Origin of the sequence: Cohnella herbarum, from assembly GCF_012849095.1 — a bacterium.
Lineage (GTDB): Bacteria > Bacillota > Bacilli > Paenibacillales > Paenibacillaceae > Cohnella > Cohnella herbarum.
Genome location: NZ_CP051680.1, coordinates 3,114,046 through 3,310,000, shown reverse-complemented (window position 1 = coordinate 3,310,000; position 195,955 = coordinate 3,114,046). Strand labels below are relative to the sequence as shown.

The window sequence follows — 195,955 nt, the reverse complement described above, 5'->3', positions numbered from 1 at the left end:
CGTGGGAATCCGGCAGGACCATCTGCCAAGGCTAAATACTACCTGGCGACCGATAGTGAAGCAGTACCGTGAGGGAAAGGTGAAAAGCACCGCGGGAGCGGAGTGAAAAAGAACCTGAAACCGTGCGCTTACAAGAAGTCAGAGCCCGATCTAGGGGTGATGGCGTGCCTTTTGTAGAATGAACCGGCGAGTTACGTTCACGTGCAAGGTTAAGCTGATGAGGCGGAGCCGAAGGGAAACCGAGTCTGAATAGGGCGCCTAAGTACGTGGTCGTAGACCCGAAACCGTGTGATCTACCCCTGTGCAGGGTGAAGGTGAGGTAACACTCACTGGAGGCCCGAACTCGTGAGCGTTGAAAAGCTCTGGGATGACGTGGGGGTAGGGGAGAAATTCCAATCGAACTCGGAGATAGCTGGTTCTCCCCGAAATAGCTTTAGGGCTAGCCTCGAGGTTTAGCATCATGGAGGTAGAGCACTGATTGGGTGCGGGGCCCGCCAAGGGTTACCAAGTCCAGTCAAACTCCGAATGCCATGTATGTATACTCGGGAGTCAGACGGCGAGTGCTAAGATCCGTCGTCAAGAGGGAAAGAGCCCAGATCATCAGCTAAGGTCCCCAAGTGTGTGTTAAGTGGGAAAGGATGTGGAGTTGCGAAGACAACCAGGATGTTGGCTTAGAAGCAGCCACCATTTAAAGAGTGCGTAATAGCTCACTGGTCGAGTGACTCTGCGCCGAAAATGTAACGGGGCTAAACACACCACCGAAGCTATGGCAGACGCGCGCAAGCGCGCTTGGGTAGGGGAGCGTTGTATACGGGTTGAAGTCGTACCGGAAGGAACGGTGGACTGTATACAAGTGAGAATGCCGGTATGAGTAACGAAAAGACAGGTGAGAATCCTGTCCGCCGAAAGCCTAAGGGTTCCTGGGGTAGGTTCGTCCGCCCAGGGTAAGTCGGGACCTAACGCGAGGCCGAAAGGCGTAGTGGATGGACAACAGGTTGAAATTCCTGTACCACCGTAATCCGTTATGAGCAATGGGGGGACGCAGGAGGAGAACGACGCGAGCTGATGGAATAGCTCGTCCAAGCAGTAAGAGGTGTGTGTAGGCAAATCCGCACACTGTAACCTCAAGCTGTGATGGGGAGGGAAAATCATAGTACCGAAGGTCATGTACCCACGCTGCCAAGAAAAGCCTCTAGCCAGGAGAAGGTGCCCGTACCGCAAACCGACACAGGTGGGCGAGATGAGAATTCTAAGGCGCGCGGAAGAACTCTCGTTAAGGAACTCGGCAAAATGACCCCGTAACTTCGGGAGAAGGGGTGCCCCGGTAGTGTGAATAGCACGAGGGGGCCGCAGTGAAGAGGCCCAAGCGACTGTTTAGCAAAAACACAGGTCTGTGCGAAGCCGTAAGGCGAAGTATACGGGCTGACGCCTGCCCGGTGCTGGAAGGTTAAGAGGAGTGGTTAGGGGCAACCCGAAGCTATGAATTGAAGCCCCAGTAAACGGCGGCCGTAACTATAACGGTCCTAAGGTAGCGAAATTCCTTGTCAGGTAAATTCTGACCCGCACGAATGGCGTAACGACTTGGGCGCTGTCTCAACGAGAGATCCGGTGAAATTTTAGTACCTGTGAAGATGCAGGTTACCCGCGACGTGACGGAAAGACCCCATGGAGCTTTACTGTAGCTTGATATTGAACTTTGGTACGGTCTGTACAGGATAGGTGGGAGCCTATGAAGCAGGAGCGCAAGCTTCTGTGGAGGCGCCGTTGGGATACCACCCTGATCGTATCGGAGTTCTAACCTACTACCGTTAACCGGTAGAGGGACCGTGTCAGGCGGACAGTTTGACTGGGGCGGTCGCCTCCTAAAAAGTAACGGAGGCGCTCTAAGGTTCCCTCAGCGCGGTTGGAAATCGCGCGCAGAGTGCAAAGGCATAAGGGAGCTTGACTGCGAGACCTACAAGTCGAGCAGGGACGAAAGTCGGACTTAGTGATCCGGTGGTACCGAATGGAAGGGCCATCGCTCAACGGATAAAAGCTACCCTGGGGATAACAGGCTTATCTCCCCCAAGAGTCCACATCGACGGGGAGGTTTGGCACCTCGATGTCGGCTCATCGCATCCTGGGGCTGAAGTAGGTCCCAAGGGTTGGGCTGTTCGCCCATTAAAGCGGTACGCGAGCTGGGTTCAGAACGTCGTGAGACAGTTCGGTCCCTATCTGTCGCGGGCGTAGGAAATTTGAGAGGGGCTGTCCTTAGTACGAGAGGACCGGGATGGACGCACCGCTGGTGTACCAGTTGTTCCGCCAGGAGCACCGCTGGGTAGCCAAGTGCGGAAGGGATAAGCGCTGAAAGCATCTAAGCGCGAAGCCTGCCTCAAGATGAGATTTCCCAATTCGTAAGACCCCTGGAAGAACACCAGGTTGATAGGCTCGGGGTGGAAGCGCAGCAATGTGTGGAGCTGACGGGTACTAATCGGTCGAGGGCTTATCCTACACGAACTCGTGCGACTTTAGTCGTCACGAATGATGCTAGCAAGACAAATGATACTCACCTTCTTCTGACCGCTTTACTTCGCATCCAGTTTTCAAGGCGCAAGCCTTGAGTTTAAGATCCGGTCTGGTAATAATGGCGGAGGGGTTCCACGCGTACCCATCCCGAACACGACCGTTAAGCCCTCCAGCGCCAATGGTACTTGGACCGCAGGGTCCTGGGAGAGTAGGACGTTGCCAGGCTGGATCACATGATTTACTTACGCTTACATTCCCTGATAGCTCAGTTGGTAGAGCACTCGACTGTTAATCGAGTTGTCACAGGTTCGAGTCCTGTTCGGGGAGCCATATGGAGAGGTGTCCGAGTTTGGTCGAAGGAGCACGATTGGAAATCGTGTAGGCGTCTAAAGCGTCTCGAGGGTTCGAATCCCTCTCTCTCCGCCACTATTTTACCGGTGTAAGCATGGCCCCTTGGTCAAGCGGTTAAGACACCTCCCTTTCACGGAGGTAACAGGGGTTCGAATCCCCTAGGGGTCACCAATCTTCAAAAAGAATTACCATAAATTGAGGGTTGCATTACATAGGCGATATGAGTTATGATAATAAATGTCGCTTCAAGAAAGCAATCATTAATTAACGACGCGGGGTGGAGCAGCCCGGTAGCTCGTCGGGCTCATAACCCGAAGGCCGCAGGTTCAAATCCTGCCCCCGCAACCAAATGAATTACCCTCGGCTCAACACCGAGTTACTATCGTGGAGCTGTGGTGTAGTGGCCTAACATGCCTGCCTGTCACGCAGGAGACCGCGGGTTCGAATCCCGTCAGCTCCGCCATCTTTACACTAAGTTCGGCTCGATAGCTCAGCTGGTAGAGCAGAGGACTGAAAATCCTCGTGTCGGCGGTTCGATTCCGTCTCGAGCCACCATTACACAACTTAAAAACACGCGCCGACTTAGCTCAACTGGTAGAGCAACTGACTTGTAATCAGTAGGTTGGGGGTTCAAGTCCTCTAGTCGGCACCATTTCTTTTCAGCTAATCATGGAGGATTAGCGAAGTGGCCAAACGCGGGAGACTGTAAATCTCTTCCTTCGGGTTCGGTGGTTCAAATCCATCATCCTCCACCAGTTTTCTACTCTATGTAGGGGCATAGTTTAAGGGTAGAACAGCGGTCTCCAAAACCGTTAGTGTGGGTTCAATTCCTGCTGCCCCTGCCAATAAGATTCAAATTACGATCATGGCGGTCGTGGCGAAGTGGTTAACGCATCGGTTTGTGGATCCGACATTCGGGGGTTCAATTCCCCTCGTCCGCCCCATTTTTACAACAAAGAGGTTTTTGTTGGGGATTAGCCAAGCGGTAAGGCAACGGACTTTGACTCCGTCATCCAAGGTTCGAATCCTTGATCCCCAGCCACTTTCACTCCAAAAAGTGAAGCTAAGCGTTGGAGCATATACCGATTACTTTTCGGGGGCCCCGATAGCCTAATATGCGGAAATAGCTCAGTGGTAGAGCATCTCGTTGCCAACGAGAAGGTCGCGGGTTCGAGCCCCGTTTTCCGCTCCATCTAAAATCTTGACTGTGGCGCCATAGCCAAGTGGTAAGGCAGAGCTCTGCAAAAGCTTTACCCCCAGTTCGAGTCTGGGTGGCGCCTCCAAAAACCTTTAACTTGCGCCCTTAGCTCAGCTGGATAGAGCGTTTGACTACGAATCAAAAGGCCAGGAGTTCGAATCTCTTAGGGCGCGCCAGTAAGAAAACTGAATAAGCCGGTGTGGCGGAATGGCAGACGCGACGGACTCAAAATCCGTTTCTCGCAAGGGAGTGGGGGTTCAAGTCCCTTCACCGGCACCACTAACGAATGTCAAAACCTTAAGGTTAATCGCCTTAAGGTTTTTTTTGCTTTCGCAGAGGGATGACTTTGTGCGTAAAGTTAGAAGAGCACAGTTCCATTTGTACAAGAAACGAATAGCGAATATACATTGAGACAGGTTGAGCCCTAAGCTACAATAAAAGTCGAGTTAATTGATAATGATTATCATTTTCTTCAATAGCTCTATACACTACATTTTTAGAGGACAAAGGGGATGGAATACAGCATGGCAAGTACAAAATTTAAGTTCACGGTAGGGATGGTCGCAATGCTAGCTGCGGCGATCGGATTGGCAGGATGCGGATCCAATGATAACTCTTCGGCAAATGAAGCAAGTGCGCCGCCATCCGAAAGTCAGGCGACTACGACCGCTCAACAGCCTGAGACCGGATCGGAAACTGTTCGTAAAGTGACGGATGAGTTCGGAGAAATCGAAATTCCGGTGAACCCGCAAAGGGTCGCAGGAATTTACTTAGAGGATTATTTGACGGCGCTTGGAGTAGAACCGATCGTGCAGTGGTATCATCCAAGCTGGGGGAAACAGGATTATCTAGGCTTGGATATGCCTCAGTTCGACATCACCGGCAGTATGGAAGCGATGGTGGCGGCCGATCCCGATCTGATTATCGTTGACGGAGGAGTAGACGCGGCGAAATACGAACAGTATTCTAAAGTAGCTCCCACCTATCGCATTCCGGAACAGTATCTCGGTGATTCGACGGAAGTCCTTAAGCAGGTTGCGGATGTATTGGGAATTCCGGAGAAGGCAGAAACCAAGCTGAGTGAGTACAATCAGAAAATCAGCGATGCGAAAGCGAAGTTCCAATCGACAATAGGGAAAGAGACTGTTGCCGTAGTGCGATTAAACATCGGGGACAAAACGCTTGCCTTGTTCGGTACTAAGAATAGATTCACAGGGTTCATCTATAACCAGCTTGGACTCACGCCACATCCGATGACAGTGATGGAAGATTTTCAAAAAGTCCTATCGGAGGAAGCGATACCGGAACTCGATGCGGATCACATTATCATTTTCCCATCCAACGGAGCCTGGGACTCTAAGGAGAACCAGGAAGCGGTCAAATTGCTGGATAGCCCGTTATGGAAATCGCTGCCGGCCGTTAAGAACAATCACGTCTATTCGTACGATCGTTCTCATTGGCAATCCGGAGCGATCATCGCGAATGAAATGAAGATCGATGATCTGTTAAAGAGCCTGGCTCCATAATAGAAAGCGTAGGAATGAAGAAAGCTTAGCAACCAAAACGTTGGTTGTCGAGCTTTCCTTTTTTGTATATAATTTAATTGATAATAATTCTCACTTAGGGAAGATGAATATGATGGAACGCCTTGAGCAATCGGAGATTGGAAATGTCTTATATTATGGACTGACGAGCATTGATGTCCACTCTTCAACGGAGGAGTGGGGGCCTCGAAACGTCAATGAATATACGATGCTTGTCGTGAAGGAAGGTAACGGAAGCTTAGCTTGTGAAAGCATTATGTCAAAGCTGGAGCGAGGCAAATGCTTCGTATTTCCGCCTGGCAGTCCTATCGAGATTAAGGTCTCCGATGTCGGGATAAGCTTGTATCGGCTTACCTTTGATAAAATGATCATAGCAGCTACCGTTACCGGAGCGAAAGACGCGTTGGAGACTTCAGGATTTCCTTGTAAGGGGGAGTTGCTGTGCTCTCCGTTCTCAGATTGCTTAGATTACCTTGAGGGGATATACCGCAACCGTACCGCCCTAGATGAAATGAAGGTATTGGAACGGCATATTCGATTCCAGCAACTGCTGCTCTTTCTTTTACAACAAAATCTTACTCCTAACAAGGAATGGAACGTGAGGCAATCAGTCGAGCAAACGATCGAGCAAATGAAACGTTATTACCACGATCCGTGGACGGTGGAGCGACTATCCGAATTGGCTAATGTCCCTAGGTGGCAGTATACGCGTTTGTTTAAGGGAATGACGGGAAAAATACCGCTCCAGTATTTGAACGAGGTGAGGATCGATAGAGCGAAGCAGTTGCTGCTCGTAACGAATGATCCGATGTTCGATATCGCACAGAATGTCGGCTTTGGCGATGAGTACTATTTTAATCGTCGATTCAAGCAAGCGGTCGGCGTCTCTCCAGGCATCTATAGACGTAACAATCGTGAAAATATCCAGGTGTGGGCACCTTTTCTTGAAGATTATTTGGTCGCACTAGGAGTAACGCCTGCGATGCAATGCTCCCATGCCAACTGGGGGAAACAGGAATATCTCGGATTAAACGAGGTACCGACATTTGATATCGAGACCGAGGATGTCGAAGCCCTTTCCGGCGTCAAACCGGATTTTATCATGATGGAAGAGAGTTTCGAGCGGTGGATCCCGTTTGATCGGTTAAACCGTTTAGCGCCGACCTTTAAAGTAACCCATTCGGGAGAGGATTGGAGAACGACGCTGCGAACGGTAGCCGATCTGTTGGGGAAGATGGATAAGGTCAAAGAAATCATCGGCGAATACGAGCATAAAGCGAACGAGGCCAAGAAAATACTAAAGAGTTCGATTCAAGGGCAGACGGTTGCCTGCCTTCGCGTATCCGATGCCGGTGTTTACTTATACTCGGGTGCGGATCACGGTTACACGGGGCCGGTATTGTACAAGGATCTTGGACTGACGCCTCCGGAACTCGTTACGCAACTAACGAGTCAGGATAGAAGGGTTCCGTTAACGCCCGAGCAGTTGGTTAGGCTTGATGCCGATCATGTGGTCATAACCTTCGATAGGCTTTCGGAACGGGGAAGTCGATCAGCGATCGACGTGATTCATTGGCAAATGCTTCCGGCAGTCCGGAATCAACGAGTATACGAGGTTGATTTCTTAGCATGGATGAATTACGGAGTGCTTTCCCATAACCGGAAAATCGATGATCTGCTGAAGATATTTGCTTGATCGGGACAATATAGCAGCATTAAGCCGAAGCTCTCAAAGGGGATGGAACCTTGAGAGCTTCTTTGTCATATCCGTGCTTGAACCGAACGGGAATATTCGGATGGCGTCTGTCCCGTCACATGCTTAAACTGGCGCGAAAAACTATGGATGCTAGCATATTTAAGCATTTCCGCGATCTCGGTAAAGTTATGCCGGCATTCGCGAATGAGGTTTTTGGCTTTTTCGATTTTGAGGTTTTTATAGTACTTCATGACGCTTTGACCGGTTTTCTGCTTGAACAGGCGTACAAGGAACGATTTGCTGATATAAAGGTGTTCGCACATCTGCTCTAGCGTAAGATCGCCCGTTATATGTTCATCCATATAGGCGATCAGCTTGCCGGTCACGTCATTCTCGCTGCGTTCCTTTGCGGCCGTAGAGAGCCGGTTCCCTCCGGTATCCGCATATCCCTGAGAAATGATGCTCATAAGGAACAGCTCCAGATAAAGCCTGATATATTGCTCGGCTCCAAACGCGACGTCGGTTCTGCGGACCAATCGGTTGTACCTTGGGTCATCGAAAGGAGGCTCGAACGCTTGAAAGCCGTATTTGAGGACGGACGCGAGCAGATTGCGATCTCCGTTGCCGAGATGGAATGTTTTGTTCTCGAAAAAACGCATGGCCGGACTTCGGCATTCGAAAGTGATAACGATCACGTTAGGGGCGATTCGATTGTTGGCCCATAGGCTGTGATGCTCGTTCGGTTGATGGAAAATAATATCGCCTTGCTTCAGCACGTATCCGTTATGGTCGGCGGTCACTTCGATTTCTCCCGCATCCACGTACACCAGTTCCCAGAAATCATGCTGTTCGCCCGCGAATATATAATCTTTGGCAAATTCAAAATAGTGCAGGGTGATCAGATGAGATACCTCTATCTCCAACTTCAGCTTGGTTTTCGTAAAATCCATATCGGAAGTCCTCCGCGGTAATGAATCGGATGCATTGCGAGCCGTCGCTATAGGTTTCGCGAACCTTGGCATGAACTCCTGCCTTCATATCGGCGTTCATGCTTGAAAATGATAAATAGTCGGGCATTTTCAACAAATCTTAGAACGCGTACCGGATCTTATAATAGAGTTGCAATTCTATTCGAAGATAGCGGGGGACGAACGATGAAGAAGGGCATTAACGCATGGTCATTTCCGGCCGGAATGGGAACCAAGGATTGCATTCGCCTTGCCAAGTCCGCCGGGTTCGAAGGAATAGAGCTTGCTCTGGCAGAGGATGGGGAGCTAAGCCTCGATAGCGGAAAGGCCGAAGTTACGGAGCTAAGAGCATTCGCCGACGATACGGGCATCGAACTGACGAGCTTAGCGTCCGGTTTGTACTGGACTTATTCCCTGACCAGCAACAGCGTGTCTACGAGAAGTAAAGCCTTGGACATCGGCCGTAAACAATTGGAGACCGCGGCTCAGCTTGGCGTGGATACGATTTTGCTTATTCCGGGCGCGGTAGGCGTCGATTTTATACCCGGGTCCGAGGTCGTCCCTTATGACGTCGCTTATGAACGGGCGCAAGTAGCCGTTACGCAATTGGCAACGACGGCTGCCGAATACAAAGTCAATATCGGGATAGAGAACGTATGGAATAAATTTCTTATATCGCCTTTGGAGATGAGAAGGTTCATCGACGAAATCGGATCGCCATGGGTAGGCTCCTATTTGGATATCGGCAATACGTTATTAACCGGATACCCGGAACACTGGATCTCGATTCTCGGAGAACGGATCAAGAAGGTGCATTTCAAGGATTACCGGAGGCAAGCAGGCGGGTTGCACGGTTTCGTCGATTTGTTGGCGGGCGACGTGGACTACCCTTCGGTCGTTGCGGCGTTAACGGCGGCAGGATACGACGACTACGTCATTGCGGAGATGATTCCTAATTATACCCATCATACGGAGCAAATCATCTATAACACATCGTCTTCGATGGATCGCATATTGGGGAGGGAGACAGCAAGATGATCAAGATCGGGTTAATCGGCACGGGATTCATGGGCAAGATGCATGCCGCTTGTTACGAGGCGTTGGAAGGCAAGGCGGACTTCCAGGTTACGGCGGTCGCGGACGACAATGTCGAGAACGCTACGATGATTGCCAAGAAATTCGGGGCGAAGGTATACGCGTCCGGGGAGCAATTAATCAGCGAGGCGGATGTGAACACGATCGATATCTGCCTGCCGACGTTCCTCCATACGAAACACGCATTGCAAGCGTTGGATCGCGGTTACGACGTCTTCATCGAAAAACCGGTTTGTCTGGAAGAGTCCGAGGCGGTGCAACTGCTCGAAGCGAAGAAGAAATCGTCGGGCAAAGTGATGGTCGGACACTGCATCCGGTTCTGGCCGGAGTACGAGTACTTGAAAAAGATCAAGGACGAAGGAACATACGGGGCGATGATTTCCGGCGTCTTCAAGAGAGTTAGCCCGCGGCCGACGTGGGGATGGAACGATTGGCTGCTGGACGGTAAACGCAGCGGATCGGCGGCGCTCGACCTGCATATCCACGACGTAGATTACGTTCGTTATTTGCTCGGCGAACCGGAGTCGACGTCGAGCACGGCGGTGAACAACGGCGGTTATGCGGATCATATTTTCAGCACTTACAAGTTCGGGCAGACGGTCGTCTCCTTGGAAGGAAGCTGGGGCTACCCGGAAGGCTTCCCGTTCGAGATGTCCTACCGCGTCAAGTTCGAGCAAGCGACGGTCGCTTTTACTCCGAACGGCTTGGACGTGTATACGGAAGCGGGAGAGCACATCCGGCCCGAGCTGGCCGGGGACGCGCCGCAAGGCGGTGCCTCGTCGGACGTGGGCGGGAATGTATCATCTCTCGGCGGCTATTATAACGAGTTGCTCTACTTCCTGCGATGCTTGCAGGAAGGCAAGGAGATAACGGTTTCTACGCTCGAAGAGGGGATAGCATCGTTCAGGCTTGCGAGAAGAGAAATCGCTAACTCTCTCCGATAATCGAGGTTAGTGTATCGTCCCAGGTTAAAGTTGATAGAACAAGCGCCGTACGGCATAAGCCGAACGGCGCTTGTTTCGTTAGAAACTTCGATAATGGACAAGCACGTTCGAATGAGGGACCAGTTCCGCCTCATAAACGTCTTCGCCTACGCAGGAGATTGCGACGTCGGAACTCCGTGGATCGATCGAGCTGCGGAAGCGCAGCAAACCTTTGCCCTCCGGCACGGTCAGCTTGATTACGTTCGCATCGGCATAGACCGCAATTTCGCCGGACGGAGTCGGCACGGAGCCCTCGATCCAGTCCAATCCTCCAAGCGACGGTTCCAAGATATAGGCCGCGTAACCGGGTTCGGTCGGGCGAACGCCCAATACGTATTTGCCCAGCAGGTAGAGCGGGCTGGCTCCCCAGGAGTGGCAAAGGCTCTTGCCGAACGGTCTGCCATACATGGCGTAATGCTCCGATCCGCTCTGGGAAGGATCGAACGTTTCCCAGAACGAGGTCGCCCCGAGGTCGAGCATGCCTCCCCAATAACTTTTGATTTCTTCCACGACGCGAGACGTTTCTCCGATCCCGCACAACGCAGCCAGTTCGTAAAATCTCATGTAAGGAGTTACGATCCGCTGGACTTCATCGTTTAACATAACGTTACGGATAACCGATTCCGTTTGGGTTTCATTCAAGTAGCCATAGCTAAGCGCGAACATATTCGCGTATTTCGTCACTTTCTCGTCCAAAACGCCCTCGCGCCTGCCGTGCACGAGTCCTCCTGCATCGGGATCCCAGAACGCTTGGATGATCTTCTCCCGAAGCTCGCGGCTCTTGACGAGCAAGGCGGAAGCCTTCTTCGCGTCGTCGAATCGTTCCGCGAAGCCGGCTACGATCTCTAGACTTCGGCAATAGAGCACCTGCTCGAAACAGACCTCGCCCCGGTTGTTCATCTCCGCCCAATCGACGAATACCCAATCGTCGGGCTGGCCTTCAAAGAATCCCGAATCGTTCTCGCGCCCCGCGCAGAACTCGAGCAGAGATAGCGCCTTCGGATAGTGGTCGCGAACGAACTCCGTATCTCCCGAGTAGTCGTAATAATCTTGCAGAGAGAGAATCCAATAGAAGCTGTAATCGAGAATATGATTGATATGCGTTTCTACTGGATCTTTTCCTCGAAGCGCGATCAGAGTCCGGCGGCAAACGGCGTTGTCGAAGAAAGAGTAGTAGTTCATCAGGAAACTTTGGCAGGCGTCGCCGGACCAAACCCACCGGTCTCGTTTAATGCCATCGAGAAAAAATTCCCGCGTCGTCAAATGCAAGGTGTAGAGGGAGATATTCCAGATTTCATTGATCCGATCGTCCGAGCATCGGAATTTTCCCTTGTATTCCACGGGCAAATATTCATAGAGGGCAGATACGTCCTCGACTTGGATGCCCTCCTCGCAGACGACCTGAACGTATCGAAACGCCCGGGATGAAGGATGCGTGTAAGTCATCAGCTTCGGATCGTCCCCCAAAGAAGTTTCGTCGAGTTGGATCAGATCGTAAGTTTCGCAAGCTTCGACGGAGAGAGCCTCTTCTCTCGATTCGCCATAGAACAGACCGATTTGGCCTTGGCCGCGAATGCCGTGCAGTCTCACGTATCCGAAAGTCTCTTTGCCGAAATCGATGAGCGTGGAAGACTTATCGAGAAGGGTTGCGGCAGTCGGAACGATCGGCTCGACAGCTAACTTGTGGCTGGATGGAGGTCGCATCGGATCTTGGAAATTCAGAGAAGCGGCAGTAACGATGCGGTGATTGTTCGCGGTCACTTTCCATTCGCTGTCCGAGACGAAGGATTGCCCTTGCAGGAAAATAGCGGGGCAAACGACTTCCGCGACAACGGATACCGCAAGCAGGGATTTGCCGGCCGGAACCGTGAACTTACTCGGATTACCGTATACATAACGGTCGTTAATCGCGATATTGTAACGACCTTCAACGTAAAGATTTACTTGTTCTTCCTGTTCTAGGTCTATCCATCTGTAGAATTTAACGTTGCCGTAATGCGTATCCAGACGCCAGAAAGGCGGAACGATAGACAACCGTTCGTCCCGCCTTAGACTGACCTCGCGATGCAACCATAACTCGTAATCTCCGGGATAAACGATCCATGAGGCTTCCATTCGCGTTCCTCCAACTGCGTTAAAAGTAGGTTTACGATTTTCTAACCGATGCCGTACCTCCCTCGAAACGAACGAATTCCTTAATGCTGCAGGTGCGTTTACCCGAACCGCGGCTATTTATAATGTCGACTAGCAACGTAACGGTCGTGGCTTTCTCGGATTCGTGCACGTAATAAGTCGTCAACTGGGGAACGCTCACCCTTACGAGTTCGGTGAAACCCGAGCCGACCAGGCTGATGTCGTTCGGAACGGATACGCCGGTGCTTTGCAATCGTTGCAGGACGCCGAATTGAATGATCGTATTCGCGCAGAAAGCGGCCGAGTATTCCAGTTTCAGCATCTCGGCCCTCTTGCAGAGCTCGTAGCCGTTCTCGTCGTTGCTTATCTGAATGAGCGATCGGTCGAGGGAAATACCGGCGGCTTCGTGCGCTTCGAGGAAGCCTTCCAACGATAGTTGGTGAATTTTGTAATCCAAGCTTCCCGTAAACAAAGCAATGCGTTCATGCCCTAGCGACATGAGGTAACGCGTAGCGTCATAGGCTAGCTTCTTATCGTCGAACATCACGTAATTCAAATCTTCGAGATCATCGTACAAGGGAAAACCGTATAGCACGTATGGAGTGTCGTATTCCCGAAGGATTTGGATCAAATGCCCGTCCACGTCTCCGGAAACGATACATCCGTCGATCTCTTTGCTTTCCAGAGCTTTCCGCAGCCTGCTCATGGAATCCGGAGCTTTCGTTACGTTCATGAAGATCAAGCCGTAACCGTAGCGGCTTGCAGCCCGTTCGATCACTTGCAGATCGCTGATATAACGAGGGTCGTCCGCATCACGGTCATAGAGGACGAAACACAGCTTGGGAGAAGTCTCTACGTCGCGATAACCGAGTTCTTTGGCCGCTTGCAAGATTTTGTTGCGCGTCTCGCCCGAGATCGTGCTGCTTGGGGTATTGTTCAGTACGAGGGAAACGGCAGTGCGCGATATGCCGAGGTGCTCAGCGATCTCCTTTTTCGTAACCATTCAGTTGTTCTCCTTCATTCTTCCAGCAAATATAACGATGGTTATATTATAGCTAAATCGAGTGCATTCAGTCAAATTTTATGTAATTTATGGGCATATAGATGTCTATTTTATATATGTATGCGATTTCATTTGAGGTTTAAAAGAGTTTAAAATGACATTGACACTCAAATATAACGTGCGTTATGATTGCCCTGTAAACGAGCTCGACTCGATATAGACAGAGGGGGGTGACAATCAACGTTGTGCGTCAACTAACGGCAATAATCGTAGGCGCAGGGGCGAGAGGCAGATTCGTCTATGGCTCCTACGCGAAAAAGTACCCCGAACAATTCAAAATCGTCGCGGTCGCCGAACCGAACGAGGAACGAAGAAGTCTTGCGGCAACGGAGCACGGGCTTTCGAACGACCGTTTGTTCTCAAGCTGGGAGGAAGTGCTCTCCAATCACCGGATCGCGGATATCGCAGTCATCTCAACTCAGGATCGAATGCATTACGAGCCCACATTAAAAGCTTTGGCATTGGGATACGACGTGCTTCTGGAAAAGCCGATGTCGCCTTTCCCCGAAGAAGTAATCGCTATGGCTCGGGCATCTCAAACGTATAACCGATTGCTTACGGTCAGTCATGTTCTCCGTTACACGCCTTTCTGGTCCAAGATCAAGGAAACGATCGCAAGCGGCGAAATCGGCCGAATCGTCTCCATTCAGTTAAGCGAGAACGTCGGTTATTACCACATGGCGCATAGTTTCGTTCGCGGGAATTGGAATAAGGCGGAGGAGACGAGTCCGATGATTCTGCAGAAGTCGTGCCATGATATGGATATTTTATCTTGGCTGATCGATAGGCGCTGTCTGAATGTGAATTCTTACGGATCATTGCTTCATTTTCGCCCGGAGAATGCGCCTTCCGGCTCGACGTATCGCTGCACGGACGGTTGCGCGGTCGAAAGGGAATGTCCTTACTCGGCACGCAGAATCTATGAAGAAGATTCATCGCATGAATGGTCGCGTTTTATTACGAACGAACTAACGCCGGCAGGAATCGAACAGGCCTTGCTAGAGGGTCCGTTCGGACGTTGCGTCTACCGTTGCGACAATAACGTCGTCGATCATCAAGTAGTGAACATGGAATTCGAGGGCGGGACTACGGCTTCGTTCACGATGTCCGGTTTCACGCACGATATTTCCCGCACCGTTCAGATTATGGGGACGTTAGGGGAAATCAGAGGGTACATGGAGAAAAACGAGATTAAGTTATACCCGTTCGGAAAAGAGGTTGTCGAAGTGCCGTTAGCGGTTGAAGAAGGCGGGCACGGAGGCGGAGACGAAGGATTGGTCAGGGAATTTCTCAAAGAAGTTCGAAGAGAGAACAGCGGCGGCGGGCAAGGATTGACGTCGGCGGAAGCATCCGTGCAAAGCCATTTGATGGCGTTCGCGGCGGAGCGGTCTAGGCTGGAAGGCGGACATTCCGTATCGATAACGAGCATTAACGATCAGAGCATTTGTTCCGTTGGCAGTTGAGCTGAGGTTGTCGCAGCTTCATATAGCATCAACTGGATGAAACCTATTGGGGGGTCTACAGCAATGAAAAAGGTTAACGCATTATTGCTTTCTCTGGTTATGGTAGTCGTTCTGTTAGCGGGATGCGGGGGCAACAACAACGAACCGCAAAGCTCTTCATCGGCTTCCGGATCGAGCACGGCACCTTCGGCGAGCGCTTCCGGCGCTACGGGCTCCGAGAGCGAAGGGGACGTCTATCCGGAAAACGGTTTGTCCAAAAGCGAGAAGGTAACTCTCAAGATGGGTTATTGGGAAAGCGGATCGGGCCGCGCGTGGATGGATCTAGCGGTCAAAAAATTCATCGAGAAATATCCTAACGTAGATTTCGATATTACATCGTCCCCTACGCTCGAGACGATCCTCGAACCGAAAATCGCCGCGGGCGACGATGAGGACATGTTCGATCTGTTCATTCCTCGATTTTCCGGTGCCGGCCAACATGAGAGATTGGTCATCGCCGGAAAAATGGAACCGCTCGACGATTTGTGGAATCGCGAACTTCCGGGGGAAGCGGGCAAAACGTTAAAATCCGTCATCTCTAACGATGCTTACGATTCTGCCGTGAAACTCGGTTATACGGCCAGTTTACCGGTAGCCGGGTACACTGCGGGTCTGTTCTTCGATCAGAAGCTGTTCGACGAGAAGGGCTGGAACAAAAGCCCGGGAACGTGGGACGAGTTCGTTGCATTGCTGGATCAGATTAAAGCCGACGGCGTCATTCCGATCACTTTCCCGGGCGTATATGCCGGATATTTGACGGATTACGTATTCAACATTCTGCAATTCGACTTGGCCAAGGCAAACGGAAGCTTCGATACTTACATCAAGAACTTCCGCAGTTATACGGGGCCGCAATTGACGACGCCGGAAAATAAAGAAGCGTGGAACCGGATGTACGAATTCGGCAAGAAGGGCTACTTCCCATCGGGCGTAGCCGCGTTGAACCATACGCAATCGCAAATGCAAGTGTTGCAGCATAAGGCCGCGCTCGTTTCGACGGGAGATTGGGTGGGCAACGAAATGAAAGACGCCACGCCTGAAGGTTTCACTTGGGGATTCATGGCCGTTCCCGCAACGAACGACGCAGACCAGACGATCTTCGTCAATTCCGGAGTTTCCGATATCGGCTTTATGATCTGGAAAAACAAGCCCGATCTCAACAAGAAATGGGCCAAAGAATTCGTGATGAGCTTGTACGATTTCGAAATTCAGACAGCGGTCGCGTCGGAAGCGGGAGCTTATCCCGCGCGTCTCGATTTCGGCGACGATCCTGCCCGTACCGCGAAGCTTCAGCCTACTCAGGCGGCCGTCATGGATTACGCGACGAAACATAACGTGCAGTACATTTCCTATCGCCGCGAATTCGGTTTGATCAGTCAGGAGAGCGGTACGGCAGATAAAATGCTGAGCGAATTGATCACGGCCGTGGCTACGGGCAAAAAAGATCCGGCTCCCGTATTGGAAGAAGCGGAGAAGCTGAAGCAAGCCGCGATCGAGAAAGATCGTCCCAAACCGTAAGCCATAGTCAAACTTGCGCGAATATCGCGCGGGAGCAGTTCGGGAGGAAGCGATTCCTCCCGATCGTTTGATTTTATCCGGAAAGGGGATGACATGCTTTGAACGCCGGTCATGCACAAGCTTCGCGAAAGACGCCGGGATCTGGCAAAGCCGCAAGGCAAAAAGCGATCTTCTTGATCATTGCGATCGCTCCGTCTTTGCTCGGTTACTTCTTGTTTACCTTATATCCGAACGTTATGTCCGTTTATTATTCTTTATTGCAGTGGGACGGATTAACGGACGCCAAGTTCGTCGGTTTGGATAACTACGCGTATTTGATCAAGGATCATTTCGTCTTGCGAGCGTTAGTCCACAATGTGGTCTATATCGTTGCCGTACCCGCGCTTACCGTCCTTATCTCGTTGCTGCTCGCCTACCTATTGAACAATAAATCGTACAAAGAAAATGCTTTTTACAAAATCGTCTATTTTTTCACGAACGTGCTCTCGACCGTTGTCGTTGCCTTGTTATGGTCGTTCATATTCGACGGATCTTTCGGTCTGTTGAACGGGTTTCTCGAGTTATTCGGCCTGAACATGAACGATTTCTACTGGCTTGGGGATACGAGAACGGCGATCTGGGCTTTGGTCATTCCGATGGTGTGGGGGGGAGTGGGTCTCTACGTCGTTATCTTCATCAACGCGATGGGAGCGATTCCGAAATCGCTTTACGAAGCGGCTCATTTGGAAGGCGCCCGTCCTATGGAAATTCTATTCGGGATCACGATTCCGCTAATCCGCAACGTGATCCGGGTGTGCGTCGTATTCGTCGTGCTCGGTACGTTAAAAGGGTTTGAAATCATCATGATCTTGACGAACGGCGGGCCGGAAGGTTCCACGGACGTTGTCGGTCTTTACATGTTCAATCTGGCCTTCGGCAAAGAAGCGCACAGCTACGGCTACGCTTCCGCGATCGGCATGTTCCTGTTCGTGATCTTGGTCGGAGCAAAGCTGATCATCGACAAAGTCTATCCGGAGAAAGACGTAGAGTTCTAACCAAAGAAAGGAGGCTATTCCGAATGGCGGAGCGGAGAACGTTGGCGGACGGAATATGGAGACTGGTCCTGCTCCTGTGGGCACTATCGATTTTGTTTCCGGTCGCGTGGATTTTCTATCAATCGGTCCGAACGAACGCCGATTTTTTCCAGGATATTTGGGCGCTGCCCTCGGCAATGAATTGGAGCAACTATACGAAAGCTTGGAACGGATATGCCATCGGCAAATCTTTGCTTAACACGGTCTATTACGTGGGCGTAGGGCTGGTGCTGGGCACGTTCCTTACGACGCTTAACGCATATGCCTTGACCCGCATGACGTTCAAAGGGCGCAAGTTGATCTGGGGACTCATTATGCTGTCGTTGTTCCTTCCGGGGATTAACGCGCTCGTACCTCAGTATGTGTTGATGAAGTCCTTGGATCTTACGAATAGCCTTACGGGGCTGATCATTTTGGATAGTTTCGGGGAGAACGTGTTTTTCTTGATGCTGCTCGGCGGGTTCATGTCCTCATTGCCTAAGGATCTGGAAGAGAGCGCGCACATAGACGGGGCGACTCTATTCCAGACGTTCTGGAAAATCATCGTGCCGCTGTCCACGCCGGGAATCGTGACGGTGGCGATCTTCAAGTTCCTGGGCTTGTACAATAACTTCCTCGCGCCTTTTATTTACTTGTCGGATCCGGCGAAATACACGATCGGGGTCAACATGTACCAGGCGAACATGAAGATGCAATACACGTCGGATTGGGTGACGATGTTCGCGGGCGTCATGATCGTCATGGTTCCTTCGATCTTATTTTACGTCCTGTTCCAGAGAAGGATCATGGAAGGCGCGACGATGGGAGCGATGAAGGGATGAGCGCGGGCGGCATGAAAGTGTATTTTCAGGGCGAGACCGGCGAAAAGGACAAAGGTATCGCACTCTTGTGCGACATGCTCGGCTTGCGTCTTACGGATGGCGATGGTATTAAAGTCGCGCTGAAAAAGTCGGAAGCAACCGGGCTTACCGTGTCGTTCGACGGCGCCGAAGCCGAGATCGCTTACTTCGGCGACCACCATTTGTTTCGGGCGATCGGACTGTTAGCTGAATCCATCGGCGCGGGCGACGAGTCGTTCGAGATCCGGGAAGAACCGCAATTCGATACGATCGGGTTCATGCTCGATTGCTCCCGGAATGCCGTACCTCAAGTCGATAGCGTAAAACGTTTACTGCGATACATGGCCTTGATCGGCATGAACGCGCTCATGCTCTACACCGAAGATACTTATACGGTCGAAGCCGAGCCGTATTTCGGCTATATGCGCGGGAGATATACGCCGGAGGAATTAAGGGAATGCGACTGCTATGCGGCGGAACTCGGAATCGAGTTGATTCCTTGCATTCAGACGCTCGCGCATTTGGAGTCTTTCTTGAAATGGGAGGCTTCGGCCGATTTAAGAGACACGCACGATGTTCTGTTGGTAGGGCAAGACCGAACCTACGAGTTTATCGACCGAATGGTGGGCAGCGTATCGCAAATTTTTCGCAGCCGGCGAATCCATATCGGAATGGACGAGGCTCACGGTTTAGGTCGAGGGCGCGCTCTTGATCGATATGGAAACCGCGATAAATTCGAAATGATGAACGACCATTTGTCCAAGGTGAACGAAATCAAGGAGAAATACGGCTTGAAGCCGATGATCTGGAGCGACATGTTCTTCCGGATCGGATCCGCGACGCACGACTATTACGATGTCGAGGCCGTCGTCGACGAATCTCATGCCGACCGAATTTCCCGGGGCACGCAGCTCGTTTATTGGGATTATTACCATTACGAGCAGGAGTTCTACGAGGCTATGATTCGAAAACACCGCCAGTTGGGATCCGATCCGGTTTTTGCCGGAGGCATATGGACCTGGCTCGGAACGTGCACGCATTACGACCGCACGATGAAATGCTCCAACGCGGGTTTGCAAGCTTGCAAACAAGAAGGCGTAAGGGAAGTTTTCGCGACGGCGTGGGGGGATAACGGGGCGGAAAATCATCTATGGAACGTGCTTCCGGGATTGCAATTATACGCGGAGCACGCGTATGCCCGTACGTTGGACGAGCGGAAATTGAGACGGAGGACAAGCTTCTGTACGGGAATTTCCCATGATCATTATATGAATTTGGATAAGTTGGATGATATTCCGGGGATTGAGGTTGATCACGGCGACTCGTCCAATCCATCCAAATACTTGTTGTGGCAGGATCCGTTGTTAGGTTTGTTCGACAAACATATCGACAATGCAGACGTTGCGGGGCACTATGGACGGCTTGCGGATCTCTATCGCGATCAAGCCGAGAGTAGCCCGGACTCTCAACGTCTATTCGAGGTTCCGGTCCGACTAAGCGAAGTTCTTGCGCTGAAAGCGGATATCGGGATAAGGATGAAGCGCGCCTATGAATACGGAGATCGCGGAAGATTAGAGACGATAGCTTTAATCGAATTACCTGAACTATTGCTTAAGGTAGAAGCGCTGAGAATATCGCATCGCAACCAGTGGATGGAGACGTACAAGCCCTTCGGGTGGGAAGTATTAGATCTCCGCTATGGCGGCTTGACAGCCAGGTTACGATCGGCGACGGATCGGATCAAGGACTATCTGGAAGGGGGTGTCTTATGCATTGAAGAGTTAGAAGAGACGAGATTGTATTTTGACGACCGGGAAAGACGGGGGGGTGCCGGAACGGACTATTTTACGACGTATCATCGCATTGCGAGTGCCGGAACGATGACTTAGATTACGACATGCGTTTCATATTCCATGATAAGCGAGGGCATGCAGATGAAGAAAAGTCGGAAATTACTCTTGATGGGTTTCATTGCGATTATCGGTTTTTGCTCGATTCCGGTTTCTCCTAGTCAAAGCGTTAAGGCTGCTCCTCTCATAGAGGATGATATGGAAAATATAAGCGATTGGACTTTGACGAATCCAAGCAACGGCTTCATGAGTACATACTCCGGTATTCCCCAAGTGTTCCAAGGGTCCTCCAGCATGAATTTTAGGGTTACGGACGACAATGACGGCATTCCCGACACGACCTCCGTATCCAAGGCCTATTCTCCGAATTTGAATTTGGCAAGCCATGACGTCATGTCCTTCTGGATCCGGACGGATACGCTCGATCCGCTCCTGGAAATCTCTTTGCAAGACTCGGACGGGACGATCAGCAAAGCGAAACTGTCGAATGTCGTCCGCAGCGCTCATCTCCCTTCGGCGGTCATGCCGGATAAATGGATTCAGGTACGGTGGCATTTCAAGGAATTCGATGGGGTAGTAAGCGGAGGAAACGGCGCGATGAATTACGGGGCTATCCAGAAAATTTCTCTTTCATCGACGGATGGCCGGCCCGCCAACATGAAATCGGAGCAAGTCAACTTTTATATCGACGAACTGAACTTCTACGCGAATGCGGATCTCTATGAGACGACGCAGATCGACGCCATGGATAGCGTGACCGCATGGAACACGACGCTTGGCTCCAGCAGAACGCTCTCGACCGCGCAAGTAAAACAAGGCACCTCCAGCATCAAATACGCGGTGACGAATAATAACAACGGAATCGTAGAGTACCCTTCATTATATAGGGCAAACGTCAATTACAATTTGACCGGCTATTATGAATTGACCTATTGGATTAAACCTACGCAAAACCTAACGTTTTTTAACGTCCGCATCACCGACACGGATCAAACCTCCGAAGAATTCAATCTCGCGAAAATGTTTCCGACGGCGGGAGGCACGCTGCTCGCTAACAAATGGTACAAAGGCAGGATTCTATTCCGGGAAGATCCCGGCACGATCGTCGGCGGCAATGGCATAATGAATTTCGATCAGTTAAAAGAGATCGTCTTCGTGACCCGGGACTCCGAACTGCCTGTCGGGGTCGGTACGGACATCTATATCGATGATCTGCAGGCGGTTAAATATAAAGACAGAATGATGCTGGACTCCTTCGACGGGACGGCCGGATGGACGGCGACGCCCGGTTCGAACGTTATCCCGAACGCAAATAATTATCGCGATGCATCACGGGCATCCGTTACCTTCCAGGTTCCGAACAACAACGACGGAATGGCCAACAGTTATTCCGCCACGAAAAGCCTTTCGGCGAATCTATCGTCTCAGGACGTATTGTCTTTCTGGATTCTGGTCAGCAAGGAAACGGACAAGATGATCTTCAGCATCAAGGATGCCGACGGAACGGCTAACTATATCCGCTTGGATTCCATTCTGTGGGGCTCTCAGCTTGTTCCCGGTAGTTGGTGGCATCTCGAATGGCCGTTCAAGACGCAGACGGACGATATTATCGGCGGCAACGGAGTTATGGATTATGGCAACATCACCGGCTTCGAAGTCATCGTCGACGATAACACGATGGTCAAGGGGATAACGGACAATTACTATTCGTTGGACAATCTGGAGGCCATGACGAGCAAAGAATGGACGAGAAGCAAAGAAGACGTTCCTATGCTCGCGCCGACGTCGAACGATTACGCGTCGGATGATTTTCAGATCGGAATGTATCACCATAGCCTTGTGCAACCCGAAAAAACGCTCCATGACATGGCGAAACACGGGGTGGATTTCATAGTCTCGCATGAAAATCACCGTGACGACGTGATCACGAAAAACGCCGGATTAGCGCAAAAGCTCGGCTTAAAGATCGTGCGGCAGGCATTCCCCGTGGCCAATAATAACTCGTTGGACCACGCAGGACTTAACGCGCTGGCGGCGAACGATTCCGGCCAAACCTTCGTTTACGATCCGACGAATCAGATCATTAGCTACTTAAACGCCAACGAGCTCGAAGTCTATTGGCCGAATAAACTGCAAACCAATGCCGCGGGCGACTACTCTTATTATGCCGATCAAACGCGTATGAACGATAGCGCCAAAGGAATCGATAGGCGGGTTAATACTCACCACATTAATTACCTTTGGTATGATACGGGCGAAGATCATCCGTGGTATATGGATTGGTCAACGCTCGGCAATTACGGGGGATTCCAGTGGACGGATCGTCTGAAACAGACCGCTTGGCGAGTGGGGAAGACGAACGCGACGAATACGCAATCATGGTCTCCGAGCAAGCTGGTGCCCAATATGAACGACAGGAATTATAGGCATATCGGACAAGCGCCGTTGAATCTCGACGAAATCGCCGATTTCAAGGATTCGCTCTGGACGAACTTCGAAGGAGGCTTAAGCGGGATCGCCTTTTTCACCTATGACGGGGACGACTGGGCGAACGAATGGAACTTCGTCGATAATGACGGGAATCCGATGAATGACCGGCGTTGGGCTGCCGTGACCGATATGTCCAAACAAATCCGCGCGACGGAAGGCAAACCTTACGCGGAGATGATCTATCCGAGGAGTTTTGACGTCGTCGACAACGGCAACGTTGCGGTAAGCGCGCTTGCCGCTCCGAGCGGAGCGCCGATCGTCTCGGTCGCTTTCGAATACAATGACGGTACGAACGAGATGTGGATTCCGATAGGCACGGCCACCGCAAATCCTTATATGGTGAATTGGAATACGAGCGGACTGGATGCTTCGAAGAAGTATTTCCTAAGGGCGACGGCGTTCGATGGAACCCGGTATTCGGTCGCGGACACGAGTTATTCCGTTTCCGTGACGGCAACCTCGGGCGGTCCCGTCGTAACCGGGACGGCCGTATCGTCGAATCCGACGAACGGGTTGACGTCGATCTTGCTCTCCGCGACGGCGAATTCCGGCGGACAACCTGTGTCGAAGGTCCAATATTATGTGGATACCGTGCAGAAGCCGGGACAAGGCATCGATATGACGGCTGCCGACGGGACTTTCGATAGTTTAAGCGAAGGGGCGACGGCGACGATAACGATCCCGACGATCGCATCTACTGCGCCGATTCTGATCGACGATATGGCGGACATTTCCGATTGGAGCGGCACGGCGACGAGAAACCCGGAATCGGGATTGTTGCTTCTCGATGTCGGAAACAACAACGACGGCATTCCGGATAAACTTACGGCAATCAAGGATTATGGCACAGTGCTGCAAAATTTATCCGGTTTGGATACGTTGTCCTTCTGGTTGAAGGACGTTACGGCTCCTCTAACTCAGTTGCAGGTTAAGCTGAAGGACGTTGACGGTACCGAACTCGAAGCCTCGTTGCCTACTTTCTACGGTGCTAGCAACTTACCGATCGATATATGGAAAAACGTGCGTTGGAACTTCAAAGAAAATTATGACTCGATTGCGGGCGGAAACGGTGTTTTTAATTTCGAAAGCGTGAAATCGATCGAATTCGGCGTGGACGACAGCATGCTTCCCGCTTCGGGAGCACCGCAGAAAATCTACGTCGATCTGATTCGCGCTTTCGCGGAGACGCGTTGGCATGAGCAGACGACTCCGATCGTTTATGTGCGGGCTATGGATAACGCGGGGAATTGGGGGCCGACCCAGTCCGTCAAACTGAACGTGACGAAATCGTCCGCCGATGATACGCAAGGGCCGGTGACGGTCGTGGCGGGTACGAATCCGCGCGGCATTACGGATGGACTATCGACCTTCTTACTGACCGCTAACGCGGACGACGGAGTCGACAATCATGGAGGTTCACGGATCGTCGCGGCGGAATATTTCGTCGACGCGCCGGGATCGAACGGTTCGGGCATACCGATGGGGGCGGTGGACGGAAGCTTCGATTCCATGAGCGAATCTCTCGTTGCAACGGTATCCGCTGCCGGATGGGCGGAGAACAGTAAACATACGCTGTATATCCACGGACAAGATGCGGCGGGGAATTGGGGACCGTTGTATACCGAAACGATTATCAAAACTTCCGCCCAAGGGCCGCGAATACAGAATGCGGCCGCTACTCCGAGAGAGACGGCGGGAAGCGCAACGGTAACCATCCGGGCGCTTGCCGATGAAACGGATACGGGTTGGGGGAGTATCGCCGGAGCGGAATATTTCGTGGATTCGGTCGGATTCGACGGAAGCGGGACGCCGATGTCCGCGCATGACGGGATCTTCAGCGCAAAGACGGAGCAGGTAACGGCGCAGATCAACGTCTCGGCCTGGTCGAGCGGGTACCACACGGTATTCGTTCACGCGAAGGATTCGCGAGGCAAATGGGGACCGATGAAATCAATCACGGTGCGGAAGAACTAGATCGAGAATAGGATCGGAGCGGCGATGATCTGATCGTTCGTGCCGTTCCCCTTGTTAGAAAATAATGGTAATGTTAGACTGATAGCAAGAACCGGAAAGGCGGTGGAGTTGAATTGTCGGATAAACGCGATGAGGATGACCTCAATGAAGAGAATAGTAGGGTTAGAGAACAGACGGAGCCATATGGAGGTTCTGAATCCGAATATGATTTCCAAGGGATGGAAGAGGATCGTTATGAGATCATAGAAGGAATTCGTTACGATCTAAAGCCGGCTCCGACCGTGAACCACCAGCAAATCTCCGGATTGATTCATATCATGCTCTACCAGACTTGCCACGCTAACGGGACTATACTCTATTCCCCGGTGGATGTATTTCTGGACGAGGAAAACCTGTTTCAACCCGATCTGGTCTTTATTCTTCACGAGAATGCATCGATAATTAAAAAGCATAGAATCGAAGGCGCTCCGGACCTGGTTGTTGAGATTTTGTCTCCATCCACGAGCCACAACGACAAGGTTCGTAAGAAACGTCAATTCGAACGACATGGCGTGAAGGAATATTGGATCATCGATCCCGTACATCGGACGATCGACCAATTCATCCTGAACAATAACAAGTTCGAGTTGTATGAAACTTATATCGTATCTGACCGGATGACCTCGCCTATTTTTTCCTGTATTGATATTGATATGAGACGAGTGTTTCCTGAAATAAGCTAAAATGGCGGAAGCCCTCAAAACCCGGGTTCGGGTTTTGAGGGCTTTTTGGCTTGCCTGAGCCGCTGCTATAACCCAAGAGATCGGAAATTTCCGTAAGATTGTATACTTCTTCTCGAATGCAAGTTTTCGCATAGTCGATTTTCAAGCGATTGACGTATTCGATAATTCCGGTACCCCGTTCCTTCTTAAACAAACGTTGAATTCTAACGGCTCGATCCCTGACCGGACCGACTAGAAAGCGGCTCGATTCTTGATGTATCGAAAGGGGCGAAATACGCTTCCGCGAAACGCGCCATTGCAGAGGGCGCGTTCGGTTTTATGTCTTTTTGTTGTGGAAATTTGTCCCCATATGCTAGTATGTTGTCATATGAGGAGGGTTTCTCTACATGACGAAGTCGGCTAAGAATTATTCCGTGCCTGCTATTGAAAAGGCAATTACGATACTGAACGGCATTTCGAAAAACGGCAAAATGACGATTAACGAAATCCATTCCGAACTCGGCATTCCGAAAACGACGGTATTTGTCATCTTGAATACGTTAGAGAGGCATTCCCTGATCGAGAAGCATGACGACGGGAAATACGTACTCGGGCACGGCGTTCTCTATTGGGGAATGAATTACTATCAGCAAAGCGATATCAAGCAGGTGACTCGCCCGCATCTCGAGAAGCTTGTTGCCGGAACTCCTTTTACCGCTCACTTAGCCATACTGGTTAACGATCAGCCGGTTTACATAGACAAGAGCGAAGGGAATGGATTCGTTCGTTTCGCGACGACAGCCGGACAAGCATTGCCTCTGCATCTGTCCGGCGTGGGAAAAGCGCTTGCTTCGGGTCTTACCGACGAGGAAATCATTAAGGCGATGTCCAAAAATTCGAGAGACGATGAGACGAAATCGGAAAAGCTGGCGGACAAGTTAATCGAGGACGTCCAGTTTATTCGTCTTCACGGGTATTCCATCGAGGACGAGCAGATGGAGGAAGGAATCCGTTGCATCGGCGCGCCGGTCTTCGGAGAGAACGGTCGCGTCATCGCCTCGATCAGCATTACGGCATTGAGCAAGGATTTGCCGGCAATCAAATTTCATTCCATCGGCGAGCAGGTCAAAGAAACGGCATTGCGGGTTTCCGAAGAAATGGGCTATCAGAAGAAGTGAAACTGTTTGGTTTTGGAACGAGGCAGGCCGTTTTGACGGACTGCTTTTTTTAACGTTTCAGAAAGTATAAAATTCGTTCTACTTTTCTGAAACGTCTCCGACATAACCGTTCTCCCGCTGTCCCTAAGGACTGCGCAAGCCGTTTATGCTTGTTGCTCGAAAGGAATTGACAATAAAATAGCGCTATGCTAAATTTGGCACATGTTCAATATGTTAAAATAAAATCAATATTTAGAATCTAGTTGGGAATATATTTTATAAACGTCAGGAGCAGCCTCCATGAATCTACGCAGCGAACAATGGTTTAATCATAAGTCCTTCGAAACTCGGTTCCAGCATGCTTCCGCAATGCGCGCTTGCGGTCATGATCCCGAATCGTATGCGGGGAAGCCGATCATCGGAATATTCAATTCATGGAATGATCTGAACAGTTGCAATGCTCCGCATAAGGAGCTCGTCGAGTACGTTAAGAAAGGCGTATTGGCGGCAGGCGGGTACCCGATCGAGATGCATACCATTACGACGGCGGCGGATTTCAACAAACCTTCCGATCTTCCTTACCGCAATCTCATGTCGATGGACGTAGAAGAAATGATACGTTCCTTGCCGTTAGACGGTATCGTGCTGCTCTGCGAATGCGACAAGACAACGCCCGCGCAGTTAATGGGGGCGGCGAGCTGCGACCTTCCGACGCTGCAGTTTGCTGCCGGACATAGGTCCACGGCTTATTTCAAAGGCAAACCGGTAAATTACGGAACGGATTTGTGGAAGTACATGGATATGTACAAAGCAGGGGAGCTGACCGACGAAGAAATGAAGGAGCTGGAGAAAGGCATCTCCTGTTCTTTCGGAGGATGTCCCGTCATGGGCACTGCTTCGACGATGAAGAGCGTGTCGGAAATCATGGGAATGATGCTTCCGGGAACGTCCGATATACCGGCAACGGATTCGAGACGGAAGATTGCCGCCGAACAAACGGGCAAACGGATCGTCGATATGGTCAAGGAGGAGCTCACCCCTTCGAAGCTGATGACGGAAGCGGCCTTTCACAATGCCATTAAATTACTCGCGGCGCTCGGAGGCTCGACGAACGCGGTATTGCATTTGACCGCTATCGCGGGGCGTCTGGGTATCCGAATCGACCTTAAGCAATACCAGGAACTATCCGACGACGTTCCCCTGATCGTGAACCTTCAGCCGAGCGGGTTGTACGGCATGGATGATTATTTTCATGCGGGCGGCTTGTCCGGTGTCATCTACGAACTGCTTCCAAGATTGGATGGAGACTGCTTGACCGCCCTTGGTAAGCCTCTAAAAGAGGTGTATACGAAGAAGTCGGAGAGCCCCGATATCATTACTTCCTTGGAGCAGCCTTTTAAATCGGAATCGGGCATTAAGGTGTTGAAGGGCAATTTGGCTCCATCCGGCGCGATTCTTAAGCTGTCGGCAAGTTCCAAGAAGCTCTGGAAGCACGAAGGAAAAGCTTACGTTTTCGACAGTTACGAGGCTATGCTGGAGGAAATCGATAGCGACGAATTAGACGTGGATGCTTCGACGGTGTTAATATTGCGCAACTGCGGACCATCCGCGTTGGGCATGCCGGAATGGGGAGAAATCCCGATCCCGACTAAATTGCTTAAAGAGGGCATCGACGATATGGTTCGGATCAGCGATGCGAGAATGAGCGGGACCAGCTACGGGACGGCCATCTTGCACGCATCTCCCGAAGCCGCCGTAGGCGGGAATATCGCCATCGTTCAGAACGGGGACATCATTGAGGTAGACGTGGAGCAAGGGCTGCTGCACCTGCGATTATCGGACGAGATCATCGAGCAACGGAGGCAGGCGCTCACCCCGTTCCCGCAAAGATATCCGCGCGGTTTTCTTAAAATGTTCGCCGAACATGTTCTGCAAGCCGATGAAGGTTGCGATCTTGATTTCCTTCGCCCTCATAACAAGGAGGAGGCTCGATTCGTGCCTCCGATCGTCGGGAGAAGCTAAATAGAATTTTCGAATATGTAAAGTCACTTGAGGGCTGCCACGGAAGATCTGTAAAGATCTATGGGGCAGCCTTTTTTCGATTTTTGAAGCAGTGGAGAAAACCCCATTTCTTTGAAAAAGAACTTCTGTAGTAAAAAGCAATGCGGAAATTAGCGATTGACAGTCGTCTACAACCATTATATATTCAAAATATGGAACGTTAATCAATATACTGAATTATAGATGGAGGAATATTTATATGGAATTCAAAGAAAGCGCAAGATTATATGAAGAAGCGAAGAAATACACGCCGGGCGGCGTTCATACATCCATCCGGAATTTGGAGCCCCATCTTGTCTTTAAGAAAGCGGAGGGAGCCTATATCTATGACGCCGATGGCAACAAGTATATTGATTACCAAGGCGCATTCGGACCCTACATTCTTGGCCACAACCATCCTTACGTGAATAACAAGGTTATCGAAGCCTTGGGGCGTACCGACCTATATGGAACGGGATCTACGGATCTGGAGATTGAACTGGCTGAGAAAATATGCAAACACGTTCCCTCCGCGGAGCAGGTACTGTTCTGTAATTCGGGCTCGGAAGCGACCTACCATGCGATTCGTCTAGCGCGCGCGGTGACCAAGCGTTTCAAGCTGATTAAGTTTCAAGGTTGCTATCATGGCTGGCACGATTACGTGGCCAGAAATATGCTAAGCTCTTGGGATATGATAGGCAAACGGGATCCCGGTTCCGCCGGAATGATGGAAGAAGCCATCGACAACACGCTAGTCTGTACCTTTAACGACCTTGAAGACGTAGAACGCACGATGAAATCGAATGACGGAGAAGTAGCGGCGCTTATTATCGAGCCTATTCCTCATAACATTGGGTGCATCATGCCGCAGCCGGGCTTTCTTGAAGGGATTCGCAAATTGTGCAACGAGCACGGAATTATTCTCATATTCGATGAAGTTATCACCGGATTCCGCCATGATATCGGATGTTATCAGAAGGTTGCCGGCGTAACTCCGGATTTAACGACGATGGGCAAGGCGATGGCGAACGGATTCCCGATCGCTGCCGTTGCGGGCAAGAAAGCGTACATGCAGCGCTTCAATACGCAGCCCGGCGGAGACGTCTGGTTCGCGGGAACTTACAACGGCCACGCGGTAGGTACGGCCGCATCGATCGCGACCCTTGAGATGATGGAGAACGAACCGGTTCACGAGCATGTCTTCCGGTTGGGAGAGAAGATGCGCGGCGGGCTTCGCGACATTCTTAAACGGTTGGACATCGAGTCGTACGTCGCCGGCTTCGGTTCCGTTTTCACGACTTATTTCATGGGCTTCGAACCGAAAAACTACAGCGATCTCCAGCATAACGACGCCGAATTCTACGTGGCTTACCGCAGGGCGTTGATGGAGAAGGGAATATTCAAGCTACCGATGAACATGAAGCGGAATCATATTAGCTACAGCCACACGGACAAGGAAATCGATTATACTCTTGAAAGCATAGAAGAAGTATTACGGGATATGAAGGGGAAAAAGTAGAGGATTTTGAGTAGACATATGCATTTCTCCATGTCACAATGAATTAACATATTGAATTATAATTATGATATTAATATTTATTAAATTGCGCATTGTCAATCTAATTCTGAATCGGAGTGAATGATTGTGCCATCCGTTTTAACGGACCATGTTAAGAGCGATCGAATCGTACGGGATACGTTTCAACTTGTGAGTACGCCAAGCCCGACGGGGGATACCCGGGAAGTTGCCGCCCTCTACGAGCGACTTCTTCAAGATGCGGGTTGTAAAGTAGAACGCTTTGATTTGATTAACAACAATCCAACGCTTGTCGCGACCTTTGGCGGAGACCTTCCGGGCAAAACCATTATTTTCAACGGACATATGGACACCGTGACGATCGATCATGAGCCGGCCGCTATTCGGGAAGGACGGATTTACGGCAGGGGCGCATGCGACATGAAGGGCTCGCTAGCTTGCATACTCGAAGTGCTCAGGGTGCTTAAGGATAGCGAGACGAAGCTGCATGGGAAAATCGTGATTATCGCGAATAGCTTGCACGAGAGTCCGGGCGGTCGCGGCGAGGATCTTATCGCCTTAGCCGAGAAAATGAAGTTGAGCGCGGACGTGGCAATCGTCATGGAAGGCGCGACGACGGAATGCACTGTGGCCCAATTCGGCTCCGCTACTTTTGAAATTACGATCCGAAGGGAAGGCGAGCCCAGCCATCAGTTGTACACGCCTCCCGGAACGGCGAATCCCATTCATGTCGCGTCCGATATTATTCAGCTTCTGCGGGAGTTGAACGTAGAACTGGAGAAGGATTACGTCGAGGATATCGGATATGCTTCTTATTTTATCGGCTCCGTCCACAGCGGACAATTCTACAACCAGCATCCCAAGGAAGCGCAAATCGTCGGCGTGAGACGTTACAGTCCGCAGACTACTTTCGAGGATGTCGACAAAGAATTGCGAACGCATTTGGATCGAATTGCCGCCGAGCATGGGGTTGAGGTCATTCTCGACCTAGTGAAGGTGCGCGACGGGTACCGACTGGATAAGAGCAATCCGGCCGTCGAAGTTCTCGTTCAAGCTATTCAGAACGTTAGGGGCATCCAGGTTCCTCTTGTCGGGAAGAAGCTCGTTACGGATGCGGGGATTATCGCGAACGATTTCGCAACGCCGGCGTTATGCCACGGTCCCGATCAACGAAGCGCTCATGGCGATGTGGAATTCGTAGAAATCAGCGAGCTTGAATGGACGACGAAAGTTTATTTGGAGTTTATAGATGCTTATATGAAAGATTAGGAAGAGAGTGTGGCAGAGGCGCGACGGAATAGGATCGAGTAGAGTTTATTGGATGGCGGCGAGCAAGCTCTGTAATTTATGCAGGCCTTCTTAAGTCCGACATGATCTTCGATTGCAAGGAAATCGTAAGCTATATTTCGAACTGCATGTCTTTGTCGCACGGCGATATCGTAACGATCGAGATCGAGAAACTCGGCGCCATTACGAATCGCATGGTCAAAGAATAGGATTTCAAACAAGGTGCAAGAGTCTACGCGACTTTTGCACCTTGTTTTATGGCCTATATTGGCTGCTTGAGGCAAATTGCCGCTATACCTTGGCGATGACCGTACGCAAGTACTCGGATGGAGACATGTCCGTGAATGATTTGAAGTGTCTGGAGAAGCTGTGAACGCTTCCGTAACGGAGCAGCTCCGCGATCTCCGTGAACGTATGCCGCTGGGCGCGTATAAGACTTTTGGCTTGATCGATCTTCAGTTGGCGGTAGTGCTTCATGATGCTTACGCCTGTGCAATCCTTGAACAAAGTAAGAGCATGGCTCTTGCTGAGGTTAAAGCTCTTATAGATGTCCTCCAGCCGAAGGTCGGCGAATACGTTCTCTTCCATGTATTCGCGCATGCGGTTAACGAGGTCATCTTCGCTGCGCCGCTTCGTGGATATCGACAAACGCTGATCCCGTCTGGCTAATCGGTCGCCGGCGTCTCTCAAGCGGATCAATAGCATTTCTAGATGAATTTTGATTAGTTGCTCCGTCCCGATCGGAGCGTCCGGCTTCCTTCGGAGGGTATGATTGCGAGGATCGTCGAACGGAGGAAGGAAGGCGGCGAAGCCGCTTTTCATAATTTGCGCTAGAATCTCCCTCTGTTCGGCATCCAGCGTGAATATTTTGTTTTCGAAATAGGCCATTTCCCTTGAACGGCACACGAACGAGAGAATGATGACGTTAGGCGCGATTTTCTTGTTGGCCCAGACTCCGTGGAACTCGTTCGGCTTATGGAAAATCATATCCCCTTGCTTCAGCCGGTAACCTTCCGTATCCGCGAATACTTCCATTTCCCCTTTATCCACGTAAACGAATTCCCAGAAATCATGCTTTTCTCCCTCGAACGCGAAGTCTTTGGAAAATTCGAAATAGTGAAAGGAAACGAGTCGATTTACGGCCAGCGGCTCGAGAAGCTTGGTGCGGGCGAATTTCGTATTCGGGTTCGTCATCGGCTTGGCCTCCGTAAAATTTAGTTCCTGAGCCTATTATAGCACGATGCCGCCGAAATCTTATTCGTCTGAACGCAAGCCTAGCAAATCCTGAGAGATTCGCTCGACGTCTTCCGCGGGACCGACGAAATAATAGACCTGCAAGGAGTCAGTCGAAATCCCCGGAACTTCGACGTTGGTATCCGACGTAGGAGACGAATTCGATCGCCGAAGCCGTCGAAGACGCCGAAGACGTGTTCCGGGTATAAGGATTCGGAGTTAACGCGACTTTGGAGCCGGGCGACGAGATTGGCATCCGCATCGAGAAGATCGGAACGCTCACGAACGAGAATCTCTATGTCGGCTATGAAAACTTCGACGATAATCCTTCGGAGATCGTAGCTAGCGATATCGCACCCGGCGAGTGGTGGGCCAGCGGTGCCGATGACGACAACGAGACGTTCATAACGGGACATCCGGCTGCCGCGTCTTATTACGGATTTTTCAACAACTCGAAAGCGGTGAAGGTGGAGTACAGCGGGCCGACCGTGAACAGCGGGTACAACGGGCAATGGGAAGCATACGCAACGGTGGGGGAAGATCGCTGGAACTCGATTCAAGATGACTAAATGAAACTTCCCTCGGCCTAATTGTTAAAGATAAAATGAAGAAGATGCGATAGAATAGGGTGATGGACTAGATAAAGGAAATGGGGGAAGATGAACGTGATCGCCGAATTAGTCATGAACGTGCAAGCGAAGTTGGGTGAAGGCCCGCATTGGGACGAGCAGTCGCAAAGCTTGCTATGGGTGGATATTACGGGGCGGAAGATTCATGTCTATGACCCGAAGAACGACCGGGAGACAACGTTCGACTTCGACCGAATGGTAAGCGCCGTCATTCCCGCGCAAGACAAGGGATGGGTGTTGGCGATGCAAGGCGGGATCTATAGTTTTGATCCAGAGAATGGGGTTCTGGAGCAGATTGAAACGGTAGAGCCCGATCTTCCCCGCAATCGGCTGAATGATGCCAAATGCGACCCTCAAGGCCGACTGTGGGCCGGAACGATGAGCATGGACGATTCTCCGGGCGCGGGAGCTTTGTACATGCTTGAACAGGGTGGACAACTTCGGATGGAGTTAACCGGGATCGGTTGCTCTAACGGCCTAGCTTGGGATGAACGGAAGCAACGGATGTATTATATCGATACACCGACTCGACGCGTCGACGCTTTCGATTTCGAGCCTTCAACGGGGCAGATCCGCAATCGGGAAACGATTATCCGGTTTGCGGAATCCGCGGGACTGCCGGACGGAATGACGATCGATTCGGAAGGCATGTTATGGATCGCCCATTGGGGAGGCGGAGCCGTCTCGCGTTGGAATCCGGACACGGGGGAGCAGATCGGAGAAGTAACCGTTCCCGCTTGGCATGTCACCTCCTGCGCCTTCGGAGGACCGGATCTCAGCGATCTCTACATTACGAGCGCTCGGGAAGGAATGAGCAGAGAACAACTCGATCGTTATCCTCTATCCGGCGGGTTGTTCAAGGTGAAGACGGATGTAACAGGAATTCGGGCCAATCGATTCGGCACGAGAGCAGAAGCGGGTTCGCGACTCTAGATGCAACAAACAAGGCTTGTGGCTTAACGGCAAACACCGCTAGCACAACCCCTCAAGGGTAGTGCTAGCGGTGTTTTGTCGAATCGAACGCGAATCATTGCCTCACAAAGCGAAGGCGGCTTTGGCCCACGGGTAATCGGGGTCGGGTTGGGTTCCGTCTTTGTAGGTGGAAATTAAAGCCCACCGGTCGGCGCCAGACGTATTGGGATAAGAGGCATGCAGCAGCAAATCGTGGAACACGATGGCATCCCCTTTGGAGGCGGGTAAATCCACGACTTGCGATTGATCGATCTCTTTTTCGTCCAGACGATTCGTGAATCCCAGATTATCCGACGCGTTTCCGTCATGGTTGACGGTCGATAAATGCGATCCGGGCACGATTTTTAAGCAACCGTTCTTCCGATCGGCATCGTCAAGCGCGATCCAGACCGAGTATTTATGGCTTCCGTGCCAATACGAATAATCCTGATGCCAAGGCGATCCGAAATCGGTGCTCGCGTTTTTGAATACCAGCTTGTCGTTCAAGAACACGACCGAATGGCCGATGATCTCTTTTAACGCGTTAGTCAACCGGGGAGTCACCGCCGCCTCCTTAAATAGGGTGCTTTCCGGGGTCAGCCCGAGGAATACCCCCGATTTATCGACTTCGTGCTTCGATAGAATCGCCGCGGCTTCCTCTTTCAGCTTTTTGGTTTCCTCTATTGTGTATAGCTCTTTCAGAATAACGTAACCTTGCTTCTCGAATTGTTCTTTAATGGAATCGGCCATGTTCATTTCCTCCTCATTTTTTCCTCATTTCCTCCAATGCACGGTTCGGATCTCGCTTGCGGATTTCCCGGTTAAGCTTCTCACCATTCTGGAATAGTGGTATCTCGACTTGAACCCGCATTGTTCGGCGATCTCCCCGATGGACAAACCGGTCGTTCTCAACAAGACAAGACTGTGCTCCACGCGATAATGCCACAAATACTGAATAAGCGTTACTCCTTCGTTTTCCTTGAAGACGCGTGCGAGATGACTGACGGAAACGTTAAAGCGTTCAGCGACTTCCCTCATGCTTAAAGGCTCGGAATAGTTTTCATGTATGAAAGTTTTGACCTCTCGAATAAGGGGATTTGCGATAATAGCGTCGCTTCCCAAGCTTTCCGCGGCATACAATCGGATCGCCGTCAGACCGAGAGCGTTCTGTACGTTCCGATGCTCCGGGGTATCTATCCGTTGTTGCAAAACGGATAAATCGACAAGTCGGTTCATTTGCTCCGATATCGGTAGAACGCAAGGCATCCCGTTTAATCGATTTTGCATATCGGATCCGTAGTCTTTCGGGCTTGCCGTGATCCAGCGATGCCAGCTTTGGCACGAAGGATCGAACGCAATATACACGGTTTGTCCGGGGAGCAAAAGCATGACTTGTCCCGGACGCACTCTATAATGAGTGCCGTCGACATCCACCTCCATGGACCCCGAGTGCAGTAGAATCAATTGAAATTCCCGGTAATAACGCGGTCCGTACGTTCCACCCGGAGGATGGACGACGGTGCCGGCTATGCATTGTTCGATGGAAATTTCAGAAAACGGCATCTCTTCGCGCATTCGATCTATCCCTGCCTCTTGGTCGTTTATGAGATATATACTATTGGTTATTGGTGAAGAAGAAAATGCTTGGGAGAATCGGAAATGTGTCTGTATCGATCATTTGATCGTATATCCTATTTTATCGGTTGATGCGGCGAAACTGCGGACTTATTGCCACGTTTCGCGGTCTTTTTGCTAAAGAAACCGCAAGGAAGGATGGCTTACACTCAAGGGAGAGTCATATGGATGAAAGAGTATAGGAGGAATCTCTGTGAACGTATTGGCGGTAGGTTGTCATCCGGACGATCTGGAGATCGGCTGCGGCGGGACGCTGGCGAAGTTGGCTGCGCAAGGGCATAAGGTGACGATGGTACATGTGGCTAACGGGAATAAAGGCCATAAGATTATTCAACCTGAAGAACTGAAAAATATCCGAAGGCTGGAGGCCCGGGCTGCCGGCGCTCTGATCGGCGCGGAAGTCGTAAGTCTGGATGTGCCGGATTTAGCCGTGAAGTCGGACCAGGACGAGTTGATCTGCAAGCTGGTCGAGGTCATTCGGCGCGTTAAACCGGATTATATCATTACACATCCGCCCGAGGACTACATGAAGGACCACATGGAAGTGTCGCGCGCGGTATTCGATGCCAGCTTCGCGGCCACCGTCCCTCATTATCGCGCGGATGCGAACGAAGAGGCCCATCATAAAGTCGCTCCCATCTATTACATGGACACGCTCGCCGGAGTCGGCTTTCTCCCTACTGAATACGTGGATATCAGCGACCATATCGAAACGAAAATTCAAATGAACGATTGCCATGCCAGTCAGATCAAATGGCTATACGAGCACGATGGAATCGACTTCCTCGATTTCGTCCGGACCGTATCCAAATTCCGCGGGCTGCAATGCGGCAAACCTTACGCCGAGGGCTTCAAGCAATGCCAAGCATGGCCTCGTTTAACGACGGAGAGACTGTTGCCGTAACCGACATCCATCTGAATAGGAGAGTGCTAAGATGAATTTTAATCAAACCGTACAAGGTTCCCTGCTCGAAGGTTTCTATCCCGCGGGATGGGATATGGAGAAGATCGATCGTTGTTGCGCGAATTCGCCGGAGACGATCGAAGAGCGTCAATCTTTCTGGAACGACGGGTTTCAACCGATCCCTTGCGCCGAAGTCCAAGAGTTGGACGTGAAAATGGGCCACGAGATCGCCCTGGAAATCCGACGAAGCAAGCAAGCGAACCGCAAAGTCGCGTTTATTCTGCCGGTAGGTCCGATGGGCATGTACAAGTGGGCGGTCTACTTCCTGAAGGAATGGGATATCGATTGCTCGCACGTCTACGGATTCAACATGGACGAATGGAGCGACGGGGAAGGGAACACGCTGCCTTCCGATAACCCGGGTTCGTTCCAGAACGCGATGGAGCAGGCATTCTATGGCCCGCTCGGCAAGCTTACAGTGCCAGAGAACCAGCGTCATTTCGCGACGAAAGCCACGCTCCCGGCTTACGCGGAGAAGATCGCGGCGTTGAAGGCGGAAGGCGCCGAGCTTATCACCGTATTCGGTATCGGGCGCATGATGCATATCGCGTTCTGGGAACCGCATTTCGGGGCGGAGTTCGCGACGGACGAAGAGTGGAGCGGGCAGACTCACCGCATCGGCGCGCAACTGCATCCGCTAACGATCGAGCAGAACGCGATCACCAGTTTCAAGAGCCGGACGACTCTCGTTCCTTGCCGCGCGAACACGATAGGACCGGGATTGTTTCTGCAATCCGATCGGATTATCGGCGGATGCGACGGAGCGTTGGGACGCGGCATGCAGTGGCAAGGTTTGTCGCTCTGGACGACGCTGCGCCATGGGCCGGACAGATGGTTGCCTTCGACTTATATGCCGACTTTGCCGGGCAAGCTGTTTTATTTGAAAGATTTGGCAGGACCGCTAGAAGCGGACATGAACTAACGGTATAATCGGATTATCGTTAGATTCATAGTCAATGGAGGTCTTTATGTCAAAGCTTGGTGAAATCGGAACTTATATTTGCGAATATGTGAATTATTCGGATGCCGCGTGGGGAAGCATCGTAGGCGCTAATTTGGTGGACGTCGAGACCGGAGGGGCAGTGCGGGAAGAAACGATTTTGAAAGCTTGTTGGGATCGAAATGCCCTATACGTAAGATTCGAGTGCGTGGATACGTATAGCATCTCTAAGTTTACGAATCGCAAAGATCCTCTGTGGGAGCAAGACGTCGTGGAAATGTTCATCGACGAAGAAGGAGATTGCAAGCGGTACATGGAACTCGTCGTCAGCCCGAACGGGGTAGTATGCGATCTGATGATTAATCACAAAGACGACAATGATCCCCTCAGCTTTAACATAAATCGAGAATGGGAAGTGCAAGGCTTCGAAACGAAAATCGAGGTTAACGAGAATAAGCGGACTTACACTTTTACGATTTCATTCGATAATTTCGTGCAGCCCCCGTCGAACGGAACGATGTGGAGAGCCAACTTTTTCCGCATCGACGACGAGGAAAACGGAACCCGGCATTATCAGGCGTGGTCCCCGACAGGGGCAGTGAATTATCACATCTCCGATCGTTTCGGAAAGTTGGTATTCAGGGGAGCTTAGACGAATCTTTGCTTAACGCGAAGTCGTAGAGAAGGGGAAGAAGCCTTGGAGATCGCGAGATCTCTAAGGCTTTTTTTTGCGCTATTGACTGCAGCTTCGATACGCCCGAGGCGTCAGACCCGTCTTCTTCCGAAACAATTCATGAAAAAACTTCAAGTCCCTGTAACCGGCTTTAGCGGCGATCTCCTTGACGGGCAGCGGGGTTTGCCGCAGCATCTCGCAGCATTTTCTTATGCGAAGGTTCTGAACGTATTCCGTGAAGGATTGCCCCGTCGCCTGTTTCAGCATTCGTTGCAAGTAACTAACGCTGACGTGAAGCAGGGCGGCGACTTCGGATAGGGTAAGCGGCCGATCGGAATGGCGCTCGATATATTCGAATACTTTAGCTAGTTGAGAGATTGCGGGAGCCGTCTTCTTGCGGGACAACTCCAGCCGGCACAGGAATACGAGCAGTTCGGTTAAGCGAGCATATAGTACGGCTTCGTATCCGGGCAACTCGGTTTGATATTCGCGATAGAGTGTTTCCATGCAGATTTTCGCTTCATTAAACGAATCTTTGAATCTGCGATACGATTGGCCGCCGCCGGATAAGAGAAACAGGACATTTTCCGGCAACGGGTAAGCTTGCGTTAGTTTTTCCGGCACCGACGGATCGAACAAGCAATTATAGACGATCAATTCGTCTTTGGGCGCTTCCGATGATGGGCGGTAGACGTGACGGGTGCCGATCGGAATAATGAACAAATCGCCTTTCTCGACATAGATCCGCTCATCCCCGATATAATGGAACCCTTTGCCTTCGGCGACGTATTGGATTTCCACGAAATCGTGAATATGGATAGGCAACGTGAACCGCTCCCGCTCCCTCGTGACCGAGATTGGAAAATCGGGCGTCCAGAACAGCTTTCCTTCCAATGTGAACGGAGTGGATTCCATGGCAATGCTTCTCCTCATCTTGTGTGTGTGATTGCCCTATTAATAACACATTATGCCCCCTATAAGCAATGGAAATCGGCATGATATGCTTGGAAAAAAACAACCGGGAGGAAGACATAGGATGAGCGCAAAAGGTTCCGGGCGGCAAGCGGAGGAGATCAGGCACCGGTCCGATCTGAACGTGGAATGGGAAGCGGATTGGATATGGAGATCGCGGCGCGTTCGGGTGAACGATTTCGCCTATTTTCGCAAGGAGATTCTCGCAAAAGGCAAAGTAGCGTCGGCACGCCTATTCTACTCCGCGCATAACGTCGCGAAAGTGTACTTGAACGGAGTTAAACTCGGCGGATACGTGTCGCCTGCTCCGACGAATCCTTTGAAGCGTAAGGCTTATATGGCTTATGACGTTTCGGCTCTATTGACGGAAGGCAGCAATTGCATAACTGCCGATGCCCACTATCTGGGCGGAAGCGGTCAGAATTATTACAATGCCCTGCCCGGTTTAAGGCTTCAGCTTCATGTGGTATACGAGGATGGATCGGAGACGGTCGTCAAATCGGATTCGTCGTGGCAGGTTTTGAAAGAAATGCCGCATGCGGTCGGAACGCCTTATCAGCAAAATCGCCGGGTATCGGCGATCGAAGATTACGACGCTCGCAAGCTGGATCCGAATTGGCGGTTGGCCGGATGGAGGAAGAACGGGGCGACGACGAGGGCGAAGCTGGCCAAGATTGGGCGGAAAGATTGGCCGATGTCCGTCCAACGAATACCGGAAGGAGCTATCGAGGAAGTCATCGCATGCGCTAAGTTACCGCAGCCCGCAGTGAACGATGAGTCTCGCGAGCGTCCGCAAGTGTTCGATACGGGCAGAATCGTCTCCGGTTGGCCGAGGATTTCGCTCAAGGGGATTGCGGGAGCGAAAATCCGTCTCAGAATGTCGGAGGATTTAGACGAGAACGGCCGGGTCAAACACAATGTAACGAACGAACACTCCGATTATTACTACGACGAGTATACGATGCGCGGGGACGAAGTCGAGACATGGCAGCCGGACTTTTCGTTCAAGGCGTTCCGTTACGTAGAGGTTACCGGATACCCGGAAGAGATCGAACCGAATAACGGAGGCGTCTCGGTCTGTTTGGCTTATACGAATATGAACTATGCAGGTAGCTTTAACTGCTCCGACCCGCACCTTAATGCCTTGTATGATGCGTGCATCCGTACGCAGAAAAACAACACGTTGGGGCAAACCGTGGATTGCCCTCATCGGGAGCAAGCCCAATACACCGCGGATACGGACTTGCAGGCCGAGTCGCTACTCTATAATTTCGACGCGATCGACGTACTGGAGAAGACGTTGGGAGATTTCACCGATGCGCAGATGGCCGACGGTACGTTCCCTTTCGTCGCGCCTATTAATTACGAGCATGCCGATTTCAACTTGCAGATTCCGGAATGGGACCTGCATTATGCGACTTTGATGTGGAAGGTATATGAAGCGTCCGGCAGCGTGTCCGTGCTGGAGACGCACTATGAGACGGCGCGGCGGATGGCGGACTATTTTATCGGAATTTTAGATCCGGTATCCGGAATGGTGCCGCTGGACAAAGGATGGAATATCAGCGATTGGCCTTATCCCTCGGTGGAGCATAAGGGGCAATTTTTGACGGTTCAGCAGGTTAAGTTTGTGTTGGCTCTTAGGGCGGTTAGTCAGGCTGCAGGGTTAATCGGTAGAGCGGAGGAGGGCGAAAAGTATCAGGCTTATGCAGAACGGTTGAGCGTTCGGATCGTCGAGCAATTGTACGACGCGGAGAAGAAGCGCTTTCGCGACAGCTCGGAATCCGAAGCAACGCACCAGGGTGTCAACGCAATCGCGCTGTACGCAGAACTCGTACCGGCGGAGGATCGCGAAGAGGTCATCGCTTACGTAGCGGGCAAAGCATGGGAGTGCCGAACCGTGCTCTCGCTGCCGTTGCTTCGAATGCTTTTCGAGAATGACCGTGAAGCCGAAGCCTTTGCGCTGTTGGATCGCAGGGAATACCCCGGTTGGGGCTACATGATCGAACAAGGGGCCAAGACGATGTGGGAAGGCTGGGAGGATATCGAGAGTCACTCCCATGCTTGGAACGGATATCCGGCTAGACTGTTGCAGGAATACGTCGTCGGTATTCGTTCGGAAGCGCCCGGATTCTCCAAGGCGGTTATCCGCCCGTATATGCCTGAAAGCTTGTCTTTCGCGGAAGCGGAGGTTTGGACGCCGCTGGGTACGATCTATGCGGGATGGGAGCGATTGGCCGACGGCGCCGGCATTCGCATTCGGGCGCGAATTCCGGCGGGCATGGAAGCGAGGGTGTCGCTTAAGCTCGCGGGGCGCACGATGGAACGGAATCTCATTACCGGGGATAACGAAATCATCGAAATTATCGAATCTGCGACTTAATCGCCTCAACCGTGCTCGGAGTCGGTGCTGTAGCGTTACTTTTTGGCACTATAGCCACATTCGTGCTCGGAGTCGGTGCTGTAGTGTTACTTTTTGGCACTATAGCCACATTCGTGCTCGGAGTCGGTGCTGTAGCGTTACTTTTTGGCACTATAGCCCCATCCGTGCTCGGAGTCGGTGCTGTAGCGTTACTTTCTGGCACTATTTCCCCTTCCGTGCCCGCGAGCGAATTGGTCGGATATCGAGGAAAAGTGTGCTACAGACCGCTGAGAGCGGTCTAACCGGTCCGATGGAACGACCGCAGTTAGTGCCCCTTCTTGCGAATCTGCTTGTTCCGATTGTCCGCCCATTCCTTCGCTTGGGAGGTCGCGATGGCGATGGCGCGGCCTTCCTCGTAACCCTCCTCCAGCAGGGCGTTGGCGATTTCGACGGCTTTGCCGCGTACGGGAGCCGTGAAGTTTTTCAATGAATCGGGGTAATTATCCTTGTCCCAAGGCATATTCAACACCTCCTCGCGGATATCGCTGATAGAGTAGAGACTGATATAATAGTCTTTAGCCAAACGAGGCAATCCCCAAACGTGAAAAAGAAAACGGAGTTGAACTTGACGAGATGATCCCGCTGGATGAAGATGTGCAAAATCGCGAGGCGCACGCCCGATTATTGATCGACAGCTATCGCCGGGCTACGGGCCGCGAGCTGATCGAGCCTGTTCCTCCTGCGAATGAGGCGGCGCTTGCCTTATTCAAAGCCCCGTTCATTCTGCTCTCCCACGGCACGGAGACCGATCCGATCTTGAATTTCGGCAACGAAGCCGCGCTGAAATTATGGGAGACGACGTGGGAAGAGTTTACCCGCACGCCATCCAGATTGACGGCAGAGCCGATGGAACGCTCCCAAAGGGAGAGACTGCTGTCGGATGCCAAAGATAAAGGGTACTCTGACGGTTATTACGGCATTCGGATTTCCAAGAGCGGACGAAGATTCGAAATACGGAACGTGTTGTTGTGGAATGTCGCGGACGAACAAGGAACTTACAAGGGCCAGGCCGCTGTGTTCGAAGAGTGGGCCTACGTGCGATAGAGAAATGGAGATTGAAGTCTGTCGCGTCTCCGGGTTGTATGCTACAATGAACGCGAATCTATAGCTGCGAAAAAAGTTATTCCAAAGCCCATAAGACTCGGCAAGCCGATCTTATGGGCTTTTTGTACAACGATGGGGGGAGCGGGGAGATGAGACGAACAAGTTTGCGACTAAGGTTAATGCTGCTCATGATTAGCTTAACGACGTTGCCGGTCATCACGGTGACTTGGATCGCGACGAACAATACCCGCGACTCCGTGGAGAAGGAGATCGTCAATGCGAATAATTCACGAATGTTGTGGGCGGATCAATATTTGGACGAGCTCATTCAACAGATCGATATCCTGTTCTATACGCTGCAGATCAACAAGACGCTGATGGACGGCGTTACTGAAGTCGATAATGCGGATATTGGCACTCAGTACAAAACGCAAAACTATATTCAAAACACGCTGACCTCGGCTTATTATGCGAATTCGCGTAAAATCGATTTGCTCACTTTGTACGTTCATCAAAGCCGTAAAGCTTTCTCGGTGAACTATGCGAGCAGCGGGATGGTGTCGACAGTCGATATCGGCAGCGGCGCATGGAGCAGGCTGCGGATGGAGCCGGTTAATATGTACTTCAAACAATCCAAAGACGGAATATACGCCTATCATGGCATGTACCGTTTCGAGGATAGGAAGCTTCTAGGCGGATTATCCGTTCGTTTGAATCGGGATGTATGGGAAGCGGTCGGCAACATCCTCCGATCGGAACCGGAAAGCTCGGTTTTCCTGCTCAACGACGAAGGCGAGCTGCTATCCGGCTCCACCGATTCCGGCGTCGCGGAGGAGATTTCCTCGCAGCTTGGCAAGCTGAGCTTGCCTGACGCCGAGCTTCGGTTGGAGAGCTCCAAAAACTATTACTATTTCATGAAGAAAGTCGACGACGGGGAGCTTACCGTCGTCAAAGCGGTGCCGCTAGCCACGGTGACCCGAAGCGCTAACGCTACGATTCGCGCGGGTATCTTAACGGGAAGTTTGTTCGCGGCCGTTTCCGTCGCGTTGTCGATACTTGTCTCCTTAAGAATTAGCCGACCGATCGTCAGCTTAGCGAGAACGATGAGGAGCGCCCAAGTCCATAATTTCGAAATGAAATCGGCACAAAGCCGCGACGAGATCGGTTTGCTCGAACGAGGCTATAATTCGATGATGTTAAGGATCAAGCAACTGATCGAAGAGGAGTACCAGCGAGAGATCGACTTGAAGAACGCGCAGCTTCAGGCGCTTCAGGCGCAGATCAATCCTCATTTTCTGAACAATACGCTTCACTTGATAGGAGGAATGGCGCTGACGAAGGGGGCTCCGGAAATCTATAAGGTCACCCAAGTCATCGGCGAACTGTTCCGTTATTCCATCAGCACGGATGAGGATCGCGTTACTCTTGCGGACGAGTTGAAGCATATGAGCAATTATTTGTACATTCAAGAGAACCGGTTCAAGGGTCGCTGCGCCGTTGTTCTATCCATCGACGAAGCGGCTCTCGATGCAAGGATTCCTAAGTTCACGTTACAGCCGCTTCTGGAGAACGCGTTCGAGCACGGCTTGCAGCGTAAAGAAGGCGCTTGGAAAGTCGAGATCCGAGTGAAGCGGAACTCGGGTAGCATTGCCGTTCTGATAAAGGACGAAGGCGTAGGCATATCGCGGGAAAGGTTGCTTCAACTGCGCGCGAGATTGGCGGGCGGTACGAAGCGAGAATTAGCCAAACCGGCGTCGGATGAGCCTAGAAGGCGTAAAGGAACGGGAATCGGTCTGAAGAACGTGGACACGCGATTGAAGCTGCAATTCGGATCCGCCAGCGGGTTAAGAATTTATAGCTGCGAGGGTCAAGGGACGATTATTGCGGTTAAATTGCCCACCATAAATAACGGAGGATCCGACGATGTATAACGTATTGATTATCGATGACGAGCCGTGGTCCAGGGAAGTCGTCAAAGCGCTCGTCGAATGGGACAAACTGGAGCTAAGTCTGAACGGAGAGGCGGAAGACGGAACCGAAGGCTTGCGGCTTATCGAAGAGCGCAAGCCGCATATCGTCGTGACGGATATGAGGATGCCGGGTCTGGACGGAGTTGGTTTGTTAAAGCAAATGAACGAGAAAGTTCCGGAGATGAAGATCATCGTCATGAGCGGGTACGATGATTTCGTTTACCTCAAGCAGGCTATCCGGTCGCGCGCCGTGGAATATCTATTGAAGCCGATCGATCAGGAAGAATTAAACGCGGCATTGGCGCAATGCGTTCAAGATTTGAAGCGGGCGGAACAAGCCGGGAACGCGGGCTGGAGAACGCCGGTCGCATTCGCGGATCCGGGTACCCGAGAGCGTTATTCGGCATTGCGGGAAAGGGTACGGGGGTATTTGCTCGAGCTCGACAAGCCGGCTGCTATTGAAGCGTTGTCCAAGCTGGGGGAAATGTTCGGAAACGATATGGAGAACAACGACGATCGGAACGTAATTTCCAAAGTCGTCCATGAGTTCTTGTCGTTACTGGAAGAATTCGCGGCGGAGAACGAGTGGGATATTACAAGTCTAAGGTCGAAGGCGCCAACGGGGGATTGGACGAGCGCGGTAAAGGCGATCGAACAATTGCAAGCGATGTTCGCGGAGGCGATCGAACAGATCGAGGCGCTTCGCAGAAAACGTCTTAAGTTGGACATCGCCGAAATTCAGGCTCATATCGATCTGTATTACCGTGAACCGATTTCCCTGGAGACGGTCGCGCATCGCTTTTTCGTGAGCAAAGAGCACTTAAGCAGGGCGTTCAAATCCCAATTGGGAGAAAATCTGTCGGATTACATTTTGCGCAAGCGAATGGAGAAAGCCAAAGAACTGATCGTGGAGGGAGAGCTGGCGATTAAACACGTAGCTAAGCTGACCGGGTACGAGGACGTCGCTTATTTCTATCGGGTGTTCAAGAAACATTTCGGCCAAACTCCCGGAGAGCTCCGCAAGGAGGACTAGCGCGCGAACCCCATCAATAAAATGCAATAACGGAAGCTAATATCCTCGAATGATGAGCGCAAGCGTCTCCCCTATACTGAAGAGGCATTCAAAAACAAGGGGGTATATTCAATGAAGAAAGCGCTTCATCTCGCACTCGTCCTCATCCTTGCCGTATCGTTCCTGTCGGCCTGCGGATCGGGTAATAAAGAGAACAACGCATCCACTAAGGAAGCATCGGCATCCCCGAGCTCCAGTCCAAGCGCTACCGCAAGCGAATCGCCGTCGGAATCGCAAGCGGATACGCCTCCGCAGAAGGTCGAGCTCAAAGTGTTCATGAGCTTTCCAAGATTCAAGGATCAATTCGAAAGCTATTTCGAGCAGTTCAAAGCGAAGGAACTAGCGGAGAAAAACATCGATGTGTCGATTAAGCTGGAGATGCCGAATCCCGATCAAGCGAAACAAATTTTGCAAACCCGGCTTGCTTCCAACGACGCGCCGGATTTATTCACCCTGCATGCTATCGCGGATATTCCGACCTATTACAAAGCAGGCTACTTGAGCGATCTGTCCGATCAACCCTTCGTGCCGAAGGTATACGATAGCGTAAGGAAAACGGTCACCTACGACGGGAAAGTCGTTGCTCTGCCGCTCGAAAGCTTGTCCTGGGGCTATTTGTACAACAAAAAAATATTTAAGGACGTCGGTATCGCGCCACCTCAGACGATCGATGAGATGAAGACCGCGATCGATAAACTGAACGGAGCGAAAATCAAGCCGTTCATGCTGGCGTTCCAGGAATCATGGATTCCGCAGTTAATGATGGCGCTCTCCCTCGGAGGCACGGTATCTTCCGCGCATCCGGACTGGATAGAGAAGATGAATAAGGGCGAAGCCTCGTATCAAGACGTCGTCAGCGTATTCGACATCATCGACCTTATCATGGCTAACGGAACCGACAAGCCGTTCGAAGTCGGAAACGAAGCGGGCTCCACCGATTTCGCGAACGGCAAAGCCGCGATGTGGGTACAAGGGCCATGGCAAGCGGAAACCATCTTAAAAGTAAATCCGGACATGGAATTCGGCGTTGCGCCGCTTCCGGTCAGCAACGATCCCGCGGGGGCGATGATCAACCTAGCGACATCGACTTCGCTGGCGGTTTCCCCGAAGAGCGCCAACAAGGAAGTCGCGCTCGACTTGCTTAACTACATTCTCGACGACAAAGACTCCGCTCCGTTGTTCGAAGCGCTTAAATTTAATCCGGTGGCGACGATGCACACCTATGAGACGTTCCCGTGGATCGCCGAAGCCAGCTCTTACGTCGCCGAAGGCAAAGCTTACCTGGATCTGTCGTTACCTAACGGCGTAACGGACGAAACCGCGAAGCTGCTGCAAAGCTATTACGCGAAGGACGTAACGAAGGAAGACATCGTGAAGACGTTGGACAAAGCTTGGGCGAAGGGCGTCAAGGCGCAGCAGTAGCCTTGAGGCTCTCCTGCCGGACGAGAGTGAAACGCAGATGCGTATAACGAAGAAGAGAAAACAATCGATCGCTCTGCTGGCCTTCGTATTTCCCGCATTGGCGTTCTATGCCGTATTCATGCTCGCCCCCGCTTTCGGGGGCGCCGCATATAGCTTGACGGATTGGAACGGGCTGAATCCCGCCTACGAGTGGGTGGGATTCGCCAACTATGCGGAGGCGTTGTCGGACGATCCTTCCTTTGCCCATTCCCTATGGTTTACGGTGAAATTCGTCGTCTTCATGGTCGTACTTCAGAATGCGATCGCCATCCTGCTAGCCGTGCTCGTTGAATCCGTCGGGCGAGGCAAAGCATGGTTCCGCACGATTTTCTTCATGCCGAACATGCTTAGCATGATCATTGGCGGGTTCATGTGGCTGTTTATTTTCACGAAAGTATCGTCTTATCTGGTCGAACATGCCGGCTTAAGCTTCCTTGATCGGTCATGGATCGGGGACCCGGACTTTTCGTTCTACGCCATCCTAATCGTATCTTTGTGGGGGGGTGCCGGGTATCTCATGGTCATCTACATCGCGGCGATCCAAGGCGTACCGAAGCAACTCAAGGAAGCGGCCGCGATCGACGGAGCGAACGCGTGGCTGACGTTCCGGAACATTACGCTTCCGATGATCTATCCCGCGATCACGATCGGTATATTCTTGACGCTTAATTCGTCTTTCAAAGCGTTCGACGCCGTATACGCGCTAACGGGAGGCGGCCCCGGCAGGGCGACGCAAGTCGTAGCGATGAATATTTACGAGGAAGCGTTCAGCTTCAACAGCAGATACGGATACGCTAGCGCCAAGGCGATGATCTTGTTCCTCATCATTTTCCTCATTACAATGGTGCAATTGCGGATCATGAAGATCAGGGAGGTGGAAGCGTGAACCGTCCCGCCTCTGAATCGGCGCATCCGAAGCTCGGCTTCCGCGTCGGATACGCACTCGTTATCGCCGTTCTTATCGTCGCCGCCATTTTCACCTTGTTTCCGATTTACATGGGCGTGCTGAATTCGCTTAAGACGGAAGGCGAGATGCTGAACGATATTCTGGCATTCCCTTCGCGGCTGCAATTCGGTAATTTCGCCGATGCTTTCGAAAAAACGGATTACATGAGAAGCTTGCGCAACACGTTGACGATTGCCGTCGTCGGATTGACGGGAATCATTCTCTTCGCTTCGATGGCCGGCTACAAGATGTCCCGGACGCCGGGCAAACTGAGCGGGTTTCTATTCGCAACGTTCGTCTTGTCCATGCTGATTCCGTTTCATTCGATCATGATTACGCTCGTCAAAATTTCGAAAGCGCTGGCAGTGCAAGGTTCTACCTTCGGGCTTGGCTTTATCTACATTGGTTTGGGCGTGTCGATGGCGATCTTCTTGTACCACGGCTTCGTCAAGTCCGTTCCGCGAGAGTTGGACGAGGCAGCCGTCGTGGACGGTTGCGGCGAGGTCAGATTGTTTTTCGTCGTTATTTTTCCTTTGCTGCTGCCCGTAACGGCTACGATCGCGATCTTGAACCTGCTCTGGATGTGGAACGATTTTCTGCTGCCGTTGCTCATGCTGACCGATTCCAATGACTATACGCTACTGCTCTCGACCAATATGTTGTTCGGCGAGTACAACAACGACTGGGCCGCGATTCTTGCATCGCTAGTGCTAGCTATGTTGCCGGTAATCGCGTTGTATATTTTACTGCAAAAGTACATCTTGAACGGAATCGCCGACGGGGCGGTCAAAAGCTAGCATGACTTATAGAGGTTGTTCGAAAAGTCCAATTTTGATCACGATGCGAAGCAAGAAGCGGATTCGACGTCGAATCTTGAATTCAGCCGGGCCTTCCGGTGCTCACGTAGGTTTTTCCTACGCTCCGCTCCTCAGTCCCTAAGCTTCATCCAACCTTCTCGGTGCTGAAAATCGGACTTTTTGAACTTGAACTTATAGAAAGGCGGAAGATACGAGTTGCCGAATATCGAGCATAATCGAACAGGCGAAGTCAGCGGCTTCTTAAGAGCCGAAGGACGGAAATTAGTGAACGGAGATGGGCGGGAAATTTTGTTGCGGGGAGTTGGCTTCGGCAGTTGGCTGCTCCCGGAAGGGTACATGTGGAGTTTTCCCGACAAGGGAGACCGTCCGCGTCGCATCGAACGGATGATAGAGGAACTCATCGGCGCGGACCAAGCGGCGAGCTTCTGGGAAACGTATTACGACCGATACGTGTCGGAGTCGGATATCAGGAGAATCGCCGAGGAAGGACTGAATTCCGTCCGCGTGCCGATCAACTCCAGGTTCTTGCTAGAGGAAGGCGAAGGCAGTCCTGTCCGCTACAAGGAGAAACATCTGGCATTGCTTGATCGAATGATCGGTTGGTGCCGGAAACATCGTCTATACGTCATCCTGGATTTACACGGCGCTCCCGGAGGACAAACCGGAACGAATATCGACGATTCGGAATTCGACCGCCCGGAGCTGTTCCTCGACAAGCGCAATGCCGGATTGACCTTAGAACTATGGGCGATGCTAGCCGCGAGGTATAAGGACGAATGGATCGTCGCGGGTTACGATCTGTTGAACGAACCTTTGCCGGATTGGTTCGCGGTATACAACGACAGGATCATGCCCTTGTACAAGGAAATCGTTCGCGCGATCCGCGAAGTCGACGACCGTCACATGATCATTCTCGAAGGTGCCCATTGGTCCACGGATTGGTCGATTTTCGACGAGAAGATCGACCATAACATTATGCTGCAATTCCATAAGTATTGGAACAACCCGGACACGGAAAGCATACAAGCGTATCTCGACAAGCGGGAGTTATGGGATGTACCGATCTTCATGGGAGAAGGCGGAGAGAATAACAAGGAATGGTATGCGGGGGCGTTCCGATTATTCGAGGACCATGGGATCTCATGGAATTTCTGGACGTGGAAGAAGCTGGAGCGGGATAATTCTCCTTGCTCGATCCGTCGTCCGGAAGGGTGGAATCTGCTGGTCGAATACTTGGAAGGCGGTGCGAAACCGTCACCCGAAGTCGCATCTACAGTGTTAACGGAATATCTGGCCAATATCGCTTTCGAACGGTGCGAGTATGATCCCGACGTCGTCGGTGCGTTGCTTCGCAGGCCGCCCGTGCGTATTCCGGCGATTTTCTACGGATACGGCGGAGCCGGGATTAGTTACTATGTATCGAAGAAGCGGGAGGAATCGGTCGGCTTTCGGGATAACGACGGCACGGACATCCGGTTCGTAGATAACCGGCGCAAAATCCCGAACTTCCAGCATGGTCGCGGCGAACCGTGGCTGCCTGAAGAAAGAATGTGCGTGCAGCTTGCGACGGGAGACTGGTTGGCGTACGAATTCGACGTGCCGGATCGTGGGGAATTATTTTGTAACTATACGGTAAGTTTACGGTTATGCGCGGTTGAAGGGGAAAGCGAAACCGGAATGAAGATCAAGATCGATGAGAGGTCATGCGGATTCGTCCAAGCAGGACCGGATTGGAAAACCGTGCAGCTACCCAACGAGATTCGGGTTTCTTCGGGACTTCGACGTCTCGTCTCGACCGCTGAAGGCGGATACGTGCGCATCGAGTGGATAGAGTTAAGGCCGTCAGACGGCTAAAAATAATCGATATCTTCACTTAGCTCATAGAACTTCGGTAAAAGGGTAAGAGTTAGTTTGAAGAACATGGAAACCTACAAGGGCGCTGATCAGCCAAGAGACCGCCGCGGCTTCGGAAGAAACGGCGTCCTCGTCGTTATCGTTAGCCGAAATGGCGGAAGAGCTCAAACGTTTGGTTGTCGCGTTCAAGGTGTGAGTGTAAGCATGTGGCGAAAAAAAAGACGAAGCGGAGGCAATTCCTCATCTTCGTCTTTCTTTTTGCGTAATGGCGGCTTGCTATTGCTTCGGCAAGACGCTCCCTCCGAACAGGAAACGATGCTCCCATTGCGTATTCGCGAATTCGCCTACGTGCACGCCGCCGCTTGCGTTGGAGTACGTATGAAGGATTTTGCCATCCCCCAAGTAGATGCCGACGTGAGTAATGCGTTGAGCGGATTTGTCGACGCCTTTGTAGTCCGATTCGGATGAACCTTGATAAGTCATGAAGAACATAAGATCGCCGCGCTTCAACGTTTTCCAATCCGTTTGGGCGGTTCCGTTTTCCTTCACGTACGCTCCTTGCTGGCGGGAATCGGCCGGAAGGGTAATTCCGAGCGTTTCCTTAAATATCCACCGAATGAAGTCGGAGCAATCGAACGTTGCCGTCGTGCTGCGGTTGGAGCCGAACTCGTAAGGCGTTCCTTCGTATTTCATGCCATCGGCAATGACTTTCTCGATATCTTTAGAAGCTTGTCCGTTATCCGTAATCCCGTTGTTCGTTTCTTGCGATTGTTGCGTTCCTTCATTATATGTGTTGGAATTCGAGTTGCCGGCATTCGAGTTTGTCGTATCGTTATTTTGATTATGATCCCCGTCGGCGTTCCGCTCTATGCTTGCGGAAGAACCTTTGTGTTTCGATGGGACGGCAGGGGACGCGGCCGATACCGCCGGAATGGAGCTCATGCTTAAGCCGCCGACCAATAGCGCGGATGCGCAAAAACCGATTAACTGTTTTTTCATGCTTCAGCACCTCCGTTTAATAACATATAATACGCTAACATAGGAGGAAAGCTGGTGGAAACCCACAATTGTTGCCATTAGCCGCGAATGCCGGTCTGATAGGAAAAGGTCTCAAGGCTGTAGACACCCTCGACCACAGTCTAGGAACAAAAACATACGCGAGTCCGTTATGCAAGAGAGCGGAGAAGTTTACAATAAGGTCATAAGGTAAACGAGTTAATGAAAAGAGGTGAGGCAAATGAAAAGCGGTAATGGATTGGCGCTCTTGCTTATCGGTTTCGGCGGCTTGATCATTCTCGGCAAATTGGGCTTCGGACTTGGTTGGTTGTTCGGACTTCTGATTCCGATTCTGATTATCTTGCTCGGGGTCATGGCATGGAATAACGGAAACCGTCTGCTCGGCGGAATTATAGCGGTAGTCGGCGGGTTCGTTCTGTTAGGGAAGTTGAGTTTCCTGTTCGTCTGGATCGCGGCAATCGCTTTGATCGTATTCGGAGTATCGATGCTTGGTCGCAAGAACCATTCTACGAGATAGTAGCTTAATCATAAATAGCCGCAAGCGGAACAAGGAGGGATTCAAGGAATGAGCGTAATGAAGAGAGTTCGGGATATGACGGTGGCCTCGCTGAACGATCGTCTTGAGAAGTCGGAGGACCCGGTACGCGTTATCGATCAGTTCCTCTGGTCGACGCATCAAGAAATCACGCAAAGCGAAGGGCTCCACCGCCAATATGCAGCTCATACCGACAATCTGCATCGGCAATGGAAAGATGCGGAGCAGTGGATGGTGAAGAGAGAGCAGCAAGCTTTAACGGCTCTGAAGGCCGGGGAAGAAAACGTTGCTAAGATCGCTCTTCAGGACAAGGTCATCCACGAGGAACGGTCGGAACGATATCGGCAATTGTACGAGCAAAGCAAGAGCGAATTAACCGATTTGGAGCAACTGCTTCAGGAGCTTCGCAACGAATACCGCGCGGTGTACGACCGTCGCCAGTTCTACGTCGCCCGCATGGAATCGCTTCGCCTGCAACAAAGATTGAACGCACGCTACTCTCCGGGAAATGCGGATACCTCCCAGATGTTCCGCAAGATCGACGACAGGCTGACGGATATCGAATTGGAAACCCGCAGCTTGCGAGATCTTCGTCGGATGGGACAAGAAACGCTGCTCCAGGCGGGAGAAGTCGTGAAGAGTACGATCGAGAGAGAGCTAGAGCAGTTAAAGCGCAAGCTGCAACAAGGAGGTTAACAAGGAATGAAGAAATTATATCGTTCTACTCGGGACCGCAAATTATTCGGAGTATGCGGCGGGTTGGCGGATTACTTAGGCGTCGATGCAACATTGCTTAGAATTCTGCTGATCATCGTTGCGGTCTTCTCCGCGGGTTCCGTGATCGTCGTATACATTATCGCCGGATTCGTCATACCGAGAGAGCCTCATTACGGCGGAGGCTACGGGGCCAATCCATTCGATCAAGGTTGGAGAGGCGGCCAAGAGCCACCTCAGTCCCAATATCAATACGGCAATCAGGGTTGGAATCCGAACCCTAACTCCTATCCGGGAGCAGGATCCGCTGCCGGAACGGGTTATCCGCCTACCGGTGGATCCCGTCCGGGACCTTCCGTGAATACGCCGCCGAGTTCCGCCCGTCCATCGCAAGGAATCGACGCGATGATGGAAGATATAGAGAAGAAGTCGATGCAAAGAGAAATCGAAGAACTGAAAGCTAGAATTTCAAAATTTGAGAAGCAATCGAAAGGAGAATAACACAATGGGTGTATTCCAAAGAATGAAAGACCTGACAAAGGCGTCTGTACATGATCTGCTTGATAAATTAGAGGATCCGATCGTCATGCTTAATCAATATCTCCGCGATATGGAGATCGAAATCCACGATGCGGAAGTAACCGTAGCGAAACAAATGGCGTCCGAACGCCGGATGAAACAGCGCTTGGATGAGTTGGTACGGCTTGGCGTAGACCGCGAAGGTCAAGCGGAGCATTCCTTACGCAACGGTAATGAAGGTCTCGCTCGCAAATTGCTCGAAGAGAAGGTTCAATTCGACCAGCAAGCTGCCGACTTGGTAGGGTTACATGGTCAAGCCAGCGCGCAAGTAAACGACCTGACGGCACAGCTTCATGAGATGAAAGAAGAGTACTACAAGCTTCGCAACAAGCGCAACGAACTGGCTGCCCGCTCCCAAATGGCGAAAGCGCGCAAGCAAATGGCTCAGATCAGCTCGCTGCACACGATCGAGAGCGGCACGGCTTCCCGCGGATTCCATCGCATGGAAGAGAAGATTCTTCAAATGGAAGCGGAAGCGGACGTCGTTCGGTTACCGGGATCCTCGCTCGGCGGATTGCCGTCGCGTATCGATCCGGAAAAAGAATACCGCGTCGATCAAGAATTAGAAGCTCTGAGAAATCGGGTTCAACCGAATCTGACCAAAGAGTAATCGACAAGCATTCTCCAGTGTCGCAAGATGTGCTATGATGTCAGAAGCGCATAAGTTATAGATTTCCAAGCCATAACGGATCCCTTTCCGTTATGGCTTTAACTTCGAACCAAACGGGAATAAAACAGCAGGAGGTGTAACCCGACATGAGGAAACCCAGTAATGCGATTTTGTTCATAGCAGCCGGAATTTACCTCGCGCTTGGTGCCGTGGCGGGTTACACGACGGTCAATGCGGTCATTCTATTATTGATCGGGATAGAACGTTATCGAACGGATCGCGCCCACATATCGATTGTCGTAATTGTCATCAGTACGTTGGTGCTTATTATTACCCAGTTCGCATTGCTGGTCGTCGTGGTTCTGATCTCTTTGGGGATTTATTATTTCAGAGCCAAACCGCCGACTTTCGGCGCTTATGTCAGCAAACACAGATTGTTCTTGAACATGAGATTAGACGAGCAGTCGTGGGTGCTTCAATCGATGAGCTACTGGCATGCGATCGGGGAAGTACGGATGGATATGTCGCAAGCCGTTCCCGAAGAAAAGGAAACGACGATCGTACTTCAGGGGTTGGTAGGGGATTTGGACATCTTGGTGCCGGACGACTACGGTATAGAGGTCGAGGCATCGGTACTGATCGGCCAAGTCTCGTTCAAGCAGATCAAAGAAGGCGGGATGTTCCATCGTTTATCTTGGAAATCCCCGAACTACGACGACTGCGAGATGAGGTTGAAACTTCAATTGTTCTATCTCGTAGGAGATATCAAATTGCGTACGGTATAACAGGTTATCGAGGGGGAGTCGCATGGAGTCCCGGAAAGTCACCAATATGGTTTGGCGTCACATGGGCGAAGCGGTGCTGTACTCCCTTGGCGTTGGCGCACTAGTCATTTTTTTATTGATCAGATATGGATTGGCGGGCGAATTCCTATCTTGGGGAACAGTCGTTTCCTACTCGTTGACCGCGATCGGCGTATTGACCGTAACCGGAGCGGCTTACGGCTTCTGGAGAAGCTATCCGATCCGGCACAGGTTGGAGATGTTACGGGAAACGATGCTGATGTTGGAAAAAGGGAGTTCGAATCCGCCGGTGCCCGACTTGGGCAAAGACGAAATCGGACGCCTCGGCGAACAATTAGGAAAGCTTGGCCGCAAGTGGGAAGAGCAGGTTACGTCGTTGCAACGCTTGTCCACCCATAACGCCGAGCTTGCTTCCCAAGCCCGGATCAGCGCCGTTATCGAGGAGCGTCAACGCCTCGCTCGGGAGCTGCACGATGCGGTCAGCCAACAGCTGTTCGCTATTTCCATGACGGCAACGGCGGTAGGGCGAACGATGGATCATGATTTCGAGCGCGCGCGCCGCCAAGTGGAGCTTATAGAAGAGATGGCATCCGCGGCGCAGTCCGAGATGAGAGCGCTATTGCTGCATTTGCGGCCGGTTCATCTGGAAGGCAAGAGACTGGCACAGGCGATCCCGGAATTGGTCGAAGAAATGAAGGCCAAAGTTCCCGTCGACATCGCTATCGATATGGAAGAGGATTTGCCTCTGAATAAAGGCGTGGAAAATCATTTATTCCGTATCGTGCAAGAGGCGCTGTCTAACACGCTTCGCCACGCTAAAGCTACGAAAATGGATATCGTGCTTCAACGCCGCGGAGATACGGTGCGGTTAGGCATTAGAGATAATGGAATCGGCTTTGATACGCAAGTGAAGAAACAAGCTTCCTACGGAATGACGAACATGGAAGAGCGCGTGCACGAGTTGGGCGGTTCGCTTAACGTGGCGAGCGCGCCCGGCAAAGGAACGAGAATCGAAATCAGAGTGCCGTTGATGGCGGAAGGCGGATAATCGGATGGCGGAGCAATCCATGGTTCGTGTGTTGTTGGTAGATGACCATGAAATGGTCAGGATCGGTTTGGCTGCAGTTCTCGGAACGGAGGAAGGCATCGAGGTCGTAGGCGAAGCCGGTAACGGTCTGGATGGTCTCCGGTTAGCTCGCGAATATTCCCCTGACGTCGTTCTGATGGATCTCGTGATGGACGGTATGGATGGGATTGAAACGACCCGGCGCCTCATGGAAGAAATGCCGGAATGCCGGGTAATCGTATTGACCAGTTTCTTGGACGACGAGAAAATGTATCCGGTTATCGAAGCGGGAGCTTTCAGTTACCTGTTGAAAACGTCCCGGGCTTCCGAAATCGCGGACGCGATTCGCGCGGCCGCGCGGGGCCAATCCGTTCTCGAGTCCCAAGTGGCTTCGAAGATGATGAACCGCTTCCGCCGTCCTCCACAGGTCGCAGCTCAGCCGCATGAGGATTTAACCGATCGGGAAATGGAAGTGCTTAAGCTGATCGCTTTGGGGAAATCCAATCAGGAAATCGCCGACGATCTGTTCATCGGGATCAAAACGGTTAAATATCATCTCACCAACTTATTCGGCAAGCTGAGCGTGGAGGATCGGACGCAAGCAGCGATTTATGCGCACCGAAACGGTCTCGCGGATTAGAGAGGGATGATTTCTCGGATCGGATACAGAGGAATAACGGCTTTAATCGGGCTAATTTCAATTGCGGGACTTATTCCGAGATTGCCCCAATAGGCTGAGCTCGCGGGAAATGCAGGCTGTTCGTCTTCGTTAAGCGTGCTGACTTCCGCTTGTAATTTCGATTTCGATTTACGTTTGCGGTTAACCGGTCTTGCCGTTCGTTCTCCGTTCAGAACGAGGGCAGTCGGACTGCAAGAGGTGAGAATTCCGGTATGGCGGGTACCGTCCACCAGAATGACGAAGACCGCTCTGCCGATTAAGGGTTGAAGCGCGGATTCGTCGAAATAATGCGAATCGTCCATCGTGATACCGACCTCCTTGTATGCAAATTTTAAGCAGTGTATTCACGCCGTGACAAACGTGTAAGGGCGGTAGCCCAATCTTATGGAACGGAAAGTAAAAATATAGCGTTGATACACTAATTGTGCTAAACTACAGTTCATGAGATTTGACAAAATCAGCTCATCCAATCCCGCATACAAGAAAGATGAGGACCATGTCGGACAACAAACACGAATCTATTTCCGCTCATGAAGCGGTCTATTTCATTTTTGGAGCTACAGGCGATCTTGCCCGCCGCAAATTGTTTCCGGCCCTGTACAGCTTGTTTCGCGAAGGAAAGCTGGGAGAGCGATTCGCGATTGTCGGCTTAGCCAGAAGACCGCGCAACAATGCTCAATTCCGCGATGACGTATATGAATCGATCAAGGAATTCTGCCGGTATAAGCCGAGCGAGAAGGCAGTATTCGACGCATTCGCAGAACACTTTACATATCAGTCTCTCGATACCGGTAACGTGGACGCATTCAAACAATTGAAGTCCCATACCGAGGAGCTCGAAGCCCACTATCATATTCCGGGCAATCGTTTGTTTTACTTGGCGCTTGCACCCGAATTGTTCGGTAACGTATCCCGCAATTTGCGCGACGGAGGCATGCTCGAGAGCACGGGCTGGCATCGACTCGTCATCGAGAAACCTTTCGGATACGATTATCCTTCCGCCGAGCGCTTGAACGAAGAAATTCGCCAAGTGTTTCGCGAAGATGAAGTATTCCGAATCGATCATTATCTCGGTAAGGAAATGGTTCAGAATATCGAGGTCATACGGTTATCGAATGCTTTCTTCGAGCCTCTATGGAACAATAACCATATCGCCAACGTTCAAATCACGCTCGCCGAAACCGTAGGCGTAGAGGAACGGGGCGCTTATTATAACAAGTCAGGGGCATTGCGCGACATGGTGCAAAACCATATGCTGCAAATGCTGACGATGATCGCAATGGAACCGCCGAGCCGACTGGATCCGGAAGATATCCGGGATGAGAAGGTTAAGGTTCTCCGTTCGATTCGTCATTTGGCTTCCGGCGAAGAAATTCGCGAGAATATCGTAAGAGGCCAGTATTCAGAAGGTACTTCCAGGGGCAAAGAGCTTAAGGGTTACCGCCAGGAAGACTCCGTCGATCCGGAATCCGTTACGGAGACGTTCTTCTCGGCTCGTCTGCTTGTCGATAATTTTCGATGGGCCGGGGTACCGTTCTATGTACGTACGGGCAAACGCCTCCCCGTCAAATCAACGGAAATCGTCATCGAGTTCAAGAACGTGCCGAATAACGTTCTGTTCGCCAAGAACCAAAACCTACAACCGAACCTTCTCGTCATTCGCGTGAACCCGATGGAAGGGATCTATATTAAGTTCAATGCCAAGAAGCCTGGCAATGACATGACCGTTCAGCCTGTCGCCATGGAATTTTGCCAAAGCTGCCAAGTCGGCTTGAATACTCCCGAAGCTTACGAACGCCTCATTTTCGATGCGGCGCGCGGAGATCATACTTATTTCACCCGATGGGACGAGTTGGCCGTCGCTTGGAAGCTTATCGATCCGATCGCCGCTGCTTGGAGAGAAGATTCCGGCGACTTGCAGTTATACCCTGCGGGTTCGTGGGGGCCGAAGAAAGCGGAAGAGTTGTTAACGAACGATGGCTTCCATTGGTGGCCGGTTAACGGACAGGATGAAGATAACGTCATCTGGGTGTCCAATACGAGCAAATAACGACTGGAGGTTGCTGCCATGCCTACAATTTACGATATCAGCATGACGATAGAAGAAAGCATGCAAGTATGGAAAAACTACGAGCAGAAAAAACCGAAGATCACGAACGTTCAGAATCACGATGAAGGCAAGCCGCATGAAAGCCTGCTCTCGATGAACGTTCATACGGGGACGCACGTGGATGCTCCGCTTCATATGCTTGCAGGCGGGGATACGATCGAAACGATTCCGTTGGAACGTCTTGTCGGACCGGCTAGAGTTCTTGATCTAACCCATGTGAAGGAATTCATCACGAAGGAAGATCTCGAACCGTTCGCGATCCAACGCGGGGAGAGAATTCTATTCAAGACTTCGAGTTCGTTCTCGGAGGACTTCTTAATGGATTTCGTCTTCTTGCGCGAAGACGGCGCGAAGTATTTGGCGGATATCGGAATCGGTTTAGTCGCGACCGATGCGCTTGGAATCGAACGCGCGCAAGCGGAATATCCGACGCATCGTACGCTCATGCGCAATGACGTCATCATTGTCGAAGGCGTGAGATTGAAAGAGGTAGCGGCAGGCAATTATTCGCTCGTTATCGCTCCGCTTAAACTTACCGGCATCGATGCTTCTCCAGCTCGCGCTTTCTTGATGGCGTAGCAAATATAATATTGGGCGAATGTAAAAACCCTCGATCCGTATTTCCATACGAATCGAGGGTTTTTTTTCTATATCGGAGCGGAGCGGATGAGAAGGTTAAACTGAAAATTTGCCGACTAGTTGCTGCAGCGCTTGCGAAGACTTTTTAAGCTGCTCGGCAAGAGAGGACATTTCTTCCGCGGACATTCTTTGATCCGCTGAATGGATGGCGACCGAGCGGGTGCCTTCGTATGAATCTTGAGCGATTCGGGCCAACTCCATAAGAGAGGCGGCTACCTGTTCGGATGCGGCGGACATTTGCTCCGAGATCGCGGCTGTTTCCTGAGTCTGGCCGGATACTCTTTCCGCGGAGCTCACGATGCCTTCAAACGATTTTCCAGCGTACGAGACCTTTTGGTAACCGATATCGATGTCTTTGACTCCCGAAGTAATACCTTCGAACGCGTGCTCGATCCGTTCTTGAATGTTCGTGATCATCGCTCTCGTCTTCTCCGCGGCAAACCGGGTTTGGTTGGATAATTGCCGAATTTCCTCAGAAATGACGCTAAATCCTTTGCCATGTTCTCCAGCTCGCGCCGCCTCGATCGCCGCGTTCAAGGAAAGGATATTGGTCTGATTCGATAAGCCCGTGATAATCGCAATGATGCCGCCAATCTCGTCCGCCAGCTGGTTCAGGTCTCGGATATCTTCCGCGAAGCCGGAGAACGATCGACTGACATGTCCAATCTGAGTAACGGCCTGCTGGATCGTTTCATTGCCCGAAACGGCGCTGCGGGTCGTTTCAGAAGCCGATTCCGAGATTAACGCCGTCGTAGCGGCAATCTGTTGGATGCCGATGGAGATATTCTCCATCGCTTTGCTGCTGTCCGACGTGCTGTGTACTTGCAGTTGGGAACCGGAAGCGATCGTTTGAATCGCCTCGGCGATTTGGTTGCTTGCCCGATAAGTGATGTCGGATTTCACTGAAAGGTTCTCCGACGACAAAGCGACTTGGTTCGTCGTATCGGTTACTTGCGAGACGAGATGTCTAATATCCTTGGTCATGTTGTTCAGTGAAGCAACCAAGTCTCCGATCTCGTCTTTGTTCGGAACCGTAATCGGCTCAACCGAGAAATCGCCCGAGGAGACACGCTCGAGCGTACGCGAAGCTTGTCGTACGGGTTTCGTAATATTACGGATGATGAAGAAGGCAAGAACGGAGGAGAGCAGCACGATTGCGAAAGTTAGTCCGATAAAGAACGTAACGCTCCAATCGTATACGCTTTGGCTTTCCTCGCTTGCGTTGGCAGTTCCTTGGCGGTTGATTTCGATCAAGGAACTCAGCTGCCGCTGAAGTTGTACATGAGTTATCTCAGTGGCCCTCAACGCATTCAAGATGACTTCATCTTTGTCGCCGGCTCCTTTAACGATGTCTACAGACATGGAATTGACGAGAAATTGCTCGTGCAGGATTTGAAACGTTTCCCACTTCTTATTAAGCTCGTTATAAAACCCCCGTTGTTCTTCCGATGTTATCCGCGGCTCGTAGTCTTTTAGCAATTGGTCGACCTTCGCGAAGTGTTCTTTAATTTCGTCGTTCATTTGAGAGACTTGGTTTTTGTCCGGTTCAATCATAATTTTCATGGCCAATCTGAGTACGTGCTCGACCGAGTAATCGATGGAGCGGATTTGTTCGAAGCCGATCAGCCAATTGTCGGTAATTTCGCTCGTTTTGTCCTGAATTGAACTCATGCTGCGAATTCCGATCGCCCCGAACACGAACACGAGCGCAAACACGGCAACGAACGCCGAATACAGTTTCTTGCCTACGGTAGCTTTGAATAAGGTCTTGTTGAACATACGTTCCTCCCGGTAGAAGTTGATCTCTCTTATTGTTTGTATAGAAAACAAACAAATAGAAGATGGTCATTGATAGAATGGTTAGTGTAAGTAACTTCCACCACTATAGCACAGGAATAAGGAAATTTGTACCTTTTGATTTCTGAATTTACAACGTAACAGTGTTATGTTACATTAAATATGGAGGGATGACGATGGAACGGGAGTTAATATCCAAGAAGGAACTGTTGGACGAAAAGGGCATCTCCTACGGTCAATTGTACCGTTGGAAACGTAAACAGCTTATTCCAGAGGAGTGGTTTATTCGGAAATCCACTTTTACGGGCCAGGAGACGTTTTTTCCTAAAGATTTGATCCTATCGCGAATCGATAAAATAATGAATATGAAGGAAGATTTATCGTTAGATGAATTGGCAGATAAGTTATCTCCGCTCTTGCCGGAGTATGAGTTGCGGAAATCCGAGTTTGAGAAACGGAACATTGTTTCGCAAGTGGTGCTTCAACGATTCGCTTCATCGGATGAGGCTGCGACCGTGTACTCTTTCGAAAGGCTGCTCTATTTCTATGTTGTCGATAAGCTGCTTCTTGCGGGCGAAATGAGCATGGAGGAAGGAGACCAACTGCTTCAGACGTTACGCGATCATTTTCCGAAATTCGGCGATAAGCCTTGCGATCTCGTATTTGTCCGGAAGATGGGGGTCTCCTCGTTCGCTCTCCTCTCGGTTCCATCGGAAATCTATTACGAGAGCGGAGTGAAGCTCATTGCGCGGTTATCTCTTGTCGAGTGCATCGAACGATTAAAAGGAAATTTGATATAGGGGGGAACGGAGATGGAGTCGATAAACAGGCTTGATTTGAACATCGACGGGGTAAGTACCGCTAGCGGCGGCGATTACGGAAAAGTAAAGATCGATGGGGTCGGAACGGTCGAGGGGGATGTGATTGCCGAGATCTTCGACTCTAACGGGATAACGAAGGTTCGGGGAAATCTTCGGACGGGCGAGATGGATAGCGACGGGATCATAAAGATCTACGGTCATTTATCCGCGGGATATTCGGTCGTGGACGGTAATCTGAAAGTTATCGGCTCGGTCAAAGCGGAGAGATTCAAAGTAAACGGCGTGTTGAATGTCGGCGAGGATTGCGAGATCGAGGATTTGGACATGGAAGGCGCATTCGATGTTCAAGGTTTGCTGAATGTTGGCAAGATGAACGTCAGATTGCACGGTAAGGGGAAGGTCAAGGAAATAGGAGGCGAAAACATTCAAGTACGACGCGTAAGGCGAAGCGTATGGGGCAAGATGGTCACTTGGATGCTGCCAAAGTTCAGTCCCGAGTTGCATACGGCGTCCATAGAAGGGGACGACATCGATCTGGAATATACGCTGGCGGATGTCGTCAGAGGAAACCGGGTCGTAATCGGCAAAGGTTGCAACATCGGTACGGTTGAGTATCGCACGGAGCTGAAAGTATATCCGGGCGCAAAAATCGGCAAAGAGGTGAAGACGGGTGGCTGAGAATAGCAGGCGTGATCTGAAGATGATCGGTACGACGACCTCGGCGGGAGGAACGTTCGGCAACGTTAAGCTAATCGGAGAAAGCTTATTGGCCGGAGACGTCGATTGTCTGAAGCTATCCAACATCGGAGAGCTAGTCGTAAACGGCAATTTACGGGCGGAACGGTTGAAAATGACCGGAGAGTGCGAAGTGCATGGAAGCTTTACCGCTCTAACGGTTCGGGGACGAGGAGAGATCAAGGTTCGGCAGAAAATGCGCGGCGAGAGCGTGAAGTACACCGGCAATATCGAAGCGGGAGGAGATTGCGAAGCCAACTCGTTAGAGCTTAGCGGCGCATTCGGCGTATCGGGTTTGCTAAGCGCCGATCGGTTGGACGTTAAGATGTTTGGGCATTGCCGAGCGAAGGAAATAGGCGGAACCAAGCTTCGCGTTAAACGCAGTAAAACATCGAGGTTGTTAAACCTCGTGCAGTCCAAAGAACGGCCGATGTTGAACGCGGATCAGATCGAGGGCGATACCGTGGAGCTGGAATATACGATAGCCGGCATCGTGCGAGGGAATAACGTCACGATCGGCGCGGGTTGCGAGATTGGATTCGTGGAATACAGAGATAAGCTGAACGTTCACAACAGTGCTACCGTTAAGAAATTCGTACGGCTATAGGTTCGTTTCCTTGCCGAGAATTCCGAGATCGTCGATGGATGGAATAGCCCGATTCTAACGCATATCGCCATCGGATGACGGCGAATCCGTGTTACTTGTGGTATAATGAAAGCTGTTATTTTACCGCGAAGGGAATTTCAATTCATGAGCCAAAAGACGACCGAAGAATTACGGCAAGAGGTTGGGAAACGCCGTACTTTCGCTATAATCTCTCACCCCGATGCGGGGAAAACGACTTTAACGGAGAAGCTGCTCCTGTACGGGGGCGCGATCCATATCGCCGGCTCGGTTAAAGCGCGCAAAGCGGCGCGTCATGCGACGAGCGACTGGATGGAGATAGAGAAGCAACGGGGCATCTCGGTTACGTCCTCCGTCATGCAGTTTCAGTATGAAGGCAAGCAAGTCAACATTCTGGATACGCCCGGTCACCAAGACTTCAGCGAAGACACGTATCGCACGTTAACCGCGGCGGATAGCGCGGTCATGTTGATCGACGTCGCCAAGGGCGTCGAGGCGCAGACGATCAAGCTATTCCAAGTCTGCAGCAAGAGGGGCATTCCGATCTTTACGTTCATCAATAAGCTCGACCGCGAAGGTCAGAATCCGTTCGAGCTTCTCGAGGAAATCGAGCGAGTGCTCGGCATCCGTTCGGTTCCGATGAACTGGCCGATCGGCATGGGACGCGAGCTATGCGGCGTATACGACCGGATGAAAAACCAAGTCGAGCTGTTCCAAGGCAAAGATCACTCCGAGATCGAAGTCCGGAAGACGGAAGGGTATAACGATCCCGTCATCCGCGAGATGGCCGGCGATTATTTAGCCGATCAATTGGCTCAGGATCTGGAGCTGCTTGACGTCGCGGGAGATACTTTCGATTACGAGAAAGTACGCACGGGTCAGCTTACGCCTGTGTTTTTCGGCAGCGCCGTGAATAACTTCGGCGTCCAGACGTTCCTCGAGAATTTCCTGGAGCTGGCTCCGCAGCCAACGGAACGGAAGACGACCGAGGGCTCGGTAGAACCGGACGAGGAGAAGTTCTCGGGCTATATCTTCAAAATTCAAGCGAACATGAATCCTGCCCACCGCGACCGTATCGCTTTCTTGCGTATTTGTTCGGGGAAATTCCAACGCGGCATGAGCGTTAGGCACGTTCGCGCGGGCAAGGAAATCAAGCTGAGCCAGCCTCAGCAATTTCTTGCACAGGATAGGGATATCGTCGAAACGGCTTATCCGGGCGATATTATCGGGTTGTTCGATCCGGGGATTTTCCGAATCGGGGATAGCTTAAGCGAAGGACGGGACATCGTGTTCGACGAGCTACCGACGTTTTCTCCGGAAATCTTCTCCAAAGTATCGATCAAGAACGCGCTGAAACAGAAGCAGTACTTGAAGGGACTCGATCAATTAACGGAAGAGGGCATGGTGCAAGTATTCCGTTCCGTCGGAGCGTTCGAGGATACGTATCTCGGCGTCGTCGGTCAGCTCCAATTCGAGGTGTTCGAGTATCGGATGAAGAACGAATATGGCGTCGATATCCAGTTATTCCGCACGCAGTTCCAATTCGCCCGTTGGATCGTCGGAGACAAAATAGATCCGACCAAGTTCCGTATCAACTCCATCTTGGTTAAAGACAAGAACGACGTCAACGTCGCGTTATTCGAGAACGAATACGCGATGAGAACCGCAATGGAACGGATGCCTGAATTGAAGTTCTTAGAAGTCGCTCCGTAACGGGGGGCTAAATTTAAAATCGTTCTGCCCGCGGTCATTGTTGGCTGCGGGTTTTGTTGTATGTTCGGGCGAGGAATTGTAAAATGGAGAGAAACTCGAGCGGAAGAGGGCGGATGTTCGTGGGCAACCGTTTGCGAATAACCGGCGGATTCATCGTCCGTCCGGATGGCGTTAGCCAAGGGGATTTGACGATCGAGAACGGAATTATCGTCTCGATGGAACAGGTAGCAAGCAAGGAGAAGGTTAAAGGAATAGACGAAGATCGGGTTATCGATGCGCAGGGAGCTTGGGTGCTGCCGGGATTAATCGATATCCACTGCGATGCGATAGAGAAGGAAGTGGAGCCCCGTCCGAACACGTTATTTCCGATGGATATGGCTTTCTTGCAGTTTGAACGGAAGCTTGCGGGGCATGGAATTACGACGATGCTGCATTCTCTGTCGCTAGGAGTCGGCTTAAGCTTGCGCGGGGAGCATTTGGTGGCGGAAATGATCGACTTGATCGCTTCCATGCGCGCGGAAAGAGGGATGATCCGCCATGGCGTTCATCTGCGATACGAGGTGTCGCACTTGACCGGATTCGGGCTTGCTGAGCGGTTAATCTCCGATGGATTGATCGATTACCTGTCGCTAATGGATCATGCGCCGGGGCAGGGGCAATATCATCGTCCAGGTGCTTTCCAACGTTACGTGATGAAAAATCAAGGCGTCGGTCTGGATGAAGTGGCCGCGATCGTCGAGGAACTTGAAGGAAGAAGAAGCCGCGTGGATTGGGCTAAGCTTAAAGCATTAACGGCAGAGGCTCGAAGCCGAGGCATCGCCGTCGCTTCCCACGACGACGATAGCGCTTCGGCGGTCGAGCGTTCATTGGACTTCGGAGCTTCGATATCCGAGTTTCCGCTGAGCCTGGGTACCGCTCAATATGCTTACGGTAAAGGAATGGGGGTCTGTCTAGGAGCGCCGAACATCGTTAGGGGCGGCTCCCATGACGGCAACCTGAAAGCGGTGGATGCAATTCTGGAAGGCGTTGCGGACATCCTATGCTCCGATTATCATCCGGCCTCGCTGCTTCATTCGATTTTCAAATTGGAATCGGAAGGGCTATCTTTGCACAAGGCGGTAGCCATGGCAACGATTAATCCGGCAAAGGCGTTAGGCCGCGCAGATAAAGTAGGATCGATCGAGCTTGGCAAGAGAGCGGATGTCATCGTCGTACGTAAAGTCAGAGATATTCCGCTCGTCGTATCGACGATCGTAGACGGTACGGTCGTTCATGCTACCCAAGACTTCGCTTAAGCTTCCTTAGATGGATTAACGTGCTTATGCAGCACGGAAACCATCTTCTTGCGGGCAGCGGCGGTGCTATCTTTCCATATCATCTCGAATAACACGCCGAGCCCGGGCAGGGCCATCTCTTCGGCGCCGATCGAGCTCTCGATAACATCGGTTAGTTCGGCTTCATCCTTGCCCTGGACGCGCTGAATGATGGCTTGTCTTAAATCTAATTCCACGGACGTACCTCCTTAAAGGGGAACTTCCCGTGTAGATTTCCCTATCGGGTCAACGGTTATGCCGGGTATTGTTTGTGTTATAATGACCCTAATTGGAAGCGATCGTGAGGAGGAGGACCAAATGGGCAAGAAACCGCATGCCAAGAAACAATTCGCGATTATCGGATTGGGCCGATTCGGCTCAAGCGTGGCGAAATATTTAGCGGAAATGGGATACGAAGTGCTTGCGGTGGACGATAACGCGCAGCGCGTACAAGACGTCGCGCACGCGGTCACGCACGCCGTAACCGCCGATTCGACGGATGAAGAGGCGATGACCGCGCTAGGCATTCGCAATTTCGACGTTGTGGTCGTCGCGATCGGGCAAGATATTCAATCGAGCATCTTGACGACCTTGATCCTGAAGGATCTGGGCGTTCCTTATATTATCGTTAAAGCACAGAACGAGTTGCACGGCAAGGTGTTGCACAAGATCGGCGCGAACAGGGTCGTTTTCCCCGAACGGGATATGGGGCTTCGCGTTGCTCATCATTTAATATCGCCGAATATTCTGGAGCACATCGAGCTCTCGGCCGATTACAGCATCGTCGAGATGAAGATTCCTTCCTCGATAATCGGCAAAAACCTGAAGCAGCTCGATATTCGTCATAAATACAACTGTAACGTTCTTGCGGTAAAACGAAACGGCGAGATGAACATTACTCCGCGAGCGGATGAGCCTTTGATTCGCGAAGATATCCTCGTCATCGTAGGGAAGAACGAACAATTAACGAAGCTGGAGCAAACGTATGCGGAGCCTTGAAGGATATATCGGATCAGCTTCCAACCCGCGGGTGAAAGAATGGGCGAAGCTGTTGGAGCGTAAGTATAGAGACCGGGAAGGCAAGTTCCTGCTGGAAGGAATCCATCTCGTGAAAGATGCTTTGGACGCGAATTGGCCATTGGAGATTATCGCTTTCGACGAAGGTTCGGGCGTACTCGAATCGTTCAGCGAACAGTTGGACGGAGAACGGGAAGCCGGTATCGGAACGAAATGGATACCGGTCTCGCCGGAAGTCATCTCGAAGTGCAGTGAGACCGGAACTCCGCAGCCGATCTTCGCCGTTGCGTTGAAACGTCCGCCGGGCGAGGAACTGTTGTTCGGAGACGATCGCGTTGGACTCGTAGCTGTGCTTGACGGGGTCCAGGATCCGGGTAACTTGGGCACGATTGTAAGAAGTGCCGCCGCGAGCGGGGCTACGGCGGTCGTTCTGGGTAAAGGGACCGTGGACTTGTACAATCCGAAGACGATTCGTTCAACGATGGGGGCGTTGTTTCACGTCCCCGTGCTCGAGGCGGATTTAAGCGTACTGTTACCGGAGGCGTCGGCTCAAGGCGTCACTGTTGTCGGGACAAGCTTGCAAGCCGCGCAATCGTGTTACGAGTATGATTTCAGTCGTCGGAACTTGTGGCTTGTGTTCGGCAATGAAGGCAGCGGCGTTTCGGAGACGGTTATTAAATTAGCGCATGCGAATGTAATTATACCGATGTCGGGGCGGGCTGAATCGCTGAACGTCGCTATGGCGGCGACGGTGCTGCTATTCGAAGCTCAGCGGCAGCGGGGGAATAAAAGGAATTAAATTTTCTTATAATGTTGCTAAGCCGAGGGAGGATTTCGATCTCCTCGGCTTTTCGCTGTTTCACTGAGTAGAAAAAGAAATGTGTTAAATTGGAAAAAACGAGTAGGTAGATGGTTATTTTACAAAAGGAACTACATTATCTCATAGAGAAGCTAAGGCGTTCTATTTAAAGAAAATAAAAATCTTGAAAGAGCAATTTTATGAATTAAAGAGTTTCAAATTATCGAAATTGAGTATGAAGATGGGCACTCATTTTGGCATCATATCAAACTTGAAGTAGAGCAGAATGGTCAGAAATTCGAATGGAATGAAGTTGCCATTATTAATGAGGGGGAATTGTTAATCGGCGAAAAAGATGACCTTCCTGCTTATGTTCGTCATAATTTTTACAGGTTGCAGCTCAAGCAAAGATGATTTCTCATGGAAATCTCTTCCGATCTTAATTACAATGAAACTGCATCAAAGATTAGGGAGGATATCAACGAAATGAGAACGATTACTGTATTATTGCTTGGATTTAGTTTATTCGTTGGAAGCAGCAATACTCCGGTCACTGCAAGCTCTACGCATCCGATGACAATCGAAGCCATCTTCGATGCGGCTCGCCCATTTCATGAAGGTTTGGCTGCAGTTCAGTCAGGGGAACAATGGGGCGTTATAGATAAATCCGGAAGTTTTGTCATGCAGCCTCGGTACAATTTGATTGAAGATTTCAAAAACGGGTATGCGCTCGTCGGTCAACTTGATTCTAAAGGGTATAACCAGATAGGACTGATTGATAAAACGGGCAAGGAAACGATAGAGCCAATCTATTATCCGCTTGATCTGTTGGAGGGCGGTATTGTTAGACTTTCGCGCAATGGAAAATACGGTTTAAGGGAGGCGAGCGGCAAACAAATTATTCCTCTCAAATATGATCTTATCGGTGACTTCCGCGAGGGCCTTGCACTTGTTGCAAACAGAGTAAATAACAAACCCAAATACGGATACATAGATCGATCAGGCAAACTTGTTATTCCGATTCAATACGAAGACGTGCGCGAATTCAAGTTTGGTTATGCCGCAGTCTGCAAGAATGGAAAGTGGGGAATTATCAACAAACGCGGCAAAGTCATTATTCCGTTAAAGTACAATAACATCGGTTCTTACGATGAAAGCTTGTTTACTTTCGCTCAGACAAGTTCAAAAGTATCCTCACGCGTTATTAATGATCCGTTCAAAACCCAAGTCGTCGACGCAAACGGCAAATATCACAACGTCGAGTGGGGTGCAGCCGACATACGGACCGGTAAAGTCAAGATTGCAGCACAATATGATTATTTCTGGGAATTTACGAATGGCTACGCATGGGTTGTAAAAAATAATCGCAAAGGCATTATCGATCGATCAGGTAGAATTAGTGTGCCTATCCAATATCATGGGATCGAAGATCTATCAAGGCCAAATAATGGTGATCCCGTATTCGTGTTATACGACGCGGGAGGAAAACTTGGTCTATTCAATACAGAAAACCCAAAAGCAAAAATTATCATGCATAATTATAGCAACTTGGCATCTTCCCGTGATTACCCTGGTGGAGAAGGTGCCGTACGAGTGGTAGATAAAAATAAAAAAATAGGGGTTATCGGTCTCACGGGGAGAGAAGTCGCACCACCTAAATATGACGAATTGAGAGATTTCCGAGATGGTTTTGCCGTTATGAAGCGCGATAAGAAATATGGCATGATCGATCTTACAGGTAAGGAAGTCATCGCACCACAATACTCTTCACTGGGATATTTCAATGAAGGATTAGCCTCATTTACGAAGAATGGTAAATCCGGCTATGTTGATATTAAAGGAAACGAAGTGATACCTGCCCAATTTGAGAACACAATTACGAGCAATTTCAGCAACGGAATGGCGGCAGTTCGGATTGGAAACAGGTGGGGGTATATCTCGAATCCACTTTAAAACAACATAATAAAAACCCATTCTCACTGAGAATGGGTTTTTATTATGTTGTTTGTTGGAAGACGGCCGGACATGTAGATCTGACTAAACTAACGGGCAGGTTAGCGTGGCGGATTGATGGACTGACTTTAGCTAAGAACAAGAAGTTAGAATGAAATAATACTTCTCAAGAAAAACTTATCTTGAGGTGATGATATGCGAATGTTGCAAGCCCTGTTCACTTTGTTATTATTCTTAGAACCCAATCCAGTAATTGCTTATTCGGATCCCCTAAATTCAGTTAATACAACATCAAGAGAAGAACTTCTAGAGAAAACTTTATACGGACGATATCTTCCCTATCTTGGAAAAGAGTATCAAAAATTTATTTTGTGTCCGCAGATACATATTGAAAGGATGAACGGTGATCATCTAAGACATATGGTTACTGTAAGTGCTTTAAACTACGAAGGACATCATGCGCCTTCATACGATAGAATCCAATTTATTTTGTCTGATATACCTGAATCTGGAGTGGAAATCATGAAACATGACTTATGCAGTTCGTTGAAATAACTGGATATTTTGCGAATTAGCCGACGAAGAAACAGGCCACCATGTCATGAGAATAGACTTGGGCCAATAAGCGGAAATAATGCTTGCAAATCGATAAGCCTCTATGTCAAAATCGACGTAGATTCGCTGGATGCCCTTGCGGTTTGTTCGGCTAATCTGGCAACGAGTGTGGAAGAGGCCGCGGACCATTTCGCCGTGGGTGCAGCCTTCATCATCACTCGTTTTTTCTTTGTTTATTTGCCACAACGTATAAGCGAGCAGCGTCTCTGTAGCAAACAACAATTCCATGTGGGCGTGTTGGTGCGACTCAGATGTAGAGTGACATTGTTCGAAGCCGAGCTCCTGTTTGGCGGCGCGAAAGAACACCTCTATCCGCCAACGTTTCCCGTAGACCTTAAGCGCCTCATCGGGTGCGTCATATCGGTTACTAGTGATCAAGTAGGCTCCTTTGTAGGTGGCCGGATCGTCACTGTCGTTGCTCTCGATAAGAGCTTCTTCATCCTCTTTCAGTCGCGTAGCGACAATGGCTGCAATTGGAACGAGCCGATCTTTGGTAACGGGTTGCCCTCTTCTTCTGACCGTGACGTGGGGGAGCTTCATATGGATATCCGTTAATGCGATTGCTGACAATCCATGGCCTGTCGCAGCAAGACACTTATAGGCTTCGCGGATCAGTTGCCGCGCAGAAACGGGGACAAACCGCTCGCGCCGCCCAGGTTCTGCGATCTTACGAAATAAGGCGGTATTGCGCTTGGCCTTTGTCACCCAGTCATAGGAATGATTCTGCAAAAAGACAAAGAAGTCTTTACACAAATACCAACGGTCCATCGCGACCCACAATCGGCAGGACACGGATTCACGAAGCATTAGCAGCATCTGCCTAGCTAGGTCAAACTTGCTGACGGACACTTCGTCTCCCTCCACTTTGTGCCACACGCTGTAATAGAGCGGATATTCCAAACCGCTCCGTAGAACCGCCTGCACAACGACGAGGCTCATGCACCAACTATAGGTCTTCGTCGAGGAATCTCGAAGCCAACATAGGAACGGCAGTTTCTTAGCGTACGGATGGGCGCTGTGCGTATCATCCAGGTTGACGACATCGCCCTCTTGTAGAGCCGTTTCGTTGTCGGCTTGCAACCTCGCCACGCGCTTCTTTCCAAATGTCCGCCAAGCGAATGGCGTTGTGAAAAATCGGCTAAACGTATATTGTGCAAGCGCAAATGGCTTGAACATGAGTTCGAGAAGCGCATCTTTACGAACAAGGTCGCTCATTTGCACAACGGACGTACATCCGGAAAGCAGGCCGATCGCATACATAAAGCAGAGCATCCATGCCGGAGCGCCGCTACGCTTGAATATACCCGATTGCGTCAACAAGAGAGAAAAATCGAATCGATCCCAGAGCGAACGTAAGATGGGCGCTCCCGCGCATTCTCCTTGTGAGAGCTTACGAAAGCGAGGCTGTTCAAGATTTTGTTTCAAGCCGATCACCTATAATCTTGTAGGATATACCTTGTAAAAAAGGTATTCTCTGCGATTATTTAGGCAACCCCGAAATGTCAAGTGTTTTCTGAAATCTACTCAGACGTTTTTTATATTCCATTTTATGGGCCGAACTGCATAAGTCATGGGAAAGGTCTATCTTACTACGTTTTAGAAAATTGTAATATTTTGTTGTGTTATAATCAAAATATGACAGGGCGATTGGAAACAATCTTGACTAAGGGGGAATCCGAACGTGAGTATGTACATTTATCCTGTAATGGAATATTTATATAATTAAACCGTGTTAAGAGAAAACACTCTTAATTTCATATGGCTAAGAAGGAAGGTTCTTTTTTTGACTAAGAAAAATCATCACTTCGTTCCTGCATTTCATCTTGGGTTGTTCACAAAGGACGAGAAAATGGAGAGCCCATTGTGGGTTTTTGACCAATTGAGTGGGAAGCAGTGGGAGGCTGTTCCAAGGAGTGTAGGATATCAAAAACATCTTATAGTGTGGATTTACCTGACACAAAGCCTGATGCAATTGAAGATGTATTCGCTTATGTAGAAGACAATGTTGCCCCTATAATAAAAGAGGTATGTAATAGCCATGAAATTCCAGACGGAGTGGAAGACTATAACTGGCTGATTAATTACATATCCCTGTTGGCTGAGAGGACACCAGCTAGAAGAAAAGTCTATAAGAAGCCAATGGTAGATATCGCTAAAAGAATGTCACAAATGATGTTGGCAACACCTGAGAGGTTCGAATCAATTAAGCTAAGAATGAAAGAAAATGGAGTTGAGGACGACGATAAAGTTTCTTATGAAGACCTAAGAAAGTTTATCTTTGAGGAAAATTACACAATATCTTTCGACAATAATACACATGTCAATAATCTGTTGACAGCAATAGATGTCATCATTCCTATTCTGGGTGATAGAAACTGGACAGTTGCCTATGTACCGCCCGAGGTAGGTGACTTTATATGTTCGGATAATCCAGTGAGTCTTCATTGGACAACGCAAAAAGAACGAGGGATTTGGTCATCTCCTGGTCATGGGCTCAGGGAGACTGAAGTCAGTATCCCACTGAGTAGTCGGATAATGCTACTAGGTCGGTTCGAAATGCTTCCACCCAGTATCGTTATATCGTCAAAGCGAAACTTGGCTATTTTAAATAGTTACACGGGAATGTACGCTGATCGATTTATCTACTCGAAAGAGAATGATTTCGTATGGTTCAAGCGAGACCATACTATAGGAAACGTTGCTGATTTCAAGCTAATGATTTTTGAAAAGAGTGAATCAGAATGAGAGGGCTACATTTGGATCCGAAATATAGGATTCTATTGAATTTATCAAGTAGTATGGCGAGGAATAATGATCTCGATTTCACATTGTATATCTTAGTTCTAGTTGTTGGAGGGGCTATTTATGGAATATTTAAAGTTTTTCACTAGTTCCGCTTTTATTATTGGGGCAATTGTTTACTTGGGAAAAGTGCTAATCAGTAATCTTATCAATAGGGATGTCGAGCGATTTAAATCTGAATTGGTTATTTCAGCAAATCAACATCAAATTACATTCACTAAGCTCCATAATGAACGTGCCGACGTGATTAAAGAGTTATATGCAAGGCTAGTACGTGTAGTTCGCATTATGGAGGATTTATGCTCTAATCCCACTAGCCAAAAAGCAGATGAGGCAATCCCCTTAATTATTGATCTTAAGTATTTTTTTGAGGAACGAAGAATTTATTTCGATTCCAAAGTTTCGATGCTAATCGAAGAAGTTGTTATGAATATACATAATGGTTATTTTGAATTAAGTTATAATGCGGATCACAATATTGTTGACATCATGGATGAAGAAATAAAAAAACAAACATTCAGTAGTCGTTTAGAAGGGTGGAACAAAATAAAGAGAAAAGTACCCGAGTTGAAGGAATCATTGGAGAACGATTTTCGATCGTTGTTAGGAACTATAAAGCAATGAAGTAAGGTACCATATCTGAAAACATGCCTTTTCAGAATTTATCTGTCTCATTCAGCTAAGCTAATAGGTATATATAACTATTTGTCTAAAAAAAAGAAGCATTAACAAACGGGTTAAGGCTCTTTATTGTTAAACACTATTTTGTCATTGAAAGGAGTTCCAAATGGTATGATAAATTTAGATAAAGAGTATCCTAAAGAGTTTATTAAAATTATTAATTATTTGCTAGACGATATTTATTCATTTTTTATGGATATTGGGGGTAATCTTGATTTTGAAGATATATACGCTACTGTATTTCCTGAACATAAACAAGAAGATCAAATTTCTGCGATGCAAGACTTAAAAACATTACATCATTATATACGAGATAGATTTCCCCATGATTTAAGTCCATTTTATGAGTATGTGTTATACAATGTACTTTATTTTGTTTACGATTCATCTGATGATGGTTTTAACTTAGAGGATATTATCTCCAAGCATTTAAGTGAGAATATAATTAGAAAATTTGATGATGATACATTGAAAATTCTTAGAAATATCCAAACACCTTATGATGTAATTGGTATTATATTTGAAGATATTGACTTTCTTGATGTTGGCGAGTTATTTGATATTTACAAAAATCAGCCTGAAATAGTGACAAAATTTTTGAATGTTGATTTAGATTGTTATGAAGAACTCATGCCTGAGGATATAAAGGCTGAGTATAGGGTTATCAAAGATAACTTTACTGCTCATTCATTGGATGAAGTGAAAAAATATAATAGTAATGAATTCAACGAAGTTGTAATTGAAATGGTGAAATATTTTAAATACGCTATAGAACATCAAAAAGGCTTTGAGTTACTGAATACATCTGAAGGTGGAGTAAATGAAAAAAAAGTGCAAAGATTGTTTCAAATAATTGCTAAGTTATTCTTCAAAGATTCAGATATATTAGTAAATTCAGAAGTGGATCTTGGAAGAGGATGTGTTGATTTTTATTTTTCCATTGGAAAAAATAAAAGAGCGTTAATAGAATTAAAGCTGGGCAAGCATCAAAGATATCAAGATGGAATTAAATATCAGTTACCAACTTATCTTATAGTGGAAGATGTTGATTTTGGTTTTTTTGTGCTGATTTGTTATACGGCTAAAGAATATGAAAAGTCAAAAGAATTATTTAAAACTGCAAAAGAGCTTAGTGCAGAATACAAAAAAGATATTAGATTTGAACAAATAAATGCTTCTGGAAATTATAAATCGGCATCTGAAATTAAGAACAAGGAAGAGATGAATTTCGAGTGAATATTCATTATGGCAAAAGTACTCAGGTCTCTTGTTAATTGTCGAACTCAGAGAAGTATCATTGAAGAAATGTGTCTTTTCGGGAATTCTGTGAAAAACATGGATAAGGAGGAGCCAGATCTGTTTATTTAGGAATTGATGTTGCAGGAGAAAATAATACTTGGTGTTGCGGAATAATTGATAAAGGTTCTGGAATGGAATGTGATGAAGCACAGGCTTGGAGAAATACAGTGGAAGTTTTCACTCATCCAATCGATTGTTCCAATGAGTTTCTTATGCTAAATTATACGTTGCCTTTTCTCTCTTGCGTAGGGTGGTTGGTTGTACTTCTATTTTACGCAGAGAGTCCAGGGTGGCTCTTTTTACATTTCATGAAACTGATTTTGATCAAGTACAGATTCTTAGATACTTTTAAGGCGGGATAATTATTCTGAATCATGATTTAGATCCATTAAAGTTTGATTTAAGAGATACTTCCGTGATTAACGCAAAAGCGATACATGATGTTACTGGTAAAAAGCGTTATTACTTAATCAAAACATGGGATGAAAAAAAACCAATTGTCACAAGCTTATTATATAACCCCAACGATGCCACATCTTTAATGAATGATAAGACAGTTAACAATGTATTTAACATAACCGTGCAAGCTGAGAATAATAGATTTGGTTCTCTTATCGTTGTGAATCTAATTCCTATTAAAAGTAAATCTCCGAGTTTGCTGAGTAAACATGAGAAATTAGAGGATGAAGATAATGTAGAATTTTTAAAAGAAGCTTTTTACTTGTCTGATATTATTTTGGTAGGCTGGGGAGTCGATGGAGGTAAAATTCGGAACTTTCCTAAAACCAAAGAACTACTTTTACAACATCGAAGCAAACTAAGATGTTTAGGAACTACAGGCAATAATATTCCTAGTCATCCAAGTAGGAAGACGGATAAAGTGATATGGTCGATTTATACATTGACGTGAGACTACCGAATGCTTAGTAGGGAGCAAACACAGATGTTATGGAATTCATGAATTAGTAAATCCAAATATTTCGGAATAGAAGGAGTTCTTATGACACTATTGATTGCTTATAAATTAGATGATTCAATTGTATTTTCAGCAGATACAAAAGAAAGCTTTATAGGTGAAGATGGTACTGTGCATTTAGCTTCAGTGAATAAAAGAAAAATATTTCAGATATACAGTAATGTTTTTATGGCAGTGTCGGGGTTGGCATCAAACCATTCGATTGATTTGATTAGGAGTGTTTTGTTACACAAACGCAGATCGTCTATTTCTGAAATTATAAACTGTTGCAGAGAAGTGCTTTATAATCATCGTCAAATTTTTCAGAGATATAATAACGATGATACCAGAGGAGCCACTAAAGCAATTATTTGTGGTAAAGACCCTGAATCTAATGAGCTTTTCATTTATAGCATAAACGAACAATTCCAAACCACTTCTGGTATCCAAGCAGTCATTGGTCACCAAGAAGATAGGGCAAGGGAGATATATCGCACGAAATTTGTACAAGATGAAATCCCATATCTAGAACAAGCAGTGGATGCCGCAACAAGTACAATCGAAGAGATGTCAAATCAGTCTGAGTTTATTGGAACTCAATCAATCACTTACATAATAAAGGCAGAAAGTATAACACAGAGTTATTATAACGGCACACGCACCCCACATTGTGATAGATTTCTTGATAAAAATATTATAGGACAGTGCAACACAAGGCAATAAAGCATGAGATTTCAAACTCCGACTCAACATCCACAAAGATGCTTTTAGATAATCTAATAAATAAGGGCGACAATTGAAGTTTTCGTATTTATATTAGATGCTATAGATAATAAAAAAAACCGTCTTTTCTTTGGAGGACGGTTTTTCGTGGTTTTAATTTATTATTCCTCTTCAATAAGTTTTTTGATAAGAACTGTAAGATCCCAGAGCATAAGGTTAATTTTCATTGCTTGAAAACACTTATCGGCAAATTCAATTAAATACATTCTTCTTGTAGGCTGACTATTACGGTTTGAACGGAAAGTGATTAATTGAGTATTTGGATCATACGAATAACTATTATGACCAATAGGATTTCTTAAATCATTGCTAAGTGGACCAGCAAAAACATGGGAAATGACATTGTCGTTATCTGATAAGTAATTTAGTTTTTGACCCTTGGTTAAAGATATATAATCTTGTAAATTTCCTGCTACATTCCTTCCCCGATTTATAGAAGGGTTCATACAATTGATTGACCCTCTTACTATTAAGTTATCCAACATGATGGAAATGGTGGAATTACTTAATAAGGTTTCGTACATATTTTGATACAACCGATCTAAGCGATCAAAGGATACAGTGTTTAAACCTTCGTGATTTTCTAATTCTGAAAGGTGTCTTCCCATTCCTTCCAAATACACTACAGGGGATAAATATCGATAATGGTTAGTGAATTCATTAAAAACTGAAAACAATTCTTTTTGTATATATAACAAATCTTCTATAGAAAAAACTTGAATAAGTTCTTCATACGAATTCAAATTGGTTTGTTTAATGACTGATAATCGCTGATCTAAGTCAGTGGTAGTGATGTTTTGTAAAGGATTGTTTGAAGACATCGATCTAAACATTGTGGTAACCAGTTTGCTAACGCTTGAATCTTTTTCATAGGGACTCATATCTATTCTTGGGCTTTTTCTTAGCTTTTCAATTTCACTTTCTAAATAGGTTTCTTTATCATTAAAATATAGGTTGGCAATTCTTTCAATCTTTTTCCACTCATCGTCGATAAAGGAAGGTAATAATTGGACTAAAACATCATAAGCGTGTTTTGCTTGACCGCTATGAGGCGAGTATCGAATGAACGGAGAAAAACTGGTTATCATAAGGGTTTCCTTTGTAAATGGAAGCATTTTGAATGAAGGGAATTCGCCTGAAAGGACTAAAATATATTCCCCATCCATTCCACCTTCATATGTAGCATTATGCAATTGAAAATCCAGCCTATTTTCCTTACGAATTATCAAGATATTTCCGTATATATTTGTGGAGCAGGAGGGACAAGAATAATATACAGGATATTGATCTAATATTCCCACTTGGAATTTTATCAAAACTTTAGCTTCACACACATCACATTTGACTACTACGTTATTAACAGCCATATGATCACCTCTAAAATATTTGCATTTTCAATGTACTTGATGTTTTAGGCATTTTCTCAGCCTTCAGGTACTTTTCTAATCTTTAATAAGTTTTTTGTATTCATCTATAATCAATTTGACTAGATCAGTAACTTTATCTCTCGCTTTCTCATTATTCATTAACATTCCACTATTAGTGGCAACAATCATCTTAAATTCGTTCATATAAGAAAATATTGGGGATTTTCGATTTATAATAAATCCATCTGCTTGCCACTTGTTCCTTAATTCATCTAAATGATCAAGAAAATCGAGATTGTAATAAACTGGATTCTCACTCAAAGTTGAAATAGCATGACGAAAATCGTTGCTTAGCTCTTCTTTTTTTGACTTATAATCTGAAAAGTAGCGATCAAACAATCCGTTTTTTTTCAACTTCGTTGTCAGTTGGCTTGCATCCCACAATTTAATTTTAAAATTATAATTTTCTTCCATTTCTTTTTTCCATTTTGCCCACCATTCATGCTCCTTTTTATTGAAGTCTTTGGCAACACATAAATGCCATTTCATAATGTTATCGCCCTTTTCTGAAACGACTTTGTTAAAGGAGGCGATAATTTTATTTTTCTGAGATGAGTCAATTTTATTAATGAAATACTTGCATTGGTATACATCTAAATCACCTTCATAATCCCCTACAAATATATCGATGCCGCCATCCCCTCCAGCACTTTCTACCGTATGGGAGTCATCCTCATGTATAATTTGAATTAACTCAACACAAATTGCTTCGAATTTCTCCGTTGCCCCTGCAAGCCCATGCTTATACTTTAGAGATTCAAAAGGAAGTTCCATTCGCTTGTCCCACCATTTCAATGTTAGTCTTTATGATATCATCATACCAAATGTTTCCTTCTAAAAAAATCAACTACCTTTTCAAACTAAAACAATTCCTGTCCACCACCCTAAATAACTGTCCCCACATAATAATAACTGTCCTCAAACTCACCAAAGGCTGGAAATTGCACGGGTAATCACTCCCACAATCTCCAGTCTTTTTTCATTTGTCCCGCTCCAGTGCAGAAGGGCAGGAAAGAACAGGGGAGAACAACAGGGTTGTGGGACAGGGATGAACATGCAAAGGCAGTAAGTGCCAGTAAGTGCAGGGAACCATCCAAACTCTGATAATCCTTCTCATCCCGCTCCAACGGATAGCAGGATCAGGGCTCAGGGGAAAGACAATCACTTGAATTTCTAATATAATTCGTACTGGTCTCCAGGGCTTCAAGGGCATGATTTTCTCCGCTATTCACTCGCAATATAATCGCTATAAACTCAAGTGGATCAAGGGGAAATGGCAGTAGGAGAAGGGTAAGGACAGGGGAGGAAGAGCAGTAAGTGCAGTAAGAGGAGTAAGTGCATGCAAGAGCCGGTAAAGGCAGTAAGGGCATGCAAGGGTAATAAGAGCCAGCAAAGGCAGTAAGAGCATGCATTCAAGTGTTTATTCCCGCAATATTCCTGCTAGGAAATCCAATGTATCTACTCCAGCTTATCTCAGGAAGCTTGCACCTAATCTCTATTTTCCGTTTCCCGATCTTGATTCTGTCCCCTAATCCCTTGATTTTCCCATGCACTTTCCTGATCTCCCCCTGCCCTTCAAGGACACTAATTATTATCTCGTTTCGTTCACAATTGAACCAGTTCTCTTCCAGTTTTCACTCGGTTAAACCTCACATGAGTAGACACTAATTATTATCTCGGAAATAGGGGTGAGGGCTTGTGGGAGTATGGCGGAGGGGGATTTTGGGGGAGGGGAGTTTGAGGACAGTATTTTTTATTTGTTTACAGGGGGAATAAAAGGAATTAAATTTTCTTATAATGTTGCTAAGCCGAGGGAGGATTTCGATCTCCTCGGCTTTTCGCTGTTTCACTGAGTAGAAAAAGAAATGTGTTAAATTGGAAAAAACGAGTAGGTAGTATCAAACATTATTATCAAGCTATTATATTTGGAGATTATGAAAAAGCGTTTGAACAGTTACAGCTATATGATTATGATGCTAAGACTGGAGATGGTTATTTTACAAAAGGAACTACATTTCGGATCCCCTAAATTCAGTTAATACAACATCAAGAGAAGAACTTCTAGAGGGAACTTTATACGGACGATATCTTCCCTATCTTGGAAAAGAGTATCAAAATTTTATTTTGTGTCCGCAGATACATATTGAAAGGATGAATGGTGATCATCTAAGACATATGGTTACTGTAAGTGCTTTAAACTACGAAGGACATCATGCGCCTTCATACGATAGAATCCAATTTATTTTGTCTGATATACCTGAATCTGGAGTGGAAATCATGAAAGTAACAATTCAAAAAAATATTTCTGAAAAGGAAAGCCTCATGCAATGCCGTAAGAGCTGAGCAATAATTACGTAACTCTGATTACCCTAACGGGAACAATAGCTCAATAATGACACGACGGCAGCCGGCCTGAACGATCGGTTGCCGTCGTTGTGTTAGCTGGCAGATTAATTTAATAGTGAGTCTAGCATCTCTCGTGATACTAGTTTATTATTTGAAGAATTATTTGTGAGGAGAGATGCAGATGTCGAAAATACAGGCAATTGTATTAGACTTGGACGGAACATTGCTTGGCAGCGACAAATCCATATCACCTAGAAATTATCAGACTGTTAAAAGATGTTATGATTCTGGAATTCATATTATCGTTGCCACGGCGCGACCGCCTAGAGCGGCTAATCAATTTGTGAAGAATTTTCCTTTTGTAGACTACTTGGTTTATTACAATGGTGCTCTAATAACATGTAAGACTAAGCAAACTCAGCGGCACATTAGTATCCCAATGGAGATTAGCCAACAGATTAACAATTTCATTGAGTTACATGCACCTCAATCGATAATTTCATACGAGGTCAATGACTCATGGTATACGTGTACACCAATTCCCGACTCGCAACTCGGTCATTTCGGTATCCGTCCAAATGATCCTAAACCCCCGGTTGTTGATAAGGATTTCATTAGTTCACTATCCCCAACCAAAATATTGGTTCATGGTTACAGCACATGGAGGGACGTTATCGAGCAATTCGGCGACCATGTGAACGTAATCGCAACCGATGGTGGTGTATTGGTTCAAATCATGCAAAAATCAGCCTCAAAGGAAGAAGCCGTGCAATGGGTGCTTAATGATATCGGGGTGAAGTCAGAACATGTAATGGTATTCGGGGATGACTTTAATGATTTAGGACTATTCCATAAGTGCGGATTTCCGATCGCTATGGAAAACGCGATAGTTGAGCTAAAAAATTGTGCAAAACACATTACCGAATCAAATGATAACGATGGTGTTGCTGTTGCTCTTGAGAAATTTGTGGTGTAATCAATTGCTGATAATGATTCACTTAACTGGGAACGCTAGTTGAATGCGATCGATTAAAACCTCCTTATTGAGCAAACCTAGATTTATCAGGTTAACTCAAGGGAGGTTTTGTTTTGAAATTATCGAAACTTTGGAGGATGTATGAAGAAGAGAAACGGATTCAGGGGTTTTGCTTACTTACAATAAAAGCGTATTCGATTCAGATAAGGATTTTACTTGGTGAACTTGGTGATCTTGAAATCGATGAGATCACTATACAACGACTGAAGGAGTACCTAGCTAAGCAATCGGAACGATTAAAGCCAAGCAGCTTAGGTCACCGGCCGTTTCTTGCGATCCAATGTTAACTTAATGGTGTCGATAGGTACAAAAAGGAAAGGTGCACTTCAAATTAAATTAAAAATCAACGCGACAAGATGTCATCTATGCAATGGGAACACCTACATCAAAAATCGGGAATACTTGGAGCTATGGATATTCAAGGTGTACACTTCGATCAAATGGGAGTTGTAATGGGGTGGTCAAATATTGATGGAAATTTAGCAATAAAAGACTCCATTATTCGGGTGTTGGAGAAAAAACCAAGATAGGATTAATTTACCATGAGCGCTTCCCGAAAGGGAGCGACATTCTGTGATGCACCGTGGTCGTTGGAATCAGACTAACGGATGGGCTCTAACGCACCATAGTTTATCGACCTTCCTCACCAGACGTAGTAGCAGTATTGACGGGTTTTTCTATTTTCATCATATGTGGTGCAGCGCTGGTCTTGCGCGGCATGAATGACTAACGGGGAACGTTTATTCAATAAACTCAAAGGGACGGCAGCCGCTGTTACTGGCTGTCGTTTTCTCAACTAACGGGCAGATTACGTTAATGCATTTAGTCCCCAAGAGGTTAGTTGTAGCAAAGAAGATGAAACAGCTTAGGGGGATAATCCAGTTTCATACAAATCAGTCCAGCCATTTCGTGTAGGTAGATATTGGTATTAGCGGAGACTTATCCTTATTACCCCGCATCCCGCACATGGCGGCTTCGCCTGCAAAGTAGCTGGTGAATTTCCCTGCAGGATGACGGTATCCTTCACGATGCAACCAGGCGTGAAGCAAAGAGCCGCCTAAGAACGAGTCCGTTATCCCGGTATTATTTAAATCCGTCGAATTCACTGTAATGGTGAGCGAGTTTTTTTCAGGCTCTGACGCACTGACGCCTTTAATGGTCGAAGTGCCCGAAGCTTGGTACATAATATAGGCTTTGGCTGCGCGGCCGAAACCGTTGGCCGCAATCATCGTCGTGAGCCCGTCCATCTGCACGTCCGCCGCTACCGCTCCATTGCTTAACTTTCCTTCAAACCACACAGGGGAGAGGTTAAACTTCGCATACTTGTTGACACAACTTTGATAGGCAGAAAGGATTGCGCCTTCATTTTTTTGCTGGTAATGAAAAAACCAAATGGAGAGCACTACCCCTATCAAGCGTTTCATGCGATTCATTTGCGTGGTAGTAAATCGCGTATCCATGTAAAAAAACATCGTTTCAGGCACAGTATCGCTGACTACTGCTTCTGGAACATCGATGATCAGCTTTTTGTAGGTGGCTGAGGCACGAATCCGTTTCGGCTGACCGACATAAAATCGAGATCCTCGTTTGATGATGTCGCCCAGGGTACTCACCTCACCTTTTAGATTGTGAGATACCATATGCAAGCTACTCAAGCGACGTTCCTTACGCGAACGGGTACGTTTATTCAATAAACTCAAAGGGACGACAGCCAGTGCAACCGGCTGTCGTCTTCTCAACTAACAGGCAGTTTAGTTATAAAATTCTTCTCTAGAGGAAAACTTTATACGGACGATACCTTTCCTATCTTGGAAAAGAGTATCAATATTTTATTTCGTGTCCGCAGATACATATTGAAAGGATGAACGGTGATCATCTAAAACATATGATTACTGTAAGTGCTTTAAATTATGAGGGACATCATGCGCCTTCATACGATAGAATCCAATTTATTTTGTCTGATAACACGTGAATCTGGAGTGAAAATTATTAAAGTAACAATTCAAAAAAATATTTCTGAAAAGGAGAGCCTTATGTAATGCCTTAAGAGCGGAGCTATGATTACGTAACCCTGATTAAGCTAAAGAGGAATGATTACTTAAATAATATCATGAGGGTTGCTATAGCAGCCCGCTTTATTAGAATGCATAATATACTATTTCTTCTTTATCGTTACCGAAAAAAAGTCCACCCTCCCAAAAATGTTCAAATAGACCGATTTGGTTTGATCTACTAAACTGAAGACGATCTTGTGAACCTTCTTGGGAGGGAAATAGGCATGAACGGAGTTAGAAACGGTATTCTAGTCGCGGTTTTCTTGTTACTAATAGGATTTACGGTCGACGAAGGACGCGCGCATGCGATCGTCCCGGAAGAAAGTACGTTTTTCGCAACCGCTTTCATCGATGAGGGTAGCACGTATAATACGGTCAGCGACGGAGATCTATGGCCGTCCGCATGGTCGAACGACGACAACTTGTATCTCGCGAACGGCGACGGCTGGGGATGGACCAATCAAGGCTGGAGCGATATCGCGTTCAACCGGATCACAAGCGGGCATCCCGATAATGGAAATCTCGTCGGCAATCGGGTCAGCGCAGGATTCGGGCCCCTCTGGAACCAGTCGACTTGCGGGGACGGATCGGCCAAGTACAATCGCAAGCCTACCGGATTGACCTCGAGGGGAGGCACGCTTTGGTTGGCCGTTCAAGATTTGAACCGGTGCCCGGGCGCCAAGTTCTACGGCCCTTCATTCAACGACGCGCCTAATGCGACGATTTTGAAATCGACGGATAAGGGGGCGACTTGGACTTGGAACGCGACCTCTCCGATGTTCCCGAATTCGGTCTTTACGACGGTCTTCTTCCTCGACTGGGGCAAGGACGGCGTCGATAACGATCCGAACTCCAATTGGGACGACTATATCTATGCTTACGGAACGGACTACAATTGGCGCGATTCTTTTAACAATTCGGTGCCCGATCCAACCAAGCTCTACTTGGCTCGCATTCTCGCTACGGATAACGTTCAGGACCTGTCGAAATGGCAGTTCTGGACGGGCGGACTGAACGGAGGGGCGCAATCCTGGTCCGGCTACGGTAACGTAGCCGCCCGTCAGCCGGTCCTGCAGGACGACAGAAGGATTTACCCAGCCGTAACCGCGGGGTTTCCGTCCGGTCATATTCGGGACATGACTCCGATCTCGCAAGGGAGCGTGACGTATAATCGCGCATTGAATCGCTATATTTATCTGTCCTGGACCGAGTACACGTTCGAATTTTACGAGGCGCCGGCTCCGTGGGGTCCGTGGAAAAGGTTTTTGTCCAAGGACTTCGGAACGTATTCCTCCCCTTGGACGCTGAGCAAGAACGGCGGTTATACGACGGTTATGCCTTCCAAATACATTAGCACGGACGGAAAGCGAATGTGGTTCAACGCCAATACGTTCGAAGGTCCGGTGAACAATTATCGTTTCTCCTTGCGGCGATTGTTCGTGACTCCGCACAATACGGCGCTGGCCCCGAACAACGCGCGAAACGACGTGAGCAATCTGGCTGTTACGGGAGACGACAAAACGCCGATCGCGGGAGCGAGCTTCCATCAGGGCAACCCGTGGGCGCTTAACGACGGCGTGAAAAACGTCAATGCCGACGACTGGAACGGAGAGGCCAAATCGCAGAGCTACTGGGGATACACGTGGTCCAGACCCTATAACTTGAACAAGGTTGTCTATACGACGGGAGCTTCTTTTCCGGACGGAGGGTATTTCTCCGGCGGTCTTAAGGTGCAAGTCCTGCAAAATTTCCAATGGGTCGACGCAGGCGGCTTGTCCGTTAGTCCCGATTATCCGTATAACGGCACGGCTGCGCCATACAAAACGTATACGTTCAAATTCAACGATACTTGGGGCGACGGCGTGCGGATCATCGGAAACGCGGGAGGCGCGGAGAAATTCACTGCCATCAGCGAACTGGAAGTCTACTACGCGAATAGCGCAGGAACGACGATTCTCGATCCGTTCGACGGCCCTCTTAACGGATCGTGGACTTGGAGCGCGCCGCTTGCGGGTCCGGCTTACTCGTTTGTCGCCGGTAAGTTCAGAATGACCCTCCCGGGTTCGGGCACATACGACAACTGGGATTTTATCGACCAATCGCCGAAGCTTATGCGAACGGATATGGGCGGGGGGGACTGGACGATCGAGACTCGGTTGAACTTAGCCTCGTATTCCGCGGGTTCAGACTTCCATGCCGGGTTGGCGGTCCGTTTCGGAACGAACAACTATTTCCTTTGGGGCAATCTTCAAGGCAACGGGTTAGAGCTCTCGCGATCGGGGTTCCCGGCACTGGCCGCCGTGACTTCGTACGCGGGGACCGAGGTTTCCTTAAGGATGAGGAAGCTCGGAAGTCAGTATTACGCCGATTACAGGCAGAATCCGGGAGATGCATGGGTGAGCGCGGGCAGCGTCAATTATCCTTCAGTTGCTCCTCTATCCGTCGGACTAATGGCCAAATCCTGGGCGGCGGTCCCGTTGACGGCGGATTTCGATTCGTTCACCTTAACCAAATAAAGCGGAAGACATCGAGGAGACGGGAATAGCCGTCTCCTTCACCTGTTGTCAAAAAGGGTTCATCATTATACACTTTAGAATACGAAAGCGGTTACATGACGATTCGGGAACCGGAGGGCCGAGGAATGATTCCTACTTTTCTGCGCAATAGCAAGCTGGGAAGCAAGCTTATGCTTCTCTTGCTGACCGTGATATTGGCCCCGTTAACCTTGCTAGGCTTCCTTTTCTACCAGAACTCGGCGCAGTGGGTTCAAGAGAAAAGCGACAAGGAATCGCTTCAAGTGCTGAACCTCGTCATGAGGAATGCGGACGAGATGCTGCGGGGCGTTGAATCGCAGTTACTGGACATCTATAACCGGGACGACATCATCGAGCAATTGTCGGAAACGCCTCCCACCACGGGCGGGAATGCTGAAAGCCGGCTATCGGAGGACGGGATCAACCGGTATTTGCGAAATTTCCTAAGGGGCAAAGACGACGTCGATTCCGTGTATTTCCTTTCCGAAGAAGGCACGACTTCGTTCGCTGATTTTCGCGGATCGAGCTTGTTCACCGATCAGATCGTCCGAAACCCGCAATGGTTGGAAAGAATCGCGGAGGAAAACGGGAGGGTCGTCTGGATTCCTACTTACGAGATTCCGCCGAACCGTTACTCGGCGCATAATTCGTATTACTTCGCCGCGGGGATGAGTATACGGGACGTCACGGACGAGCTTCAAGCGTTAGGCACGCTGATCCTTAATGTAAAGATTTCGGCGCTCGACCGTCTCGTCGGTCCCGTCGACGTCAGCCCGCACGGAACGATCCTCGTGGCGGACGATTCGGGCAATCTGATCTGGCATCCCGATTCGGAAGCCTACGGCACCCGCATGAGCGGAGTGTCTTTCTACAAGGCGACGAAGCCGGGGGAGTTCGTCCGGTTCAAGCTGAACGGGGAGAACTACCGTATCGGCAGAATTTTGTCGGATTTTAACAATTGGTCCTATTACGCGATCGTTCCCCAGATCGATCTTGACGCTCAGACCGAGAACCAGAAAAGGTTCCTCATCGTGACGATCGTCGCCTTCTCCGCTCTGTTCCTGCTGCTCGCTTGGTTGACGACGCGCTATATTACGAAGCCGATTCGGCAGATGGTCGTCGCCATGAAACAGATTCAGAAGGATCCGCAGGGGATGCAGCTACAGGCGAACTCCAACGACGAGATCGGCATGCTGCAAACCGCGTTCAATGGTATGCGCGGGAGGATCGCGGATCTGATCCAGGAGGTGCGCATCGTCTCCGACAAGGAGAAGGAAGCCGAGATTCGGGCGCTTCAAGCGCAGATCAATCCGCATTTCGTCTATAACACGCTGGATGCAATTAATTGGCTGGCGATCGAGAAAGACGAGAACGAGATCAGTTCCATGATCACGGCGCTGAGCGACATGATGAGATACGCCATTCGGCCGGGAGCGCCTTGGGTCAGGGTGGAGGAGGAACTCCGTTGGGCGCGTGCTTACGCATATTTGCAGGAGATGCGGTTCGAAGCGAAGTTCGCCGTCGAATTCGCGGTGCCGACTGAATTGGCAAGATATCGGGTTCCGCGATTGCTGCTGCAGCCGTACCTGGAGAACGCGATTCTTCATGGTATGGAGAATTTGGAAAGCGGCGGCTTGATTCGAGTAAGCCTGAACAAGGAAAGTGAAGACCGCCTTCGCCTAGTCGTGGAAGACAACGGCAGCGGCATTTCGGCGGATAGGATGGAAGATATCAAGACGCGGAAGTCGCACGGGATCGGCATTACTAATATGGACGATCGACTGAAGCTTGAATACGATGCCGGCTATGGCGTGACGGTCGAGTCCGAACCGGAACGGGGAACCCGCGTCACTGTCGTGCTTCCTGTGATCGAAGAAGAAAACGAACCGTAAGGAAAAGGGGGGCTTGACTTGTACAAAGTGTTAATCGTAGACGACGAACCGAAGGTGAGGCGGGGGTTGTCCTCCCTCGTGCCTAAGCTTGACCCGGAGTGGGAAGTCGTGGGGACGACCACGAACGGGGAAGAGGCGCTGCAGTTCGTCAAGAAGCTGTTACCGGATCTGGTCATTACGGATATTCGGATGCCCCGGATGAACGGACTCGATTTGCTCGGCGAATTGAAAGAGTATCCGCTTCAAGTCGTCATCCTGTCCGGATACGGATATTTCGAGTACGCGCGTACGGCGATTCAATTCGGAGCGTTCGATTTTCTGTTGAAGCCGCTGAAACCGGAAGCGATTCGCGACGTTCTGGGCCGGTTGTCCGCGCAATTAAAGTTGGCGGCGCAAGAACCGAGAACGGGCGTTCCGGAGCTTCGATACTCGAAGCTGTGGAAGGAATGGATGCTGTCGCCGGATGACGAGCAGGGCCATGCGTCCAAGCTGAAGCCGCTGATTCCGGCCGGAGCCGAACGTTTGCGGATCGCCGCCATCGACATCGACGCGTTCGACAAAGTCATTTCCGAAGACCAGTGGGGCGATCGGCAACTGGTGGCGTTCGCGGTCCGCAACGTCTTGCATGAATTGCTTGCGGCCAGGTCAGCCGGCCGTTTCCGATATTTATACCAGAACGGCTCCCAAATGTATTACTTGTCGGCGGACGAAAGCTTTTCCCGGGAATTCTGGGAAGGAGCGATCGAGACGATCGCCCGCTCGGTGAAGATCTCGGTATCCGTAGGTCTGAGCGACGAGAGCTCGAATTTCGAAGATATGCCTTCGTTGCTGGCTAACGCTCGGGAGAGTCTGGAAAACAAATGGATCCATGGGGAAGGCAAGGTAAGCGATTATCGAGATTTCCGTCTGGAGGATTTGCTGAGGATCGGTTATCCGGAACAACTGGAAATGCGGATCGTCCGGGCGATCCGCGGAGGTGACGCGAGTACGGCTTACGCCGGCTTGGAGGAATTCGTCCTCAAGCTTCGGGAGAGTAAGGCTTCCTTCCGGTTGTTTCAACGGTTCTGCTTGCAACTGCTCGCTTCTCTGCTGAAGGTCTCTCACGAGCAGAAGGCCTCGCATATGGTCTTCCGCCGCATGAGCCGGTCGACGGAGCTGTTCGCGAGAGAGTTCACCGCGGACGAATTTCTCGGATTCATGCGGGAGTTCGTGGAGGCCAGCTTGCAAGTTCTCGAGTGGAGCCGTAGCCAGAAGCAAAGTCGGACGTTGGACAAGGCAATGGCTTATATCCGGGACAATTACGCTCGGGATATTTCCTTGGACGACGTCGCGGGGCACGTAGGCATGAGCAGCAGTTATTTCAGTACGTACTTCAAGCAAGAGACGGAAACCTCCTTCGTCGAATTTTTGACGCGCCTTCGGATGGACGCGGCCAAATCGCTCATGAAGGACACCGATTTGCGGCTCTATGAGATCGCCGGAATGGTCGGGTACCAGGACGTCAAATATTTCTCTCGCTTATTCAAAAAGACGATGAACGCGACCCCTATCGAGTACCGTCAGTTTTTCGACCGAAAGGAAGACGGCAATGCCAAATAAAAGACAGTGCGGTCGGTCGTTACGATCGCTGGCTAGTCTCGTGGCACTAGGATTACTGCTGGTGATCGCGGCAGCCTGCGGGGGCAAAACCGCCGACATCGATCCAACGCTGGAGACGCTTCTCGGCCGGCAGGCGGCAAAGGATCCGCCTTCTGATCGGATCGTGCTTCGGATATGGTCTTTCCACCAGTCGGAGGAATTCGGCTTCTGGCAGTGGCTGGGGGAAGAGTATGCCAAAGTCAATCCGAACGTGGAGGTCAAGGTGGAGTATATTTCGAGCGACGATTATTTTTCCGGCAACCGGATGCCAAGCTCGTTCGCTTCGGGACACGGACCGGATATTTTCTTCGTGTCCGCTGGGACGATCCGCAAGTACGTAAACTCCGGAATTCTGCAAGCTCTCGATGAACATTTCACGGAGGACATGCGGAACGATTTCTTCAAATCCGCATTGGATTCGGTGACGGTGGACGGTCGGATCTATGCGATCCCGTTCGAGACGGAATTGCTAGGTTTGTACTACAACGAAAAGCTGTTCCGGGAGAAAGGGATTTCACCTCCCGCAACTTGGGAGCAGATGCGCGAGGCGGCGAGTAGGTTAGGAACCGGCAAACGCAGCGGATTAACCGTGGAAACGTTCGGCGGCGTCTATCAGTCATTCTCATGGTTACCTTTCCTCTGGCAGGCTGGAGCAGATTTGGTTGCCGAGGAGGGTGGGGCGTCGGGCTTGACGGCGCCGGGAGCGCGGACGATGTATGGCTTCTTCCGAGATATGGCCAAAGACGGCTTGTTGAATTTGCACCCATCACGTCCGACGACGGACATCGGAATTCTTGCGTCCGGCGAGACGGCTATGCAGGTCAGCGGCTCTTGGAACATCCGGACGCTGGAAGCGAACTATTCCGATCAAGAGATCGGGGTCGTTCCGCTCCCCGTTCCTCCGGGTGGCAAGGAATTGACCGCCGCCGGGGGCTGGAAGATCGGCGTCAACCATTTCGGTTCGAACGCGGACGAAGCCGCGAAGTTTATTTTATGGGCTTTCGCCGAACGCGAGGATATTCCGCTCAAGTGGTGCACCGAAGTCAAGTTCGCTTATCCTTCCCGGGAATCGGTTATGTCCGCCGGCGAGCAACAATACGATCGCGGGCTTCGGTCCGTGTTTACTTCCCGGATTTTCGGAACGGAGAGGCAAGAGCCCCAACTGCCGGAGGAATTAACGCGAATCTTTACCGACTCGCTGAACAAGCTCTTGTTCGGAGAGGCGTCGGTGGACACTCTTCTCGCCGATACGAACGCGCGGCTTTCCGCTTATTTCGCCAACGTCCAAAAATAGTCCACCCCGCCTAAAACATTTCTCGTTACGGCCCCTCCGATTTCCCCGCTATACTCGAGGTGACTTCACAAACACCTATCGAAAGGGGAACCTCAAGTATGAAAAGCACGAAATGGCGGTCGCTCCTCCTCGCGTCCATGAGCCTTATCCTGTTGTTCCAGATCGGTTGCGGATCGAACAATAGCGGCAACCAAGGTTCAGGCGCGCAGGGGGAGAGTCCATCTCCCACGCAAGGCGATTCCGGCGGCGGCTCCAAAGAAAAAGTAAAGCTGAAGTTCTGGGATTTCCATACGGAAGCCGAACAGAAATTTTTCGAGGACTTGGTCAAGGAATACAATCAATCCCAAGATCGGGTCGAGATCGAGTATTCGACCTCCAACCAACAAGATTACATGACGACGAAGCTTCCGACTTCGTTCGCTGCCGGCGATGGCCCGGACATCTACATGATCAGCCCGGGCGAATTCATGAAATTCGCCAAGTCCGGCTTGATGGCTGATCTGACTTCTTATTTTCCGGAAGGCGCGAAAGAAGATTTTCTCCCTGCGTCCTTAGACGCGGTCACCGTAGACGGCAAGATCATGGCGCTCCCGTACGAATTGGAGCTGCTGGGACTGTATTACAACGAAGACATGCTGAAGAGCGCGAACGTAGAAGTTCCGAAAACTTGGGATGAACTACTGGCGGCTGCGCGCAAGCTGACGACGAACAAAGTCGCGGGTCTCGTGTTACCGCCCGATAAAGGAGCGTACTTCAACTTCATCTGGTATCCGTTCCTCTGGCAGCAAGGCGGCAACGTACTGAGCGCGGACGGAACGCAATCCACTTTCAATACGCCCGAAGTGGCCAAAGCGCTCGATTTCTACGGATCGTTCTTCCGCGAGAAGCTGTCTCCATCCAAGCTGCAATACGGACCTTGGGAGATCGATAACCTTGGGACGAAGACGGCGGCCATGCAAGTACTCGGTACTTGGGCGATTAACCGCGCCGAAGAAAACTTCAAGGACGTACCGATCAAGGTAGCTCCGCTGCCGCTTCCGGACGGAGGAAAAGCGTCTACCGACGCGGGCGGCTGGAAATTCGCCGTGAATAGCAAAGGCAAGAACGTCGAGGAAGCCGCGAAGTTCGTCATGTGGGTGTTCGCCGGCGATGCCTCACGCGCGCTGAAATGGTGCACGGAGATCAAGTTCGCGTATTCCCCGCGGAAATCCGTCGTTGAAGCGGGCAAGGAAATATACGGCAAAGGCATGCGCCAAGTGTTCACGGACGAAATCTATGCTTCCGCTATTCCCGAGCCCACTTACCCGTCGGAGATCGTCGACATTATCGGCGACGCCATGCAGTACGTCATGTTCGGCAAGATGGACGGCGCGGCTGCGGCGAAAGACGCAGACGACAAGATCAAGAGCTACTTGAGTAAATAAGAACGGAGAAGAAGGGGATCTCGGCCTCCGCGCGGGCGGCCGGGGTCTCCGCTTTCCGACAGAGGAGGCACGACCCATGCGAACTCCGGTTGCGAAACGGACGTCGGCGCGAACCTTGCGGGAGTGGGGGACGGCCTATGCGTTCCTGTTCCCCAACGTGCTCGGCTTGTTCGTGTTCGTATTCCTGCCGATCCTATATGCGCTTTACGTGAGCCTGTTCGACTGGAACGCCCTTAGCCCGAAAGTGTTCGCCGGGCTCGACAATTACAAGCATTTAATGGACGACAAAGCTTGGTGGAGGTCTGTAGGGAAGACGCTCCTCTTCAGCGTTATCTACGTTCCGCTGCTGTTCGTCTCGTCCTTGTTGTCCGCCATTCTGATCAACGCCTTGAAAGGCCGGGTATCCGGCTTCGCGCGGACGATGTTTCTGATGCCGTTCGCGATTACGTCAGTCAATTCCGCGATTATCGCGATGTATTTGCTCGACCCCCGGAGCGGGTTGATCAATTGGATCTTAGGATGGTTTAACGTCCCTTCCCAGGAGTTCCTGGGCTCGACGAGCCAGGCGATGTTCTGTGTCGTTGCCGTCCTGCTCTGGATCAACGTGGGGTACAACATGATAATTTTTCTGTCGGCGATCAAAGAAATTCCCCGGGACTACTACGAGGCGGCTCACATGGACGGAGCGAAGCGCTTTCAGACGTTTCGTTACATTACGTTCCCTCTGCTTACCGAGACCAATACGTTCATCCTCATCGTGACGACGATCGGTTCGTTCCAGGTGTTCGACCAGATAATGGTTATGACGAAGGGTGGACCGGCAGGAGCGACGGAGGTTAGCGTGCTGTATATTTTCAAGCACGCATTCGAATTGTTGAACATGGGTTATTCCTCGGCGATGGCGTTTGTTCTGTTTCTGATTATATTCGTGCTCTCGCTGGTGCAATTAAAACTATTATCCAAAAGCGAGGAGCGCTGATCTTATGCTTACGATAAGGCGCGCAGCGCTTCCGACTCTGGCCGTGCTTCTCGGCCTCGCGCTCGTGTTTCCGATTTACGTGCTCGTCATCGGTTCTTTGCGCTCGGAAGAGCATATTTTTGATGTGACGTTGCTCCCGCTCGAAGCGGTATTCTCCAACTTCGCGGAGGCGATGCGGGGATCCGGCTTGATTCGTTCGATCGTAAACTCGCTCCTCGTATCCGCCGCGGTAACCGTCGTCGCCATGTTGTTCCACTCGATGTCGGGCTACGCGCTCGCGCGATTCCGTTTTCCCGGGAGGGGACTGATCTTCGCATGGATGCTCAGCACGCTCATGGTGCCGTTCGCCGTCATCATGATTCCGCTTTATCTGATCACTAAGCAGTTTCACATGTTGAACTCGTATGCAGGTCTGATCGTTCCTTCGATTTTTAACGCATACGGTATCTTCCTGTTCCGTCAGTTTTACAGGGATTTCCCCAAGGAATTGGAGGAGGCGGCTTATCTGGACGGCTTGTCGCTAGCGGGAACTTACTTCCGGATCGCGCTGCCGCTGTCCGTTCCGATCATCGCGCCGCTAACGATCGGTTTTTTTCTGGCGAATTGGAACTCGTACTTGTGGCCTCTCATTATCACGCAGGACGATAAGCTGTGGGTCGTTCAAGTGTTCTTGGCCAGCCTTGTCGGCGGAGGGTATTTCACGCCTTGGAACGTTGTGCTCGCGGCCGCGGTCGTGTCGACGATTCCGACCTTCCTGCTCTTCTTCGGGGCGCAGCGTTTTCTGGTAGACGGAATTAAGATGTCGGGGATCAAATAATCCACACGATAATGGAGGATGGCTCTATGCTGGGAACGTCGTTAAGGGATTTATACAGGGAAAGGGAAGGCAAACGCAAGCGCGCTTCCAGCTATGATACGACGGGAGGCAACCGCGATTATCGCGTGATTTCCCCGGGCGAACGGGTAGATATTTGCGAATTAATCGGGAGCGGCTGCATTACGCATATTTGGATGACGATGGCGCCGACGGACGATACGCTTGAAGCGCATCTTCACCGCAAAGTCGTCCTCCGGATGTACTGGGACGGGGAAGCGAATCCGAGCGTGCAGGCGCCGATCGGCGATTTCTTCGGGATCGGGCACGGGGAGACGCGCAACTACAGCTCGGCCCCGCTGGCGATGAGCCCGGAGGATGGGAGGGCGCTGAACTGCTTTTTCCCGATGCCGTTCGGGACTTCGGCGAGAATCGAGATCGAGTCGGGCGCGGATAAGCCGCTCAAATTTTACTATTACGTCGATTACGAGGCATACGATCGGCCGATCGACAGTCCCCTTCGCTTCCATGCGATATGGCGGAGAGAACTGACGGACGGGGTCGACGATCAACAGATGTCAAATGCGTTGTTCGAGTTCGGGGGCAAGAACACGACGGGCGACGGCAACTATGTTTTGCTTGACGCCGAGGGTAAAGGCCATTACGTCGGCTGCAACCTGAACATTCACAATCTACGAATGACTCGGGAATGGAATTGGTACGGGGAAGGGGACGACATGATCTTCATCGACGGCGAGCCCTGGCCGCCTTCTCTGCACGGAACCGGGATGGAGGATTATTTCAATACGGCGTGGTGTCCGACGCAAGTCTATCATTCTCCCTACCATGGCATAACAATGGGCGGCGGTCCGAATTGGTCCGGCAAAATATCGGCGTATCGGTATCACATCGAAGACCCGGTCATGTTCGACCAATCGATCCGAGTGACGATCGAACACGGGCACAACAATCATCGCAGCGACGATTACTCGAGCACCGCATATTGGTATCAGACAGAGCCTCACAAGGACCATCCGATCATCCTTCCCGTGGAGAAAAGGTTGCCGCTGGCGGATTATCTTCCTTTTAACGCTCAGGATATGAAAGTTTGCTTCGATTATTAATTCATCGGGTAAACCGCTGACGGTCTTCGGATCTGAGGCGGCTTTTTTCTTTATTAATAGATGGTTAAAATGAAAGAATGTAAGTTCCTGAATCGTTCCACAATAGATGATGAATAGGGGGTAATTTCTTGTTACAACATTCGAATGAAACGAACGAGCGTTGGGCCGCGGAAATCGCGGATGATCTTAAAGCGCGGTTTGGACTCCGCGTGAACAAAGCGGAACCCATCGATAAAGGCTGGCTCAACGTGAAATGGAAGATCGTAACGGATCAAGAGCCGCTATTCGTTAAGTATTATCATCCGGACCGTTACAAGCTACAGGAACGTCCCGATAGAAGAAACGCAATAGAGAAGACTCTTCAATTGCAGAATGGTCTGTGCACGGCTGGAATCCCTTGTCCGAAAGTTTACCATAATAGGCAGTACATACAGGTGACTCCGTCGGGTTTGCATTATGCGTTGCTGGGTTGGGTTGACGGTCATACCGTCGATGCAGGAGGCATGAATGCCGCTCAAATGTTTGAATTGGGCGCGGCAACCGGGCGAATGCATAAATGGCTACGATCGGTACCGCCGCTGGATAAGCCAGCTTGGAGTCCGAATAAAGAGGGTTACTTGCGAGAATGGCAAGGCAACCGGCAGAAGGCGCTTGAGGCGGATGATCGGATCGTATTGGAGTGGCTTAGACGTTCGCAAGCCATAGTACAGGCCATGGATTTCCGGATGTTCGATTCGAGTCCGATCGGATGGCTGCACTGGGATTTGTGGGTGGATAACCTATTGTTGCATGAGTGGGGATTGTCGGGTATCGTGGATTTCGATCGAATGAAGATGGCTTACCCGGAAATCGACGTCGCCCGCGCAATCTTGTCAGGCTCTTTGCGAGACGGTCAAATCGAACTCGAATCCGCGCGAGCGTATATGGAAGGGTATCGAGCCCATGCGGAAATGCCCGAAGTCTCGCTCGCCCGGGCTATGCGCATGCTGTATTTGATCGAATCCATTTGGTGGCTTCGCACGGAAGTTCGAGCCGAAAGCGAGCTGCGCGGATTGTTAGGACGGTTCGTCGAAGAAATGCACTGGATCGAAGATCATTGGACGTCGCTGCCGGAGCTATTGGATTCGCTATAAAGCGATAAGACGTGTTCGTGCTTCTCGCGGTGAAGAAAAATAAAGTTCGTCTGCACCGTCTCGTCCGTGATTTCGCCGATTTCGGATAATCCGGTTTCTTCGATCCTCAAGCACGCGTAACCGATCTCTCCGAGGACGACGAGCACCTCATTGGGATGATAGTTGAATTTCTTGGCCCATTTACGCAACAACTCCAGGAATAGGATAGGTTTGTGTCGTTTAATCGTCTCAAGTCCGCCGATAACGACCGACAGCTCCGCGCCTTCGACATCGCATTTGATGAAATCGATAGGCTCTTTGATGTTTTGAGCGAATATGTCTAGCCTCGTCAACGGGCAGGAAATTATCTCGACCTCGTCACGTTCGGACAAGTTTGCTAGCGAACTGTTCACGGAGCCTGATTTGTAATAATAAAAATCGAAGTTTCCATTCCGGTCCGACAAACCGAGGTTATAACTTCGTACGTTGGACATATTGTTTATTGCCAGGTTCTCGACCAAATAGCCGTAAGCGGCCGGAAGGGGCTCGAAAGCGTAAACGACGCTATCCGGGATTTGCTTGGCCATGTGCAAAGAATACCATCCCATGTTCGCCCCGATATCGAGGATGACCGGTCGAGGCGGAAGCAGCTTGTAGATCCACTCCAGTTCTTCGGGCTCGTACGCGTTAAAATTGAGAATTTCCATCGGGACGATTCTATGATCGTTAGGGTCGCAGACCATCTTGATCCCTTCGGCGCGAGTCGTCGCAATTACCCGATGATCGACGATCTCGATAGCGGCGATATCCGTTTCCGGCAACAACTCGGAGTAGGCGAATAATAGCCTGTGATAGAGATCGTGCATCCGCTCAATGTACTCCGTTTTAGTGAGTTTCCGATTAAAGTAGTCTTGTTTTTCTTGAAAATGACCCTTCAATATCCGTCCCCCCTCATAATCCACGCTCGCCTCCGAAGCTCAATACCGTTCTCCGAAAGCCATCTTCGATTCCGATCGCAGGTTTCCAACCCAGTCGACTAACTTTAGCGATATCCGGACAACTTCTATGAACAGGGCTCTGCATATAAGAGATATCCGGTCTAGGTTCCCGAACGACGCTTAAACCCGTTTCAGGGAACAAACGAGTCATCTTATCCGCTAAGAGCGCGATACTTACCTCGCAATCAGGGTTTCCGACGTTGTAAGCCTCGGCTATTCCGCCTAGTAACATCACCGTGAAGAAGCCGATCGTCGCATCGCTTATGTAACAAAAGGCGCGAGTGTCGGTGCCGTCGCTTCTCATTACGATATCCCGCCGTTCGACGACGTTCCGCACGAAATCGGCGAATACTCTCCCATCGTCCAGACGCATACCCGGTCCGTACGTGTGATAGGGTCGCACGATCTTTACCGGCACTCCGAACTGACGATGCCATGCGACGCACATCGTTTCTCCCATACGTTTGCTTTCCGCGTAACACGACCGTACGGAAGTCGGATCGAGATAACCGTAGTCCAGCTCCTTATTCGGAATGAGCGATGGATTTAGTTCCCCGTAAACCTCGCTGCTGCTGAAATAGAGGAACGAATCGATCGGATTGTCGGCAGCCAGCCTCAACAGGTTCGCCGTTCCGAGAACGTTGGCCGACAAAGTGCCGACCGGGTCCGATCCGAACAATTTGGGGCTTGCTTGGCTGGCCGCATGAATGACGTAATGGATTTCCCGTTTCGGATTCAATTCGATAGGCTCGCAAACATCTTGAACGAGGTATTCCAAGCGAGGATCATTCCGGTAGGCAGAGAATCTAATACGAGCCGCTTCTTCGTTTCTAACCAGAGCGATCACGTGAACGGGTTCACTGTCGCTCAATGCCTCTTGATTCAAGCGAAGTAAAGTCTCGACCATATAAGCGGACAGGAATCCGCCGGCTCCCGTGACCAGAACCGTTTTGCCCGCGAATCGTTCCCATGGCAGCGGATGGTTCAGAATCGCCTTAAAGTCTAGGCGAACGATCTCGTTCATCATACTATGCCACTCTCCTCTCCTCGGAATTAAGATCGGAGGTTCCCTGGCATTAAGCTATTCTTTAATCCGGCATTTGGAGTGGACTTTTGCCTTCCGCGGCCGACATCAAAAGCGTAGCCGAAGTATTACTGGAGCAGGGAATCTATAAAAGTCAGTTTGAAACTCGAATTTCTAACGGTAGCGTATCGGCTTACCCGGGGGAGCTCGGGATCTTTGGGAAGAGAAGTCACCTTTTATTTCATCTTGAACGGCGCTTCAAGGATCCATCGGAACGGAAGCCTGGCCGGAACCTTAACCATTTTATTGAGGCCCAGGTTCATGGGGCTGTTGACCTTAAAAACGACGTGGCGATACTTGTTGCAGATCCATCTTTCAAAGGAACGTATATTGGAAAATTTCTAGAGGAAATTAGCTTAAAATACTCGATCGAACTATTTAGCAAATCGGATAGCAAGGAACGGTTATATCGACACGAGTATGATCGGGGACGCCGTTAACGATTTGAAACGCAACCCGCTACGCTGGGCTGACAGGGGCAACTATGAAGAGGTGCTCCAACAATTAAAGTATTTGTGGCATGTTTTAGTTCAATTCGGGGAGCCCTACGACGCACCCTAAATAGCGGTTATGTGTTAAGCTTAACGGACAGGATAAAGATGAAGCCAATAGATTTTCTAATGATTGGAGAGGTAAAATGGGAAATACGGATAAGTTCGAAATGATAGCTAATAGCTATGACACTGCGGAAAGAATTCAAATTGCAAAGGTATCCTCCGATGCCATTCGCGAATATTTAGTTGATGCTAATCGTAAGAGTGCTATCGATTTCGGGTGCGGAACCGGTCTTGTCGGAATGAACTTGTTAAACGATTTTAGTTCTATGCTTTTTCTGGATACTTCGCCAAACATGATTGATCAAATAGATCAAAAAATTTCCGATTTGAATATTCGGAATGCTGATACGTTATGCTTTGATTTTGAAAAGGAAGGGCTATCGAATTTACGGGCCGACTATATTTTCATGGCTCAGGTTCTCCTCCATATTAAGGATGTCGAATTCGTTTTATCCCGATTATTCGATGTTCTAAACGATGGAGGACATCTACTGATCGTAGATTTTAATAAGAACGAGAAAGTCGTTTCGGATTTCGTTCATAACGGATTTGACCAAGTAGAGCTCGCTGACATGATGACTACAATAGGGTACAGGAATATTCAATCCAGAACATTTTATGAGGGAAGTAAAATATTCATGGGACAAGATGCGTCTATGTTTGTCCTTGATTCTCAAAAATAAACGGTTAGGCGGATAGCGAGATCAAAAGAAGCCACCCTAAAGGATGGCTTTTAATTTTGCCTTTATAGATAGCTCGATTAAGAAGTGCAACCAATTGCACGAACTTTCTACTATATAGTTAGAGATTCGCAAAAGGAGAATAACGGATGGAAGATCAAGGAATAGTTCGCCTGTACTTACAGCGTTCGCAGCAAGCCCTTTTAGAAACAAAAATTAAGTATGGGGCTTATTGCAAAGCGATTGCAAGGAACATATTGTCCAATTATTCGGATGTTGAAGAGTGCGAGAACGATACCTATTTAGCGGCATGGAATACAATACCGCCTAATACGCCTAGGAAGTTCTCCGTATTTCTAGGGAGGATTACGCGTAATATTGCGCTTGATAAATACGGTTATAATACCGCGAAAAAGCGTAACCGCGAATTTGAAGTGATTCTAACCGAATTAGAAGGATGCTTAGCTTCCCCTAATACTGTAGAAACTGAGTATGAAGAAGGCGAGATTGCGAACTTAATAAATCAATTTTTATATGCGATAGACGAGCAAGCAAGAAATTTATTTATTCGAAGGTATTGGTACTCGGATTCAATAGAGACGATTTCTAAGAGGTTTAATATGAGCAGCAGTAAAGTGAAGTCCGCATTATTTCGTACGAGAAACAAGCTTAGAGATCACTTACGCAAAGAGGGGGTTAACCTTTGAAAAAAGATCGGTTATATCGGGAGATCGGATTAATTGACGAAAACTTAATTGAAGCTGCCGGGCATAGCGGAAGAGAAGAAAGAAAAAAAAGGATTTCTAGAAAGTGGGTAATTTTGGTTGCATGTCTTATTCTTTATAGCTCAACCTCTACAGCTTTACTAGCGACGGCATATTACAAAAAACAAAATGAAGAGCCTTACATTCGTTATTTAACGGCTGAAAACATGGAGCTGCAACCCGTCGCTTCTTATGACGCGGAAAAATTTCTGAAAGCTTTAAAAAGCGATAATAACGAATATGTGTATATTGCGATTAATCGGCTGGTAGAAAGCTTTAACGATCACAAGTCGAGAGAAAAATATTTAAAGGAACTTCAGCCGTTCGTGGATAGCGATAACCGAAAAATCGCCGATGCGGCTGCTTTCGCCGTAGATATTTTGTCGGAAACTTATGAGAGCCCTTATATCGTTAAGTTAGCGGACGGAAGTATGCTATTTACGTTGTTTAACAATTATTCGGATTATGGAAGTCAGAATGTCCTATGGAGAATCAAAGATAACGTGCTTGAAGAGTTTTTAAGTTTTTCCGCGCCTTCCATGTATATTACGAAAATAATTCCTTCGCCGAATCGAAAGTTAGTGGCGATTGTAACATGCTCTAATAAAAGCGAATTCGTTCAAATATATCATGTCGAAGAGGGAAGGATAAGCCCGGAATTGGTGGAATCGGCAAGAGTCAAATACGGCGCACGACAAGAAATAGACACGTGGATTCGGACGGATCATGAAAATTATAGCTCTGCAAATCATATCGTATGGAAAGATAACGATACTTTAGAATTTGAGGGTTCCCTTGCGTACGATAATACCGCGATTATTGAAAATGTAACCGTGACGTATCGGTTTAGTAAAAAAGCAATAGAAGTAAATAAACTTAGCGAGTCCAGGTGACACAACCAACTTTCCCTTCCTCAATAGCGTCTAATAGGTACTATCGTGCCGGAAGACAACTTACTTTGGAGGGAAACATACCATGAGGCAGCGTTTAAACAGGAAAAACGAACGAAAGAGGGCGGTTAACTGTTGTTCCGCCTTTCTAGTAATTGGGGCGATCTCCCTACTCTCCGCTTGTACGAGCGCGAATGGGCAGAGTTCGGCGATTAAACCGGGTACCGTCTATTCCGTCGGGTTCGACGGCAATTCAATCGTTTCCTATGATGCGGGTAATTCGTATTCGGTTGACCAAGAAGGGCATCTATCGATTTCATACCGAAACGGGTCCGTCACCGCGAAAGCTCCCGTGAAGTTGGATACAACGGGAAAAGTTATAGGAATGAGCAAGGATGAAACAGGGCTTTATCTATCGGAGGATAAAACGGCCATCGTGTACGGTTTCGCGGATGGAGCATCAAAGCCGCTGCATGTATTAATCACGAATAACGAAGGCGAAAAGTGGAACGAGTATGAAATCCAAGGTGCCAAAGGATTCGAGACCAAATTTATCGGTTTTACAACGGATAAGGAAGGCTGGATCGTTAGCGGCGCTTCCCACGGGGTCGGCAGCGCATTAAATTATCTGTATCAAACTTCGGACGGCGGGAAGACTTGGGCAGAAATCGGGAACGCAAACGATGTTTACGCGGAACAGTTGACGGCTGCGGGTTTTTCTACTAAAGAGATCGGCTTTTTGGGTTTCCGATTTTATGAGGACTACGGGCCGGTTATTTATTGGACCAAAGATCAAGGGAAGTCATGGGAAAGGCTCTCCGTCACTCTGCCGGAAAAGTTCGACGAATTCAGGATGAACCCTCTCTCGCCGACATTCAACGGGAAAGACGGACTATTTCCAATTGCCGTAAGAGATCAGGAGCTCAATGACATCGGAACCCTTTATCTCACCAGCAAAGACAATGGTCTAACATGGGTTTATGATGCCTCTCTCGATAAGTTTAAAATGCTCGATCACTAAGCTTGAGGCAGGCCGAATTCTGTCTATTTCATCCCGATAACGAACACGCCGGCGAGAATGATGCCGGCCCCGATCCAGCGGTTCGGCGGGATCGCTTCGCCGAACAGCAGCCAAGCAAGCAGCAGAGCGAATACGTAGGCCAAACTTTGCAGCGGGTAAGCGGTGCTTAAGGGCAGTCGGGACAAGACGGCAAGCCAGAGCAAGGTCGCAAGGCCGTAGAGGAAAACGCCGGACACAATCCATGGGGAGGTAAGAACCTGCATCGCATTGTGAAGATGCAGGCCACCCAAGCGATCCAGTCCGATTTTCCAAACCGTTTGGCCGGCTACAAGCAGCATAATATTGAGCAGCAGCAGACCGTATGCCGCTACCATGATTTATCGTCCATCTCGGTCCTATCCGTCCATACTCGCATGAAATTTTCTTCGGACTGCGGCTTTCTTTGCTCCAGCTTCCTGATCCGCTGCTCCTGCAGCGCAAGCGTCTGGGTCAGCATAATGACGCGGCTTGTGAGCGAAGATAGAGCCATGGACAGGTGTATCAGGAGAAACAGCACGCCTACGAAAGCTAACAAGTACAGCAGAGACGGGGCGTAAGAGACGTTAAAGCTGGCCGCTAGCCGATCGAGAATGGCCGGGAACAGAGATAGCGCCATCATAAGCGCGCCAAGAACGAGCCACAAGATCGCATATTGCTCGCGCAGCTTCCGGGCCCGGATCAGGTGCAGAACGATGCCCGTAAATCCGATGCCGATCATGAAGCTGACGAAATAAATATCGGGGTTCATAGCTGCGTGCTCAACACCTTTTTTTTCCGGCTTTTGGCGATGAATACGGCCAATACAACTTTCACCATATAGTAGACCGAGCGGAGCGCCGATATGCTGGACGTGCCCGCCAGTCGGGCGTTCATGACGACCGGCGTTTCCACGAACGAGAAGCCGCGGTTGTCCAGCAGCACGAGCGCTTCCACCTCGGGATAATCGGTCGGATAATCCTGCGCGAACAAGTCAATCGCTCTTCGGCCGCATACTCGGAAGCCGGAAGTCGGATCGGTTACCTTCCGGCCGGTCAGTCCGGTTACAAGCTTCGCAAACAGATCGATACCGATTTTCCGGGCGAAGGTGGATTGGAACCCTTCGCGCTTAAGAAACCGGGAGCCGACGACCATATCCGCGTCGTTGGCGCGAAGCGAATCGAGCATGCGCTCGAAATCGGCCGGGTTATGCTGGCCGTCTCCGTCGATCTGGGCGGCATACCGATAGCCGTTGTCCGCGGCATACCGGTAGCCCGTCTGCACGGCACCGCCGATACCCAAATTGGTGGACAAATGAATGACGAGAGCTCCGGCTTCTTCCGCGAGCCGGCCGGTTTGGTCGCTTGAGCCGTCGTTCACGACAACAACGTCCGCATACGGAATTCGGGACCGGATTTCGGCGACAACCCGGGAGATGCCTTCGGCTTCGTTGTATGAGGGTACGATGATCAGCGTTTCCTTAACTCCGGGGTAGCTTGTCATTCGATCAAACGTCATTCCGCGCATGTTCATTCCTCCTTGCAAGCAACAGTCGAGATTTTAGCTGGAAACGCTTGTCCAGCCAGACGAAAATCCAAATCACGAGCAAGCTGTCGAGCACGATAATTTGCGGCATAGCGGTAAAGTTGTATCGATATTCCGGGACGAAAGCGAGACGGGCCGCTGAAATCGCCGCCAGCAGGAAAACGATGAGCATAGCCGGCTGACGCCAATTGCGCAAGGTGACGGCCGCCGCGATCAGCCCCGCGTAGATGAGCAGCAGGTGGAAATACGCGCGGTACGGAATGACCGGATAAATCGGCTTGTGGCCGCTGCCCCCGAACATTTTGCTGTAGATGCGGTCCAGCTTGCCGATCGTGTACCATTTGACGAACGTCCACGTATGCTCCGTAAAGCCGACCTTGAGCCGCTCTTTGGCGACTTCCATCTGCGTTTTGCCGGTTCGGTCGACAAGATTGTCGTCGTAGTTTTTGTTCGGATACGTGCCCGCCGCGAACGGATTGACCTGCGTCGAGGTAAATATCGGTTCGTGCAACGCGACGATGTTTCGGACGAGCCACGGAGACATCACGATGGCCATGCCGAGTCCCGTGCTTAACAGCAGCTTCATCATCTGAGCGCCTTTGCGGTGCCAGAGTAGATACAAGAAGTAACTGGCCGGAGCGATGATCAGAAATTCGGGACGGGTAAGCGCGGTAAGCCCCAATGCCACGCCAGCCCACAACGCAGCCCAACGATGGGTCTTGTCGAAAGCGATCAGTTGGAAATAGAGATAGGCCATGAAGAACATCGTGGCGATCGTTTCCGTCAGCACGGCTCCTGTCGTCCAGATAAACGGCGGGTAGATAGCCATCATCGTGGCGGCTAACAGTCCCGCCCATTCGCCTCCCAGCCGCTTGGCGATTCTATAGGTGAGCCAGAGCGTTATAAGGCTGAAAATCGCCTGCAAAAATCTAATCGCCGAATAAGGATCGTTATGCTTGTAATCGATCAACTTATACACAGCAGCCATAAACAGCGGAAATCCGGGGGAAACTTGGGCGTTCGGCTCAGTGCTTTTATAAGCGTACACGCCTTCCTCCAATAGTTGCCGAACCATAATGTCGTAGTTAACCGTATCGTGCGAGTTGTGGTGGTTAACCGAAACGAGAAAGTCGAATCGCAGGAATGCGGCTACCAGCATAATCAGCAGCAGGACAATGCGAGACCATTCGTTCAGCTTCAATCTTTTCAACAGTATCAAAGCAATTGCTCCTCTCCTATGAGACTTATCAGGTTCGTCGTTTCCCTGCGGCGCAGGCCATGAAAAAACCGTTAAGCCTTCTCTATACCTTCATTCAAATGAAAGTATAGAAGAGAAAGCTTAACGGTTTTGTTAGCTATATCTTAACGAAATCTTATCATTTTCACTTAAATATTTCAGAGTTTATAGAGGCAAACGAGTCGTAAACACGGTCATGTCCTTGCGGCTGGCGACGTCGATGGTACCTCCATGGACCTCGACGATGCTTTTGGCAATGGCGAGGCCGAGGCCGGTCCCGCCGGTTTCCTGCGAGCGGGACCGCTCGACCCGGTAGAAGCGATCGAAGATGAACGGCAAGTCGCGCTCGGGAATCGGATCCCCGTAATTCGCGACGGCAACGCTTGCCTCCCCGTTGTCGTGGCGAATGGCAATGTCGACGTAGCGACCTTTCCTGCCATATCGAATTGCATTGGAAATCAGATTGCCGAAGCTGCGGACAAGCAAATCTCCGTCGGCTGAGATAAGTAGAGAGTCGACTTCCGCATCGATCCGGCAAGTCATTCCGGCAAGCTCCAATTGAGGGACGAACTCCTCGGTCAATTGTCGGATAAAGCCGACCAAATCCAGTTCGGAGACGGTAAGCGGCATGCCATTGTTGATCCGAGTGTATTCGAACAGGTCGTCGATCAGCTTCTTGAGGCTGATCGCTTTATGATAAGCAATATCCGTATAGTGGCGAAGCTCGACCTCGTCCTGATATCGATCTTGATTAATGACTTCAAGGAAGCCGAGTATCGAAGTGAGCGGGGTGCGCAAATCATGGGAGACGCCGGTGATGAGGTCGTTTTTCGTTTTCTCGGCATTGCGTTCGTCGAGGATGGAGCGGTGTAGCTTGGCCGCCATCGCATTAATGCTTTCCGCGACTTCGGCCAGTTGGCCGGATGCGTCCATGTTCTCGATCGGCCGGTCGAATCTGCCGTCGGCGATCTCCTGCAGTCCGGCGGTAATCTGTTTCAGATCGCGGTTAAGCTGGCGATCCAGCCGATCGATGATTTGATTGATTTGGCCGATCTCATCGCCGGAGGAGATAACCGACAGCCCGCCATCGAATCTTCCTTCTTCAATGCGCTTTAGAGAATGGCCGATGCTTTGCAATCTGCGGACGGTTCCGCGGCTCAGCAGGAAGAAGCTCACGATATAAAAGCCGATCCCAGCCGCAATAAAAATGGGCAAAGAGCCGACACGATTGACGAAGAAGGCAAATAGCGGACGTAATGTCGATTGCAGCAGCAAGCCGACGATAAAGTCACCCGCGTACAGCAGTACGGCCGTAATGCACGCACTGGCCAAACTATAGAAAAGCAGCTTCCATCGAAGCGAATAGATCCATTTTACTGTCAAACGGTAAACCTCCTTGCTTATGTGGCCGATTCCATTTTGTAGCCGATTCCCCAAACGGTTTTGATAATCCGGGGATTTTGCGGGTCTTTTTCGATTTTTTCGCGGATTTTGCGGATGTGAACCATGACGGTGTTTTTCGATTCCATAAAAGGCTCGTTCCATACTTTCTGGTAAATGGAGTCCATGCCCAGCACCGCTCCGCGATTGGTCGCTAACAGTCTTAGAATGGCGAATTCCCGCGGTGTCAGCTTAATTTCCTTATTATCCTCTGTTACGGTATGGGTAACGAAGTTAATGATCAGGTCGTCGACTTCCACGATGTTGCCGTCGCTCTGGAGCTGGCGTTTGAACCGGTCGTAACGCCGCAGTTGCGACTTTACCCGCGCCATCAGCTCGAGCGGATTAAACGGCTTCGTGACATAGTCGTCCGCTCCGATGCTGAGTCCCGATATTTTGTCGATGTCCTGACTTTTGGCGGATAGGAAAATAACCGGCACATCGTAACTCTCGCGGATTTTAATGCAAGTCTCTATCCCATTGAGATGCGGCATCATGACGTCCAAGATGACCAAGTCTACCTGATTGGCGGCGAGAAGATCCAGCGCTTCCAATCCGTCATTCGCCTTCAGCAGCTTGTACCCCTCGTTGAGAAAATAAATCTCCATCAACTTAATGATTTCTTTTTCGTCATCTACTAACAGAATCGTCGTAATCGAAGACAATTAAATCACCTGCATTTTCTTATTATCGATTGTTCTAGGGTAAATATAGCATAACCCGCTGATTAACGGTTCTTAAGTCTTGTTAAGAACTTTTTATTGGATTGACGCGGGTTGCGCTTCCTCGTTCGTTTCCTGTACGGGAATTCTAACCGTAACTCTCGTCCCAGCGCCCATGCTGCTTTCAACCGTTAATCCGAAAGGATAACCGAAGATGAGTTCAAGACGGTTATGGATGTTTCTCATCCCGTAACCGCCGATTTCCTTCTTGAGAGTACCGTCCAGAATCCCTCGCACGGTGTGTTCCTCCATGCCGATTCCGTCATCCTCCACGATGAGTTCGATGGCGTCCCCGTCCATTTTGCCCCGGATCCATACCGTTCCCGTTTGCGTGTCTTTCTCCATGATCCCATGAAGGATTGCGTTCTCGACAAGCGGTTGAAGCAGGAGCTTTAACGTTCGATATTCCATGAGATCTTCCGGTACGTCGATTCGAAGATCGATCTTGTCCCGGAACCTCATATTCTGAATTCGCACGTATGCCGATACATGCTCGATCTCATTGCGAATGGATATGAAATCTTCCCCATTGCTTAAGCTGAGCTTGTAGAAATCCGAGAGCGAGGTAATCAACACCCGAATATCGTCCGCGTTGTATTTCATTGCGAGCCAATTGGCCATGTCCAAGGTGTTGTACAGGAAATGGGGATTGATTTGCGCCTGTAGCGCTCTAAGCTCCATGTTTTTCACGTCGAGTCCGAGTTGATATTTGTCTGCCGCCAGATCGTCGATTCGCGTAATCATCCGGTTAAACGTCGTGGTCAGTTCTCCGATCTCGTCATTGTTCTTGGGATCCAAATTCGGCTTGAAATTATCAACGCCGACCTTTCGCATATTTTTGGTCAATTTACGGATGCGGATCGTTCCGGATGCGGATACCCAGAACGCGAGCGGGAAGGTCATCGCGGCGACGAATAGGAAAATGACGAGCATTTGATTACGCGACTTCTGGGCGATCTTCACGATGTCATGCTGCGGAACGACAAGAACGAAGCGCCAATCCGTATGCTCTACGGGCACGGTTCCGATCAGCATTTTCTCGCCGTTCAAGGTGACCGTTTCGAAGGCGTCATCGTTCTTGCTCGTCATGTTATCCAGCGCTTGGATGATCGAATCCGGATCGGAAATCGTTTCTTGGCTGGAGCTCGCGATGAGCTCGTTAAGGCTATTGATGAGCAGGGCGGAAGTCGATTGGGTGAAGAGGGCTTGGTCTAGAATCTGAACGAGGCTTTGCTTGGGCATTTGGGCTCTTAGCAGTCCTGCGAAATCCAAATTGTCTACGGGACTAGGAACTTTGCGGAAGAACGATATCGTGTCTCCGTCGGTCGCCGATACCGATTCCGAGGGAATCCACAGATAAGGTTTCTCGCCGTTCACCAACCTTTGCATCCACGGCTCCGCTTGTACTTCCTCCAATCGAAGAAATTGATCCGTTGCTTGAATGGAAGCCATCCCGTCGCGCATGTAGAGACTCATTTTCTGAATATCCGGATTCGTTTGGACATTGTAGATCAACTGGTTAAACACGTATTCGTCCAGAAGCCAGTTGCCGATATTGTCGCGATAGACGTCCGATTTGGTCGCTACGATCGCTTGAATCGTATCGTGAATAACCATAATATCCACGACCTTGCGGATCGAGCTGGTCTTGTAGTTCAGGAACGAACGGGATTGCTCGAGAACGACTTCCAAGGAATATCTCGCCTGCTTCTCCGTATCGTTCGCCGTAATGTAAGAGTTGACGACAATGAAGAGGCCCGATGAGACCGTCAGGATCAACAAGAACGAAATAAACATTTTATTTTTGATGCTTAAATCGCGGAATGGGCGGAACAATCGTTTCATGGCCGTCACATTCTCTCCCTATACTGGCTGGGCGTAAACCCCGTCGATTTCTTGAACATGGACGAGAAATAATTCGGATCGGTAATGCCGATGGCCAAAGCGATCTCATAGAGCTTAGCGTGTCGGTCCCTCAGCAGCTCTTTCGCTTTTTCCAGGCGAACCTCCGTAATGTACTCGTTGATCGTTTTGCCGGTCTTCTTCTTGAACAACGCGCACATATAGTTCTGGCTCAGATAGGTGTTGTCGGCGATTGAACGCGTCGTTAGATCCTTGTCCGAATAGTGCTCCTTAATGTATTGCATGACAGTACTCACCCGAGCATTGACTGCGATATGTTCCTTGAACTGAGAAAATACGGCCTGAACGTTAGCGGTCACGTAGTCGCTCAGCGAGTCTAGCGTGGAAATCTCGCCGACCTCTTGCCAGATGAATTTCTCCTCCTGCAGCGAGTCCGTTCCGGTTAATCCTTTCTCCACCGCGAACTCGTGCAAGATCATCAGAAGCTTGAAAAACGCATTCTTGACCCGGCCGATCTCCGGATCGCGTTCCCGTCTCATTTCCTGCGTCAATTGCTCGACAAGGGAACCCGCTTCAAGCGCGCTGTCCGATCTAAGCGCATGCCGGAAATCGGGATATAGCTTAGCCGCGATAGCGGAGGGGTCGCGTCGCGATTCCGCGGGCGGCTCGGAGAACACAATCCCGGTACCGAAATAAAATTGGGATCGGACGGCCGCGATAGAGGAGAGACAGCAATTTCTTAGGGGTTCATGCATGACGGACGGATTTCCGATGCCGATGGAGAAGGCGATCTTGTCGCCATAGAGGGCATTCAGAGAGAAGAGCGAATTTCTAGCCGTCTCCTTGAAGTCGGCAGAGGAAACGATGTCCGCCTCCATCAGGACGAACAGCAGATCGTTGTCCGCGTAACCGCTGAAGCATTCCGAGCCGTTTGTTCCCCCTACGAGATCCGTTAACCGATCCGCGATTTCCGTATGCCAGGATTCTTTCAGCTTCGCGTCGGACTCAGGGATTACCGACATGTGGATAGCCATCGAACGAACGGGTTTATTGAAGAAGGCGGGCACGTGCTCGCCGAATTCCTGGCGAAGCTCCGCGTATGAGACCGTTTCTTCCATCAGCTTCGCGAGAATCCGATGGCGAATGACCGATCGAGTCAGCGTGCGGTTCGCGCTTTCGGATTGACATTGGTAAACGCTTTCGCGAATAGCCGCGGTAAGCTCCTCTAACTTGACCGGCTTCTCGACATAGCTAAGCGCTTTAAGATGTATAGCGGATTTCAGATATTCCTTGTCGGAATAACCGCTTAAGAAAATGATCTTGATCGTTGGATAACGCTCGCGCGCCTCCGTGGCGAATTCGATTCCGTTCATCCGGGGCATGCGAACGTCGCTAACGATGATATCCGGATTAAATCGCGGCAACAGCTCCAGAGCTTCTAACCCGTTAGACGCGGTTTTGACTTCGAATATGCCCAACTGACGCCAATCTATATACCGTTCCAAGCTTTCGGTAGTCAGAGGTTCATCATCGACCAACAGGACCTTCATCGCAACAGCCCCCGAATTCTCTAATGTGTGCCTACAATATATATCGGATTTCGAATACGCGCAACCGCTTCCAAACTTGAATTCGCAAAACCGTAATCTAACCAAGAAAATCGTAATCCTGTGTCATTCTTAATCGTTTCGGGGTTCCTTATAATTACTCCTGTAAGCGCCTCCAGAGACAGACAATAGACAGGGGAGAAGGGATTTACATGCACAAAGGATTTATCCGCGAGCTCATGAAAAACAAAGTTCTTTATTTGATGTTCGTCCCGATCGCGGCTTACTTCATCGTATTTAACTACTACCCGATGGCCGGAATCATAGTCGCGTTCAAGAACTTTAATTACACCGGCGGCATGTTCGGCAGCCCTTGGGTCGGGTTGGACAACTTCGAGTATTTTTTCAGCTCGGGTAAGGCGTGGCTAGTCACTCGAAACACTTTTTTATACAATATCGTTTTCCTTGCGGCATACACGTTCTTCTCGATTATGGTCGCCGTCCTTATCGCCGAGATGGCAGGGAAAATATTCAAGAAAACGGCCCAGACATTGCTGTTCTTACCCTACTTCCTATCCTGGGTAGCGGTAGCAGCAATCGTGTACAACCTGTTTAATTACGAGTTCGGAGTCATTAATACGCTGCTTAAAAATATCGGCGCCACTCCGATAGACATTTATTCCACCGTTAGCTATTGGTACTTCATCCTTCCGTTTTTCTACGTGTGGAAGTGGGTCGGCTTCGGAAGCATTTTGTATCTTTCCGCGATCATGGGGCTGGACAACTCGATTAACGAAGCGGCCACGATCGACGGGGCGAACGTATTCCAGAGAATTCGTTACCTTACTTTGCCGCTGCTTAAGCCGACCACCATCATCTTGGTACTCCTTGGAATCGGACGAATCATGCGCGGAGAATTCGATATGTTCTATCAGTTGATCGGCAACAACGGCATTCTGATGGACGGTACGGATATTATCGATACGTTGGTGTTCCGTTCGCTCGTTCTCAGTCCGGATTTCGGAATGGCTTCCGCTGGCGGCTTGTATCAATCCGTTCTCTGTTTCGTGATCATTCTGCTCGCGAACGGGCTGGTCAAGAAATACGATCGGGATCACGCTTTGTTCTAAAATAAACCATCCATCGAGGTGATAGACATGGGAATTCGTTCGCGGGACGTAACCTTATTAAACCTAATCGGGCACATCATAGTCGGGCTCTTCGCGTTAATCGCCGTAGTTCCTTTCTTCGTTGTTGCCATTAACTCTTTTTCCACCGAACACTCCATTATCTATTATGGCTACTCGTTGTTTCCGAAGGAGTTTTCGCTCGACGCTTACGAAATGGTGTTTCAGAATCCGCAAAAAATACTGCGTTCTTACGGGGTCACGATTTTCGTAACGGTCGCCGGTACGCTGATCTCGTTGTTCGTCTCGATGATGGCCGCGTACGTCATGTTCCGCAGGGACGTCAGGTACCGGAATAGCCTAGCGTTCTTCCTATTCTTCACGACTCTGTTCAATGGCGGGTTGGTGCCGTTCTACTTGATGATCGTTCAAGATTTACATCTGAAAAATCATCTTCTGGTCCTGATGTTATGCGGGATGTTCAGCGTGTTCAATATTCTCATCTTGCGAAATTTCATTTGCGGATCGATCCCCGATGCGTTGATCGAATCTTCGAAAATCGACGGAGCGGGAGACTTCAGGATTTTCATGCAGATCATTCTTCCGCTCTCCAAGCCGGGCCTTGCCGCGATAGGCATGTTCACGGCGCTGGGGTACTGGAACGACTGGTGGACGCCGCTCATGTTCATCGAGAGGGAGAACCTGTACACGTTGCAATATACGCTCTATCGCATTCTATCCAGCGCGAATTTCTCCACGCAGATCGTCAATAGCGTCCCGCGTTTGGATATGCCCAAGGAATCGTTGAAGTTGGCGTTAACGATCGTTGCGACGGGACCGATCGTGCTGCTGTACCCGTTCGTGCAGAAGTACTTCGTGTCCGGGATAACGGTCGGTGCGGTAAAAGGCTAACGGCTTAGGGATAAGGGAAGACATCAGCGTCTTAAGGGAGGTGAGTTTTACCGGATTGAACTATCTTTGAAGAGATTCGCAGGGGGATTGAATTCTATCATTCATTATTAGGAGGATTTCAATGGTTAAGTCCAAAATGTCGTTTACCCTCATTTCCGCGATTATCGTATTCACGTTAGTCCTTGCAGGTTGCGGCAACAATAAAAACAACGATCAAGCCAAGGAAAGCAGCGCCGCGCCTAGCGCTTCCACTTCATCGGAGGCATCCGCACCGGCATCGGCACCGGCTTCCGAGTCGGCTAGTCCGGACAATGCGATCGATACTTCCGAAGAGGTCAAGCTGGTCGGTTACTTGCTCGGGGACGCCCCCGCGGGAATGAAAGCCGTAGTCGACGAGCTTAACAAAAAGCTGAAAGCGGATATTAACGCGACGATCGAATTCCGCTATATCGGTTGGGGAGACCTCACTTCCAAATATCCTCTCGTGCTGGCCGCGGGAGAAGACGTTGATTTTATTTATTCCGCCAACTGGGCGTTCTACAACCAAGAAGCTTCGAAAGGAGCATTCCGCGAAATTACGCAGGACGATCTCCAGAAGTTCATGCCTAAGCATTTCGCGGCAACGAGCGATGTCGCCTGGAAGGAAGCGGCGATCAGCGGCAAAATCTTCATGATTCCGACTTCTACGCCGGATCAGAAGGTACCCGTAACGCTGATTCGCGGCGATCTTCGTAAAAAATACGGAGTCCCGGAAATCACGAAGTTCAAAGATATCGAGCCTTATTTGGAAGCGATCAAGCAGAACGAGAAGGGCATGATCCCGATCAACGCGGACAGCCAGTACGATTTCGCCAAGTCGTTCTATAATTACGAGTGGGAAACGGGTCGCGCGACGTTAGACACGGTATTGATCACGAACGGATGGTCAGGCGTTCATACGGAGTGGGACGATCCTTCCGGCAAAGTCTATTCCCAATTCGATCCTTATATTCTGGACAGCATGAAAGCCAGCGCGAAAGTGATCAAATCCTGGTATGACAAAGGCTACATCAACAAAAACGCCATCTCGAACAAAGTTCGCAGCAAGGACGCGTTCGAACAAGGCAAATCGGGGGTCGCGTACGGAAATACGAACGACATTCAAGGCACGCTCGCGAAAGCGGCCGAGAACGGTTGGGAAGTCGAGATCATTGCTAACCTCTCGTCCAAAGGCACGTATCCGCAAGATCCTTACCTCAATAACGGTGTATCGATTGCCGCCGGTTCGAAAAATCCGGAGCGCGCGATGATGGCGATGGATCTGATCATGGAAGATCCTTCTTACAATAATCTCGTTTATTTCGGCATCGAAGGCGTCAACTATGTCGTAAAAGACGGCAAGATAGCGTTGCCGGATGGCGTTACGGCCGAATCCAACACGTATCCGCCGGATGCCGCCGGATTCTGGTTCACGAATAAGAGCCAGCATTTGCCGCTCGCTTCTTGGAACGAGCAATACATTGCCCATAAACAATCTTTGAAAAACATTTTGGTGCCTTACGTGTACAACGCTTTCGCGATGGATACGTCTAAAATCAAGTCCGAGCTTGCAACGATGGGAACGGCCGGAACGCAATATCAATTGCCGATCCAAGGCGGAATCGTCAAAGACGTAGACGCCGCCTATGCCACGTTGGAAGAAAAGGTGAAGAAAGCCGGCCTCGACGCGATATTGGCTGAAGCGAACGCGCAAACGCAAGCCTATCTATCTTCAAAATAAAAAGATTGCCGGAATAGTAGGGTTAGGAGGAGCCGAACGCAAATGTTCGGCTCCTTTGCCAATGGCGATCTAGAGGATTCCTGCGCTCCGATCGCGAAAGGGTTATGGACTGACATGCATCCGGGGAGGAACATAATGGTTACGATGAGAAGGAAGCTAACGTTAGCGATGATCATCCTGCTAAGCCTGACGACATCGGCTTGCTTTGATTCGGGCAAGGGAGGCTCCGAACTTAAGGGAGGAAATTCCAAAACGGTTACTCTCGTCGGTTATTTGATCGGAGACGCGCCTAGCGGACTTCCCGACGTTCTCGAGGCTTTGAATCGGAAGCTCGAGCAAGATATTCACGCGAGGCTGGAGCTGCGGTACATTCAATGGGGAGACATGGCCGCGCGTTATCCGCTCGTGTTGTCCTCCGGAGAGAACGTCGATTTTATTTTCGCGGCCAATTGGGCTTATTACTCGCAGGAAGCGACCAAAGGCTCGTTCCGGGAAATTACGGAAGACATGGTCAAGGAATATATGCCTAAGCATTATGCGGCAACGAATCCGAAAGCATGGAAGGAAGCCGAAGTCGGCGGGAAAGTCTACATGATCCCTACCTCGACGCCGGATACTAAAGTTCCCGTCACGTTAATCAGGGCCGATCTGCGCAAGAAATACGACATTCCGGAAATTCGTAAAGTATCCGAGCTGGAGCCGTACTTGGCAGCGGTGAAGGAGAACGAACCGGGCATGATCCCGATTCAGGTGGACAAGCAGTACGATTTCATCAAGACGCACGCGAATCTGCAATGGGAGCTAGGGCCCGCCACCGTCGATCTCGTTATGACGACGAACGGATTCTCGGGCGTGTTCACCGATTGGGACGATCCTAGCGGGAAGCTGCTGACGTTGTTCGACGAGCCGCTTCGCTCGAACTATATCCATGTCGCCAAAATCGTAAAGAGCTGGTATGACAAGGGGTATATCAACCACGATGCTTTCGCTAACAAAATACGGAGCAAGGATTCCTTCGAACAGGGGAAATCCGCGGTGGCTTACGGCAACAGCAACGATATTCAGTCCACGATCGCCAAGGCGGAGCAGCAGGGTTGGGAGGTCGATATTATTCCGAACTTGTCTCCGAAGGGCACGTACATTATGGATTCGTATATTAACAACGGGGCCGCCATCGCCACGGATTCCAAGAATGCGGAGCTTACGATGCGCATGCTTGATCTGATCATGGAAGACCCCGAATATAACCAACTCGTCTATTACGGGATCCAAGGGAAAAATTACGTCTTCAAGAACGGCGAAGTCGCTTTTCCCGAGGGGATGACCGCCGAACGGAACGATTACGCGCCGGACGCTTCGGGCTTCTGGTTCACGAATAAAAATCAATTGCTGCCGAACTCCGGCTGGAACGAGAAGTATACGAAACATCGCGACGAGATTAAGCAAATGCTGATCCCGTTCTCCTATTCGGCGTTTAACTTCAACGCGTTATTGGTGCAAGGAGAGCTGGATCGGATTAACGAGGCTGCGATCCAGTACTTGAATCCGTTGCTTAGCGGCATGGTCCGCGACGTTGACGAGGCTTTTAAGCAAGCGGAAACCGAGATCAACAAAGCCGGTTTCCATAAGCTGTTGGCGGAAGCCAAGAAACAGACCGAACAGTATTTACTGTCGCAGAAGGAATAGCGGTATGACTTAAGATCTGTTGAGGCCACTCAACGTTGCAAAAACCGACTATGAGAGGCGGTTGGCGAGATTGGCATCTCTATAGTCGCATTTTGCGAAGTTATACGCCGCGCGACTCTCTCCGAGTTCCGGGAGGTTGTCCATACGTTTTGCGAAATACTCGGACGAAATAGTTGGTTTCCATGCCCACTTGCCGCGCGATATCTTGAATTTTCAAGCTATCGTCCTCGTTAAGCAACTGTTCGGCTTTTTCCATTCGCAAATTTTGCAAATAGCGATGCGGCGTAATCGAAAAATGTTGAAGGAACAGCCTTTGAAAATGTTGAGAGGAATACCCGACGGCTTTGGCGACATTCGAGATGAGCAACGGCTCCGTGAAATGCTGATTGATGAGGAGCAGAGCTTTCCGGAGCGCTTCGTTACGGACCTCATCCGCGCGAGGCCTAACGTCGGCGTCGATAATCGGCGGTTGATCTTGCAGACGAACAATCAATGCGTACAGCTTCACGGATAGATCGAATAGACGCTGAGGATTGGATTCGTTCGATTGTTGCCAGATCCCGCCGATCTCCTCCCAGCATAGATCGAACAATTCGGGCTGTAGCAAAGTGGGCCGGAACATCCCGATTTGATCCAAGATCGGGCCTGCGAGAGGGCCGCGGAAGCCGACGAATCCAATGTGCCAAGGCTCGTGCGAGATCGGGTAATACTCGTGCGGGTGATCTGGCGGAAACGCGAATGCTTGGCCTGCGGACAGAGGATATTGTTCACCGTTCTTAAGGTCGCAAAATAGCCCTTGTCCGCTTTTGATAAGAAAAATTTGATACGCGGGAAACCCGTCGGGACGAGAATGGTAATATTGATGATGCCTTCCTACGGAATAGGCATAAAGAGGTAAAGACTGCCGAGTATCCGGTAATTCGACCAGTTGGAAAGGGAGCATGTCGATTCTCCTATAATTCATTTTGTACTATAAACTCGAGTTATGAATGCTACTGAATTATACCATTGATATGCTATCGTAAGAAGAAAGTCCGATAAATGAAGCGGCTCGAAAAGGAGATCGTAACTATGGCGAAATTTCCGCCGATCAGCTCGAAATTACCCGTTATGCTTCACGGAGCGGACTACAATCCGGAGCAATGGAGCGACTATCCGGAAGTGCTCGCGGAAGATATCCGTCTCATGAAATTAGCGAACTGCAATGTCATGTCCATCGGAATCTTTTCATGGGTAAAACTCGAGCCGGAAGAGGGGAGATTCACCTTCGACTGGATGGATCGGGTACTGAACTCTTTCGCGGACAACGGCATCTATGCTTTTCTCGCAACGCCTAGCGGCGCTCGTCCGGCATGGATGTCCGCCAAGTATCCCGAAGTGTTAAGAGTCGGTTCGAATCGCGTTCGTAACCTGCATGGATTCCGGCATAATCATTGCTACACTTCATCCCTCTACAGGGATAAGGTCGCCATTATCAATACCGAATTAGCCATCCGATATGCGAATCATCCGGCCGTCATAGGTTGGCATATCTCCAACGAATTCGGCGGAGAGTGCCATTGCGAAGATTGCCAGCAAGCGTTTCGAGAGTGGCTAAGACGGAAGTACGAAACGCTGGACGCGGTTAACCATGCTTGGTGGACGACATTCTGGAGTCACACGTATACCGCTTGGGAGCAGATCGAATCTCCATCCTCGCACGGAGAAACGCAAGTCCATGGCTTGAACTTGGATTGGAAGCGATTCGTTAGCGAGCAGACGATCGATTTCTGCAAGCATGAGATCGGTACGGTGCGCGGGTTTAATCCCGAATTGCCGATTACGACGAATATGCACATGATCGAGGGCATCGATTACCGTAAGCTTGCGAAAGAGCTTGACGTCATCTCATGGGATGCTTACCCGGATTGGCACTATACGGAAGACGATGACGACTCTCGGTTAGCGGCTTGGACAGCCATGCACTACGACTTGATGCGTTCTTTCAAGAACAAGCCGTTTTTGCTCATGGAAAGCACGCCGTCCATGACGAATTGGCAATCGGTCAGCAAATTGAAGAGACCGGGAATGCATAAGCTTTCTTCCCTTCAAGCGGTATCCCACGGGGCGGATTCCGTGCAATATTTCCAATGGCGCAAAAGCCGGGGGTCCAGCGAGAAGTTCCACGGGGCGGTCGTCGATCACAGCGGGCAAGAGAATACTCGGGTATTCCAAGATGTCGCTCAATTGGGAGAGTTGCTTGGAAATCTCGCCGAGATCGTAGGTACGGGGACTCCGACCGAAGTCGCCATCTTGTTCGATTGGGATAACAGATGGGCCGTTAAAGATGCCCAAGGCATCCGAAACTCGGGGATACGTTTCGAGGAAACCGTGCTCCAGCACTACCGCGCCTTCTGGGAGCTCGGTATTCCGGCAGATTTGATCGGTACCGAAGACAACCTATCCAAGTATAAGGTCATCGTGGCGCCCATGTTGTATTTGATCCGCGAAGCGGATGGGGAAAGAATTCGACAATTCGTCGAGCAGGGCGGAACGTTCGTGACCACGTATTGGTCGGGGATCGTCAACGAAACGGACTTATGCCATTTGGGGGGATTTCCGGGTCCGCTGCGCGGCACGCTAGGCATCTGGGCGGAAGAAACCGAAGGGTTGCATGCGCGCGATTCGAACGGAATCGTATTCCGTCCGGAGTCCGCTTGGGGACTGTCCGGCGAGTATGCCGCCCACGAAATCGCCGAATTGGTTCATCTTGAGGGAGCGGAAATCCTAGCCGAGTACAAGAGCGATTTCTATGCCGGACGTCCGGCTCTGACCAGACATTCGCTAGGAAACGGCAAAGCGTATTATTTGGCGACCCGGGTAAAGGAGCTTGATTTCTACGTTAAGCTTTACGACGCGATTTCGCGCGAGACGGGATTGCGCTATGCGTTACCGGAGAGCGAACTCCCGCAAGGCGTAACGGCGCAAGTTCGAACGGACGGCGTGCGGGAATACGTATTCGTTCAAAATTTCAGTCGCGCCGAGCAAACGATCCGCTTGGATTCGCAAGGGTATACCGATGTCGTAACCGGTCAGCCTGTTTCCGGCACCTTAGAGCTTCCCGTTCATGGAATTTCTATCATCGGAAGATCTCGATAAGAAGCGTCCGAACCGTTGTAGCTTGGCGTACAAATGCACATTCTAGTCCACAGTCCAGTCTCTGGTCGGATGCCTTTCATAGGATATAAAGCCCTGTGAATCTGACTAAGATCGGAGGTAAACGAAAATGGATGAAATGTATCATTTGTGCTGTAGTCATATGAATCGGAGAGTACGGATTCATACGCGCTGCGGAGAATGTCACGAGGGCGTTATCGTAGGCGTGGATTGGGACCATGTGTATTTGCGCCCTTCTTCGGGTAACGTTCAAACGTTAGGCAAGGCTAAGACATCCGCTTGGTTTGGAGGATATGGTTACGGTGGCGATATTTTAGCCCTATCTCTTTTCACTTTGCTTGCTATTGCCCTGATCTAGTTATTCTTGAACGGCGAAGAAGCATGCGGCCTTAGAGCCGCATGCTTCTTCGCCGTTCATTGGCGAGATTCCCCGCGTTCGGGTAACTTGACTGGCGCATGCAAACAGGAATAACATAACGCCTATACGAACGAGAGGATGACTGACAGATGCATACCGGAAGCGATAACTGGTTCAGAAACCAGAAGATATATACCAAAATTATCCTCATCTTTTTTCCGCTAGTCGTTGTCCCCCTTTTACTGCTCAGTCTGCTTTCTTACACGATTAATACGGATGCCGCCATCAAAAAAACGAAGAAAAACATGTTCGACGAATCCAGGCTGATTACGACGAGAATAGATACGATAATAGCCAACGCGGAAAGCTTCGCCAATAGCGCCATGCTGGATCTGAACAAAGAGGTCAAATTAAAAACGTTGGAGCTTAAGCAAAGACAAGAAGGCGATCCGCCGATGAGCGACGATCACATTCTTCGCAACCAGATCGAGAACAAGCTCGATTTCGCCCAGCTTATTTTTCGCGAGGTCGAATCGGCCATCTTCATCGACCGGAACCAGAACGTGTATACGACCGATGAGAGTCTTATCGAGGGAACATTGGAGGGGCTTGAGAGCTCTATGTACCGCGATGTCGAGAACAGCAACGGCATCATGAAATGGTTCCCGATGGGGCTTAGGAGCTTCTGGGTCATGGACAAGCAAAAAGCGGTGCTTACGGTCGGGAAAAAAATACTGGATACGGAGTCGATGGACACGCTCGGCTACCTATTCGTGAACGTAAGCGAGAAAACGTTGTCATCCGTCTATCATCCCGTCGGCCCGGCGAAGTCGAACGGTTATTACATCGTGGATACTCGCGGCGTTATCATTTCTTCGGCCGACGAGTCGAAAATTATGCAACCGGTGGAGTCGAATAAGAAAGTCGAAATTTTAGGTCAAGAAACGTTGCTTGAAGAGACGAGTGGCGCGAACGGACAGAAAATCCTGTTAACGGCGATGCCGTTCGGCAATTCGGATTGGAAGCTGGTCAACGAGGTGGATCTTCGCGAGCTGACGCGGGAAACGCGGCAAGTCTCGAGTATTATCCTCATCGTAGGCGGGATTTGTTTGTTTTTAGCCATCGTCGGTGCGGTTATTCTGTCCAGGGCGATCGCGGCTCCGATTATGGCTCTGGCGAAACACGTGAACCGAATCCGCGACGAGAATATCGATCGTCCCGTCGAGGTGAAGAGCCGGGACGAGATCGGGATCCTCGGTTCCGGATTGAACATCATGCTCGGCAGGGTTAACGATTTGCTGGTTAAAGTGAAAGAGGAGCAGCAATTAAAGAGAGAATATGAATTCGCGCTCGTTCAGAATCAAATCAAGCCTCATTTTTTCTACAACACGCTCGATCTGATCTATGTTTTGTGTAAATCGGGGGAGAACGACGAAGCCGGGAAAGCTACGAAAGCATTGGCCGATTATTATCGGATCGCGCTTAGCAACGGCAAGGAAATCATAACCGTCAGGGAAGAGGTGCGTAATCTGCAGAGTTATCTCTACATCCAGAGCGCGCGTTACTCCGATTTGTTCGATTTCCGTATCGATATCCCGAATGAACTGCTGAATTACGCGATTCCTAAGCTCACGCTTCAGCCTTTGGTCGAGAATGCGATCTATCACGGGATTAAAGAAAAGGGGAGCTTCGGCCACATTACCGTTTCCGGCTCGGTGCAGGGAGACACGATGTTGCTGCGGGTCACGGATGACGGCGTCGGATTCCCGAGAGTGCTGCTCGAAAGCTTCACCGGGGGTAAGGAGCTGAGTGAATCGTTCGGGTTAAAAAGCGTCGATGAACGGATGAAGCTGTATTTCGGTGACCGCTATGGTATACGTATCCGCAGCGAAGAGGGAAAAGGCACCGAAGTGACAGTTGAAATTCCACTAACGGATGGAGTGAGCCACGATGTTTAAGGTGATATTCGCGGACGACGAAGCGATATTTCGGACGTTTTTCAAAAACGTAATCGATTGGAAGGCCCACGGATTCGATATTCGCGGCGAAGCGAAGAACGGATTAGAAGCGCTGGCGCTCATCGAGGAAGTCCAACCCGATATCGCGTTCATCGACATTAATATGCCCTATATGAACGGAATGGATCTGGCGGCCAAGGTGAAGGAACTGAACCCGTCTATTATCGTTCTGCTCGTGACGGGACACAGCGAATTCGAGTACGCCCAGAAAGCGTTAAAGATCGGAGTGGACGATTATATTCTTAAGCCGTTCGACGAGGAGGAGTTGCTCGTCGCGCTGTCCAAAGCGAAAGGGACGATGGAGAAATTCAGGGGAGAGCGGGATAAGTCGAAGAAGGAGCTCATCGTCTGGAAAGAAAGCTTCCTCAACATGCTTATCAGCAATGAATTTACCGGCGATAAGGAGACGATCCACGGCCAACTGGGCATGTTCCAGCTCCAAGAGGACGGTCTATCCCAAGTCGTATCCGTCGAAATCGATAGTCTTCACGAACAGTGGCCGGATTCCGGGGAAATCCGTCTTCGCAAATATATTATCGCGAACTTGCTGAACGACTTGGTTCAGCTTGAAGGCCGCAAGCTCATCTTCAACGGACCGGAAAATCGGATCATTACGTTGCTTCAATTTACGGATGAAGACGGAACCCAGCGATTCACGACGGAAGGATTTTCGAAGTTATGCGCGTTGATCAAGAAACACTTCGGCTTCAGCGTAACGGTAGGGGTAGGCGGTTCAGGGCGAGGCATCGTCTCTATTCGCCAGTCATACAAGGAATCCATCATCGCCTTGCGAAACAAAATTTCGATGAGCTTGACGGACGTGATTTTCTACGAGGAGATGGTGTCCAGGTCGGCTAATATCGGCTTCTATCCAAGCGAGATGAACGAGAATCTGCTCATTCATTTAAGGCTTCACGACGAGGAGAAGATCAAGAGCACGTTAGCCGCGATCAAAAATCATATCGAGACGAACCGATTGTCCAGCGACTATATTCATATGATCATGGCGGGGCTTGTTTCGCTATGTTTGACTTACATTTACGAAATCGGCAAGCAGGTTGACGACATTCTTCCGAAAAATTTCTCCCCGTTCGAGGAAATTACGAACAAGCCGACTTTGGCGGCCGCGTTTGAATGGATCGAGGATATGTACATGAGCGTGTCGGGTCATTCCAAGAGCATAAAGCGATCCAAATCGAGTAACCTGCTAACGGCTGCGAGAGAATATATCGATACCCATTATCAAGATAATCAGCTCAAGGTGGAGGACATATCCAAGCATTTTTACATTCAACCGAGGTATTTGCTGAAGATTTTCAAGGAAGGTCTCGGCATGAGCGTAAGCGATTATTTGTTCGAGACGCGGATGCAGAAGGCGAAGGATTTGCTGGCTTCGGGCCGAAACTTACGGCTTGCGAATATCGCGGAAATGGTCGGGTATAGCGATCTTGGACATTTCAGCAAAAGCTTCAAGAGGCATACGGGACTGTCTCCTAGCGAATACGAAGCGACGCGCAGATGAGGTTGAAATATACAAATGTGTTCCGATTCGTCCCTTACGGCACGCGTGACGTTCCGATTACAATGAGGACTGTACGAATCAATCAGGGGGGTTACACGATGAATAACAAGATGAAAAAACCCGCACTAACGTTAATGACGCTATCTATGGTTGCGCTTGCACTCGCTGCTTGCGGATCCAATAACGACAATAGCGCATCCAGCGATCCAAGCCCATCGGCTTCGGCTTCGGCGTCAGCTAGCAGCACTCCCGCGGAAAGCCCGGCGCCGGAAGCGGGTTCCGTGAAACTGAAGTTCTACGCGCAATATAGCGGAGTAGAAATTCCCGTATACGATGCCGCGAAGGAAGCGATGAAACAAATCATGCCCGAAGTCGACGTCGAATTTGAAGTCGCGGCCCAAGACGACGAGCAAAAAATTAAAACTTACGCGGCTGCAGGGTCGTTGCCCGACATTTTCTTCGCATCCAGCGGACTGATCGAAACATTGAAAAAGTCGGACAACCTCTATGTGATGGACGATATCGTAAAAGCGAACAACATCGAGGCATTGCTGAACGATAGCTCCAAGCCGATGTTGTGGAACAAAGACGGTCACTCTTATTCCGTGCCGAACGTTGGTCAATGGGCCGGCATAATCTACTACAACAAAGAATTGTTCGAGCAAAACGGCGTAAAAGTTCCAACGATGTATTCGGAAATGCTTGAAGCGGTTAAAGCGTTCAAAGCGAAAGACATCACTCCGCTTGCCGTGTTCGCGAAAGAAAAATGGCCTGCGGCCTTATTGCTTGACATGGCAATCGTAGGTTCCGGCGATGTAGGCGGATTGAAGAAACTCGACAACGGCGAAGGTAATTTCTCCGAGGATGCATTCGTTAAAGGCTCGCAGAAGATCAGCGAACTTGTTGCCGCAGGACTTATTTCCAAAAACGCGTTCAATACGACGGCTGACGATGCCGCTGCTCAATTCGCTTCCGGCAAAGCCGCAATGTACGTGAACGGCGCATGGTCGATGGCTAACATCTTCGAGAAGCTCGGCGATAAAGTAGACATCATGTACACGCCGCTTGCGGATACGGCCGGTAGCTGGAACATGAGCGGAGGCGGATTTAACCAGGGCTTCGCGGTTTCCAAAAACTCGAAAAAAGCGGAAATCGCCGCTAAATACGCTGCGCTGTTTTCCATCGAGTTCGCGAAACAACGCGTAATCCAATTGGCTGATCCTAACTCGATTCTAGTTGAGAAGCTCGTACCGACTAACGGTCTGAATACGATCCAACAAAAATACTCCGACGATTCCGTCAACTTCAAAACGATGACGACATTCGCTTGGGGTTACGAGAACGCGAAGTTCAAAACGTTCATCGAAGATAATTCGCAGAAATTGCTTTCCGGCCAAAAAACGGACGATTTCATAAGCGACTCGAACAAAGCTCTCGAAACCGCTCGCAAATAAATCAAATGAACGAAAACAGGTTGTCCTTGTCATCTGGGACAACCTGTTTTTCGGAAAGGAGCAACCATGACTACCAAGCAGAAGTACAATTTGGCTCTCCTTGTCTTTACGGTGCCGACTTTGCTTTTTTTCAGCGTTATCGTTGTCTTTCCTATCTTGCAGACGTTTCAGAAGAGCTTCTTCGACTGGGACGGTCTGACTCCCGCGACCTTTATCGGTTTCGATAATTACGTCCGTCTATGGGGGGATGACGATTTCTGGGTTTCGATACGGAACGGCCTGATTTTTGCGCTCGTGCTTGTCGTTTATCAGATCGGAATAGGAACGTTGCTCGCTATCGCTCTTAGCACGAAGAGTCTTAGGGGCAAGAAGTTTTTTAGAACGAGTTATTTCGTCCCGGTCGTGTTGTCCGGCGTCGTCGTATCCCAACTGTGGATCGCGATCTATAACACGGACGGCGGTTTGATCAATAGTCTGCTTTCCTTGTTCGGATTCAATTACCAGCAAGCATGGCTTAGCGGAGAACATTCCTCGATTTGGGCGATTGCTTTTTCCGGCGCATGGCATCACTTAGGGATTCAACTCGTGCTGATCTACACGGCGATTAAATCCATTCCCGAGCAATTGTACGAGGCGGCAACGATCGACGGCGCTCCATTCTGGAAAATGCATTGGAAAATTACGGTCCCGTTACTAAGCGAAGCGTACAAGTTCTGTTTAATCATCGCTATTACGGGCGGGTTAAACGCGTTCCAGAACATGTTCGTCATGACCAACGGAGGGCCGGGCAATATCTCTTACACGTTAACGTTCATGATGTACAAAGCCGCGTTCAGATCCGGCGAATACGGGTACGGTTCGGCAGCCGCAGCGGTTCTCGTTCTGGAATGTCTGTTGTTCACGATTCTCATCAACAAATTCGTTGCGCGTGAAAAAATCAACTACTAAAAGGAGGTGATCTTCTTGCTGAAGCGATTGACTACTCGAGCGCTGACCTACGGTCCGCTTTCCCTCTTCTTGCTCGTTAGCCTGTATCCGCTTATTTGGCTGCTGTTCTATTCTTTTAAGGACAACGAGGAGATCTTCTCGACTAACGTATTCGGCATTCCGAAGCATTGGCGATGGGAAAATTACAGCAATGCCTTCGATGTATTCGACATCGTAGGTTACTTCAAGAACAGCTTGATCGTATCGATCGGAACGGTCGTATTTACGGTTATTCTCGCCCTGATGTTCTCTTACGCAGCGGCCCGCATGAAGTGGAGATTCGCGAACGCAAGCCGGGTTTATATGACTTCGGGGATGTTCATCCCGATGCAAATCATTCTGATTCCGCTATTGATTCTCGAGCGTACTTTGCATTTGCAAAACAGCTATTTGGCTGTTATCGTGCCTTACGTCGCTTTCCAGCTATCGTTCGCAACGATTATCTTTTACGCGTTCTTTAAGTCGTTGCCTTATGAAATCGAAGAATCCGCTGCCATAGACGGCGCTAGCGTATATACGATTTTCTTCAAAATCATGGTTCCGCTCGTTAAACCCGCGATCGCGTCGGTCAGCATATTCGTTTTCTTGTTCGCATGGAACGAGTTCCTGGTCGCTTTGATCATGATCAGCGAGAACACTTTAAAGACGCTGCCTCTCGGGTTATTGTACTTCCAAACGCAGTTCGGCTCCGATTGGGGAGCGATGGGCGCGGTTATGGTCATCTCGACGATCCCGACGATTATCGTTTATCTGTTGTTCTCCGAACAAATCGAGAAAGCTCTTACGGTTAGCTCGGCTGTTAAAGGCTAAGCGAATCAAGGGCATCGACGTTATCCGCTACGCGATGGAGGTGGATAACGCTCGGATTCCGTAGGTTATCGTCCCGGTCGATCGTCAAGTTCAAGAGGGTTATTTTTTCGTTAACAGAAATTCAAGAGATTCGGTTATCATAGAGTTAAATCATAGAGTCGAGGGCAGAATGATCGTCGTCGATAGCAAAGGCGATAAGGTTTCGGATCGTCCGGTTTGCTTGGAGAGCGGCGTCCACCTGTTGAAGGTTCCCGCATCCGGTATGATTCACTTGAAGATAGGAGAGTGACGTATATGAAGATCCGATTTCTCGGGACGGCAGCCTTCGAAGGCATCCCCGCGTTATTCTGCGGTTGCGACGGGTGCAAGAGGGCAAAGGAGCTCGGCGGGAAAAACTATCGTACCCGTACGTCGGTCATGCTGGGCGACGAGTTGAAAATCGATTTCCCGCCGGACACGCTGACGCATATGCATCGCGACGGGTTTGATCTGGACAAGGTGAAGGATCTGATCTTCACCCATTCGCATTCCGATCATCTCTATGCGGAAGATATCGTGGCGCGGTTTCCGGGATACGCCAAGTCGGAAGAGCATCCCATTCACGTGTACGGCAACGATCTAACGCTGGCGAAGATTAGGCAAACGTTCGAAGCGAACGGAGGCGATCGCGGGAAGTTCGTGCTTCACCGCGTCCGTCCGTATGAAACGGTACAGTTGCAAACAGCGGTTGTCGTTCCGTTATACGCCGCTCATGATCCGAACGAGACTTGCTTGCTCTATTACATCGAGAAAGACGGCAAATCGATCTTGTACGGTCATGACTCCGGGGATTTCCCGGAAGAGACGTGGGAATGGCTGAAGGACAAGAGGCTGGATCTTGCCATCCTCGAATGCACGATGGGCAATGTTGATTATCGGAAGACGCATATGAACGTCGAGGCCGTTCTCGAGACGACCGCGCAATTAAGAGAGCAAGGGATCATGAATCAAGACGGCCGTGTCGTCGTCACTCATTTCTCCCATAACGCGCAACTGCTGCACTCGGAGTTAGAGGAAATCTTCTTGCCTCATTCGATTACCGTTGCTTTTGACGGAATGATCGTCGATCTTTGATAGGATCGTCATAGAAGCTGTCCCCCCAAGTCGTTTTGTGGGAGGAGGCTTCTTTTTTTGTGTGAATCCGGAGAATAGCTTTCCAATATAAGTAACTTATTCCTGCCGAGATCGTCTATATTTCTAACCAAACCCTTTCGGAGGCATGAAAAAATGACAAGAAAGCCGTTCCTAATAGGGATTACTGCAATTATCGCCTCCTTATTGATCTTGCTTCCGATCGAACGGATGAACCGGACGAATCAGGTCAAACCCGCGGAGCAAGACCAGGTCGCCGGTATTATCCCGGTATCTTATACAGGGCAAGTAACGGACAAGGAAGAACAACGATCGCCGGCCGTTGAAGAACCGTTATTTCCGTCGTTGAAGGTTCGAGCGTCGCTAACGGATAGCGGCTTCGGTTTGGCATTCGATAAAGAGCAGTATCCGATTCTAGAGAAGACGGTAAGCGCGGCGGACCGGGTCGTTCATTCCGTTAAGCGCTCCGATTACAAAGAGGACGGAAGCGGCATTACTTGGACGCGGCAAGACGCGGTGATCGTAAACCCCGAAACCCGCGAAGTTAAGACCTATCCGTTGTACGAGTTGAAGACGCTCTTACCTGGCGACGGCGGCTTGTTTACGATGATCGACGATCGCAACGTGATGTTCGTTCGGCCTACGCTGGAGGGAGAGCGAGTGTCGTATGATTTGGCGCGTATGGATATCGAAACTGGGAAAATTGTCATAATCGCCGCCCGATTCTGGGAATCGGAGCTGGTGGATCATTTACAAGTGGATGACTTCCTGCTTAGCTCGCATTATACGGAACGGTCAGATGCTTATGGTAAGCTCTTGCTGTCCAGCGCTAAGGGACGGCTATGGCAATTTGACGTTGCTAGCGGAGAAGCGCGTTCGAATGGGGAAGAAACGTATCCGGCATACGGCGACCTTGGAAGTAAGCCTTATCGCGAGCTTGTCTATCCTTCTCCGGATTTGAAGAGATTCGTTTATCATCATTTGGACGCCAATCGCTTCGAAGTCATTAATGCCGATTCCGGCGAGCGGATCACCGAATTCGGTTTCGACGAAACCGTGGCATTGATGGACCCTGGAATCGTATGGAGCCCGGATAATGGCATGTTCTTCTTGGAATCCGGCAATCGCGATCAAGCGTTGGGCGTTTATACGGATAACGGGATGCTGCTGTTCGCGCAGAAGGTGACTTTCTATGATCGGGACGGTCGAGCCATCCGGACGTTAGAACTGCCGCTTAGCAAAGACAAGAGAATGAACGTATATGGCTGGGCGGACGACGGGAAGGTATGGATCGAATATTTCCGGGCGAACCAGCCTGAAGACAGAGACTCGTCTAAACAAGATGTCGCTTACAAGCTTTATGACATAAATACGGGAAGGCTTACCGATTACAAGGTGATTGAAGATATAGCTAAGCTCAACAATCCCGTTCTCGTAAAGAAACATGGAGGTTATAGCTTCCTTTCTCCGCCTTTCCTTATCGCGGATTCGGCCAATCGGCTGCTTTGGCTACCGGCGAAAGACACAACGGCAACTTGGAACGACGAGCAATTGTATGGGCAGCTATCTTCTGAGGATAACAGTTTGGTATATCGTTGGAACCCGAGCGAACGTACTTGGGAATGGATAAATGCCGATTCAGGTGAAATCAAAAACGGAGAAAGACTATTTGTCAGGCCGGCAGTGCATAGGAATCGATGGCTAATTTATCAGCGGAATTCGGTTGCAAGCTACGATTACGTGAAGATCCCTGCAACGTTAGAGCGTAATGCCGATGGTCTGCCGGTGTTGACCGGTGAAATAACGGAGACGACGATGGGGACTCAGGAATGGTGGAAGGATGATCATTTTTCCAAGACGGAAGAACAATCGCCAACCATACGAGCAAGCGGCAAATCACGTTACGGAACGCTTAAAATAAAATCTCTGCCGGGGGAAGTCCGCTTAGAGGATGGCGGAGGGTTCCGTTACTATGGGACTTATGCCGTGGAATACACGAATCGGCAAGGCGCCAAGAAACCATTGCCGTCGATCGACGATCTGGCATTGCGTATAGAAGGATCGACTCCTTCGCTCATGCGCGTGTTCGAATTCAAAGATTTCGATATTTTGCTGTTTCAGCCGGACAGCTTTCGATTCAGTAAAAGCTTCGACGGCGGAATACGGGACATAAGGGCGTACGCGATAACGAAGCAGGGAACTGCGTTCCCCCTGACATTTCAATATGTTAATGGCACGCAAGGCCAAGGCATGCAGAGTGCTTTGACCATTCCTATCGACGACAACGCCGCGGTCGAAACGATCGGAGACAACCTTGTATTACATGCATGGTTATGGGAACGAAATTTTGAACTTGCGTTAACGCCGAACTTGAAGGACAAAACGCTGACCGTTACCGATGCGATCGACCGAACGGGAGAGTATGCGGAGTTGGCGAAGGTAACGAATCGTTACGCGAATCGTCTGGAGCAAGCATTAGGGCTCGAGGATATCGATTTACCTGAAGGGAAAATGGACGACGAGCAATTAAGGGCACTGTTTACGGATAAAGCTTGGAGTAACCCGGGGTTTCAACATTTAATGAAGGACTTCGCGAAAAGTAAGCAAGAGGGCAATTCCTCTAGAGCGTTCGCATGGAACCCGATTGATGCCCGATTCGTCTCGCCGGATACGATCCGATTTACTTTCGCACTGAATCTATGGTACGCAATCGGACTCGCGGCTCATCTCGAGGTCGGGTTAAAGCTGGAAGACGGCAAATGGAGATTTCATGACTTAGGGTCGTTAGAGACAGAGAAACTCGAAGGGCTGCCAGGTTATAACGGGCTGCTCATTCGAGATCCTCTTGAACTTATTAATTAACCGTAATCGCGCCGATCGAGGTCGATAACGATAGTTTTGGACCGCCGCCGTTTCGTTCGCTTTCGCCGACTTCGGCCCCGGTCACCTGACCTAATTCCGTAGCCGTCTCTATATTGCATTCCAGCGTGGCGGCTAGATCTGCCCTTATGCTACCGACTTCCGTAGCGACGTTAAAGCTGCTTTTGCTATCCATTTGGTCAATGCCGAGTTGAATGCTGCCTGTTTCCGACTTTACGCTGGATGGTCCGATGATACGAGCTCCATCGATCGTGATCGAGCCCACTTCATTATGGACTTTATAGTTTCCTTCCAGTTGATTGAGATGAATAGCTCCGACGTTGCTGGAGATCTCGTAGCTCTTCATGCTGACGGGCAGTCCAACGTCGTATTCAATGAACAATTCCGAATGTCCGTACTTGTCTTGCGCCCAGTCCCACAGGTTTTGTTTCGGATCATCCTTCGGGCGGGTGACGATTCTCAATTGGTTACCCTCCGCGATGACCTCGGTTACCGCGTTGTCCAAGATGGATTGGAAGTCCTCTTGGGAGGATTTGCGACTAGCCCAGATGGTTGTTTTTACGGTAATCTGATCGTCGGCAGCGGCTTTCACATCAATATTGCCTACTTCGTTATGGAGAATAATGCCTGTAGCCGAGCCTACGGGTTGAGCGAGGGAATGGGTTCCGTTTACGCCTTTTCGTTTCGTCTCGTCGTACCACTCTAATGACGCGGTTTGCACGGTTTTCGAAACCGCGTCGTTCACTTCTTGAATGCTTTTGTTTACTGATTGTTCGATCCGATTGTCGGATAGTTCGGAACAGCCGGCCAGAAATCCTAGCGTGGCGACGAAAGTCATGATTAGCGTAGATTTATGATTTCTCTTCATTTTTGGGAGACTCCTCTATGTAAGTGATATTTTCCGGTAACGAGTCAGGGTTATTGTCATTATACGATAATGGAGTTAGAAGGAGATACAGCCAAGGGGCTTAAGTTTAGCTAGACCTTAGTCGAGGAAAAACGATTAGTGCATATGTGGATGAACTCAAGATTCGATGCCGAATTTTCTTCTTGAATAGCTTCGTTATCCATATTGGATTTTTTGAACAACACCTTAAACGAATAGACAAAAGGAATATTTCTGTTATGATACCTCTAAGTCCCTCTCGAAGGGTCTATTTTACTATGAGGAGGAATTGAGCTATGAAATCGTTGTTCAAGCTGATTACGGAGTATGTATCCACTGGAAAAGAGGGGGATTCTCTGTATGAGCCATAGTAACAACGCAAAGTTCCAAGAAGAGCTGATCGCGCAAGTGAACTACTTCGATCAAGAAACGTCGGAACTCTTACGTAAGTTATACCCGGATGCGGGGAAAAGAGATGAGCTGCAGCAGCTTATCGACGGGTATATGGATCATATTCATTCGGTTCTGGAGGGCTCCATGCAAGGAGAACCGGATTCGCTTGCTTGGATAGGCTCTCACGTTACCGTATTGGATGAAATAGATGGGTTTGAAGAAACTTACAAAATCGTATTGCCGCAGCAAATCGATGCGGATCTTGGGCATATTTCCTTCATGTCCCCGTTAGGCAGCAAGCTTCTTCTTGCACGTAAAGGCGACCGGATCGAGGTGGATTCCCCCTCGGGGAGTTATGGCATGCTTATCTCTAATGTCATCTTTGGTTTAGAGGCATCGTCGAGTTACTTCCCGGATACCGGTGAGGCTTAAGGGAACAGCTTGCTCGCTCGGAATCTGCGGAACGGAAGTAGGTTAAGCTTAAGCAATCGCTACTATTTGAATGTTGTAAAAGAGTTTGGAATGGTGCTGTCCCTTGAATACGGGATGGCACCTTTTTTCGTGTATTGCTTTCATTAGCCGTACATCATGCCGGAAAAACGGTTGAATTATTCGAGAAGGCTAGCGTGCAATCAAAGGAAATAGGTTATTCATAAAATAGTACAAGAACAGACCCGCATGGGGACTGAAAATGGACGGCCGGACACTCTGACAAAATAGAGAAATCTCAGCTAATAGAGATAGGGGATGCATCATGTCTGCTTACTGTGGAAGTTGTGGAGGTGAAAACTGCAGTTCCGGTTGCAATGGCGAATGTTGTTCAAGCGGAAATCTATCAAGCAAAGGTTATGTTGGAGGTGTTAGTTATAGTTCGAGCCGCAAGAACAACTGCTGTTCGAGCGGTTGTTTGTCCTGCAACGGTACCGTAAAGAGGGGGGGAACCGGGCCGACCGGGGCAACAGGTGCGACCGGAGTGACGGGTGCAATAGGGTCAACGGGAGCAACCGGGGTGACAGGAGCAACAGGTGCGACTGGGGTAACGGGAGTTACGGGGGCAATAGGAGTAACAGGTGCAACCGGGGTTACGGGGGCAATGGGTGTGACAGGAGTAACAGGGGCAACCGGAGTAACGGGAGCAACTGGGGTGACCGGGGTAACGGGAGCAACGGGAGTGACTGGGGCAACAGGGGTAACCGGGCCGACCGGGGCAGCAGGTGCGACCGGGGCAACGGGAGCAACTGGAGTAACAGGAGCAACTGGAGTAACGGGTGCGACAGGGGCAACAGGTGCGACAGGGTTAACGGGAGTGACCGGGGCAACTGGAGTAACAGGAGCAACTGGGGTGACCGGAGCAACGGGAGCAACGGGGTTAACAGGTGCGACAGGAGTAACGGGTGCAACGGGGCAGACCGGGTCGACAGGTGCGACAGGAGTAACGGGTGCAACCGGAGTAACTGGAGCAACCGGGGGAACAGGGGCAACGGGGGTAACAGGGCCGACCGGGGTAACGGGAGCAACTGGAGTGACGGGTGCAACCGGGGGAACAGGGGCAACGGGGGCAACGGGGGCAACGGGGGCAACGGGGGCAACAGGAGCAACAGGAGCAACAGGAGCAACAGGAGCAACTGGGCCGACCGGGGCAACAGGAGTAACGGGAGCAACTGGGGTGAGCGGAGTAACGGGGGTAACAGGGCTGACCGGGGCAACAGGAGTAACAGGGGCAACCGGAGTAACGGGAGCAACTGGGGTGACCGGGGTAACGGGAGCAACGGGAGTGACTGGGGCAACAGGGGTAACCGGGCCGACCGGGGCAGCAGGTGCGACCGGGGCAACGGGAGCAACTGGAGTAACAGGAGCAACTGGAGTAACGGGTGCGACAGGGGCAACAGGTGCGACAGGGTTAACGGGAGTGACCGGGGCAACTGGAGTAACAGGAGCAACTGGGGTGACCGGAGCAACGGGAGCAACGGGGTTAACAGGTGCGACAGGAGTAACGGGTGCAACGGGGCAGACCGGGTCGACAGGTGCGACAGGAGTAACGGGTGCAACCGGAGTAACTGGAGCAACCGGGGGAACAGGGGCAACGGGGGTAACAGGGCCGACCGGGGTAACGGGAGCAACTGGAGTGACGGGTGCAACCGGGGGAACAGGGGCAACGGGGGCAACGGGGGCAACAGGAGCAACAGGAGCAACAGGAGCAACTGGGCCGACCGGGGCAACAGGAGTAACGGGAGCAACTGGGGTGAGCGGAGTAACGGGGGTAACAGGGCCGACCGGGGCAACAGGAGTAACGGGAGCAACTGGGGTGAGCGGAGTAACGGGGGTAACAGGGCCGACCGGGGCGACAGGAGTAACGGGTGCAACAGGAGCAACGGGAGTTACGGGAGCAACCGGGGCATCGGGAGTGACAGGAGCGACCGGGGCAACAGGTGCAACGGGAGTTACGGGAACAACAGGTGCAACGGGAGTAACAGGGGCAACAGGATTAACAGGTGCGACTGGAGCAACTGGAGTAATTGGAGCAACTGGGCCGACCGGGGCAACAGGAGCAACAGGGGCAACGGGAGTAACCGGCCCAACAGGGACTTTTGTTTCTGGATCTGCGGCAAATACGAGCGGGGCGACACTGCTAATAACGTTGTTAAACCCAACGGTTAATATTCCTTTTCCTAATGCGCAGAATTTATCCGCCGGTATTACGGTTAACAATCCAACCGCAGATACATTTACAATCAATGTGACAGGCAGATTCCACATCAGCTATTCTCTGTATCCGACACTCACCCTCCTAACAACATTTCAATTATTTCGAAATGCAACCGCCGTAGCAGGCACGCAGGTAAACGCAGCAATCGGGATTGGGATGGTGTACAACCAAATTATTATTAACATTACCGCGGGGGATACGATACGGGTTACGGCTAATGCGACATTGGCGGCTACAGTTACTCTTGCTTCGGGGACGACAGCTGCCACCCTAGCCATAATTCAGGTTAGCTAGGTGGAGCTTAATCTAGGCATCCGACATGGTTTATATGAAAAACAAGATTAAAAATAACCCTTTTCTCCTAACGTACATTTAATACAGGAAGCTGTTTATTTGTGTTATGGAAAGAAGGGATAGAAGCTGAAGAGGAGAAAATGTTCCTTAAATGAAGCATTAGTCGCAACTTTAACGATACTACTTCTTAAAGCCCCTTCGAAAGCCCACAAAACCAAATGCCGTGTAAAAAGAAGGCATAAGAGCACATATAAAGCAGTTTGTAAGAAGAAAAGAAAAAAGAAAAAGGTTAAGTGTCTTCGTTGTTCTTATTATCTGCGGCCGTATCGTCTGTCACGTAAAATAAGTTGTTTTCCCGCAGTACCCATGCTAATGCCTATTAAACCCTCACTGCCTCCCGCACCAGCCGTGTGTTGTATTCCTGTTGATCCACCTGCCGTTGTTCCCATTAATCCACTTGTTGTTACTCCCGTTGATCCTCCAGAATTACCAAGGACGAATCCGATTCAATTCGTGGAAAAAGACTGTTGCGGTAACTTTTTAATTCAAGAGGATCAAATCAAACCGATACAATTATGGGCGGTTGGCGAGAGCATACAAGTTGATCTGGCGCAAATATCTATATTCAATAGCTCATCCAGTACAGGATTTCTTGAGGTAGAAATAACGGGGGCAGAACCGATGAGCTTACAAGTGTATCCAGGCAATACCGCCACTTTTACGGGGCAAAATATTAGATCAATCGAGATTGCCGCTAGGGCGACTAGTCCCGTATATATTGAGGGTAAATACTCCGTGTTATCGACTTTCCGTGTAAAGGACCAATAAACAAAAAAGGCTTCTTCAATAAAATCTACTGAAGAAACCTTAGCATTCATGATCAATCGATTAAGTAAATTCAACTACAGGTTATATCGGACTGTAATGCAAAATTCACCTTGCGTAGCCGCTGTAGAGGCTAAAGTAATCGTATCGAATCTAGAAATCGTAAAGGATGAGCTGCTTCCCGTTTGAATCGTGATTAATTGGACGGTCGCAGCATTTAAGGAGAAGGTAGCAGTTAGGGGACCTGCCCCGGTTTCGAGTTTAATATATCCGGAGGCGCTAATCATTTGGGAAATGTTATCCGAATAAATGATTTGCGTGCCTGCGGCTGGAACCGCCCAGTTCGTACATACCTTATCTTGCACAACGGTATTATCCGCACAACAACTTAAGGATGAAGTACATGTACTCATCGTAAACCCCCTTTACTTCGAAATATTAAATTGGATAACGAGTCGTAATGCAGAACTCTCCCTGGAATGTTCCAGTCGCTGCTGCAGGAATTACAACTTGAATAGTACTAAATCGACGATAGGTGAAGGCAACGCTAGTTCCTGGTGTAAGCGTGATAGCTGTACCGATGACGGTATCGGCACTGTCAAGCACTTCAAGGGTTACATTGCCAACCCCGATGTCATATTGCAAATAACCGGTACCTACAATATTCTGAGTAATATTATTGGTGTACACAACGACATCTACAGCGGTTACCGCACCGGTTCCACTCCAAGGGCTACAAACTTTATCCTGCACGTATTCTTTGTCAGGGCAGCAGCTTAAAGCGGTTGATGAACCATTACATCCCATAATGTGTGCAGCCTCCTTTATTAATTTGCTAGATAGTTAATGCTGACCGCTCCTATCTCGCGTGGACATCTGCCTTGTGCTTATTCACATGTACTAGCCTATTGTGAGATCTCTCGCAAGACCTCTGAATCAGGCGAGAAAAAAAGGGAGATCAGCAAGCGTGAACATTCGCTTGTTGGATCTCCCTGTTATTTTGCAGAACCGAAGTTCAGAGATGATCAGAAGACCTAGTAGACGCGGTTTTTCCACCCGTTTAATTTGGCGATCGCTTCAACGTAGTAGTAATCTCCGTAGATGAGAGACACATCGATGTTCGTCGTTCCGCTGCCCGTTCCATGCAGAAGAATAGCTTCATGCTCGGGAAGATCCCAAGTCGCGTATTTTTCGGTTAACGACTTCAGAATACGTTCGGCGGCATCCTGGTATAACCTCTTCTCTCCGGCTGGAACCGCATCTGCGATCTCGAGCAAACCGGATGCCGCAATGGCAGCCGCGGAACTGTCCCGCGACATTCCCTCCAACGATTCAAGCCGAAAATCCCAATAAGGTACTAGGTCTTCCGGCAAGGCCGCGATGAAGTAGTGGGCAATTCTTTTCGCGGTATTCAAGAAACGCGCGTCTCCGGTGTGACGGTAAGTGTTCGCGAAGCCGTGCAACGCCCAAGAATTGCCGCGACTCCACGTAGAATCGGGTGCTAGACCCTGGCCTCCGAACGATTCGATATACTCGCCCGTGTCCGGGTCGAACGAAATAATATGATTGCTGGAGCCGTCCTCGCGGACACCGAACTTCATCGTCGTCTCCGCGTGGCGGATCGCGATCTGCTTGTACCTAGGATCGCCCGTCGCTTCGCTAGCCCAGAACAGCAGAGAGACGTTAAGCATGCTGTCGATAATCGACCATCCGTATTTATCCCCGTTCCAAGCCCGGATGAAGTTTCCCGCTAAGTTGAAACGCGAGGCTAAGAAGTTAGCGGCTTCGATCCCTCGACGATATCCGTCCTTATCGCCTGTAATCTTATACTTGATGATAGCGGTAGAGAGAAATTGAAAGCCTACGTCATGATGTAGCTCCTCCGTCGTCTTGACGAACCACTGCTCAAGCGTAATATCCCAATGCCAAGCGACTTCCTTATAATGCTCCTTGCCGGTCATGTCGTACATGACCCACAGAATACCCGGCCAGAAGCCCGTCGTCCACCAGTCCGTGCCCATATCGTCATACTTGCCGTCCGCTCTGGCGACATGCGGCGTCTTACTGCCGATTTGCTCGATCATGCGATCTACTTTCGTTTCCAACCGCTTCAAGATCTCGGCTTTGTATGCGCTATTCATCGATAGTACCTCCTCCTGTTTTTCTCGATTATAGCTTCTGGATTTTCATGAAAGTTGTGATACGATAGAGAAAAATGTTGCTATTTTGTCCTGATCGGAGGATGCCATGAAACGTTTGTTCGATGCCGTTCGATTTGACGGAATGATGATGTTATGGAGCTATGCGGCGAAAGCGGATGCTCCGTTCGAGGGGTTTTATCATTGGCACCAATGCTTCGAAATTCTGATCGTACACGAAGGGGAAGGAACGGTCATCATCAATCAACACGCATACGATATCAAACGGGGCATGATGTTTATTTTCCAACCGTATCAATTGCACAAAGTTTATCCCAAGGCAAGTAAGCAACAACCGTATATTCGTTCGAAGCTGCATTTTATCGCGGAGGATTTCTCGGACAAGCTGGTACTTTTTCCGAATAGAAACACGCAATTGCTTCAATTGTGGCAAGGGAAAGGGGCGACTCAGGCCTTCGATCTGCTCGGCGATATGACCTATCTGGAACAACTTTGCGAATGGTATGAACAATCGGCCGGTAACGGGAAGGGCGAGTCCGAGGAGGAGAACATGCTGTTTCTGCTACAGATACTAGGATTCGTTAACAAGGCTCAAGGTTCTATGCGAGAGTCGGCGTTAATAGAAATCGCCAAAAGGCCGATGCGTTACTCCGAGAGGATCATGAAGTGGATCGATCATTATTACGCGGAAGAAGTTTCTTTGGACCGGATAGCGGAGGAGTTGCATCTGTCGAAATTTTACGTTTCCCGGGTTTTCCGTCAAGAGACGGGAAGCAGCGTTACGGATTATTTGACGGCAAGAAGGATAAAGCAAGCTTGTCGGCTGCTCCAGACGACATATGATCCGGTCGAGAGAATCGGCGCGCGGGTCGGCTTGCCCGACGCTTCGTATTTCGTGCAATTGTTCAAGAAAGTCGTCGGCACGACGCCTCTCAAATACAGGAACCAATGAATAGAGCACTTGCGGAACGGTCATGATCTTGGCCGGGACGGAAGTGCTTTTTTGTGGAATCGAAGCATAAGCTTGAACCATGTCATCCGGAGGACGACCCCGCCGGAGCTCAGAGTTGGGAGGTAAAGCGATGCGTAGAAAATGGGGCAGGGGCTTTCAGTTCACATTCTTGCGAAACGGATCGTTGCCGAAATCTTTACCCCGCAGATGGGGAAAAGGTTTCGTTCTGTTCCGTAATGGATCGCCTTCCCGATCGACTCCGCGGAAGTGGGGAAAGCGAAGGAGAATAACGATGCCGGGAAGCATCTCGAGTTCGAGGTCCATTCATACTCCGGCGAAACGTTGGGCGTCACAGAAGCCGCCGAGGAAAATAAAACGGAAAAATCTATGGTTAATCGCGGTATTGCTAATGCTTTTTCTTGTTATCCAAGGCACGATATTCCTGGATCGAGAGCTTCGGCAGCCGTTAATGTTTCTGGCCAAAATCCGCGTAAATCAATTGGCGACGGAAGCGATCAACGCGGCGATCAAAAGCGAGATCGCGCAAACCGCGAATTCGGATCAAATGATTCGTTGGAGATCGGATGCCGGCGGGAAAGTAACCGGATTTGAGATCGATTACAAACAACAGATGGCGATAACGGCGAAGACGATCGATGTCGTAAATCGCGTCCTGAAACAGCATGAAGACGTACCGGAGAGAATTCCCGTCGGCCATGCTTTGAATAGTCCGTTCATTTCATCGATCGGACCTAGCGTTTCCGTTAAGTTTCACCCGGCAAGCGTCGTTAAAGTAGATGTGGAAACGGAGTCCAGCGAAGCGGGAATTAATATGCTTCTGGTGGAAGTATTCGTTCGCATCCGTACGGAAATCGCCGTCGTTATCCCGTTCGATAAGGAACCGGAAGTGCTCGAAACGAAAATTCCGCTTTCCTACGCGCTAGTCGTGGGAGACGTGCCGACTTATTATTACGATAACAACGGTAATCCGGTCGGCAGCGGCGCGGGGCAAGCCCCTTCGATCGCGCTGCCTACGCCGAGTACTTCGATTGAGAAGCCGGCAACATAAGCTGGCCCTTTCCTTAATATGGAACTGGCCTCTTATTCCCCAAGCATGCCGAGCAATCGTTACCGGAGATAATTGCGTACGGCTTTAAGTTTTGTAGAAATGGCTCATATAGGTAGAAGGCGGCTCCCCGAACACTTTCTTAAATACTCTGCTGAAATAATAGGGATTGCGGTAACCGAGCCGTTCGCTGATCTCGGACACGTTCAGGGGAGTGCTTCTCATTAGATGGATGGCTTTATTCATTCTAAGCTTCGTATGGGCTTCGATGATGCTCTGCCCCGTAATCTTCTTGAAGGTCGCGGATAGGTAACTGTAATTCAGGTTGACGTAATCACTTAATCGCTTGGAATCAAAGTCCTCTTCCGTACGCTGAGTCAGATATTCCATGACCCTCCCCGCAACCGTATCCGGTTTACCTGCCGTTTTCTTAGCTATCCGGGATAATTCCGCTTGTCGTAGCTCCAGAAATAGTTGGTAAACTTGAACGCTTATCAACGTCATTCCATTTTCCCTCGGTTTCCCGTAGTCCTCCAATAACCGTTGCAATCGGTTCGCCAACGTTTGATGAAAGGCGGGTGTTCCGTGCTTTGGCATGACAAACCGATATTGATATTGATCGGGAAAATAATAGTCTAGTTCGGGCATCGGACTATGATCGCTGTAGGAGACATGCTCGTCGACGACGGAATTAAAGTGTATCCAGTACCAGGTCGTACCCGGAAGCGTTAAAGGCCGTCCCCAATGATGGCACCCCTTCTTCAGAAACAAATACTCCATCTCGCCTACGAAATACTCTGTCCCCTCCTCTATAACTTGCATCTTTCCTTTGGTTACGAATAGGAACACATCGAAATCAAGGATGCGATCGTGATGAGTGTATGTGCCATCGGTTTGGTTTTTACCGATATCTCTGACGAGAGGAAAGCGATCGGCAGTGAGAGAGATAGATAAGTCCTTCGAAAGCATGAACATTCCCCCCCTTGAGCAATATTTCAATTATAACCCAAAAAAAGTATATGTAACATGTGTTGTCGTGCATGTATCCTTTCTAACAAAGGGATTAGAATAAACCTCACAAGCAATAATTGGGAGGGTAAATAATGAACGCGATAAAAATGTCCGAATTTCCATGGGGTCAAGTCAGATTGTCGGAAGGTCCGTTGAAAGCGCGATTTGAATTGAATAAGCATTATGTCATGAGCTTGTCTAATGATAACCTGCTTCGTAATTTCTATCTGGAGGCTGGCCTTTGGAGCTATAGCGGCAACGGGGGAACGACAAGCGCAACGACGACGAGCATGGACGGTCCGGAAAATTGGCACTGGGGCTGGGAGTCTCCTACTTGCGAGCTTAGGGGACATATGATGGGACATTGGTTGTCCGCGGCCGCTCGAATTTACGCGCAAACCGACGATCAGCTTGTTAAGGCGAAAGCCGATTACATCGTTAAAGAATTAGCGCGTTGCCAAGAAGCGAGCGGAGGAGAGTGGCTCGCAGCATTTCCTCAATCTTATATGAGCAGGATGGCAAACGGAAATTGGGTATGGGCACCGCATTACACCGTACACAAGTTGCTCATGGGTCTTGGCGAGATGTACGCCATCGCTAAGAATGAACAAGCGCTTACGATCATGATCGGTATGGCCTCGTGGTTCCATCATTGGACAAGCCAATTTACTCAGCGGCAAATGGACGACTTACTCGATATGGAAACCGGCGGAATGCTGGAAACTTGGGCAGATCTATATGGCATTACCCGCGAGCCCAAGCATCGCGAATTGATCGAGAGATATGACAGACGGAGGTTTTTCGATGCGCTTCTAAGGGGGGAAGACGTCCTTACTAACAAACACGCGAATACGCAGATTCCGGAAATATTAGGAGCGGCCAGAGCCTGGGAAGTGACCGGAGAAAATCGTTATCGGGAAGTGGTCGAAGCTTTCTGGAGGAGCGCGGTCACCTTAAGGGGAATCTCATGCACCGGCGCGGGAGATGACGCCGAGCTGTGGATGCCTCCAGGTCGATTCGCGGAGCGAATGGGCGTGGGACAGGAGCACTGCGGCAATTACAACATGATGAGGCTGTCGCATGTTCTATTCCGTTGGACAGGTGATCCCGTATATGCGGATTACTGGGAAAGAAGGTTCATTAATGGCGTGCTTGCCCACCAACACGGCGAAACGGGCATGATATCCTATTTTCTCGGAATAGGAGCCGGAAGCCGGAAGAAATGGGGGTCTGCGACACAGCACTTTTGGTGCTGTCACGGCACTCTTGTTCAGGCCAATGCCTCCTATGAGCAACAGATCTATTTGCAGGATGAGTCCGGCGTTGTCATAAACCAGTGGCTTCCATCAAGCATCAAGTTTAAGAGCGGAGACAGTCTCATCAGCCTCGATTTGCAGCAGGACGGGCAAAACGGCGTATATCCGTTGAATGGATGGAACGTTGAGGGCATGAACGCGATTACGAAGGTCCATACTCCGCCAATCTCTATCCATCGTCCCAATCATTTCGTGTATAACGTTAAAGTCACATGCGAGAAGGATTCGGAATTTACGCTAAAGCTAAGACTGCCGTGGTGGGTAAAGGGACAACCTCTTATTTCGGTAAATGGAGTTCCGCTCAGCGGTTCGTTTCGCCCATCCACGTTCATAGAAATTCGCAGAACATGGAGAACCGGGGATACGTTGAACATCGAATTGCCGAAGGCGTTGACGACCGAACCGTTTCCCGGCCTTCCGGATCGAGTGGCTTTCATGGACGGTCCGATCGTGCTGGCGGGTCTGGTAGATGAAGAAAGACGGCTCCGCGGAAATGCGGAGGAGCCTGACACCCTTTTGATCCCTGATCGCGAGAGAAATCATAGCTGGTGGAACCCCGGTTATTATCGGACGACTAACCAAGAACGCGGAATTCGCTTTATTCCTCTATACGAAGTGAAGGATGAGGCTTATACTGTTTATTTTCCGATCGATAATGATAGACATACGGAGTGAACAGCGATGCACAAAATATTGCTTGTAGATGATGAGCCAAGGCAACTGCGTTCCTTGGCTTCAATAATTCGCCGTCTGCGTCCCCACTATGAAGTCTTGGTAGCCCATAACGGTGTGGAAGCTTTGAATTTGACGGAATTGCATGCTTTCGATGCCGTGATTTCCGATATTCGGATGCCCCAGATGGATGGCCTGGAGCTAATGGAGAACCTTTATCGGCGACAATACAACGCACTATCGATTCTATTAACGGGATATAAGGATTTCGAATATGCTCGGCAAGCCATCAGTTGGGGCATCATGGATTATATCGTCAAGCCGATAAGCCGAATTACGTTGGAGAGTATGCTTGAGCGGTTAGATGATCGTTTCTCCGTTGCCCGCAAGGAACAGAAATCAATGATGCGTATGGCCAAGCAACTCGACTTGTCGCTTCCCGTTTATCAAACCTATTTACTGAATAAATGGATCTTAGGCCGCTTGAACGAAGAAGAGCGGGAGGTTCTCTCCGAGATCATTCCGTTTGACGGGGCCGGGATTATAGGTCATATGGAATGCGGATTTCCTAGCGGGGAAGAACCCTTCGTCGAGCAACTTCAAACACGGTTGGAAAACCAATGGATACCGGGCATCAAGAGCGTGTTCGGTTTTCGATTAGATGGCGCAGGGAACAAATGGGGAGTTGTGTTTCTTCTCCAACCCCAGCCTAATGATTCATTCATACTTGAGAACTTGGCCCGGAGCCTGGATGAGTGGATCGCTAATATTGAGGAAGAGATGGGATGGACGATACAAATCGGACTGGGCGAACAGTCCGACCCTATATTTGAAGGGGCTGAGACGTCTAATCGGCAAGCGGAAACGGCGCTAGTCCGAAGATTTTACGAACCTGTTAACCGAACGGTCATATATAGGGGAACCACCCTTGCTTTCGATGCCGTCCCGGACTGGTTCAAGATTGAAAGAAGTATCGCGGAAGCCATCCAAAAATCCGATGCGCATAAATGGAGCAGTGTTATCAATGAGTTCATGGCACGGTTCCATCTTTCACAAGATAGGCCTCCCGAATTAATGAAGCATGAAATGGCTCACATGCTCGTCCGAATGGCGAAAAGTGTTATTCGCGCCTATTCGGACGAGCAGTTTGTATGTCTGGAAAAAGAGATCCGAACATGCATTATGGCTTGTATGAACGGCCTACAATTGAGAACTCGTTCCAAGGGGTTAATCGAACGGGTGGCAGACGCGTATATAAACCAAAAGCAAGATCCGGCGGAGGAGTACATTCGAAAGTGCTTGTCCTATGTGGACGAACGCTATGCTCAAGATCTTTCCTTGGATGAGATCGCCGCACATTTTCATTTCAATTCTTCCTACTTCAGCAGCTTATTTAAACAACGGACCGGGATCAGTCTGTCTATGTACATTACGAAGAAAAGAATGGTGGAAGCCAAGCGGATACTGCTTGAGACCGAGGATAGCATCTCCGATATCGCCCATCATGTCGGTTATAAGGATGCCTCCTATTTCATTCGGATATTTAAGCGGGATTGCGGCGTTTCTCCCTATAAATTCAGACATACTAATAGGCTCAAATAAGGGGGAAGGGCGAAATGTTAAGGTTGGGGAATAAGACTGGCATTCGATTCCGCCTAGTCTCCGCTTACATCGTGTTGATTACGATACCGCTTGCCTTGCTGGGGGTTCGGTATTATTGGACAAGCAAAGAGGTCGTTTCCGAAATCGTTCAGAAAAATCAAAGGCAGATACGACGTTAAGCAATAAATCAATCCAACCGCGAGAAAGCCGGGAGTTCATCCTGGCTTTCTTGTACGATAACGGGCAATAAGAAAGAAAGGTGATCTTATGGGAAAACGGAAAATTTCGCCCCTTAGAATAGGGCTGCTTTTCATATCGCCGATCGGGAAACAGTCTTTAATCGTTGTCGGATTGTTTACGTTTCTAGCCAACTGGAATGACTATTTGGCGCCCGTCATCTATTTAAGCTCAGAGAAGAATTATACGCTTATGCTAGGGTTAACCCTATTCCAAGGCCAGTATAACGCGCAGTGGAATCTGATGATGGCCGCCGTCGCGCTGGTCGTTTTACCTTCGCTCGTCCTCTTTCTTTTCGCGCAGCGTTATTTCGTAGAAGGGATTGCGATGACCGGAGTTAAAGGATAAATAAAACACATTAAGGCGGAGAGGCGATCATTCGTACAGTTAACCAGGGATACAAGCTGGACGAACGTGGATTCGATCTAATATAGTAGGAGAAGCCTTCCATCAGTTAGAAGGCTTCTTCTTGCCTTAGATGGGCGAGGCTAGGAATAGGGGGGGAATGCGTGTGAGTGGCTGGCAACGAATCTGGAGAAGCGTCTTCGTTAAATTTTCCGCTGCGTTCATCGTGGTCGGTCTGATTCCCTTATTTGCGCTCAGCCTCTTCTCGCTCCAGACCTTTACGGATCACGTAGAGCGAAATACGAATAACAACATGGAACAGATGGTTCTTTTCATGGGGTACAACTTGGATAATCTATTTTCGGATTACGACAAAGTATCCAAGCTGATGTACTACGGAAGCAGTAATTTGGAGACCCAAGGCGCTTCCTCGAACCGAAGCATTAGCGTGAATGAAGAGGAACGGATCAATGAAATGTCGATCGACGATTTTCTGACGACGGTTCTATACAGCGATAATTTCATCCGCAATGCTTATTTCGTGAGAAGCAAAGATAACAAGCTGTACTCTCAAACGAAGGACAACAAGTCGTTCCTGCCCGATGCGCTCCCGCTTGAGGATTGGAAGATCCCTCTCAAGGTACAGCCAAAACAGCTAGCCATATTCCCGGTTCACGAGGAGTCCTATTATAAAAACTCCAAGATTCGGGTAATGACTTTAGGAAGAAATTTGATCGATACTGCCGGCCTTATTACGTCAACTCCGAAAATTGTAGGCACCTTGTATTTCGACGTGGATATTGCCGTGTTCGTGAATCTATTCCGGGAAATGCGACTTGGAAATAAAGACGAATTATATGTACTGGATGCGAACAATTCCGTATATTACACGAACAAGGACATGGAAGAGGACCAAGTTTTCATATCAGAAGCTTCGAACCGTAAAGTTCTCGTTCTCAGTGAAGAGGTTCCTTTTCTGAAAGGGCAGGTTGTCGTTCGAGTGTCCAAAAGCGATTTGTACGAGCAATTGACTTCCATTCGATCCACGGTATATACGGCCATCGTGATCTGCGCCTTGGTGCTCGTCGTAATGGGGATATGGTTCTCGCGCCGATTGTCGTCACCGATCATGAGCGTTATTAAACAGATGATTAGAGTCGAGTCAGGTCATCTGGAATCGAATCTCGTCGTTAAGAATCAGGATGAGATCGGACGATTGGCCCACGGGTTTAATCGGATGGTGGACAGGTTAAGAAGCTTTATTAATGATGCGTACGTAGCGGAAATCAAGCAGAAACAGGCCGAACTGAACGCCCTTAAGAGTCAGATTAGACCCCATTATCTTTATAACACTTTAGAGGTTATACGGATGAATGCCGTTCATAACGACGACAATGAAGTTGCCGATATGATTCTTTCTCTGTCTAACCAATTAAAATACGTCATCGACTATGGCGAGGAATGGGTAACGATCCGGCGGGAATTGGAGCACCTCAAAGATTATTTTTATATTATTAAAGTCCGTTTCGAGAATCGGATCGAGCTACGCTGCGATGTAGCGGATCCCGTAGATTTGGACTGGTCAATGCTTAAGCTAAGCTTGCAGCCGATCGTCGAGAATGCCATTCAGCATGGGATACGTCCGAAAGGCGGCAAAGGAACCGTATGGGTTACGATCGAGACTTTGGAGGATATGCTAGGAATTACAGTATATGATGATGGAGTCGGCATCGATTCGGACACGCTTGAGAGACTTAATTCCATGCTTCACGACCCGAAGGCGCCATCCAAGAACGTAGGAATGAAAAACGTTCACGAACGCATCAGAGTGGTGTGCGGCGAGCCCTATGGGTTGAACATCAGCAGTCGAGAGCATGTCGGAACTTCGGTGCGCTTGCTTATACCCATTCGGAAAGGGGGGGACCTACATGACGATACGAGTCATTCTGGCGGATGACGAGCCGCTTATTATCAAAGGGCTTCGAAAGCTCATTCAGTGGGAACAACTGGGGATGGAAATCGTTGCGCAAGCTTATGACGGTCAAGAGTTGTTGGAGGTCATCGGCACGCATTCACCCGATATCGTCATTAGCGATATCAGTATGCCATTCCTAACGGGCATCGATATTATTAAGGAAATCAACAGCCGTCACCTTGCCGTTAAGGTCATTTTCATTAGCGCCTATCAGGAGTTTTCTTATGCGAGGGATGCGGTCGCGTTCGGAGCCGTTGATTATTTGGTGAAGCCGGTAGTCAAGCAGCAGTTGGAGGATGTCTTGCTTAAAGCGGCTTCCCTGATTAAGGAAGAAAGCGAGAAGTCCAGGAGCAAGATCGATCTGCAGCGCTTCGAACGGGCCAAACAAACCGAGGAAACGCAGGAGCGTTTCATTAGGCTTACCGACGGATCTTTGTCTACCGGTACGGAGGCCTATAGGCAGTTGATCGCCCAGCTTCAAGGTCCGCTATTTACGATCGGCCTTATCGAACTGGACCGTATAGATGCGCACTCGGACAGATGGCCCGGGCAACAGCAAAGGTTAATTGCCTTTGCGATCGAGAATATTCTGAATGAAATCGTTGCAGGTACGGGTAGGGGACAAGTATTCATGAAAAACAGTTTGCACGTCGTCTTGATCGAGCATGCTGATCCGGACGAACCGATGCAGATCGCATATGAGATCAAGGAGAAGATCGGTTCGTTCCTTAAGCTTAACGTATCCATCGGATTAAGCAAGCCTGTCGCGACCGGAGCAGAACTGGCGCAAGCCTACGTGCAAGCCGGACAGGCGCTGCAATTGAAATATTTCGTCGGATTAAACCGAGTGATTCCTTCCGAAGCGCATAGCGCGAAGATTTCCGTAGAGAGCGAGCTATACTCCCTGCAGGTAGAGATCATTCGCGGTTTAACGAACCACGCATGGGATGACGTGAAGTCGGGACTTACTCCTTTGCTGAAGGCTATTCGTTCGGCGACGACCGGTAATGTCTCGTTAGCGGTGTCGACGTGCTTCTCCACGATTTTGTTTATCGTCCAAGAAATCAAGAAATCAGGAGTGCAATTGCCGGATTGGGGATTCGACATTCACGGTCTGCAGAGCTTGCTGGGGGAATATGAAACGTTCGACGAAATGGAGCGCGGGATTTACCATATTGTCGAGGAGCTTTATCAGAGGATAGATGATAAGAGCGGCAACAAGGAGAAGCTTGTTTTGACCAAGATCAAGCAATATATCGAGGAGAATTATAGCGAAGAAATTTCCTTGGAGTCGGTGTCGGCCATCGCTTTTATGAATCCCTACTACTTTAGCAGCTTCTTCAAGAAGCACACGGATCAGAACTTTAAGCAATACGTGACGGAGATTCGGATGAAGCAAGCCGTATCCTTGCTCAGCCAGACGGATCTGATGGTGTATGAGATCGCGGAAAAAGTAGGCTACAATAACGCGAGGCATTTTAGCGATATGTTCAAAAAGCATTACGGCAAATTGCCGATGGAATTTAAGCAAGCCCTTAGGAAATAACCAAAGGACCGGGAAACCGGTCTTTTGCATTCCTGTTTTGGATTCCGATGGCGTTCTTGCTCGCCCGGTGCATACACCTTAAATTACTATCATACGGGTCTTAAAAAACTTCATTCATCGGATTTAGCATCGATGTTAAAGTTAGACCAAGGAAATGTTAGATCGATGATGATGCGCACATCATACGGCAATTCCGACAGGCTCGAACATATAAAGGGAGGTTCTACCTACATGGCTAAGAAATGGGTGTTTCAACTGTTTTCTCTAATGCTCGTTCTATCTCTCGTTCTATCCGCTTGCGGAGGAAATAAAAACAACAATGCATCGCCTGCCGCAACCGGATCTCAGCCGGCGGGAACCGAAAGCGCTTCCCCTTCCGAAGCGAAGAAAGAAGTTAAGCTAACGATCGGGTATGCGACTGGAGATCCTGCGGGCAAGAAAGCGATCAGCGATACGATAGCAGCTTTCACTACCGCAAACCCGAACATCAAAATCGTAGATACGAGCGAAGGAACGACGTCATCCTACCTCGATTGGTTGAAAACCAAAGACGCGGTAGGCGAGTTTCCGGATATCGTCGAGATGAGAGATACGAAAGTATTTGCCGATGCGGGTAAAATCGCGGAGCTTCCAGCGAATCTGGTTGAACTATTCAGCACTCTTCCGGAAGTTGACGGCAAAAAATATAACGCACCTATTACGTTAAACGCACCTCAAGGGATCATTTACAGCAAAAAAGCTTATGCGGATGCCGGTGTAACCGATCTTCCTAAAACATACGACGAATTTTTAGCGATCCAGGAAAAGCTGAAAACATCCGGTATTACTCCGATCGTCGTCGGCGGCAAAGATATTTTCCATATGGGCTTCTGGCTTAATAAATTTCTGATCGATCAGGTTTATGCGGTTGATCCGGATTGGAACTCCAAACGCACGGCGAAAACCGTCAGCTTCACGGACGCGAACGTCGTTTCCGCGATGAGTGATTACAAAGAGCTATTCTCCAAATACGTGGACAAGGGCTGGCTCAGCACGGCGGATAACCAAACCGCTTCCATCCTCGTTTCCGGCAAGGCAGCACAATTGTTCTCCGGGCCTTGGATGTTCACGCAAATTAAAGAAGCGGATCCGAGCTTCGAATTCGGCTTCTACGCTTTACCGGATCGTCAAGGCAAAATAAGCGTCATCGGCTTGCCTTCTCCTGCCGGATGGTCACTGTCCGCCGAAGCTGCCAAAGATGCAGATAAGGTCGAAGCCTTTAACGCATTCATTCGGTTCTTCTTTGCTCAAGAGCAATATTCCAAATTTCTTGAAGTGTCCAACGGCATTCCTTCGACTAAGGAGCCGGTTAGCTACAAGGCTACGGAACAAATGCAAACCGTACTTGACATCATGGCCGATCCTAGCATTACCAAATCGCTTGCGATCAATAACTGGTGGGGCGAGAACCTCATTCCGCCGCAATTCCGCAACTGGTACTATAAGCTGATGCAGGATTTGGTGCTTAAGAATGGCGACGTGACCGAATTCATGAAAAAAGCGGACGAAGAATACGACAATGAAGTCAAGGCAAACCAGCAGTAATCAGCTAGGAGTTTCGCCAGCACGACGGAACAAAAGGAGAGACCTCTGCTGATTGGCGGAGGTTCTCCTTTTATACAGCCGCTATCGAGGGAGTGAGAGCATGACATCAGCATTAGTACCCAAGAAAAAAAAGAAAAAGTGGGTATCCTACTCGTTTCTATTCATCCTGCCGTCGTTGCTTATTTATACGTTATTCGTGATCGGGCCAACGATCAGCAGTTTTTATCTAAGCTTTACCTCGTGGGATGGCGTTAGTCCCGAGGCGCGATATATCGGAATGGCGAATTTCGAAGAAATATGGAACAGCGAACGGGTTCACAATGCATTGAAAAATACGATTCTACTTACGATCGCGCTGGTGATTTTAGAAAACGTCTTGGCATTGGCTTTGGCTATGCTCGTCGATCAAGTACGCTGGTTCAAAAATTTTTTTCGCAGTATTTTTTATTTCCCTGTATTGCTGAGCGGGCTTGTCATGGGTTTTGTATGGACAATCATTCTGAATTATAACTTCGGCGTTCTGAATCGTTTATTAGAGCTAGCAGGCCTCGATTCTCTGAAGACCGATTGGCTAGGCAATCCGGATTATGCTCTCGTGTCCATTATCCTATCTACCGTATGGAAGTCGGCTGGGTATTATATGATCATTTACTTGGCTGCTTTGCAGGGCGTTCCTCCAGAACTGAACGAGGCAGCAAGCATCGATGGTGCGAATAAATGGCAACAATTCCGTCATATCACCTTCCCACTGTTGGCGGGTGCGGTAACCGTGTGCATGATGCTTTCCATGATTGGATCGCTTAAAATATTCGACCAAATCGCCGTCATGACCGATGGCGGGCCAGGTTTCGCTACGGAAACTTTGACTTATATCGTCTATAAAGTCGGTTTTGGAGAATTAAGACAAGGCTTCGGTACGGCAATGGCGCTCGTCCTCTTCTTGCTTATCCTTATTGTTTCGATCATCCAGATTAAAGTGCTTCGCAGAAGAGAGGTGCAGCTATAATGCGGAAGCGGAAAACATGGAATGACGTTATCGTATTCGCTGTTACTCTGTTGCTGGCCGTGATCTTCTTTTTCCCCATTTTCTTTAACTTGATGTCCGCTTTCAAGAGCAACGGAGAAATCTTGAGGGACGCAATCGCTTTCCCTAAAGGGCTGTATCTGGAATCGTTCAAGCATCTATTGTTCAAGACGGACTTTCCTGCGGCCATTGGCAATAGCTTCATTCTAACGGTAGGTTCGATTCTGTTCATGATTCTGCTCATTCCAATGGCTGCATACGCCATTGAACGAACGAATAAGAAATGGACTTACTTGGTCTATGTTTATTACTTGGCAGGGATGATGATTCCATTCCAAGCTTACATGATCCCGTTATTCAAGGAACTGAAGATGTTCGGGATTTATGGGAGTTTATCCGGTCCGATTTTGATCTACATTGCGGGCTCAGTCGGTTTTGGGGTGCTTCTGTACACCAGTTTCCTGAAAGGGATTCCCAGGGAAATCGAAGAATCGGCAGAAATCGACGGGTGTACGAAGGTCGGAATTTTCTGGCGAATCGTGTTTCCGCTGCTTGGACCTTGTACGGCTTCCATGGTGGTACTGCAAGGACTAGGCATCTGGAATGACTTCCTGATGCCGATGCTGGTGCTTCCTTCGGGCAAACCGAAGACGATGGTCGTCGAAATTTTCTATTATATCGGTGAATTTTCTTCCCGTTGGGATATGATTTTCGCCGGAACCGCGATGTCGGTCGTGCCGATTCTAATCGTGTTCCTGTTGTTGCAAAAGTATTTCGTTAAAGGCGTCGCCGCCGGAGCGATTAAAGGATAAGGGGCAATGAAAATGACATATTCGTTAAACAATGAAAACAAAGCGTGGTTGGACGAGGTTTGGAACAAGCTGCAAGCGAAGATGTCGGCGGAAGTGGATCGGGTAGGAGATAGGATTCCTTACATTCCTGTTGATGGCAAGTATCGGGAAGATAAGAGCGAAACGGATATTTATTGGTGGACGAACGGCTTCTGGCCGGGAATGTTATGGCAGATGTTTCATGCGACCGGAGTTGAGAAATATAGAACCGCTGCCGAAGGCGTTGAGCTGCGTCTCGATAAGGCGTTCGAGGGATATGATGGACTGCATCACGACGTGGGTTTCATGTGGCTCCATTCCGCGGTAGCCAATTATCGTCTAACGGGGAATGAAAGAGCGAGAGCTAGAGGGATGCATGCCGCTAACTTGCTAGCGGGCAGATATAATCCCCGGGGGAAATTCATTCGGGCATGGAATGATGACTGCATCGGCTGGACGATCGTGGATTGCATGATGAATATTCCGCTACTCTATTGGGCTAGCGAGCAAACCAAGGATCCGAGATTTACTTATATCGCAAAGGACCATGCGGATACGACCTTAACGAACACCTTGCGTTCAGATGGCTCCTGTAATCACATCGTGATTCTGAAACCGGAAAACGGTGATTTTGTGGAAGCCCCCGGAGGACAAGGCTATGAGCCTGGTTCGTCATGGTCTCGAGGCCAGTCTTGGGCTTTGTATGGCTTCGCTCTAAGCTATAACCATACTCAAGAGGGTCGATATCTGGATGCTGCCAAACGGATAGCACACTATTTCATCGCGAATGTGTCGGGGACCGACTTCGTGCCATTGGCGGATTTTCGCGCTCCGGCCGAGCCTGTCGTATGGGATACGACGGCCGGCGTCTGCGCCGCCTGCGGGTTGTTGGAAATCGCGAACGCGGTGGGTGAATTGGAAAAGCCTCTATACTTGAATGCAGCTGTTAATATCTTGCGAGCGACGGATCGTCGCTTCTGCAATTGGAACAGCGATGAAGATTCCATAGTGGCAGGCGGGACGGGATCTTACCATGGAAGAAACGGAGACTTCGAGGTGCCAATCATCTACGGTGATTATTTCTTCATTGAGGCCGTGCTCAGATTAAGGGGGCAAGATTTTCTAATCTGGTAGTTTGCGAATATTGGGAAGAGGCTGATCTTTTTCGACCGCTCCGGACATAAGCTTGCATCTTGGCTAGAAAATGTAGGCCAAAAATGTGCCTTAATAGGTGAAATAAAAATAGAGTTCACAAATGTTCTAAAATGTGTGTTAAAATAAATTCGAACATAAACGAACGATTGGGGGATTTACGATATGGAAATCAGACATTCAACGAATCCGGCAGATGCCAAGCATTATGATACCGCGAGATTACGCCAACAATATTTAATCGAAAGCTTATTCGTAGCGGAACGAATTAAGATGGTGTACGCCCATGACGATCGTATGATCATCGGAGGAGCATTGCCGATCAAGGAAACACTGACGATCGAAGCGGCGGACGTGCTCAAAACGGAATATTTCTTGGAGCGTAGAGAGGTCGGCTTTATTAACATCGGCGGCGAAGCGGTTATCGAAGTGGACGGGGAGCGTTACGCGTTAGGTAAGCTGGATACGTTGTATGTAGGCAAAGGAGCACGCGAACTAAAGCTTTCCAGCGGCGACGCTTCCGATCCGGCAAAAATTTATTTTACCTCCGCGCTCGCTCATGCGACGTATCCAACGCGTAAAGTATCCGTGCAAGAAGCGAATACGCTTAATCTAGGTTCGCTTGAATCCTCTAATGAACGTACGATCCATCAGATCATTCACGAAAATGGCGTACAGAGCTGCCAGTTGATGCTGGGCGTTACTTTATTTAAGCCGGGAAGCGTATGGAACACGATGCCCGCACATCTTCATGACCGCCGCATGGAAGCTTACTTGTATTTCGATATGAATGCCGACGCCAGAGTGTTTCATTTTATGGGCGAAGCGAACGAAACCCGCCATTTGGTCGTCGCTAACGAACAGGCGATCATCTCGCCGGCTTGGTCGATCCATTCCGGAGCAGGCACGAGCAGCTATGCGTTTATCTGGGCGATGGCCGGAGAAAATTATACGTTCAAAGATATGGATGTCGTCCCTATGGATGCGTTAAAATAAAGCTTCAAAGCGATCGTCGGGAGGACCCATCATGCTTGCCGTAACGCGTCATCAATCGATACTGGAACTGCTTGAGAATCAAGGAACCGTTCAGGTTTCCGAATTAAGCGAACGTCTCTCGGTTACGCCGAAGACGATCCGCGAGGACTTAGAGAAGCTCGAGGAAAAGGGACTTCTGACGAGAATCCATGGAGGAGCGGTAAGCCGAAGCGATCAAGCCGAGCCGTTGCTGCCATTGCAGATTCCGAATACGAAGCATTCCAGAGAAAAGGAAGCGATCGCGCTCCATGCCCTTCGATATATCGAGCATGATGACGTAATCGCGCTTGATGCGGGAAGCACGACGCTGGAGATCGCCAAACGGCTTCCGAATATTCCGCTTACCGTACTGACTAACGATCTGCATATCATTCGCGAACTTATAATGAAGGAAAACATTCGTCTTGTCGTACCCGGAGGGTATCGCCATCGCAACGTGCTAATCGGCAACGAAGCTTTAGAATGGCTTACGCGACTTAATGTCCAGAAGTTGTTTTTATCGGCAACGGGCGTACACGATAAATTCGGTTTATCGGTATTTACGGGCGAGTTGCTTGAGTTGAAGAGGGCATACCTTTCCGGCGCGAAAGAAATCTACGGCGTAGCGGATCATAGCAAGTTCGATCGAGCGGCGCTACAGACGTTCGCCACTTTGCAGGATTTGCACGTGCTTATTACGGACGACGGGCTCGATGACGAGACGCTCCGTCGGTACGAAGAGGGAGGTTCGGTGAAAATTGAAAGAGCATCAACGGAATTTGTTTGATCTATCGGGTAAAACGGCCATCGTTACCGGAGCGGGACGGGGCTTAGGACAAGCGATCGCAGCGGGTTTGGCCGAAGCGGGCGCGAACCTCGTGCTCGTCACGAATCGTACTTCCGCGGAGGAGACGAAAGCGAAAGTCGAAGCCTATGGCAGGAAAGCGCGCATCGTTCAAGTCGACGTCGCCGATCGCAGCCAACTTCCGACGATCATCGACGCGGCGATCGAGACGTTCGGAGGCATTGATATTCTCGTGAACAATGCCGGGATCATTCGACGTACTCCCGCCGCCGAGCATGCGTATTCCGATTGGCAGGAAGTGCTGGACGTCAACTTGAATTCGGTTTTCGTCCTTAGCCAGTTAGCCGGCGAGTTCATGCTCGAGCAAGGCTCGGGCAAGATCGTCAACATTGCATCCATGCTTTCTTTCCAAGGCGGAATCAACGTTCCCGGCTATACGGCGAGCAAACACGCGGTCGCGGGTCTGACCAAAGCGCTTGCCAACGAATGGGCGTCCAAAGGCGTTCAAGTGAACGCCATCGCTCCGGGATATATGGCTACCGATAATACGGAAGCGCTTCGTAACGATCCGGTCCGCAGCCGCCAAATTCTCGATCGAATCCCGGCGGGCCGCTGGGGATCCGACGAGGATATGATCGGACCTGCGATTTTCTTAGCTTCGGAAGCATCCGATTACATGAACGGGCACATCCTGTGCGTGGATGGCGGCTGGATGAATCGTTAACAGCTCTACATCCGTTGCCGTTAATGGCTAACGCGAAGAGACTTGCGCTCCTCGCGTTCCCATCGGCGAAGCAACGGGTAGGGGTCGAATGCCCATTCCACGAGTCCTCTGTCGCGGTATACGCCGTAATGCAGATGGGGAGGGAATTTTCCTTGCGTACCCGGTTTGCCATAACCGGAGCTGCCGACCCATCCGATCGTTTGACCTGGCCGGACGATATCTCCGGCTTTTAGTTTTTTATCGAAGCCGGATAGATGCGCGTAATAATGGTACAAGCTGTTCAGGTCCCGTATCCCGATCCGCCATCCTCCGAACGCGTTCCACCCCTTAATCTCGATAACCCCGTAACAAGTGCTGCGCACGGGAACTCCATGGCCTGCGAAAATATCCGTTCCTTCATGTATTCTTTTGCCTCCCCATCCGCGGCTATTTCCCCATGTGCTTCTGAATGAGTACGTGCTCTTTAGAGGAAGAGGAAAAGCATGGCCGGACAAGTCCAGCCGATTGAAATGGTCGTACAGCTTGGCGAACTGCAATACCCGCTGAACGGCGCGGGTATTATGATAATACTCCCACAGCCCGATGCTGAAGTCGTCCCCCGCGCTCCCGTATTTAAGTACTTGTGTCGTCACAGCGTACAACAGGTCTTCGTCCTTATTGCGGTCCGCGATTCCGTCTCCGGATCCGTCTTTGCCCACGCCATGGAAAAACTGGATGGAAGCCGGATTGGTGTCCGCTATCTCCGGATTTAATCGTCCGACCCAATCGTTTTCGGAAACATAAACTCCCGCAATCGCGTTATCCCGTATCGGTCTCGTTTTCGGATGGGCTCGGGACAACGTTCGTTCGTATTGGTCGATTGCGGCGATCCGTTGCCATTCGATGCCGGTTTTAAGGCTGATCGCCTCATATAATCTGATCCTCTGTTTATCATCGTTTACTTCGGACGGTTTTTCTTTGCTATGACCATAGGCCTTAAAATCAAATCCGTTCGTGCATAGCGCGATAAGGATGACCATGAACGAAATTCGGGATGCGAATGTTATTCCGGTCCGGTAATTACGCCAATCGTATCGCAACTTGGCTCCCCCTTCGATGTCAACATGTAGAAGTAGGGTTTGCAGATCATTGGTTTTTATCCGAATCATGCTATAATAAAGGGGACAGAAAGAGGGGAATTACGATGACGACTAGCGCTAAACCGCGCAAACCTGAGTGGTTGAAAATTAAATTGACAACAGGAGAGCCCTATCAAGAGCTCAAACAAGTGATGCGGAGCAAGACGCTTCATACGGTTTGCGAAGAAGCGCGTTGTCCGAATATATATGAATGCTGGGCGAATCGAACGGCTACCTTTATGATTTTGGGCGATATTTGCACAAGGGCTTGCCGCTTCTGCGCGGTAAAAACCGGCTTACCGACGGAACTTGATCTGCAAGAGCCGGAACGGGTCGCCGAAGCTGCCGAACAAATGGGCTTAAAGCATTGCGTAGTCACATCCGTTGCCAGGGACGACCTGAAGGACGGAGGCGCGTCGATCTTCGCGGCTACCGTGAAAGCGATCCGCAAACGTCTGCCTTTCTGCAGCGTGGAAGTGTTGATTCCCGATTTCTTGGGGAACAGCGATTCTTTGCAGACCGTAATGGACGTAAACCCGGATATTCTTAATCATAACATCGAGACGGTTGCTCGGCTTTCCAATCGCGTGCGGGCTAAGGCGAAGTATCCACGTTCGTTGGAACTGCTTAGGCGCGCCAAGGAAATGAAACCGGACATTCCGACGAAGTCGAGTATCATGCTCGGACTCGGGGAAACTTACGAGGAGATTCTGCAAGCGATGGATGATCTTCGGGCCGTAGATTGCAATATTTTGACGTTAGGCCAATATTTGCAACCGTCATCCTCGCACTTGGACGTCTTCCGTTACGTACATCCGGATGAATTCGCCGCACTGAAGGAAGAAGGTTTGAAACGCGGATTTTCCCATGTGGAATCTGCTCCGTTCGTACGCAGCTCTTATCATGCGCATGAGCAGGTTAAATCGGCGGAAGCCAGAACGAACAGTGTTCGGGAGGAGAGCCTAACATGATTTTCATGGCAGGAGGCAACGCGTACTCGCTAATGCACGAGCATAAAAGCGGATGGAATCCGGATGCATTCCGCGAAAGATACAGCGATGTATTGGAGCGTTTCGACTATATCGTCGGGGACTGGGGCTACAACCAGCTTCGCCTCCGGGGCTTTTACCGGGATGGGCATCCGCGAGCGACCAAAGAAAGCGTCATTTCCAGTTTCGTCGACTATATTAACGAGTACTGCAATTTCGGTTGCGCTCATTTCGTGCTGACCAAATTGGATAGCAACGCGTTGCCGCCCGACGAGGAAATCTCGAAGGAGGAATCTCCGGAAGCGATCGTGGCGCGGAACGAAACGGGCGAGCAGGTAGCCGAGACGGCTGCGGCTCTGAGCGGACCGATTATGCGATGGCCGCTTAAAGAAAGAGCGGGCGGTCCCGTGCGCGTTCCTAATGTAACCGTATCCGCGGTGGCAAGAGCCGCGGCGGACGCCGAACGACGCAACGCTAGCGGCAATGCAAACTCGAATGCGAATACGTCCTCCGGCTCGCAATCGCGCGGAGGTCATTCGCGCCAAAACAATGAGGGACCGAATAACAACCGGCAAGGACGCCCTTACAACAACAACGGTTCGTCCAACGGAGAACGCCGTCCTCAGCAGCAAGGTCAAGTCGGCGGCCAGACATCGAACAAGCAGCCTTATCCGCCTAGAGGTCCGCGTCCGCAAGGGGGCGATCAAACCAATCGCGTCGCCGAGGATAATCGGATGACGGATGCGGGCAACGCGAATGCCCGCAACGATGGCGCCGCCCGCAACGATAACCGGTGGCAAGGGAAAAATCGCCGTCGCAAAAGCTTCGGAGGTAAACCGAACCACCGTTCGGACGGAACGGCTTCGAGACCGGAAGCGGGTACCCCGAGATCAGGCGAATAGAGATAAACAGAAAGAAGCTGCCCTTGAATCCGGGGGCAGCTTCTTGACGCTTACAAGGGTGAAATACGATCTACGATTACGATCTATACCGATCCGATGAACGCTTCCCTCACGCGATTCCAGAAGGGGAAGGGGCGGTGTCTGGCGAACGTGATTTTGCAATCCGCCACTTTGCATGTGATCGAGGTTACTCCCGACATTTGCAGTACCTGGTGGTCGATGCCGATGAACAGCTCATCATCCAAATTCGGTACGATATCGCAATGGTGATGCTTCGGCAATATGACCGAGGAACCAAGCGTTCGATAAATGCGATTGTTGATGGACGCGATTTCCGCAATCTGCAGAGCTTCAAGGGAGGGATGGATCACGGCCCCGCCCAAGCTCTTATTGTAGCCCGTGCTTCCCGTAGGGGTGGAGATTACGATGCCGTCGCCGCGGAACATCTCGAACGGTTCGTCGTTAATGTGAACGGCCGATACCAACGTGCTATCTACGCTCTTTAACGTAAATTCGTTAAGCGCCAGATATTTGCTTTTTCCTTCTCTGGACGTTATCTCCACATGCAGCAAAGGATACTGTACTTTACGCGGTTCCGAAGTCGCCATCAGGTGCAATAGCTCGGACAGCTCGTCCTTCTTCCAGTCGGCATAGAAACCGAGATGACCGGTATGTATTCCGATAAAAGAAACTTGTTCCAACTGGTCTTCGAAACGGTGAAAGGCTTGGAGAAGCGTTCCGTCTCCTCCGATCGAAACGACGATTTCCGGGGATTGATCATCTACCTGAAACCCTTTGGCTTTCGCTAGCGAGTGGAACTCTTCCGATAATGCCCGGGATAATCGGTCTCCCCGGTCAAGCAATGCATACTTCAAACCTGGCCGCTCCTTCCGATTAAACCCTGTTACTGATTCGATCATAAACAATAACGGTTCGAAATTCAACGTGTTTCCCGTCTTATGCGAAAGTTGCGTATTCCGATCGCAATCGTTCCCGTTATGACCATCGCCGCTATTATGACAAGAAATAGAATCGGAGGCCATGCCGCCGGGACAATCGGAAAGCTTTTCCCAGATTCCGTGACGGACCAAGAAAACCATGGCGACCAAGCGGGCAAGGAAGTATCGGCTGTCTTCCCGACCCGAAACAGAGGCCATGCGAGATAGACGATCAGCATGGCCAGAAGCCCGTGAATTAGTCGTGCCCGTGCGAAAGGAATATAGCGCCAAGCCGTTCGGCTCATCAATCCCGCGACTTGGGCATGAACGGATAGCCCTGCCCAGGAAAGTACGAACGCGGCTACCGCGACCCGATCGATTAACGGGAGACCCGAGTCGGAGGCGGCCGCCTTTGCTCCGAGAGTGACTTCGAAAGTTCCGTTCATGAAAGCAAGGGATAAATTCGGAGCTAAGCCAAACAGTTGGAGGAGCGAAGCGGTCGCATCGCGGAACAGGTTCAACATTCCGCTGTTGACCAAGAGATCCAACGTCGCGGAGAAGAATACGACCAAACCTCCGACGATCATCATGAGCGCCAGGGAAGAGGTCAGAGATTGCTGCAGCAAAATTCCGAAGGGCCGTCCGTCCGCGATACGGGCTTTATGCATAGCCGCTAACGCGGCGCGGAAACGATTGCCTTGAGGGGAGGGGGCCTTTACATCCTCCAGTTCTTCAGACTTCCTTACCCGGAAGCGGGAACCTATTCCAAGCAGCAACGCTCCGCTATAATGCGCTACGGCAAGGATGGGAGCGGCCTGCAGGCTTCCGAAAAAACCGATGCAGACGGCTCCGATCAGGAAAATGGGATCGGATGTCGTCGTCATGGCTACCAGGCGTTCGCCTTGATTGCGAGTGATCAATTTTTGCTCCATTAGGCGCGAAGAGAGGCGGGCACCTACGGGATAGCCCGACACGAAACCCATGGCGACGATAAAACCGCCGACGCCCGGTAGCCGGAACAAGGGGCGCATGAACGGATCAAGTAACGTACCCGCCAAGTGAACGATCCCGAACCCGAGCAATAGTTCGGATAAGACGAAAAACGGAAACAAGGCGGGAAACAATACCTCCCACCATACCATTACTCCCCGCAAAGAAGCGCTCAAGGCCGTTTGAGTATCCGTAATGGCCAAGCACCCTATCCATAATGAGGTTCCGCCGAGCGCGAACATGCTCGCCAGCGCGAGCCTTCGCGACGTTTTTTCCCCCTTATGCCCTAAGATAGTCATTGATTTTTCCTCCAATCGCGGAACAGCGTCTGTCCACAATATATGTGAAGATTCGGACAAACTTGCCGATCGACGGAGAGGACAATTTTTTCAACACGACATATTAAAGTAAATCCAAAGGCGCAGAAGTCATTTTACCTTTTGTAATCGTTTACAAAAAGTTCGTGAAGTCTGGGATCGGTTGTGATACAATGGAACTAGATATTACTGAAGAGACAGCGGGGGTCAAATTCATCGATGCCGAGGTGATGAGAATGGCGGGAATCGTTGCAGGATTGATTGTATGCGCTTTCGTGTATGTCATTCGAGAATCTTTGGTTAGCCCAGAGGAAGAAGCGTAAGCCTATATTTCAGCGTCGGCGGTTCGCCGATTTAAATCGCCCTTATGGGCGATTTTTTATTTTGCAGAAGTCCCCGTACGGCTTTATGGTATAATAGACATGCACATCGGGGCTTAGTCGCATAGGGCCTGATGCCCACCAGCATAGAAGAAATCGGGGGGCCATCGCTCCCAGGATCTCATTATAGGAGGTACCACTTGTCCAGTTACGCTACACTTTACGAAGCGCTTGGTGGCGCCGAAGCCATCCGCGACTTGGTTAATAGATTTTATCCCAAGGTTCAGGCTCATCCGCTGTTGGCTCCGTTGTTTCCGGAAGATATCGTTCCGGTCATGGAGAAGCAAATCTTATTTTTGACGCAATTTTTGGGCGGTCCTTCCCTGTATTCGGACGAATACGGCCATCCGATGATGAGGGCGCGTCATTTGCCTTTTCCGATTACGCCCGAAAGGGCTGCAGCATGGTTAGATTGCATGTCCGCAGCGCTCGTCGAGCTTTCCGTACCTGAACCGCTTCGGAAGTTGACGATCGAGAGATTGTCCGGCCCCGCGAATCATTTCGTCAATACCGATTCCGATCCATCCGCCCAATAAGGAGGCCGTAAAGTGGAACCGCTTTTTCAAATTAAAATCGATTGTATTTGTTGCGATGAAAGCTTCAAAACTTCCCGGGTCAGACCGAGCTTGAAGAAGGCCATAAAGACGGATTCCGACTTTTGCTCTTATTTTAAAACCGTTAATCCCGATCATTACGTCGTTCGGGTTTGTCCGTTTTGCGGGTTCTCGACGACGGAAAATTTCGTGGGAAAAATCAACGATAAGCAAAGGGCGGCTTATTACGAGAAGGTCGGAAGTCAATGGCAGTACCGCGATTACGGGGGGGAACGAACGGCGGCTTCGGCAATGGAATGTTACAAGCTGGCGTTGCTAACGGCCCAAGCGATCGGGGAGAAGGACCGCGTTATCGCGGCTTTGCTGCATCATATCGCTTGGCTTTACCGTTATGAAGGGAAGAAGGATCAGGAGAACCGGTTCATTCAGTTCGCTCACGATGCCTATTTGCGCGTTTACGAAACGGAGACGGATTCCATCAGCAATGCCCGCTTAATGTATTTGATCGGCGAGCTTAACAATCGGTTAGGCAATTATAACGATGCGGTAAGATGGTTCGGGCGGGTTATTCACGATAAGAAAATCGTGGACGCCGCCATGATTCGCGCATCCCGCGAGCAATGGCAGCAAATCCGCGAGGTGATGACCGGCAGGGGGCTCGAGCTTCCGGAAGAAATGCAGCAAAGCGGCGCTTAAATACGCGCTTGTTATTTTCCGCGGATCGGACGGTTGGCTAGCAAGTAATCCTGGTCGGCGTCGATAATGCGGAGGCTGCCGTGGCAGCAAGGAAAGATCAGCGTAAGCTTACGGGCGCCCCCGTACATACTTTTGACATCGTCGGGCTTTATCGGAAGATGAACGTGCGAGCTGCGACAGAACGGGCAATCTTGCGCGAAGACATCGTTTCTGACAATATCGTAGGGTAAACTATTTCGTAATGGAATCATGGATAAGTCCCCTTTCACGTATATAAACATACATCAGGGAGACGGATCAACGCAATGGAAACGGAGAGGTGAATAATGAATCAATCCTTGTCGTTAAAATGGAATTTGGAGTCCCTGTTTCCCGGAGGCTCCGCATCGCCGCAATTCGCGACATTCGTCGGGGAATCGGAAACGCTTTGCGCCGCTTGGTTGCAACAATTGCAAGCGGATGGGGAGGTAGCGCCGGATGTCGGGAAACTGTCCGGATGGACGGAACGATTGCAGACGATCGTTTCCCGTTTAAGGGAAGCGGATGCCTTCGTATCTTGCTTAACCTCGCAGGATATGGGCGACAAACGAGCCGTAGCATGGACGGAACGGATTCAGACCCTTTCCGCCAAATTTAAGCAAGCAGCCGATTTATTCGATGCTAAGCTAGCTTCAGTACCGGATCCGATTTGGCAGGAGTGGAGCGGACATTCAGCTAGATCCGCGGTTCTGTTTCCGTTGAATGAGCGAAGGGACTCCGCCAAGGATAAGCTGCCCCCGGCTTTGGAGGCTGTAGCCAGCGAGCTTGCGGTTGACGGTTATCATGGTTGGGGAGAGCATTACAATACGATTGTAGGCCGCATTGCGATCCCATGGGAAGAGAACGGCGTCACCGCTCAGCTTTCGGTTGGTCAAGCCGCGAATAAGCTTGACGATCCTGTTCCCGCGATTAGGGACCTTATGGCGATCAAGTGGGAGGAAGCATGGGCAGGGCAAGCGGATTTAGGGGCGGATACTCTGAATCGTTTAGCCGGATTTCGGTTGAAGCTATACGGCATGAGGGGCTGGAACGATCCGCTCAGGGAGCCGCTGCGGCTTAATCGAATGAGCAGGGAAACGCTAGACGCCATGTGGTCGGCCGTCGAAGACGGATTAGAACCGCTTAAGCGTTATTTGGCATTGAAAGCTCGCCGGTTAGGCAAAGATAAGCTGTCATGGCATGACGTAGATGCACCGATCGCGACCAGTCAGGCGAAAATTCCTTTTGAGGAAGCCGCGAAGATCATTACGGATGCTTTCGAACAATTTTCGCCGGATATGGCGAAGCTAGCCCGGAAGGCATTTAACGAGCAATGGATAGAAGCCGAGGATCGCAAAGGGAAAAGACCCGGAGGCTTCTGCACAAGCGCGCCGATCAGCAAACAAAGCCGAATCTTCATGACGTACTCGGGAACTCCGGGTAACGTTTCTACGCTGGCGCATGAGCTTGGTCACGCGTATCATGGGAATCTGGTTGAAGGGTTGCCGCCGCTGGCCCAAGATTATGCGATGAACGTCGCCGAGACGGCGTCTACTTTCGCGGAGGCGCTCGTGAGCGATGCCCTTCTCCGCAGAGCCGCTAGCGATGAAGAGAAGCTTGCGTTATTGGATGACCGCTTGCAGCGCGCGGTTGCGTTCTGCATGAATATTCGCGCAAGATTCTTATTCGAAACGCGGTTCTACGATCGCCGTACCCAGGGGATGCTGGAAGCCGCCGATTTAAGCGAATTGATGGTGGAAGCGCAGAAGGAAGCATTCGGCAATGCCTTAGGTAGCTGGCATCCGCATTTTTGGGCGTCAAAGCTTCATTTTTATATTACGGAAATGCCGTTCTATAATTTCCCTTACACGTTCGGTTACTTGTTCAGCACGGGATTAGTCGCCGTAGCGGAACGGGAAGGCGCCGCGTTCAGCAAACGGTACGACGATTTGCTTAGGGATACCGGGATGATGACCGTGGAGCAATTGGGAGTCAGCCACCTCGGAGTTCATTTAGACCGACCGGATTTTTGGCAAGATGCCGTATCTAGAGTCATCGCTGACGTAGAAGCGTTCGCTGAATTGTGTAAGGAATAACGAAAATTTAACGAAAACCTTCAGCTCGTAGTCAGAGCTGGAGGTTATTTGGCATGTTGATAGGCGTGATAATACAAAATAAACCAAATATAGACAAAATCATTGAAATATTCAAAATATTCAATTATACTGAGTCCGAAGTCGCGTTAGGTAATACCTAGAAATTATTCAATATTAAGCATAAAGGAGGAAAATGATGACTTTGGAGCAGCAAATTCCTTTGGGACGTCAAGTGGACGTCGCATTAGAGAAATTGGGGGGCGAGTTGAAGGGGATGTCTGCGGGTACGATCGTGTTGCAAATTCGCGACGATGCGGTCGGCAGATTCGGTATTCGTCATTTACCGGTCGACTGCCAAGATAAGGAGCAAGGATCTAAAGGTCTGTCGACGGAACAAGTGCTTGAGCTAAGAAGACTGGCGGTACAGGCGCTTCGGCACAAGAGCGGTTGGACGCACGGCGAGATTTCTTACGATTTCGTGTTGAAGCAGGGGCGCGTGTTCGTTAGCGTACAGTTCGAATCCAACTACAATATGGCGAATGTTCTGTTCAGGTATTCCCCTAAGAAGCGTGATCGAAGGGATGTTTCGAACGAATAGAAGGGCTACATAATAAAAATCCGGCATTCTCCATCGAGAGGATGCCGGATTTTTCGGTAATTGCTCAATATCTGAGGTTGGATTAAGAGCGGTGAATTAACGGCTGGAGCGGCCTGCAAGCTGCTGCTCGGCCATTTGAACGAGCCTGCGCGTAATTTGACCGCCGATGGAGCCTGCTTCGCTTGTTAGCAGGTTTCCGTAGTAACCGTCCGCAGGAAGCTGGATGCCAAGCTCCTGCGCGACTTCGAATTTAAGCTGTTCCAACGCCTGGGCAGCTTGAGGAACGACGAGAGAATTGCTGCGTGAACGTGATGCCACTATCGCTCACCTCCTTTTGAACGTAGTATGGACGTTATTGGGAGGGCTATGCATTTGAAGGTAACGATTCCAAGGAAAATTAAAATCCGGCTTACTCTAATCCGAAATCCAAGTCGGGAGACACGTAAGGGTCATCCGGAGGCGCGATTTTGACTACTTTAGACACGTCGATCTCAATGATTTCGATGCCATTGTATGAAGTCGTCCCGAGCTTGCCTGTAACGGTCACCCATTCATCCGTCGCCAGCGTATCCGCTCGGCCGTAAGTCACCATGATTCCGTAAGGCGAGGCGTCGGCCGAGCAACAATTGATCGCGAACCGGCTGACTCCGAACTGCGTTCTGCCCATCGTCTCTTCGCGATATACGAATCCGCTAAGCTTGATCGTCTTGCCGATAAAAGCCGTACGATACAGATCGATGGTCGTCAAGGTTTCGATGAACTGCTTCTCCGTAACGTTAACGACATCTTGCCGTACGAGCCGTTTGCCGAAAGCGGCATAGATTTCCGTAAATTCATCGGTAGGGAACATGAGATCTAATGCCGCTTCGGATAGCTCAGAAGGCGAAGGTTTAACGCTCTTCTCGGCGGTTTCGTCGGATCCGATAGGATTCGTTAGGGCACTCCCCTCCTCGTTGGGCTGCTCCTCTGCGACGATCGGTTCGTTCTGACCGTTCCGATCGTTAGGGACTGCTCCGGACGGAGAGCTTTCGTAAGGCTTTACGATTTGCTGGGGGGTGAACTGGACGCCCTTGGCCGATGCCATGCTGCTTCCCAGAAGCCCGTCGGGCACCGTGAAGCCGATCACCAACGGAATCGCGAACCATCCGTATAATAGAAGGCTTTTCCCCCAAGTGGCGGGCATTTCATGGTTACAATCGCAGGCAAGATGCTCGTCGGCTTTCTCGAAACCGGTGCGAATAGCGGAATACAGTTGTTGCGCGGCGACGGCGTACAAACCCAAGGCGGATAATTTCACGATGAACTGCATGCGGTTGGCAATATAGAGATTCAAGTTGCCGGAACGGACAAGATGGACGATGAAGAACGCGAATCCCGCGAGTATTATGGCTCTCGTTAAATAATGTGCGGCTGTCGCGACTTTCTGACTATTCATGGCGGGGTACCTCCCTTATACGAATCCAAGATGATCAAACAGGATAGAGCCGATAAGTACGAGAAAAGCAATGAGCAAGCTAAATTTCAAGACGAATTTTTTGCGAAACACCGCTAGCATCATAATCGTGTTTTTCAAATCGAGCATCGGTCCGAAGACGAGGAAGGACAGAAGCGCGGCAGGAGGAAACATGCCGGAGAAGGATGCCGCGACGAATGCGTCCGACGTTGAACAAAGCGACAATGCGTAGGCGAAGCTCATCATGAACAAATGGGAAAACAGCTCTTGATCCGCCACGGCCGCGAAGGAGGCTCTCGAGATCGTCGTTTGCAGAAGCGCGGTGATCAGCGAGCCGAGTATCAAATATTTGCCCATATCGAAAAATTCCTCCGCCGCGTGCGCCGGAGTCTCGGCCAGCTTCTTAAAAGCGTTGCCTTGGGATTCGTGCTCATGATGATGATGATGATGATGATGATGAGCATGTCCATGCTCATGTTGAGGCTCGCGAAGCGGCGACGCGGCTATCGGTAGGCTTTGCGATCCCGTTTTCAGAGGGTTACGTTTCATGAAATAATAAAGAACGAAGCCTAGGGAGACCGCGACCAAAAACGCCAAATAAAATCTCGAATACGCAAGCTCCTTGTTCGTCCGAAACGCCGCGAATGTCGCCCCGAAGACGACGGGATTAATGATCGGCCCCGCAACGATATAGATGATTCCTATGTATGCCGGTAATCCTTTGCGGATCAATCTGCGCACGATGGGGATCATGCCGCATTCGCATAACGGCAAAATAATGCCGAGCAGGCTTCCGAATAACACTCCCGCGACGGGATTTCGAGGAGTGAGCTTCTGGATGAGTTTGTCCGATACGAAAGCCTGCAGAAGCGCCGAAATAAATACTCCGATGAGAAGGAAAGGCAGCGCTTCGAGGATAATGCTCAGAAAGATGATCTTGAAGTTTTGCAGCTTCGAAGAATCGAAACTCCATTGCTCGAGGTCTCTGCCGAAAAAAATGAGGGCTAGCAAAACAGCACAGCCAACCGTAGCGGCTCCCGTCATCCATCGCGCGAGAAGATTAGGCAACTTATCACTTCCTTGCTTCAAATAGTAATCATTACGATTATTATACCTTATGCTTGGCCGGTAGCCTATCAGAACATCCATAATCGACGAGATTAATGTGAAAATCGTCATTTCGCTCGGTTGACAAAGCCGTTGCGAGGGGTATAATGATTAACAAATCAAGTATATTCGGCGATGAAGAGAACAAGTACGCTTGGATTAAGCGCTCCCAGAGAGCCGGTGATTGCTGGAAGCCGGTACGCTTGCCTTGCGGAATGGATCTTGGAGCCGAGAGCGAAACGACGAGCGCGAGGTAAGGGCCCTTACCTATAGCAAACCCGTCCCATGCTCTCCGACCGTTCCCCGTTACAGGATCATAAGGTATCGCGAAGCGTTAATCGCGATACGAATAAGGGTGGTACCACGGCTTTCTCGTCCCTTGCGGAGGAAGGCTTTTTTTATTTTCAAAAAAAGGGGTTCGATGACAATGACTAAACAACAACGCGTATTGTCCGGAATACAACCTAGCGGAAAATTGACTCTCGGGAATTATATCGGCGCGATGAAAAACTTCGTAGCCCTGCAGCACGAACATGAATGCTTTTTCATGGTCGTCGATCTACACGCGATTACGGTACCTCAGGATCCGGCAGCATTGCGGGAGCAGAGCGAAGCGGTAGCCGCGTTGTTCATAGCGGCGGGGTTAGAGCCTGCGCAAGCGGCTATCTTCATGCAGTCCCACGTGCCTGCCCACGCCGAGCTGGGTTGGTTGTTGACTACGATGACTTACATGGGCGAGTTGGAACGGATGACCCAGTTCAAGGATAAATCCGAGGGGAAAGAGGCCGTCGGGGCAGGTCTGTTCGTCTATCCTTCGCTGATGGCGGCTGATATTTTGCTCTACAAATCGGATCTCGTGCCCGTCGGAGACGACCAGAAACAGCATTTAGAGCTGACTCGCGACTTGGCGGGACGATTTAATCACAGATACGGCGATACGCTCGTTATTCCGGAACCGTTCATTCCTAAAGTTGGAGCAAGAATCATGTCGCTGGACGATGCATCGAAGAAGATGAGCAAGAGCAGTCCGAACGCCGGAAGCTTCATTACGCTGTTGGATACGCCGGACGAAATTCGCAAAAAAATATCCCGGGCCAAGACGGACTTGGGCCGGGAAATCGTATTCGACGTTCAGAATAAACCCGAAGTCAGCAATTTAATGACGATCTACGCGCAATGTTCCGGACTGTCGATCGAGCAAGTTCAAGCGGCATACGACGGTCAAGGATACGGAGCGTTCAAGAAAGATTTGGCAGAGGTCGTCGTTCAGGCGTTAGAACCGCTGCAGCAAAAGTACGCGGACATTCGTTCCTCCGGCGAAATTCATAACATTCTTCGCGACGGAGCGGAACGCGCTTCCGCCGTTGCGGAAGTTACGTTGCATTCGGTGAAGGACGCGATGGGGTTCTTGCCTAGAGGCCGGTAAAGGTTAACCGTTGGAATCCGGGCGGTTTCGTCTTAACTTGGCTTTAACGACGAAACCAGCTCCGGTCATTCCAAGCGTGAGAACGCCGAATAGCAACGCGAGCCAGCCGTTATGGCTGAGGGAAAAAGCGGTCGCGAGCATTAGAACTATGGATGCAATCGCAAAAAAAAGCGATAAAGTTTTACTCATGATTTCACCTCGCATATTTTTCTTCGTTTCTAGCATACTAAGTTGGCAAGCTTGCAAACCAATCATTTAGTCGAAGGGAGAATTTACTCATGGCGTCAAGTAACCAATTAGTCGTACCGCAAGCAAAAGCAGCATTGCAAAGCATGAAAGTAGAAGCAGCTCAATCTTTAGGGGTGCAAATCCCGGCGGACGGATATTACGGTAACGTAACATCCCGCGATGCAGGTTCCCTCGGTGGTTATATCACCAAGAAACTTGTTCAAATGGCTGAGCAACAACTTTCCGGTCGCTAAGGACATTAGTCCGGCACCGAAAGCCCGAGGCTTGCCCTCGGGCTTTTCATATTGTGCGCTTAAGGATGACAAACGTCAAGCGGGATCGTCTATGAGAAGACGATCCCGCTTGTTGTTGGAAAGCTATTCGATAAGATGAGGTTAATACGTATTCATACGCAGTCTCTTTTCCAAACGCTCGTCGCTTAACCAGCCTACATAAGATTGCAGCGGTTCGTAGGACAAATCCATCAGTACGACGGCTACGAAGGGATATTGCCTGCGGTAACGGTAGCGGACGTCGACCCAGCGTACTTCATAGCCCCAGGTTTGCGGTTTCACGTGACCGCAAGGAAACGGAGTGACGCTTAGGAAGGCTATAACGTCTTGGTGCCGCTTGGATGCGTCGATTGCGGGATGGTCGTCGCATTTCAGGACGTCTATCCATTTAAGTCGGCCATGATCCCACTCGCCGATTCCGTAAGTGCAATCCGCGGACAATCTCACCAGATTCCAACGGTATAAGGAGACGGTAGGAAGTAACGTATATCGGTCTCCAGGTTGGCTTTCCGGATCTTGTTTCGCGATTTTCCGCGACAATCTTCGGTGAACGAGCGTTCTCCATCCGTAATATATACCGAGCATCGCGTAGAGGACCGGAAAAACGACCTGAGGGGCCGCAACGCCTGATATCCAAAGCAGAATGGCGAGCAAGTGGCTGAAAAAAATAAACGGGTCGAATATATGGATAATATTCCAGGCGACCCATTGCTTGCTAACCGGACGAAATGCCTGCGTACCATAGGAATTGAATAAATCGGAGATGACGTGGACGACGACAGCTAGCAATACCCAGAATCCGATATGCCACCAGGGAATATTCCGGAACAAAAGGGAAACGACAGTCGTAATCAAGGCAGCCCAGCCGATAATCGCAGGAAAAGAGTGGGACAGTCCGCGGTGATTTTTGATATAATCGGCATTGCTCTTAAATCTCAGTAAACCGTCCAAGTCAGGCGCATTAGAGCCTGCAATCGTGCCAATAAGGATGGCGACGGGGCCGAAGGCATGAGAAGTGATGACCGGATCGACCATGGCAAGTCCGCCTAAACCCAATCCGAACACGAAATGCGTGCCGGTGTCCATATAACCAGTCCCCCTTTTTTGTTACAGTATGGTCGTCTTGCCGATAAAATATGAAAATGCGAGGTCGAGACTATGATCGTTTTTTGCGAATATGTCATACCTGAAGAGCATCGCGCAGCGTTCAGGGCATGGGTTCAAGCCGAGCCGGAACGTTGGCGGGAAATCGAAATCGCCGAGAACACCGTTCAACCGGGGGTCTATGTAGAAATTCAATATGCTTCCACCGAGGAGGAAGCCGCCAAACGCGAAAAGGAACGCCGCGAAGGACGTTCCTGGAACGAGATGGAGCAATGGGTTAAAGGGGGCAAAGAAGGCGTTAGAATCTGGACGTTCCGTCCCGTGAAGATTAACGGGTAGGCATCGAACCGAACGGAAGCGTATAATTGATCGGTTCGTCGAAAGTAATGTAATCCAAGTTCAGAGTCAGCAATAAGTAGCGCTTGCCCGTTGTCGGGTCGCTTATGATTATGTGATCGCGACCGGCAGCTTCGAGAACGCCTTTAAAGATTTTGGCGTTCCACTCGGAATTGTTCTCGTAAGTCATGTATAACGTAGCGACTTTACCCAAGTTCATGCGCAAAATATTTTCCACGTACGATTCTTCTTGGGTCGGTATGCCGGGAAGCGTCGTTCCGTTCGGCAGGATCGGTACGCCGTTGGTGACCGGAGGGGGCATTGTGCCTTGCATCATCATATTGGGCATCATATTAGCGGCAGGCATACTCATCGGCATTACCGAGTTCGGCATCACGGAGCTCGGCATTACCGCGCTCGGCATTTGATTTTGCTGATAGGACGGCCAAGGCATTTTGTTGTTGTTTAACATCGTAAATCCTCCCTTAAATTAATAAACGGACGGACAATTTGCGGCTGACGGGGCAATAGCCTCCGGCAGGGCGGAAAAAAATCGAGCGAATATTTATCGCATGCCACCCTTTCTTAGTCAAGTCGCCTAAACCTCTGGCTTCGGCATTAGGCGATTGTCGCAATACAGTGTATTTAGGCAGCCCGATTTTTGTGACTGCCGGAAGATTCGAATTTATTGGAAAATCGGTCTTATTCAACAGTGGTGGCGATTTGATGAACTCGGCGAGGCGAACATTGTCAATGCTTGAAGATTTGCGGTATCATTGAACAGACGTCAGGTTATGCCGCTTTACTTGCATAAAGGAGGAACTCCGTGTTTAAAGATCTTGTGGCTTTAACGAAGCCACGCATTATTCGATTAAATCTAATCGCGGCTTTCGGTGGTTATTGGGTCGCATCCAAATGGGAAAATATCCTCAGTTGGTCCTTGCTTTGGATGCTGGTCGGATCCGCGCTAACCATGGCTTCCGCTTGTGTTTTCAATAATTATTTGGATCGCGAGCTCGATATGAAAATGGAACGGACACGCGATCGCGCGCTTCCTCAGAACAGAATGACTCCTAAATTCGTTTTCGGTTACGGCGTCGTATTGGGCGTTGTCGGTTTGATCGTTTTATTCGCCTTGGTGAACGTATTGTCCGGTTGGTTGGGATTGCTCGGAATGTTCGTTTACGTCGTGATTTACACGATGTGGTTGAAACGCAGTTCGACTTGGAGCACCTCGATCGGAGGAATCTCCGGAGCGATGCCGCCGGTGATCGGGTACTGCGCGGTTACGAACGAGGTCGACGCGGGAGCCTGGATTCTGTTCGCATTGCTCTTCTTATGGCAGCCTGCTCATTTCTGGTCGCTCGCGATCAGGCGCAAAGAGGAGTATAGGGCCGCTGGGTTTCCGCTATTGCCGGTCGTTAAAGGCGTTACTCGCACGAAATGGCAAATGCTTCCTTACATATTGTTGCTTATACCGGCTTCCGTACTTATGTTTCGTTACGAATACGTTGGAATTTATTTTCTTGTATTTTCCGTCGGGATAGCTATCGTATGGTTCGTCCATGCGCTTTCCGGATTGAGAACAAAGAACGACGAGAAGTGGGCGAAAGCCGATTTTATGATTTCGATTAACTATTTAATGATTATGTTTCTAACGATGATCTTGGATACGAACGGGGTGTAAGGAAAGATGGATCAAAATAATAAGGATGAACAATCACAGGCGCATGTCGAGGGTAACCTCTCCGTTAATCAGAACGCGAATGCGGACGTGGCGGTCGAACCCGTTAAGCAGCAGAGCTCCTGGTTAAAACGTTATGGATTTTCCCTGCTCGTACTCGGATTATGTATCGTGATGGGTTATTTCATTCTCATGCAACAGAACAAAGAGGATGAATTGCCGGTACAGGGCAAAGGAGCGGAATTCTCCTATACCGATATGAATGGCGAGAACGTTACTTTGAGCGGAACGAACGGCAAAGCGCGTCTGCTCTATTTCTTCTTCGCGAACTGTCCGGACGTCTGTCCTCCGACGACGTTCATCATGTCCCAAGTTCAGGATGAACTGAAGGAAGACGGCGTATTCGGCGACAAGGTTCAATTCTTGTCCGTTACGATCGATCCGACCAACGATACTCCCGAAGTGTTGAAGGATTACGCGGAACGATTCGATGCCGATCCGAACGGTTGGAAATTTTTGCGGGGAGACGAGAAGGCGACGGCCGAATTGGCCCGGGAGTATTCGATTCTTGTCAATAAGGACAAAGACGGTAACTTCGGACATATGAACCTGATCGTTTTGCTCGATAAAGACGGTCAAATCCGCGATTGGATTTCCGCGAACGACTACATCGAAGGTTACGCCGATGAAGAAGATAGGCTAAGTCCGAGCGATATGGCGAAGAAAATCAAAAGCTTGCTTTAACTGAGAGGGCTTGCCAACGCGAGCTGGATCTGCCATACTTACATCAATTACCATATCCGGACGCGAAGCACGCGCCGCTCTTCCTCCTTTGGGAGGTTTGAGCGGTTTTTTTGTGTCCACCCTATTTTACGATTTCAAATTTTGAAGGTCGAGCTTAAAAAATTGGAATGGCGTAGATTTATCGATTCCGACAATCCGGTTGCCGCTGCATTGCTGGCTAAGATGGGGTATAATAAAAGGGAAAAGAGAGAGATGCGTTTCGCATACTTACGGATGGTTTTACGTTTACGCAATAAACTGGACGACGCGAGATTAGCGCTTATTATGTCGGTAGCAGACTTGTACTTTAATCCAGACAAAGAAGAAGATGACGTCATTATTCGTGAGCTTAAACGAGAAAACGAGGAGGGAGGAGCGGTTATTATGGAGCTAATGCCAGCATGGAAACGTTGGGGATACGAGGAAGGCATCGAAGAGGGCATGGAAAAAGGCATGGAAAAAGGCATGGAAAAAGGCATGGAAAAAGGCATGGAAAAAGCAAATCAACTTATCGTTCGCAAGCTTCTAGGCAAAGGCTTTTCGCCGGAAGAAGTGGCGGAAACGATCGATTTGTCGCTTGACGAAGTTCGGAGATTGGCGAAAACTTAACGAACCATCCCCCTCAGCAGTGCCGCGAGTCGGCACTGCTGTTTTCTTACCGCTTTTTCAACCAATCGTCGGATCCGGGTATAAAATGAATTCTTCCAATCCGGCCTTCTCCAATTGCTGGATCAAATACTCTTCAGGCGTACCTTCGACTCCGCTATACCCTCGGCGAGTATAGATATGGTCGGCGTCGGGGAATACGTCGCGAAGCATGCCTCTTATTCTGCGGCCGGACGAGTCGGGATCCGTGAACAAGTAAACGTGACGATCGCCGACTGCTTTACGCAGCGCTTCGATCCGGTTCGTATTCAACGTACCGAAAGTGCAATGGATGGGAATATCGGAAGAAAGTACGCGGGAGAGCCTGCTTTTGTCGTTTTTTCCTTCGACGATAATGGCAATATCCATAGAGACCACCTCGATTCGACAGCTATAACGATATTGTACCATGATTGCGGAATTTGTTGAGTATGCGCTTAGTTCAGGCATTCTTATTCGGGCTTGTCCAACATGGTGTCGAAATGGAAATCGCAGGGCCGCTAAGCATCGGTAAGGCAGCCCTGCCGAATCGCCTGCGGATTGGCTAACAGGCGCGTAATACGATTACAAGCAAAATGAACAAAACGAGCACCATCGTCGTTGTTATATTAGAACCTCCGACACCGCTTTGGGACATCCGCGTCACCCCTCTTCAACAGCCTAAGTTTGAGCCAGCGGTCAGGGATATTCGCCGTTCCGGGCATAGGCTATTATGCATGTTATGCCCCATTGCCGCTCTTGACTTGTGCGAGTACCTAGATGATGAAGGAAAAAGAAAAAAATCATGGCTATTTCGCGTTGATTTCCTGATGCAAGGGGATAGGTCCACGCGGATTCCAATTATCGCGAAAGGAAGGGCGCGGGAAAAGCAAGGCAAGGGCGATCATCAAGGCAAGGAAGGAAAGGAAGTACGGCGAGAAGTGCTCTCTGACCGCCCCTGCGGCCACCGGGCCCAGGAAAGAGCCGATCGATAGGGATATGGACAGCAGCGAAAACGTTCTTCCATAGCGCGACGGCCCGCTAAGCTGCAACAAGAAAGAAGTCATAGCGGGAAAAATGACTCCTTTCGCCATCCCGATGACGAAAAGCAGAGCAACCATGGGAACCGGCCAATCGGATGCTAGTCCGTAATAGCAGATGGCAAGCAGAAGTAAGCCGACAAGCGTACGGGAATAGGGCAAATAGCGGTTTAAGAACAGCAGCCCCAAAGTAACGAGCGCGCCGAGGCTGACGATCGAGAACAAAATCCCCGTGCTCATGATTGTCGCGGCATCCGTGCCGCGAAGGGGCAATTCGAATGCGAGTATCCCTTGCGCGCACGCCATTCCGATCGGTAAAGAGAATATCGTCCAAGGAAAACGGGAAGGCGACGATTGTTCCTTTAAGCTGTCCGGTTTGCCTGATTCTATTGCAGGAACGATCGGTTTCTTTTTGAGTTCGGCTATTTCTTCCGGCGATCTCGCTGGTTCTTTCACGAACCACAGGGACAATATACCGGTCAGGAGGAGAATCCAGCCGAGCATGGCGAAGGATTGGCTAAAGCCGATCGAGGCGGCCAAGTAAGCCCCGGCCGCGGGGGAAATCACCGACGCGATCGTATGGACAAGTCCGTTGCCGGCCATCAGCTTGCCTTGGTGGATATGATCTTTAGCGAGTCTTGCGAGCAGCGACATGCAAGCCGGAGATAAGAACGCTAGAACGAATCCGCTGATGGAGCGGATGTATAAGAGCTGCCAAGGATCCGTCACCCGAGCTTGGAAGAGCAATAGTATTCCGGCGCCGACCAAGCTGGCGGCAATAAACAAGCGGCTGCCGAATCGGTCTACCGCGACGCCCGCGATTAGATTCCCGGGCAGATGGGTCAGCGAATACATGCCCATGACAAGCCCGATGAACGATGGCGCTGCTCCTAACGACACGGCGAACGGCGTCAGCATCGGATATTGGGCATGCAAATCGAAAAATGCGACGAACAAAAACAAATAAAGCCAGACGGCGGTTTTCATTTTCCGCAACCTCCTCCTATGAGGGGTGTCGGCACCCCTCGTCCAATTCAACGGCCTATCCTACTTGTACGTGCTATCGGTCTCGGATATGACGGTCGTTTACGGAGGTTATCGCGTTACGGTATAATAGGGGCAGTTCATTTATGTCCGATTATGTTCGCGAAGCTTATTATGGACGGAGTCTTATGTTAATGGGGGAGAATGGAATGAATTTCGATACGGATGCCTGGTTACAGTTCGCGCAAGATAACTGGATTATTATTGTGGTTGCTATCGTAGCTATTTTTATTATTATGAAAGTCGTCAAAACGGTCATGAAGTGGATACTCGTGGCGGCAATCGTCATCGGTATCGCGACTTACGGCGGATACAGCATCGAAGATATTAAAGACGTAGGATCCAAAGTAACGGAAGAAGCGAAAGACCAAGCGATCAAAGCGATGGCCGGGGAAGCGGGCGATGCGACGTACGTGGATAACGCGGACGGTACGTATTCGATTACGACGACGAATTTGGAGCTTGTCGGCGTTCCCAATTCCGGCGAAGTCACCGTCAAGCTGAGAGGCATTTCGCTCGGAACTTGGAAATTGGAAGGCGCCGTGCGCGAATTTGTCGTAAAAGCGCGAGCTGCGGCTAAATAAGCAGGATGAGCGGCAATTGGACCGTCCTGGATGCCAATCTCGTAACGTGGATGATATTGGCCGTCGTGGCATTCTCCTTGTTTCAAGGCTTCCGGCGAGGAGCTTCAGGCTCCGTCAAACAGCTTCTCTTTTTTCTCGTAGGAGCTGTAGTGGCCGTAACGGCCGTTATTGTTGCGGCATGGGCCGCATCCTCCGTTTCTCCGCACTTACAGATTTGGTTAACGGACCGAAACATCGGGCGACCGGAACCGGATGCTAACTTCTTCGCGCAATTCGGCTATACTGCCATAACGGGGCTTCGAGATTTGTCTTTGTTCCGTTTTGCGGTTTTATTCCTTGTGTTTCATACGGTCATTCGGGTTGTTACGGGACTGGCGACGCGCGTGTTGGCTTCCGTCATATCGTTCCCCTTCGCCATAGTGCCTGGCGGGGGGGCCGTGAGCCGATCGTTCGGCGGAATTATCGGAACCGCGCTAGGGACAGGTAGGGCGCTGTTATTTACGGCCGTTCTGTTCGCTTATTGCGCGTTATTCCCGCAAGGACCGATGACGGATTACATCCAGCAATCTGGCTTGTACCGGGAAGTCGCCGCGCAAGTGATCCGCCCGGCAACGGGAGGTCTCATCGAAGAGCGGTTGCCGGTTTTTGCCCGGGAAATGTCCGGAGAGCTTGATCAGCTATGGCTGAAACGATACGACATCATCGACGCGGAACTGCCCGAGGATATCGTGCGAGCCGCCGTATCCGTTACCGAAGGCAAAGACGGCGAGCAGGCGAAAGCTCGAGCCCTGTACGATTGGGTCGGCAGCCGAATCGCGTATGACGACGATAAAGTAAAGGCGTACGAAGAACGCGGCGATTGGCTAGAGCAGAATCCCGAGCATACGTTCGAGACTCGAAAAGGCGTCTGCATCGACTATGCCCGATTATATGCGGCAATGGCTAGAGCCGTCGATTTGGACGTTCGGGTCGTAACCGGCCTAGGATATGACGGTCGCGGAGGTTACGGGGCACATGCGTGGAACGAAGTTTATTTGACCGAGCAAGACCGTTGGATTTCATTGGATTCGACTTGGGCAAAGACGGGCGATTGGTTTGATTCTCCGGGCTTTACCGATACGCATATACGGAAAGGAGGCATAACGGGGTGAGTAACCTTACGGAAGAAGCCCAGAAACGGGAAATCAAAAACCGGAGGCATTTCAGTTTCCGACTCAATGTTTTTTTCTTTATTACTTTTTTCGTATTTTCGGTCTTGATCGTGAGATTGGCCTATTTGCAGTTCGTGGAGGGAGATTCCCTTCGCGCGCGAGAACATGAGATCGGGACGAGACCGGTCGCCGTACCTCCGATCCGGGGCAATATTTACGATTCGGAGAAGAGAGCCCTTGCGTACTCCACCTCAACGCAATCGCTGTACTACACGCACGATACGAAAATGAGCGAGGAAGACGGCAAGGCGCTTGCGGCGGAATTGGTCGCCAAATTTAACGAGCTCGGACTCAAGACGGCCAAACCTCTAACGGTGGAAGAAGTTTTCAAGTACATGGATTTCAAGGGAAGAGTGTATTATTCTTATCAGCCGCGGAGAATAAAATCCGGATTAACGAAAGAAGAGATCGCGTATTTTTCCGAACACAAAGATCAATTTCCGGGCATCGAGGTCGTAGAAGAAAGCGTCCGTCAATACGATAAGGATCGGGTCGCCGTACAACTCGTCGGTTACATGAAGAAGATGAGCGGGGCGACTTCCCTATCGAAATACAAGGATGCCGAGAAACAAACGGACAAAACGCTGGAATATCTCAAGGATGAAGAGGTCGGGTTTGACGGACTGGAGTTTATGTACCAGGACGAACTTAGAGGCAGAAACGGAATTAAGGAGTATCCGGTTAACAATCAGAGCGAGATTATCGGTCCGATGAAGTTGACGAAGCCGATTAAGGGCGACAATATTATTTTGACCATCAACAAAGACATACAATTGGCGACCCAGAACGCGATAACGGAGCACTTGGAGAAAATTCGAACTTCATCGGATAAGCAAGAGAGGGCGGCCAACGCCAAAACCGGATATGCGGTCGCGATGGAGGTCAAAACCGGAAAAGTCGTGGCCATGGCCAGCATGCCGGATTACGATCCTGCGGTTTGGCAAGGCGGGATCAGTCAGGATGATTTAGACTCCATCACTTATTACATGAGTAACGGAGCCATTCGGGACGCGCAGCCGCCATATAAAGACGACAAAGAACGGATGAAGCATCCGTCCTCGTTGGTTAATCTGGGGTCGACGCAGAAGCCGCTAACGATTCTGGTCGGTTTGAACGAGAAATTAATAACGACGCAATCCGAGTTTATCGATCCTGGATACTTCGCGTTCGGAGGCAAAGGACACGAAACGCGGGTTCGTAACGCCAGCAGTGCGGCGAACGGATTGCTAAAGCCGGTAACCGCGATCGCCAAGTCTTCGAATGCCTATATGGCCGGGATGATCGGGAACAGGCTCTATATGCGCGACGGTAGCGAAGGCGTCGATATATGGGACAGCTACATGAAGCAATTCGGTCTCGGCGTGACGACCGGAAGCGGGCTGCCGCTGGAGTCTAGCGGCATCATCGATTATTTCAAGGAGATCAAGACGGGGAGCGCTCAATCCGCCTTGATCTATGCATCATTCGGTCAACAAGCCAAGTATTCGGCTTTGCAACTGGCTCAATATGCTTCGACCTTGGCTAGCCATGGCAAACGAATGAAACCTCAATTCGTCGATAGAATCGAGGATACGGACGGAAACATCGTTCAGCCTTACCAATCGGAAGTGCTGAACACGGTCAGCTTCCCCGACTCTTACTGGCAAACGATCGAAGCCGGAATGGCGCAGGTTAGAGTACGGGGCTTCGATGATTTCAAGTATAACTTCTACCGGAAAACGGGAACATCGCAGCAGGATGTCGGCGGAAAAACCGTCGAGAACGCCGTATTTATCGCCTACGCGCCTGCGGAGAATCCAACGCTTGCCGTCGCCGTAGTCGTGCCTGAAGGCGGATATGGCGGCTGGGGAGCCGCTCCGATCGCACGCAAAATATTCGATGCGTACGATGCGAAGGTGGGATTGGATGGCAAGCCTCACCCGAACAGCGTATCTTCAAACCCCGCTAACGGCGAAGTCGGTGAACCATTCGGCGTCAATGCCGTAAATGCAAACGCTCAAGGCGAGAATGCCAATGGGGAACAACAATAGCATTGCAAAACAGAATGTCGCCTTCCCAAAAGAAGCGCGGCATTTTTTTTAATTTATTTGTTGCACAAGGTAAACTTTGTTGTATAATATAAAAAAAGAGTCATTCGGGAAATTGTTAGTCTCTAGTACAAAAAAATTGTTTTCACACAACTAGTAGAGAGAGTTGGAGAGGAGCGCTTGCGCATGAAAAGAGGTAAGGCATCATCGATAAAAAGACTGATTTGGGTTCTCGTATTTCTAACCGCGACAATGTTCATCCTTGCGGGGTGCGGAACGCAGAATGCATTTCGCGATAAGGATAAATTACACGTGACCGCGACGATCGGGATGATCTCCGACGTCGTTAAGGAAGTCGGCGGCGAACAAGTGGAAGTCGTCGGATTAATGGGGCCTGGCGTCGATCCGCACTTATACAAAGCTTCGCAGGGGGACATAAGCAAGCTGGAACACGCTGAAATCATTTTTTACGGCGGCTTGCATCTGGAAGGGAAAATGACGGAAATATTCGAGAAAATGAGCCATAAGAAAACGGTCGTCGCCGTTACGAAGAATATTCCCGAGCAACGGTTGAGGTTGGTTGCCGACGGAACGCACGATCCTCACGTGTGGTTTAACGTACAGCTGTGGATGAGCGCGACCGAGACGATACGGGATACGTTGATCGAGAAGGACCCGGAGCATCAAGACGATTATCGGGCGCGCGCTGAAGCTTATCTGACGAAGCTGGAAGAGCTTGACCAATATGCGAAGACGCAAATCGCCACGATACCGAAGCAAGGACGCGTTCTCGTTACCGCACATGATGCTTTCGGTTATTTCGGAGATGCGTACGACATAGAGGTGGTAGGGTTGCAAGGGATTAGCACCGCCGCGGAATACGGCTCCAAGGACGTGACCGGTTTGCGGGATATGCTGGTGGAAAGAGGGATTAAGGCCGTTTTCGTCGAATCGAGCGTTCCGAAGAAATCGATCGAAGCCGTCATCGAGGGCGCCAAGAAAAAGGGACATGAAATAAAGATCGGTGGAGAGCTGTTCTCCGATGCGATGGGGAAAGCAGGAACGGTGGAAGGCACATACATTGGAATGGTTAGGCACAACGTCGATACGATCGTCGACGCTTTGAAATAGGAAGGAGACAATTCAAATGTCCATGCAAACTGAACTTATATCTCCGTTGTCGGTTAAAGATTTAACGGTAGCTTATCAGAAAAAACCCGTCGTAAGGAATGTGTCTTTCGAAGTCACGGAAGGCGAACTGATCGGTATCATCGGACCGAACGGCGCAGGCAAATCGACTTTGATCAAGGCCGTGCTCGGATTACAACCGACCCTTACGGGCGAGACGCTTGTTTATGGAAAATCTTATAAGTCGCAACGCAAACTGGTCGGATACGTGCCGCAACGGGAATCGGTCGATTGGGATTTTCCGACGAACGCGCTGGATGTCGTCATGATGGGCAGATACGGTCATCTCGGCTTATTGAGACGACCGGGGGCCAAAGAAAAAGCGATCGGGATGGAGTGCTTGGCTAAGGTCGGCATGGCGGATTTCGCCGGCCGCCAGATTAGCCAGCTGTCGGGCGGCCAGCAGCAGAGGGTGTTTCTAGCCCGCGCCCTGGCCCAAGACGCTACGCTGTATTTCATGGACGAACCGTTCGCGGGCGTGGATGCGGCGACCGAGAAGGCGATTATTACGCTGCTTGGCGAATTAAAGCGGCAAGGAAAGACGGTGCTCGTCGTACACCATGACCTCGCGACCGTAGAACAATACTTCGATTCCGTCATGCTGCTAAACGGAGAATTGATCGCATTCGGTCCTACCCGCACGACGTTCACCGAACAAAGGCTGCAAGAAACGTACGGGGGAAGATTGACCTTTCTCAAGACCAGCCCAGCCGAAGAGCCGATCGTTCTCGCGGGAATGGGAAGGTGATCGTGATGTTGAACCTGTTTACCGATCCGAATTTACAATGGATACTGATCGGCAGCATGCTGCTCGGATTAAGCACGGGAGTCATCGGCACGTTCGCGTATTTGCGCAAACAAAGCTTAATTGGAGATACCTTAGCTCATGCGGCATTGCCGGGGATTTGCATTGCTTTCATGCTGACCGGCGTCAAAAACGTAGCGTTCTTCATGATAGGGGCGATCGTAGCGGGGATGATCGCGACGGTAGGAATCAGTTGGATTACCCGTCACTCGAGAATCAAACAGGATGCCGCGATGGGTATCGTTTTATCGGTATTTTTCGGGCTGGGCATCGTATTGCTTACGCAAATTCAGCATAGTTCCTATGGCAACCAAAGCGGGTTGGATAAGTTTCTATTCGGGCAAGCGGCATCGATGACGGCTAACGACGTCTATACGATGATGGGAGTCGCGATCGTTCTGATCGTTGCCTGCGTTTTGCTGTTCAAGGAATTCAAACTGATCAGCTTCGACTCCGGCTACGCACGGGGGCTGGGTTTCTCCGTATCGACCTTGGAGCAATTGCTGCTATGGCTCGTAACGATCGCCGTCGTGGTCGGGATTCAAGCGGTCGGAGTCGTTCTCGTTGCCGCATTGCTCATTACGCCGGCCGTTTCGGCCCGCTATTGGACGGATCGTCTGGGAATGATGACTTTCCTCTCCGGGGTTTTCGGAGCGCTTAGCGGAGCGATAGGAACATGGATCAGCGCAGGGACGCAGAACCTGCCTACGGGCCCGTTAAGCGTATTAACCGCTACGGCTTTGTTTACGGCTTCCGTGCTCTTCGGACCGCGCAGAGGCATCGTTGCCAAGGTGGCAAGACGTTATGCCGCCAAACGCGAATGGTCGGAGGAGAACGGAAAACAAACGGATTCGGGTTCTCGCTCGAAGGAAAGCGAGGTGTCGGCATGAGCGGATTTTGGATTATGTTGACGGGAGCCTTGGTCGCAACGTGTTGCGGGATTCTAGGATGCTTCCTTATTTTGCGCCGCATGGCTCTCATCGGAGACGCGATTAGCCATTCCGTGCTTCCGGGCATCGTGATCGCGTTCTTGGTCAGCGGTTCCAGGGATTCCTTCTTCATGCTGTTCGGGGCGGCGCTCATCGGTTTCGTGACGGTGTTCCTGATCCAGATGTTCCAGCAGAGCGGCGTTCAGAACGACGCGTCCATCGGAGTCGTCTTTACCTCGATGTTCGCCGCGGGCGTGCTTCTTGTTAGCCTCAACGCTCAACAGGTCGATTTGGATCTGGATTGCGTGCTTTATGGGGAAATCGCTTATGTTCAGTGGAACCCGTTAATCCTGGGCGGCGTGGAGCTAGGACCGAAAGCCGTCTGGCTGCTTGGAATTACGTTGTTCATTATCGTGGCGCTTATCGGGTTGTTCTACAAGCAATTTAAGATATGCGCTTTCGATCCGGCACTGGCGGCGGCGATCGGCATACCGGTTGCTTTGTTCCATTACGTACTCATGGGATTGGTTTCCATGGCAACGGTAAGCTCTTTCGAAAGCGTAGGAGCCATCCTCGTGGTCGGCTTGCTTATCGTTCCTCCATCCGCCGCTTACTTGTTAACGGACAGATTAGGCACGATGATCGGTTTAAGCGTGGTTATCGGAGTCATCAGCTCCGTTGCGGGTTATTACGTCGCGGCTATGCTGGATGCTTCGATCGCGGGCTGTATGGTCTGCGTTGCCGGACTTATCTTCTTGCTCGCATTCCTCTTCTCGCCATCGCACGGGTTCGTTACTCGCAAGCTAAGGCAACGGGCGTCCGTAGCCGGCGAAGCTTATTAATAGCCTTAAGGCTGAACGGAGAACGTTTCCGTTCAGCCTTTTAAATTTCGATTCGGGGTCGAAATGTGATAGAATGACGTTGAATTACATATGGATGACGGCAGCAGGGAGTGGAATGAAAGTTGGCATACGAGAGAGGACAATACCGCTTATTGGCTTTGGATTTAGACGGCACTTTATTGAACGAATCAAGCGAGATCAGCGATACGAACGCGGAATGGGTGAAGCATGCCGTAGACGCAGGCGTTACCGTGTGCGTGTCGACGGGGCGCGGGTTCAATAGCGCGCTTCCGATCGCGGAGAAGCTCGGTTTGGAATCGCCGATGATTACGGTGAACGGGGGAGAAATTTGGACGAAGCCCCATTCGTTGCACCGGCGAACGTTGCTTGACTCCAGTAAGGTGATGAAGCTTCACGCGCTCGCGGAGCAATATCCCGATGTCTGGTATTGGGGTTATACGACCGTGGATATTTATAATAAGGAACGTTGGGTCGGAGACACCATTGCGAGCGATTGGTTGAAATTCGGCTATTATACCGAGGACGTGCAAAGCCTTGGCGAAATCCTGAAGGAGATCCAAACTTGGGACGGCCTGGAGCTTACCAACTCTTCTCCGTTCAACATCGAAATCAACCCGACCGGGGTATCGAAAGCGACCGCGCTTATGGAAGTTTGCCGGATGTTAGGTTATGAAATGTCCGAAGTGGTTGCCGTCGGAGATAGCTTAAACGATATTGCCGCGATTCGCGCCGTCGGTCTCGGCGTAGCGATGGGGAACGCTCAAGACGAAGTCAAGCTTGCGGCTAACGTCGTAACGGGAAGCAACCAAGAGCATGGCGTTGCGCAGGTCATCCAGAACTATGTACTGAGGAAGTGATCGAATGGACATATTGGGTTGGGTCATCATTTCGGCATTGTTCGTAGTAGGGATGGCCGGAGCGGTTTACCCCATTTTACCGGGTGCTTTAGCGATTTATGCGGCTTTTTTCATCTATGGTTGGTTCTTCTCATTCGAGCCGTTCGGATTCTGGTTCTGGTGCATTCAAACGATTATCGTCGTTATTCTGTTCGTGGCCGATTACATGGTCAACGCCTGGGGCGTCAAGAAGTTCGGGGGCTCCCGGGCATCCGTCATCGGAAGCACGATCGGAATTCTGATCGGTCCGTTCGTGATTCCGGCGTTCGGTCTGATTATCGGTCCGTTTGCCGGAGCGGTGCTAGGCGAATTGATCCATGGCTCGGACATGAGCCGGTCGGTCAAAGTCGGCTGGGGCTCGCTGGTCGGCTTATTCACGAGCACGATCGTCAAGATCTTCTTGCAAGCGGGAATGATCGTAATCTTCGTCATTTGGTTAGTTACGAATTAAGAGGTTTCCCGCCCGATATTCCGCGAGAGGCAATAAATTCCGCTTTGAACCGAATAATTAACTCATTCCGAAGAGGTTCCCTTGAAAAAAGACACGTTACTCAAAAGTACGCTTATCCTCGCGGCTGCCGCGCTCGTGGCGCGGGCGTTGGGCATTTTCCAACGCGTACCGCTCGATTATCTTCTGAACGACTTAGGAAATATTTATTACAACGTCGCGAACAACATTTATTTATTATTGCTTATCGTGGCGACTGCCGGCATTCCTAGCGCCGTAAGCAAAATGGTGTCCGGTCGGTATGCCGTAGGCCGCGTGATGGAGGCGCAACAGGTTTATCGCGCCGCGATGCTGTTCGGAGCGGCGGCGGGCGTAATCATTACGATCGGATTATGGGTAGTCGCTCCTTTCGTCGCGGATACGATTCTGAAAGAGCCCGAGGCCGCGTCGGCGATCAGGGCGATAGCGCCCTCTTTGCTCCTGTTCCCGATGATCGCCATGATGAGAGGCTATTTCCAAGGGCGTCAGTTCATGACCGCTGGCGGGATTTCGCAAATCGTAGAACAGATCCTTCGGGTATTCGCCGCGGTTATTATCGCTTATGCCTTATATTCCATAGACAAGACGGATCAGCAAGGAATCGCATCCGGAGCTTCGTTAGGCAGCGTGTTCGGAAGCATCGGGGCATTTGCGGTTATGCTGTATTACGCTCGAAAACTAAAAGTCAGCGACCGGCTTGAGCCGCAAATTCAGAAGGATACTTCGAAAAGACTCCGTTTGCGGACGATTTATCGCGAGCTCTTCAACTTGTCCATTCCGATCGTCATGACCGCGATTACGGTTCAGTTGTTATACACGATGGACAATTTTATGATCAAATCGCTAACGGTCGGACATTACGATGCGGAGACGATTAACCATTGGACCGCGGTGTACGGAATGAACGCGCAATCGATCGCGGGTATCCCGATCATCCTAGCCGTGGCGCTCAGCCAGTCGATCATTCCGCTCATCTCGTCCGCCCACGCGGTAGGAGATAGTGCTCGGGTCGGCCATCAAGCTTCGCTTGCGGTCAGAATCGCTCTCTTCAGCGGAATGCCGGTCGTGTTGCTGCTCGGTATCGGTGCTTATAGCGTTAACGGTTTATTGTTCGAGAACGCGACCGGAAGCGCGGTCGTCGCGATGCTGACTTTAGGTACGTTATTCCAGATCGGCATGATGGTAACGAACTCGATTTTGCTGGGAATCGGGGAACCGAAGAAAGCAACTATGCATGCGATTACCGGGGTACTTCTTAAGATCGTTCTGAGCTTCGCGCTAGCCCCGGTGTTCGGGGTATACGGAATTATCGCCGGAACGACCCTATGTTTTATATGGGCTTTGTCCTTCAACATTCTCAGCTTGCGCAAGAGATCCAAGTTCAAGTTGCTCGGTGGGCGTTGGATCGGCTTCCTGTCGGCTTCGGGGATCGTAGCGGCCGCTATTGCTTTCGTAGAGTGGGCGATACTGGCCATCGGCGAGGGACTCCCTGACAAGCTGGCGTTCTTCCTCTCGTGCGCGGTGATGGGAGGCGTACTAGCGGTGCTCTATCCGGCGTTGCTCGTGTACATGCGCGTCGTAACCGCCGAGGAGGTCGCGACTTATCCTCGTCCCGTCCGCCGTTTATTGGCGCCTTTCATGAAGCTTCGCTCAAAAAGCACGGCAGGTTAAGCCATATAACGGAACATCTATAACCGGCGGTAAAGTCCGATTCGCGGACTTACAGCCGGTTTTGTTTGTTAACGGATAGGTATGGCAGGATTTTCATTACCCGCGTCGAAATTAAAGGGCACAAGTCTTCGGACTATGCATAAGTCTTACAGAAGTGTAAAGGGGAGAGATTATAAGTGAGTAGACGGTCCGTCAAGAAATTCGGAGTTTTGCTGGGTACGTTATTGTTAGCCATCATCGTCGGTTGCCAATCGGTCGGAGGGTTAAACCTCAACGATATGATTATGAAGCAGTTGGATGTTTCGGGGCAAGAGCAGTCGCAGCTATTCGAGCTGGAGCTGGAGTTTAACGATAAGCTGTTGTCCGAAGAGGATGCCGAGGTAACCGCTTTATTAAATGCAATGAAGAAGATCTCATTGAATATTTCCCATTCCAAAACCGACGACAAAGGAAACCTATGGATGACCGGAGTATTTAGCTTCGGTAAAGGGGATATTCCGTTTACGCTGCATACGGACAAGAAGGCTTTAAGATTCGATATAGGAGGCGCGAAACGCCCGTTTGTCTTGGACATTTCCCAACTGGGTTCGACTTTGGGATTGGGCTCCGCGTTCGGAAGCGATTCGGATAATCTGGAACAGGCGTTAACGGATTCCGCGCGCCAACTGATCAAGAACGTCGGGGCATATTTCGTGAAGGGGCTGCCGAATCCGCCGGTTATTTCCGTAGATCGGATATCTTTGCCGATTCACGGCGTATCGACGGACTTAACGAAGGTTCACGCGGAGATAAACGGTGAACAGCTCGGCGAATGGATTCCCGTCTATCTCGACAATCTGATCAAGGACAAGGAAGGTTTCCGCGCGACGTTGCAGGGGGTGCTTCAATGGATGAAGGAGCTCCCGCCCGAGATAAAAGAAGCGTTCGGCGGAGAAGAATTGCTCGAAGAACAATTCGATAGCGAAGCGGCGATCGAAGAAGCCGTGAACGAGCTATTCCCGCTAATGGAGGAAGCGCAGAAAGAATTGACGGAAGCGAGCAAGCAAGAAGAATGGAAAGAAATCTTCGATAAAGGAATAACGGCTAAAGCGGATCTGTTCGTCGACGATTCGTTGCGCCTGCGTAAATCCTCGATAGAAATCATTATCGCTCCGGCGGCTTTCTTGGATGAAGAAAGTCCCGTGAAGAGTATTCGGATTCGCAGCGACAACGAGATGTGGAACGTGAACGGGGAGATAGATATTCCAGCAGTACAGATTCCGTTGAACGCCCTGACGTTTGACTCCCTGTTTGGAATGGAGCCGTTCCAAGTCGTAAGGCTGTTCGAGGAAGATTCTGCGCTGTACGGGATTCTCAAAAACGATTTCAAAGCGGACGATCAATCGTTCGAACTAAGCAGCGAGTGGGGGATCCCCTTCATTGTCGATTCGGACGGAATTGCGTTCGTGCCGATAAGAGCGATTATGGAGGACTTCGGGGGGCGACTAATCGTAACTTCCGGCAAAGGGGAAATTCGCGTCCACGATCCCGCGACGGGGCAAGCGATCGATCTTCATTTAGGTTCGGCGGAGGCGAAGGTTAACGAAAAGCCGATAACGCTGGCGCATGAGGTGTTCGCGGACGGGCCGATCTCCTATATGTCGGCAGATGATTTATTAGGTATTCTTGGCGCGGAATACACGATTGAGGAGCTCGAGGACGGCGAGCTTATCCTGAAGGTGACAAGGGATTTGTAACGGCTTTTTGATCAACCCGGCGCAAGCGATTATAATGACGTCAAGAGTGAATGAAAGGTGGGGAAAACGATGCAACGGATTACGGATGAAGCCGCGTTTCGGGAACAAATCGCTGAGGACCGGTTGACGGTCGCTATTTTTAAGACGACATGGTGTAAGGATTGTCACTTTATCGATCCCTTCATCGCCGACGTTGAGGCTGCGTACGCGGACAGGTTGAAAATGGTGGAAATCGACCGCGACGATATGGAGGCCCTATGCAGCGAACTGAATATTCTAGGCATTCCGAGTTTTATCGCATTTCGTAAAGGCGAGGAACTCGTCAGGTTCGTCAGCAAGCTTCGCAAAACCCGCGAAGAAATCGAACGATTTTTGGACAGGGCGGTCGAGGTATCGGCTGCGTTGGCGAGCAACAAATAAGAATCGAAAACATAAGACCTCTCTTACCGCATCGGCGATAAGAGAGGTTCTTTGTCTAGGGGGAGCGTTAAAGCCAAATTAGGCAATAATATGGCTAAACCCTGCGAGCTTCCATTGTTCACATATTGAACATGGCTTTGAAAGTTGGGGTTCGGTATAATGGGAACTGGCCCCTTGCGCCAACTTTCACAAGAAATCGGGGATGGGCATGACTTCACAGAGATATCGATTATTGACCTTATTAAGTTGTATAGGAATGTTTTTGGTGCTTATTGCGGGCGTGTTAGTAACGAACACGGATTCCGGACGAGGCTGCGGCACGGACTGGCCTTTGTGCAACGGAAAGTTCGTTCCCGCGTATACGGTAGAGTCCATGGTCGAATATAGCCATCGGATGATCAGCGGACTTGTCGGATTGCTGGTCGGCGCCACTTATCTCGTTACGCGCTTCTGGAAGCCGGCTCGCCATAAGGAAAACTTGTTATATGCGGGCGGCGCGTTGTTGTTTACGATCATGCAAGCCATATTGGGTGCGATGGCAGTCGTGTGGGAACAATCATCGCTCGTTTTGGCGCTCCATTTCGGAATTTCCTTGTTAGCCTTCACCTGTACCTGGTTGTTATATAAGCTTGCGAAACGACAAACGTTACCGCAATCGGGACAATCCAGCTCGCAAGGCAAGAGTTTCGGCCAACATGCCGCCGTCAGCTTGCCTAAAGCCTTGTATCGCAGCATGTTAGCTTTGCTTATCTATTGTTATGTCGTCGTCTATTTAGGAGCCTACATCAGGCATACGAGCGCCGGAGGCGCCTGCGAAGGCTGGCCGTTGTGCAACGGCGCGATCGTTCCCGAGTTATCGGGCACGACGGGAGTCGCTTTCGCTCATCGGGTGGCGGCGTTATTAATGCTGATCTTCGTCGCGATCTTGGCTTTCTATGTCCGTAAAGTCGCAGGAACCGCTTCGGAGCTTACGTCGATCGCGAACAAATCGCTATTGCTCGTATTCCTGCAAGTGCTCAGCGGCGGTTTGCTATCGTTCACATTGACCGATGAAGACGTCTATATTTTTACCGGGTTATTGCACACGATCATCATTTCGGCGCTTTTCAGCATGCTGGTATTATTGGCGATTCGAACGAGGCAATCTTCTCGCGATTAGTTACTCGACTCGGAGGTTAGCGTATGATATTCGATTCTTTAAGGCCGTTTATTGAAGTATTACGTCAGAATAATGAACTTGTCATCATAGAGGCACCCGTCGACCCCGTGTTGGAAATCGCGGAAATCCATCGCCGCGTCATCGAGCGGGAAGGTCCTGCTTTGCTGTTCACGAACGTGAAGGGAAGCACCTTTCCCGTCGTTACGAATTTGTTCGGTACCCAAAAAAGGGTAGATCTCGCGTTCGGGCCGCGTCCGGAACAATTGGTACAACAATTGATCGGTTCCGTGGATTCGTTGTTGCCGCCCTCCTTCTCCGCCTTGTGGGGGCAGAAGAATATGTTCCTCGACTTGATGAAGGTCGGGTTTAAGAAGGTTCCTGGCGAACGCGCTCCCGTTCTTCAAGTGTCGCGGAGGGAGCGCCCCCTGGAGGGCATCCCCGCGATCACGAGCTGGCAAGAGGACGGAGGGCCGTTCGTTACGTTGCCGCTCGTCTATACGGAGCATCCGCATAACCGCAAGAACCATAACCTTGGCATGTATCGGATGCAAATCTTCGATGACCGGACGACGGGCATGCATTGGCAAATACATAAAGGCGGAGGATTCCATTACCACGAAGCGGAGAAGCGGGGAGAAGCCTTACCCGTGACCGTATTCTTAGGCGGCCCTCCGGCGTTAATCGCTTCGGCAATCGCGCCGATGCCGGAAAATATGCCCGAATTGATGCTTGCTTCATTGATTATGGGAGGGAAACTCCCGATGGCGGACAACCCTCTCGGCGGTCATCGGATTCCGGCGGAAGCGGAGTTTGCCATCGTAGGGAGGGTTCTTCCTCACGAAAGGAGACCGGAAGGTCCGTTCGGAGATCATTTCGGTTACTATTCCTTGGTGCACGATTTTCCAGTGTTTCAAGTCGACCACGTTTGGCACCGGAAAGACGCGATTTACCCGGCGACGATTGTCGGCAAACCCAAGCAAGAAGATTATTTCCTCGGCGAATATCTTCAGAGACTGTTGTCTCCGGCGTTCCCGATGGTTATGCCAGGGGTGCGCAGCTTATGGGCCTACGCGGAAACCGGCGTTCATGCGTTGGCGGCAGCGGTCGTACGCGAGAGCTATTCCAGGGAAGCGCTGGGCACCGCCTTCCGGATTCTCGGAGAGGGTCAGCTATCGTTGACCAAGTTCTTGATCTTGACGGACAAGCCGATGGATTTAGCCGATTTCCCGTTGCTGTTGGAAACGGTTCTGGAGAGATTCGATCCGTTCAAGGATTTGTTCGTATTCGATCAAACTTCGCACGATACGTTGGACTATACGGGGCCTCGATTAAACCACGGAAGCAAAGCCGTTCTGCTCGGCGTCGGAGATCCCGTACGCCAGCTTCCGGGAGAATATACGGGAGGCACGATACCGGGTATTCACAAGGTTAAGCCGTATTGTCGCGGCTGTCTGGTCGTCGAGGGGGCTTCCTATGCGGACGATCCGGAGCTAGGCTCGAGACTTGCGGAGCGATTATCCGAGGAAAACAGTCCTTGGCCTTTAATCGTTATCGCGGATGACGCGGATATTGCCGACGGCCAAACCGCATTCTTGTGGGCGACGTTTACGCGCTTTAATCCGGCCGCGGACATTTACGCGGTTAGCGATGCGGGAAGACATCATATCGGCTACAGGTTGCCGATCGTGATCGATGCGCGGATGAAACCGGGATATCCGGACGAGTTGTTTCCGCGCGAGGATATCGTTAAACTGGTCGATGACCGGTGGAAGGAATATTTCCAATCCGCGAATTGGAAAGGTTAATCACGGAGGAGACGGCGTCTGCGCAATCGTTATTGGTTGAGCGTGCCGTCTCTTTTGCGTTACAATGGAACAATGAGTTTATAAAAGTAATTCAAAAAGCCATCTTCTGATCACGAAGTCATGCAAGGAAGCGTGTTCGACATCGAATCTTGGATTCAGCCGGGCCTTCCGGTGCTCACGTAGGTTTCGCCTACGCTCCGCTCCTCATGCCCTGGCTTCTTCCAACCTTCTCGGTGCTGAAAACCTGACTTTTTGAACCTGATCTATATAAATCGTGGCAGGAGGAACGGAATTGCTGAGATTGTTGTTCGGAGAACAGCCGAAAGAGTGGACGGGCATATCGCTCGACACGGTACAACTGATAGAGCGTTTCGGATTGCGAACGACCGAGATCGCCGACCGATTGCCGGAGCATTCCGAGAAATTCCGCACGTACGCGATCTGGGCGGAGGGGCTGCTGCGTTCCTTGGACGAGCTTGAGCAAAGCTGCTTCGCGGCCAAACGTTATGCCGAACTTATCCGCCATAATCATATGGACGAACTATCGGATGAAGAAATCCTTAGCTATAATAGGCACGTTTATTTCGATAAGAACGCCTATATCCGGGTTTTTGCGTTGCTCGATAAGCTCGGAACATTGTTAAATCATCTCCTGAAACTTCGTACCGAACGAATAAAAGCTCATTTTTCCTATTTTACGGTGCTCAGAAATTTACGCGAGAATCATCTGCATATGGACTTGATGAAACCGCTCAACGAATTAAAAGAGCGCAGCCAGGTCGCGATGAGCAGGCTTCGCAATCGACGGAACTTGGAAATTCATCAAATGAATGCCGAGCTTAAGGACGATCTTAACCAGAGTCTTGCCAACGGCGGGGCACGGAGGACGATAGAGGACTTGATTGCCAATATGGCCGATTTGGAGCAAAGCTTGGACATGGTGGTGGGTTCGTTAAACCATTCGTTCCGTTATGCATGCAATTGGTTACGTAATTACGATTAAGCTTGTCATGGGATCATGGGTGGAGGGATGGCTGGGTGAAGCTGTTGGGCAGAACGGCACTGATTACGGGGAGCGCCAAAGGATTGGGAAGACGGACGGCATTCGAGTTGGCTTCTCACGGCTGCGATTTAGCCATTAATTACGTGACCAGCCGCGAAGAAGCGGAGGAACTCGTATACGAAATTACCGCGATGGGACGCAAAGCCCATGCGATTCAAGCGGATATCGCCAAAGCCGACGATGCCGAGCGGCTCGTTTCCGAAGTGGAGAACAAACTCGGCGGCGTTGATATTTTAATCAATAACGCGGGGCCGTTCATTCGGGAGCGACGCCTGTTCGCAGACTATAAAACGGAAGATATCCATTATTTAATGAACGGAAACCTGGTCGGCACGATGCTCATGGATCATCGGGTGTTACCGGGAATGAGAAGCAGGCAATGGGGCAGAATCATTCATTTTGGATTCGGGCATGCTTCCGAGGCGCGTTCGTGGCCTCATCGCGCGGTATACGCGGCGGCGAAGGTCGGGCTCGTCTCGTTCACGAAGACGCTCGCGGTCGAGGAGGCCGCCAGCGGGATCACCGTCAACATGATTTGCCCGGGGGATATCCGGGGCGGGAACAAGGAGAAGAGCATCGTGGACGTTGCCGGGATACTGGACGACGAATCCCCGCGCGGACGTCCGGGTACCGGCGAAGACGTCGCCAGAATGATCGCGTTCCTATGTTTGCCCGAGTCGGATTTTATTACGGGCAACACGATCGACGTATCCGGAGGATTGGATCCCATTCGTACCCATCTTAAGAGATGACAAAAGGCCCTGCCGCGAGGGCAGGACCTTCTTCACTTCTGGATAAGAAGAATCAGAACACTTGAACGACTTCCTGAATGCCTTCGACTTCTTCCAGCAGAGCGCGCTCGATACCCGCTTTGAGCGTGATCGTGGAGCTAGGGCAACTACCGCATGCACCCATAAGGCGCAATTTGACGATACCGTCCTCGATGTCGACCAGTTCAACGTCCCCGCCGTCGCGTTGCAAGAACGGACGCAATTTATCGAGAACGTCAATGACCTCATCATACTGCGTGCTTGGAGCATTTGTACTCATGATCATCAACTCCTTTCAACTTCTATTATAGTACAAAAAGTCGAGTTTTCAAACAGACGCTTGTTAGCATTATGCTTAAGGAAAGGAAATAGAACCTATGCATATCGTGGAGTTCTGCGTAAGTAATATGCACCATGGAACCGATGGGGTGCTTAAAGAGCTGGAAAAGCTTCCTCATATCGAAGTTATCGAGTATGGTTGCTTAGGCAACTGCGGCGAATGTTACTTATCCCCTTACGCTCTGGTGAACGGGGAGAGCATCGTCGCGGAAACGGCTGATCAGCTATATGGTTTGGTACTTAGCGCCATTGAAGAACAAGAGCATAACAGAAGCGCTATGGATAAGCTTCTGGACGATCTTTAACCGAAGTGGCGTTTGCTCTTCCAGAGCACTCCGGACTTGAGCATACGCGGAATTCGGCCGAGAAGCGGAGTTGCTCCCATTAAACCGAAACCGGCTTTTTTTCCTAGAGAACCGAGCACGCCCTTAAGCTTAATTCGAGGGAGCTTCGGTTCTTTATTGTCCCAGCGGGTACGAATGACTTCGGCAACCTGCTTGCCTTGCGCTCCCGCAAGCTGCGCGCTAGGGGAGAATGGTTGACTGGAGCAATCTCCGATCACGTACACATGCTGCGCGTC

General features: G+C 50.0%; 173 protein-coding genes, 15 tRNA genes, 2 rRNA genes, 2 pseudogenes and 1 other annotated feature (2 of these 193 running past the window's edge). Of the genes and pseudogenes, 146 read left to right on the top strand and 46 right to left on the bottom strand.

From position 1 onward, the window contains the following. The 19 genes from HH215_RS14735 to HH215_RS14645 form a co-directional block, all read left to right on the top strand. Positions 1-2,490 (top strand): 23S ribosomal RNA (locus tag HH215_RS14735); it begins 440 nt to the left of the window's first position. Between the two features lie 123 nt (positions 2,491-2,613). After that, positions 2,614-2,730: ribosomal RNA gene (gene rrf / locus HH215_RS14730) — 5S ribosomal RNA — on the top strand. 29 nt (positions 2,731-2,759) lie between these two features. Continuing rightward, positions 2,760-2,835: transfer RNA gene (locus HH215_RS14725), tRNA-Asn, on the top strand. Positions 2,836-2,838: 3 nt separating this feature from the next. After that, positions 2,839-2,931 (top strand) — tRNA-Ser (locus HH215_RS14720). Positions 2,932-2,952: 21 nt separating this feature from the next. Then, positions 2,953-3,027: transfer RNA gene (locus HH215_RS14715), tRNA-Glu, on the top strand. 100 nt (positions 3,028-3,127) lie between these two features. Beyond that, positions 3,128-3,204 (top strand) — tRNA-Met (locus tag HH215_RS14710). 38 nt (positions 3,205-3,242) lie between these two features. Next, positions 3,243-3,319: transfer RNA gene (locus HH215_RS14705), tRNA-Asp, on the top strand. Positions 3,320-3,335: 16 nt separating this feature from the next. Continuing rightward, positions 3,336-3,411: transfer RNA gene (locus HH215_RS14700), tRNA-Phe, on the top strand. 21 nt (positions 3,412-3,432) lie between these two features. Further along, positions 3,433-3,508, top strand: a tRNA-Thr gene (locus HH215_RS14695). Between the two features lie 19 nt (positions 3,509-3,527). After that, a tRNA-Tyr gene (locus tag HH215_RS14690) sits at positions 3,528-3,611 on the top strand. Between the two features lie 16 nt (positions 3,612-3,627). Further along, positions 3,628-3,701: transfer RNA gene (locus HH215_RS14685), tRNA-Trp, on the top strand. 23 nt (positions 3,702-3,724) lie between these two features. Further along, positions 3,725-3,800 (top strand) — tRNA-His (locus HH215_RS14680). Positions 3,801-3,824: 24 nt separating this feature from the next. Further along, positions 3,825-3,898 (top strand) — tRNA-Gln (locus HH215_RS14675). A gap of 75 nt (positions 3,899-3,973) precedes the next feature. Next, positions 3,974-4,048: transfer RNA gene (locus HH215_RS14670), tRNA-Gly, on the top strand. Positions 4,049-4,065: 17 nt separating this feature from the next. Beyond that, positions 4,066-4,139, top strand: a tRNA-Cys gene (locus HH215_RS14665). 14 nt (positions 4,140-4,153) lie between these two features. Continuing rightward, positions 4,154-4,230: transfer RNA gene (locus HH215_RS14660), tRNA-Arg, on the top strand. 17 nt (positions 4,231-4,247) lie between these two features. Then, a tRNA-Leu gene (locus tag HH215_RS14655) sits at positions 4,248-4,333 on the top strand. Between the two features lie 245 nt (positions 4,334-4,578). Continuing rightward, on the top strand, positions 4,579-5,580 hold the full coding sequence (locus HH215_RS14650; protein ID WP_169280587.1) for an ABC transporter substrate-binding protein: 1,002 nt from the start codon (positions 4,579-4,581) through the stop codon (positions 5,578-5,580). A gap of 109 nt (positions 5,581-5,689) precedes the next feature. Then, a complete protein-coding gene (locus HH215_RS14645; RefSeq protein ID WP_254450492.1) occupies positions 5,690-7,294 on the top strand; it encodes a helix-turn-helix domain-containing protein in 1,605 nt (534 codons plus the stop codon). Positions 7,295-7,359: 65 nt separating this feature from the next. On the opposite strand, the gene HH215_RS14640 is transcribed toward HH215_RS14645, so the two are convergent. Beyond that, positions 7,360-8,244, bottom strand: coding sequence for an AraC family transcriptional regulator (locus HH215_RS14640; protein ID WP_169280586.1), 885 nt, complete (start codon positions 8,242-8,244; stop codon positions 7,360-7,362). 204 nt (positions 8,245-8,448) lie between these two features. Here HH215_RS14640 and HH215_RS14635 point away from each other — a divergent pair, with 204 nt between their 5' ends. Together HH215_RS14635 and HH215_RS14630 are read left to right on the top strand one after the other, a co-directional pair. Next, positions 8,449-9,300 (top strand): sugar phosphate isomerase/epimerase family protein, encoded by an 852-nt coding sequence (locus tag HH215_RS14635; RefSeq protein WP_169280585.1) that lies wholly within the window; start codon positions 8,449-8,451, stop codon positions 9,298-9,300. Then, positions 9,297-10,301, top strand: coding sequence for a Gfo/Idh/MocA family protein (locus HH215_RS14630; protein WP_169280584.1), 1,005 nt, complete (start codon positions 9,297-9,299; stop codon positions 10,299-10,301). The genes HH215_RS14635 and HH215_RS14630 overlap by 4 nt, the downstream gene beginning before the upstream one ends. A 78-nt stretch (positions 10,302-10,379) precedes the next feature. Here HH215_RS14630 and HH215_RS14625 read toward each other — a convergent pair whose 3' ends face one another. Both HH215_RS14625 and HH215_RS14620 read right to left on the bottom strand, forming a co-directional pair. Beyond that, positions 10,380-12,455 carry an alpha-L-rhamnosidase-related protein gene (locus HH215_RS14625; protein WP_169280583.1) on the bottom strand — a complete coding sequence of 692 codons (2,076 nt, stop codon included), beginning with the start codon at positions 12,453-12,455 and terminating at the stop codon, positions 10,380-10,382. 31 nt (positions 12,456-12,486) lie between these two features. Further along, positions 12,487-13,476, bottom strand: a complete 990-nt coding sequence (locus HH215_RS14620; RefSeq protein ID WP_169280582.1) for a LacI family DNA-binding transcriptional regulator — start codon at positions 13,474-13,476, stop codon at positions 12,487-12,489. 245 nt (positions 13,477-13,721) lie between these two features. On the opposite strand from HH215_RS14620, the gene HH215_RS14615 reads away from it, so the two are divergent. The 12 genes and pseudogenes from HH215_RS14615 to HH215_RS36065 all read left to right on the top strand — a co-directional run. Then, positions 13,722-14,999, top strand: coding sequence for a Gfo/Idh/MocA family protein (locus HH215_RS14615; protein WP_169284399.1), 1,278 nt, complete (start codon positions 13,722-13,724; stop codon positions 14,997-14,999). Between the two features lie 63 nt (positions 15,000-15,062). Further along, entirely contained in the window at positions 15,063-16,556 is a 1,494-nt protein-coding gene (locus HH215_RS14610; RefSeq protein WP_169280581.1) for an ABC transporter substrate-binding protein, read from the top strand. A gap of 98 nt (positions 16,557-16,654) precedes the next feature. Next, positions 16,655-17,590 (top strand): carbohydrate ABC transporter permease, encoded by a 936-nt coding sequence (locus HH215_RS14605; protein ID WP_254450491.1) that lies wholly within the window; start codon positions 16,655-16,657, stop codon positions 17,588-17,590. A gap of 23 nt (positions 17,591-17,613) precedes the next feature. Then, complete coding sequence (locus HH215_RS14600) at positions 17,614-18,450, top strand: carbohydrate ABC transporter permease (protein WP_169280580.1); 837 nt, start codon at positions 17,614-17,616, stop codon at positions 18,448-18,450. Further along, positions 18,447-20,357 (top strand): beta-N-acetylhexosaminidase, encoded by a 1,911-nt coding sequence (locus HH215_RS14595; protein ID WP_169280579.1) that lies wholly within the window; start codon positions 18,447-18,449, stop codon positions 20,355-20,357. Before HH215_RS14600 ends, HH215_RS14595 begins: the two co-directional genes overlap by 4 nt. 45 nt (positions 20,358-20,402) lie before the next feature. Next, the gene (locus tag HH215_RS14590) at positions 20,403-24,782 is read left to right on the top strand and encodes an Ig-like domain-containing protein (RefSeq protein WP_169280578.1); all 4,380 of its coding nucleotides are present in this window, start codon (positions 20,403-20,405) and stop codon (positions 24,780-24,782) included. A gap of 113 nt (positions 24,783-24,895) precedes the next feature. Next, positions 24,896-25,504, top strand: coding sequence for a Uma2 family endonuclease (locus HH215_RS14585; protein WP_169280577.1), 609 nt, complete (start codon positions 24,896-24,898; stop codon positions 25,502-25,504). A gap of 386 nt (positions 25,505-25,890) precedes the next feature. Further along, entirely contained in the window at positions 25,891-26,661 is a 771-nt protein-coding gene (locus HH215_RS14580) for an IclR family transcriptional regulator (RefSeq protein WP_169280576.1), read from the top strand. A gap of 279 nt (positions 26,662-26,940) precedes the next feature. Continuing rightward, a complete protein-coding gene (locus tag HH215_RS14575) occupies positions 26,941-28,662 on the top strand; it encodes a dihydroxy-acid dehydratase (RefSeq protein ID WP_169280575.1) in 1,722 nt (573 codons plus the stop codon). Between the two features lie 238 nt (positions 28,663-28,900). Next, a complete protein-coding gene (locus HH215_RS14570; protein WP_169280574.1) occupies positions 28,901-30,199 on the top strand; it encodes an aspartate aminotransferase family protein in 1,299 nt (432 codons plus the stop codon). A 126-nt stretch (positions 30,200-30,325) separates the two neighbouring features. Continuing rightward, positions 30,326-31,486 (top strand): M20 family metallopeptidase, encoded by a 1,161-nt coding sequence (locus tag HH215_RS14565; protein WP_169280573.1) that lies wholly within the window; start codon positions 30,326-30,328, stop codon positions 31,484-31,486. A 95-nt stretch (positions 31,487-31,581) separates the two neighbouring features. Next, positions 31,582-31,713, top strand: a pseudogene (locus HH215_RS36065) (fumarylacetoacetate hydrolase family protein); the annotation flags it as partial. 82 nt (positions 31,714-31,795) lie between these two features. Here HH215_RS36065 and HH215_RS14555 read toward each other — a convergent pair. Beyond that, entirely contained in the window at positions 31,796-32,698 is a 903-nt protein-coding gene (locus HH215_RS14555; protein ID WP_169280572.1) for a helix-turn-helix domain-containing protein, read from the bottom strand. Positions 32,699-32,967: 269 nt separating this feature from the next. Between HH215_RS14555 and HH215_RS14550 the strand changes: the two genes are divergently transcribed. Next, on the top strand, positions 32,968-33,306 hold the full coding sequence (locus HH215_RS14550) for a hypothetical protein (RefSeq protein WP_169280571.1): 339 nt from the start codon (positions 32,968-32,970) through the stop codon (positions 33,304-33,306). Between the two features lie 90 nt (positions 33,307-33,396). Beyond that, positions 33,397-34,299, top strand: coding sequence for an SMP-30/gluconolactonase/LRE family protein (locus tag HH215_RS14545; protein ID WP_169280570.1), 903 nt, complete (start codon positions 33,397-33,399; stop codon positions 34,297-34,299). A 102-nt stretch (positions 34,300-34,401) separates the two neighbouring features. Here HH215_RS14545 and HH215_RS14540 read toward each other — a convergent pair whose 3' ends face one another. Both HH215_RS14540 and HH215_RS14535 read right to left on the bottom strand, forming a co-directional pair. Next, the gene (locus HH215_RS14540) at positions 34,402-35,067 is read right to left on the bottom strand and encodes a phytanoyl-CoA dioxygenase family protein (protein ID WP_169280569.1); all 666 of its coding nucleotides are present in this window, start codon (positions 35,065-35,067) and stop codon (positions 34,402-34,404) included. 24 nt (positions 35,068-35,091) lie between these two features. Continuing rightward, positions 35,092-35,892 carry a helix-turn-helix transcriptional regulator gene (locus HH215_RS14535; RefSeq protein ID WP_169280568.1) on the bottom strand — a complete coding sequence of 267 codons (801 nt, stop codon included), beginning with the start codon at positions 35,890-35,892 and terminating at the stop codon, positions 35,092-35,094. A gap of 253 nt (positions 35,893-36,145) precedes the next feature. Between HH215_RS14535 and HH215_RS14530 the strand changes: the two genes are divergently transcribed. The 3 genes from HH215_RS14530 to HH215_RS14520 are packed head-to-tail and all read left to right on the top strand — an operon-like array spanning position 36,146 to position 38,508. After that, on the top strand, positions 36,146-36,856 hold the full coding sequence (locus HH215_RS14530) for a PIG-L deacetylase family protein (protein WP_169280567.1): 711 nt from the start codon (positions 36,146-36,148) through the stop codon (positions 36,854-36,856). 31 nt (positions 36,857-36,887) lie between these two features. Continuing rightward, on the top strand, positions 36,888-37,838 hold the full coding sequence (locus HH215_RS14525; protein WP_169280566.1) for a sugar phosphate isomerase family: 951 nt from the start codon (positions 36,888-36,890) through the stop codon (positions 37,836-37,838). Positions 37,839-37,884: 46 nt separating this feature from the next. Beyond that, positions 37,885-38,508 (top strand): carbohydrate-binding family 9-like protein, encoded by a 624-nt coding sequence (locus tag HH215_RS14520; protein ID WP_169280565.1) that lies wholly within the window; start codon positions 37,885-37,887, stop codon positions 38,506-38,508. Between the two features lie 81 nt (positions 38,509-38,589). Here the strand turns inward: HH215_RS14520 and HH215_RS14515 are convergent, their stop codons facing one another. Next, a complete protein-coding gene (locus HH215_RS14515; protein ID WP_169280564.1) occupies positions 38,590-39,444 on the bottom strand; it encodes an AraC family transcriptional regulator in 855 nt (284 codons plus the stop codon). Positions 39,445-39,565: 121 nt separating this feature from the next. On the opposite strand from HH215_RS14515, the gene HH215_RS14510 reads away from it, so the two are divergent. Beyond that, the gene (locus HH215_RS14510; protein WP_254450489.1) at positions 39,566-41,884 is read left to right on the top strand and encodes a family 78 glycoside hydrolase catalytic domain; all 2,319 of its coding nucleotides are present in this window, start codon (positions 39,566-39,568) and stop codon (positions 41,882-41,884) included. A 304-nt stretch (positions 41,885-42,188) separates the two neighbouring features. Here HH215_RS14510 and HH215_RS14505 read toward each other — a convergent pair whose 3' ends face one another. Continuing rightward, positions 42,189-42,383, bottom strand: coding sequence for a DUF2188 domain-containing protein (locus HH215_RS14505; protein ID WP_169284396.1), 195 nt, complete (start codon positions 42,381-42,383; stop codon positions 42,189-42,191). A 113-nt stretch (positions 42,384-42,496) separates the two neighbouring features. Between HH215_RS14505 and HH215_RS14500 the strand changes: the two genes are divergently transcribed. The 7 genes from HH215_RS14500 to HH215_RS14470 all read left to right on the top strand — a co-directional run bounded on the left by HH215_RS14500 (position 42,497) and on the right by HH215_RS14470 (position 51,088). Next, the gene (locus HH215_RS14500; RefSeq protein ID WP_169280563.1) at positions 42,497-42,967 is read left to right on the top strand and encodes an MEKHLA domain-containing protein; all 471 of its coding nucleotides are present in this window, start codon (positions 42,497-42,499) and stop codon (positions 42,965-42,967) included. A gap of 149 nt (positions 42,968-43,116) precedes the next feature. Further along, positions 43,117-44,898 (top strand): sensor histidine kinase, encoded by a 1,782-nt coding sequence (locus tag HH215_RS14495; RefSeq protein ID WP_169280562.1) that lies wholly within the window; start codon positions 43,117-43,119, stop codon positions 44,896-44,898. Beyond that, the gene (locus tag HH215_RS14490) at positions 44,891-45,970 is read left to right on the top strand and encodes a response regulator transcription factor (RefSeq protein ID WP_169280561.1); all 1,080 of its coding nucleotides are present in this window, start codon (positions 44,891-44,893) and stop codon (positions 45,968-45,970) included. Before HH215_RS14495 ends, HH215_RS14490 begins: the two co-directional genes overlap by 8 nt. 111 nt (positions 45,971-46,081) lie before the next feature. After that, a complete protein-coding gene (locus HH215_RS14485) occupies positions 46,082-47,431 on the top strand; it encodes an ABC transporter substrate-binding protein (RefSeq protein ID WP_169280560.1) in 1,350 nt (449 codons plus the stop codon). A 37-nt stretch (positions 47,432-47,468) separates the two neighbouring features. Further along, positions 47,469-48,356, top strand: coding sequence for a carbohydrate ABC transporter permease (locus tag HH215_RS14480; protein ID WP_169280559.1), 888 nt, complete (start codon positions 47,469-47,471; stop codon positions 48,354-48,356). Continuing rightward, positions 48,353-49,213 (top strand): carbohydrate ABC transporter permease, encoded by an 861-nt coding sequence (locus HH215_RS14475; RefSeq protein ID WP_254450488.1) that lies wholly within the window; start codon positions 48,353-48,355, stop codon positions 49,211-49,213. Before HH215_RS14480 ends, HH215_RS14475 begins: the two co-directional genes overlap by 4 nt. 216 nt (positions 49,214-49,429) lie before the next feature. Next, positions 49,430-51,088, top strand: a complete 1,659-nt coding sequence (locus HH215_RS14470) for a cellulase family glycosylhydrolase (RefSeq protein WP_254450487.1) — start codon at positions 49,430-49,432, stop codon at positions 51,086-51,088. Between the two features lie 276 nt (positions 51,089-51,364). On the opposite strand, the gene HH215_RS14465 is transcribed toward HH215_RS14470, so the two are convergent. Beyond that, positions 51,365-52,087 carry a C40 family peptidase gene (locus HH215_RS14465; protein ID WP_169280558.1) on the bottom strand — a complete coding sequence of 241 codons (723 nt, stop codon included), beginning with the start codon at positions 52,085-52,087 and terminating at the stop codon, positions 51,365-51,367. Between the two features lie 238 nt (positions 52,088-52,325). Between HH215_RS14465 and HH215_RS14460 the strand changes: the two genes are divergently transcribed. The 7 genes from HH215_RS14460 (at position 52,326) to HH215_RS14430 (ending at position 57,052) form a co-directional block, all read left to right on the top strand. After that, positions 52,326-52,622, top strand: coding sequence for a LiaF transmembrane domain-containing protein (locus tag HH215_RS14460; RefSeq protein WP_174887618.1), 297 nt, complete (start codon positions 52,326-52,328; stop codon positions 52,620-52,622). A gap of 48 nt (positions 52,623-52,670) precedes the next feature. Further along, a complete protein-coding gene (locus HH215_RS14455; protein WP_169280556.1) occupies positions 52,671-53,336 on the top strand; it encodes a PspA/IM30 family protein in 666 nt (221 codons plus the stop codon). 6 nt (positions 53,337-53,342) lie between these two features. Next, entirely contained in the window at positions 53,343-53,855 is a 513-nt protein-coding gene (locus HH215_RS14450; protein WP_169280555.1) for a PspC domain-containing protein, read from the top strand. Positions 53,856-53,859: 4 nt separating this feature from the next. Next, complete coding sequence (locus HH215_RS14445; protein ID WP_169280554.1) at positions 53,860-54,543, top strand: PspA/IM30 family protein; 684 nt, start codon at positions 53,860-53,862, stop codon at positions 54,541-54,543. A gap of 146 nt (positions 54,544-54,689) precedes the next feature. Further along, positions 54,690-55,328 carry a cell wall-active antibiotics response protein LiaF gene (gene liaF, locus HH215_RS14440; RefSeq protein WP_169280553.1) on the top strand — a complete coding sequence of 213 codons (639 nt, stop codon included), beginning with the start codon at positions 54,690-54,692 and terminating at the stop codon, positions 55,326-55,328. 22 nt (positions 55,329-55,350) lie between these two features. Then, positions 55,351-56,394 (top strand): sensor histidine kinase, encoded by a 1,044-nt coding sequence (locus HH215_RS14435; RefSeq protein WP_169280552.1) that lies wholly within the window; start codon positions 55,351-55,353, stop codon positions 56,392-56,394. A 4-nt stretch (positions 56,395-56,398) separates the two neighbouring features. Then, positions 56,399-57,052: a response regulator gene (locus HH215_RS14430; RefSeq protein ID WP_310735597.1), complete on the top strand. Its 654-nt coding sequence runs from the start codon at positions 56,399-56,401 to the stop codon at positions 57,050-57,052. Here the strand turns inward: HH215_RS14430 and HH215_RS14425 are convergent. After that, positions 57,049-57,393, bottom strand: a complete 345-nt coding sequence (locus HH215_RS14425) for an LSm family protein (protein WP_169280551.1) — start codon at positions 57,391-57,393, stop codon at positions 57,049-57,051. The two genes, HH215_RS14430 and HH215_RS14425, sit on opposite strands and share 4 nt — an antisense overlap. 194 nt (positions 57,394-57,587) lie before the next feature. Between HH215_RS14425 and zwf the strand changes: the two genes are divergently transcribed. Continuing rightward, complete coding sequence (gene zwf / locus HH215_RS14420) at positions 57,588-59,141, top strand: glucose-6-phosphate dehydrogenase (protein ID WP_169280550.1); 1,554 nt, start codon at positions 57,588-57,590, stop codon at positions 59,139-59,141. 18 nt (positions 59,142-59,159) lie between these two features. Continuing rightward, the gene (locus HH215_RS14415; protein WP_169280549.1) at positions 59,160-59,780 is read left to right on the top strand and encodes a cyclase family protein; all 621 of its coding nucleotides are present in this window, start codon (positions 59,160-59,162) and stop codon (positions 59,778-59,780) included. 96 nt (positions 59,781-59,876) lie between these two features. Here HH215_RS14415 and HH215_RS14410 read toward each other — a convergent pair whose 3' ends face one another. Further along, positions 59,877-61,619, bottom strand: coding sequence for a methyl-accepting chemotaxis protein (locus HH215_RS14410; protein ID WP_169280548.1), 1,743 nt, complete (start codon positions 61,617-61,619; stop codon positions 59,877-59,879). Between the two features lie 194 nt (positions 61,620-61,813). On the opposite strand from HH215_RS14410, the gene HH215_RS14405 reads away from it, so the two are divergent. The 5 genes from HH215_RS14405 to HH215_RS14385 all read left to right on the top strand — a co-directional run bounded on the left by HH215_RS14405 (position 61,814) and on the right by HH215_RS14385 (position 66,826). Continuing rightward, positions 61,814-62,437 carry a YhbD family protein gene (locus tag HH215_RS14405; RefSeq protein WP_169280547.1) on the top strand — a complete coding sequence of 208 codons (624 nt, stop codon included), beginning with the start codon at positions 61,814-61,816 and terminating at the stop codon, positions 62,435-62,437. 12 nt (positions 62,438-62,449) lie between these two features. Next, entirely contained in the window at positions 62,450-63,136 is a 687-nt protein-coding gene (locus HH215_RS14400) for a cell shape determination protein CcmA (protein ID WP_169280546.1), read from the top strand. Further along, entirely contained in the window at positions 63,129-63,800 is a 672-nt protein-coding gene (locus HH215_RS14395; RefSeq protein WP_169280545.1) for a bactofilin, read from the top strand. Before HH215_RS14400 ends, HH215_RS14395 begins: the two co-directional genes overlap by 8 nt. Positions 63,801-63,944: 144 nt before the next feature. Continuing rightward, positions 63,945-65,531, top strand: coding sequence for a peptide chain release factor 3 (locus HH215_RS14390; RefSeq protein WP_169280544.1), 1,587 nt, complete (start codon positions 63,945-63,947; stop codon positions 65,529-65,531). Positions 65,532-65,614: 83 nt separating this feature from the next. Continuing rightward, a complete protein-coding gene (locus HH215_RS14385) occupies positions 65,615-66,826 on the top strand; it encodes an alpha-D-ribose 1-methylphosphonate 5-triphosphate diphosphatase (protein ID WP_254450486.1) in 1,212 nt (403 codons plus the stop codon). Here the strand turns inward: HH215_RS14385 and sspI are convergent. After that, on the bottom strand, positions 66,823-67,041 hold the full coding sequence (gene sspI / locus HH215_RS14380) for a small acid-soluble spore protein SspI (protein WP_169280543.1): 219 nt from the start codon (positions 67,039-67,041) through the stop codon (positions 66,823-66,825). The genes HH215_RS14385 and sspI overlap by 4 nt on opposite strands. 121 nt (positions 67,042-67,162) lie before the next feature. Between sspI and HH215_RS14375 the strand changes: the two genes are divergently transcribed. From HH215_RS14375 to HH215_RS14360, 4 genes are all read left to right on the top strand, one after another. Continuing rightward, positions 67,163-67,843: a potassium channel family protein gene (locus HH215_RS14375; RefSeq protein WP_169280542.1), complete on the top strand. Its 681-nt coding sequence runs from the start codon at positions 67,163-67,165 to the stop codon at positions 67,841-67,843. Then, a complete protein-coding gene (locus HH215_RS14370) occupies positions 67,830-68,660 on the top strand; it encodes a TrmH family RNA methyltransferase (protein WP_169280541.1) in 831 nt (276 codons plus the stop codon). Before HH215_RS14375 ends, HH215_RS14370 begins: the two co-directional genes overlap by 14 nt. 486 nt (positions 68,661-69,146) lie before the next feature. Beyond that, positions 69,147-70,613, top strand: a complete 1,467-nt coding sequence (locus tag HH215_RS14365; protein ID WP_169280540.1) for a WG repeat-containing protein — start codon at positions 69,147-69,149, stop codon at positions 70,611-70,613. A 201-nt stretch (positions 70,614-70,814) separates the two neighbouring features. Continuing rightward, a complete protein-coding gene (locus HH215_RS14360; RefSeq protein ID WP_169280539.1) occupies positions 70,815-71,168 on the top strand; it encodes a hypothetical protein in 354 nt (117 codons plus the stop codon). Here HH215_RS14360 and HH215_RS36375 read toward each other — a convergent pair. Beyond that, positions 71,148-72,653 carry a transposase gene (locus HH215_RS36375; protein WP_254450485.1) on the bottom strand — a complete coding sequence of 502 codons (1,506 nt, stop codon included), beginning with the start codon at positions 72,651-72,653 and terminating at the stop codon, positions 71,148-71,150. The two genes, HH215_RS14360 and HH215_RS36375, sit on opposite strands and share 21 nt — an antisense overlap. A gap of 516 nt (positions 72,654-73,169) precedes the next feature. On the opposite strand from HH215_RS36375, the gene HH215_RS14350 reads away from it, so the two are divergent. The 5 genes from HH215_RS14350 to HH215_RS14330 all read left to right on the top strand — a co-directional run bounded on the left by HH215_RS14350 (position 73,170) and on the right by HH215_RS14330 (position 77,688). Continuing rightward, positions 73,170-73,973: a DUF4238 domain-containing protein gene (locus tag HH215_RS14350; RefSeq protein WP_169280538.1), complete on the top strand. Its 804-nt coding sequence runs from the start codon at positions 73,170-73,172 to the stop codon at positions 73,971-73,973. Positions 73,974-74,093: 120 nt separating this feature from the next. Beyond that, positions 74,094-74,654: a hypothetical protein gene (locus tag HH215_RS14345; RefSeq protein WP_169280537.1), complete on the top strand. Its 561-nt coding sequence runs from the start codon at positions 74,094-74,096 to the stop codon at positions 74,652-74,654. 168 nt (positions 74,655-74,822) lie between these two features. Further along, complete coding sequence (locus tag HH215_RS14340; protein WP_169280536.1) at positions 74,823-75,947, top strand: DUF8371 domain-containing protein; 1,125 nt, start codon at positions 74,823-74,825, stop codon at positions 75,945-75,947. Positions 75,948-76,425: 478 nt separating this feature from the next. After that, a complete protein-coding gene (locus tag HH215_RS14335) occupies positions 76,426-76,920 on the top strand; it encodes a DUF1643 domain-containing protein (RefSeq protein WP_169280535.1) in 495 nt (164 codons plus the stop codon). A 90-nt stretch (positions 76,921-77,010) separates the two neighbouring features. Continuing rightward, the gene (locus tag HH215_RS14330; RefSeq protein WP_169280534.1) at positions 77,011-77,688 is read left to right on the top strand and encodes an Ntn hydrolase family protein; all 678 of its coding nucleotides are present in this window, start codon (positions 77,011-77,013) and stop codon (positions 77,686-77,688) included. Between the two features lie 161 nt (positions 77,689-77,849). Here HH215_RS14330 and HH215_RS14325 read toward each other — a convergent pair whose 3' ends face one another. Together HH215_RS14325 and HH215_RS14320 are read right to left on the bottom strand one after the other, a co-directional pair. Further along, on the bottom strand, positions 77,850-79,115 hold the full coding sequence (locus HH215_RS14325; protein WP_169280533.1) for a hypothetical protein: 1,266 nt from the start codon (positions 79,113-79,115) through the stop codon (positions 77,850-77,852). Positions 79,116-79,190: 75 nt separating this feature from the next. Next, positions 79,191-79,949 carry a hypothetical protein gene (locus HH215_RS14320; RefSeq protein WP_169280532.1) on the bottom strand — a complete coding sequence of 253 codons (759 nt, stop codon included), beginning with the start codon at positions 79,947-79,949 and terminating at the stop codon, positions 79,191-79,193. Positions 79,950-81,702: 1,753 nt separating this feature from the next. Between HH215_RS14320 and HH215_RS14315 the strand changes: the two genes are divergently transcribed. Then, positions 81,703-82,497: a Cof-type HAD-IIB family hydrolase gene (locus tag HH215_RS14315; RefSeq protein ID WP_169280531.1), complete on the top strand. Its 795-nt coding sequence runs from the start codon at positions 81,703-81,705 to the stop codon at positions 82,495-82,497. A 425-nt stretch (positions 82,498-82,922) separates the two neighbouring features. Further along, positions 82,923-83,087, top strand: a complete 165-nt coding sequence (locus HH215_RS14310; protein ID WP_169280530.1) for a hypothetical protein — start codon at positions 82,923-82,925, stop codon at positions 83,085-83,087. Between the two features lie 363 nt (positions 83,088-83,450). Here the strand turns inward: HH215_RS14310 and HH215_RS14305 are convergent, their stop codons facing one another. Continuing rightward, positions 83,451-84,257: a hypothetical protein gene (locus tag HH215_RS14305; RefSeq protein WP_254450484.1), complete on the bottom strand. Its 807-nt coding sequence runs from the start codon at positions 84,255-84,257 to the stop codon at positions 83,451-83,453. Positions 84,258-84,835: 578 nt separating this feature from the next. Here HH215_RS14305 and HH215_RS14300 point away from each other — a divergent pair. From HH215_RS14300 to HH215_RS14260, 9 genes are all read left to right on the top strand, one after another. Then, on the top strand, positions 84,836-87,127 hold the full coding sequence (locus HH215_RS14300) for a glycoside hydrolase family 183 protein (protein ID WP_169280529.1): 2,292 nt from the start codon (positions 84,836-84,838) through the stop codon (positions 87,125-87,127). Positions 87,128-87,252: 125 nt separating this feature from the next. After that, positions 87,253-89,037, top strand: a complete 1,785-nt coding sequence (locus HH215_RS14295) for a cache domain-containing sensor histidine kinase (protein ID WP_169280528.1) — start codon at positions 87,253-87,255, stop codon at positions 89,035-89,037. 27 nt (positions 89,038-89,064) lie between these two features. Then, the gene (locus HH215_RS14290) at positions 89,065-90,636 is read left to right on the top strand and encodes a response regulator (RefSeq protein ID WP_254450577.1); all 1,572 of its coding nucleotides are present in this window, start codon (positions 89,065-89,067) and stop codon (positions 90,634-90,636) included. After that, entirely contained in the window at positions 90,626-91,969 is a 1,344-nt protein-coding gene (locus tag HH215_RS14285; protein ID WP_169280526.1) for an ABC transporter substrate-binding protein, read from the top strand. The genes HH215_RS14290 and HH215_RS14285 overlap by 11 nt, the downstream gene beginning before the upstream one ends. A gap of 98 nt (positions 91,970-92,067) precedes the next feature. Then, positions 92,068-93,393, top strand: a complete 1,326-nt coding sequence (locus HH215_RS14280) for an ABC transporter substrate-binding protein (protein ID WP_169280525.1) — start codon at positions 92,068-92,070, stop codon at positions 93,391-93,393. Positions 93,394-93,469: 76 nt separating this feature from the next. Continuing rightward, entirely contained in the window at positions 93,470-94,372 is a 903-nt protein-coding gene (locus HH215_RS14275) for a carbohydrate ABC transporter permease (protein ID WP_169280524.1), read from the top strand. 4 nt (positions 94,373-94,376) lie between these two features. Continuing rightward, a complete protein-coding gene (locus tag HH215_RS14270) occupies positions 94,377-95,189 on the top strand; it encodes a carbohydrate ABC transporter permease (RefSeq protein WP_169280523.1) in 813 nt (270 codons plus the stop codon). A gap of 26 nt (positions 95,190-95,215) precedes the next feature. Further along, entirely contained in the window at positions 95,216-96,310 is a 1,095-nt protein-coding gene (locus tag HH215_RS14265; protein ID WP_254450483.1) for a glycoside hydrolase family 172 protein, read from the top strand. 128 nt (positions 96,311-96,438) lie between these two features. Beyond that, the gene (locus HH215_RS14260) at positions 96,439-97,443 is read left to right on the top strand and encodes a phosphotransferase enzyme family protein (RefSeq protein ID WP_169280521.1); all 1,005 of its coding nucleotides are present in this window, start codon (positions 96,439-96,441) and stop codon (positions 97,441-97,443) included. On the opposite strand, the gene HH215_RS14255 is transcribed toward HH215_RS14260, so the two are convergent. Both HH215_RS14255 and HH215_RS14250 read right to left on the bottom strand, forming a co-directional pair. Beyond that, positions 97,404-98,360 carry an FkbM family methyltransferase gene (locus tag HH215_RS14255; RefSeq protein WP_169280520.1) on the bottom strand — a complete coding sequence of 319 codons (957 nt, stop codon included), beginning with the start codon at positions 98,358-98,360 and terminating at the stop codon, positions 97,404-97,406. The genes HH215_RS14260 and HH215_RS14255 overlap by 40 nt on opposite strands. Positions 98,361-98,373: 13 nt before the next feature. Further along, positions 98,374-99,447 carry an NAD-dependent epimerase/dehydratase family protein gene (locus HH215_RS14250; protein ID WP_169280519.1) on the bottom strand — a complete coding sequence of 358 codons (1,074 nt, stop codon included), beginning with the start codon at positions 99,445-99,447 and terminating at the stop codon, positions 98,374-98,376. A 107-nt stretch (positions 99,448-99,554) separates the two neighbouring features. Here HH215_RS14250 and HH215_RS14245 point away from each other — a divergent pair. The 5 genes and pseudogenes from HH215_RS14245 to HH215_RS14225 all read left to right on the top strand — a co-directional run. After that, positions 99,555-100,065, top strand: a pseudogene (locus tag HH215_RS14245) (DUF3626 domain-containing protein); the annotation flags it as partial. A gap of 76 nt (positions 100,066-100,141) precedes the next feature. Continuing rightward, a complete protein-coding gene (locus tag HH215_RS14240; protein ID WP_169280518.1) occupies positions 100,142-100,744 on the top strand; it encodes a class I SAM-dependent methyltransferase in 603 nt (200 codons plus the stop codon). A gap of 146 nt (positions 100,745-100,890) precedes the next feature. Continuing rightward, the gene (locus HH215_RS14235) at positions 100,891-101,448 is read left to right on the top strand and encodes an RNA polymerase sigma factor (protein WP_169280517.1); all 558 of its coding nucleotides are present in this window, start codon (positions 100,891-100,893) and stop codon (positions 101,446-101,448) included. After that, the gene (locus HH215_RS14230; RefSeq protein WP_169280516.1) at positions 101,445-102,398 is read left to right on the top strand and encodes a hypothetical protein; all 954 of its coding nucleotides are present in this window, start codon (positions 101,445-101,447) and stop codon (positions 102,396-102,398) included. The genes HH215_RS14235 and HH215_RS14230 overlap by 4 nt, the downstream gene beginning before the upstream one ends. Before the next feature lie 82 nt (positions 102,399-102,480). Next, a complete protein-coding gene (locus HH215_RS14225) occupies positions 102,481-103,416 on the top strand; it encodes a WD40/YVTN/BNR-like repeat-containing protein (RefSeq protein WP_169280515.1) in 936 nt (311 codons plus the stop codon). 23 nt (positions 103,417-103,439) lie between these two features. Here the strand turns inward: HH215_RS14225 and HH215_RS14220 are convergent, their stop codons facing one another. The 8 genes from HH215_RS14220 to HH215_RS14185 all read right to left on the bottom strand — a co-directional run bounded on the left by HH215_RS14220 (position 103,440) and on the right by HH215_RS14185 (position 111,788). Next, complete coding sequence (locus HH215_RS14220) at positions 103,440-103,790, bottom strand: EamA family transporter (RefSeq protein ID WP_169280514.1); 351 nt, start codon at positions 103,788-103,790, stop codon at positions 103,440-103,442. Further along, a complete protein-coding gene (locus tag HH215_RS14215; protein WP_169280513.1) occupies positions 103,784-104,203 on the bottom strand; it encodes a DUF2304 domain-containing protein in 420 nt (139 codons plus the stop codon). The genes HH215_RS14220 and HH215_RS14215 overlap by 7 nt, the downstream gene beginning before the upstream one ends. Next, entirely contained in the window at positions 104,200-104,958 is a 759-nt protein-coding gene (locus HH215_RS14210) for a glycosyltransferase family 2 protein (RefSeq protein WP_254450482.1), read from the bottom strand. Before HH215_RS14210 ends, HH215_RS14215 begins: the two co-directional genes overlap by 4 nt. After that, a complete protein-coding gene (locus HH215_RS14205; protein WP_169280512.1) occupies positions 104,939-106,195 on the bottom strand; it encodes an ArnT family glycosyltransferase in 1,257 nt (418 codons plus the stop codon). Before HH215_RS14205 ends, HH215_RS14210 begins: the two co-directional genes overlap by 20 nt. Before the next feature lie 183 nt (positions 106,196-106,378). After that, positions 106,379-107,596: a sensor histidine kinase gene (locus tag HH215_RS14200; protein WP_169280511.1), complete on the bottom strand. Its 1,218-nt coding sequence runs from the start codon at positions 107,594-107,596 to the stop codon at positions 106,379-106,381. Positions 107,597-107,613: 17 nt separating this feature from the next. Next, entirely contained in the window at positions 107,614-108,318 is a 705-nt protein-coding gene (locus HH215_RS14195; RefSeq protein ID WP_169280510.1) for a response regulator transcription factor, read from the bottom strand. A gap of 93 nt (positions 108,319-108,411) precedes the next feature. Then, positions 108,412-110,220, bottom strand: coding sequence for a cache domain-containing sensor histidine kinase (locus HH215_RS14190; RefSeq protein WP_169280509.1), 1,809 nt, complete (start codon positions 110,218-110,220; stop codon positions 108,412-108,414). Positions 110,221-110,225: 5 nt separating this feature from the next. Further along, positions 110,226-111,788, bottom strand: coding sequence for a response regulator transcription factor (locus tag HH215_RS14185; RefSeq protein ID WP_169280508.1), 1,563 nt, complete (start codon positions 111,786-111,788; stop codon positions 110,226-110,228). A gap of 209 nt (positions 111,789-111,997) precedes the next feature. Between HH215_RS14185 and HH215_RS14180 the strand changes: the two genes are divergently transcribed. From HH215_RS14180 to HH215_RS14165, 4 genes are all read left to right on the top strand, one after another. Next, the gene (locus HH215_RS14180) at positions 111,998-112,915 is read left to right on the top strand and encodes an ABC transporter permease (protein ID WP_169280507.1); all 918 of its coding nucleotides are present in this window, start codon (positions 111,998-112,000) and stop codon (positions 112,913-112,915) included. Positions 112,916-112,942: 27 nt separating this feature from the next. Beyond that, positions 112,943-113,824, top strand: a complete 882-nt coding sequence (locus HH215_RS14175; RefSeq protein ID WP_169280506.1) for a carbohydrate ABC transporter permease — start codon at positions 112,943-112,945, stop codon at positions 113,822-113,824. A gap of 121 nt (positions 113,825-113,945) precedes the next feature. After that, positions 113,946-115,583, top strand: a complete 1,638-nt coding sequence (locus tag HH215_RS14170) for a DUF3502 domain-containing protein (RefSeq protein ID WP_169280505.1) — start codon at positions 113,946-113,948, stop codon at positions 115,581-115,583. Between the two features lie 42 nt (positions 115,584-115,625). Further along, on the top strand, positions 115,626-117,269 hold the full coding sequence (locus tag HH215_RS14165; RefSeq protein ID WP_217362294.1) for a DUF3502 domain-containing protein: 1,644 nt from the start codon (positions 115,626-115,628) through the stop codon (positions 117,267-117,269). 100 nt (positions 117,270-117,369) lie between these two features. Here HH215_RS14165 and HH215_RS14160 read toward each other — a convergent pair whose 3' ends face one another. Beyond that, entirely contained in the window at positions 117,370-118,212 is an 843-nt protein-coding gene (locus HH215_RS14160; protein WP_169280504.1) for an AraC family transcriptional regulator, read from the bottom strand. A 128-nt stretch (positions 118,213-118,340) separates the two neighbouring features. Between HH215_RS14160 and HH215_RS14155 the strand changes: the two genes are divergently transcribed. The 9 genes from HH215_RS14155 (at position 118,341) to HH215_RS14115 (ending at position 131,567) form a co-directional block, all read left to right on the top strand. Continuing rightward, positions 118,341-120,407 carry a beta-galactosidase gene (locus HH215_RS14155; RefSeq protein ID WP_169280503.1) on the top strand — a complete coding sequence of 689 codons (2,067 nt, stop codon included), beginning with the start codon at positions 118,341-118,343 and terminating at the stop codon, positions 120,405-120,407. 127 nt (positions 120,408-120,534) lie between these two features. Then, positions 120,535-120,783: a hypothetical protein gene (locus HH215_RS14150; protein WP_169280502.1), complete on the top strand. Its 249-nt coding sequence runs from the start codon at positions 120,535-120,537 to the stop codon at positions 120,781-120,783. Between the two features lie 149 nt (positions 120,784-120,932). After that, positions 120,933-122,741 (top strand): sensor histidine kinase, encoded by a 1,809-nt coding sequence (locus HH215_RS14145; RefSeq protein WP_169280501.1) that lies wholly within the window; start codon positions 120,933-120,935, stop codon positions 122,739-122,741. Then, complete coding sequence (locus tag HH215_RS14140) at positions 122,734-124,323, top strand: response regulator (protein ID WP_169280500.1); 1,590 nt, start codon at positions 122,734-122,736, stop codon at positions 124,321-124,323. The genes HH215_RS14145 and HH215_RS14140 overlap by 8 nt, the downstream gene beginning before the upstream one ends. 98 nt (positions 124,324-124,421) lie before the next feature. Beyond that, positions 124,422-125,777 carry an ABC transporter substrate-binding protein gene (locus tag HH215_RS14135; protein ID WP_169280499.1) on the top strand — a complete coding sequence of 452 codons (1,356 nt, stop codon included), beginning with the start codon at positions 124,422-124,424 and terminating at the stop codon, positions 125,775-125,777. A gap of 66 nt (positions 125,778-125,843) precedes the next feature. Beyond that, positions 125,844-126,725, top strand: a complete 882-nt coding sequence (locus tag HH215_RS14130; RefSeq protein ID WP_169280498.1) for a carbohydrate ABC transporter permease — start codon at positions 125,844-125,846, stop codon at positions 126,723-126,725. A gap of 6 nt (positions 126,726-126,731) precedes the next feature. Next, positions 126,732-127,574 carry a carbohydrate ABC transporter permease gene (locus HH215_RS14125; RefSeq protein WP_174887617.1) on the top strand — a complete coding sequence of 281 codons (843 nt, stop codon included), beginning with the start codon at positions 126,732-126,734 and terminating at the stop codon, positions 127,572-127,574. A gap of 294 nt (positions 127,575-127,868) precedes the next feature. Continuing rightward, entirely contained in the window at positions 127,869-128,687 is an 819-nt protein-coding gene (locus HH215_RS14120; RefSeq protein ID WP_169280497.1) for an MBL fold metallo-hydrolase, read from the top strand. A gap of 153 nt (positions 128,688-128,840) precedes the next feature. Then, complete coding sequence (locus HH215_RS14115; RefSeq protein ID WP_169280496.1) at positions 128,841-131,567, top strand: hypothetical protein; 2,727 nt, start codon at positions 128,841-128,843, stop codon at positions 131,565-131,567. Here HH215_RS14115 and HH215_RS14110 read toward each other — a convergent pair. Beyond that, positions 131,560-132,453: a hypothetical protein gene (locus HH215_RS14110; RefSeq protein ID WP_169280495.1), complete on the bottom strand. Its 894-nt coding sequence runs from the start codon at positions 132,451-132,453 to the stop codon at positions 131,560-131,562. The genes HH215_RS14115 and HH215_RS14110 overlap by 8 nt on opposite strands. 378 nt (positions 132,454-132,831) lie before the next feature. Here HH215_RS14110 and HH215_RS14105 point away from each other — a divergent pair, with 378 nt between their 5' ends. From HH215_RS14105 to HH215_RS37025, 3 genes are all read left to right on the top strand, one after another. After that, positions 132,832-133,296 carry a GreA/GreB family elongation factor gene (locus tag HH215_RS14105; RefSeq protein WP_169280494.1) on the top strand — a complete coding sequence of 155 codons (465 nt, stop codon included), beginning with the start codon at positions 132,832-132,834 and terminating at the stop codon, positions 133,294-133,296. Positions 133,297-133,873: 577 nt separating this feature from the next. Further along, complete coding sequence (locus tag HH215_RS14100; RefSeq protein ID WP_254450481.1) at positions 133,874-135,865, top strand: beta strand repeat-containing protein; 1,992 nt, start codon at positions 133,874-133,876, stop codon at positions 135,863-135,865. A gap of 366 nt (positions 135,866-136,231) precedes the next feature. Continuing rightward, the gene (locus HH215_RS37025) at positions 136,232-136,693 is read left to right on the top strand and encodes an S-Ena type endospore appendage (RefSeq protein ID WP_375140504.1); all 462 of its coding nucleotides are present in this window, start codon (positions 136,232-136,234) and stop codon (positions 136,691-136,693) included. A 74-nt stretch (positions 136,694-136,767) separates the two neighbouring features. Here HH215_RS37025 and HH215_RS14095 read toward each other — a convergent pair whose 3' ends face one another. The 3 genes from HH215_RS14095 to HH215_RS14085 all read right to left on the bottom strand — a co-directional run bounded on the left by HH215_RS14095 (position 136,768) and on the right by HH215_RS14085 (position 138,831). Next, entirely contained in the window at positions 136,768-137,103 is a 336-nt protein-coding gene (locus HH215_RS14095; RefSeq protein ID WP_169280492.1) for a DUF3992 domain-containing protein, read from the bottom strand. Between the two features lie 25 nt (positions 137,104-137,128). Continuing rightward, positions 137,129-137,497, bottom strand: coding sequence for a DUF3992 domain-containing protein (locus HH215_RS14090; RefSeq protein ID WP_169280491.1), 369 nt, complete (start codon positions 137,495-137,497; stop codon positions 137,129-137,131). 227 nt (positions 137,498-137,724) lie between these two features. After that, complete coding sequence (locus tag HH215_RS14085) at positions 137,725-138,831, bottom strand: glycoside hydrolase family 88 protein (RefSeq protein WP_169280490.1); 1,107 nt, start codon at positions 138,829-138,831, stop codon at positions 137,725-137,727. Positions 138,832-138,937: 106 nt separating this feature from the next. Between HH215_RS14085 and HH215_RS14080 the strand changes: the two genes are divergently transcribed. Next, the gene (locus tag HH215_RS14080) at positions 138,938-139,801 is read left to right on the top strand and encodes an AraC family transcriptional regulator (protein WP_169280489.1); all 864 of its coding nucleotides are present in this window, start codon (positions 138,938-138,940) and stop codon (positions 139,799-139,801) included. A gap of 130 nt (positions 139,802-139,931) precedes the next feature. Next, positions 139,932-140,870, top strand: coding sequence for a sporulation protein YunB (yunB, locus tag HH215_RS14075; protein WP_169280488.1), 939 nt, complete (start codon positions 139,932-139,934; stop codon positions 140,868-140,870). An 84-nt stretch (positions 140,871-140,954) separates the two neighbouring features. On the opposite strand, the gene HH215_RS14070 is transcribed toward yunB, so the two are convergent. After that, positions 140,955-141,836 carry a helix-turn-helix domain-containing protein gene (locus HH215_RS14070; RefSeq protein WP_169280487.1) on the bottom strand — a complete coding sequence of 294 codons (882 nt, stop codon included), beginning with the start codon at positions 141,834-141,836 and terminating at the stop codon, positions 140,955-140,957. 134 nt (positions 141,837-141,970) lie between these two features. Between HH215_RS14070 and HH215_RS14065 the strand changes: the two genes are divergently transcribed. The 13 genes from HH215_RS14065 (at position 141,971) to kduD (ending at position 156,704) form a co-directional block, all read left to right on the top strand. Then, positions 141,971-143,869, top strand: a complete 1,899-nt coding sequence (locus HH215_RS14065; protein ID WP_254450480.1) for a beta-L-arabinofuranosidase domain-containing protein — start codon at positions 141,971-141,973, stop codon at positions 143,867-143,869. A gap of 6 nt (positions 143,870-143,875) precedes the next feature. Beyond that, complete coding sequence (locus HH215_RS14060; RefSeq protein WP_169280486.1) at positions 143,876-145,468, top strand: response regulator transcription factor; 1,593 nt, start codon at positions 143,876-143,878, stop codon at positions 145,466-145,468. A gap of 14 nt (positions 145,469-145,482) precedes the next feature. Continuing rightward, positions 145,483-145,647, top strand: coding sequence for a hypothetical protein (locus tag HH215_RS14055; protein ID WP_169280485.1), 165 nt, complete (start codon positions 145,483-145,485; stop codon positions 145,645-145,647). 88 nt (positions 145,648-145,735) lie between these two features. Beyond that, positions 145,736-146,053 (top strand): ABC transporter permease family protein, encoded by a 318-nt coding sequence (locus HH215_RS14050; protein WP_174887616.1) that lies wholly within the window; start codon positions 145,736-145,738, stop codon positions 146,051-146,053. A 157-nt stretch (positions 146,054-146,210) separates the two neighbouring features. Continuing rightward, a complete protein-coding gene (locus tag HH215_RS14045) occupies positions 146,211-148,007 on the top strand; it encodes a sensor histidine kinase (RefSeq protein ID WP_169280484.1) in 1,797 nt (598 codons plus the stop codon). Further along, complete coding sequence (locus tag HH215_RS14040; protein ID WP_169280483.1) at positions 147,979-149,571, top strand: response regulator; 1,593 nt, start codon at positions 147,979-147,981, stop codon at positions 149,569-149,571. The genes HH215_RS14045 and HH215_RS14040 overlap by 29 nt, the downstream gene beginning before the upstream one ends. A 231-nt stretch (positions 149,572-149,802) precedes the next feature. Continuing rightward, the gene (locus HH215_RS14035; protein ID WP_169280482.1) at positions 149,803-151,155 is read left to right on the top strand and encodes an ABC transporter substrate-binding protein; all 1,353 of its coding nucleotides are present in this window, start codon (positions 149,803-149,805) and stop codon (positions 151,153-151,155) included. Between the two features lie 100 nt (positions 151,156-151,255). Continuing rightward, complete coding sequence (locus HH215_RS14030) at positions 151,256-152,161, top strand: carbohydrate ABC transporter permease (RefSeq protein ID WP_169280481.1); 906 nt, start codon at positions 151,256-151,258, stop codon at positions 152,159-152,161. Next, entirely contained in the window at positions 152,161-152,991 is an 831-nt protein-coding gene (locus tag HH215_RS14025) for a carbohydrate ABC transporter permease (protein ID WP_169280480.1), read from the top strand. The genes HH215_RS14030 and HH215_RS14025 overlap by 1 nt, the downstream gene beginning before the upstream one ends. Before the next feature lie 12 nt (positions 152,992-153,003). Then, positions 153,004-154,143, top strand: coding sequence for a glycoside hydrolase family 88 protein (locus tag HH215_RS14020; protein ID WP_169280479.1), 1,140 nt, complete (start codon positions 153,004-153,006; stop codon positions 154,141-154,143). 183 nt (positions 154,144-154,326) lie between these two features. Beyond that, a complete protein-coding gene (gene kduI / locus HH215_RS14015; protein WP_169280478.1) occupies positions 154,327-155,157 on the top strand; it encodes a 5-dehydro-4-deoxy-D-glucuronate isomerase in 831 nt (276 codons plus the stop codon). Positions 155,158-155,188: 31 nt separating this feature from the next. Then, on the top strand, positions 155,189-155,962 hold the full coding sequence (locus HH215_RS14010; RefSeq protein WP_169280477.1) for a DeoR/GlpR family DNA-binding transcription regulator: 774 nt from the start codon (positions 155,189-155,191) through the stop codon (positions 155,960-155,962). Further along, positions 155,934-156,704, top strand: coding sequence for a 2-dehydro-3-deoxy-D-gluconate 5-dehydrogenase KduD (kduD, locus tag HH215_RS14005; RefSeq protein WP_169280476.1), 771 nt, complete (start codon positions 155,934-155,936; stop codon positions 156,702-156,704). The genes HH215_RS14010 and kduD overlap by 29 nt, the downstream gene beginning before the upstream one ends. A 20-nt stretch (positions 156,705-156,724) precedes the next feature. On the opposite strand, the gene HH215_RS14000 is transcribed toward kduD, so the two are convergent. Then, the gene (locus tag HH215_RS14000; RefSeq protein ID WP_169284385.1) at positions 156,725-157,723 is read right to left on the bottom strand and encodes a M23 family metallopeptidase; all 999 of its coding nucleotides are present in this window, start codon (positions 157,721-157,723) and stop codon (positions 156,725-156,727) included. 164 nt (positions 157,724-157,887) lie between these two features. On the opposite strand from HH215_RS14000, the gene lipA reads away from it, so the two are divergent. Both lipA and HH215_RS13990 read left to right on the top strand, forming a co-directional pair. Then, complete coding sequence (gene lipA / locus HH215_RS13995; RefSeq protein WP_169280475.1) at positions 157,888-158,793, top strand: lipoyl synthase; 906 nt, start codon at positions 157,888-157,890, stop codon at positions 158,791-158,793. Continuing rightward, on the top strand, positions 158,790-159,713 hold the full coding sequence (locus HH215_RS13990; protein WP_169280474.1) for a YutD-like domain-containing protein: 924 nt from the start codon (positions 158,790-158,792) through the stop codon (positions 159,711-159,713). Before lipA ends, HH215_RS13990 begins: the two co-directional genes overlap by 4 nt. An 83-nt stretch (positions 159,714-159,796) precedes the next feature. On the opposite strand, the gene HH215_RS13985 is transcribed toward HH215_RS13990, so the two are convergent. Continuing rightward, on the bottom strand, positions 159,797-160,588 hold the full coding sequence (locus tag HH215_RS13985; protein WP_169280473.1) for an NAD kinase: 792 nt from the start codon (positions 160,586-160,588) through the stop codon (positions 159,797-159,799). 65 nt (positions 160,589-160,653) lie between these two features. Beyond that, positions 160,654-161,940 carry a nucleoside recognition domain-containing protein gene (locus tag HH215_RS13980; RefSeq protein ID WP_174887615.1) on the bottom strand — a complete coding sequence of 429 codons (1,287 nt, stop codon included), beginning with the start codon at positions 161,938-161,940 and terminating at the stop codon, positions 160,654-160,656. Between the two features lie 191 nt (positions 161,941-162,131). On the opposite strand from HH215_RS13980, the gene HH215_RS13975 reads away from it, so the two are divergent. The 3 genes from HH215_RS13975 (at position 162,132) to HH215_RS13965 (ending at position 163,588) form a co-directional block, all read left to right on the top strand. Beyond that, a complete protein-coding gene (locus tag HH215_RS13975) occupies positions 162,132-162,281 on the top strand; it encodes a hypothetical protein (RefSeq protein ID WP_169278024.1) in 150 nt (49 codons plus the stop codon). A 197-nt stretch (positions 162,282-162,478) separates the two neighbouring features. Next, the gene (locus tag HH215_RS13970) at positions 162,479-162,874 is read left to right on the top strand and encodes a globin domain-containing protein (protein WP_254450478.1); all 396 of its coding nucleotides are present in this window, start codon (positions 162,479-162,481) and stop codon (positions 162,872-162,874) included. A 12-nt stretch (positions 162,875-162,886) separates the two neighbouring features. After that, positions 162,887-163,588: a DUF2225 domain-containing protein gene (locus HH215_RS13965; protein WP_169280471.1), complete on the top strand. Its 702-nt coding sequence runs from the start codon at positions 162,887-162,889 to the stop codon at positions 163,586-163,588. Between the two features lie 11 nt (positions 163,589-163,599). On the opposite strand, the gene HH215_RS13960 is transcribed toward HH215_RS13965, so the two are convergent. After that, positions 163,600-163,839: a hypothetical protein gene (locus HH215_RS13960; RefSeq protein ID WP_169280470.1), complete on the bottom strand. Its 240-nt coding sequence runs from the start codon at positions 163,837-163,839 to the stop codon at positions 163,600-163,602. A 75-nt stretch (positions 163,840-163,914) separates the two neighbouring features. Here HH215_RS13960 and HH215_RS13955 point away from each other — a divergent pair, with 75 nt between their 5' ends. Continuing rightward, on the top strand, positions 163,915-165,702 hold the full coding sequence (locus HH215_RS13955; protein ID WP_169280469.1) for a M3 family oligoendopeptidase: 1,788 nt from the start codon (positions 163,915-163,917) through the stop codon (positions 165,700-165,702). A gap of 193 nt (positions 165,703-165,895) precedes the next feature. Further along, positions 165,896-166,300 (top strand): O-methyltransferase, encoded by a 405-nt coding sequence (locus tag HH215_RS13950; RefSeq protein ID WP_254450477.1) that lies wholly within the window; start codon positions 165,896-165,898, stop codon positions 166,298-166,300. Positions 166,301-166,396: 96 nt separating this feature from the next. Here the strand turns inward: HH215_RS13950 and HH215_RS13945 are convergent, their stop codons facing one another. The 3 genes from HH215_RS13945 to HH215_RS13935 all read right to left on the bottom strand — a co-directional run bounded on the left by HH215_RS13945 (position 166,397) and on the right by HH215_RS13935 (position 168,821). After that, the gene (locus tag HH215_RS13945) at positions 166,397-166,618 is read right to left on the bottom strand and encodes an alpha/beta-type small acid-soluble spore protein (RefSeq protein ID WP_169280468.1); all 222 of its coding nucleotides are present in this window, start codon (positions 166,616-166,618) and stop codon (positions 166,397-166,399) included. 91 nt (positions 166,619-166,709) lie between these two features. Beyond that, complete coding sequence (locus HH215_RS13940; protein WP_169280467.1) at positions 166,710-167,735, bottom strand: TIGR03943 family putative permease subunit; 1,026 nt, start codon at positions 167,733-167,735, stop codon at positions 166,710-166,712. A gap of 15 nt (positions 167,736-167,750) precedes the next feature. Continuing rightward, positions 167,751-168,821: a permease gene (locus tag HH215_RS13935; RefSeq protein WP_169280466.1), complete on the bottom strand. Its 1,071-nt coding sequence runs from the start codon at positions 168,819-168,821 to the stop codon at positions 167,751-167,753. A 165-nt stretch (positions 168,822-168,986) separates the two neighbouring features. Then, positions 168,987-169,243 (top strand) — a binding site (T-box leader). A gap of 44 nt (positions 169,244-169,287) precedes the next feature. On the opposite strand from HH215_RS13935, the gene trpS reads away from it, so the two are divergent. Then, a complete protein-coding gene (gene trpS / locus HH215_RS13930) occupies positions 169,288-170,286 on the top strand; it encodes a tryptophan--tRNA ligase (RefSeq protein ID WP_375140502.1) in 999 nt (332 codons plus the stop codon). Between the two features lie 3 nt (positions 170,287-170,289). Here the strand turns inward: trpS and HH215_RS13925 are convergent, their stop codons facing one another. Next, on the bottom strand, positions 170,290-170,475 hold the full coding sequence (locus tag HH215_RS13925; protein WP_169280464.1) for a hypothetical protein: 186 nt from the start codon (positions 170,473-170,475) through the stop codon (positions 170,290-170,292). Positions 170,476-170,564: 89 nt separating this feature from the next. On the opposite strand from HH215_RS13925, the gene HH215_RS13920 reads away from it, so the two are divergent. Further along, a complete protein-coding gene (locus HH215_RS13920) occupies positions 170,565-170,768 on the top strand; it encodes an alpha/beta-type small acid-soluble spore protein (RefSeq protein ID WP_169280463.1) in 204 nt (67 codons plus the stop codon). A 141-nt stretch (positions 170,769-170,909) separates the two neighbouring features. Here the strand turns inward: HH215_RS13920 and HH215_RS13915 are convergent, their stop codons facing one another. After that, positions 170,910-171,893, bottom strand: a complete 984-nt coding sequence (locus HH215_RS13915) for a metal-dependent hydrolase (RefSeq protein WP_169280462.1) — start codon at positions 171,891-171,893, stop codon at positions 170,910-170,912. A gap of 72 nt (positions 171,894-171,965) precedes the next feature. Here HH215_RS13915 and HH215_RS13910 point away from each other — a divergent pair, with 72 nt between their 5' ends. Beyond that, on the top strand, positions 171,966-172,250 hold the full coding sequence (locus HH215_RS13910) for a hypothetical protein (protein ID WP_169280461.1): 285 nt from the start codon (positions 171,966-171,968) through the stop codon (positions 172,248-172,250). On the opposite strand, the gene gerQ is transcribed toward HH215_RS13910, so the two are convergent. Further along, the gene (gene gerQ, locus HH215_RS13905) at positions 172,240-172,719 is read right to left on the bottom strand and encodes a spore coat protein GerQ (RefSeq protein WP_375140501.1); all 480 of its coding nucleotides are present in this window, start codon (positions 172,717-172,719) and stop codon (positions 172,240-172,242) included. The genes HH215_RS13910 and gerQ overlap by 11 nt on opposite strands. Before the next feature lie 354 nt (positions 172,720-173,073). Between gerQ and cyoE the strand changes: the two genes are divergently transcribed. From cyoE to HH215_RS13890, 3 genes are all read left to right on the top strand, one after another. After that, the gene (cyoE, locus tag HH215_RS13900; RefSeq protein ID WP_169280460.1) at positions 173,074-173,934 is read left to right on the top strand and encodes a heme o synthase; all 861 of its coding nucleotides are present in this window, start codon (positions 173,074-173,076) and stop codon (positions 173,932-173,934) included. A gap of 6 nt (positions 173,935-173,940) precedes the next feature. After that, positions 173,941-174,675 carry an SCO family protein gene (locus HH215_RS13895; protein ID WP_169280459.1) on the top strand — a complete coding sequence of 245 codons (735 nt, stop codon included), beginning with the start codon at positions 173,941-173,943 and terminating at the stop codon, positions 174,673-174,675. Between the two features lie 162 nt (positions 174,676-174,837). After that, positions 174,838-175,323 carry an RpnC/YadD family protein gene (locus HH215_RS13890; protein WP_169280458.1) on the top strand — a complete coding sequence of 162 codons (486 nt, stop codon included), beginning with the start codon at positions 174,838-174,840 and terminating at the stop codon, positions 175,321-175,323. Between the two features lie 57 nt (positions 175,324-175,380). Here the strand turns inward: HH215_RS13890 and HH215_RS13885 are convergent, their stop codons facing one another. Continuing rightward, positions 175,381-175,728, bottom strand: coding sequence for a ribonuclease M5 (locus HH215_RS13885; RefSeq protein WP_169280457.1), 348 nt, complete (start codon positions 175,726-175,728; stop codon positions 175,381-175,383). A 419-nt stretch (positions 175,729-176,147) separates the two neighbouring features. Continuing rightward, positions 176,148-177,365 (bottom strand): MFS transporter, encoded by a 1,218-nt coding sequence (locus HH215_RS13875; protein ID WP_169280455.1) that lies wholly within the window; start codon positions 177,363-177,365, stop codon positions 176,148-176,150. A gap of 143 nt (positions 177,366-177,508) precedes the next feature. On the opposite strand from HH215_RS13875, the gene HH215_RS13870 reads away from it, so the two are divergent. The 16 genes from HH215_RS13870 (at position 177,509) to HH215_RS13795 (ending at position 195,018) form a co-directional block, all read left to right on the top strand. Then, positions 177,509-178,006 (top strand): hypothetical protein, encoded by a 498-nt coding sequence (locus HH215_RS13870; RefSeq protein WP_254450476.1) that lies wholly within the window; start codon positions 177,509-177,511, stop codon positions 178,004-178,006. Between the two features lie 5 nt (positions 178,007-178,011). After that, positions 178,012-179,157 carry a transglutaminase domain-containing protein gene (locus HH215_RS13865; RefSeq protein WP_169280454.1) on the top strand — a complete coding sequence of 382 codons (1,146 nt, stop codon included), beginning with the start codon at positions 178,012-178,014 and terminating at the stop codon, positions 179,155-179,157. Further along, the gene (locus tag HH215_RS13860) at positions 179,154-181,247 is read left to right on the top strand and encodes a peptidoglycan D,D-transpeptidase FtsI family protein (RefSeq protein WP_169280453.1); all 2,094 of its coding nucleotides are present in this window, start codon (positions 179,154-179,156) and stop codon (positions 181,245-181,247) included. The genes HH215_RS13865 and HH215_RS13860 overlap by 4 nt, the downstream gene beginning before the upstream one ends. Before the next feature lie 183 nt (positions 181,248-181,430). Next, entirely contained in the window at positions 181,431-182,375 is a 945-nt protein-coding gene (locus HH215_RS13855) for a metal ABC transporter solute-binding protein, Zn/Mn family (protein ID WP_169280452.1), read from the top strand. Between the two features lie 16 nt (positions 182,376-182,391). After that, on the top strand, positions 182,392-183,180 hold the full coding sequence (locus tag HH215_RS13850) for a metal ABC transporter ATP-binding protein (protein WP_375140500.1): 789 nt from the start codon (positions 182,392-182,394) through the stop codon (positions 183,178-183,180). Positions 183,181-183,185: 5 nt separating this feature from the next. Beyond that, positions 183,186-184,127, top strand: coding sequence for a metal ABC transporter permease (locus HH215_RS13845; protein ID WP_169280451.1), 942 nt, complete (start codon positions 183,186-183,188; stop codon positions 184,125-184,127). Continuing rightward, entirely contained in the window at positions 184,124-185,008 is an 885-nt protein-coding gene (locus HH215_RS13840) for a metal ABC transporter permease (protein WP_169280450.1), read from the top strand. The genes HH215_RS13845 and HH215_RS13840 overlap by 4 nt, the downstream gene beginning before the upstream one ends. A gap of 122 nt (positions 185,009-185,130) precedes the next feature. Continuing rightward, a complete protein-coding gene (locus HH215_RS13835; protein ID WP_169280449.1) occupies positions 185,131-185,886 on the top strand; it encodes a Cof-type HAD-IIB family hydrolase in 756 nt (251 codons plus the stop codon). 4 nt (positions 185,887-185,890) lie between these two features. Then, entirely contained in the window at positions 185,891-186,376 is a 486-nt protein-coding gene (locus tag HH215_RS13830; RefSeq protein ID WP_169280448.1) for a DUF456 domain-containing protein, read from the top strand. Positions 186,377-186,457: 81 nt separating this feature from the next. Beyond that, positions 186,458-188,083 carry a putative polysaccharide biosynthesis protein gene (locus HH215_RS13825; protein ID WP_169280447.1) on the top strand — a complete coding sequence of 542 codons (1,626 nt, stop codon included), beginning with the start codon at positions 186,458-186,460 and terminating at the stop codon, positions 188,081-188,083. Positions 188,084-188,259: 176 nt separating this feature from the next. Next, entirely contained in the window at positions 188,260-189,819 is a 1,560-nt protein-coding gene (locus HH215_RS13820) for a stalk domain-containing protein (protein WP_169280446.1), read from the top strand. 69 nt (positions 189,820-189,888) lie between these two features. Further along, complete coding sequence (locus HH215_RS13815) at positions 189,889-190,239, top strand: thioredoxin family protein (protein ID WP_169280445.1); 351 nt, start codon at positions 189,889-189,891, stop codon at positions 190,237-190,239. A gap of 256 nt (positions 190,240-190,495) precedes the next feature. After that, positions 190,496-191,398 carry a COX15/CtaA family protein gene (locus HH215_RS13810; protein ID WP_254450475.1) on the top strand — a complete coding sequence of 301 codons (903 nt, stop codon included), beginning with the start codon at positions 190,496-190,498 and terminating at the stop codon, positions 191,396-191,398. 23 nt (positions 191,399-191,421) lie between these two features. After that, positions 191,422-193,203 (top strand): UbiD family decarboxylase, encoded by a 1,782-nt coding sequence (locus HH215_RS13805; protein WP_169280443.1) that lies wholly within the window; start codon positions 191,422-191,424, stop codon positions 193,201-193,203. Positions 193,204-193,495: 292 nt separating this feature from the next. Next, complete coding sequence (locus tag HH215_RS13800) at positions 193,496-194,206, top strand: Cthe_2314 family HEPN domain-containing protein (RefSeq protein WP_169280442.1); 711 nt, start codon at positions 193,496-193,498, stop codon at positions 194,204-194,206. A 41-nt stretch (positions 194,207-194,247) separates the two neighbouring features. Next, positions 194,248-195,018, top strand: a complete 771-nt coding sequence (locus tag HH215_RS13795) for an SDR family oxidoreductase (RefSeq protein WP_174887686.1) — start codon at positions 194,248-194,250, stop codon at positions 195,016-195,018. 52 nt (positions 195,019-195,070) lie between these two features. On the opposite strand, the gene HH215_RS13790 is transcribed toward HH215_RS13795, so the two are convergent. Further along, on the bottom strand, positions 195,071-195,316 hold the full coding sequence (locus HH215_RS13790) for a NifU family protein (RefSeq protein WP_115994096.1): 246 nt from the start codon (positions 195,314-195,316) through the stop codon (positions 195,071-195,073). A gap of 97 nt (positions 195,317-195,413) precedes the next feature. Between HH215_RS13790 and HH215_RS13785 the strand changes: the two genes are divergently transcribed. Then, positions 195,414-195,680 (top strand): YuzB family protein, encoded by a 267-nt coding sequence (locus tag HH215_RS13785; RefSeq protein ID WP_169280440.1) that lies wholly within the window; start codon positions 195,414-195,416, stop codon positions 195,678-195,680. Here HH215_RS13785 and HH215_RS13780 read toward each other — a convergent pair. After that, positions 195,677-195,955: the final stretch of an NAD(P)/FAD-dependent oxidoreductase gene (locus tag HH215_RS13780; protein ID WP_169280439.1), read on the bottom strand. It continues 780 nt past the right edge of the window; only the last 279 of its 1,059 coding nucleotides appear in the window; its start codon lies off the right edge, out of view — the gene reads right to left on this strand; its stop codon occupies positions 195,677-195,679. The genes HH215_RS13785 and HH215_RS13780 overlap by 4 nt on opposite strands.

What these genes read in the sequence shown, in the direction of transcription:
- HH215_RS13915 (WP_169280462.1), bottom strand. Translation starts at nt 171,893, where the DNA reads ATGGACACCGGCACGCATTTCGTGTTCGGATTGGGTTTAGGCGGACTT.
- HH215_RS14165 (WP_217362294.1), top strand. Translation starts at nt 115,626, where the DNA reads ATGTTCGGCTCCTTTGCCAATGGCGATCTAGAGGATTCCTGCGCTCCG.
- HH215_RS14385 (WP_254450486.1), top strand. Translation starts at nt 65,615, where the DNA reads ATGGAGAGAAACTCGAGCGGAAGAGGGCGGATGTTCGTGGGCAACCGT.
- HH215_RS13840 (WP_169280450.1), top strand. Translation starts at nt 184,124, where the DNA reads ATGAGCGGATTTTGGATTATGTTGACGGGAGCCTTGGTCGCAACGTGT.
- HH215_RS14220 (WP_169280514.1), bottom strand. Translation starts at nt 103,790, where the DNA reads ATGGTAGCGGCATACGGTCTGCTGCTGCTCAATATTATGCTGCTTGTA.
- HH215_RS14625 (WP_169280583.1), bottom strand. Translation starts at nt 12,455, where the DNA reads ATGGAAGCCTCATGGATCGTTTATCCCGGAGATTACGAGTTATGGTTG.
- HH215_RS13810 (WP_254450475.1), top strand. Translation starts at nt 190,496, where the DNA reads ATGTTTTTGGTGCTTATTGCGGGCGTGTTAGTAACGAACACGGATTCC.
- lipA (WP_169280475.1), top strand. Translation starts at nt 157,888, where the DNA reads ATGACGACTAGCGCTAAACCGCGCAAACCTGAGTGGTTGAAAATTAAA.
- HH215_RS13940 (WP_169280467.1), bottom strand. Translation starts at nt 167,735, where the DNA reads ATGAATAGTCAGAAAGTCGCGACAGCCGCACATTATTTAACGAGAGCC.
- HH215_RS14480 (WP_169280559.1), top strand. Translation starts at nt 47,469, where the DNA reads ATGCGTATAACGAAGAAGAGAAAACAATCGATCGCTCTGCTGGCCTTC.
- HH215_RS13950 (WP_254450477.1), top strand. Translation starts at nt 165,896, where the DNA reads ATGATGACTTTGGAGCAGCAAATTCCTTTGGGACGTCAAGTGGACGTC.
- HH215_RS13785 (WP_169280440.1), top strand. Translation starts at nt 195,414, where the DNA reads ATGCATATCGTGGAGTTCTGCGTAAGTAATATGCACCATGGAACCGAT.
- HH215_RS14270 (WP_169280523.1), top strand. Translation starts at nt 94,377, where the DNA reads ATGCTTACGATAAGGCGCGCAGCGCTTCCGACTCTGGCCGTGCTTCTC.
- HH215_RS14630 (WP_169280584.1), top strand. Translation starts at nt 9,297, where the DNA reads ATGATCAAGATCGGGTTAATCGGCACGGGATTCATGGGCAAGATGCAT.
- HH215_RS14430 (WP_310735597.1), top strand. Translation starts at nt 56,399, where the DNA reads ATGGCGGAGCAATCCATGGTTCGTGTGTTGTTGGTAGATGACCATGAA.
- HH215_RS14510 (WP_254450489.1), top strand. Translation starts at nt 39,566, where the DNA reads ATGAGCGCAAAAGGTTCCGGGCGGCAAGCGGAGGAGATCAGGCACCGG.
- HH215_RS14515 (WP_169280564.1), bottom strand. Translation starts at nt 39,444, where the DNA reads ATGGAATCCACTCCGTTCACATTGGAAGGAAAGCTGTTCTGGACGCCC.
- HH215_RS14580 (WP_169280576.1), top strand. Translation starts at nt 25,891, where the DNA reads ATGACGAAGTCGGCTAAGAATTATTCCGTGCCTGCTATTGAAAAGGCA.
- HH215_RS14020 (WP_169280479.1), top strand. Translation starts at nt 153,004, where the DNA reads ATGACATATTCGTTAAACAATGAAAACAAAGCGTGGTTGGACGAGGTT.
- HH215_RS14390 (WP_169280544.1), top strand. Translation starts at nt 63,945, where the DNA reads ATGAGCCAAAAGACGACCGAAGAATTACGGCAAGAGGTTGGGAAACGC.
- HH215_RS13790 (WP_115994096.1), bottom strand. Translation starts at nt 195,316, where the DNA reads ATGAGTACAAATGCTCCAAGCACGCAGTATGATGAGGTCATTGACGTT.
- HH215_RS37025 (WP_375140504.1), top strand. Translation starts at nt 136,232, where the DNA reads ATGCTAATGCCTATTAAACCCTCACTGCCTCCCGCACCAGCCGTGTGT.
- HH215_RS14060 (WP_169280486.1), top strand. Translation starts at nt 143,876, where the DNA reads ATGCACAAAATATTGCTTGTAGATGATGAGCCAAGGCAACTGCGTTCC.
- HH215_RS14265 (WP_254450483.1), top strand. Translation starts at nt 95,216, where the DNA reads ATGCTGGGAACGTCGTTAAGGGATTTATACAGGGAAAGGGAAGGCAAA.
- HH215_RS14215 (WP_169280513.1), bottom strand. Translation starts at nt 104,203, where the DNA reads ATGAACCCCGATATTTATTTCGTCAGCTTCATGATCGGCATCGGATTT.
- HH215_RS14370 (WP_169280541.1), top strand. Translation starts at nt 67,830, where the DNA reads ATGCGGAGCCTTGAAGGATATATCGGATCAGCTTCCAACCCGCGGGTG.
- HH215_RS14250 (WP_169280519.1), bottom strand. Translation starts at nt 99,447, where the DNA reads ATGATGAACGAGATCGTTCGCCTAGACTTTAAGGCGATTCTGAACCAT.
- HH215_RS13815 (WP_169280445.1), top strand. Translation starts at nt 189,889, where the DNA reads ATGCAACGGATTACGGATGAAGCCGCGTTTCGGGAACAAATCGCTGAG.
- HH215_RS14115 (WP_169280496.1), top strand. Translation starts at nt 128,841, where the DNA reads ATGACAAGAAAGCCGTTCCTAATAGGGATTACTGCAATTATCGCCTCC.
- HH215_RS14210 (WP_254450482.1), bottom strand. Translation starts at nt 104,958, where the DNA reads ATGCGCGGAATGACGTTTGATCGAATGACAAGCTACCCCGGAGTTAAG.
- zwf (WP_169280550.1), top strand. Translation starts at nt 57,588, where the DNA reads ATGTCGGACAACAAACACGAATCTATTTCCGCTCATGAAGCGGTCTAT.
- HH215_RS14320 (WP_169280532.1), bottom strand. Translation starts at nt 79,949, where the DNA reads ATGGAACTTCCTTTTGAATCTCTAAAGTATAAGCATGGGCTTGCAGGG.
- HH215_RS14045 (WP_169280484.1), top strand. Translation starts at nt 146,211, where the DNA reads ATGCGTGTGAGTGGCTGGCAACGAATCTGGAGAAGCGTCTTCGTTAAA.
- HH215_RS13895 (WP_169280459.1), top strand. Translation starts at nt 173,941, where the DNA reads ATGGATCAAAATAATAAGGATGAACAATCACAGGCGCATGTCGAGGGT.
- HH215_RS14055 (WP_169280485.1), top strand. Translation starts at nt 145,483, where the DNA reads ATGTTAAGGTTGGGGAATAAGACTGGCATTCGATTCCGCCTAGTCTCC.
- HH215_RS14285 (WP_169280526.1), top strand. Translation starts at nt 90,626, where the DNA reads ATGCCAAATAAAAGACAGTGCGGTCGGTCGTTACGATCGCTGGCTAGT.
- HH215_RS14595 (WP_169280579.1), top strand. Translation starts at nt 18,447, where the DNA reads ATGAGCGCGGGCGGCATGAAAGTGTATTTTCAGGGCGAGACCGGCGAA.
- HH215_RS14410 (WP_169280548.1), bottom strand. Translation starts at nt 61,619, where the DNA reads ATGTTCAACAAGACCTTATTCAAAGCTACCGTAGGCAAGAAACTGTAT.
- HH215_RS14185 (WP_169280508.1), bottom strand. Translation starts at nt 111,788, where the DNA reads ATGAAGGTCCTGTTGGTCGATGATGAACCTCTGACTACCGAAAGCTTG.
- HH215_RS14010 (WP_169280477.1), top strand. Translation starts at nt 155,189, where the DNA reads ATGCTTGCCGTAACGCGTCATCAATCGATACTGGAACTGCTTGAGAAT.
- HH215_RS14575 (WP_169280575.1), top strand. Translation starts at nt 26,941, where the DNA reads ATGAATCTACGCAGCGAACAATGGTTTAATCATAAGTCCTTCGAAACT.
- HH215_RS14155 (WP_169280503.1), top strand. Translation starts at nt 118,341, where the DNA reads ATGGCGAAATTTCCGCCGATCAGCTCGAAATTACCCGTTATGCTTCAC.
- HH215_RS14105 (WP_169280494.1), top strand. Translation starts at nt 132,832, where the DNA reads ATGAGCCATAGTAACAACGCAAAGTTCCAAGAAGAGCTGATCGCGCAA.
- HH215_RS14435 (WP_169280552.1), top strand. Translation starts at nt 55,351, where the DNA reads ATGGAGTCCCGGAAAGTCACCAATATGGTTTGGCGTCACATGGGCGAA.
- HH215_RS13885 (WP_169280457.1), bottom strand. Translation starts at nt 175,728, where the DNA reads ATGGATATTGCCATTATCGTCGAAGGAAAAAACGACAAAAGCAGGCTC.
- HH215_RS13910 (WP_169280461.1), top strand. Translation starts at nt 171,966, where the DNA reads ATGATCGTTTTTTGCGAATATGTCATACCTGAAGAGCATCGCGCAGCG.
- HH215_RS14130 (WP_169280498.1), top strand. Translation starts at nt 125,844, where the DNA reads ATGACTACCAAGCAGAAGTACAATTTGGCTCTCCTTGTCTTTACGGTG.
- HH215_RS14645 (WP_254450492.1), top strand. Translation starts at nt 5,690, where the DNA reads ATGATGGAACGCCTTGAGCAATCGGAGATTGGAAATGTCTTATATTAT.
- HH215_RS14090 (WP_169280491.1), bottom strand. Translation starts at nt 137,497, where the DNA reads ATGGGATGTAATGGTTCATCAACCGCTTTAAGCTGCTGCCCTGACAAA.
- HH215_RS14445 (WP_169280554.1), top strand. Translation starts at nt 53,860, where the DNA reads ATGGGTGTATTCCAAAGAATGAAAGACCTGACAAAGGCGTCTGTACAT.
- HH215_RS14495 (WP_169280562.1), top strand. Translation starts at nt 43,117, where the DNA reads ATGAGACGAACAAGTTTGCGACTAAGGTTAATGCTGCTCATGATTAGC.
- HH215_RS14505 (WP_169284396.1), bottom strand. Translation starts at nt 42,383, where the DNA reads ATGCCTTGGGACAAGGATAATTACCCCGATTCATTGAAAAACTTCACG.
- HH215_RS14650 (WP_169280587.1), top strand. Translation starts at nt 4,579, where the DNA reads ATGGCAAGTACAAAATTTAAGTTCACGGTAGGGATGGTCGCAATGCTA.
- HH215_RS13875 (WP_169280455.1), bottom strand. Translation starts at nt 177,365, where the DNA reads ATGAAAACCGCCGTCTGGCTTTATTTGTTTTTGTTCGTCGCATTTTTC.
- HH215_RS14150 (WP_169280502.1), top strand. Translation starts at nt 120,535, where the DNA reads ATGGATGAAATGTATCATTTGTGCTGTAGTCATATGAATCGGAGAGTA.
- HH215_RS14330 (WP_169280534.1), top strand. Translation starts at nt 77,011, where the DNA reads ATGACACTATTGATTGCTTATAAATTAGATGATTCAATTGTATTTTCA.
- HH215_RS13980 (WP_174887615.1), bottom strand. Translation starts at nt 161,940, where the DNA reads ATGACTATCTTAGGGCATAAGGGGGAAAAAACGTCGCGAAGGCTCGCG.
- HH215_RS14460 (WP_174887618.1), top strand. Translation starts at nt 52,326, where the DNA reads ATGAAAAGCGGTAATGGATTGGCGCTCTTGCTTATCGGTTTCGGCGGC.
- HH215_RS14535 (WP_169280568.1), bottom strand. Translation starts at nt 35,892, where the DNA reads ATGCGCGAAGAGATGCCGTTTTCTGAAATTTCCATCGAACAATGCATA.
- trpS (WP_375140502.1), top strand. Translation starts at nt 169,288, where the DNA reads ATGACTAAACAACAACGCGTATTGTCCGGAATACAACCTAGCGGAAAA.
- HH215_RS14500 (WP_169280563.1), top strand. Translation starts at nt 42,497, where the DNA reads ATGATCCCGCTGGATGAAGATGTGCAAAATCGCGAGGCGCACGCCCGA.
- HH215_RS14040 (WP_169280483.1), top strand. Translation starts at nt 147,979, where the DNA reads ATGACGATACGAGTCATTCTGGCGGATGACGAGCCGCTTATTATCAAA.
- HH215_RS14590 (WP_169280578.1), top strand. Translation starts at nt 20,403, where the DNA reads ATGAAGAAAAGTCGGAAATTACTCTTGATGGGTTTCATTGCGATTATC.
- HH215_RS14455 (WP_169280556.1), top strand. Translation starts at nt 52,671, where the DNA reads ATGAGCGTAATGAAGAGAGTTCGGGATATGACGGTGGCCTCGCTGAAC.
- HH215_RS14120 (WP_169280497.1), top strand. Translation starts at nt 127,869, where the DNA reads ATGAAGATCCGATTTCTCGGGACGGCAGCCTTCGAAGGCATCCCCGCG.
- gerQ (WP_375140501.1), bottom strand. Translation starts at nt 172,719, where the DNA reads ATGTTAAACAACAACAAAATGCCTTGGCCGTCCTATCAGCAAAATCAA.
- HH215_RS13920 (WP_169280463.1), top strand. Translation starts at nt 170,565, where the DNA reads ATGGCGTCAAGTAACCAATTAGTCGTACCGCAAGCAAAAGCAGCATTG.
- HH215_RS14325 (WP_169280533.1), bottom strand. Translation starts at nt 79,115, where the DNA reads ATGGCTGTTAATAACGTAGTAGTCAAATGTGATGTGTGTGAAGCTAAA.
- HH215_RS14085 (WP_169280490.1), bottom strand. Translation starts at nt 138,831, where the DNA reads ATGAATAGCGCATACAAAGCCGAGATCTTGAAGCGGTTGGAAACGAAA.
- HH215_RS14140 (WP_169280500.1), top strand. Translation starts at nt 122,734, where the DNA reads ATGTTTAAGGTGATATTCGCGGACGACGAAGCGATATTTCGGACGTTT.
- HH215_RS13955 (WP_169280469.1), top strand. Translation starts at nt 163,915, where the DNA reads ATGAATCAATCCTTGTCGTTAAAATGGAATTTGGAGTCCCTGTTTCCC.
- HH215_RS14555 (WP_169280572.1), bottom strand. Translation starts at nt 32,698, where the DNA reads ATGACGAACCCGAATACGAAATTCGCCCGCACCAAGCTTCTCGAGCCG.
- HH215_RS14450 (WP_169280555.1), top strand. Translation starts at nt 53,343, where the DNA reads ATGAAGAAATTATATCGTTCTACTCGGGACCGCAAATTATTCGGAGTA.
- HH215_RS14405 (WP_169280547.1), top strand. Translation starts at nt 61,814, where the DNA reads ATGGAACGGGAGTTAATATCCAAGAAGGAACTGTTGGACGAAAAGGGC.
- HH215_RS14170 (WP_169280505.1), top strand. Translation starts at nt 113,946, where the DNA reads ATGGTTAAGTCCAAAATGTCGTTTACCCTCATTTCCGCGATTATCGTA.
- HH215_RS14295 (WP_169280528.1), top strand. Translation starts at nt 87,253, where the DNA reads ATGATTCCTACTTTTCTGCGCAATAGCAAGCTGGGAAGCAAGCTTATG.
- HH215_RS14025 (WP_169280480.1), top strand. Translation starts at nt 152,161, where the DNA reads ATGCGGAAGCGGAAAACATGGAATGACGTTATCGTATTCGCTGTTACT.
- HH215_RS13830 (WP_169280448.1), top strand. Translation starts at nt 185,891, where the DNA reads ATGGACATATTGGGTTGGGTCATCATTTCGGCATTGTTCGTAGTAGGG.
- yunB (WP_169280488.1), top strand. Translation starts at nt 139,932, where the DNA reads ATGCGTAGAAAATGGGGCAGGGGCTTTCAGTTCACATTCTTGCGAAAC.
- HH215_RS14340 (WP_169280536.1), top strand. Translation starts at nt 74,823, where the DNA reads ATGATAAATTTAGATAAAGAGTATCCTAAAGAGTTTATTAAAATTATT.
- HH215_RS14000 (WP_169284385.1), bottom strand. Translation starts at nt 157,723, where the DNA reads ATGGTCATCCTTATCGCGCTATGCACGAACGGATTTGATTTTAAGGCC.
- HH215_RS14095 (WP_169280492.1), bottom strand. Translation starts at nt 137,103, where the DNA reads ATGAGTACATGTACTTCATCCTTAAGTTGTTGTGCGGATAATACCGTT.
- HH215_RS13960 (WP_169280470.1), bottom strand. Translation starts at nt 163,839, where the DNA reads ATGATTCCATTACGAAATAGTTTACCCTACGATATTGTCAGAAACGAT.
- HH215_RS14300 (WP_169280529.1), top strand. Translation starts at nt 84,836, where the DNA reads ATGAACGGAGTTAGAAACGGTATTCTAGTCGCGGTTTTCTTGTTACTA.
- HH215_RS13870 (WP_254450476.1), top strand. Translation starts at nt 177,509, where the DNA reads ATGTCCGATTATGTTCGCGAAGCTTATTATGGACGGAGTCTTATGTTA.
- HH215_RS14110 (WP_169280495.1), bottom strand. Translation starts at nt 132,453, where the DNA reads ATGAAGAGAAATCATAAATCTACGCTAATCATGACTTTCGTCGCCACG.
- HH215_RS13975 (WP_169278024.1), top strand. Translation starts at nt 162,132, where the DNA reads ATGGAACTAGATATTACTGAAGAGACAGCGGGGGTCAAATTCATCGAT.
- HH215_RS13845 (WP_169280451.1), top strand. Translation starts at nt 183,186, where the DNA reads ATGTTGAACCTGTTTACCGATCCGAATTTACAATGGATACTGATCGGC.
- HH215_RS14065 (WP_254450480.1), top strand. Translation starts at nt 141,971, where the DNA reads ATGAACGCGATAAAAATGTCCGAATTTCCATGGGGTCAAGTCAGATTG.
- HH215_RS14465 (WP_169280558.1), bottom strand. Translation starts at nt 52,087, where the DNA reads ATGAAAAAACAGTTAATCGGTTTTTGCGCATCCGCGCTATTGGTCGGC.
- HH215_RS13990 (WP_169280474.1), top strand. Translation starts at nt 158,790, where the DNA reads ATGATTTTCATGGCAGGAGGCAACGCGTACTCGCTAATGCACGAGCAT.
- HH215_RS14175 (WP_169280506.1), top strand. Translation starts at nt 112,943, where the DNA reads ATGGGAATTCGTTCGCGGGACGTAACCTTATTAAACCTAATCGGGCAC.
- HH215_RS14145 (WP_169280501.1), top strand. Translation starts at nt 120,933, where the DNA reads ATGCATACCGGAAGCGATAACTGGTTCAGAAACCAGAAGATATATACC.
- HH215_RS14315 (WP_169280531.1), top strand. Translation starts at nt 81,703, where the DNA reads ATGTCGAAAATACAGGCAATTGTATTAGACTTGGACGGAACATTGCTT.
- HH215_RS14225 (WP_169280515.1), top strand. Translation starts at nt 102,481, where the DNA reads ATGAGGCAGCGTTTAAACAGGAAAAACGAACGAAAGAGGGCGGTTAAC.
- HH215_RS14030 (WP_169280481.1), top strand. Translation starts at nt 151,256, where the DNA reads ATGACATCAGCATTAGTACCCAAGAAAAAAAAGAAAAAGTGGGTATCC.
- HH215_RS14620 (WP_169280582.1), bottom strand. Translation starts at nt 13,476, where the DNA reads ATGGTTACGAAAAAGGAGATCGCTGAGCACCTCGGCATATCGCGCACT.
- HH215_RS14570 (WP_169280574.1), top strand. Translation starts at nt 28,901, where the DNA reads ATGGAATTCAAAGAAAGCGCAAGATTATATGAAGAAGCGAAGAAATAC.
- HH215_RS14275 (WP_169280524.1), top strand. Translation starts at nt 93,470, where the DNA reads ATGCGAACTCCGGTTGCGAAACGGACGTCGGCGCGAACCTTGCGGGAG.
- HH215_RS14360 (WP_169280539.1), top strand. Translation starts at nt 70,815, where the DNA reads ATGTTGCAAGCCCTGTTCACTTTGTTATTATTCTTAGAACCCAATCCA.
- HH215_RS14425 (WP_169280551.1), bottom strand. Translation starts at nt 57,393, where the DNA reads ATGGACGATTCGCATTATTTCGACGAATCCGCGCTTCAACCCTTAATC.
- HH215_RS13855 (WP_169280452.1), top strand. Translation starts at nt 181,431, where the DNA reads ATGAAAAGAGGTAAGGCATCATCGATAAAAAGACTGATTTGGGTTCTC.
- HH215_RS13865 (WP_169280454.1), top strand. Translation starts at nt 178,012, where the DNA reads ATGAGCGGCAATTGGACCGTCCTGGATGCCAATCTCGTAACGTGGATG.
- HH215_RS14485 (WP_169280560.1), top strand. Translation starts at nt 46,082, where the DNA reads ATGAAGAAAGCGCTTCATCTCGCACTCGTCCTCATCCTTGCCGTATCG.
- HH215_RS14375 (WP_169280542.1), top strand. Translation starts at nt 67,163, where the DNA reads ATGGGCAAGAAACCGCATGCCAAGAAACAATTCGCGATTATCGGATTG.
- HH215_RS14050 (WP_174887616.1), top strand. Translation starts at nt 145,736, where the DNA reads ATGGGAAAACGGAAAATTTCGCCCCTTAGAATAGGGCTGCTTTTCATA.
- HH215_RS14180 (WP_169280507.1), top strand. Translation starts at nt 111,998, where the DNA reads ATGCACAAAGGATTTATCCGCGAGCTCATGAAAAACAAAGTTCTTTAT.
- HH215_RS14400 (WP_169280546.1), top strand. Translation starts at nt 62,450, where the DNA reads ATGGAGTCGATAAACAGGCTTGATTTGAACATCGACGGGGTAAGTACC.
- HH215_RS14600 (WP_169280580.1), top strand. Translation starts at nt 17,614, where the DNA reads ATGGCGGAGCGGAGAACGTTGGCGGACGGAATATGGAGACTGGTCCTG.
- HH215_RS14345 (WP_169280537.1), top strand. Translation starts at nt 74,094, where the DNA reads ATGGAATATTTAAAGTTTTTCACTAGTTCCGCTTTTATTATTGGGGCA.
- HH215_RS14610 (WP_169280581.1), top strand. Translation starts at nt 15,063, where the DNA reads ATGAAAAAGGTTAACGCATTATTGCTTTCTCTGGTTATGGTAGTCGTT.
- HH215_RS14280 (WP_169280525.1), top strand. Translation starts at nt 92,068, where the DNA reads ATGAAAAGCACGAAATGGCGGTCGCTCCTCCTCGCGTCCATGAGCCTT.
- HH215_RS13805 (WP_169280443.1), top strand. Translation starts at nt 191,422, where the DNA reads ATGATATTCGATTCTTTAAGGCCGTTTATTGAAGTATTACGTCAGAAT.
- HH215_RS14490 (WP_169280561.1), top strand. Translation starts at nt 44,891, where the DNA reads ATGTATAACGTATTGATTATCGATGACGAGCCGTGGTCCAGGGAAGTC.
- HH215_RS14415 (WP_169280549.1), top strand. Translation starts at nt 59,160, where the DNA reads ATGCCTACAATTTACGATATCAGCATGACGATAGAAGAAAGCATGCAA.
- HH215_RS14520 (WP_169280565.1), top strand. Translation starts at nt 37,885, where the DNA reads ATGTCAAAGCTTGGTGAAATCGGAACTTATATTTGCGAATATGTGAAT.
- HH215_RS13850 (WP_375140500.1), top strand. Translation starts at nt 182,392, where the DNA reads ATGTCCATGCAAACTGAACTTATATCTCCGTTGTCGGTTAAAGATTTA.
- liaF (WP_169280553.1), top strand. Translation starts at nt 54,690, where the DNA reads ATGAGGAAACCCAGTAATGCGATTTTGTTCATAGCAGCCGGAATTTAC.
- HH215_RS14310 (WP_169280530.1), top strand. Translation starts at nt 82,923, where the DNA reads ATGCAATGGGAACACCTACATCAAAAATCGGGAATACTTGGAGCTATG.
- kduI (WP_169280478.1), top strand. Translation starts at nt 154,327, where the DNA reads ATGGAAATCAGACATTCAACGAATCCGGCAGATGCCAAGCATTATGAT.
- HH215_RS14365 (WP_169280540.1), top strand. Translation starts at nt 69,147, where the DNA reads ATGAGAACGATTACTGTATTATTGCTTGGATTTAGTTTATTCGTTGGA.
- HH215_RS14525 (WP_169280566.1), top strand. Translation starts at nt 36,888, where the DNA reads ATGAATTTTAATCAAACCGTACAAGGTTCCCTGCTCGAAGGTTTCTAT.
- HH215_RS14160 (WP_169280504.1), bottom strand. Translation starts at nt 118,212, where the DNA reads ATGCTCCCTTTCCAACTGGTCGAATTACCGGATACTCGGCAGTCTTTA.
- HH215_RS14545 (WP_169280570.1), top strand. Translation starts at nt 33,397, where the DNA reads ATGAACGTGATCGCCGAATTAGTCATGAACGTGCAAGCGAAGTTGGGT.
- HH215_RS14635 (WP_169280585.1), top strand. Translation starts at nt 8,449, where the DNA reads ATGAAGAAGGGCATTAACGCATGGTCATTTCCGGCCGGAATGGGAACC.
- HH215_RS14035 (WP_169280482.1), top strand. Translation starts at nt 149,803, where the DNA reads ATGGCTAAGAAATGGGTGTTTCAACTGTTTTCTCTAATGCTCGTTCTA.
- HH215_RS14070 (WP_169280487.1), bottom strand. Translation starts at nt 141,836, where the DNA reads ATGCTTTCGAAGGACTTATCTATCTCTCTCACTGCCGATCGCTTTCCT.
- HH215_RS14190 (WP_169280509.1), bottom strand. Translation starts at nt 110,220, where the DNA reads ATGAAACGATTGTTCCGCCCATTCCGCGATTTAAGCATCAAAAATAAA.
- HH215_RS14235 (WP_169280517.1), top strand. Translation starts at nt 100,891, where the DNA reads ATGGAAGATCAAGGAATAGTTCGCCTGTACTTACAGCGTTCGCAGCAA.
- HH215_RS14540 (WP_169280569.1), bottom strand. Translation starts at nt 35,067, where the DNA reads ATGGCCGATTCCATTAAAGAACAATTCGAGAAGCAAGGTTACGTTATT.
- HH215_RS14080 (WP_169280489.1), top strand. Translation starts at nt 138,938, where the DNA reads ATGAAACGTTTGTTCGATGCCGTTCGATTTGACGGAATGATGATGTTA.
- HH215_RS14640 (WP_169280586.1), bottom strand. Translation starts at nt 8,244, where the DNA reads ATGGATTTTACGAAAACCAAGCTGAAGTTGGAGATAGAGGTATCTCAT.
- HH215_RS14240 (WP_169280518.1), top strand. Translation starts at nt 100,142, where the DNA reads ATGGGAAATACGGATAAGTTCGAAATGATAGCTAATAGCTATGACACT.
- HH215_RS13925 (WP_169280464.1), bottom strand. Translation starts at nt 170,475, where the DNA reads ATGAGTAAAACTTTATCGCTTTTTTTTGCGATTGCATCCATAGTTCTA.
- HH215_RS14135 (WP_169280499.1), top strand. Translation starts at nt 124,422, where the DNA reads ATGAATAACAAGATGAAAAAACCCGCACTAACGTTAATGACGCTATCT.